General features: G+C 48.8%; 227 protein-coding genes, 1 tRNA gene, 1 pseudogene and 3 riboswitches (1 of these 232 cut by a window edge). Of the genes and pseudogenes, 67 read left to right on the forward strand and 162 right to left on the reverse strand.

Annotated elements, in window-relative coordinates:
* From ACOBQJ_RS06545 to ACOBQJ_RS06570, 6 genes are all read left to right on the forward strand, one after another.
* The coding region (locus ACOBQJ_RS06545; protein WP_421070938.1) for an integrase core domain-containing protein at window positions 1-182 on the forward strand (182 nt) is incomplete at its 5' end.
* Between the two features lie 142 nt (window positions 183-324).
* A complete protein-coding gene (locus tag ACOBQJ_RS06550) occupies window positions 325-627 on the forward strand; it encodes a hypothetical protein (protein ID WP_421070939.1) in 303 nt (100 codons plus the stop codon).
* A gap of 367 nt (window positions 628-994) precedes the next feature.
* Entirely contained in the window at window positions 995-1,687 is a 693-nt protein-coding gene (locus tag ACOBQJ_RS06555; protein WP_421070940.1) for an AzlC family ABC transporter permease, read from the forward strand.
* Entirely contained in the window at window positions 1,674-1,997 is a 324-nt protein-coding gene (locus ACOBQJ_RS06560) for an AzlD domain-containing protein (protein ID WP_421070941.1), read from the forward strand. Before ACOBQJ_RS06555 ends, ACOBQJ_RS06560 begins: the two co-directional genes overlap by 14 nt.
* A 260-nt stretch (window positions 1,998-2,257) precedes the next feature.
* On the forward strand, window positions 2,258-2,734 hold the full coding sequence (locus ACOBQJ_RS06565) for a hypothetical protein (protein WP_421070942.1): 477 nt from the start codon (window positions 2,258-2,260) through the stop codon (window positions 2,732-2,734).
* A gap of 243 nt (window positions 2,735-2,977) precedes the next feature.
* Window positions 2,978-3,508 carry a DUF6143 family protein gene (locus ACOBQJ_RS06570; RefSeq protein ID WP_421070943.1) on the forward strand — a complete coding sequence of 177 codons (531 nt, stop codon included), beginning with the start codon at window positions 2,978-2,980 and terminating at the stop codon, window positions 3,506-3,508.
* Between the two features lie 91 nt (window positions 3,509-3,599).
* Here ACOBQJ_RS06570 and ACOBQJ_RS06575 read toward each other — a convergent pair whose 3' ends face one another.
* A complete protein-coding gene (locus ACOBQJ_RS06575) occupies window positions 3,600-4,526 on the reverse strand; it encodes a DUF2935 domain-containing protein (protein ID WP_421070944.1) in 927 nt (308 codons plus the stop codon).
* A gap of 222 nt (window positions 4,527-4,748) precedes the next feature.
* Between ACOBQJ_RS06575 and ACOBQJ_RS06580 the strand changes: the two genes are divergently transcribed.
* Window positions 4,749-4,931 (forward strand): hypothetical protein, encoded by a 183-nt coding sequence (locus tag ACOBQJ_RS06580; RefSeq protein WP_421070945.1) that lies wholly within the window; start codon window positions 4,749-4,751, stop codon window positions 4,929-4,931.
* Between the two features lie 163 nt (window positions 4,932-5,094).
* Here the strand turns inward: ACOBQJ_RS06580 and ACOBQJ_RS06585 are convergent, their stop codons facing one another.
* The 9 genes from ACOBQJ_RS06585 to ACOBQJ_RS06625 all read right to left on the reverse strand — a co-directional run bounded on the left by ACOBQJ_RS06585 (window position 5,095) and on the right by ACOBQJ_RS06625 (window position 14,742).
* On the reverse strand, window positions 5,095-5,763 hold the full coding sequence (locus ACOBQJ_RS06585) for an ABC transporter ATP-binding protein (protein ID WP_421071170.1): 669 nt from the start codon (window positions 5,761-5,763) through the stop codon (window positions 5,095-5,097).
* Window positions 5,764-6,146: 383 nt separating this feature from the next.
* The gene (locus tag ACOBQJ_RS06590) at window positions 6,147-6,734 is read right to left on the reverse strand and encodes a nucleotidyltransferase family protein (RefSeq protein ID WP_421070946.1); all 588 of its coding nucleotides are present in this window, start codon (window positions 6,732-6,734) and stop codon (window positions 6,147-6,149) included.
* Between the two features lie 139 nt (window positions 6,735-6,873).
* Window positions 6,874-7,620 carry a selenium cofactor biosynthesis protein YqeC gene (gene yqeC / locus ACOBQJ_RS06595; RefSeq protein WP_421070947.1) on the reverse strand — a complete coding sequence of 249 codons (747 nt, stop codon included), beginning with the start codon at window positions 7,618-7,620 and terminating at the stop codon, window positions 6,874-6,876.
* A 23-nt stretch (window positions 7,621-7,643) separates the two neighbouring features.
* Entirely contained in the window at window positions 7,644-8,459 is an 816-nt protein-coding gene (gene yqeB, locus ACOBQJ_RS06600) for a selenium-dependent molybdenum cofactor biosynthesis protein YqeB (RefSeq protein WP_421071171.1), read from the reverse strand.
* On the reverse strand, window positions 8,459-9,604 hold the full coding sequence (locus ACOBQJ_RS06605; protein WP_421070948.1) for an XdhC family protein: 1,146 nt from the start codon (window positions 9,602-9,604) through the stop codon (window positions 8,459-8,461). Before ACOBQJ_RS06605 ends, yqeB begins: the two co-directional genes overlap by 1 nt.
* 57 nt (window positions 9,605-9,661) lie before the next feature.
* On the reverse strand, window positions 9,662-10,696 hold the full coding sequence (locus ACOBQJ_RS06610) for a molybdopterin-binding protein (protein WP_421070949.1): 1,035 nt from the start codon (window positions 10,694-10,696) through the stop codon (window positions 9,662-9,664).
* A 315-nt stretch (window positions 10,697-11,011) separates the two neighbouring features.
* The gene (hcrA, locus tag ACOBQJ_RS06615) at window positions 11,012-13,330 is read right to left on the reverse strand and encodes a 4-hydroxybenzoyl-CoA reductase subunit alpha (protein WP_421070950.1); all 2,319 of its coding nucleotides are present in this window, start codon (window positions 13,328-13,330) and stop codon (window positions 11,012-11,014) included.
* A gap of 16 nt (window positions 13,331-13,346) precedes the next feature.
* Window positions 13,347-13,859, reverse strand: coding sequence for a (2Fe-2S)-binding protein (locus tag ACOBQJ_RS06620; protein WP_421070951.1), 513 nt, complete (start codon window positions 13,857-13,859; stop codon window positions 13,347-13,349).
* A 16-nt stretch (window positions 13,860-13,875) separates the two neighbouring features.
* Window positions 13,876-14,742, reverse strand: coding sequence for an FAD binding domain-containing protein (locus tag ACOBQJ_RS06625; RefSeq protein WP_421070952.1), 867 nt, complete (start codon window positions 14,740-14,742; stop codon window positions 13,876-13,878).
* 890 nt (window positions 14,743-15,632) lie between these two features.
* On the opposite strand from ACOBQJ_RS06625, the gene ACOBQJ_RS06630 reads away from it, so the two are divergent.
* Window positions 15,633-16,595: a LysR family transcriptional regulator gene (locus ACOBQJ_RS06630; protein ID WP_421070953.1), complete on the forward strand. Its 963-nt coding sequence runs from the start codon at window positions 15,633-15,635 to the stop codon at window positions 16,593-16,595.
* 217 nt (window positions 16,596-16,812) lie between these two features.
* Complete coding sequence (locus ACOBQJ_RS06635) at window positions 16,813-17,754, forward strand: LysR family transcriptional regulator (protein WP_421070954.1); 942 nt, start codon at window positions 16,813-16,815, stop codon at window positions 17,752-17,754.
* Window positions 17,755-17,885: 131 nt separating this feature from the next.
* On the opposite strand, the gene ACOBQJ_RS06640 is transcribed toward ACOBQJ_RS06635, so the two are convergent.
* From ACOBQJ_RS06640 to ACOBQJ_RS06700, 13 genes are all read right to left on the reverse strand, one after another.
* Window positions 17,886-19,319: an SLC13 family permease gene (locus ACOBQJ_RS06640; protein ID WP_421070955.1), complete on the reverse strand. Its 1,434-nt coding sequence runs from the start codon at window positions 19,317-19,319 to the stop codon at window positions 17,886-17,888.
* A gap of 199 nt (window positions 19,320-19,518) precedes the next feature.
* Entirely contained in the window at window positions 19,519-21,084 is a 1,566-nt protein-coding gene (locus ACOBQJ_RS06645) for an acyl CoA:acetate/3-ketoacid CoA transferase (RefSeq protein ID WP_421070956.1), read from the reverse strand.
* A 560-nt stretch (window positions 21,085-21,644) separates the two neighbouring features.
* Window positions 21,645-22,976 (reverse strand): acetyl-CoA hydrolase/transferase family protein, encoded by a 1,332-nt coding sequence (locus tag ACOBQJ_RS06650; protein WP_421070957.1) that lies wholly within the window; start codon window positions 22,974-22,976, stop codon window positions 21,645-21,647.
* Window positions 22,977-23,046: 70 nt separating this feature from the next.
* Window positions 23,047-24,909: an aldehyde ferredoxin oxidoreductase family protein gene (locus tag ACOBQJ_RS06655; RefSeq protein ID WP_421070958.1), complete on the reverse strand. Its 1,863-nt coding sequence runs from the start codon at window positions 24,907-24,909 to the stop codon at window positions 23,047-23,049.
* On the reverse strand, window positions 24,902-25,147 hold the full coding sequence (locus tag ACOBQJ_RS06660) for a hypothetical protein (protein ID WP_421070959.1): 246 nt from the start codon (window positions 25,145-25,147) through the stop codon (window positions 24,902-24,904). Before ACOBQJ_RS06660 ends, ACOBQJ_RS06655 begins: the two co-directional genes overlap by 8 nt.
* A 36-nt stretch (window positions 25,148-25,183) precedes the next feature.
* Window positions 25,184-26,374 (reverse strand): vWA domain-containing protein, encoded by a 1,191-nt coding sequence (locus ACOBQJ_RS06665; protein WP_421070960.1) that lies wholly within the window; start codon window positions 26,372-26,374, stop codon window positions 25,184-25,186.
* A 32-nt stretch (window positions 26,375-26,406) separates the two neighbouring features.
* Window positions 26,407-27,258: an AAA family ATPase gene (locus ACOBQJ_RS06670; protein WP_421070961.1), complete on the reverse strand. Its 852-nt coding sequence runs from the start codon at window positions 27,256-27,258 to the stop codon at window positions 26,407-26,409.
* Between the two features lie 119 nt (window positions 27,259-27,377).
* Window positions 27,378-28,802: a phenylacetate--CoA ligase family protein gene (locus ACOBQJ_RS06675; RefSeq protein ID WP_421070962.1), complete on the reverse strand. Its 1,425-nt coding sequence runs from the start codon at window positions 28,800-28,802 to the stop codon at window positions 27,378-27,380.
* 577 nt (window positions 28,803-29,379) lie between these two features.
* A complete protein-coding gene (locus ACOBQJ_RS06680) occupies window positions 29,380-29,829 on the reverse strand; it encodes a PaaI family thioesterase (protein ID WP_421070963.1) in 450 nt (149 codons plus the stop codon).
* A gap of 43 nt (window positions 29,830-29,872) precedes the next feature.
* Window positions 29,873-30,067 (reverse strand): hypothetical protein, encoded by a 195-nt coding sequence (locus tag ACOBQJ_RS06685; RefSeq protein ID WP_421070964.1) that lies wholly within the window; start codon window positions 30,065-30,067, stop codon window positions 29,873-29,875.
* A gap of 21 nt (window positions 30,068-30,088) precedes the next feature.
* Complete coding sequence (locus tag ACOBQJ_RS06690) at window positions 30,089-30,940, reverse strand: flavodoxin family protein (protein WP_421070965.1); 852 nt, start codon at window positions 30,938-30,940, stop codon at window positions 30,089-30,091.
* Between the two features lie 29 nt (window positions 30,941-30,969).
* A complete protein-coding gene (locus ACOBQJ_RS06695; RefSeq protein ID WP_421070966.1) occupies window positions 30,970-31,950 on the reverse strand; it encodes an MBL fold metallo-hydrolase in 981 nt (326 codons plus the stop codon).
* 261 nt (window positions 31,951-32,211) lie between these two features.
* Window positions 32,212-33,201: an HD-GYP domain-containing protein gene (locus ACOBQJ_RS06700; RefSeq protein WP_421070967.1), complete on the reverse strand. Its 990-nt coding sequence runs from the start codon at window positions 33,199-33,201 to the stop codon at window positions 32,212-32,214.
* A gap of 113 nt (window positions 33,202-33,314) precedes the next feature.
* A riboswitch (cyclic di-GMP riboswitch) is annotated at window positions 33,315-33,398 on the reverse strand.
* Between the two features lie 245 nt (window positions 33,399-33,643).
* Here ACOBQJ_RS06700 and ACOBQJ_RS06705 point away from each other — a divergent pair.
* Both ACOBQJ_RS06705 and ACOBQJ_RS06710 read left to right on the forward strand, forming a co-directional pair.
* A complete protein-coding gene (locus ACOBQJ_RS06705) occupies window positions 33,644-34,009 on the forward strand; it encodes a hypothetical protein (RefSeq protein WP_421070968.1) in 366 nt (121 codons plus the stop codon).
* Window positions 33,996-34,592, forward strand: a complete 597-nt coding sequence (locus tag ACOBQJ_RS06710) for a hypothetical protein (protein WP_421070969.1) — start codon at window positions 33,996-33,998, stop codon at window positions 34,590-34,592. Before ACOBQJ_RS06705 ends, ACOBQJ_RS06710 begins: the two co-directional genes overlap by 14 nt.
* On the opposite strand, the gene ACOBQJ_RS06715 is transcribed toward ACOBQJ_RS06710, so the two are convergent.
* The 6 genes from ACOBQJ_RS06715 to ACOBQJ_RS06740 all read right to left on the reverse strand — a co-directional run bounded on the left by ACOBQJ_RS06715 (window position 34,571) and on the right by ACOBQJ_RS06740 (window position 39,424).
* Window positions 34,571-34,741 carry a hypothetical protein gene (locus ACOBQJ_RS06715; RefSeq protein ID WP_421070970.1) on the reverse strand — a complete coding sequence of 57 codons (171 nt, stop codon included), beginning with the start codon at window positions 34,739-34,741 and terminating at the stop codon, window positions 34,571-34,573. The two genes, ACOBQJ_RS06710 and ACOBQJ_RS06715, sit on opposite strands and share 22 nt — an antisense overlap.
* Before the next feature lie 71 nt (window positions 34,742-34,812).
* Entirely contained in the window at window positions 34,813-35,757 is a 945-nt protein-coding gene (locus tag ACOBQJ_RS06720) for a cation diffusion facilitator family transporter (protein ID WP_421070971.1), read from the reverse strand.
* 248 nt (window positions 35,758-36,005) lie between these two features.
* Window positions 36,006-36,746, reverse strand: a complete 741-nt coding sequence (locus ACOBQJ_RS06725; RefSeq protein WP_421071172.1) for a ParB/RepB/Spo0J family partition protein — start codon at window positions 36,744-36,746, stop codon at window positions 36,006-36,008.
* A gap of 181 nt (window positions 36,747-36,927) precedes the next feature.
* Window positions 36,928-38,334 carry an FMN-binding glutamate synthase family protein gene (locus ACOBQJ_RS06730; RefSeq protein WP_421070972.1) on the reverse strand — a complete coding sequence of 469 codons (1,407 nt, stop codon included), beginning with the start codon at window positions 38,332-38,334 and terminating at the stop codon, window positions 36,928-36,930.
* A gap of 13 nt (window positions 38,335-38,347) precedes the next feature.
* The gene (locus tag ACOBQJ_RS06735) at window positions 38,348-38,605 is read right to left on the reverse strand and encodes a hypothetical protein (protein WP_421070973.1); all 258 of its coding nucleotides are present in this window, start codon (window positions 38,603-38,605) and stop codon (window positions 38,348-38,350) included.
* A gap of 207 nt (window positions 38,606-38,812) precedes the next feature.
* The gene (locus ACOBQJ_RS06740) at window positions 38,813-39,424 is read right to left on the reverse strand and encodes an HD-GYP domain-containing protein (protein WP_421070974.1); all 612 of its coding nucleotides are present in this window, start codon (window positions 39,422-39,424) and stop codon (window positions 38,813-38,815) included.
* 266 nt (window positions 39,425-39,690) lie between these two features.
* On the opposite strand from ACOBQJ_RS06740, the gene ACOBQJ_RS06745 reads away from it, so the two are divergent.
* Together ACOBQJ_RS06745 and ACOBQJ_RS06750 are read left to right on the forward strand one after the other, a co-directional pair.
* Window positions 39,691-41,157, forward strand: a complete 1,467-nt coding sequence (locus ACOBQJ_RS06745; RefSeq protein ID WP_421070975.1) for a long-chain-fatty-acid--CoA ligase — start codon at window positions 39,691-39,693, stop codon at window positions 41,155-41,157.
* A gap of 203 nt (window positions 41,158-41,360) precedes the next feature.
* Window positions 41,361-41,513 (forward strand): hypothetical protein, encoded by a 153-nt coding sequence (locus ACOBQJ_RS06750; RefSeq protein WP_421070976.1) that lies wholly within the window; start codon window positions 41,361-41,363, stop codon window positions 41,511-41,513.
* Between the two features lie 274 nt (window positions 41,514-41,787).
* Here ACOBQJ_RS06750 and xth read toward each other — a convergent pair whose 3' ends face one another.
* The 4 genes from xth to ACOBQJ_RS06770 form a co-directional block, all read right to left on the reverse strand.
* The gene (gene xth / locus ACOBQJ_RS06755) at window positions 41,788-42,564 is read right to left on the reverse strand and encodes an exodeoxyribonuclease III (RefSeq protein WP_421070977.1); all 777 of its coding nucleotides are present in this window, start codon (window positions 42,562-42,564) and stop codon (window positions 41,788-41,790) included.
* A gap of 249 nt (window positions 42,565-42,813) precedes the next feature.
* Window positions 42,814-44,265 carry an aminotransferase class I/II-fold pyridoxal phosphate-dependent enzyme gene (locus tag ACOBQJ_RS06760; protein ID WP_421070978.1) on the reverse strand — a complete coding sequence of 484 codons (1,452 nt, stop codon included), beginning with the start codon at window positions 44,263-44,265 and terminating at the stop codon, window positions 42,814-42,816.
* Between the two features lie 19 nt (window positions 44,266-44,284).
* Entirely contained in the window at window positions 44,285-44,953 is a 669-nt protein-coding gene (locus tag ACOBQJ_RS06765) for a coenzyme F420-0:L-glutamate ligase (protein ID WP_421070979.1), read from the reverse strand.
* Complete coding sequence (locus ACOBQJ_RS06770; RefSeq protein ID WP_421070980.1) at window positions 44,950-45,879, reverse strand: N-acetylmuramoyl-L-alanine amidase; 930 nt, start codon at window positions 45,877-45,879, stop codon at window positions 44,950-44,952. Before ACOBQJ_RS06770 ends, ACOBQJ_RS06765 begins: the two co-directional genes overlap by 4 nt.
* 324 nt (window positions 45,880-46,203) lie before the next feature.
* Between ACOBQJ_RS06770 and ACOBQJ_RS06775 the strand changes: the two genes are divergently transcribed.
* The 4 genes from ACOBQJ_RS06775 (at window position 46,204) to ACOBQJ_RS06790 (ending at window position 50,521) form a co-directional block, all read left to right on the forward strand.
* Window positions 46,204-47,001, forward strand: coding sequence for an MBL fold metallo-hydrolase (locus tag ACOBQJ_RS06775; RefSeq protein WP_421070981.1), 798 nt, complete (start codon window positions 46,204-46,206; stop codon window positions 46,999-47,001).
* A gap of 368 nt (window positions 47,002-47,369) precedes the next feature.
* Window positions 47,370-47,636 (forward strand): (2Fe-2S) ferredoxin domain-containing protein, encoded by a 267-nt coding sequence (locus tag ACOBQJ_RS06780; protein WP_421070982.1) that lies wholly within the window; start codon window positions 47,370-47,372, stop codon window positions 47,634-47,636.
* Entirely contained in the window at window positions 47,627-49,354 is a 1,728-nt protein-coding gene (locus tag ACOBQJ_RS06785; protein WP_421070983.1) for a [Fe-Fe] hydrogenase large subunit C-terminal domain-containing protein, read from the forward strand. Before ACOBQJ_RS06780 ends, ACOBQJ_RS06785 begins: the two co-directional genes overlap by 10 nt.
* Window positions 49,355-49,372: 18 nt before the next feature.
* Window positions 49,373-50,521, forward strand: a complete 1,149-nt coding sequence (locus ACOBQJ_RS06790; protein WP_421070984.1) for a SpoIIE family protein phosphatase — start codon at window positions 49,373-49,375, stop codon at window positions 50,519-50,521.
* 167 nt (window positions 50,522-50,688) lie between these two features.
* Here the strand turns inward: ACOBQJ_RS06790 and ACOBQJ_RS06795 are convergent, their stop codons facing one another.
* Window positions 50,689-51,963, reverse strand: a complete 1,275-nt coding sequence (locus ACOBQJ_RS06795; protein WP_421071173.1) for an NAD(P)/FAD-dependent oxidoreductase — start codon at window positions 51,961-51,963, stop codon at window positions 50,689-50,691.
* Window positions 51,964-52,015: 52 nt separating this feature from the next.
* Complete coding sequence (locus ACOBQJ_RS06800) at window positions 52,016-53,614, reverse strand: NAD(P)/FAD-dependent oxidoreductase (protein ID WP_421070985.1); 1,599 nt, start codon at window positions 53,612-53,614, stop codon at window positions 52,016-52,018.
* Between the two features lie 181 nt (window positions 53,615-53,795).
* On the opposite strand from ACOBQJ_RS06800, the gene ACOBQJ_RS06805 reads away from it, so the two are divergent.
* The 3 genes from ACOBQJ_RS06805 to ACOBQJ_RS06815 all read left to right on the forward strand — a co-directional run bounded on the left by ACOBQJ_RS06805 (window position 53,796) and on the right by ACOBQJ_RS06815 (window position 59,904).
* A complete protein-coding gene (locus tag ACOBQJ_RS06805) occupies window positions 53,796-54,284 on the forward strand; it encodes a cell wall hydrolase (protein ID WP_421070986.1) in 489 nt (162 codons plus the stop codon).
* A 580-nt stretch (window positions 54,285-54,864) separates the two neighbouring features.
* Entirely contained in the window at window positions 54,865-58,512 is a 3,648-nt protein-coding gene (locus ACOBQJ_RS06810; protein WP_421070987.1) for a DEAD/DEAH box helicase, read from the forward strand.
* Between the two features lie 327 nt (window positions 58,513-58,839).
* Window positions 58,840-59,904: a hypothetical protein gene (locus ACOBQJ_RS06815; protein WP_421070988.1), complete on the forward strand. Its 1,065-nt coding sequence runs from the start codon at window positions 58,840-58,842 to the stop codon at window positions 59,902-59,904.
* Between the two features lies 1 nt (window position 59,905).
* Here the strand turns inward: ACOBQJ_RS06815 and ACOBQJ_RS06820 are convergent, their stop codons facing one another.
* The 3 genes from ACOBQJ_RS06820 to ACOBQJ_RS06830 all read right to left on the reverse strand — a co-directional run bounded on the left by ACOBQJ_RS06820 (window position 59,906) and on the right by ACOBQJ_RS06830 (window position 62,639).
* The gene (locus ACOBQJ_RS06820) at window positions 59,906-60,538 is read right to left on the reverse strand and encodes a methyltransferase family protein (RefSeq protein WP_421070989.1); all 633 of its coding nucleotides are present in this window, start codon (window positions 60,536-60,538) and stop codon (window positions 59,906-59,908) included.
* A 279-nt stretch (window positions 60,539-60,817) separates the two neighbouring features.
* A complete protein-coding gene (locus ACOBQJ_RS06825) occupies window positions 60,818-61,789 on the reverse strand; it encodes an SIR2 family protein (RefSeq protein WP_421070990.1) in 972 nt (323 codons plus the stop codon).
* A 4-nt stretch (window positions 61,790-61,793) separates the two neighbouring features.
* Window positions 61,794-62,639: a helix-turn-helix domain-containing protein gene (locus ACOBQJ_RS06830; RefSeq protein WP_421070991.1), complete on the reverse strand. Its 846-nt coding sequence runs from the start codon at window positions 62,637-62,639 to the stop codon at window positions 61,794-61,796.
* Between the two features lie 167 nt (window positions 62,640-62,806).
* Here ACOBQJ_RS06830 and ACOBQJ_RS06835 point away from each other — a divergent pair, with 167 nt between their 5' ends.
* From ACOBQJ_RS06835 to ACOBQJ_RS06850, 4 genes are read left to right on the forward strand one after another with little or no spacing between them, the layout of a single operon-like run.
* Window positions 62,807-65,206, forward strand: coding sequence for a dynamin family protein (locus ACOBQJ_RS06835; RefSeq protein WP_421070992.1), 2,400 nt, complete (start codon window positions 62,807-62,809; stop codon window positions 65,204-65,206).
* Complete coding sequence (locus tag ACOBQJ_RS06840; RefSeq protein WP_421070993.1) at window positions 65,157-65,351, forward strand: hypothetical protein; 195 nt, start codon at window positions 65,157-65,159, stop codon at window positions 65,349-65,351. The genes ACOBQJ_RS06835 and ACOBQJ_RS06840 overlap by 50 nt, the downstream gene beginning before the upstream one ends.
* A gap of 19 nt (window positions 65,352-65,370) precedes the next feature.
* Complete coding sequence (locus ACOBQJ_RS06845) at window positions 65,371-65,655, forward strand: hypothetical protein (RefSeq protein ID WP_421070994.1); 285 nt, start codon at window positions 65,371-65,373, stop codon at window positions 65,653-65,655.
* Between the two features lies 1 nt (window position 65,656).
* A complete protein-coding gene (locus tag ACOBQJ_RS06850) occupies window positions 65,657-65,917 on the forward strand; it encodes a hypothetical protein (protein ID WP_421070995.1) in 261 nt (86 codons plus the stop codon).
* 23 nt (window positions 65,918-65,940) lie between these two features.
* On the opposite strand, the gene ACOBQJ_RS06855 is transcribed toward ACOBQJ_RS06850, so the two are convergent.
* A complete protein-coding gene (locus ACOBQJ_RS06855) occupies window positions 65,941-66,249 on the reverse strand; it encodes a hypothetical protein (RefSeq protein WP_421070996.1) in 309 nt (102 codons plus the stop codon).
* A 259-nt stretch (window positions 66,250-66,508) separates the two neighbouring features.
* Here ACOBQJ_RS06855 and ACOBQJ_RS06860 point away from each other — a divergent pair, with 259 nt between their 5' ends.
* The 11 genes from ACOBQJ_RS06860 (at window position 66,509) to ACOBQJ_RS06910 (ending at window position 79,556) form a co-directional block, all read left to right on the forward strand.
* The gene (locus ACOBQJ_RS06860; RefSeq protein ID WP_421070997.1) at window positions 66,509-67,582 is read left to right on the forward strand and encodes a mannose-1-phosphate guanylyltransferase; all 1,074 of its coding nucleotides are present in this window, start codon (window positions 66,509-66,511) and stop codon (window positions 67,580-67,582) included.
* A 31-nt stretch (window positions 67,583-67,613) separates the two neighbouring features.
* On the forward strand, window positions 67,614-68,996 hold the full coding sequence (locus tag ACOBQJ_RS06865; RefSeq protein WP_421070998.1) for a phosphomannomutase/phosphoglucomutase: 1,383 nt from the start codon (window positions 67,614-67,616) through the stop codon (window positions 68,994-68,996).
* 274 nt (window positions 68,997-69,270) lie between these two features.
* Window positions 69,271-70,296 carry a hypothetical protein gene (locus ACOBQJ_RS06870; protein ID WP_421070999.1) on the forward strand — a complete coding sequence of 342 codons (1,026 nt, stop codon included), beginning with the start codon at window positions 69,271-69,273 and terminating at the stop codon, window positions 70,294-70,296.
* Window positions 70,297-70,344: 48 nt separating this feature from the next.
* Entirely contained in the window at window positions 70,345-71,205 is an 861-nt protein-coding gene (locus tag ACOBQJ_RS06875) for an inositol monophosphatase family protein (protein ID WP_421071000.1), read from the forward strand.
* Between the two features lie 87 nt (window positions 71,206-71,292).
* Window positions 71,293-73,293, forward strand: coding sequence for a glycoside hydrolase family 15 protein (locus ACOBQJ_RS06880; RefSeq protein ID WP_421071001.1), 2,001 nt, complete (start codon window positions 71,293-71,295; stop codon window positions 73,291-73,293).
* 121 nt (window positions 73,294-73,414) lie between these two features.
* Window positions 73,415-74,305 (forward strand): YitT family protein, encoded by an 891-nt coding sequence (locus tag ACOBQJ_RS06885; protein ID WP_421071002.1) that lies wholly within the window; start codon window positions 73,415-73,417, stop codon window positions 74,303-74,305.
* Window positions 74,306-74,440: 135 nt separating this feature from the next.
* Window positions 74,441-75,151: an ABC transporter ATP-binding protein gene (locus ACOBQJ_RS06890; protein WP_421071003.1), complete on the forward strand. Its 711-nt coding sequence runs from the start codon at window positions 74,441-74,443 to the stop codon at window positions 75,149-75,151.
* Window positions 75,151-77,538, forward strand: coding sequence for an FtsX-like permease family protein (locus ACOBQJ_RS06895; protein WP_421071004.1), 2,388 nt, complete (start codon window positions 75,151-75,153; stop codon window positions 77,536-77,538). Before ACOBQJ_RS06890 ends, ACOBQJ_RS06895 begins: the two co-directional genes overlap by 1 nt.
* A gap of 13 nt (window positions 77,539-77,551) precedes the next feature.
* The gene (locus ACOBQJ_RS06900; RefSeq protein WP_421071005.1) at window positions 77,552-78,706 is read left to right on the forward strand and encodes an efflux RND transporter periplasmic adaptor subunit; all 1,155 of its coding nucleotides are present in this window, start codon (window positions 77,552-77,554) and stop codon (window positions 78,704-78,706) included.
* A gap of 69 nt (window positions 78,707-78,775) precedes the next feature.
* A complete protein-coding gene (locus ACOBQJ_RS06905; protein ID WP_421071006.1) occupies window positions 78,776-78,961 on the forward strand; it encodes a small, acid-soluble spore protein, alpha/beta type in 186 nt (61 codons plus the stop codon).
* A gap of 139 nt (window positions 78,962-79,100) precedes the next feature.
* A complete protein-coding gene (locus ACOBQJ_RS06910) occupies window positions 79,101-79,556 on the forward strand; it encodes an MgtC/SapB family protein (protein WP_421071007.1) in 456 nt (151 codons plus the stop codon).
* Window positions 79,557-79,591: 35 nt separating this feature from the next.
* Here the strand turns inward: ACOBQJ_RS06910 and ACOBQJ_RS06915 are convergent, their stop codons facing one another.
* Both ACOBQJ_RS06915 and ACOBQJ_RS06920 read right to left on the reverse strand, forming a co-directional pair.
* Entirely contained in the window at window positions 79,592-80,641 is a 1,050-nt protein-coding gene (locus ACOBQJ_RS06915) for a histone deacetylase (RefSeq protein WP_421071008.1), read from the reverse strand.
* Window positions 80,642-80,746: 105 nt separating this feature from the next.
* Window positions 80,747-81,589, reverse strand: a complete 843-nt coding sequence (locus tag ACOBQJ_RS06920) for an SDH family Clp fold serine proteinase (protein ID WP_421071009.1) — start codon at window positions 81,587-81,589, stop codon at window positions 80,747-80,749.
* Window positions 81,590-81,829: 240 nt separating this feature from the next.
* On the opposite strand from ACOBQJ_RS06920, the gene ACOBQJ_RS06925 reads away from it, so the two are divergent.
* Together ACOBQJ_RS06925 and ACOBQJ_RS06930 are read left to right on the forward strand one after the other, a co-directional pair.
* The gene (locus ACOBQJ_RS06925; protein WP_421071010.1) at window positions 81,830-82,444 is read left to right on the forward strand and encodes a DUF47 domain-containing protein; all 615 of its coding nucleotides are present in this window, start codon (window positions 81,830-81,832) and stop codon (window positions 82,442-82,444) included.
* An 11-nt stretch (window positions 82,445-82,455) separates the two neighbouring features.
* Entirely contained in the window at window positions 82,456-83,457 is a 1,002-nt protein-coding gene (locus ACOBQJ_RS06930) for an inorganic phosphate transporter (protein ID WP_421071011.1), read from the forward strand.
* Here ACOBQJ_RS06930 and ACOBQJ_RS06935 read toward each other — a convergent pair.
* Window positions 83,443-83,961, reverse strand: coding sequence for a gamma carbonic anhydrase family protein (locus tag ACOBQJ_RS06935; RefSeq protein WP_421071012.1), 519 nt, complete (start codon window positions 83,959-83,961; stop codon window positions 83,443-83,445). The genes ACOBQJ_RS06930 and ACOBQJ_RS06935 overlap by 15 nt on opposite strands.
* A gap of 246 nt (window positions 83,962-84,207) precedes the next feature.
* Window positions 84,208-84,732, reverse strand: a complete 525-nt coding sequence (locus tag ACOBQJ_RS06940; protein WP_421071013.1) for a BON domain-containing protein — start codon at window positions 84,730-84,732, stop codon at window positions 84,208-84,210.
* Window positions 84,733-84,861: 129 nt separating this feature from the next.
* On the opposite strand from ACOBQJ_RS06940, the gene ACOBQJ_RS06945 reads away from it, so the two are divergent.
* On the forward strand, window positions 84,862-86,163 hold the full coding sequence (locus tag ACOBQJ_RS06945; RefSeq protein ID WP_421071014.1) for an ATP-binding protein: 1,302 nt from the start codon (window positions 84,862-84,864) through the stop codon (window positions 86,161-86,163).
* On the forward strand, window positions 86,156-86,830 hold the full coding sequence (locus ACOBQJ_RS06950) for a response regulator (protein ID WP_421071015.1): 675 nt from the start codon (window positions 86,156-86,158) through the stop codon (window positions 86,828-86,830). Before ACOBQJ_RS06945 ends, ACOBQJ_RS06950 begins: the two co-directional genes overlap by 8 nt.
* A gap of 354 nt (window positions 86,831-87,184) precedes the next feature.
* Here ACOBQJ_RS06950 and ACOBQJ_RS06955 read toward each other — a convergent pair whose 3' ends face one another.
* Both ACOBQJ_RS06955 and ACOBQJ_RS06960 read right to left on the reverse strand, forming a co-directional pair.
* Entirely contained in the window at window positions 87,185-87,970 is a 786-nt protein-coding gene (locus tag ACOBQJ_RS06955) for a CoA-transferase subunit beta (RefSeq protein ID WP_421071016.1), read from the reverse strand.
* Between the two features lie 45 nt (window positions 87,971-88,015).
* A complete protein-coding gene (locus tag ACOBQJ_RS06960) occupies window positions 88,016-89,074 on the reverse strand; it encodes a CoA transferase subunit A (protein WP_421071017.1) in 1,059 nt (352 codons plus the stop codon).
* 693 nt (window positions 89,075-89,767) lie between these two features.
* On the opposite strand from ACOBQJ_RS06960, the gene ACOBQJ_RS06965 reads away from it, so the two are divergent.
* The 3 genes from ACOBQJ_RS06965 to ACOBQJ_RS06975 all read left to right on the forward strand — a co-directional run bounded on the left by ACOBQJ_RS06965 (window position 89,768) and on the right by ACOBQJ_RS06975 (window position 92,229).
* Window positions 89,768-90,781 (forward strand): CoA transferase subunit A, encoded by a 1,014-nt coding sequence (locus tag ACOBQJ_RS06965; RefSeq protein WP_421071018.1) that lies wholly within the window; start codon window positions 89,768-89,770, stop codon window positions 90,779-90,781.
* Window positions 90,782-90,793: 12 nt separating this feature from the next.
* Entirely contained in the window at window positions 90,794-91,600 is an 807-nt protein-coding gene (locus ACOBQJ_RS06970) for a CoA-transferase subunit beta (RefSeq protein WP_421071019.1), read from the forward strand.
* Between the two features lie 206 nt (window positions 91,601-91,806).
* Entirely contained in the window at window positions 91,807-92,229 is a 423-nt protein-coding gene (locus ACOBQJ_RS06975) for a hypothetical protein (RefSeq protein WP_421071020.1), read from the forward strand.
* A gap of 87 nt (window positions 92,230-92,316) precedes the next feature.
* On the opposite strand, the gene ACOBQJ_RS06980 is transcribed toward ACOBQJ_RS06975, so the two are convergent.
* From ACOBQJ_RS06980 to ACOBQJ_RS07205, 46 genes are all read right to left on the reverse strand, one after another.
* Window positions 92,317-93,609, reverse strand: a complete 1,293-nt coding sequence (locus tag ACOBQJ_RS06980) for an OFA family MFS transporter (protein ID WP_421071021.1) — start codon at window positions 93,607-93,609, stop codon at window positions 92,317-92,319.
* Window positions 93,610-93,996: 387 nt separating this feature from the next.
* Window positions 93,997-94,311 carry a hypothetical protein gene (locus ACOBQJ_RS06985; RefSeq protein ID WP_421071022.1) on the reverse strand — a complete coding sequence of 105 codons (315 nt, stop codon included), beginning with the start codon at window positions 94,309-94,311 and terminating at the stop codon, window positions 93,997-93,999.
* A gap of 214 nt (window positions 94,312-94,525) precedes the next feature.
* Window positions 94,526-95,098, reverse strand: coding sequence for a hypothetical protein (locus ACOBQJ_RS06990; RefSeq protein WP_421071023.1), 573 nt, complete (start codon window positions 95,096-95,098; stop codon window positions 94,526-94,528).
* Window positions 95,099-95,488: 390 nt separating this feature from the next.
* Window positions 95,489-97,411, reverse strand: a complete 1,923-nt coding sequence (locus ACOBQJ_RS06995; protein WP_421071024.1) for a DUF2334 domain-containing protein — start codon at window positions 97,409-97,411, stop codon at window positions 95,489-95,491.
* Window positions 97,412-97,544: 133 nt separating this feature from the next.
* Window positions 97,545-98,138 (reverse strand): DUF2284 domain-containing protein, encoded by a 594-nt coding sequence (locus tag ACOBQJ_RS07000; protein WP_421071025.1) that lies wholly within the window; start codon window positions 98,136-98,138, stop codon window positions 97,545-97,547.
* Window positions 98,139-98,166: 28 nt separating this feature from the next.
* A complete protein-coding gene (locus ACOBQJ_RS07005) occupies window positions 98,167-98,685 on the reverse strand; it encodes a C-GCAxxG-C-C family protein (RefSeq protein ID WP_421071026.1) in 519 nt (172 codons plus the stop codon).
* Between the two features lie 103 nt (window positions 98,686-98,788).
* Window positions 98,789-99,070 (reverse strand): DUF503 domain-containing protein, encoded by a 282-nt coding sequence (locus ACOBQJ_RS07010; RefSeq protein ID WP_421071027.1) that lies wholly within the window; start codon window positions 99,068-99,070, stop codon window positions 98,789-98,791.
* Window positions 99,071-99,094: 24 nt separating this feature from the next.
* Complete coding sequence (locus tag ACOBQJ_RS07015) at window positions 99,095-99,727, reverse strand: HAD family hydrolase (protein WP_421071028.1); 633 nt, start codon at window positions 99,725-99,727, stop codon at window positions 99,095-99,097.
* A 258-nt stretch (window positions 99,728-99,985) separates the two neighbouring features.
* Complete coding sequence (locus tag ACOBQJ_RS07020) at window positions 99,986-100,720, reverse strand: metallophosphoesterase (RefSeq protein ID WP_421071029.1); 735 nt, start codon at window positions 100,718-100,720, stop codon at window positions 99,986-99,988.
* An 81-nt stretch (window positions 100,721-100,801) separates the two neighbouring features.
* On the reverse strand, window positions 100,802-102,142 hold the full coding sequence (fliY, locus tag ACOBQJ_RS07025) for a flagellar motor switch phosphatase FliY (protein ID WP_421071030.1): 1,341 nt from the start codon (window positions 102,140-102,142) through the stop codon (window positions 100,802-100,804).
* Window positions 102,135-103,124, reverse strand: coding sequence for a flagellar motor switch protein FliM (gene fliM / locus ACOBQJ_RS07030; RefSeq protein WP_421071031.1), 990 nt, complete (start codon window positions 103,122-103,124; stop codon window positions 102,135-102,137). Before fliM ends, fliY begins: the two co-directional genes overlap by 8 nt.
* Before the next feature lie 186 nt (window positions 103,125-103,310).
* The gene (locus tag ACOBQJ_RS07035) at window positions 103,311-103,682 is read right to left on the reverse strand and encodes a response regulator (RefSeq protein ID WP_421071032.1); all 372 of its coding nucleotides are present in this window, start codon (window positions 103,680-103,682) and stop codon (window positions 103,311-103,313) included.
* 25 nt (window positions 103,683-103,707) lie between these two features.
* Window positions 103,708-104,331, reverse strand: a complete 624-nt coding sequence (locus tag ACOBQJ_RS07040; RefSeq protein ID WP_421071033.1) for a chemotaxis protein CheC — start codon at window positions 104,329-104,331, stop codon at window positions 103,708-103,710.
* A gap of 24 nt (window positions 104,332-104,355) precedes the next feature.
* Window positions 104,356-105,129 carry a CheR family methyltransferase gene (locus ACOBQJ_RS07045; RefSeq protein ID WP_421071034.1) on the reverse strand — a complete coding sequence of 258 codons (774 nt, stop codon included), beginning with the start codon at window positions 105,127-105,129 and terminating at the stop codon, window positions 104,356-104,358.
* The gene (locus ACOBQJ_RS07050; protein WP_421071035.1) at window positions 105,129-105,659 is read right to left on the reverse strand and encodes a chemotaxis protein CheD; all 531 of its coding nucleotides are present in this window, start codon (window positions 105,657-105,659) and stop codon (window positions 105,129-105,131) included. Before ACOBQJ_RS07050 ends, ACOBQJ_RS07045 begins: the two co-directional genes overlap by 1 nt.
* Before the next feature lie 10 nt (window positions 105,660-105,669).
* The gene (locus ACOBQJ_RS07055) at window positions 105,670-106,440 is read right to left on the reverse strand and encodes a flagellar hook-basal body protein (RefSeq protein WP_421071036.1); all 771 of its coding nucleotides are present in this window, start codon (window positions 106,438-106,440) and stop codon (window positions 105,670-105,672) included.
* A 236-nt stretch (window positions 106,441-106,676) separates the two neighbouring features.
* Window positions 106,677-107,465 carry a flagellar basal-body rod protein FlgF gene (gene flgF / locus ACOBQJ_RS07060; protein ID WP_421071037.1) on the reverse strand — a complete coding sequence of 263 codons (789 nt, stop codon included), beginning with the start codon at window positions 107,463-107,465 and terminating at the stop codon, window positions 106,677-106,679.
* Between the two features lie 50 nt (window positions 107,466-107,515).
* Window positions 107,516-108,271, reverse strand: a complete 756-nt coding sequence (locus ACOBQJ_RS07065) for a FliA/WhiG family RNA polymerase sigma factor (RefSeq protein WP_421071038.1) — start codon at window positions 108,269-108,271, stop codon at window positions 107,516-107,518.
* 44 nt (window positions 108,272-108,315) lie between these two features.
* Entirely contained in the window at window positions 108,316-108,966 is a 651-nt protein-coding gene (locus ACOBQJ_RS07070; protein WP_421071039.1) for a flagellar brake protein, read from the reverse strand.
* A 10-nt stretch (window positions 108,967-108,976) separates the two neighbouring features.
* Window positions 108,977-109,852: a MinD/ParA family protein gene (locus tag ACOBQJ_RS07075; protein ID WP_421071040.1), complete on the reverse strand. Its 876-nt coding sequence runs from the start codon at window positions 109,850-109,852 to the stop codon at window positions 108,977-108,979.
* Window positions 109,839-111,131 (reverse strand): flagellar biosynthesis protein FlhF, encoded by a 1,293-nt coding sequence (gene flhF, locus ACOBQJ_RS07080; protein ID WP_421071041.1) that lies wholly within the window; start codon window positions 111,129-111,131, stop codon window positions 109,839-109,841. Before flhF ends, ACOBQJ_RS07075 begins: the two co-directional genes overlap by 14 nt.
* Window positions 111,128-113,212: a flagellar biosynthesis protein FlhA gene (gene flhA, locus ACOBQJ_RS07085; RefSeq protein ID WP_421071042.1), complete on the reverse strand. Its 2,085-nt coding sequence runs from the start codon at window positions 113,210-113,212 to the stop codon at window positions 111,128-111,130. The genes flhF and flhA overlap by 4 nt, the downstream gene beginning before the upstream one ends.
* A 132-nt stretch (window positions 113,213-113,344) precedes the next feature.
* On the reverse strand, window positions 113,345-114,421 hold the full coding sequence (gene flhB / locus ACOBQJ_RS07090) for a flagellar biosynthesis protein FlhB (RefSeq protein WP_421071043.1): 1,077 nt from the start codon (window positions 114,419-114,421) through the stop codon (window positions 113,345-113,347).
* Between the two features lie 3 nt (window positions 114,422-114,424).
* Window positions 114,425-115,195, reverse strand: a complete 771-nt coding sequence (gene fliR, locus ACOBQJ_RS07095) for a flagellar biosynthetic protein FliR (protein WP_421071044.1) — start codon at window positions 115,193-115,195, stop codon at window positions 114,425-114,427.
* Window positions 115,196-115,208: 13 nt separating this feature from the next.
* Entirely contained in the window at window positions 115,209-115,478 is a 270-nt protein-coding gene (locus ACOBQJ_RS07100) for a flagellar biosynthetic protein FliQ (RefSeq protein ID WP_421071045.1), read from the reverse strand.
* A 13-nt stretch (window positions 115,479-115,491) separates the two neighbouring features.
* Entirely contained in the window at window positions 115,492-116,253 is a 762-nt protein-coding gene (fliP, locus tag ACOBQJ_RS07105; protein WP_421071174.1) for a flagellar type III secretion system pore protein FliP, read from the reverse strand.
* Window positions 116,231-116,740 (reverse strand): FliO/MopB family protein, encoded by a 510-nt coding sequence (locus ACOBQJ_RS07110; protein ID WP_421071046.1) that lies wholly within the window; start codon window positions 116,738-116,740, stop codon window positions 116,231-116,233. Before ACOBQJ_RS07110 ends, fliP begins: the two co-directional genes overlap by 23 nt.
* Window positions 116,737-117,117, reverse strand: coding sequence for a FliM/FliN family flagellar motor switch protein (locus ACOBQJ_RS07115; protein ID WP_421071047.1), 381 nt, complete (start codon window positions 117,115-117,117; stop codon window positions 116,737-116,739). Before ACOBQJ_RS07115 ends, ACOBQJ_RS07110 begins: the two co-directional genes overlap by 4 nt.
* Window positions 117,118-117,201: 84 nt before the next feature.
* Window positions 117,202-117,699 carry a flagellar basal body-associated FliL family protein gene (locus ACOBQJ_RS07120; protein WP_421071048.1) on the reverse strand — a complete coding sequence of 166 codons (498 nt, stop codon included), beginning with the start codon at window positions 117,697-117,699 and terminating at the stop codon, window positions 117,202-117,204.
* 39 nt (window positions 117,700-117,738) lie between these two features.
* Entirely contained in the window at window positions 117,739-118,542 is an 804-nt protein-coding gene (locus ACOBQJ_RS07125; protein ID WP_421071049.1) for a flagellar hook-basal body complex protein, read from the reverse strand.
* Window positions 118,543-118,680: 138 nt separating this feature from the next.
* A complete protein-coding gene (locus tag ACOBQJ_RS07130; protein WP_421071050.1) occupies window positions 118,681-119,073 on the reverse strand; it encodes a TIGR02530 family flagellar biosynthesis protein in 393 nt (130 codons plus the stop codon).
* A gap of 33 nt (window positions 119,074-119,106) precedes the next feature.
* Window positions 119,107-119,622, reverse strand: a complete 516-nt coding sequence (locus ACOBQJ_RS07135; protein WP_421071051.1) for a flagellar hook capping FlgD N-terminal domain-containing protein — start codon at window positions 119,620-119,622, stop codon at window positions 119,107-119,109.
* A gap of 16 nt (window positions 119,623-119,638) precedes the next feature.
* Entirely contained in the window at window positions 119,639-121,033 is a 1,395-nt protein-coding gene (locus ACOBQJ_RS07140; RefSeq protein WP_421071052.1) for a flagellar hook-length control protein FliK, read from the reverse strand.
* A gap of 82 nt (window positions 121,034-121,115) precedes the next feature.
* Window positions 121,116-121,553 carry a flagellar export protein FliJ gene (gene fliJ / locus ACOBQJ_RS07145; protein ID WP_421071175.1) on the reverse strand — a complete coding sequence of 146 codons (438 nt, stop codon included), beginning with the start codon at window positions 121,551-121,553 and terminating at the stop codon, window positions 121,116-121,118.
* Window positions 121,540-122,895 carry a flagellar protein export ATPase FliI gene (gene fliI, locus ACOBQJ_RS07150; protein ID WP_421071176.1) on the reverse strand — a complete coding sequence of 452 codons (1,356 nt, stop codon included), beginning with the start codon at window positions 122,893-122,895 and terminating at the stop codon, window positions 121,540-121,542. The genes fliJ and fliI overlap by 14 nt, the downstream gene beginning before the upstream one ends.
* A gap of 73 nt (window positions 122,896-122,968) precedes the next feature.
* Window positions 122,969-123,721 carry a FliH/SctL family protein gene (locus ACOBQJ_RS07155; protein ID WP_421071053.1) on the reverse strand — a complete coding sequence of 251 codons (753 nt, stop codon included), beginning with the start codon at window positions 123,719-123,721 and terminating at the stop codon, window positions 122,969-122,971.
* A complete protein-coding gene (fliG, locus tag ACOBQJ_RS07160) occupies window positions 123,705-124,715 on the reverse strand; it encodes a flagellar motor switch protein FliG (protein WP_421071054.1) in 1,011 nt (336 codons plus the stop codon). The genes ACOBQJ_RS07155 and fliG overlap by 17 nt, the downstream gene beginning before the upstream one ends.
* A 12-nt stretch (window positions 124,716-124,727) precedes the next feature.
* Window positions 124,728-126,254, reverse strand: coding sequence for a flagellar basal-body MS-ring/collar protein FliF (gene fliF, locus ACOBQJ_RS07165; protein ID WP_421071055.1), 1,527 nt, complete (start codon window positions 126,252-126,254; stop codon window positions 124,728-124,730).
* 12 nt (window positions 126,255-126,266) lie between these two features.
* Window positions 126,267-126,563 (reverse strand): flagellar hook-basal body complex protein FliE, encoded by a 297-nt coding sequence (gene fliE / locus ACOBQJ_RS07170; protein WP_421071056.1) that lies wholly within the window; start codon window positions 126,561-126,563, stop codon window positions 126,267-126,269.
* A 96-nt stretch (window positions 126,564-126,659) separates the two neighbouring features.
* Window positions 126,660-127,100, reverse strand: coding sequence for a flagellar basal body rod protein FlgC (gene flgC / locus ACOBQJ_RS07175; protein WP_421071057.1), 441 nt, complete (start codon window positions 127,098-127,100; stop codon window positions 126,660-126,662).
* 2 nt (window positions 127,101-127,102) lie between these two features.
* On the reverse strand, window positions 127,103-127,507 hold the full coding sequence (flgB, locus tag ACOBQJ_RS07180; RefSeq protein ID WP_421071058.1) for a flagellar basal body rod protein FlgB: 405 nt from the start codon (window positions 127,505-127,507) through the stop codon (window positions 127,103-127,105).
* A 68-nt stretch (window positions 127,508-127,575) separates the two neighbouring features.
* A riboswitch (cyclic di-GMP riboswitch) is annotated at window positions 127,576-127,683 on the reverse strand.
* Between the two features lie 283 nt (window positions 127,684-127,966).
* A complete protein-coding gene (locus tag ACOBQJ_RS07185; RefSeq protein WP_421071059.1) occupies window positions 127,967-128,335 on the reverse strand; it encodes a flagellar protein FlaG in 369 nt (122 codons plus the stop codon).
* 15 nt (window positions 128,336-128,350) lie between these two features.
* Window positions 128,351-128,815, reverse strand: a complete 465-nt coding sequence (flgN, locus tag ACOBQJ_RS07190) for a flagellar export chaperone FlgN (RefSeq protein WP_421071060.1) — start codon at window positions 128,813-128,815, stop codon at window positions 128,351-128,353.
* 25 nt (window positions 128,816-128,840) lie between these two features.
* Window positions 128,841-129,233 (reverse strand): flagellar export chaperone FliS, encoded by a 393-nt coding sequence (fliS, locus tag ACOBQJ_RS07195; protein ID WP_421071061.1) that lies wholly within the window; start codon window positions 129,231-129,233, stop codon window positions 128,841-128,843.
* Window positions 129,234-129,257: 24 nt separating this feature from the next.
* A complete protein-coding gene (fliD, locus tag ACOBQJ_RS07200; RefSeq protein ID WP_421071062.1) occupies window positions 129,258-130,754 on the reverse strand; it encodes a flagellar filament capping protein FliD in 1,497 nt (498 codons plus the stop codon).
* A gap of 57 nt (window positions 130,755-130,811) precedes the next feature.
* Entirely contained in the window at window positions 130,812-131,903 is a 1,092-nt protein-coding gene (locus ACOBQJ_RS07205; RefSeq protein WP_421071063.1) for a hypothetical protein, read from the reverse strand.
* Between the two features lie 531 nt (window positions 131,904-132,434).
* Here ACOBQJ_RS07205 and ACOBQJ_RS07210 point away from each other — a divergent pair.
* The 11 genes from ACOBQJ_RS07210 (at window position 132,435) to pseC (ending at window position 141,992) form a co-directional block, all read left to right on the forward strand.
* Complete coding sequence (locus tag ACOBQJ_RS07210; RefSeq protein WP_421071064.1) at window positions 132,435-132,860, forward strand: flagellar assembly protein FliW; 426 nt, start codon at window positions 132,435-132,437, stop codon at window positions 132,858-132,860.
* Window positions 132,861-133,103: a carbon storage regulator CsrA gene (gene csrA, locus ACOBQJ_RS07215; RefSeq protein WP_421071065.1), complete on the forward strand. Its 243-nt coding sequence runs from the start codon at window positions 132,861-132,863 to the stop codon at window positions 133,101-133,103.
* Window positions 133,104-133,329: 226 nt separating this feature from the next.
* Window positions 133,330-134,151, forward strand: coding sequence for a flagellin Hag (gene hag, locus ACOBQJ_RS07220; RefSeq protein ID WP_421071066.1), 822 nt, complete (start codon window positions 133,330-133,332; stop codon window positions 134,149-134,151).
* Window positions 134,152-134,241: 90 nt separating this feature from the next.
* Complete coding sequence (locus tag ACOBQJ_RS07225; RefSeq protein WP_421071067.1) at window positions 134,242-135,987, forward strand: motility associated factor glycosyltransferase family protein; 1,746 nt, start codon at window positions 134,242-134,244, stop codon at window positions 135,985-135,987.
* Entirely contained in the window at window positions 135,977-136,333 is a 357-nt protein-coding gene (locus tag ACOBQJ_RS07230) for a hypothetical protein (protein WP_421071068.1), read from the forward strand. Before ACOBQJ_RS07225 ends, ACOBQJ_RS07230 begins: the two co-directional genes overlap by 11 nt.
* Before the next feature lie 19 nt (window positions 136,334-136,352).
* The gene (locus tag ACOBQJ_RS07235; RefSeq protein ID WP_421071069.1) at window positions 136,353-137,087 is read left to right on the forward strand and encodes a cytidylyltransferase domain-containing protein; all 735 of its coding nucleotides are present in this window, start codon (window positions 136,353-136,355) and stop codon (window positions 137,085-137,087) included.
* 42 nt (window positions 137,088-137,129) lie between these two features.
* Window positions 137,130-138,242 (forward strand): UDP-2,4-diacetamido-2,4,6-trideoxy-beta-L-altropyranose hydrolase, encoded by a 1,113-nt coding sequence (pseG, locus tag ACOBQJ_RS07240; protein WP_421071070.1) that lies wholly within the window; start codon window positions 137,130-137,132, stop codon window positions 138,240-138,242.
* Window positions 138,229-138,792, forward strand: a complete 564-nt coding sequence (pseH, locus tag ACOBQJ_RS07245) for a UDP-4-amino-4,6-dideoxy-N-acetyl-beta-L-altrosamine N-acetyltransferase (RefSeq protein ID WP_421071071.1) — start codon at window positions 138,229-138,231, stop codon at window positions 138,790-138,792. The genes pseG and pseH overlap by 14 nt, the downstream gene beginning before the upstream one ends.
* On the forward strand, window positions 138,789-139,841 hold the full coding sequence (pseI, locus tag ACOBQJ_RS07250) for a pseudaminic acid synthase (RefSeq protein WP_421071072.1): 1,053 nt from the start codon (window positions 138,789-138,791) through the stop codon (window positions 139,839-139,841). The genes pseH and pseI overlap by 4 nt, the downstream gene beginning before the upstream one ends.
* A 12-nt stretch (window positions 139,842-139,853) precedes the next feature.
* Window positions 139,854-140,828 carry a UDP-N-acetylglucosamine 4,6-dehydratase (inverting) gene (gene pseB, locus ACOBQJ_RS07255; protein WP_421071073.1) on the forward strand — a complete coding sequence of 325 codons (975 nt, stop codon included), beginning with the start codon at window positions 139,854-139,856 and terminating at the stop codon, window positions 140,826-140,828.
* Between the two features lie 27 nt (window positions 140,829-140,855).
* Window positions 140,856-141,992: a UDP-4-amino-4,6-dideoxy-N-acetyl-beta-L-altrosamine transaminase gene (gene pseC, locus ACOBQJ_RS07260; RefSeq protein ID WP_421071177.1), complete on the forward strand. Its 1,137-nt coding sequence runs from the start codon at window positions 140,856-140,858 to the stop codon at window positions 141,990-141,992.
* 24 nt (window positions 141,993-142,016) lie between these two features.
* Here pseC and ACOBQJ_RS07265 read toward each other — a convergent pair whose 3' ends face one another.
* From ACOBQJ_RS07265 to ACOBQJ_RS07315, 11 genes are all read right to left on the reverse strand, one after another.
* Window positions 142,017-142,364, reverse strand: a complete 348-nt coding sequence (locus tag ACOBQJ_RS07265) for a hypothetical protein (protein WP_421071074.1) — start codon at window positions 142,362-142,364, stop codon at window positions 142,017-142,019.
* 96 nt (window positions 142,365-142,460) lie between these two features.
* Window positions 142,461-143,423, reverse strand: coding sequence for a flagellar hook-associated protein FlgL (gene flgL, locus ACOBQJ_RS07270; RefSeq protein ID WP_421071075.1), 963 nt, complete (start codon window positions 143,421-143,423; stop codon window positions 142,461-142,463).
* Between the two features lie 13 nt (window positions 143,424-143,436).
* Window positions 143,437-144,843, reverse strand: coding sequence for a flagellar hook-associated protein FlgK (gene flgK, locus ACOBQJ_RS07275; protein ID WP_421071076.1), 1,407 nt, complete (start codon window positions 144,841-144,843; stop codon window positions 143,437-143,439).
* 18 nt (window positions 144,844-144,861) lie between these two features.
* On the reverse strand, window positions 144,862-145,332 hold the full coding sequence (locus tag ACOBQJ_RS07280) for a flagellar protein FlgN (protein WP_421071077.1): 471 nt from the start codon (window positions 145,330-145,332) through the stop codon (window positions 144,862-144,864).
* Between the two features lie 69 nt (window positions 145,333-145,401).
* Window positions 145,402-145,704 (reverse strand): flagellar biosynthesis anti-sigma factor FlgM, encoded by a 303-nt coding sequence (gene flgM / locus ACOBQJ_RS07285; RefSeq protein ID WP_421071078.1) that lies wholly within the window; start codon window positions 145,702-145,704, stop codon window positions 145,402-145,404.
* 110 nt (window positions 145,705-145,814) lie between these two features.
* Window positions 145,815-146,606 carry a flagellar motor protein MotB gene (locus tag ACOBQJ_RS07290; protein WP_421071079.1) on the reverse strand — a complete coding sequence of 264 codons (792 nt, stop codon included), beginning with the start codon at window positions 146,604-146,606 and terminating at the stop codon, window positions 145,815-145,817.
* A gap of 6 nt (window positions 146,607-146,612) precedes the next feature.
* Window positions 146,613-147,404, reverse strand: a complete 792-nt coding sequence (locus ACOBQJ_RS07295) for a flagellar motor protein (RefSeq protein ID WP_421071080.1) — start codon at window positions 147,402-147,404, stop codon at window positions 146,613-146,615.
* Window positions 147,405-147,475: 71 nt separating this feature from the next.
* Window positions 147,476-147,561, reverse strand: a riboswitch (cyclic di-GMP riboswitch).
* A 136-nt stretch (window positions 147,562-147,697) separates the two neighbouring features.
* Complete coding sequence (hflX, locus tag ACOBQJ_RS07300) at window positions 147,698-148,957, reverse strand: GTPase HflX (protein WP_421071081.1); 1,260 nt, start codon at window positions 148,955-148,957, stop codon at window positions 147,698-147,700.
* 180 nt (window positions 148,958-149,137) lie between these two features.
* Window positions 149,138-150,244 carry a DUF362 domain-containing protein gene (locus ACOBQJ_RS07305; protein WP_421071082.1) on the reverse strand — a complete coding sequence of 369 codons (1,107 nt, stop codon included), beginning with the start codon at window positions 150,242-150,244 and terminating at the stop codon, window positions 149,138-149,140.
* 369 nt (window positions 150,245-150,613) lie between these two features.
* Window positions 150,614-153,205, reverse strand: a complete 2,592-nt coding sequence (clpB, locus tag ACOBQJ_RS07310) for an ATP-dependent chaperone ClpB (protein WP_421071083.1) — start codon at window positions 153,203-153,205, stop codon at window positions 150,614-150,616.
* 118 nt (window positions 153,206-153,323) lie between these two features.
* A complete protein-coding gene (locus ACOBQJ_RS07315) occupies window positions 153,324-153,767 on the reverse strand; it encodes an Hsp20/alpha crystallin family protein (RefSeq protein WP_421071084.1) in 444 nt (147 codons plus the stop codon).
* A 261-nt stretch (window positions 153,768-154,028) separates the two neighbouring features.
* Here ACOBQJ_RS07315 and ACOBQJ_RS07320 point away from each other — a divergent pair, with 261 nt between their 5' ends.
* The 5 genes from ACOBQJ_RS07320 to ACOBQJ_RS07340 all read left to right on the forward strand — a co-directional run bounded on the left by ACOBQJ_RS07320 (window position 154,029) and on the right by ACOBQJ_RS07340 (window position 158,685).
* Entirely contained in the window at window positions 154,029-154,442 is a 414-nt protein-coding gene (locus ACOBQJ_RS07320; RefSeq protein WP_421071085.1) for a hypothetical protein, read from the forward strand.
* Between the two features lie 284 nt (window positions 154,443-154,726).
* On the forward strand, window positions 154,727-154,936 hold the full coding sequence (locus ACOBQJ_RS07325) for a spore coat protein (protein WP_421071086.1): 210 nt from the start codon (window positions 154,727-154,729) through the stop codon (window positions 154,934-154,936).
* An 11-nt stretch (window positions 154,937-154,947) separates the two neighbouring features.
* Window positions 154,948-155,391, forward strand: coding sequence for a spore coat protein (locus ACOBQJ_RS07330; protein WP_421071087.1), 444 nt, complete (start codon window positions 154,948-154,950; stop codon window positions 155,389-155,391).
* 269 nt (window positions 155,392-155,660) lie between these two features.
* A complete protein-coding gene (gene acs, locus ACOBQJ_RS07335) occupies window positions 155,661-157,634 on the forward strand; it encodes an acetate--CoA ligase (RefSeq protein ID WP_421071088.1) in 1,974 nt (657 codons plus the stop codon).
* 211 nt (window positions 157,635-157,845) lie between these two features.
* Window positions 157,846-158,685: a carbon-nitrogen hydrolase family protein gene (locus tag ACOBQJ_RS07340; RefSeq protein ID WP_421071089.1), complete on the forward strand. Its 840-nt coding sequence runs from the start codon at window positions 157,846-157,848 to the stop codon at window positions 158,683-158,685.
* 52 nt (window positions 158,686-158,737) lie between these two features.
* Here the strand turns inward: ACOBQJ_RS07340 and ACOBQJ_RS07345 are convergent, their stop codons facing one another.
* Together ACOBQJ_RS07345 and ACOBQJ_RS07350 are read right to left on the reverse strand one after the other, a co-directional pair.
* Window positions 158,738-158,959, reverse strand: a complete 222-nt coding sequence (locus ACOBQJ_RS07345) for a NifU family protein (protein WP_421071090.1) — start codon at window positions 158,957-158,959, stop codon at window positions 158,738-158,740.
* 251 nt (window positions 158,960-159,210) lie between these two features.
* Window positions 159,211-159,432 carry a NifU family protein gene (locus ACOBQJ_RS07350; protein ID WP_421071091.1) on the reverse strand — a complete coding sequence of 74 codons (222 nt, stop codon included), beginning with the start codon at window positions 159,430-159,432 and terminating at the stop codon, window positions 159,211-159,213.
* A 279-nt stretch (window positions 159,433-159,711) separates the two neighbouring features.
* Here ACOBQJ_RS07350 and ACOBQJ_RS07355 point away from each other — a divergent pair.
* Window positions 159,712-159,799, forward strand: a tRNA-Leu gene (locus ACOBQJ_RS07355).
* A 237-nt stretch (window positions 159,800-160,036) separates the two neighbouring features.
* On the opposite strand, the gene ACOBQJ_RS07360 is transcribed toward ACOBQJ_RS07355, so the two are convergent.
* The 3 genes from ACOBQJ_RS07360 to rarD form a co-directional block, all read right to left on the reverse strand.
* The gene (locus ACOBQJ_RS07360; RefSeq protein WP_421071092.1) at window positions 160,037-161,122 is read right to left on the reverse strand and encodes an ATP-binding protein; all 1,086 of its coding nucleotides are present in this window, start codon (window positions 161,120-161,122) and stop codon (window positions 160,037-160,039) included.
* A gap of 208 nt (window positions 161,123-161,330) precedes the next feature.
* Window positions 161,331-162,341 carry a DUF3231 family protein gene (locus tag ACOBQJ_RS07365; RefSeq protein WP_421071093.1) on the reverse strand — a complete coding sequence of 337 codons (1,011 nt, stop codon included), beginning with the start codon at window positions 162,339-162,341 and terminating at the stop codon, window positions 161,331-161,333.
* A gap of 261 nt (window positions 162,342-162,602) precedes the next feature.
* Complete coding sequence (gene rarD / locus ACOBQJ_RS07370) at window positions 162,603-163,535, reverse strand: EamA family transporter RarD (RefSeq protein WP_421071094.1); 933 nt, start codon at window positions 163,533-163,535, stop codon at window positions 162,603-162,605.
* A gap of 196 nt (window positions 163,536-163,731) precedes the next feature.
* Between rarD and ACOBQJ_RS07375 the strand changes: the two genes are divergently transcribed.
* Entirely contained in the window at window positions 163,732-165,012 is a 1,281-nt protein-coding gene (locus ACOBQJ_RS07375; protein ID WP_421071095.1) for a radical SAM protein, read from the forward strand.
* 160 nt (window positions 165,013-165,172) lie between these two features.
* A complete protein-coding gene (rnk, locus tag ACOBQJ_RS07380; protein WP_421071096.1) occupies window positions 165,173-165,586 on the forward strand; it encodes a nucleoside diphosphate kinase regulator in 414 nt (137 codons plus the stop codon).
* Window positions 165,587-165,687: 101 nt separating this feature from the next.
* Here rnk and ACOBQJ_RS07385 read toward each other — a convergent pair whose 3' ends face one another.
* The 4 genes from ACOBQJ_RS07385 to ACOBQJ_RS07400 form a co-directional block, all read right to left on the reverse strand.
* Window positions 165,688-166,557 (reverse strand): SDR family NAD(P)-dependent oxidoreductase, encoded by an 870-nt coding sequence (locus ACOBQJ_RS07385; RefSeq protein ID WP_421071097.1) that lies wholly within the window; start codon window positions 166,555-166,557, stop codon window positions 165,688-165,690.
* A 63-nt stretch (window positions 166,558-166,620) separates the two neighbouring features.
* Complete coding sequence (locus tag ACOBQJ_RS07390; RefSeq protein ID WP_421071098.1) at window positions 166,621-167,247, reverse strand: TetR/AcrR family transcriptional regulator; 627 nt, start codon at window positions 167,245-167,247, stop codon at window positions 166,621-166,623.
* A 564-nt stretch (window positions 167,248-167,811) separates the two neighbouring features.
* Window positions 167,812-168,114, reverse strand: coding sequence for a hypothetical protein (locus tag ACOBQJ_RS07395; RefSeq protein WP_421071099.1), 303 nt, complete (start codon window positions 168,112-168,114; stop codon window positions 167,812-167,814).
* A gap of 261 nt (window positions 168,115-168,375) precedes the next feature.
* Window positions 168,376-168,594 (reverse strand): hypothetical protein, encoded by a 219-nt coding sequence (locus tag ACOBQJ_RS07400; RefSeq protein ID WP_421071100.1) that lies wholly within the window; start codon window positions 168,592-168,594, stop codon window positions 168,376-168,378.
* Window positions 168,595-168,855: 261 nt separating this feature from the next.
* Here ACOBQJ_RS07400 and ACOBQJ_RS07405 point away from each other — a divergent pair, with 261 nt between their 5' ends.
* Entirely contained in the window at window positions 168,856-169,155 is a 300-nt protein-coding gene (locus ACOBQJ_RS07405) for a hypothetical protein (RefSeq protein ID WP_421071101.1), read from the forward strand.
* An 81-nt stretch (window positions 169,156-169,236) separates the two neighbouring features.
* Here the strand turns inward: ACOBQJ_RS07405 and ACOBQJ_RS07410 are convergent, their stop codons facing one another.
* The 14 genes and pseudogenes from ACOBQJ_RS07410 to nth form a co-directional block, all read right to left on the reverse strand.
* Window positions 169,237-169,743 (reverse strand): hypothetical protein, encoded by a 507-nt coding sequence (locus tag ACOBQJ_RS07410; RefSeq protein ID WP_421071102.1) that lies wholly within the window; start codon window positions 169,741-169,743, stop codon window positions 169,237-169,239.
* A 67-nt stretch (window positions 169,744-169,810) separates the two neighbouring features.
* Window positions 169,811-170,878, reverse strand: a complete 1,068-nt coding sequence (locus tag ACOBQJ_RS07415) for a macro domain-containing protein (RefSeq protein WP_421071103.1) — start codon at window positions 170,876-170,878, stop codon at window positions 169,811-169,813.
* Window positions 170,879-170,961: 83 nt separating this feature from the next.
* Complete coding sequence (locus ACOBQJ_RS07420; protein ID WP_421071104.1) at window positions 170,962-171,567, reverse strand: DedA family protein; 606 nt, start codon at window positions 171,565-171,567, stop codon at window positions 170,962-170,964.
* A 63-nt stretch (window positions 171,568-171,630) separates the two neighbouring features.
* On the reverse strand, window positions 171,631-173,385 hold the full coding sequence (gene pyk / locus ACOBQJ_RS07425; protein ID WP_421071105.1) for a pyruvate kinase: 1,755 nt from the start codon (window positions 173,383-173,385) through the stop codon (window positions 171,631-171,633).
* 26 nt (window positions 173,386-173,411) lie between these two features.
* Entirely contained in the window at window positions 173,412-174,374 is a 963-nt protein-coding gene (pfkA, locus tag ACOBQJ_RS07430; protein ID WP_421071106.1) for a 6-phosphofructokinase, read from the reverse strand.
* 131 nt (window positions 174,375-174,505) lie between these two features.
* The gene (locus tag ACOBQJ_RS07435) at window positions 174,506-175,456 is read right to left on the reverse strand and encodes an acetyl-CoA carboxylase carboxyltransferase subunit alpha (protein ID WP_421071107.1); all 951 of its coding nucleotides are present in this window, start codon (window positions 175,454-175,456) and stop codon (window positions 174,506-174,508) included.
* Between the two features lie 3 nt (window positions 175,457-175,459).
* Window positions 175,460-176,308 carry an acetyl-CoA carboxylase, carboxyltransferase subunit beta gene (accD, locus tag ACOBQJ_RS07440; RefSeq protein ID WP_421071108.1) on the reverse strand — a complete coding sequence of 283 codons (849 nt, stop codon included), beginning with the start codon at window positions 176,306-176,308 and terminating at the stop codon, window positions 175,460-175,462.
* A 41-nt stretch (window positions 176,309-176,349) separates the two neighbouring features.
* Entirely contained in the window at window positions 176,350-176,541 is a 192-nt protein-coding gene (locus ACOBQJ_RS07445; protein WP_421071109.1) for a glutamate decarboxylase, read from the reverse strand.
* A gap of 276 nt (window positions 176,542-176,817) precedes the next feature.
* Window positions 176,818-177,051, reverse strand: a complete 234-nt coding sequence (gene mtrB, locus ACOBQJ_RS07450) for a trp RNA-binding attenuation protein MtrB (protein ID WP_421071110.1) — start codon at window positions 177,049-177,051, stop codon at window positions 176,818-176,820.
* Between the two features lie 114 nt (window positions 177,052-177,165).
* Window positions 177,166-178,545 carry an OB-fold nucleic acid binding domain-containing protein gene (locus tag ACOBQJ_RS07455; RefSeq protein ID WP_421071178.1) on the reverse strand — a complete coding sequence of 460 codons (1,380 nt, stop codon included), beginning with the start codon at window positions 178,543-178,545 and terminating at the stop codon, window positions 177,166-177,168.
* Window positions 178,540-182,010 (reverse strand): annotated as a pseudogene (locus tag ACOBQJ_RS07460) (DNA polymerase III subunit alpha); the annotation flags it as partial. The gene ACOBQJ_RS07455 and the pseudogene ACOBQJ_RS07460, both read right to left, overlap by 6 nt.
* Before the next feature lie 55 nt (window positions 182,011-182,065).
* Window positions 182,066-182,593, reverse strand: a complete 528-nt coding sequence (locus ACOBQJ_RS07465; RefSeq protein ID WP_421071111.1) for a YbaK/EbsC family protein — start codon at window positions 182,591-182,593, stop codon at window positions 182,066-182,068.
* Between the two features lie 170 nt (window positions 182,594-182,763).
* Window positions 182,764-183,222 (reverse strand): tRNA (uridine(34)/cytosine(34)/5-carboxymethylaminomethyluridine(34)-2'-O)-methyltransferase TrmL, encoded by a 459-nt coding sequence (trmL, locus tag ACOBQJ_RS07470; protein WP_421071112.1) that lies wholly within the window; start codon window positions 183,220-183,222, stop codon window positions 182,764-182,766.
* A complete protein-coding gene (gene nth / locus ACOBQJ_RS07475; protein ID WP_421071179.1) occupies window positions 183,219-183,878 on the reverse strand; it encodes an endonuclease III in 660 nt (219 codons plus the stop codon). Before nth ends, trmL begins: the two co-directional genes overlap by 4 nt.
* Window positions 183,879-184,100: 222 nt before the next feature.
* On the opposite strand from nth, the gene ACOBQJ_RS07480 reads away from it, so the two are divergent.
* The 3 genes from ACOBQJ_RS07480 (at window position 184,101) to ACOBQJ_RS07490 (ending at window position 187,225) form a co-directional block, all read left to right on the forward strand.
* Window positions 184,101-184,826 (forward strand): DUF4912 domain-containing protein, encoded by a 726-nt coding sequence (locus ACOBQJ_RS07480; RefSeq protein WP_421071113.1) that lies wholly within the window; start codon window positions 184,101-184,103, stop codon window positions 184,824-184,826.
* A 35-nt stretch (window positions 184,827-184,861) separates the two neighbouring features.
* Window positions 184,862-186,472, forward strand: coding sequence for a glycoside hydrolase family 57 protein (locus ACOBQJ_RS07485; RefSeq protein WP_421071114.1), 1,611 nt, complete (start codon window positions 184,862-184,864; stop codon window positions 186,470-186,472).
* Between the two features lie 297 nt (window positions 186,473-186,769).
* Entirely contained in the window at window positions 186,770-187,225 is a 456-nt protein-coding gene (locus ACOBQJ_RS07490; protein ID WP_421071115.1) for a hypothetical protein, read from the forward strand.
* A gap of 315 nt (window positions 187,226-187,540) precedes the next feature.
* Here the strand turns inward: ACOBQJ_RS07490 and ACOBQJ_RS07495 are convergent, their stop codons facing one another.
* The 36 genes from ACOBQJ_RS07495 to ACOBQJ_RS07670 all read right to left on the reverse strand — a co-directional run bounded on the left by ACOBQJ_RS07495 (window position 187,541) and on the right by ACOBQJ_RS07670 (window position 227,939).
* Window positions 187,541-190,012, reverse strand: coding sequence for a sugar phosphate nucleotidyltransferase (locus tag ACOBQJ_RS07495; protein WP_421071116.1), 2,472 nt, complete (start codon window positions 190,010-190,012; stop codon window positions 187,541-187,543).
* 28 nt (window positions 190,013-190,040) lie between these two features.
* Window positions 190,041-191,288, reverse strand: a complete 1,248-nt coding sequence (locus tag ACOBQJ_RS07500) for a glycosyltransferase family 4 protein (protein WP_421071117.1) — start codon at window positions 191,286-191,288, stop codon at window positions 190,041-190,043.
* Between the two features lie 106 nt (window positions 191,289-191,394).
* A complete protein-coding gene (locus ACOBQJ_RS07505) occupies window positions 191,395-191,769 on the reverse strand; it encodes a carbohydrate-binding protein (RefSeq protein WP_421071118.1) in 375 nt (124 codons plus the stop codon).
* A 267-nt stretch (window positions 191,770-192,036) separates the two neighbouring features.
* Window positions 192,037-193,239, reverse strand: coding sequence for an NADP-dependent isocitrate dehydrogenase (locus ACOBQJ_RS07510; protein ID WP_421071119.1), 1,203 nt, complete (start codon window positions 193,237-193,239; stop codon window positions 192,037-192,039).
* 19 nt (window positions 193,240-193,258) lie between these two features.
* A complete protein-coding gene (locus tag ACOBQJ_RS07515) occupies window positions 193,259-193,756 on the reverse strand; it encodes a 3-isopropylmalate dehydratase small subunit (protein ID WP_421071120.1) in 498 nt (165 codons plus the stop codon).
* A gap of 263 nt (window positions 193,757-194,019) precedes the next feature.
* Complete coding sequence (locus ACOBQJ_RS07520) at window positions 194,020-195,273, reverse strand: 3-isopropylmalate dehydratase large subunit (RefSeq protein WP_421071121.1); 1,254 nt, start codon at window positions 195,271-195,273, stop codon at window positions 194,020-194,022.
* A gap of 1 nt (window position 195,274) precedes the next feature.
* Complete coding sequence (nifV, locus tag ACOBQJ_RS07525; protein ID WP_421071122.1) at window positions 195,275-196,405, reverse strand: homocitrate synthase; 1,131 nt, start codon at window positions 196,403-196,405, stop codon at window positions 195,275-195,277.
* Between the two features lie 235 nt (window positions 196,406-196,640).
* Window positions 196,641-196,814 carry a hypothetical protein gene (locus ACOBQJ_RS07530; protein WP_421071123.1) on the reverse strand — a complete coding sequence of 58 codons (174 nt, stop codon included), beginning with the start codon at window positions 196,812-196,814 and terminating at the stop codon, window positions 196,641-196,643.
* A 92-nt stretch (window positions 196,815-196,906) separates the two neighbouring features.
* The gene (gene gatB / locus ACOBQJ_RS07535; protein WP_421071124.1) at window positions 196,907-198,343 is read right to left on the reverse strand and encodes an Asp-tRNA(Asn)/Glu-tRNA(Gln) amidotransferase subunit GatB; all 1,437 of its coding nucleotides are present in this window, start codon (window positions 198,341-198,343) and stop codon (window positions 196,907-196,909) included.
* Between the two features lie 190 nt (window positions 198,344-198,533).
* A complete protein-coding gene (gene gatA, locus ACOBQJ_RS07540) occupies window positions 198,534-199,991 on the reverse strand; it encodes an Asp-tRNA(Asn)/Glu-tRNA(Gln) amidotransferase subunit GatA (RefSeq protein ID WP_421071125.1) in 1,458 nt (485 codons plus the stop codon).
* 57 nt (window positions 199,992-200,048) lie between these two features.
* Window positions 200,049-200,330, reverse strand: coding sequence for an Asp-tRNA(Asn)/Glu-tRNA(Gln) amidotransferase subunit GatC (gene gatC, locus ACOBQJ_RS07545; RefSeq protein ID WP_421071126.1), 282 nt, complete (start codon window positions 200,328-200,330; stop codon window positions 200,049-200,051).
* Between the two features lie 240 nt (window positions 200,331-200,570).
* The gene (locus ACOBQJ_RS07550; protein ID WP_421071127.1) at window positions 200,571-203,054 is read right to left on the reverse strand and encodes a CHASE4 domain-containing protein; all 2,484 of its coding nucleotides are present in this window, start codon (window positions 203,052-203,054) and stop codon (window positions 200,571-200,573) included.
* A 283-nt stretch (window positions 203,055-203,337) separates the two neighbouring features.
* Window positions 203,338-205,341, reverse strand: a complete 2,004-nt coding sequence (gene ligA, locus ACOBQJ_RS07555; RefSeq protein ID WP_421071128.1) for an NAD-dependent DNA ligase LigA — start codon at window positions 205,339-205,341, stop codon at window positions 203,338-203,340.
* 117 nt (window positions 205,342-205,458) lie between these two features.
* Entirely contained in the window at window positions 205,459-206,331 is an 873-nt protein-coding gene (locus tag ACOBQJ_RS07560; protein WP_421071129.1) for a lipid II flippase Amj family protein, read from the reverse strand.
* 243 nt (window positions 206,332-206,574) lie between these two features.
* Window positions 206,575-208,758, reverse strand: a complete 2,184-nt coding sequence (gene pcrA / locus ACOBQJ_RS07565) for a DNA helicase PcrA (RefSeq protein WP_421071130.1) — start codon at window positions 208,756-208,758, stop codon at window positions 206,575-206,577.
* Window positions 208,759-209,116: 358 nt separating this feature from the next.
* The gene (locus tag ACOBQJ_RS07570) at window positions 209,117-209,503 is read right to left on the reverse strand and encodes a proteasome assembly chaperone 4 family protein (protein ID WP_421071131.1); all 387 of its coding nucleotides are present in this window, start codon (window positions 209,501-209,503) and stop codon (window positions 209,117-209,119) included.
* Between the two features lie 68 nt (window positions 209,504-209,571).
* On the reverse strand, window positions 209,572-209,898 hold the full coding sequence (gene hisE / locus ACOBQJ_RS07575; RefSeq protein ID WP_421071132.1) for a phosphoribosyl-ATP diphosphatase: 327 nt from the start codon (window positions 209,896-209,898) through the stop codon (window positions 209,572-209,574).
* Between the two features lie 28 nt (window positions 209,899-209,926).
* Window positions 209,927-210,316 carry a phosphoribosyl-AMP cyclohydrolase gene (gene hisI, locus ACOBQJ_RS07580; RefSeq protein ID WP_421071180.1) on the reverse strand — a complete coding sequence of 130 codons (390 nt, stop codon included), beginning with the start codon at window positions 210,314-210,316 and terminating at the stop codon, window positions 209,927-209,929.
* 378 nt (window positions 210,317-210,694) lie between these two features.
* On the reverse strand, window positions 210,695-211,453 hold the full coding sequence (hisF, locus tag ACOBQJ_RS07585) for an imidazole glycerol phosphate synthase subunit HisF (protein ID WP_421071133.1): 759 nt from the start codon (window positions 211,451-211,453) through the stop codon (window positions 210,695-210,697).
* The gene (gene hisA, locus ACOBQJ_RS07590) at window positions 211,453-212,196 is read right to left on the reverse strand and encodes a 1-(5-phosphoribosyl)-5-[(5-phosphoribosylamino)methylideneamino]imidazole-4-carboxamide isomerase (protein ID WP_421071134.1); all 744 of its coding nucleotides are present in this window, start codon (window positions 212,194-212,196) and stop codon (window positions 211,453-211,455) included. Before hisA ends, hisF begins: the two co-directional genes overlap by 1 nt.
* The gene (hisH, locus tag ACOBQJ_RS07595; protein WP_421071135.1) at window positions 212,190-212,801 is read right to left on the reverse strand and encodes an imidazole glycerol phosphate synthase subunit HisH; all 612 of its coding nucleotides are present in this window, start codon (window positions 212,799-212,801) and stop codon (window positions 212,190-212,192) included. The genes hisA and hisH overlap by 7 nt, the downstream gene beginning before the upstream one ends.
* Before the next feature lie 34 nt (window positions 212,802-212,835).
* The gene (gene hisB, locus ACOBQJ_RS07600) at window positions 212,836-213,432 is read right to left on the reverse strand and encodes an imidazoleglycerol-phosphate dehydratase HisB (protein ID WP_421071136.1); all 597 of its coding nucleotides are present in this window, start codon (window positions 213,430-213,432) and stop codon (window positions 212,836-212,838) included.
* A gap of 83 nt (window positions 213,433-213,515) precedes the next feature.
* A complete protein-coding gene (gene hisC / locus ACOBQJ_RS07605) occupies window positions 213,516-214,673 on the reverse strand; it encodes a histidinol-phosphate transaminase (RefSeq protein WP_421071137.1) in 1,158 nt (385 codons plus the stop codon).
* Complete coding sequence (locus tag ACOBQJ_RS07610) at window positions 214,654-214,944, reverse strand: YerC/YecD family TrpR-related protein (protein ID WP_421071138.1); 291 nt, start codon at window positions 214,942-214,944, stop codon at window positions 214,654-214,656. The genes hisC and ACOBQJ_RS07610 overlap by 20 nt, the downstream gene beginning before the upstream one ends.
* Window positions 214,945-215,243: 299 nt before the next feature.
* Window positions 215,244-216,515 carry a phosphoribosylamine--glycine ligase gene (gene purD, locus ACOBQJ_RS07615; RefSeq protein ID WP_421071139.1) on the reverse strand — a complete coding sequence of 424 codons (1,272 nt, stop codon included), beginning with the start codon at window positions 216,513-216,515 and terminating at the stop codon, window positions 215,244-215,246.
* 70 nt (window positions 216,516-216,585) lie between these two features.
* Entirely contained in the window at window positions 216,586-218,124 is a 1,539-nt protein-coding gene (gene purH, locus ACOBQJ_RS07620; protein ID WP_421071140.1) for a bifunctional phosphoribosylaminoimidazolecarboxamide formyltransferase/IMP cyclohydrolase, read from the reverse strand.
* Window positions 218,125-218,247: 123 nt separating this feature from the next.
* Complete coding sequence (gene purN / locus ACOBQJ_RS07625) at window positions 218,248-218,865, reverse strand: phosphoribosylglycinamide formyltransferase (RefSeq protein WP_421071141.1); 618 nt, start codon at window positions 218,863-218,865, stop codon at window positions 218,248-218,250.
* Window positions 218,866-218,902: 37 nt separating this feature from the next.
* A complete protein-coding gene (gene purM, locus ACOBQJ_RS07630; RefSeq protein ID WP_421071142.1) occupies window positions 218,903-219,946 on the reverse strand; it encodes a phosphoribosylformylglycinamidine cyclo-ligase in 1,044 nt (347 codons plus the stop codon).
* A gap of 52 nt (window positions 219,947-219,998) precedes the next feature.
* The gene (locus tag ACOBQJ_RS07635; protein WP_421071143.1) at window positions 219,999-220,136 is read right to left on the reverse strand and encodes a hypothetical protein; all 138 of its coding nucleotides are present in this window, start codon (window positions 220,134-220,136) and stop codon (window positions 219,999-220,001) included.
* Between the two features lie 32 nt (window positions 220,137-220,168).
* Window positions 220,169-221,587, reverse strand: coding sequence for an amidophosphoribosyltransferase (gene purF, locus ACOBQJ_RS07640; RefSeq protein ID WP_421071144.1), 1,419 nt, complete (start codon window positions 221,585-221,587; stop codon window positions 220,169-220,171).
* Window positions 221,588-221,626: 39 nt separating this feature from the next.
* Complete coding sequence (purC, locus tag ACOBQJ_RS07645) at window positions 221,627-222,343, reverse strand: phosphoribosylaminoimidazolesuccinocarboxamide synthase (protein WP_421071145.1); 717 nt, start codon at window positions 222,341-222,343, stop codon at window positions 221,627-221,629.
* Window positions 222,344-222,359: 16 nt separating this feature from the next.
* Entirely contained in the window at window positions 222,360-223,655 is a 1,296-nt protein-coding gene (gene purB, locus ACOBQJ_RS07650) for an adenylosuccinate lyase (protein ID WP_421071146.1), read from the reverse strand.
* A 172-nt stretch (window positions 223,656-223,827) separates the two neighbouring features.
* Entirely contained in the window at window positions 223,828-224,355 is a 528-nt protein-coding gene (gene purE, locus ACOBQJ_RS07655) for a 5-(carboxyamino)imidazole ribonucleotide mutase (RefSeq protein WP_421071147.1), read from the reverse strand.
* Between the two features lie 613 nt (window positions 224,356-224,968).
* Window positions 224,969-226,510, reverse strand: a complete 1,542-nt coding sequence (guaA, locus tag ACOBQJ_RS07660; protein ID WP_421071148.1) for a glutamine-hydrolyzing GMP synthase — start codon at window positions 226,508-226,510, stop codon at window positions 224,969-224,971.
* Between the two features lie 4 nt (window positions 226,511-226,514).
* Window positions 226,515-227,063: a hypoxanthine phosphoribosyltransferase gene (gene hpt, locus ACOBQJ_RS07665; RefSeq protein ID WP_421071149.1), complete on the reverse strand. Its 549-nt coding sequence runs from the start codon at window positions 227,061-227,063 to the stop codon at window positions 226,515-226,517.
* A gap of 93 nt (window positions 227,064-227,156) precedes the next feature.
* Window positions 227,157-227,939 carry a hypothetical protein gene (locus tag ACOBQJ_RS07670; RefSeq protein WP_421071150.1) on the reverse strand — a complete coding sequence of 261 codons (783 nt, stop codon included), beginning with the start codon at window positions 227,937-227,939 and terminating at the stop codon, window positions 227,157-227,159.
* A gap of 185 nt (window positions 227,940-228,124) precedes the next feature.
* Between ACOBQJ_RS07670 and ACOBQJ_RS07675 the strand changes: the two genes are divergently transcribed.
* On the forward strand, window positions 228,125-228,442 hold the full coding sequence (locus tag ACOBQJ_RS07675) for a nucleotide pyrophosphohydrolase (RefSeq protein ID WP_421071151.1): 318 nt from the start codon (window positions 228,125-228,127) through the stop codon (window positions 228,440-228,442).
* A gap of 110 nt (window positions 228,443-228,552) precedes the next feature.
* Complete coding sequence (locus ACOBQJ_RS07680) at window positions 228,553-230,028, forward strand: DUF1015 domain-containing protein (RefSeq protein WP_421071152.1); 1,476 nt, start codon at window positions 228,553-228,555, stop codon at window positions 230,026-230,028.
* Window positions 230,029-230,058: 30 nt separating this feature from the next.
* Here the strand turns inward: ACOBQJ_RS07680 and ACOBQJ_RS07685 are convergent, their stop codons facing one another.
* Window positions 230,059-230,686, reverse strand: the 3' portion of a protein-coding gene (locus tag ACOBQJ_RS07685; protein WP_421071153.1) for a sugar transferase. 797 nt of this gene lie beyond the right edge of the window; only the last 628 of its 1,425 coding nucleotides appear in the window; its start codon lies off the right edge, out of view; the stop codon is at window positions 230,059-230,061.

Raw genomic sequence — 230,686 nt, forward strand, 5'->3', positions numbered from 1 at the left:
GATTCTTCCGGACCTTGAAATATGATCGCATATACATAAACGAATTCGAAACCCCTCGGGAATTGAGAATTATGTTAATTGAATATATGAGGACCTACAATACCTACCGGCCTCATTCATCACTGGGCGGTGCCTGCCCAGTTGACTACTACCTCAAAAGCAAGCTCAATGAAGCTGCTTGATATTTATCAACTAACACGGGAAGGAGCAAACTTAAATTTTTAAATCCGTGTTCTTGACAAGGGGAGCATTATACTCCAGGAAACAACTTTTCCACTTGCTGTAATACCGACTTATATTTATGGTATTTTCCCGGTAATCGCAATGTGGATTTTTAAATTTACATATGGTCGCTTCTGGATCTACATAATTACCGAACTGGTACGTAATATTTCCTATGTGGTTATTTTGTTGCCCTGGATAGCGAGTAGAGGGATAATAGCCTTTAATGCCCCCCTAGTATCTTATTTAGTCGCCATGGGACAAGGGTTGATCCTCTATATTTATCAAATGTGGCAGGAAGACGCATTAGTTCCGGCCATGAAAAAACTTTTTTCTGCCAGGTCACAACCAGCGGCAGCAAAACCTGTTTTTGACGATGAGGACGATAATAACAACAGCAGATAATGTATCTGGTATCAATTTGTACCAGGGTTTAAGTAAGCTTTTAATTACCAATATAAGTATTAATAAATCCCTCTAGGGTTGACGTTGTTTACATGCATTAACGAGGCAACCGGCAGGCCCTTACATCAAAATCTATGTTTGTGCCAAATCCACTGCATTTAAATCTCCGGATTAAAAAAACTATCAGCATTTTCTATTTTAAAAAGGGATCTCTAATAAATCAGCGAAAGTATAATAATAAACATAAAGTTAGATTTTTAAAGAGCCGTAGGTTTTTATCCTACAGCCCTTTTTCTTTTCATGTATTTCCCCTGAACACACCAATTTAAAGAATCCCTGGCAAACAATTTTATGGATGGAGATACATATGCAAAAGCAGGAATTAAGACAAGGAATAAATGACTCAATCCCAATTGTTTTGGGCTATTTACCTTTGGGATTTGCCTTCGGGGTGCTGGCCAATGAGGTAGGCATGTCAATAATTCAGGCTACGATGATGTCTGCCCTGTGTTTTACAGGAGCCGGACAATATGTGGCCATTGGGATCATGCAGGCGGGCGGAGCTGTTTTCACCATTATCATGGCCAATATTTTATTGAATTTAAGGTACTTATTATTTTCCACATCGCTGGTGCCCTACCTCAAGGGGCGGGTTCCGACTGCCATCGGCAGCCTTCTTACCTATGGTTTGACAGATGAAACCTATGCGGTAGCAATGAACCGCTATCAGAATCACCTGCCAACCGCCTCCTATATAGCCGGCCTTCATCTTAGCTCACATATTGGCTGGATCGCCAGCACACTGTTGGGAGCCTTAATGGGCAGTTATATTGGCAATACGGACCGCCTGGGCCTGAGTTTTTCTTTGCCGGCGATGTATATCTGTTTACTGGTCTTCATGATTAAACGTAAATCAGACATTTTTGTGGCCTTATCTTCGGCAGTGCTGTGTTTGCTGATAGGCTATCTCGTGCCGTCTACTATGGGAAATTTGTTTAATATCATTATTGCGACGATTATCGCAGCCAGTTTGGGGATGTTTATCAATGAGCGTGACTAGTATTTGGATCATGATCATCGGAGTTTCAATTGTGTCAATCTTGCCGCGTATCCTGCCGGTAGCGCTGTTTTCACGCTTTGAATTTCCCGCGCCGCTAAAACGGTGGTTGTCCTTTGTGGCCCCGGCCGTTTTAAGCAGTTTAACAGCTTTGAGCGTGCTGGCGCCGGATGGAGCCATTGATATCAGCGTTCAAAACAAGTACATCTGGGCCTTCATTCCCACGCTCCTGGTCGCTATTAAGACCAAAAGCCTTTTCTATAGCTTGTTGGTTGGTATCGCAAGCATGGCCCTGCTGTATAATTTTATTTGAGCCTGTGTGGAAGTCATGGGGGAAACAGGGAGACGTTCTTTTAGTTACCCTTTATACATAAGACCGTGTCAAGAGAACCGTCCCCTTGACACGGTCTTATGTATAAAGGGTAAATTGCAGGCAAAAATAATCAATATAATTATTCCCTTTTTCAAGTGCGAAAAATAAATAATTAGATTTTATACTATAAGGAGACTACTTTGAATAATCAAATTATATTATGGTCCATTCTGCTATTGCCCTGGCTGACCCTTTACTTTATGAAAAAAGATGAAATAAAACGCTTCATGCCGGTTGCTTTGTTTACTTCAATTACAAGCATGATCATTGTGGAGGTTGGAGCTACTTTTAAATTATGGGCCCTTCATGAGACAGTTTCCCCACTGAGCCACACTTTCACCTATCACCTGGGCCTGGCCCCGGTAGCAACTTTATGGCTTTATAAGTTTACTTTTGAGAAGTTCTGGAGATATGTTGCTGTAGAAGTACTATATAATCTGGGATTTGTGTTGATTTTCATACCGTGGTTAGCCCTCAGGGGAATACGGGAAAACATTGGGGCCACCAGCTTAACTTTATTTTTAATAGTTACTGTGCACGGCTTATTGCTGTATGTATACCAAATGTGGCAGGAAGACGCACTGGTTCCCGCTGTGAAAAAACTATTCTCGCCAAAATTCCAGCCGGCAGCAGCAAAACCATCCTTTAAAGATGAGGACGATAAAAATAACAGTTAAAGATAAAAACGATATTTTAATTGTTTCATTCAGCACTGCCTTTATCCGGTAAGGCACAGTCAAAATATAACGCCCGTACCGTACCCAGTATAATTCTCCTTTCAATAGTACACCTGCCGCCCGCCGTTACCATTCCTGACCGCCCCGCATATATTTAAATTAGATAGGTTGCAGCAGAGATGTAATTTGTTATAGCAAAGCTCTAGAAAGCCCTGCAGTCACTTTCTAAGGCGGGTGTTTTACGTGTATAATAAAACGGTATCTATCTCAAACGCTCTGGAGAAATCATTCACAGGAAAATATTTTGTGGGTTATGGGGACAATCTGACATTTGGCAGTGGCACAAGCGCCTGGGCAGGTTTGTTCAATCCATTGGGCTCGGGGGTCTACTTGTTTGTAAACGTCTGGACGGTTACAGAATTGCTTGGCAGTTCTCCCCTCAGGGCTCAGATCTGGTTTAACACGGCGCCTCCGGGCACACCTGTCACCGAGGAACTTGTCACCCCTTCCAACACAGCCCTGCACCCGCTTCCACGGCCGCGGGTGCAGCTGCTCAAGGCAAGCAATGTCGCCGGTTCTCCATCCGGCGGGACTAAGGCTTTTGTCAGGAGAGTCCTGCCCTATTCCACACAGGAATTTCAGGAAGAAGGCAAATATATATTCGCGCCGGGCGGCAACTTAGTCGTATTCCTGTCCAATCCTGAAACGCCAGTTGATAAAGCGGAGGCCCGGGTAGCGTTCGGGTGGTGGGAGGAAAAATTTTATACTCTATAACCCAAAAACTCCGGATGTATACGATTATTATAAACATTGAAAAAAGACCGTTTTGCACGGTCTTTTCCAAATTCCTTATTGATATTTCAACTTAGCCGCTTTTACTGAAGATTTTTAATAACCGCAGGTAGTGATTTGCTTCCCTTAAGACATGGTCACCCAACAAAGGCAATATTATGGACCTGATTTTACATGCAAGAATACCCTCCGTACCTTGTCTCTTAAAATCTCTTATGCCCACGGTCTCACGTAAGCTTTCCTGAGTAACCAGAGGCAGCAGGTTGATCTGAGTGTGCGCGGCTAGCGCCTCCGCAGTCAGTTTATCAAATTCCCGGCCGAAATTATGGGCTGTCACAAACAAGGCCTCTTCGGTCGGATCTAAAAGCCCTCTTATAAATTTTGCGTGCTCGGCCATAATTCTATTCCAGAAAGATTCCTGTTCAAGGGCAAACCTGGTCATATCTATAACAACTCTGTTTTGCAATCTCGTGAGCAGTTCCACGAATAATATGGCTTCTCTGCGGATGTGATCAATTAAAAGCGGGTAGTTGAATGTAAACATCCTGCAGGTTAAAACACCGTCCAGCACAAGGGTTTTAAAACTAATTAAAGCCCGCGTTGTCTCAATTGCCCTCTGGTTCAAATCAGCAACCCTTCGTGCCAGTGTCTGTAGATTTAACATCTGCACACCCTTTACTAATGAAAGCTCCGCTGCTGTAATGCTGGTATCAATCGGAATGCCGGTGAAAAACTGGGTTGCCTTCTCAGCATTAAGAGTAAATTCAGTGACTATTTCTCCTGAAGACACCACGTCGGGGCTTACACACCTGTCTGCAAGAGAAACCGCCTCTTTTAACATGGCCTCGTACTGCTTTTTAAAATCATCCGCCTGCCTGGCCAGATCCGCATTCGCAGGAGTAAAGCCTCCCTCCAAAAAGAATGAATGTTCCTTCATAATTCTTAAAAAAAACAAATTTAAGTCCAGCGACTGCCTTAAAAAATCCTCATTAGACAACATTAAAAAATCCCCTTTCATACAACCATCAGGACCACAAACCCGTACCTTTTTAATATAAATATGCCAATACCAGAAAATGGTGATTTATGCTCGGGGCCGCTTTGATCAGCATAAATTTTCTTTACAGCAGTAACTCATCGGAATACACTGAATATTATGAATATAATACCCTAAGGTTGTTTACAACAAAGTATAATAAAAACAAAAAGGGAGTGAGCCAAAGTGATCGAGGAAAAAGATTTGAGAATAACTCTCTTTAAAGGCGTATGCGCTTATTGCAGACAAAAGCGGGTTGTGTTAAGAGGAGAGCGCTGGCAGGCGGGAAACGATTCATTATCTCCCTGGTACTCGCAATATATATGTTTGGACTGCGGCGAAAGGTTCACATTAATTGAAAGAGAATAAAAAGCGGCGCCAACTCCGCAGCAGGATAACTGCTCATTTAAGCCGCAATTATAAACCCTGTCCGGTATTACCCCGGACAGGGTTTTACTGCAGTATATAAGGCTTATTTCAGGTGGTTGGCTGTACCGATACTATGAGGTTCCCCTCTCTGATGTTATAACAATCACACAGCGGTTTTCTGCATGGATACTTCTTTAGATTTGCCCTTCTTAAGAAAAATAATAGTGTCGCCAAGGTAGCGGGCGTCCTCCTCGTCATGAGTAACCACGATAAAAGGTATCCGCCACTTTTTATGCAGAGCTTTCAGCTCGCGCCTGAGCTTGACCTTGATATTTCTATCCAACGCGCTGAAAGGTTCATCCAGTAAAAGCATCTGAGGCAGCACTGCCAGCGCCCTGGCCAGCGCTACCCGCTGCTTCTCCCCACCGGAGAGCTGACGCGGGTACCTGTCAACAAGATGCCCCACACCGAATGATTCCAACATTTCCAAAAGCGATTCGGAGTAACCGGCTTGTTTTTGTTTTATATCTCTGAGCCCGTAAAATACATTTTGTTTTACTGTCATATGCGGGAAAAGAGCGTAATCCTGGAACAGGTAGCCGATATTTCTGTGTCGCGTGGGTATGCTAATCTTTTTGTCTGCTGAAAACAGCACCTTGTCATTCAGTATAATGCTGCCGTTTGAAGGCTTCATCAAACCGGCCAGACACTGCAGTACCGTAGTTTTCCCCGACCCGGAAGGTCCCCACAGGACGAGGATCTGATTTTTGACGTTCATCTGCAGGTCCAGGTCAAAATGCCACAATTTTTTATTAAAATTGACTTCCAGCATTTTATCACCATTTTTCTTAGACAAAAATTCGTGTCTTACTGGCCCGATTGTCAAAAAAAAAGTCCCTTGACATGGATAATTTTTTATTTCTGAATGTACCTGTATATTTATGGGAGGTTATCCATGTCAAAGGGTAGAGAGGTAGAGTGCATTTAGCCTGAGCTAAATATTTATAAAATATAAATTTTATTTTTACTAAAATGTATAAATTAATATTCTATCGCTTATTTCAAAAAAAATCGTTCTTGACATGGATTTTATTCTGGTGTCTTAGAACCGGCATGGTTCTATTTAAAGTTACGGTTTATCCATGTCAAGCAACTGCACTGAAAAAAGATATAAAGCATCTAATTGGGGGGTAAATTTATTAAAATCAATTCTTATTAAATCATCTCAGCTACGAACTTTTCATAATCCTTAGGGGTGTCTATGTCAAAAATCACAGCTTCATCCCCTACCGCAAGATATTCCACCTTGTCATCGAGCTTTTTCAGCACCTGTCGCGCGCCCTCATCCCCGCTAAGGCTTTTTAGTTCATCGATTAAAGAACTGCTGAATATTACAGGATGGCCTGGCAGTCCTTTGCAGACCGGCCGCAGGGCCAGGCAGCGCCTTTTTTGAAACTCAACCATTAACTTGTTTATTAGGGAGGCGGTGATCAAAGGCTGGTCCACCATAAAAACCATGAATGCCGACGCAGCGTCACTAATAGACTTTACCCCCAGGGCTAAGGAAGTGCCCTGACCATCTTTATAACGGGGATTGAAAACTATTTTTACAGGCAGGTCGCTGATCACGGCACTGACTTTTTTTTGCTGATAACCTGTCACTACCAGCAGTTCATCTACATTGGAAAGCAGCACATTTTCCGTTAAAATCCTAATCAATGTGTTGTTTCCCACTTTGAGCAGCTGTTTGGGCCTGCCCATCCTGGTAGACATCCCCGCGGCCAGAATAATTGCTGAGATCATGTATTATCAAGTACCACCCTGCTCACTGCGACACAAAAACCCTTTACAAAGCCTTGAAAGACAGCCATGTCGTACCGTCCCCGATATTGCGGCGTGCTTCACAAATCCCTCAAGGACTTTTGTCTTGCAGCAATTTTATTTATTCCAGTACAACCAGGACCGGTTCCTCCCCGATTGCTGAACCAAATATAACTTTTTCAATCTTTTTGCCCGGGATAAAACAGTCCAGGTTGTATCCACCATCGGGATCCGGAAGAAGGTCTATCTTGTTTATGAACAGCACAACTCTTGCGCCAGGCGGATATTCCCTCAGCATGCCCTGCGGGTGTTCAATCAGATCGGCTATCAGTCCGGCGTCTATTACTGATCCAATTTCACGTCCGGTAAGCCTGGATACTATCTCAGGCCGGTGCACATACCTGCTGTCCAGCGTTTTTCCCAAAATGTCAGCCCCTACCACAATCACGATCAAAGTTGTCACGCCGGGAATAACGGGCTCATAATCCAAATGCCCCTTCAGAGGCAGGCCTTTGGAGCCATCAGCCTCAACCAGCATGTAGTCGGAACATCGCCGCAACAGGCTTACCTGACCGGGTGAAATTCCATCTAACTTGTTGTTTTCCAACAGCCCACTACCTACAACCGGCCTCATACCCGATTTAAGGTAACCGGCCAGTTCTTTTTCCACCTGATCTACTCTGCCCATAAGGACAAGGGGGAATTTCTCAGGCGAGGGGACAAATATTTTTGTAGTGGTTGTAATAACAACATTGTATTGAAGGGGTATTTCCTCAGCCAGCCGGAACATCAGGGAGGTCTTGCCTCCTCCACCGACAAAGGATATGGTTTCGCTTTCTTTCAGATCCAGGGCTTCGCTAATTTTCATAACAATATATTTTCCCTGCCATACTAATTACACCAGGCGTTGTTATCAGCAAGTATAAAACTGAATACGGCTTCCAGGACGCCGCCGCCCACGGCCAGTGCTTTATCGGAGATTGTATCATGTTCGGCGTCTTTTCTCGGATCAATATCGCCGATTTTGGTGCCTTTAGGCACCCTGATGCCCTCCTTGATCATTCCCCTGATTTTTCCCGTTATTTGGGCCCGCACCGGGTTGTTTTCCACAACGGCTACTATTTCACCTTTTTCTACTATTTCCCCGATAGACCTGGTCGTCATCACAACACCATCCGCCGGTGCTCTTAAAAGCCTTTCCACTGTGAAGCCGCCGACACTGCCAGGGCTGCCCGTGTCAGGAATAGCGCTGCCGCTGTAGATGACCCGGCCTAAACGGTGCCCCCTGCAGGTTTCAATAACTGCATGGACGTCCTGCCCGGCCGTAAAGCCCGGACCCAGTCCGATCACCAGGGGCGCTTCATCTATGGCTGTGCCCAGGTTGCGCTTGGCTACCCTGGCATCGACCACCACCTGCGGGCGCAGGACTTTCACCACGTCGGCCTCGGGATCTACCAGCACGGGTATGATCCTGTCTTCCAACAATTCACAGGCATGGTCCACCGTGACAGCCAGTTTGGCTGTAATTCCCTCAACTACGGCCATGCCGTCATGCACAGCCTCGGCAAAGGCCACTTTTCTCCTTACCACCAGCGGGCGGTTAATCTCTGTCATAATAACATCCAACCGGCTCTGGTACAGACGGTAGGCTACTCCTGTAGCCAGGTCGCCGGCTCCCTTTATAACAATCAGCGGTCTTTTCGGGATCACTTCTCCTCACCACCGTCAAAAACCTCAGCATACATGTCCGCCGGCTCAATATATACTTCCATGACGCCGCCGCAGGCCATACCTTCGGATGCGGCTATGTCCGCCGTCAGTGATACCCCATGCAAATATGGTTTCCCGCTGTCAATTACATTCATTGCCTGCAGGCGGACTTCCGACTCGCCGCAGCCGCCGCCAATTGTCCCCTGTATGCGTCCGTCCCTGTAAATAAGCATGCGAGCGCCTGCTTTACGAGGTGTAGATCCTTTTGTCATGGTAATTGTGGCCAGTGCGGCAGGCGTTTTTTCAAGGGCTGCTATTATGGCCATATATAGCGCTTCTTTATCTGCAATTGATGGCATTTCGCAGTCATTGGGATGAGCAACTTTCAGATTGCGTCCTTCAGCCAGGGACCCCGCACCGCCGCCGCGGCGGTCCATAATCATTTCCGCTGCGATGCAAACGGCAATTTCAGCTGGTGTCTGAGCTCCGATATCCAGCCCGATCGGCATACGCACTTTTTCGATTTTTTCCATATCTATACCGTCTTCAAGCAACACCTGTTTGATCATCTTGATCTTGCGCCTGCTGCCGATCATTCCAAGATAAGCGATAGGATATCTGATAACCCTGCGCAGGCAGTCGAGGTCGTGCATGTGACCTCTGGTAACAATTACGACGCTGCTGGACGGCCCCAGGTTCAAAATATTTTCAATATCATTGAAATCGCAGCAGATACTTTTATAAATACCTGCAAAGCGTTCGGCTGAAACAAAGTCAGGGCGGTCGTCTACTACGGTGACCTGGTAGCCCAGCATGTGCCCGACATATGCCAGCGGCACTGCGATATGCCCACCGCCCAGGATAATTAGTTCGGGTGGCGCCAGATACGGATCAACCATCACTGTCGCTCTTTGCTCCGGCTGTGCCGGGTTAACCAGGGTGGCGACCTTAAACATCCCGTACGATTTGTTTTCCCGGACATATTGTACCGCCTGCTCTTCCAGCCAGGGCAGACGCAGATCTCCATTTATTTTCAGACCGTCAGCTGTGAGCATTATTTTTGCGCCCGGCAGACTCTCGTCCAGACCTTCCTGCCTGATGACGGTAATTATTGTTTTTCCCTGCTGCAGATCTATATTCATTATTCAATGCCCTCCCGGCAACATCCTTATTCTATCACTAAAAGCATAAATCAGCTCTTAATTAGAGCATTTACCGAATGTGCAGTTCGGATACCTGCATTCAGGACAAGCCCTGCACAGACCGCCGTTGGCAAGGGCAATGATATCTTTGCGGGTTATCCGCTCACCTGCCAGCAACCTGGGCAGCAGGAGGTCAACAATTGTTATTTTAAAGAACATCCCGCAGGCCGGCACTCCCATCACCGGGATATCGTCCAGGTAGGCCAGCATAAACATCGCGCCGGGCAGCGCCGGGGCTCCGTATTTTTCCACATTGGCCCCCGTGAGCCGGATAGCTTTAGGGGTAACATCATCAGGATCGACAGACATGCCGCCTGTTACAAATATTATGTCCGCTCCGTCGTGAGCCATTTTTTTAATTTTGCCGGCAATAACGTCCACGTCGTCTGGCGCGAAATCCACACCCATTACCGTAGAACCATATGCCTCAACCTTTTCCGTGATCACCGGCCCGAAACCGTCACGGATGCGTTTCTTGTAAACTTCGTTGCCTGTTATGACCACACCGACTTTATGGCTCAAAAACGGGAGCACTTTTACCACCCAGCCCGCCTGCCGGCAGATGTTTTCCGCCGTTAGGACTGTTTGTTCCGGTACTACCAAAGGGATCACCTTGGTACCGGCCAACAGGTCGCCTTTTTTGACGACTGTATTGTTAGGCAGGGTGGAGAGTATTACTTCAGGCAAATCGTTAACTGCCTCCAGGGCGGGAATATTGACTTTCAGCAGCCCCTCATATTCAGCATAAAGGTTTACACGGCTTTCCTTGGGGCCGGTCCATGTAGTGCCTTGGCCCGAGACGGCGGTTCCCAGCCTCACACCGGCAATATCCTCATGCACGTCAGTCTGCTCAAGTTCTAAGATATATATATTTTCTTTGCCTAGCTTCAGCAGCTCTGGTATATCTTCTATCTTAATAATGTGTCCTTTTTTAAAAGATGCTCCCTTGGACTCTCCCTTAACAACTTTTGTGATATCGTGGCTGAGTACCTTGCCTACCGCTTCCTCCACTCTGATTGTCTGTATTCTCATTGTTCGCACCCCTTTACAATTCCACTTTTACACACGGGTGTAACCGTAATTAAAAATTATTACCGATTTGTTTCAGAAGGTAGGAATTCAAGATTTATTCTATCTATATCAATCAACTTATACTGCTCAGTACTAATAAGGGGGGTGGACTAAGCTCTAAACTTTTCCCAGCCCACCCCTTAATATAGATTGGAGCCTTAAGGAACTGGTAAATCAGGCGCGGGACACTGTCCCTTTTATCTGGTTGATTAGGATATGAGAGACTATACTACAGCCTCTCATATCTCTAATCCTGATAAGGTCGGGATCCTTAAATTACTTGGCTTCTTTGGCCTCTTGTTCTCTTTTCTCTTTTAAAGCGCGCCATACTTTTTCATATGTTAGAGGTACACTCTGAACGCTTACACCCATGGCGTCAAAGATAGCGTTCCGGAAAGCGCCGATGGTCGGGTTGGTGGCGCCTTCGCCCACTTCCTTGGCTCCCCAAGGTCCTGCTATTTCATAACTGTCTTCCAGGACTTCACTGGTTACCGGAGGCATATCCAGCGCGGTCATGATCATGTATCCGCCCAGGTTTCCGTTCATAATCTTGCCGTTTTGATCAAAGTGAACTTGTTCCCAGATGGTTTCGCCAAGGCCCATATACAGGGCGCCGTGGACCTGGCCGTGCAGGTTAACCGGGTTGATCACCTGGCCGACGTCGTGGACGTCCCATACTCTTTCCACTTCAATTTTACCGGTTTCTTCATCGATCTGAACTTCAGCAGCCTGGCAGCAGAAACTGTAGGCCGGGGATGTGCCCACGGGAGCGCCTTTAAAGGTGCCGCCCAGGCGAGGCGGTGTATAAACACCTTTCGCAATCAGTGGACCGCGCAGTACAAAGAACCTTCTTGCCACTTCTTCAAAGGTAAGTGTCCCTGCTTTAGGCCGGGAAATTGAGGATATAATTCCCAGCTCGCATTGCAGGTCCTCGGGAGGCAGGCCCATCATCGTGGAAGCCATCTCAAGTATTTGTTTCTTGATTTCTTCGCCGGCTTGCTTGACAGCGTTACCGGACATCAGGGTCTGGCGGCTGGCATATGCGCCAAAGTCGAGCGGGCAGGTTTCGGTGTCACCGTTTACCATTTTCATGTTTTCATAGCGGTAGCCCATGGCTTCAGCAGCCATTTGAAGCAGGATAGTATTGGAACCCTGACCGATTTCGACCGATCCTGAATAGAGAGTTGCCGAGGTGCCGTCTTCAACTACCCTTATCATACAGGAAGCGTGCGGCAGGTCTGTACGGTAGATGGGATAACCGGCGCCGGTCACGAATGAACCTGTGCTGATGCCGATACCTCTGCCCTTGGGCAGGCCTTCTTTCTTCTTCTTGCGCCAGTCGGATAGTTCGCCAGCTCTTTCCAGGCACTGTTTCATGCCGCAGGAGTTAATTTTGAAATTGTTAACGGTTTCGGTATTGGGACCACGGGCGTTGCGCAGGCGCAGGTCTAGCGGGTCGATGCCCATGGCCTTGGCAATGTTGTCCATATGGCTTTCAAACGCATACTTGGGCTGGGGAGCGCCGTGTCCGCGGTGGGCGCCGCAGGCCGGCAGGTTGGTGTACATCCTGCGGTTATCAAATTTATAGACCGGAATTTCATAGGTCAGGGGAAGCAGAGCGCCGGCATAGTATGCCGTGGCAATGCCAAGGCTGGTATAGGCTCCGCCGTCAGTTTGGAAATCAACGTGACAGCCGAGGATTTTGCCGTCCTTGTCCACGCCGGTGGTAATTTTGTAAGTGCCCTGGTGACGGCCGCGGTTATGCTGGAACATTTCCTTGCGGTCGTAGAACATCTTCACCGGGCGGCCGGTAATCCTTGAAAGCACCGCGCCGTTAAATTCCAAACCTGTCGGCTCGAGCTTGCCGCCAAAACCGCCGCCTACATACGGCGCTATGACCCGCACGTCGCCAAACGGCAGTTCGAATTCACGGGAGATGTAGTGCTGGAAGTAGTGCACGGACTGGGTGCTGGAGTAAACGGTAAGCTTGTTGTCCTGCCAGATGCAGACGGCAGAGTGCGGCTCGATGGGGCACTGGTAAGCGCGCTGCCCGGAAAACGTGTCTGTCCGCACATAGTGAGCTTCTTCAAAAGCCTTCTTGATATCGCCGAACTCCTGGTGGATTTCGGTGTTGACGTTTTTGGGATACTTGGCGTGGATCTGAGGCATGTCGTCGTCATCAGCATGCATGTAATCAAGCACTGGCTTCAGTACTTCCCACTCGATTTTAATCGCTGCCAGGGCTTTGTAGCAGGTTTCCTCATCGACACAGGCCACTGCGGCCACTTTGTCGCCGACAAACAACGCTTTTTCGATACATAACACGTTTTCGTCCCAACGGGCCGGGCTGATACCGTAGGTCAGGCTCGGGACGTCCTTGGCTGTGATTACAGCTTTAACGCCGGGTATTTTCATGGCCTCGGTGGTGTCAATACTTAATATCTTGGCATGGGCGTAAGGGCTGCCCAGCATTTTTCCATATAACAAGTTGGGGAATTTGAGGTCCCCACAATATTTTGCCGCGCCGGTAACTTTTTCACGGCCTTCGTACCTGGGTTTTCCTTTAGCTATAACTTTAAAATTCTTTTCAGTCATTTTTATATTCACCCCTTTACACTGGAATTTCTTGACCGGAAGCGTCCATGATAGCTTTGATGATGTTAATATAACCGGTGCAGCGGCACAGGTTGCCGGAGATAGCTTCACGTACCTGGCGTTCGGTTGGCTTGGGATTTCTCATGAGCAATGCTTTGGCCGAGAGAATCATGCCGGGTGTGCAGTAGCCGCACTGAAGCGCCCCGTGCTCGATGAATTTCTCCTGGATATGATCTAGTTTTTCGTGGGAAGCAACGCCCTCCACGGTAATAAACTCTTTTCCATCTGCTTCAACAGCAAGCATCAGGCATGCGTTAACCGGTGTTTTTCCGTCCAGCAGTACGGTGCAGGATCCGCAGTCACCCAGTTCGCATCCTTTCTTGGTACCGGTGAGTTCCAGGTCGTCCCTCAGGAAGTTAACCAGCAGCCTGTTGGCTTTAACCATCCTGGTGTATTCGTCGCCGTTTACAGTTATGCTAACTACAAAACGTTCAATTCCGTCTTTATCTTTTATCATTTTTGTTGACATTTTCACCCCTCCTTTCTTAAACGTGGCCGTTGTCTATAGCTTTGCGCAGCGCCCGCTTGGTAAACACGCGGACCAGGTCGGTACGGTACTCAGCTGATGCACGAATATCAGAGATGGGCGTGCACTCTCCAGAAGCGATGACGCCGGCTTCTGCTAACAGTTCATCAGTGACCTCTTTGCCTTTTAGGAAATCCTCGGTTTTCTTGGCCCGCACAGGAGTGGCTGCAACAGCGCCCAGGGATACGCGGGCATCTTTAATCACGTTGTTTTCAACTTCAATCGCGACAGCCACGCCAACAACAGCTAAGGCGCCTGCGCCGCGCAGACCAAATTTAATGTAGGTGCTGCCGGTCATTTTTTGATCCGGTATAACTATTTCAGTAATAATCTCGTCCTGCGCCAGGACAGTCTTGCCAGGGCCGGTGAAGAGTTCTTCCACGGGTAAGGTGCGTTCCCCGTTCAGGCCGACTATTTTAACAGTAGCGTTAAGGGCGATGAAAATCGGCGGCAGGTCTGCTGAAGGAACAGCATTGCTGAGGTTGCCGCCAACTGTGCCAGCGTTGCGGACCTGGTTGGCCGCCATCTGGTGAGCCGCTTCCGATACGGATAAATATTTTTCGTTCATCACTTCTGAATTAACCAGGTCGTTATGGGTTGATCTTGCTCCAACCACAACACCTTTACCAGGTACGTATTCGATTTTTCTCATTTCCAGGTTCTTAAGAGAAATCAGGACTTCCGGCTTTAATATGCCTTCTTTCATTTTGCACAGCAGGTCTGTTCCACCGGCGATCACTTTAGCCCTGTTGCCATACTGCGATAACATCTGGCAGGCTTCCGCGATACTATCCGGTGCGTAGTACTCAAAATCAGGTAGATACACGTTTTCTCCTCCTCTTTTTGGTAATAATCTACTTGCCAAACACTTTGAACCTACTATTAAACTCTCTGCATCACCCTCCCCCAAAAATTGCAGTATCCTATTCTTTGTTAATAACTCCTTTTAAAATTAAATTAAAATTAAATCTAATTAAATACTCTTAAATAACCCCAAACTGTACTCAAAGTAAAAATAACTCAGAGTTTTTGGGCTTTTTGCATAAAAATGCATACTAATATTCCTAATGCTTATCTTGGCTTTATCTTAACACCCCCAAATAAGCAAAGTGAAATATGCGTTTACGATTGCATTAATTAGTACTGCCTATTAATTTTCCGAAAATGATTAAATTTTTAAATAGAAATCTGCAGGTACATCCCTAAAACTAATTATCATTGACGCGCTAATATAGCGAGTTAGCAACAGTTTCCGGCTATATCCAGACAAAATCCTATCACTACCAGGGATTATACTATATGGTAGTTAATCTCATATTTGGTATTATAAATACTTTTTTTTATAACAAAGCAAGATTATTACGAATTATTCTGGAGGTAAATTATGGTGACGTAATTTTCTAGTGGCAGATTAATAGAAATTTACTATTAATGCTATCGTCAACATATATTTATGCTTGTCCCTAAAGAGTGGTAATATAAAACAAAAATAGTATAGTAATTCAAATCATTTAAACCCTAATTTAGTTTTGCATTAAATGGTGTATTTTACTTGCAATCAACTGGCTAAATGTTCTAATAAAAATACATTTACTAATTAATATCCGACTTATATAATATTTTAAAGACGCCGTAAGAATACAGTACATTGTATACTTTTAACAGGATTACTACCTTATTCTTTTTTTGAAAGTTTATTCAGATAGGAGGGGTATTATGGAAATGCATCAGTTGGAATATGTACTGGCTGTGGCGAAATACCATAACTTTACACGCGCCGCGGAAGAGATCAAAATCTCTCAGTCGTCGCTTTCCCAGCAGATAAACAAGCTTGAAAGCGAATTGGGCACCAGTTTATTTGTGAGAACAACCCGCTCAGTACAGCTGACACCGGCGGGGACAGATTTTGTAATACACGCGCAGCGCATAATGTCGGAAGTAAATGAAGCGCGCCGCAGTATCCAGGAATACGTGTCCATGGTAAAAGGTGAGATAACAATTGGCACGATCGCGGTAATCGGGAATTATCGCCTGCCAAACCTGATCAAATCTTTTCAAGACAACTTCCCCGGCATTAGAGTGCATCTCGTAGAGGAACAGTGTGAAGAACTTTTATCAATGCTGTATGCCTCAAAAATTGATACCTGCTTTGTACAGGTTACCAAGCCGAACCCACATTTTGTGTTTCACCCCCTTATCTGGGACAGGATGGTAGTTGTGGTAAGCCAAAATCATCCCCTGGCCAACAGGGTTTCGGTGGACATAAAAGAATTGCAAAATGAAAAGTTTATTATGACGCCCCCTACTTCGGGGCACTTTCATGATTTCAATAACGCCTGTCTTGCCGCAGGTTTTTCGCCCAACATAATCCTTAGATGCGCTATCGTGAAAACAATGCTGAGTTTTGTGCGCGAGGAAATTGGCATTACGGTTCTGTCTAATAAGGTAGCCCTGGCGGAGAAGGATCCCAGCATGAAGGTAATTGGTCTTACACCAACCATACCGAGAAGGATCTCTCTGGTCACACGAAACAGCGATGACACGCCGCCTGCGCTTAAAATGTTTTTGAAGTTTACTACCCAGTGGCTTGAAAAACAAAGGTCAATCGACCGGGCCAAAATATCTGCGACAAACACTTCCCTCACTTCTCGTGACATCAGACTTATGTACAGCAGATAATTTTTTTCCAGCAAGGTTAAATTACATAACCTTGCTATTTTTATCGGCTATAACCTGATACCATCCAAAAATTAACAGCTATAATTCCGCTTTTGCGTTAAATTGGCCATTTCCACAATAATATTAATGGTATACTATATATTGTATACTTTAAGCAGGTTGCCTTTAATCTCTTGTTTTCACATGGTATCACTTTGATATAGGAGGTAGAGGTATTATGGAAATGCATCAGCTGGAATATGTGCTGGCTGTGGCAAAGCACCATAATTTTACACGTGCCGCAGAAGAGATCAAAATATCCCAGTCTTCGCTTTCCCAGCAGATTAACAAGCTGGAAAGCGAATTGGGCGCCAGCTTATTTGTGAGAACGACCCGGTCGGTGCAGCTGACGCCTGCAGGAGCAGAGTTTGTAGCTCACGCCCGGCGCATAATGTCAGAAGTAAATGAAGCACGCCGCAGTGTCCAGGAGTACGTGTCTATTGTAAAAGGCGAGCTTACACTGGGAACTATAGCGGTAATCGGAAGCTACAACCTGCCAAACCTGATCAAATCGTTTCAGGATAGCTTCCCGGGAATCAAAATGCACCTCGTAGAGGAACAGTGTGAAGTTTTGTTATCCATGCTGAATTCCTCAAAAATTGACGCCGCATTTGTGCAAATTTCAAGACCAAGCCCAATAATTCAGTTTTGCCCAATGTTGACCGACAGAATGGTAGTTGTGACCAGCCACAACCATCCTCTGGCTAACAGGATTTCAGTGCACATCAATGAACTAAAAAATGAAAAGTTTATTCTCACGCCTCCCACTTCCGGGCATTATCAAGATTTTCACAATGCCTGTGCTTTGGCTGGTTTCGAACCCACCGTAATCCTGAACTGCTCAATTGTTAAAACTATGCTGGGTTTTGTGCGCGAGGATATTGGTATTACTGTGCTTTCTTCCAAAGTGGCTATGGCGGAGAAAGGTCCCGATATGAAGGTTATAGAGCTTACACCAACAATACCCAGAACGGTATACATGGCCACGCGAAACACCTCTGACACACCACCTGCAATTAAAATGTTTTTGAAGTATACAAGACAGTGGCTTAAAACACAAGAATCTCTCGAAAAAGCCAAAGTTACAGCGGTTCACTCCCGGCTTATAAATAGCAAGTAATTTTTGATCTGTCACTTTAATAAATCCAAAACAACAAAAAACCGCTTTCATGCCTTGCGGAATGAAAGCGGTTTTTTCAAATTCCTAGTAAGTAGGACTGCCTAGTCCCCCAAAAACACTATTTTAATCGCTTACTTGAACATTCCAATCGAAGTCCAGTACGGGATTGCGATGGCCAGGGTAATCAGCACAGCCACACCGTAAACCATGCCGTAGGTGCTGCTCTGCCCCGATGTCCAGGACCTTTCTTTGGCAATAGACTCAGCTACCATGGCAAACATGTTTGTGTAAGTCAGGAAGAAGCAGTTTGCCGCCATGATGAAGAGGGGAACCCAGACCATAGGGTTAATACCGAAGTTATTCGATATTTCAGGAAGAACCGGTATAAGAATGGTCATGGTGGGTATGAACACCGCCACGTCAAAGAACCTCAAAATGAAGAACAGTATTATGATGGAGTAGCAGAACATCCAGGGGCTTGTCGTTAAGGGAGCTATTACCGGCACTAACACGCCAACCAGCCACTTGGATACGCCGGTGACGCCAAATACGCCGCCGATGCTCATGGCCACGCCAATGAACATGATTAAATCCCAGCTGATTCCGGTACCGAATTCCGAACCTTTAATTACACCGGAAATGGTCAGCAGGAACATTCCGCCCAACACAGTTGCTCCGTCAGGAATACCGTGGATTTTGTTGGTGAAGAACATCAGGAAGCAGACTGTAAGGATTATCGCGCTAATAGTTTGGTCTTTGCTCCATGCGCCAAGTTTTGTGTACTCTTCCTGGAAATATTCTTTCTTCAGGGTTATAGTATCTTTCGGCTTCAGAGCAAAATACCCGCCTACAATAAGCAGCACGGTCAGTATTAATGCGGGGAGAAGCATGACCTGCAGGTAAGAATCGAAGGTCATCAAGCCTTTCAATTCAGGAACCGCCCCAAACATACCCATAATAATCGGGCCGTGCAGGGAGCCGGTAAGCCAGCCTGAACCCGGTATTACCGCCATAGCCCAGGCGGATAACAGAAGCAGTGCGCTGCCCTTGGACTTTAACTCTAGCTGGCAGGCCTCAATTACACTGACAGCGATAGGCACAATGATGACGCAACGCACAGTGATTGAAGGTGTAAGAGCTGAGAGAGCCAACCCGATGATTACAAACGCCAGGATTAACATGGGGTAAGACGGGTTGAACATCTTCATAACCAGGAAGCCAATCCTTTTGCCCAGCCCGGTTTTAATCAGCACGAAGCCGAAGAAGAGCGCCGGGATCAGGGTCCACAGGGCGCTGCTGGTAAAACCGGAAAAAACGTTAGGCGCTGGAACTTTAATAGCCAGTGTGAACATCAGGAAGAAAAACCCTGAAACAGAGTTGGGCATGTTCAACGGCTTAAATATCCACAGCCCGATGGTAATAATCAGGGCTAAGAGCACCAGGTGCCCCTGCGGGGGCAACGTCGGTACCCAGGGCTTGGCCAGACCCACATAAAGGGCTAAAGCGAGCATCACTAAAAACAACATATCAGTGACTTTTAATTTCGAACCGGTTGCTGTCGTCATGAAATATTTTCCTCCTCTCAGGTTTTGGAAAATTACCGACTTAAGATTCTTTAATGAAATTAAGAATAAATCCAACTACCCTTATACCCCTTTATGATCACCTCGCCCGCCGCCGGCGTATATCATGGGGCGTTTGCACGCCCCATACCACGCCTCACACCAGCAGCTTAAATGTTACTGCCGGCAAACAGTCAAGTGTTTAGCCTTTGGCAGCCAGGGTCTCTTTGAGCTTGCCCCACTCCGGCTCGAATATTTCCCTGGGCATTTCTTTTAAATCGGGGGAAATCTCCGGTCTGAAGCCCATATGGGCAATGACGTCTTTTTCCACGTCCATACCCGGCGCGACTTCGATTAGGGTTACCTTGCCGTCGATCAGTTTGAACACGGCGCGCTCAGTTACATAGACCACCTCTTGTCCTCTTAGAGCGGCGTACTTTCCGCTGAAGGTGACATGTTCATTGGCCTGGACAAATTTTAGGACCTTGCCTTCTTTCAGAACTTTGATGGTGCCGTCTTTGACCTCATATTCCGCTCCGCTTGCGGTCAAGGTGCCGCAGAAGACCGCCTTCTTGGCGGATGATGAAATATTTACGAATCCGCCCGGCCCCACTACCTTGGGTCCGAACTTACTGACGTTGATGTTGCCTTCGACATCGCACTGGGCCATTCCCAGGAAGCATATGTCAAGGCCGCCGCCGTCATAAAAGTCAAACATATTGGCGTGGTCAATGATCGCATCTGGGTTGCAGGCAGCCGGGAAATCCATACCTTTGGCCGGCACGCCGCCAAAGGCGCCTAACTCGATGGTCATTAACAAGTCGTCGCTTACGCCTTCTTCCGCGGCAACAGCGGCAACTGCGTCAGCCATCCCGATGCCCATGTTGACGCAAGCGCTGTTCCTCAGCTCCAATGCAGCCCTGCGGCCTACAACCTTGCGCTCGTCAAGAACCATGGGTTCGACATGCGCCAGGGGCTTTCTGATGCGGCCGTCATATGCGGGCTCATTTAAGGTGACTCTTGTCTGCAGGTGGTTTTCCGGTTTGGCAACAACGATGTAGTCCACCAAAACGCCCGGCACTTTTACAGCCTTGGGATTAAGTGTTTTGGCTTTGGCCACGTACTTAACCTGGGCAATGACAATGCCGCCGTTTCTTTTTGCTGCCATGGCCTGGTGCAGCGCTTCCAGGAACAACGGCTCTTCATCCATGGTCATATTGCCGTCTTCGTCGCATACGGTGCCGCGGATCATCGCTACATCCAACTTGAGGGGTTTAAAGTACAAATACTCTTCCCCATCAAATTCAACCAGTTTTACCAGGTCATCCGGGGTGATATCATTAATTTTGCCGCCCTCCCGGCGGGGGTCCGCATAGGTGCCCAACCCTACTTTTGTGAGCACGCCCGGTTTGCCGCCGGCCATTTGCCTGAATAAATGGACCAGGATGCCCTGGGGAAACAGGTGGCACTGGACTTTATTATCAAGAACCAGTTTGCCCATCATGGGGGCTTCGCCGATATGTCCTGCAGTGTGCCTTATGGACATACCCTCATGGCCCATATGGTTCATCCCTCTGGTCTTCCAGTCGCCGCAGCCGCAGCTGTGAATGTTCCAAAGATTCCGGGGATGCCCGGTTTCCAGAAAACTCTTCTCAAGCGCTATCGCCAGTTCTTCGGGAAAACCGCACAAACCTGCTGTGGTCCATGACACACATGCGCCGTCTTTCACCAGCGCGCCGACCTGATCCGGGGTAATTACTTTCGCCATCGTTTCTACTCCCTTCAGATTTAAATCTTCCTGAAAATACCTTAAATAATGACTGAAACACGATAAAAAACAAGACAACATCAAGTTATTCCGTTATCTTGTGAAAATTTTCACCTCTCTTCCAATTCATTTTTAATGATATATTAACTACTGCTGCATGCAGTATTCCGCCGCTTTAATTACGGTTTTATATTACCATCCGCTAATGAGCAAAGAGAAATATGCGTTTACGATTGCATTAATAAGTAATGCCTATAAATATTGCAGTCGCAATAATAACTAGCAATATATATGTATTTCTCGATTTAATGCTGAAGGAAAATAATAAGACACCCCTGTTTGCGCAACAGCATTGAGCAACATAGGTGTCCTCCAATTTGGATTATGGTTATTGTCTAATTATTATTTTCCTGTACAGAACTTACAGGCTTATTATGGTCATTGTTTCATAATTGTTATTATTGCTCCTGATTATGCTAATTTGTTATGATCATTATTACATTTATTGTTATCCCCACACCTATATACCCAGATTGTTGCTATTATTTTGGTTTTTCTTATTATCGCTTATTGCTTTTTCTCCAAATACCCATTTTCCCGGCATGCCTGACAAGTTCTTCACGAAAATCCGGATGGGCGATAGAGATCAGGGATTCCGCCCTTTGCCATAAAGCTTTGCCTTTTAAATTTGCAATCCCATACTCAGTTACAATGCTGGATGCTAAACCGCGATGGACGGACACAACTGAACAGGGCTCCAGAGCCGGGCGGATCCTTGAAAGCATCCGGCCGCCGCTGTTATAGGTCGAAGTCATGCACATAAAGCTCTTGCCGCCCTTTGACCGGAAAGCGCCCTCGACAAAACAAATAGAGCCGCCGGTGCCGCTGATTTGCCGGAGACCGTCAGATTCAGAATTTACCTGGCCGAAAAGGTCTACATCTATACAGTTGTTAATTGATACAAAATTATCCAGCTGACCAATTACATGGGGATCGTTTGTGTAATTCACGGGATAAAAGATACAGGCCGGGTTTTCGTTAATAAAGTCGTAGGTCTTTTTGGTGCCAAGCGCTATAGTGGCAACTGTTTTATATTTGTCAATATTTTTCCTGGCTCCTGTCACCTGTCCTTTTTCAACCATATCGACCATTGAGTCGACAAACATCTCGGTGTGAATGCCCAGGTCATTTAAACCGGAAGCGGCAATCATGCCTCCCACCGCGTTGGGCATACCGCCGATACCAAGCTGCAGGCAGCAGCCGTCTGCAAGTTGTTCTATTATTAATGAGGCGATCTTTTTATCAACATTGTTGGGCCTGGCAAGAGGTATCTCAGCGATGGGGTAGTCGGCTTCAACAATATGGTCGACCTTTGAAATATGGATCGACTCCTCCAGACCAAGGCAGCGCGGCATATTGGGGTTAACTTCCAGTATTATTGTCCTGGCTGCTTCACACATGGCCATGGTGTGCGAGACTTGAGGTCCAAAATTAAAATAACCGTATTTATCCATTGGTGCTGCCGGGATCATAACAACGTCCACGTCAACAAACCTGCGGTAATAATCCGGCAGCTCGCGGTAGACCATGGGCATATACGAGCAAAGGCCCTGATCACTTAACTTGCGCTCAGAGGCGCTGAAATGCCAGCTGTTATAAATGAAATGTTCCCCGGCAGGATCGGCTTTTACCACTTCCGGCATGCCGGCGGCACGTGCGGTGCTGCGTATTTTTACGTTCCGGAGTTCATCTTTTCTCCCGGCCAGCGCTTTATCCAGAACAACAACGCATCCGGAAAATGAGCCGTATTCAACCCAGTCCCCTGATTTTACTGCTTTAACCGCCTCTGCCGGCGCAACAAGTTTTCGTTTGTATATTTCTGTATAATCCATTTCCTTCTTTATTAACATCACATTATTTAGCAAGCGATTGATAAGGAATAATTTTTTTCAAGCTAGATCATCAATCTCCCTGAGTAAATTCGATCTGCCGGGCTTTAAAATAACCCTGTAAAACTTCATTTATGACTTCACGGGGTAACGGGGGGTTGGTCCCTCCTGACTGAACAGGCAGCGATTCCTCGTAAAACCGGGCAGGAAAAGCATAGTCTTCTTTTTTTTCACCCTCGCGCACGTTGAACTGATGCTGGAGGAGCCAAATGTCGGCGGCAGCTTTCATTACTTTCTGCTCAGTATAGCGGTAACCGGTCACCGCCGATAGAGCCCGCGCATAAAAAGCCGGGCCCAGCGCCCTGTGAACAGGCGGCCTGATACAAAGGCCGGTTGAGTTTATTATTGTGATCAGGTCTTCTGAGTATACGGCCATCCTGGGAATATCGACTTTAAAAGGAGGTTCGCCGAATATTTCTTTCTTTAATGACTCCGGCATGTCCAAACTATTGACCGTATCCTCTGAAACAGATATATCTTCTTCAAAATAGCTACGTACACCACCCAACAGGTTATCGACGGGAGACCTGGTGCGCAGGTGGTCACCGCACCTTGTGTTGGTCAGGTAGCCCAGCATCCAGACGTCCCATTTGCCCCTGGGGTCCCGAACAGGCATTTCGACCCCCTTGATATGCATCGCGTACTTTGCGCTGCCAGGTATTTTTGAAGAAGCTGTTTTAACGCCTTCAGCCAGCAGGTCCCCTATACCTTTTCTTTGCCCTATTTTTTCCAGGAGGCTTATAACTCCCCCGAAATCGCCCCATGTTACGGGAACTTCCGTGCCTGCCTGGTTGAGCAGGCCGTTCTGGTTAGCCTCAACAGCAAAGGCGACTGCGCCGGCGGCGGATACCACATCCATACCATACAAATTGCATATTTCCGCGCACTGCAAAATTTCCGCAATCTCTTTTATCCCCAGCTTGGCGCCGAATTCCAAAGTAAAGCTTACCTCAAGGCCTTTATTTTCATAGCCCCGGTATTGACCGCCTTTTACATTTGTCCAGTGGGTGCAGGCGATCGGGCAGGCAAAACAGGCCAGGTCCTTTTCTTTATATTTTTTCTCAAAAACTCCCCTGCCCCGGGTTTCTATCCAGTCCTCAAAATACCCGCGGGTAAAATTATGTCCGGGCAGCGCCCCTATCTTATTGTACGGGTCTGAAACCACCATACTGCCGTATCGTTTAGTGTAGCCGTAAGAATCATGGCTGATTACCTTTTTATAAGCTTCGCTCATAATTTTGGCAAAACCGGGGCTGTCCGCCACGCTGACTTCGCCAGTACCGCGCACGGCTATGGCTTTTACGTTCTTGCTGCCCATTACCGCGCCCATGCCGGTCCTGCCCCAGCTGCCATGGTAATTGTTTTGCACCGAGGCAAAACGGACGAGTTTTTCACCGGCAGGACCGATGCTGGCTATTTGATAGTCTTTTCCTTTGTTTTGCCTTATACGGTCTACCGTCTCAGCGGTGCTTAAACCCCAGAGGTGTGCCGCGTCCTCTATTTTTATTTGTTCATTGTCTATGGTGATATAAACCGGCGTGGGGCTCTTGCCGGTCAATACAATATGGCTGTATCCGGCAAATCTTAATGCCGCCCCCCAGAGCCCGCCGCTGTTACTGGTGCCGAACCGGCCGCTTAAAGGAGATTTGGCGGTAAGCTCGGTGCGCGCGGCGGTAGGCAGTAGGGTCCCTACAAAAGCGCCCGCGCCAAAAATCAGGTTGTTATCCGGCCCAAGCGGATCCGCGCCAGGCGGCGTAAGTTCTGCCAGCAGTTTAGTATTTACCCCCAACCCTCCGATAAAGTCCCGGTGCAGGTCAGCGGCATCCTTGATCTCAATTTTTTTATCGGTCAAATCTATTTCAATCAACTTATACACTCCGCGGCCCCCTTTCCTTTCGCAGGGCTTTGCCGGCGCAGTAAGCGGCGCACAGGCCGCAGTTTTTGCAGCCAGGTTCAAATCTAACTCTAAAACGGGCGTCATTTTCATCTATGCTTTCTATTGTTATAAAAGCAAGTGAGGGATTAAACCTTCCCTGGTTGGCCCAGGAACAGATCATCTGGCAAATGCGGCATCCGGTACAATTTTCCTCACAAATACTTATCTTCCAGTCCATGTTAGACACCTTCCAATAATAATTAAATCACACGGTTTACCTCTTAAGCTTTTTTAAGGCCTGTTCGAGGCCTTCGGGAGAAAGCTCAAACATGGAGAATATTTCCTTGACAATAGAAATTGTAAAAAACCCTCTATGTCCTTCCCATTCCTTTTCGGGAACAGGGTTAAGCCAGACCGAGTGTGGAAAGTGCTTGGCCAGGCGATTAAGCCAAACCTGGCCCGGTTCTTTGTTAAACTCATTCCAGGCGATGGCGCCGCCGGGTAACAGCATCTCGCTCTTGGACATGCTGGCGTCGCCGACAATTATCAATCGGTAGTCAGAATTAAATTTTTTCAGGAATTCTTCCGTCTTAATCGCTTTGTCCTCGGATATAAAATGGCTGGTGTATATGTTCTCATAGACACAGTTGTGAAAATAATAAAATTTAATTTCTTTAAAGTGAGTCGTGCGGTTGGCTGCTGTAAAAAGGCGGCTGCAGATCTGCATATACCGGTCCATTGAACCACCCGAGTCCATGAGCAGGATAATCTTGAATTTATTACGACGGGGGCGCTCCCAAACCAGCTTTAACATGCCGGCGTTCCTGCACGTGGCGTCTATGGTGCCGTTAATGTCAAGTTCGTCCTTTGGGCCTTCCAGCCTGGTAGTGAGCTGCCTCAGCCTGCGCAGCGCCATCTCATACTGCCGCACGCCGGTAATACTGTCATTCCGGTACCCCCGGTAGAGCCGTTCCGCGGCCACTTTAACGGCAGAGAGGTTAACTGACTCGCCTCCGATACGTATGCCTGCCGGGTTTTCACCGGAGTGCCCGAACATGGATGTCCCGCCTGTACCTATTTTATGCGGGCCTTCCTTATCTGCATCGCGCTGGTTTTTTAACCTTTCCTCAAGCTGCCGCCGCATTTCCAATAAATCATACTGGGAAAAAGGCGACTGCTTTTTAAGAGCAATCATCACCGCCGGCACAGGGTTATTAAGCCATTCCAGCGCTTTTTCCAAAATATCCTGCGGGGTTTCCAAACCTTTAAAATACCTGGCAAACGCCAGGTCATAACGGTCAAAGTGCGCCTCATTTTTTACCAGCACCGCCCGGGCCAGGTAGTAAAAGCCGGTCAGGCTGGAAAAAGCAAGGCCCTTTGCCAGCGCTTCCATTAGTGTTATCCACTCGTAGAAAGAGACAGGGACTCCCTCGCTTTTCAACTCGTGGAAAAAATCAATAAACAAAAGACTGCACCTTCCTTACACACTTAAATGTGTTAGTAGGGGACGGCTTTTGGTCTCCGGCCGGCCTTTTCGTCCAGATACCGCTGTGCCTTGGAGAAATCCTCGTTCTTTTTAACCAGCACCCCCAGGAACGGTAGCTCGCGGGCGATCACGTCCGGCCTGATACCGCCCAGCGTGAGCGCCCGCACCCAGTCCAGCAGTTCGCTCGTGCTTGGCTTTTTCAGGAGGCCGCTGACGCCGCGCAGAGCGTAAAAAGCTTCCATCGCCTGACGCATAAGGATCTCCTCCAGGTCGGGGTAGTGTACTTTGATAATCTCGGCCATCATATCCTTATCCGGAAAGTCTATATAATGGAAAATGCAGCGGCGCAGGAAAGCGTCAGGCAGTTCTTTCTCAGCATTGCTGGTAATGATAACGATAGGCCGCCTGCTGGCAGTGATGGTCTGCCCGGTTTCAGGTATATAGAAATTCATAATGTCCAGTTCCCACAGTAGGTCGTTGGGAAATTCAAGGTCGGCCTTGTCTATTTCGTCGATCAACAGCACCACAGGCTCATCACAGCTGAAAGCCTCTCCAAGTTTGCCGAGCTTGATATACCGGCTGATATCCGACACGTCGCATTCACCGAACTGGCTGTCGTAAAGCCGCTGTACCGTGTCATAGACATACAACCCTTCCTGGGCCTTGGTCGTCGACTTTATATTCCAGATAATAATTTTAAGTCCAAGGCTCTCGGCAATACTTTTTGCCAGCATGGTCTTGCCCGTACCCGGCTCACCTTTAATTAAAAGCGGCCGTCCCAAGGCCATTGCGACATTAACGCTGTTTTGCAGATCCTTGGCCGCTATATAGTCTTTTGATCCTTTAAACTTTGAAAATTCCATTTTATAACACCTCCATAGAAAAATGCGATATGACGGACCTGCAGCACTACGGATTAGAAGGCAAGCATAAATACTTAATAAAAAGGCCGGTACCCGGTAAAGATAACGGCCTTTATTTCTTAAACCTTAACAGTTACCTTCTTATCTGGCGGACAAGATACGCCGCTGTCAGCCACCGGAGGCCTGATGTCGCGGAAGCGCTTTGCTTTCAATTCAAATTCAGGCAGTGTGCCGGGAGGAAGTACTTCCACATCCATATTTACCATAAAAGACAGCTGCAATTTTTGAGCCACCTTTTTACGCAAATCATCCCACAACCCGGTATCAACATCTCTTTTCGGCTCGACCCGCACCGTTATCTTGTCCATCCCGTTATTATTCTTTGATGCTATATACTCGTAACTATCAGAGCATTCCGGGATTCCCCGTATCACATTTTCAATTCCCGCGACGGATACGCACACGCCCCGCACTTTTATGATGTCTCCTACCCGCCCCATGAATCCTTTCATGACACTCAGTGTCCTGCCGCAAGAGCAGACAGTGCCCGCGTCTATTCCTTTAACCAGGTCACCGGTCTCGTACCTGATACAGGGGTGGGTTTTACCCACTAAATCAGTAACCACCAGTTTTCCGGATTGTCCCGGCGGGACCGGTTCATCAGTATCCGGATCCAATACCTCGCAATAAGCGAGGTCGTCGTTCATATGTCCTACTCCTTCTTCACACATCCAGGCAAGGTAGTGTGTTTCCTGTGTTCCGCAATAATCAAATATTTTGGCTCCCCATGCTTCTTGCAGCCGCAAACCTGTATTTGGAATGGACATTGAGCCGGGCTCGCCGGCGGTTAAAATTTTCTTTACTCCCAGGGACCGGGCATCAACACCGTTTTCTTCGGCAACTTTGGCCAGGTGCAATATATATGTCGGCGTACCCATTAAAACCGTTATACCCAATTTCTTAATCATTGTCAGACGCATCAAGCTGTTCCAAATACCACCCGGAATCACCAGGGCCCCGATTAAATGCTCGCAGCAGTCATAAGCGGCGGCAAGTCCCAAAAAAGGTGTAAATCCAAAAGCGGCGTGCACAACATCATCATTCCTTATACCCGCCGCCCAAACGCTGCGTACCGCTCCTTCGCAAAAGTCCCCGAAATAATCTTCTTCAGTAAATGGAATGAGTACAGGTTCGCCGGTAGTCCCTGATGTCATACCTATGCGAATGAACGGACCGCGGCCGGAAACGCGCATCATCCCATAGGGAGGATTCTTTTCCTGGCTTGACCTTATTTCTTCTTTATGCAAAATGGGTATACGCCTAATGTCTTCAAGCGTCCTTAACTGCCCCGGGCAAAAACCGCTTTGCTCCCATTTCTCGCGATAAAAAGGACTTTTCTCCCAAAGGTAATTTATTTGCTCACGCAATCTGGCTAACTGGAGTCTTTTCATCTCTTTATAAGGCATTGTCTCCGCCGGAGACCAGTACTTGTAATCAACACCAGTAGTCTGACGAACCCCGGTCATTAACATATCAAACAACATCTCTCTTTCTCTTACCAGACATTTTGCCAGGAATTACACTGACTTCAGGGACCGGTTGTTATAGCAACACAATCCTCTGTTTTTTCATAACAATCCTTGGCTTAGTTAGTAAAATAGAGCATTTAAACAATATAAAGCGTTATTGCTTTGCGTCATTATATATGTTGTTGTCAAAACTTGTTGTCCTAACCTACCACCACCATATTTAATCCATGTGAGGTAGACGCCAAATCCGAAATTTATCCTTTTTAATCTTACCATCCACAAATGAATAAAGTGAAATATGTGTTTGCGATTGGATTGATAAGCACTGCCTATAAATATAATAATAATGAAATATAAAAGTCTAAAAATTCAACTAATAAGCCTAAGTTTAACAAGAACTATATAACTAAAAAATTAAGTTATGACCAAAAGTCCACCTTTTATTGAAAACTTGAGAGATATTATAATATAAATACAAAAAAAGGCTGAAGACCAAGAGTCTCAACCATATCCCATGCATATAAATATGTTTTGATTTTTAATAATCTCAAGATACCTTATAGGGATCCTGCTATAGCTATATTGTCTCTAATTATCCTTTATCCTTGCCGCCTGCGAGAGGTCCACGGTTTAAAAAAACGCCCTTTCCCCGTGCCACGTTTTTAAGATCACCGGATTTTATGATGCACTCAGCCAGGACTATGGTATTGCCCTGGTGTATAATCAACCCTTCCGCGGTAATTTTCTCACCAACGTCAGGATTGCTCATGTAATTAACTGTCAGCTCAACGGTTACCGGACGAAGGCCTGCGGATCGCAGGGCCATGCCCATACAATTGTCTGCCAGCGCAGCTATAACTCCACCGTGAGTACCACCATAGTAATTAGTGCATCTTTCGTCTAAGACCAGAGACAGCCGGCAATAATTTTTTGCCACCCTGTCAATCCTGGCGCCGATAAACTCGGCAAAAGGGCTTAGAGATACCTCTTGCACCTCCGCGGGTGCGGCCGGCCCTTCCCCTGGTTCTTTGATTTGTTTCATATGACTGCCCCCTGCCTCTTATTGTTGAAACATTACTGTCAGTTTAACGGGAGGAATAATAAAGACGGGTAAGATTGTAATCTTTTCTTTCGTATTTTTTATTTTCAACCGTATGAATGATATTTTTAAGGTCTTCCAAATACAACGTTACGTTAACCCAGCCCATTTTTTCATCATGAATATAAATGACTTTTGCAACATTTATGTTTTGGCCGGTTTTACTATAACTGCTCTCCATTATTTATCGCCCCGACGTTTTTTATTTGACGTGATCCGGGGTAACCCAATAGCTGGCGCCGCGGTACGGGCTCTGCAGCTCTTTGTAATGCTGTCTTTTGCTTAGAAACTCCTGCTTTTTGCTGTTCAGGTAAGCGTCAAAGTGCCGCTTTCTGCCCTCATCAGTAAAACGGTGTCCGTCTTTAGGGTAAAAAATTAGTTTGGCCTTTTCTCCCCCGGTATTAATCTCACCCCTGGTACCGCAAAATGGGCAAATTACATTTTCGCCGTCATACCTCAGGATATCGCTCCAACAGACAGGGCACTCGTTTATTTTGGGTGTCCGCTTATAGGCGGGATCAAACAGAGCCCTGCCCAGCTGCCGGGCTCTTTGCAGGTCAGCCGGTTTTTCTATAACTTCTGCGGGGTGTGCTCCGAAAAAGACCGCGCTGTCTACTAAATTTAAGTTTAAAAACCTGGCGGTAAGGTTTAAAGCCTGCTCGCTATAACCTTCCCAGCCGGGAGCGCCGTATGTGGTTGCCGTAACGCAGGGTTTCCCGGCAAACTGTTCGAATTTATTGCCTATGGAGACAAACCTGTCCTGGAGCTTTTTGATGCTGCTGTTAGGGCCTAAAATATAGCACGGGGCAGTTATAACCACAGCGTCCGCATGACGGATTTTTTCCAGCAGGAAACCCAGGTCGTCATCGATAACACAGGCAGATTCTTTAGGCAAACAGGAATAGCACGCCCTGCACCCTTTAATATCCAGGTCAGTCAGCCTGACCATCTCAAGCACGTTATCCTGGCCTGCAGCCTCCATGATCACCCTGGTTAGTATTTCACAATTTCCTAATTTTCTTGGCGAGGCAACTATCCCTAAGATCCTTTTCAACTGCTCCACCCCCGTTTAGACTGACATCCTTAATAAATGAGTTCAAATGAAACCTTTCCATTATTTTCATTCTTCCTTACCTTGCCAATATGTTGGAGATACTCCAGGTGGGTAACTGCCTCCCCTACTGCAAAAACTTTTTGGGCAGGCGGGAAAAGCTCCCAGGATTTTGCGCTTATATCCCAGGTCATTTGGCCTGCGATCCGGTAAGCATCCCTCAGGCCGGCCCCTAATATATCTAATACTTCATTAATCCTGTTCTGGTGATGCTGTTTTAGCTCGCCGATCCTTTTGTGGATGTTGTCAATCAACCGCCTATGGCCTGTGAGTACAATGCCTATATCCAGCCCATCGATTATATCGAGACTATGCAAATAATGTCCCAGAGAGTCTTCTATCCTTTTTTCAAAAGTAATATTGGGAGTAATATCGTCCAAAACATGGTCGCCCGAAACCAGGATCTTGCTTTTAGGTTCATAAAGACATATATGCCCCGGTGTGTGGCCGGGGGTTTCAATACAGGTGAAACAGTAATCCCCAACCTGGATTACATCATTTCCCCTGAGGATGGTGAAATCTTGTTTTACGCCAGGGTTGTACCTTCTGCCGGGATGTGCCCGCATAGCGCTGGTGATTTCTTCCAGCGGGAAGCCATAGACACCAAACATTGCGCTAATATTAGACCAGTAGGCGGGTGTCCCCGTCGCGTTTACAAGTTCTGAGTCAATTTCGCCGCAATACAGAGTGGACTTTTCCGTGGCCACAGCCGCGGACAGGCCGCTGTGATCGGCATGGACGTGTGTAAGTAAAATATCCGTTTTCTCTAAAACCGCATCCAGAGCGGCAAGTCCGGCAAACAGAGCTTCCCTGCTTTCCTCCCGGTTCCATCCGGTATCAATCAGCAGATTTCTTTCCCGCCCTTTGATCAAATAGGAATTCGTAGCCTTGAGGGGGCTCCCTGGAAGCGGAACTTCTATCTTGTAAATGTCAGGAAGGATTTCTTGAATCACTTAATGCCCTCCACGATCCAACATGATTGCATTAATAGCCCCTATCAGGGGCTATTAATGCAATCAGTTTTGAAATAATGTAAGGTATTTAAAACTAGTAATACTTACCGTTATGTTAATATCGATGTCAATTTTAATCTTACAACCCGAAAAAAACAAAGTGAAATATTTGTTTACGATTGCACTAATTAGCTCAGCCTATTAATAAAAAAAGATCCCTGGAATGACCAACCAGGAATCTCTTATACATATATGTTCTTTTTATCCCACAATCACCAACGATAAATTGCTCATCAAATTTTCCAGTCTCGCACTGCTGTTGCTAAGAATTTTAACTATGGGCCTGGTCGGCGCGTTTTTATTTTGCCCACTTACCACACCTTTTTCCCCGCTGCTCAGCTTTACCTGTGACCCGTTAGGAAAGAGAGCCAGGTGTCTGATGAAGGTATCAACTACCAATTTATCAAACAGCGTGCCGGACATGGCGATAAGATATTCTACCGCCTGGTAAATCGGCATTTTTGCAACCCCTGTACTGTTGGTTAAAATATCGAAAACATTTGCTGCCGATACTATTTTCGCAAATTGGTGCAGCTTAACGCCATTAATTGCGTTGGGGTAGCCCAATCCATCCGGCCTTTCATGATGTGAAAGCACAATATATTTAGATAAGGGGCTCACCTCATAGATATCGCTCAATAGATCATAACCCAATTTTGTGTGGGCGGTGAAGGTTTTACCGCTTTCGTTTAGTGGATTCTTTCCTGCGATATCATCCGGCAGCAGAGCTTTACCGATGTCATGCAAAAACGCCCCTGTGCCAAGCTTCATTAATTCCAGTTCATCATATCCTAAAAACCGTCCTATCACCACTGATATTAACGCGACATTAAAGGAATGTCCGTACAAGGCATCCCTGTTCACTCTCAGATCATCGAAGCGCATGAGGTCTTCGGTGTTGAAACATACCTGGTCAATCAACTCACTTACCAGGTCCTGGACTTCGTTGAAGGGTATATCTTTTTTTGCTTTTATGCTGCCGAAAGTTTTTTTCGCTAAACTCCTGCCGGCCATCTTTAATTTTTGATCAACAACGCTTTTAACTTCTATACCCTGAGAGATACTATCTTCGATGTAAATCTCAGTAATATCCATCTCTATAAGCCTTGCCCGGTATTTTTCCTTAAGCAGGCTGCCGCTGTTCAGTAATATTCTGCCGTCAACATCATATATGGTTTTTGCCAATACCACATCGCCGGTAATCTCCTGCAGGCTGGCTATTCTCAGGACAAAACACTCCTTTCGCTCGCAAATAAAAAACTACCCGGCCGTGAAAGAAGAGGTAGTGTCCCAAGATGATTATTCACGGCAACCCGGCTGTCATGGCATATGCTTTAGACCCGTGGCTTTGCGTCCCCATCTTTCGATTGGGTTTGCCTTTTTCGATTTTAGAAACACAAAACGATGTTTGATAGTGCTTTATACTCATATGATAATGGGAGCCAGGTCCAAAGTAAATAGGAACAGGCTCCTAATTAAAAACCAGGACCTTTGTACCAGAGACAGGTATACCTGGAACGTGTATTAGGCCGGGGAACGTCAAATTTGAGCCGTGGAAAACTTTCAAGGCCACAGGGATAACAGGGTTCAGGCTGGTTAAAATATAAAAAATTCATTCATAACGGAGCCAGCCATGGAAGTAAGGGAAAATATCATAGTTCCTTTAGGATACGGTAAATATGTCCGTTCAGACAAGATTATAGTTCTCGAGCCGATAGAAGACGACCGTGGGCCTGGCCGAAGAACAAAAGTTTTCGTGGAAGAACTAAAAGATCCAATTATAGCTTCAAGGACTGAAACTTCCATCGTATCTAATATTGTAGAAATCCCGAGGGAAATAGTTGAAGCAAACGTTGCTCTGGAATTGTTAAAAGATATTATGGACGATATTAATAATATCGGGCCTATGCTGAGAAAAAGCATAAAAAAAGAAGCCGGTCTCGATTTGGAAAAGATTGAAAAGCAAATTGAAGAGATCCTGAAGCATGAGATTGATTAAGGATTCGGGAACAAGCAAAAAAAACTTATTAAACTACTCTTTCTTCTTAATACAGTTTCTGACTGTAATTGCGTTAATAAGCGCCGGGAAAACAGATTACGTTAAAGATGTTGCATTAACCGTTATTGCTGCCGCGCTTTATATATTTATTGAATCAAAATACGGCATATCTGTGAGCAATTACATGAGAAGCTGCCTCTTAATATTAATTACCGCGCATAATTTTGCCGGTAAATATCTGGAACTATATCTTTCCTCAACTGTCTTTGACAAAATACTGCATGTATTCGGCACTTATTCAGCGGTGCTTATTTTCTTTTCGATAATGAATCAACTCATGGAAATATCGTTTAAAGCAAAAATAAATAAAATTATCTTTTTAGTGTTATTAGGCCTAAGCCTTGGCGCAGTCTTTGAAATGCTTGAATTTGCAGTGGATGTTTTAATAAATCCCAGAATACCCAACCAGGCCGGCCTGGCGGATACGAACCTGGACCTGGTATCGGACCTGCTCGGCGCCCTGGCGGCTGCTTTTCATCTCAGTTTAAAAAATCTGCAGCTTCAACCGCCAGGAGTTAGATGAATTCGCAGGATACCAACCTGTACCGCATGATAAATATCCGCCGCTTCCCTTGACATTACCGCCACCGCAATATGTTCTTTAATCTCATGCAACCTTCCGGCTTCTTCATCGTTGAGCTCGCCTGCGAAGGCCTTGCGGGACAGGGCCATAAACTCTGTTTTCCATTTCCCGGCCTCCTGGCTTGCCTTCAGCGCTGCTGCTGCTGCTGCTGCTGCTCATGTTACCTGTCTTTCATATCTCTTCTTTCGCACTCGGGACATTTTTCCAGGATATTACGCTCGTCACGGCCTTCCAACTCCTCGCACAGGCCTCCGCACGGTTCGGTGTGGATTAACACGTGTATGCCTGAAAGCGACATCCGCATATCTTCTTCAATCCGGTCACAAAGAGAATGTACTGTTTCGATGTGTTTGTCTTTCGGCACCACCAGGTGCAGGTCCACATAACGGTCGCTGCCCGACTTCCTGGTACGCAGTTTATGGAACTCTACAAACTCGCCCGAGTACTTCTTCAGAACGCTTAGAATAACGGATTCCTCGCCCTTGGGCAGGCCAAAATCCAAGATACTGCGCATCGAATCTCTAATCAGGTCATAAGCGGCTTTAAGTATCAGCAGGGCCACCAGCAGCGCTATAATGGGGTCAATAATCGTATACCCGGTTAAATAAATAAGTCCCAACCCCACAAAGACACCCAGTGAGGTGTAGACATCGGTGAGCAGGTGCCAGCCGTCGGCCGCCAGAGCCGGTGAATCTGTTTCCCTGGCCACTTTCAGCAATTTCCTCGAAACCAGGATATTTACCGCCGCTGAAACAGCCATTACGGCTGCGCCCAGGCCGAGGCCGTGGATTTCCCCGCCGCCTTTTAGCCTGGGCAGCGCGTTCAGGATGATTAGCACTCCCGCGGCTACAATCATAAGGGCCTCAATGATGCTGGACAAATTTTCAACTTTGCCGTGGCCGTAATTATGCCTTTCATCAGCAGGCTTGGATGATTTCCGCACCGCCGCGAAGGCTATTATCGCCGCGGCCAGGTCCAGGCCCGAGTGGAAGGCCTCGGAGATAACGCTGACCGAATTGATGGACAGGCCTACGGCGAGCTTACCGACCGTGAGAACCGTATTAGACCCGATTGAAAGGGCGGCCGCCTTTACCTTGTCGTTCAAACCGCGGAAACCTCCTGAAACAAATGATAATTACTCTTATTATTATCAGGAATGATTATCATTTGCTGTAAAAGTAGAAATGCCCCGGTGTCCATTTATCAGATGAAACCCGCGGGCAAAAAATTATGTTTGCTGTATATTGTTTATAGTATTTTATTCTAATAATTTTGATGCGTCAACCTTTATCCCCAACAGTTTATTATATGCGGCCCAAAGCCAGGCGTGCATCTATATTTAAATATCGGCAGCTAATCTAAAAGCTTAATCAATTCTGCAATTTCATTTCTGATATTTAATTTCTCTTCCGGTGATATGTATTTTAACAAAAAGCTGCTTTCAGTATTTTTACGAAATTCCCTGATGCCGTTTATCAGTTGATTGTATTCTTTTTGCTTGGCCTCAGAATCCGTCCTTATTTCCTGCAGCACAGCTTCCCTCAGAGCGCTGACCGACAGGCGTCCCTGAAAAGTCCTTTCAGCCCACATCTGCTGCTTGTCAGGATCTTTTATCTGAAGCAGCACCTTTCCATGACCCTGTTTTATATCTCCGCACATTAACATTTTCTGCACGTCAGGCGGCAGCTTGAGAAGCCTCAGGGTGTTGGCGATATTAGGCTGTGGCTTGCCAAGCTTTGCTGCTAATTCTTCCTGGGTAAGGCCCTCCTCCTCCAGGATCTTTTTATACGCCAGCGCTTCCTCTATAGGGTTGAGATTTTCCCTCTGAAGGTTCTCAATCAGCTGCAGCATCAGCTTGGATTCACTATCGTCAAAAATAATGGCGCGGATCGCTTTTACCTCGGCCAGCCTGGCCGCTTCAAAACGCCGGTGGCCGACCAGCAGAGTAAATGTCTCATCGCTGTTCTCTTTTACTATAACAGGCTGCAGCAGCCCCACGTTGCTGATAGACTGAGCCAACCCCCTTATCGCTTCCTTATTAAAACCCTGCCTGACATTGTCCTGGGTTACGATTTTTTCTATAGGAATGTCCATATACAAGACTACATCCCCCCTGGTCTATACTACTTTTTATATAAAACCTCCTCTCCTGCAAAATAATTGATTTAATATTTCAACAAATATTGCCATATTCCTGTTTAAGTGCAAAAAAAGACATAAAAAAAACAACCTGGACTGTTTAGCCCGGTTGTTCGAACAACTGTTCCATGCCCCATTAATGGGCGGCCTGCTGTGGTTGGGTCTTAATCATGTTTATCTCCTCAAAATTGTTATAAAAAAGGTCCTGGTTTTCCGGCGATACGAAACCGAGATCTATATGCAAGGCCCTGGCCAGGAACGGGTCCAGGGACGCAAGGTCGTCCCTGCCGACATCTGTCAGCGATACCTTGCCCAGGGTAATCGCTACCATTTCCATCTCACGCACAGCCGCGTTTAGGAAATAAAACAGGTTTTGGACAGACTTGTCAACGTCAAGGCGATCAGTCATTTTACCTGTATAAACTACCAGGTCCGTGGGTGGTTCAAAAGGAGTCGCCTTGGTGATCTGATCTCCCAGCATCGCCATAATGGCGGCGGTGCCGATATAGACCGCGTCGGCGCCCAGGGCCATGGCCTTAAGCATCTGTCCCGGAGTTACCAATCCACCCGTTATAATTAAGCTTACGTCTCTTATAGCTCCTTTTTGGGCGAGAAACTGGGCAGCCCTGCTTACTGCAAAGATTGTCGGCAGACCCACGTCGTCCTCGAGGGTCGGCGCTCCGCCGTGTGTGCCTCCCTCGGCCCCGTCGACCGTGATGAAGTCACACTCCGCGTCAAGGGCGACCTGCAATTCTTTTTCCAGGTGGTGCGTCGCCGCTATTTTCAGACCCACCGGGACGCCTGTCTCTTCTTTTAGCTCTCTTACCAGTTTAATAAAATCTTCTTTCGTATTAACACCGGAGAGCCGGGAATGTATTAACGCGTCCTGCCCCTCTTCCAGCTGGTAAACTTCCCTGTACTCCTCCCCGATATTTTTAAAAGCCGTCCGCTGCGGCGTCGAACCCTGGGCGCCCTGGCCCAGCTGGATTTCTATGGCGTCCAGCCTCATGTATTTATCCCTGCTGTTAAGCCAGCCGCCCCGGTTGTACTGTCCGATTAGAAGCTGAGCTTCTTGCCGCTCCTCTTCCATAAGGCCAGCCTCACCGGTATTGGTGGCGGTCCCGGCCATCGTCGCGGCCCTGGCCAGGGCAACCTTGGCGCTCTTGCTTAAAGCGCCGCCGAACGACATGCCGGCGATCATAATCGGTATGGAAATGTTCAGCGGTTTTTTCGCCCTGTGCCCGATTTTAACCGACGTATTTATGCCCACGTCCTCAGGAGTGGGAAAACGAAAAAGGTGGACCGGGCTGAACAATAGCTTTTCCCACGGGGAAAAGTGAATATGGCTGCCCAGCGGGCGCGGGATCGGAGTCCCTTTTGAAGCCCTTAAAGCGATTTCGACAAGATTTATGGGGCTGACTTTTTTAAACGCGGGGACCATTTCGTATATGTTTTCAATATACTGGTCCCTGGTCATAGTACGCACGGCGTCATCGGCGACCTCGTTTATGACTCCCCTGAAAAGCCTGGCTAATAAACCCAATTGCTAAGACCTCCTATTTCCCAGACATCGTTTGTTGGATTTCTTCAATTTTTTGAGCCATTGCGATGCAGATCTGTTTTATTTCGCCCAGCTGCCTGGCGCTGCTTTGCTCGGACACGGCGATGCTTGTCAACCTCTGGTCTTCATACTTGGTCAGGTCATTGTAGTGCTGTCTTTCAACCTGAGCGAGAGTCCCGGCCACAGTTTGGATCCTGTTTAAATCCGAGTGAAAGGAAGCGAGTGTTTCCGACATGTTTGGCAGGTGTTCCATTATTTAACCTCCTGGTCAATTTAATCTTTGACAATATAATTACCCATAATTATGGTATCAGTCGTGGGACTTTCTGCCAGCCTCATATTAAAAGCGTGTCAAAGGGGACGGTTCTTCTGACATGCTCTGTTAGTAAACACCTGAAAATAAAAAAAGGCCTTTACGCCTGTTGACAAATAATATCTTTCTCCATATATAATAAAGGACCTAAGGCCGGTTTTGCAGCCCTTTTACGAAAACGCTTACCACATCCGGATCGAACTGGATTCCCCTCCCCTCTTTAATCCGGTTGACTGCTTCACGATGGGAAAACCCTCTTCTGAACGGCCGGCCCGAGGTCATCGCCTCGTAGGCGTCGGCGACAGAAATAATCCTGGAGAATATCGGTATTTCATCACCTGCTGTCCCGTTTGGATATCCCCGGCCGTTATAGAACTCATGGTGACATAGAATTATGGAAGCTGCTTCCCTATATTGAATAAAAGGCTGCAGCAGGTTATTCCCTGATACCGGGTGCTGCTTCACTATCTCCCATTCCTCGCTATTTAAAACCGCGGTTTTATATAGTATCTTGATGGGGATAAGCATTTTACCAATATCGTGCAGTAAGGCAGCCAGCAGCAAGGTGCTGCATTGATCGCTGGGAAAGCCCATCTGGCTCCCTATTAAAACAGCATACCTGGCAACATTAATTGAATGGTCTCCAATCAACGGATCCAATAAAGACAAATTTTCACTGAGGCAAGACGCCGCCCTGGACACGTCACTTATCTCTGTGATAATCCTCAGTATCTCCGGGATAGATTCTATCTGTTTCACTTAGACCACCATCTTTGCCCAGCAGAGATAATTCTTTAATTAATTAAAAAATAAAAAATATAAATTAAAAATCCTGAATATATTTTAGCCTTTTTTGGCTGGTATGGCTATTATTTTTAATTTTTTCCGCGGCAGGGATAACGTAACAAATAATATTAAGTTTACCTTTAGTATATTTAGGCAGGATTGGATGAAGGATCTTATACTAGGCGTGTCAAATAAGTAGCAAGAGATTTTTTAATTTTTTGACATTGGAGGGAAATTATTTGTTAGTACACGAGCTAATCCAAACAGGATCCGGTGACAAAATCGCCATATACGAGAAAGGCGCTGCCTATAGTTACGCACAGCTGCAAAGGAAGGTCTCTCAATACCGAAGCTACCTGTATGCTTTGGGTGTGCGCGGCCATGACAATGTAGCCCTTTACGCCAGGAATTCCGCGGAATTCATTTTCAGCTACATGGCGATTGCCAGCCTGGGAGGAGTAGTCGTGCCTCTTAATACAATGCTCACACCCCGGGAAATTGCTTTCATCTTAAAAGACGCGGAAGTCAAACACGTAATAACTGACAAGGACATAAATTTTTCCGGCCAGTTCGAAGAGGGATCAGGGCCTCCCATAAAGGTTTTTATAGCTGACATCGAGAAGGAAACAGCTGATAAAAGATATCCGGACCCCTCCGCTGTTTTAATCAAGGAGTCTGATCCCTGTGTAATCCTGTATACCTCCGGTACAACGGGCCGCCCAAAGGGAGCCCTGCTTTCCCACAACAACCTGGTCTCTAACGCGAGAGCATTTTCAGAAGCAACGGAGTCCGGGCCTGATGACAACACCCTGTGCGTACTGCCGATGTTCCACAGTTTCGGTTGGACCTGCACCATTGCAACTCCTCTTTATAATGGGGCCTCTATTACAATTGTTGAAACTTTCCTACCGAAAGATGTAATCGCCACTATTCGCGACCATGGCATTACCCTGGTGGCTGGTGTGCCCGCCATGTACAATTTTTATACTTCACTGGCCAAGCCTGAAGACCTGGCGGGAGTACGCCTTTTCGTCAGCGGGGGAGCATCTCTGCCAATGGAAATCCTTGAAAGGTTCCATGAGAAAACAAAAAAACATGTTATTGAAGGATACGGCCTTTCCGAAGCCTCCCCGGTTGTGGCTTTCAACCCGTTAAGCCTTACAAAACCGGGATCTATCGGCCTGCCGGTCCTAGACAATAAAGTAAAGATATTCGACAATAACGGCAATGAAATGGGCTGTCGTGAGATAGGAGAACTGCTGGTACAGGGACCAAACGTCATGCTCGGTTACTATAATTTGCCGGCGGAAACCGCTGAAGCCCTCAGGGACGGCTGGCTGTACACCGGTGATTTGGCTTATATAGATGAGGACGGCTACATTTTCATTGTTGACCGTAAAAAGGACATGATCATTGTCAGCGGCCTTAACGTCTACCCCAGGGAAGTGGAAGAGATCCTTTACCAGTATCCGGCTATTAAAGAGGCGGCTGCGATCGGTGTCCCCGATAAGAGCCGGGGGGAATCGGTGCGTGCGTACGTAGTGCTTAAGGAGGATATGAAACTGGATAAAAAAGACCTTATGGCCTTTCTCAAATCAAACCTGGCCCAGTTCAAACTGCCCAGGGAGATTGTTGAAATTGACTCGCTGCCTAAAAACGCCACCGGCAAGATATTAAAGAAAGAGCTGCGCAATATCACATCCTAAATCAGTTCAAAATCATTTTATACAACTGTTTATGCAATATGGTTACTTATAGAAAAAAGGCTGCGTCAAGACAGCCTTTTTTTATTGCGCTTATTTATTTTTATCGGCAATATAAATAGATCAGCCGGATATGAAACTATTTAATAATACCTGGTTATAAAAACTGCTGCCATGAAACAGACTAATACCTGGAGGTGTACAACTTGCCAAAACATAAATTTCCCGATAATGAGCGAGATAAGGCAGCGATCGGCCGCAGGAAAGGGAAAAAAAGCACGGAAGAGTCAGAGGATCTTCAGATGGCTGAAGATCTATTTGAAACAGGCGCTTACACAAACGGTATGATGGGTATCTAAACAAAATTTTGAAACATATATCAACGTCCTTTTAATCAAATATGTAAAAATGTTAGAAATTCGGGCGGGGAAACAAAAAGTCCCGCCTTCAAGAGACGGGATAGTAGGGTGTAGGGGGTCAGTTATCCTGATTTCCCCTATATCTTACCTTTTGCTTATTATGAATTTATTATTAAATCTTTAAATTACTATTAATATTACTTTACAAAATTATCCACAGACTGTTGAAAAACATCACTTTTTAGAGTGCCGATTTGTATTGCCTTTACTATTTTCATATATCGAACTCGGCGATGATAAATGTATGGTCCGAAGGCCTTTCCATTTTCCTCGGCTCCACGTCAATCCGGGCGCTGAGCGATTTTTCGGCTATAGGGGCCGTTGCCCAGATGTGGTCTACCCGCCAGCCTAAGTTTCTCTCAAAAAGCCTCGGCATCCGGTAGTCCCAGAAGGTGTAGTGCCCTCCTTCCTTCACATGGAGGCGGAACACGTCAACAAAACCCCACTCCTTTACATACTGCAGCGCTTTATGTTCTTCCGGATGGAAACCTATACGGCCGTATAGCCTTTTGGGGTTATGCACGTCAATCGGCTCGGGCGCCACATTGAAATCGCCCAGCCAGATCAGGCGGTCCTCAGGTTTATAGCGGCTGTCAAAATACTCTCTCATCGACCTGATCCACTTGAGTTTATATGCAAATACCTCGCTCTTGGGGTCATACCCCTGGGGCACATATGTATTCACCACGGGGATCCCTTTGACGGCGGCTTCGATCAGGCGGGCTTCGCCCTGCTCCGCCCACTCTCCGATCCCGGTATGGACCTTTTCCGGCACGTGCGGGCTGATAATAGCGACTCCGTTATATGATTTTCGCCCGCTGAAGACAGCATGGTAGCCTCTCTTTTCAAATTCCGCGTGCGGGAAGTCCTTGTCCTCCACCTTTGTTTCCTGCAGGCATAGCACATCGGCTTTTTCCCTGTCCAGCCAGTCAAGCACCAGTGGCAGGCGGGCACGTATTGAATTTGTGTTAAAGCTTGCAACTTTAAACATAATATACTCCAACCTTCTCTTACCGGCTGCACCGGGTCATCCAGTATGATTATTCACACTCCAGCCTAATATTCATACACCCAAAAACCTCGGCGGCCAGGTCTTTGGGTGTAATTATTCTGCTAAAACAATTTGACAGGATTTACAGGATTACTAGGATTTACAGGATTTAAATTATTATTAGGTATAAAACATAATAAATTCTATTTGAATAATCATTGTTTATACATGAATGTCTTTTAAGTCAGTCTACCTGTCCAATACCATGATGTTGTCGACAATCGGGTCAATAGTCCCCTGGATCGTACATCTCTCTGCCTTGAGCATCTTCACGTAATCAATTATGTCCGCTGTTATGATCTCTCCCATGCTGACCAGGGGAATACCGGGAGGATATACCATAACCATTTCCCCGGCAATCTCACCGGCGCACTGTTCAAGCGGGACTGACCTTTTTTTGCTGAAAAACGCGTCTCTTGGCGGCATAACCACTTCCGGGCTGAATTGGATCGTTTCAATCCTTTTGACTTCTTTCCTTTTGGCGTTATCGGCGATATCCCTGAGGGCGGCGACGAAAGACTGGAGGAATTCTTCTTTTTCACCCAGGCTGATTACGGCGAGTATGTTGTACATATCGGCCAGCTCGATCAATATATTATAATCTTTGGCCAGGATCTCTTCCACCTCGTACCCGGTCAGGCCTAGTTTTTGCACGCTTACCAAAAGCTTGGTCTCATCGAAACTTAATTTGCCGGACTTTTCAAAGTAATTTTTGTCAGGGGCGAACAGCCCGTCGATTTTATTGATTTCTTCTCTGGTCCGGTTTACCATTGCCAAAATACGGTCTAGCATCTGCCTGCCGTTGACAGACAGCTGCTTTCTGGCCACATCCAGGGAACACAGCAGGATATACGACGGGCTGGATGAATAGGTTAGGTTCAACACCTGCTTGATATAGCTGGGGTTTATCTTGCTGCTGCCGACGAGAAGCGCTGAACTCTGGGTCATGGAACCGCCGGTTTTGTGCAGGCTGGCCGCGCTCATATCCGCCCCGGCCGCCATGGCGGATATCGGAAAATGAGGATGAAAACCCATGTGGGTCCCGTGCGCCTCGTCTACCAGCACCGGCATACAGCCTCTGTGAGCGGTCTCCACAATCCGCGCCAGCTCTGAGGCCACCCCGTAATACGACGGGTTAATAGCCATAACCGCCTTGGCGTCCCGGTTCTGGTCTATGGCCTCCCGCAGCCCATCAGCCGTGATACCGGTGACAATGCCCAGGTAATCGTCAATTTCCGGCTGGACATAGACCGGGTTGGCCCCGCTTAGGATTAGGCCGTTAAAAATTGATTTATGCGCATTTCTGGGCAGGATGATCTTATCGCCGGGTGTGCAGGAGCTTAATATCATGGCCTGCACGCCGGAGGTAGTCCCGTTAATTAAAAAATAAGCGTGTTTTGCCCCCAACGAATCTGCCAGCAGCTTTTCCGCCTCTGCGATCACTGAGATCGGGTCCCAGATCAGATCTATGCCCCGGGTCTCGTTCAAATCCATTTTAAGGACGTTTTCGCCGACAAATTCCCTGTATTCCTCCAGCCCGTACCCATGCTTATGGCCTGGGATCTGCAGCGGGATCGCATTCCTCTTGACATGATATTTAACAGCGTCAAATAGTGGTGTTCTATTCTGGTCTAAATTCATGTTTATTCAGATCATACTCCTAACATTGCTGCGCGGCAGCATTTATTTCCCGCAGGTTTTCGGATGATACCAGCACCACTATAGGTGTCTGCTGGTCGTCGTTGCCATGAGGGTTATCTTTCAGGTAAGCTGTAAGCGCTTCAGAGTCAACACCGTCAGTCGCGGCCAGGATGTCTACTTTCCCGATGTCATTAATATCGGTGATAACCGCGTCGACCCCGGTGACCTGCTTGATCCTCTCCACAACACGCTGAGTGTCTTTCGGGCCCAGTACAATATGGCGGTCAAAAGGCCACATCGTGCCGGCAAAGTCGTCTATCTGGGCCAGCTGCCTGCCGGCAACCCTGTAAAAATCTCCCCTGCGGCCAACCAGCCGACCAAGCCCAGCCGCCGCCACCCCTAACAGGAAACGGGCGGTACCGACCTCCTCCATTGCCACCTGGATGGAAGGAGGAGCGGCGAGGCTGCCTTCCTTGCCGGGAAAGTGGCACAGGATTTTGGCAAGTAGCCCCGGTTTAACCGTGTCCGGCAGGATCGCCCTGCCCTGGCTGATGGCCACAACACTTTCGGCAACCGCGACAATATCGCCAGGCGACGCTATCTTGCCGGTATATTTTTCCACCACATCTACTATATCGTCTTTCTCCGTGATGATATGAGTCCTGATCGGCAATCTTCCTGCTATCACTCTTTATCACCTCTTGTACTTGGCCTGTCAGAGGCGAAGTATTTTATCAACCCGTTCACAATACCCTCGGCAGCCCTCTTTTGGATCGTCAGGCCGCGCAGGAATACTTCCTCCACGATATTGGTGATAGTCACAATCTCTACTTCAACAGCCGGTATACCTTTATCCATTCCGGCCAGGGCAGGCTGACCCGCGACCCCCCTGTCCATTACCTTCAGCTTCTTTATAATTTCTTCCTGTATATACCGGGCCAGCTCCTCGCTGCCATTGTCCAGGGGCGCGTAAAGAGAGGCGGCCCCCTCAACACTGCTGTCTGCGCTGGCGTTGGTGTGAATGCTGATAAAGGCGTCAGCACGCTCTTTTACAGCAATTCCGGCCCTTTCTCCTCCGGAGAGATCTTCGTCGCCGCTCCTGGTTAAGGTAACCTCCGCCCCGGTTCTTTTTAAAAGTTTCTCAAGGTTCCTGGCTATCGGCAAAACCACGTTTTTTTCCAGGAGGCTTACCGGTCCCCTGCCGCCAAAATCCTTACCTCCATGGCCGGGGTCAACCACAATTCTTTTACCGGATAATAACCCAGTTATGAACGAACGTTCCAGGGTTATCACCAGGCGGGAAGGAAAATCATTGTACACCGCATGCTTAAACACAGCCGGATGGTCCAGCGCCATCTGCACCCTGACCGTGTCATGGCCCAACTGCTCTATATTGATATCACGCAGCAGGCCGTCATTAACCTCCAGCTTTCCCTCAGGCATATTCACATCAGCGCCGGCGCACTCAAGCACGATACCGCCGTTTATTTCTTTCAGCGTGTATTCATAGGGTCTGGTAGACTCGACAACCACTCTGGTTAGCCATTCACCATTTTCCCCGTCAACAACTTTCGACCACAGGTTTGTTATTCTGGGACTATTCCCCAAATGCAAAAAGGCTCCCTCCCCGCAAAAAATGCATGGAACCGTGTTATAATTGTCAATTTTTTAAGATTCTTTAAGTTAAACTATTTTCCTTCTTTTGATTTCATTTTGGGAAAAATAAAGGAGAACCAGTGGAAAGATGTCTTAATCTTAGGCATTATAGGTAATTTTGTTTACTAACCAAGTAAGGAGGGTCACGATTTTGTCAATAACTTAATTTTTGCGTACCCGGTACCAGAAAATTAAGTTATTGGCTCGCCGGTAATTTGAGGGGAAGGAATACCCGGTTCTGCCGTCTAATGTTAATACATACATCTGGCGGGAGGAATAACTTTGAAATTTTGCACTCTCTCATCCTGCAGCTATGCCAACAGCGTAGTTGTACAAGGCCGCGATACCTGCGTCCTGATTGACTGCGGCCTCAGAAACAGGGACATTAAGCCTTTCCTGGACACTGCAGGCCTGTCCCCGGGTGATATAGACGCCGTATTGGTGACCCACTGCCATACAGACCATATATATGGCCTTAAATATTTTCTCAAGCTGAGAGACGTGCCCGTATACTCCACCGCGGGGGTTTTAAAACAGGTGAACGAGCGCTGTGTTTTTAATAAATCTCCCGGGTTCCGCGTGCTTGACCCGTACAGTGAAGTTAAAATTAACAGCCTGTCTTTAACCCCTTTCCCGCTCTCACACGATGTTGTAACAGTGGGCTTTACAATTGCCGCTGGCGGTGAGCGGATGGGTTTCATCACTGATACGGGCTACGTCCCTGACAGGTACCGCCAGGCGTTCAGTTCACTGGATTACCTCTACATAGAATCTAACCACGACGTGGAAATGTACAAGTCGTCATCCAAACCATATCACGTGATCAAGCGCAACCTCGGTCCCACCGGCCACCTTTCCAATGATCAGTGCGGGCAGGTGCTTCAATCGCTGGACCTCGGCAGGTGCAGGCTGGTCGTTCTAGGGCACCTGAGCGAAGAGGACAACGAGCCCGGCAGGGCTCTGCAAAACGCCCGCCGCCGCCTGGCGCCAGACATATCCCTGGCTAGCGCGCCGCCGCGGACTCCCGGTCAGTGGTCAGATAAACATCTCAAAATACAGACTACTAAGAACTTCGTTTAACTTCATTTATTGTGAAATATTTTAAATATTTATAGGCAGCTCCTATTAATCCAATCGTAAACACATATTTCACTTTAATGTTTTATGGGTGGTAGGATAAAAACAGGATATTTTTTCAAATGGAACCTCCTCTTGTAGGATAAACTACAACAGGAGGTTTATCTATATACTATCTGTTTTTTGAGGTTTACTTCACCCTTGCCAGGCTCTTCACTTATAGCCATCTTTTGATTGCTTCTTTTATAAAAATAAAACTTTATAATAAGGTAGTATCGGTATTGTTACATAAAAAAAGTTTCGTCAATATATTTTACACAAATGCCATTTTTCTATATTAGTTTAGCTTTAATGGCATAAGGAGGCTTATTATGCTCACTATACAGGTTTGCGTTGGGAGCTCTTGTTTTTTACGCGGTTCAAAAAAAATTATTGCTGAAATAGAAAAATTAATAGCAGAGTTCCAACTGGATGACAAAATTTTGCTAAAGGGTTGTTTTTGCCATGAAAAGTGCACCGGCGGAGTAACTGTCATGGTCGGAGAAAAACTCTTTACTGGAGTTGCTCCGAAAGACGTTGAGGAAATGTTTGAACAAGAAATCTTACCGGCTATAAAGGGGGATACTGAATGCCTCTGATTAAAACAAATGACGCCAAATGCCGTGACTGTTACAAGTGTGTCCGCTCATGCCCGCTGAAAGCGATTTGTATCAACTCCGGCCCCAATAATATCCAGGCTCACCACGCCAGGGTATTAGAGGAAAGCTGCGTGCAGTGCGGCCATTGCACTGTGATCTGCCCGCAAAAGGCAAAGGTAGTTAAAAACGACCTTGAGGATATAAAAAACCTTCTGTCAAATAAATCCATAACGGTTGTGGCCAGCGTAGCACCTTCTTTTCCTGTCCATATGCCGCTGCCCCAGCCTCTCGCACTGCCCGGATTGCTGAAGAGGTTGGGTTTCTCCCAAGTCGGGCTGACCGCGGTTGGGGCTGAGCTGATCTCTGTTGAACACCAGCGGATTAATGCGCCGGAATCGGAGATTTCAAGCGCCTGCCCCGCTGTGGTCAACCTTATAGAACAGCATTACACTCACCTGCTCCCTAACTTATCTCCTTTAGTATCACCTGTAATCGCTCACGGGAGGCTGTTGAAAAAGCAATATCCCGGCTGCGTGGTTGTATTTATCGGGCCCTGCATTGCTAAAAAAGGTGAGATCGTATCTGACAAAGTGAAGGGTGCGGTCGACTATGCCCTGGGTTTCAAGGAATTATGGGACTGGATTAAAGCGGAGGCAATTGATTTAAATAAAATTGAAAATGTGGAATTTGACGGTTATATACCGGGAAAAGCAAACCTGTTTCCGGCCAAGGGAGGCCAACTGCTGGCAAGTTCTCTCAGCACCGATATCATGGACAGCGGTGTGCAGACAGTAACCGGGCTGCAGAACTGTATTGACCTGCTGAAAAATTTCTGCAACCTCAATAAAGACCAAATGCCCAAGTTTGTAGAGATGCTGGCCTGCAGGGGCGGGTGTCTTGGCGGCCCTTGCGGGATTACGGAAAATGATATCTACTCAAAAAGGCAAAGACTGCTTGATTTTTATTCCCGCAACACATTGAAAACGGCTGAAAAAACCGGCGCCGGAACAACGCCGTCACTGCCAGCCACGGATTTGATCCGCGAATTTGAGAGCAGAAAAGTTATACTGCCAGTTCCGGATGAGGAGCAAATTAAGAGTATCCTGATGCAGAGCGGCAAGTATGTCCCCCAGGACGAGTTAAACTGCGGGTCTTGTGGTTTCGGCTCCTGCAGAGAAAAGGCCGTGGCTGTCTTCAGAGGACATGCTGAACCACAAATGTGTATTCCCTATATGAGAAAGCGGGCTGAATCGATATCGAACCTGGTGCTTAATGCGATGCCCAATGCTGTTATCATAGCCGATGAAGACCTGGTTATAACAGAAATCAATCCGGCAGCGGTAAAAATGTTTGACTGCCAGGGTAAGCAAATCATTGGCCAACGGCTTGACCGGTTAATTGATCCGACAGAGTTCCAGGTCGTCTTAAAAGAAAAGAGAGCCGTGGTGGCTGATTTCCGCAGCCTGGAAAACGGTGTTATCACACGCCAGATTATTTTCCCGCTGGAAAATATGGCAGTAGGCATATTTGCCGACATTACCAAAGAAGTAACACAGCAAGGCGAACTTTTACATGTGAAAACCCAGACTATTGAGCGAGCCCAGGAAGTTATTAAAAAACAAATGACTGTCGCCCAGGAAATAGCGGGCCTGCTGGGGGAAACCACCGCGGAGACCAAGATACTTCTAAACCAGTTAATTAAACTGATGGAAGACTAGTGGAAGGATAAGGCTGTAATGAAATTTCAACTGGATATAGCATGTTCACAGCTGAATAAAAACGGGGAAGAACTCTGCGGGGATTCGATCGAAATTATCCGAGCCGCTGACTCCTCAATTATTGTATTGGCTGACGGCCTGGGCAGCGGGGTAAAGGCCAACATACTGTCCCGGATTACTGCAAAAACAGCCGCTACAATGTTGAAAATGGGCGGCCATATAGATGACGTTATTGAAACCATGATCGAAACCCTGCCTGTCTGCCGGTTGAGGAATATCGCTTACAGCACCTTTTCTATTCTGCAGATATTTGACGACGGCCACGCCTACCTGGTTGAGTTCGACAACCCTCCCGCTTACTGGGGTTATGACGAATCACTGTTGTACCTTAAAAGAGCGGAACGCCAGGTTGGTGATAAGGTAATAAAAGAATCTCATTTTGAAATAGGTGTGGGCCACTGGCTGGTTATGATGAGCGACGGTATCCTTCACGCCGGGTTGGGCGGAATCTGGAATCTCGGCTGGGGCGAGGAACATGTGGGCAACTATGTCAGGACCCTGGCCGGGGGCGGGTATACTACCAACTTATGGGCAGAAAAAATAACCGACACGTGTAATAAATTTTACTGCGGAAAACTGGGTGACGACGCCAGCGTTGTTGTGGTCAAGCTCAGGAAATTAAGAAAACTGACTGCCCTTATCGGCCCTCCCCGCAATCCTGAAGACGATGTGCTGGCCGTAAACAGTTTAAACAGCGCGGAAGGGGTTAAGGTTATTTGCGGCGGTACCACCAGCCAGCTGGCGGGCCGCATACTGAAAAGGGAAATCCAGGTGAACCTGGATGATATGGTATCTGAAGTCGTTCCTCCCACCGGCCAGATCGTCGGGATCGACCTGGTTACAGAGGGCGCGATAACACTCTACCATACCCTGCAGCACCTTAAAGAAGATCCTAAAAAACTGGAAAACATTAAAGACGGCTCAGGCCGTTTAGCCAAAGCGCTGCTGATGGCTGATGAAATTCATTTTATCGTGGGCCTTGCCATAAACCCGGTTGTCCACAACCCGGATTTTCCCGTGCCCTTTGCCCTTAAACACCAGACTGTAAGAGATATAGCGGATACACTTGGTCGAATGGGCAAGAAGGTTACAGTAGAACACTATTAGTTATTCACAGGAGATTTGCCTTGCCTATTTATCCTGGTCATTGTCTCCGCTACTGCAGCTTTCTATCGTAAAATGTTACCAGACAGTGGAAAGGGGACACACCTCAATTTCTGCAACCTTTTATCGTTTAGTGCTACCAGACAGAGGAATGGGGACACATCTCTATATTAAGCATTCCTCTCAGGACGAGATATGTCCCCAACTATGGCCGCGCATTCTCCCGCCACAAAGCCGGAAGACCAGGCCCACTGGAGGTTGTAGCCCCCGCAGTCACCGTCGATATCAATTACCTCGCCTGCGAAATACAGTTTTGGCATAATTTTTGATTCCATAGTATCGCCGTTGATCTCTCTCACGTCCACGCCTCCCGCGGTAACCTGCGCCGCCGGCCACGAGGTGGTCCCTTTAATTTGAAAGCGCCAGTCCTGCAGGATACGCAAGATTTTCCCGCGCTCAGCGGAGCTGACCTGCCCGGCCGGTTTCCTGATGTCCGCAATCCCGGCTTCCTTTAATATTACAGGGACCAGCCTTTTATTGATGTAACCCACGAAACTGAACACCAGTTCTTTTTCAGGGCTGTCGTTGAAACGTTTAATCAGGTAGCGCTCCAGCTCACCCCGGCCGCATGTGTTGATCAGCACCAGCTTCAGCCAGGCTGTTTCACCTTTTTGCAGGCACTCTCCAGCTTTGCGGCTCAAGGCCAGCACCGGGGGCCCTGACGCGCCGTATTCGGTAAACAATATTTCCCCTGAAGCTTTTTCAACGGTCTTGTTGTTTACAATTATCTCAGCATCACCGTCAAACTTGACTCCCTGGATCTGTTTAAAGAACGCTGCTGCCAGCTTGAGCTGGACCAGAGCCGGAAACGGTTCCACAATACTGTGGCCGAGGCTTCTGGCAAGAGCATAACCGCTCCCGTTTGATCCAAGGTTGGGTGCGGCTTTGCCGCCGGTGGCCAGTATAACCCGGTCAGCCTTAAACTGATCCCCGTTCTGATACTCGATTGAAAACCCACCGTCCTCATCTCTTATATTGATTACCGCGGCCTCACATAAGACCTTTACTCCCGCTTTATCAAGCTCGTACCTTAAAACGTCCAGTACGCTCGAAGCCTGGTTGGAAACAGGAAAAACCTTCCCCCCCTCTTCTACCTTATGGGCGACGCCAAGCCGCTCGAAAAAATCAATGGTTTTTTCAACATCGAATTTTACCAGGGCGCCGCGGGCAAAGTCGGTGTTTTGCCCATGGTAGTTGGCCGTGCTTAAATAAATATTGGTCAGGTTGCACCTGCCGTTCCCGGTAGCAAGAATTTTTTTGCCAATCCTCGCGTTTTTCTCCAGAATAGTGACATCAGCGCCTTTATATGCGGCGGCTATAGCAGCTGTAATGCCCGCGGCGCCGCCGCCGATTACCGCTATCCTGAGTTTGGACCTTTCCTGCATCACACAAAACTCCTTGCTCTTGCATAACGTGCTTTAAATGCCCGCAATAAATTTATTCTAAAGGGCTGTACTTGGACGCGATGGCTTCAGCCGCCCTGATACCGTCAACCGCTGATGATACAATACCCCCCGCGTAACCCGCGCCTTCCCCCGCCGGGTAGAGGCCGCTTACTCCAGCTTCAAGGTCATCTTTTCTGATAATCCTTACGGGAGAAGAAGACCGCGTTTCCACACCGGTCATAACAGCGTCCGGCATGGCAAAACCCCGCAGCTTTTTATCCATCTCAGGAATGGCTTCCTTCAATGTATCTATTACGAATGGGGGCAGGCACCCTTCAAGTTTAGCCGGTGTAACTTCTTTTTTATATGACGGGGCCACACTCCCAAACCCGGTTGAGGCCCTGCCAGCCAGGAAATCGCCCACGAGCTGGGCGGGAGCATTGTAATTGCCCCCTCCCTGCGCAAAAGCCAGCCGCTCCCATCTCCTCTGGAACTCCACTCCCGCCAGCGGGTGACTGCTGCCGAAATCACCCGGCGCCACACCCACCAGCAGGGCGCTGTTGGCGTTTGGCAAGCTGCGGGCATACAGGCTCATCCCGTTGGTGACAACACAGCCCACTTCCGAAGAAGCCGGCACCACTTCTCCGCCGGGGCACATGCAGAAAGTGTAAGCGGACCTGCCGTTCGAAGCGTGATAAGCCAGCTTGTAATCTGCCGGCCCCAGTTTTTTATGGCCGGCGAACCTTTTATACTGGGCCTGATCAATCAGCTTTTGCTGATGTTCTATCCTGACCCCGATGGAGAAAGGTTTTGGCGCCATGGTCACGTTTCTCTTGTAAAGCATCTCAAATGTATCCCTGGCGCTGTGGCCGGGAGCCAGTAAAACTATATCCGCGGGCAGCTTTTCATCACCGTTTACTTCAATGCCTTCCACCCTGTCCGCATCAATAATAATATCGGTAACCTTGCTGTTAAATCTAAACTCTCCTCCGAGGTTTTCTATTTTTTTGCGGAGGTTCTTTACTACCGCCCTGAGTTTGTCGGTACCGACATGTGGTTTATTCAGATACAATATTTCCTCCGGCGCTCCGGCCCGGACCATTTCCTCCAGGACCTTCCTGCACCTGACGTCCCTGATCAAAGTAGTAAGCTTGCCGTCGGAGAATGTTCCGGCGCCGCCTTCACCGAACTGGATATTGCACTCGGTATCGAGCTCACCGTATTTCATAAAATTTTGCACAGCTTTTACGCGTGTGTCGACATCCGCGCCCCTTTCCAGCAGCAGCGGCCGGTAGCCCATCTCGGCCAGGATGATCCCGGCAAAAAGCCCCGCCGGGCCGCTGCCTACTATTACAGGCCTGAATTGCATCTTTGCGCAGCCGCGACGGACATAAACATAATCCATGCCCGGCGCTGTACTCACGCCTCTGCCTTTAGATCTTTTTAATATTGATTCCTCATCTTTTAATCCGACATCAACAGTGTAATTGAAGAAAATCATGTCGTCTCTATGCCTGGCGTCAACTGACTGTTTAAAAATTTTAAAATCAAAAATATCTTTCTGTTTTATCCCCAGTTTTTTTGCCAGTACAATTACCAGTTTCTCATTATCATCTTCGATAGATAATTTTAGGCCTGTAACCCTGAGCATTTAAATTCACCTTATGTTTTATTATTAATTTAAAATAAAAAAGACTTATTAAAAATTATTCTATTAATCTTAAATTAACATACCATAAAAAAGATAATTTTTAATGATATTTTGATAATTATTTAGGATGATAAGAAATTATTGTTTGAGTAAAAAAAAAATTAAAGAGAACAATAACATTATGAATCTCAAAAAAATAATTGCAGGGTTTATCATAAGCCTTTCGATTATTGGGACAATGACGCCTTTGCCTTCTGAGGGATCAGAGTCAATATATATTAAAACACATTACATTTCTACAGCCAGGGGCCTCAGCATCACCAGGGAAGAATTTGTTCTGCTGGCAAAATTAATCAACGCGGAAGCGAGGGGGGAAACTTTAGTAGGTCAGGTCGCGGTTGGCGCTGTGGTGTTGAACCGCCTCAGAGATCCCCGGTTTCCAAAAACATTGGTTAAAGTGATTTATGATCAGGGCCAGTTTTCCCCGGTTTCGGACGGCTCAATCGATCTACCCCCGGGGGAAAAATCGTTGTTGGCGGCGGAACTGGCCTTGAGTGGTTTAGATCCGACAAACGGGTGCCTTTTCTTTTATAACCCCGCCAAAGCAAAAAGCGATTGGATTGACAGAATACCCACGGTTGTTGTAATCGGCAGCCACGTCTTTGGTTAAAGGCGTGGCTGATTTTTTATGTTATTTATTTGACTGCAAGTAACCATTTTTTTTATTGCCTCATATTATGAGGTAGGATTAACACTAATTCTCAAAGCTCTAAATACCAGCATGATCATTTATAACTTTGGCGGTTACGCGAAACTGCTAAAAATACTAATTTGGGAGGTTATATTATGGATACCAAGGCTGAAGGGGCAGCAACACCGGGTTTCGGCAACTGGGCTTTTATTCTCTTTCTGATCCTGATTCTTCTTGTCTTTGGATTCGGCTTGTTCTTCATCTAAGAATGTAGTGCTATAATGTGGGAGGTTAAGAAATATGGATGATGTAAGAGTTGAAAAAGTCGGCGTGGGCGCCAACTGGGCTTTTATTCTCTTTTTGATCCTAATCCTTCTTGTCTTTGGATTCGGCCTGTTTTTCATTTAATTAACAAGTAAATGAAAAAAGAAGATTTAAAAAACAGGTGGCCAGATTTGGCCATCTGTTTTTTATTGTTATTTTTGGACAGGATATGCTAGACTACTAATAAAATTAGTTCGAATGAATTAGTTTATCTTTAACAGAGGAGAACTTTATATTGGCTACCCCAAAAACAAAACAGGCAAGAGAGCGGCTTTTATCCATCCTGAGGGGACAGGAACCCCTGCCTCTTGATGTAATATACCCTGAATGCGACTGCGATTATGATTCTGTGGCCGGAGCTCTTTCTTCACTAATAGAAAAAGAAGAAATTAGAATAGGCCGTTTAAAAACCAGGGCCGGCTGGCTCATTGCCAACAGGTCCGTCCAACCTTTAAACGGCGCAGCCACCTGGCACTCCAGCCGGGGAGAAATGCGCGTCGCCCTCCCGAAGGTTCTGAAAGCGTTGAGAAAAAAATACGGTCAGGCAAAAAGTCCTGGCTGCGGCAGCGATATCTGTGACGAAAAGCTAAAAATCATCACCGGCCTGCTCAGTGACGGCAAGGCCCGTACACGTGATGAAATTATCGCCGCAACCGGTTTGGAAGATATAAGGCACCAGGTCTGGCGGAGTTTGAGCCAGCTGCCTGACGGAAGTTATACTGTCCCCGACAGTAAGGGCGCGTGGGAAAGCCTTTGGTGTTATATCGGTGAGAAACCGCGCCGCCACGCCGACCTGCTGCGCCTTTACAAAGGCCACAGAGAGATTACAGCAAGGCTGACATCCGGAATCGACCAGGAACCTTTTATCAGGCTGCCCAGGGGCCTCATTACCACCTCGGCGTCGGAAGAAGGCAGGAAAGAGTCCGCTAAACGAGAGAGGTTAAATGCCTGCCGGGACACCATGGATTCTATGCCCCATCCATTTTTTATCCCGGCACAACTCGGGCTGGGTAATGATGAATTTGCTTATCTTTCAGACAGTTTAGCGCTTAGAGCGGAGTTTGAAGGAAAAGAATATTACTGCCTGCGCCGGGAGTTCCCCGGTGAAGTCCTGGTTGAACAGCTCGGGGATATCGCCGGCCGCTATTTTGCCCCGCCGCACACGGTCAGCGCCCCTGTCTTTCTGAAAGAACACTCCCTGGGAGAAAATGAAGCGGCCGGTGCGCTTGGTCTGGACCGGGACGCTCTGTCAGCTCTGGCTGATGCCGGAGAGCTGGACTGCTTTACATTAGATGAACGAAAACGGTTCTGGCGTTCCGATATAGAAGATTTAAAAAGAGACAGGGACAAGCTTCGCAATATTGCCAGAGAGCATGAGAAGCTGAGGAAATCTGAAGCCGCAGCCGTGCTGGGTATAACTCCGGGCCAGGTGGACCGGCTGGTCGAAGAAGGGAGGCTTGCCCCCGTCCCATACCAGAATAATAACCGCCACGGCAAATTAAACCTGTTCAGGCGCAGCGACCTGGAAAAACTGCGTGAATCCATTTCTGTAATTATTTCCGGATGGGGTGCTGATAAAGGGACTGCCCGCGACCAGGACCATGATTTTGGCGAAGTAAGCCGGGCTAAAAAAAGCCCTCCGCGCAGAAAGGAAATATCGCCGCCCCCGCCTGACAAGCTGACCCTGGACGATTTTCAGATCGAGGCTTCTGAAGCCCTGCGCGAGGGACTCTCCGTGCTTGTCTCAGCTCCCACCGGCAACGGTAAAACCCTCGTGGCGGAAATGCTGGCCAAAGATGTGATGTCACAGGGGATGGGGATGGTCTACACTTCACCATTAAAAGCTCTATCCAACCAAAAATACAGGGATTTCAAGGAATTGTTCGGAGATGATGCAGTAGGTCTGGTCACCGGGGACATCAGCATAAACCCCGGAGCCCCGATGCTGATTATGACCACGGAAATATTCAGGAACTGGTGCCTTAGCGAGCCCGAACAGCTGGAAAAAACTTCTTACGTGGTCTTTGATGAGATACACTACCTGGACGACGCTGAACGTGGCACCACTTGGGAGGAAAGCATCTTATTCGCTCCTCCCCATGTTAGAATTTTGGGACTTTCCGCGACAGTGCCCAACGTTGACGAAATGGCCGACTGGATCAGTTCCGTCCGCGGCGGCAACGTTGTTGTGATACTGGAGAAGAGGAGGATCGTGCCCCTGGCGGTCCGCTGGCTGCTGCCCGGCGGCCGGATAGTCTCGGAAAGAGAAGCCCGCGGGGAGATAGTGGACCTGGTTGAAGATTTCAAGACCTCGCGCGGCAGGAGGCACTGGAATGACACCGAAAAAGTGGAGCTGCCGGAATTGTCCTGCAGCGAAATAACCGGTTTGATCCAGGATAAACTCCCCGCCCTCTTTTTTGTCTTCAGCCGCGGCCGGACCGAAATCCTGGCACACGAATTGGGACATGACTGGGATTTCCTCAACTACAAAGAAAAAAGAATAGTAGGAAAACAGATCAGGGATGCCGAGGCTGAACACCCCGGCACTTTCAGCGGACCGGGCTGGCGGAAACTGCGGCGCCTGCTGTACCAGGGCATCGGCTACCACCATGCCGGGCTTTTGCCCCCGGTGAAATACCTGGTCGAGAAACTCTATTCCAACCGGATGCTGTGGGTGGTTTTCTGTACTGAGACCTTTGCCGCCGGTGTGAATTTTCCGGCTGCCAGCGCCGTTTTCGACTCCACCAGAAAATGGGACGGACACGACTTCCGTATCCTCCAAAACAGAGAGTTTTTCCAGATCGCCGGGCGGGCCGGGCGGCGCGGCTTTGACCAGGTCGGCCATGTATTTATCCGTATTGACAGCCGGTTTCCTGAACAAACAGGTTTTTTTCAAGAGAAGGAAGTAGAGCCGGTTACCGGCAGGCTGACCATCTCTCCCAATACGGTACTGAGCCTGCTGCGTTATAAAACTGACGATGAAATTAAACACTTCTTAAACGGAAATTTCAAAATGCACCAGCTCAAAAAGAGAAAGGACAGCCTTGAACTGGAGATAAAAATAGTATCGGAAAGGGTCTCAGAGCTGTCTGTCTGCCCAGACAGCCAGACTCTGGCCTGCCCCCTGGAGCGGGTTAAAGCCCGCAGGCAGCTGAAACGGTTCCGCTGGAAAGGCAGAAACAAAGAAAAGGACCTTCTTCAGAAAAAACTGTCTTCTTTCGCGCCAAAGAAATGCCGTGATACGGAAAAGTGCCGCGTCACGTCCGAGAACCTGAAACAATCACAGAATTATTTGCAACTGCTCAAACAGGAATACAAGGTGGTATCAGAAAACGCCAAATCAATTTTTATTGAGTATAAAGAAGTGCGCAGCCTTCTGGAGGAACTCGGCTATATGAAAGAACGCGAGTTTTACCCGCGCGGCCTGTTCGCGCTGGAACTGCACGTGCAGGAAATACTCGTGACGGAACTGGTTTTTTCAGGATTAATCGAAGAAGCTGAACCGGCTGAAGTTGCCGCAGTCATGGCGGGTGTGGAATATATCCCGGGCAAGAACACCCACGTAGCCAGGCTGGACCTGCCCGCGCTGCATGAAACCTCTTTAATCAGGAGGGACCTGCTGAGGATGGGTGTGCCCGAGAGGTTCTGCATCTGGTCCGGCGTGCCCGGCTCACTGGCCTACGCCTGGTATAACGGCGCCAGTTTTAATGAGCTTCTTGAAATGTCCTCACTGCAGCCGGGTGATATATTTTCGGTCTTCAGAAGGGAGATAGACCTTCTCCGACAGATAGAGCGCGCGGCGGCGGGCAACCCCGCTCTTATTGAAAGAGTGCGGGCTGTAAGGAGCCGCCTGGACCGTGACGAGGTAGCCCTGAGCTTCTAACATCGGGGACATTCCTCAGCCCGTTGTAGGGCGGGTTTTAACCCGCCATTCCAATCGGGGACATTAATTGGGCCGTGGGTTGTGGGTCATGAGTCGTGGGATTCTGCCATTCCTCTCCGGTCTTTTGAACCCTTAAGACGTGCTTTCATTCTCACGTCTCACGTCTCATTTCTCACGTCTCAAACGGTGTGTCCCCATTCCGCATCGGGGACATTCCTCGGCGTCAAAGCCCGGCCCCAAACAGAGGTGTGTCCCCATTCCGCTGTCATAGTATGTTTTGTTACGATACGAGTCTGCTGACATATTAAAAACAGAAGTGAAAAAGACATGAAAAATTCAATCTGGGTCTACCGCCTTTTTGATGTAGCAGAGGAAATAAACCTGGAGCAGGTTGAGAAGATCCTGGCCCACGGGCATCAGGCCGCGAGGATGCGCCTTTCGCGGATCAGGCCGAAATCGATACAATTCAAGAACCCGCCGGTGGCAGTGGAGCTCGGTGAATGCCAGGTGGCGATCGGCCGCCATGATCTTAACGCGTCCTTTACCGGCAAAATATACGACCTCGGTGTCATAGGGATAATTATGCGCGTCCCTGTCAGAGAAGGAGCGACCTACGAGGAAGTAAGAGACCTGGCGGTTGATCTCTATAATGACGATAAGATAGAGTCCGTTTTTGTCGGCATGCTTGACACAATGCGCAAAACCCTCGCGGGCGCCCTGGTCAAGGAAGCCTTTAACGGCTTTATCGAAGACTTTACTGTCTACTACTTCCAGGACTGGGATCAGAGCTGGGATCCAGCCCCCCTTCTCCTTGCCGAAAGCGAGCCCCTCAGTGAACAGGTGCGCCGCGAGACCCTGCGCAACTCCTTTTCCTACGGCAAAGACGACCTTACTATTATAACCTGGGACTCAGCCATTGTTTACGACTCCACCGGAAGCAACGATATACCCGACCTGCTTGAATTCGCCAACTCCCAGCTCTTGGAACTGCGTTATTACGACAATCTCCTGACCGGCGAAATGGGGAAAATGTATGACGCCATTGAGGAGGCGGAAAATACTTCCAGCATCAGGCGCCTGGGCCGCTACAGGCGGATCATGAACCAGCTGATGGAGCTGATCGCGGATATAACAGAAATCACGGAGCGGATCGACAATTCCCTTAAGGTAACCGAGGACGTGTTTTACGCCCGCATTTATGGGACAGCTTTATCCATCTTCCGCACCAAGGCCTGGGAGGAGAGCATTAACAGAAAGATCTCCATAATAAACCAGAGCTACACCATGCTGAGCAACCGCATCATCAACCAGCGATCAGAGCTACTCGAGCTGACAATTATCATTCTAATAATGCTGGAAGTGGTCCTTGGCCTCCTGGGGGTAATGAAGTAATCTATTTGTCGCCGTTTTTATTTGTCAATTCGGTTTCATAAGACTTGCGAAAATTAGGTATCAGGAACGGCACTTTCCGCCTGTATTCTCTATAAGGATCTCCGAACCTGATCTCCAATTCGCGTTCCTCAAAGTATTTTAAAAAGAAAACATGTGCGGGGATAATAACTATAAGCGACCATAATATAAAAAACGTCGAGCCTCCTAATATACTCAGTCCTATGCAAATTAAATAAACACCGAGAGACATCGGATTTCTGGTGTGTTTATATATATCCTTCGCAGCCAATTTATTCGTAAGCTCAAAAGCGGGCAACCCTCCCCCGCGATCCAGCAGAACAGCGATGGAAATAACAAAAAAACCAAACCCTATCAGCATCACCAAAGCGCCCGTTACTTGTGAAATCATTGGAAACGGCAGGGATGGCATACTCAGCAACTCATCATACTCAGTCAGCATGGTAAATCCAGTTCCTATGGGAATTACCCAGGCAATAATTATAAAGAAATGCATTATTCTGGAGGTTATTTCAGCGGCATTCTTTGAAGGATGACGCTTGAGCCAGATGCCAAGAACAAATGAACTGACTACAAGGATCGCACATCCAGCCACCTGCAGGTAGATTAAAATCATCTCCGACTGAACCCCCCTTTATGTTATTTATAATTCCTTTTTTATGTTCTGATAGTTGAGTAAATAAGTTAAGAGCCTGACCCCAAAAAAGAATGACCCCTTATAAGAAAAGGAACGCCCATCATTTATGTCGTTCCTTTTTTGACATTATCTTTTTTTTCATGGTTATCTACAAACCCGCTAAAGGTTCGGAGGATTTTCCGTGAACTTCATATTCGTAGCCATCAGACGCAGCTTCACTGTAATACTAGTACTATGATAATTTTATGTCAATATTATTTAAATTACCTGTCCGGTAAAAGCTCCGCGGGTTACACTGCATTTCCCGCCGAAAAACTGGCTGTATCGTTCGCAGGCGTGTCTGTTGGGATTTATTACGATGATCTCCCTGTCCTTATCATCAATGTTTAAAGCCCTTTTTATTGTAGCAATAATCGAAGTGTCGGCGGGAGCCAGCGAGTAGCCTATAATTACCAGGCGGTCGGAATAGCTGATGGCCCCTTCCGCGCTGTCCCAGATATTCTGCAGCCTGCTTATACCATAAGATTTATACAGTGTAGGCGCGATAATAACGGCCTGGGAGTTCTCACCCCTGCAGTTTAAGCAGGAAATGATGTTGTTTGCTTTAAACAGGAAGTGCGCCACTTTTTCCTCGTGCTCTGAAATTTCCCCGCAGAGCGGGCATAAGGACCAGTTGAGAGAGCCATGCAGCTTGTAGAGGGGTACCTTTTCCTTCGATGCAAAATGATCGCCGGGTTTGCCGTAAAAACCGTATTCCAGCCCGTAGCCCGCGGCCCGGATCGCTCTATCCAGGACAATATCATAATTCATCGATATAAACGCCGGCAGTTCACCTTCTTTTTCTATCACACCCGAAACAAAGGAATGGTGTATCCCCTGGTGCGCCGGCAGTGACCTGTCCAGGGTCATGCTGATCAGCTTTACCAGCGCTGTCTTTAAATCATGCAGCCTTGGCCTGGAAAATCGCCTCGAGAAAGCCTGGTTGTGCAGCAAATACCAGTCCACGATATTAAATATTTCATCAATGCCCGGGTACCTGTCCAGGTCCTCGCCGGAACATATTTTAGTGCTGTAACCGTAAAAATGTTCCAGGTACTCCCATACAATCTCCAGGTCCGGGTCATAGTTCTCTTCTTTAAAATAGCGGTAAGCCACACGCAGGAAGTTGCGCACAACAGGCGCGCCTTCCGCGGCGGATGCCCCCGCGCCAAATATATAAACTGTTTTCATTGATCTAGTCTCCCAGGTAAGACTTCAGTTCACGGACAACTTCTTCCAGGGTGACCGCCCTGGCTTCGCCCTCGGATATAGGCCGGCCGAACGGCAGTGCTACCTCTTTCCCCTTTTCCCGCGCTTTCTTCGGCAGCTCACCCAGGTTTTCAAACCACTTTCTGGCAATATTGTAGGGGGTGTGAAAACAAAAACGGTGCTCGCCGTATGCCACCCTGAACTCAAACAGGCTGTAGTAGTCCTCTTCCTTTCGGCACTGCGGGCAGCCGCCGTGATTTATTTTGTATTGTAGATAACCGAGGCCCATATTTTGAGCTTTCAGCCGGCACCCGTCGCACAGCAGGACCTTCTGGCCGCCTTCAATAAAGACAATATCCAAACCTTCCGCCGCTGTAAAATCCCGCACGAACTTTTTTAAAACATTTTCTTTTAAATCATAGAGATATTCTTCCCCACCTTTGGCGTAATGGTTCAGGTGATACAGAAAAAACGAGGCGCGCAAAAGCAGGGCCGCCTTTTCCGGGTAATTTTCCAGGGAAAGCAGGAAATTCTTTTTTATGCCTGTATGCCTCAACGCCCTTTCCACGTCGTCCACCCTTTTGAACGCGGCTCTCCTGGCGCCGAAACGCATGTTTTCCTCATAATGCCATTTTCTCCGCAATTGCGGCATCCGGGGTAAAAGATCTATTACTTCGTTCCTGTCAAAATAGTATTCCTCTCCTGTTTTATACTTCTTTGTGTCCTTCACCTCCAGGACGCCTTCCCGCACCAGCCTGCGGACGGAGGACGGAGTAATCCCCAGGGTTTCACCCACCTCGGCAGCCGACATGTATTTTCCATCCAAACCCATGCGCAATCCTCCCCACAGCGGCAACAACAATAATCTTTATTTTATCACTCACCGGACGTTATAACGATTCTACCCAATCTCCAGGGATAATATCAAGTCATAAAAGCAGATGCCCGTTAATATATAGAACCGTAAGAAACATTTGTCCACACGCGGAGGGCTCTCATATGCCTGATCTATATCAATTTATCAACACTTCCGGGATCCTGAGAGAGCTGACAGGGCAAATTTTTAAGCCTCTCGTGGCAATCCTGGGGCCATTTAACTCCGGCAAGTCGACACTTATAAACAGCCTGCTTGGACTCAAGGTCAGCCCGGTCGGAGTCATACCAACGACTTCCCGACTGATTTACTTTGATTACGGAAGTTCCTTCAGAGCGGCAGTGTATAATTTGCACCGGAAAGAAGTATTTCTGCAGCCGTCTGAGCTGTACTCTTTTCTGGCCAGAGAAAAACCTTCCGGCGGCCGTGTTGAGATCGAGCTGCCCTCCCCTGTTTTAAACAAGTGCCGGCTTTTGGACACTCCCGGCATAGACTCTCCCGATGCGGATTCAATAAATATCTCCACACAGGCGGCTAAAAAAGCCGATAAGATTATTTATCTATTTCACCAGCGGGGTATTGAAGATAGCAGCCGTCTGTTTTTATATAAGCTTGCTTCAATCTGGAAAAACAATTGCCTTAACGATATTTCTTTCTGGCTGAACTGCAACCTGGGGGCAAGCGACGGCACTTCACTGGAAGTAACCCGCTCAGCGCTCAGGGAAATATTTTTGAGCCCGGTAAAGCTTAACACGATTAATACGTACCTGCGGGACAACATTGAGACAATTCAGCTTTTTTTAGAAGTGCAGCTGGCCCGGGAATACTTCCGGCAGGCTGCAGGAGAACTGAGAAAAATTGATGCCGGTATCCCGCAAAGATTAAAAAAAGTCGCCTCAATTAATGACGAAGCGCTTTTCCTCTCAGAGTTCTGGCGGATGGCGGAAACCACGAGGACGGTCCTGGAAGCCGGACGGATTATCCATACCATCCCCTTGTTTGTTAGAGAACTGGACAACAGGCTGGAGGCAATGAACGCGGCCAACCTTAAAGGAATGGACGTAAAAATCGGCGGTACGGCATACAAGCCCAAAACACATTCAATAAGAGAAAACCGTAAGGCCCTCCTGGATCTCACCGGTCAGCTTGCTAACGATAATGTGATAAAAGACTATATAGACCGCCACAGCCTGGAAGAACTGTACCGAGCCATCGAAATCGAACGTTTTACCGTGGCAGTCGCAGGCGGCTTTTCAACCGGCAAATCAACTTTTATCAATGCCCTGTTAAAAGACGATTTACTCCCTGCCGCCGATGGCCCTAAAACAGCGGCGATTACCAGGATTACGCACGGAAGCGCGAAAAAAGCCGTTATTTACACACCGCTTCAGACCACCCTGCAGTTCTATGAACGCGTTGGGGAAAAAGCAGTCCTGAACCGGGATGCGCTGGATGCCCTGGAAAGGTGGATAACAGCAGAAGTATCAGGCATATCGGTTCTCGAAGCATTTTTTGACGGGAGTTTTAAAGTTGTTGACGCCCGGCAAATGGCCGGGCTGATTAAAAAAACAAGAGAATTGTTCGCCGCGGGCGCTTTCGCCAGGACATCCCATACTGCCCTGCCGGCCTCCTACAAACGCATTCCGCTTAAAACGTTAAAAGGCGGCCATGTGCCGCAGAAGACCAGGGTGACTTTTAAAAACGCCGGCGCCAGGGAATTCGACATCACGGAGCCGGCAGCAAGGCAGGAATTCTGGCAAGCCATGGGACAGGACTGCGCGCTTAAAATCAGTGAAGTGGAAATTCAATATCCCTCAGAGTTTTTAAAACTAGCGGTACTCATCGACACACCAGGCCTGGACTGGATCCAAAGACACCACCGCGAAAAGGCGTCGTCCAGCGTAAAAAACAGTGATATCTGCCTGGTTTTCCTGAACGGCAAACACATATTAAGCGATATGGAAAGGAATAATTTCGAGTCCTTATTCTGGCTTAACGATACGGGAAACGCCGGTTCAAAGGATCTCCTAAAAGAAGAGGAGAAAATATTTTATGTAATCAGCTTCGCTGACACCCTGACCCTGCCGCAGCGGGAGTCCGTCTACAACTATGTCATGAGCTTCCTTGCCAAGTCACCATTCCATGGGAAAAAGAAAAAAACAAAGCCGAAAATATTCATGATCTCCGGCCTGAAAGGGCTCACCGGCTCTGAAAGCGGGATCAGCAGCCTGTTGAAAAGTATCGAAGAGGTCGTCCTGGAATATCGCGGCAGGAGCTTTTACCTCGGCAGGCTAAACGATCTGTATTCCATCCTTGACTCGGCTTCCCGGAGAATAAACAGTGAGGTCCAATCGGGCCGGCACCCTTATGATCAGAAAAAAATCCTGCGTGCCGCGCAGCAGAGATTAAGGGAATACAAATCACAAATAAAAAGTGTCCGAAACACAATTTATGATTGCGGGAGGTTTGAAATCAGTGGAAAACGCGAGGCTTTTGGACGAGCGGCTGAGGAGGATTATAAGTGAGGTGGGCAAACGCACCGGCGGTGAAATTAATAAATCCCTTCTGAGTGATTTTGAACACAGCGTACAGAGCATCCTGGATGAACGCTGCCGGCGGGAAACAGCCAGGTTTCTGACGCTGTTTAAAAAGGCTGTTGACAGAATTTAGTTTAAAAGGAGGTGTTAGTATGGAACAAATGGACCGGACTGCTGTTGAAAAAGCCGGGGACGAGTTGATTCAAAAAATGCTCGGCGATATTCTTTTTGGATTAAAAGCTAAGATGGTGCAGCCTGTTATTGACGGAAACACCAAAATAACCTCCCGCCTGGAAGAATTTGAGGCCGGCAACCGGGTGAGGATCGCTGAAATATTAGATAGGCTTGAAACGCTGGAAAGCGAGGTCCAAAAATTACCCCTGGTTATACTCACCGCCATAAGAGACGCTATCAACCAGGCTGGCGGAGGAAATTAAGATGACAGTTGAAAAGCTTCCGGAACAGGGTGAATTAGTCAGGTCGCTGGCATCGACCATACACAAAAATATGGTGGCGCCTTCCGCTGACCGGGCAGATATTGTTAACAGGGAAATACAACAAATGAGCCAAAAGCTGGCGGTGTTGGAAAAGGAACTTGATCGTCTGGACCGGTTCTGCCGGACGACGAGGTTTTGGGCCTGCTCACTGGCGGCTGGCGCCGCCCTCCTATCAATCGTGCTATACTTAATAGTCTCATAAAAAAACGGCGCTTTGCGCCGTTTTTATCCGCTTTTTTGTCCCCTGTCATTCTTCATCATGGCGTAAACAAATGCGGTCGCTCCGGAAATGACCAGGACTTTTACCACAAAACTCATTGTTTCAGCCTTGAATCTTGTTTTCTCTTCTTTTAATTTTACCGCCGGGTCAGATTTTAAATCAATATAAGTCCCCTTAGTTTCAAACTGAACCAGCTGCTTTTCAAGCTTTGCCATTCTTTCTTCATGTTTTGATATACCGCTCATAAAACTAATAACCTGAATGGCAAGGAAAGCCAGGGCAAATAAAATTAGAAGCGTCCGAGGGTTATTCACAAACATTCCCCTTTTTTTGTCTAATGGATCTTTTTTGATGAACTGCGCGGTAAAATAAATTTAATAAATTTGTGTTATTAATAAATCCAACTTATTCTTAATAATATTGTCGCAAAATATCAGTAGAAACATTTAAATTATTTAACTCTAATACAAATTATAAACTACATTTATATATAACACAATCTGTAAGCATTTTTTCATATAAGAACAATTTCAATATGGTATAATTATCCTGTAAAAAAGAGGGGGTATCACGATGCCTTACGCGGTGATCATGGCAGGCGGGCGGGGCGAAAGGTTCTGGCCGCGCAGCAGGATGTCCAGGCCAAAACAATTTTTAAACCTCATCGGCGACAAAACAATGCTGCAGTTAACAGTTGAGCGAGTTGAAAAACTCGTCGGCATAGACAACACATATATAGTGGCGGGATCGGATTTTAAATCCATTATTTCCGAACAGGTCCCTCACCTTCCCGGAGAGAACATCATCATCGAGCCTTTCGGGCGTGACACGGCCGCCGCTATTGGGCTGGCAGCATTAACACTGGAGCAGAAAAATCCCCGTGAAGTTATGATCGTGCTGCCGGCGGACCATTTCATCGGCAATATTCCCCGTTTCCATGAAGTTTTACGCAGCGCCGCGGCCGCCGCAGGCAAAAACAACTGTATCGTAACCCTGGGCATCACCCCGCACAGCCCTGAAACCGGTTATGGATATATACAGCGCGGCGACTTGCTGGACCATTACGGCGGCACGCCTGTTTTCCGTGTTATCCGGTTTTTGGAGAAACCTGATTACAAACGCGCTTTGGAGTTTCTGAACAGCGGGGACTACCTGTGGAACAGCGGCATGTTCATCTGGCGGACAGACCTTATACTTAAAATGATTGAAAAACATGCGCCCCTGCTGGACAAAGGCTTAAAAGAGATCGGGCAGTACCTTGGCAGCGGCCAATATGACGATATGCTTGAAAAAGTATACAACGGACTGCCGAAAATATCCGTGGACTACGGAATTCTTGAAAAGGCCGACAGCGTCCTGGTCCTGCCCTGCGACTTCGCCTGGGATGACATCGGTTGCTGGACGGCAATTGGGAGTTACTCCGATAAAGACGAAAACGGCAACGTTTTCATGTCTGAAGGTGTAATAATGGATACCGCCGGCACATATGTTTTTTCCCGGGACAAGCCAGTGGCGGTACTGGGTGTGGCAGATCTGATCGTGGTCAACGAAAGCGACAGCCTGATGATCTGCCATAAGAGCCGCGCCCAGGAAATAAAAAATGTCGTGAGGACGCTCAAAGACAAGGGGTTAGAACATTTGCTTTAAAAACCTGAAAATGAATAGGAGGTAGGCAGTATTGGCAGATATTAACCCGCAAATTTTCCGGCAGTATGATATCCGCGGGAAAGCCCAAAGGGATTTAAAAGACGAAACAATCGAGCTTCTGGGGAAAGCTTTCGGCGCTTATGTTAAAAAGTCAGGCAGCAAGCAGGTCCTGCTCGGCAGGGACAACCGGCTCAGCTCAGACCGCCTGCGGGAGGCTATCAGCAGGGGGCTTTTATCCGCCGGCTGTGACGCGGTTGATATAGGCCTGGTGGTAACGCCGGCATTATACTACGCCCGCATCCATTATGGCATAGACGGCGGCATAATGATCACCGGCAGCCATAACCCGCCTGATGAAAACGGCTTTAAACTGGCTCTTGGCGGCGGTACTATTTATGGCGATGAAATCCAAAAGCTTAAGGATATGATGCTTGCAGGAGCCTTCCCGTCCGGGCCGGGCAACCTGGAGGAACGGGACGTGCTGCCCCACTACCTGTCCATGTTAAAAGAAAAAATAGTGCTGGGGCCGCGCAGGTTAAAGGTGGCGGTGGACTGCGGCAACGGCACCGCTTCCCTTGTCGCCGTTCAGATTCTGGAGAACTGGGGCTGTGAGGTTATCCCTCTCTACTGTGAATCTGACGGCTCATTTCCCAACCACCAGCCAGACCCGGTCAAAACTGCCAACCTTACTGAACTGAGGAAAACTGTAAATGAAAAAGGCGCGGACCTGGGCATCGCGTTTGACGGCGATGCCGACAGGATCGGCGTCGTTGACGAGACAGGCGCAATCATCTGGGGAGACATGCTGATGTGCCTGTACTGGCGGGAGATTATGGCAGCATACCCCGGCGCGCAGGCCATTATCGAGGTGAAATGTTCCCAGTCGCTGGTCGATGAGGTCGTCCGCCTGGGAGGCAAACCCTTCTTCTATAAAACGGGGCATTCTCTGATCAAGGCAAAAATGAAAGAAATCGGCGCCGTATTTACCGGAGAAATGTCGGGGCACATTTTCTTCGCAGACGAATATTACGGCTATGATGACGCATTCTACGCCGCGGGCCGCCTCTTGAGGATACTGTCCAACAGCGACGAACCGCTTTCAAAAATGCTGGCCGGCATACCCAAATATTATTCAACTGCGGAAACAAGGGTGCCCTGCCCGGACCAGGATAAGTTCAGGGTGGTAAAGGACCTGGTGGAGCAATTTAAACGTCAATATGAAGTAATAGACGTGGACGGGCTGCGGGTACTGTTCGGAGACGGCTGGGGGCTGGTCAGGGCTTCCAATACCCAACCGGTCCTGGTTACCAGGTGCGAGGCAAAGACCACGGCAGGACTGGAAAGGATCTGCGGCATTATGATGGGCGCCCTGGAGAAATACCCCGAAGTCGGAAAGTTTAGCTGGGAGTATTAATACTTAAAGTAACAGCCGGCCGAAAGCCGGCTGTTACATCGGGGACATATCTCGGCCCAAAAGAAATGCCAAAAATAGAGATGTGTCCCCTTTCCGCTGTCTTGGTACCGTTTAACAACAGCCATACGTTGTACGTTGTGTCCCCGTACCGCTGTCTTGGCGCAGATCCCACGTCCCACGTCTCACGTCTCACTTCTCACGTCTCAAAAGGGTGTATCCCATTTCCTCCAAACCCATATTATATATAATAATGCTTTTATTGGAGAGAAATCAAATGGTACACACAAACAACGCACCGGAGCTTCTTGACGCGCTCAAAAGCAATATGGCGGCGCAGATAAACTGGCTGAAAAGCTGCCAGATCCTAAAGCCCGGCAATCCTGCTGACGGGGCTATCACCAGGTACCCGGACCAGGGCTGGATAACGCCGTATTTCTCAAATTTCGCCGCCATGGCTATGCTGGAAGATCCCTCCTGCCACCCTTCAGTTGAGCGCTACCTGGACTGGTACCTGCGAAACTTGGAGGATAACGGCACTATCCTTGACTACCATTACGATGAAAATTTCAATTTCAAGACTGCCGCGCCTGATTCTGAAGACGCCTATGCGGGGACCCTCCTCTCCCTTGCTTTTAATTATCACGAAAAAACAAGCCGTACACACTGGATCAGGGAAAACCTCGAAAGATTAAAAAAAGTGGCAAAAGCTATAATAAAACTGATGGACCGCGACGGCCTGACGTTCGCATTGGCCGGTTACAGGGTAAAATACCTCATGGATAACTGTGAAACATACCGTGGCCTGGCAGATTTTGTGCTGCTGCTTGATCTGCTGGGAGATCAGGAAACACGATATTTTAAGAGCAAGGCGGAGGCTATAGCCGGGGGAATTGAGAAGGTCCTCCTTAACCGCCACAGGGATTGCTACCACCCGAGCAAAACAGGCTGGATAAAGCCGGGCATCAACTTAAAAAAATTTTACCCCGATGCCACGTGCCAGTCATTCCCCGTGCTTTACGGGCTGATCGAACCTGAATCAGGCAGGGGCGCCCGCCTTTATAACCTTTTTAATGAGTACCACGGAAATTGGGTGACTATAGAGCCGCCTGACTACCCCTGGATGATCCTGGGTCTGTACGCGTGCCTGCACGGGGATTACAGCAGGGCTTATGAAAAAATCCGCCACGCCAGGGAAGTATTTATAGACACCGGGTCCGGCAATTGGTTCTGCGCGGAGAGCGCATTCTTCGTACTTACCTGCGCCAGGTTGATCCGGGACCATGACAGGTGGCTCCGGTAAGTGTTTATGGCCGGCCATGCACCGGAATGCCCGGGAAGAATACCCTCTTTGCGTATAAGACAGCACGTTGAAATTATGCTAAAATCTAATATATCCCAGGCAAAAACAAAGGAGAAGACCGTGCAGAATAATATTTATGTTGAGACCGCCGCCGCCCTGGCCAAAAAGGCCGGCGCAATAATAAGGGACAAGTTCGGCGGGAACTTTGAGAGAGGTTATAAATCATGTCCCTCAGACCTGGTTACCGAGGTGGACCGTATGTCAGAGTCATTAATTACCGGGGGGCTGAGCGAGAAATTTCCCGGGCATATCATTATCGGCGAGGAAAACAGCGGATACGTTAAAGACATACCGGAAGGTTTTGCCTGGTACGTGGATCCGCTGGACGGCACCACCAATTTTGTTTACGGCATCCCTTTCTGCAGCGTTTCCATCGGGCTGGCCCGCGGCGGGAAAATGGTGGCCGGAGTGGTATACGACCCGTTTCGTGACGAATGCTTCAGTGCGGCCACGGGTTGCGGGACAAGCCTGAACGGCAGGCCGGTAAGGGTCGACCATACCAGAAAATTGCTCAGAGAGGCACTCCTGGTTACAGGCTACCCGGAGAATAAAAAATTCAGTGAACGGCTGTACAGGATAAACTACCAGAAAGTGGCCAAAAGCTGCGGCAACCTGCGGGCGCTTGGTTCAGCCGCCCTGGAACTGGCCTACATTTCCTGCGGGCGCCTCACAGGCTTCTGGGAAAACACCCTGATGCCCTGGGATGTGGCTGCCGGTTCACTGCTGGTGGAAGAGGCCGGCGGAAAGGTCACGGACATCGACGGCAACGCACTAACACTGGAAAGTTATCTTTCCATCACGGCATCAAATAGCCTGGTCCACGAGGAACTTTTAAGAACACTCCAGTAATACTCTTCCAATCTCGCGTATAAACACATTGACAAGCGCATACTAATGATGATTTTCCCCCTTCAGCCGGTAAAGATAAAATGTTAAATGGCGGTGAAGAATATAAGAATTCAAAATTCCTTACCTGAAATGCCCGCGGCAATTATCGGAAATTCTAAAATGCTGGCGTGCCACAGGGAGAATGGCGAGATCTACAGGCTCTTCTGGCCGCACATTGAATACGGCCAGCACCTGGGCCATTTCTGGCCCGGTATAAGAGTCGCATATCCTGAATGGCAGGGTTTTACCAAATGGTTCCACTTAAACATCTGGAAGAATTCTCAGCGATATATAGAAAACACAAATATTTTAGAAACATCGCTGGACAGCCTCACCAATCGCCTGAGGGTTATCCAGAGCGACTTTGTCCTGCCGGACAGCGATATCCTGGCCAGGCATTATGAACTTATTAATGGCAGTGAAAAAAATGAAAAGATTACATTCTTTGTATACTGCGCTTTTAACATAGAGGAATCTGCGGTGCAGGACGGCGCCTATATTGATTTTTCCAATAATTCGCTGGTTTTTTTCCGGAGAAATATATACCTCGCCCTGGCGGGGTCCGGTTACCCGCTGGCGGGATACCAGTGCGGCAGGCACGGCACCGCGTCCGACCCTTACCAGGATGCTTCAAAAGGGTATCTCCAGGGAACCCGTGACAATATCCTGCAAAGCGCGGGAAGCCTGGCCTGGGACCTGGGTGAACTAAAGCCGGGTGAGCATAAAACCTTCAGCCTTTACCTGGCGGCGGGTGATAAGGAGGAACAGGTGAGGACCCTTCTGGCGCAGGCCTGCTCAAAAGAAGGCACGCTCTGGTTGGAGAAAACAAAACAGTTCTGGCTTGGCTGGCTGGAGCCGGGCCGGCGCCTGGCCGGAGAACAAGCGCACAAGGCTTATAACAGGTCTCTGCTGACCATGAAGCTGCTGACAAGCAAAGAGACAGGCGCCTCCATCGCGGCACCTGAGTTTGACCCTTATTATACTGCCTGCGGCGGTTATGGCTACTGCTGGCCGCGTGACTCCGTATTTATAACAGCGGCCCTGGACGAGGCCGGATACCACGACCTTGCTTCACAGTTCTATGGTTTTACCGCATCAATACAACAGCGGGACGGCAGCTGGCACCAGCGCTATTATACGGACGGTTCGCCGGCGCCTTTCTGGGGGAAACAAATAGACCAGGCCGGCTCGGTCTTGTGGGGTTACTGGCATCATTACAGCCTCACCGGAGACGGACGTTTCATTGAAAAAATTTGGCCGTCACTGGAGGCCGGGGCAAATTATCTTTCAATTAGTATCCAGGAAAACGGCCTGCCTGCGGCCAGCTTCGACCCCTGGGAAGATTCATACGGCCAGGGGACATACTCCGCGGCGGCAGTCTGTGCCGGCTTAAGAGCTTCTTCGGATATAGCCCGCGCCAGAGGTGAGAAGGAAAAATCCAGATACTGGCTAGACAGCTCTGAAAAAGTAAAGGAAAGCATCCTGAATCACCAGTGGTCTGATCAACGCGACAGTTTCATCCGCGGAGTAAACCATAAAGTCTATAAGGACCACTACGACCATGCCCTGCACACGGGAGAGAAGGCTTTCATCACGGAAGACCCCACCGGGCTTTACGTCACCCACTGGGCAGGCGAGGACAGGCGCATTGACGCCGCCCTGCTGGGCCTGGTCTTCCCCTTTGCGGTCCTGGAGCCCGCGGACAAAAAAATAATCGCCACAGTCCGCGCTATCGAAGATAGCCTGTGGAACCACAACGCCGGAGGCATTCACCGCTATGAAGGAGATGGTTACCGGGGCGGCAACCCATGGCTGATCACAACACTCTGGCTGGCCTTATACCATTGTACAGCCGGAAACCGGCCCCGGGCTGAAGAGCTTTACCAGTGGTCCCTGGCACAGGCCAACGTGCACCTGCTGCTGCCGGAGCAGGCGGACAAACACCATGGCGGGCCCGCCTGGGTAATGCCTTTGAACTGGTCCCACGCCATGTTCGTGCTAACACACCTGGCTCTTAACGGCAGGCTGTCATTGCCGTCCAAGTCATAACTGCCGGAAAAAAATAAATAATGCATCCATACTAAGCCTGTTTATCTTGTTTAACTGTTTCCAGTTTTATTCGCTTACTACTGCTGATTCACCCATTTCGACGCAAAAGCGAAGGTGCAAAATGAGCGGCAAGGAACCAGGCAGCAAAAAAGTTTATTTACCATCACCGGAAGGAACCAGGATATTAATAACCAATCTCCTCTTCATAATTGCCGGAGCCTTATTAATATCGTTCAGCCTGAACACCATCCTGATCCCTTACGGCTTGTTAGCCGGCGGTATAACGGGACTGTCATTAATTCTTTTTTACTTGTTCAAAATTCCGGTTTTTATAAGCATACTGGTTCTGAACATCCCTGTTTTCTGGTGGGGCGCGAGAGAGATCAGCCGCAGTTTTTTCTTTTATAGCCTGGCCGGGACAGTCGCGCTCAGCGTCCTGCAACCGGCAACCTACGGCTATATCCAGCCCTTCCAGCTGGATATGGTCCTGGCGGCCGTTTTTGGCGGCGCACTGAGCGGAGTCGGTTTCGGGCTTATATTCAGGGGACACGGAAGTACGGGCGGCACTGATATCATTTCTGTAGTTATGAGAAAAAAGAAAAGTCTCGGCATCGGCGAGGTAAGTTTTTACTCCAACCTGCTTGTTATCATCATATCACTGTTTTTCTTCCCGCTTAATATCGGCCTCTACACAATCATATCCATATTTATCACAGGCAAAATGATCGATGTTATAATAACAGGCCTGAACGTCAGCAAATCGGTATTTATCGTATCCAATAAATCTTCTGAAATAAGCGTTAGGATTATCGGTGAACTGCACCGGGGGGTAACTCACCTGGTGGGGGAAGGCGCGTTTACCCACCATGAAAAAACTATTATAAACTGCGTTATCAACCGGTTTGAACTGGCCAGGATGAAAAAGATAGTCGCTGAAACCGACCCCGACGCCTTTATGTATATTTCAGACGCCAGCGAGGTCCTTGGCCGGGGCTTTTCCAGGTCAAGATGAAAAGGCTCTCCTTCTTTCTGGAGAGCTTAAATATTTTGGTATTTTTCGTTAACTAATTGTAATTATTTATTTAAAATAATATAATACGCGCAAAACATTAAAACAATTTAAATACACCTTGAAAAGGTCATTGCTATGAATAAAAATGTACTGATGAAATTAATAAATATTACCAAGACTTACGTTATGGGCGAGGTAACTGTTGAAGCATTAAAAGAAACGTCCCTTGAAATTTATGAAGGCGAGCTGCTGGTTATTTTAGGTCCGAGCGGATCAGGCAAAAGCACCCTGCTCAACATCATGGGCGGTATGGACCTGCCGTCCAGCGGCGAGGTTTATTTCGGCAGTGACAACCTGAGCAAGGCCAGTGAGGCTAAACTTACCCATTACCGGCGCAACGAGGTTGGATTTGTTTTTCAATTTTACAACCTGATCCCCGACTTAACCGCCAGTGAAAATGTGGAACTGGCGGCCAACCTGGTGGAAAGGCCCCTGCCCACGGCAGAAGTCCTGCGGGAGGTGGGTATGGAAACGCGCATGGACCACTTCCCCGCCCAGCTGAGCGGCGGCGAGCAGCAGCGTGTCTCCATCGCCCGGGCTGTCGTAAAGAACCCCCGGCTGCTGCTGTGCGACGAGCCCACAGGTTCCCTGGACTCCCACACCGGCAGGCTGATCCTGTCGATGCTGCTCCACGTCAACAAGGAATACAACAGCACTGTTGTAATCGTCACCCACAACGCCGTCATTGGAGATATGGCGCACCGGGTGCTGCGCATGAGCAGCGGCAGGATCGTGGAAGTCATAGAGAACGAATCCCCCCTGACGCCGGAAAGGATTGAGTGGTAATGAGCATTCTGTCCAAAAAATTGTGGCGGACGGTCAAGACCACCCGGGGGCAGTTCCTGGCTGTAACCGCGGTAGTGATGTTGGGCATCACCATCTACATATCCATGAGCACCGTGTCCTACAACATGCTCCGTTCCAGGGATACGTTTTACCGTGAATATAACTTTGCCGATTATTATTTCCACGTGATTAAGGCTCCCGAGGGAGTGATCAGGCAAATCGAGTCAGTGCCAGGCGTGACCCAAGCCACCGGGCGCATTCAAAAAGACGTGCCGGTGATCGGGAATAACGGCGAGAGGGCGACTGCGCGCCTGACCAGCTACCCCCTGCCAATGAATACGGAGTTAAACAGCCTGCGTGTTCTCTCCGGGCGCCTTTTCGAAAAATACCCCGCGGGCAGTGAGGCGGAAGTCCTGCTGGATCCCCAGTACGCCGCAGCCACCCGGCTGTCACCGGGCGATACGGTAAAGATCGTGGCTGAGGGCAGGCAGGTCCCGTTAACCGTGGTCGGCACCGCCACAGCGCCCGAGTTCATATATCCGATGAAAGACGCGGCCAGCATAATACCCGAGTATGGCAGTTTTGGCATTTTTATGGTTCCCCATAACCAGGCCCAGGAGATCCTGAACCTCTCCGGACAGGTTAACCAGGTAGTAATAAAGATAGCTCCTGGCGCTGATGAAAAAGTATTAGCGGACAGGGTCGAAAGCATCCTGGAACCTTACGGCAGCCTGGCCAGCTATCCGCGCAGGCAGCAGCTGAGCGATGCCGTCCTGGGCGGAGAGATGGACCAGCTGAAGATAATGGCCCGCTTCCTGCCTTCTATATTCCTGGGGATTGCGGCATTGATCGAGTTTGTTATGCTGGGACGGATGGTCAAGACCCAGCGCTCACAAATCGGTACAATGAAAGCTATTGGCTACAACAACCCGCAAATCCTCTGGCACTATACAAGCTATGCCGTGCTGGTAGGCCTGCTGGGCGCCGCGCTTGGTTCTCTGGCCGGAGTACTCCTGGCTTCGTCCCTTTCCAAAGTATACGCCATGTTCTTCAACCTGCCCGAGGTAATCAGCGGCGTCAGCTTTCAGGCCTTGTTATACGGTTTCATCCTGAGTATTGCTGTCGGAGCCATCGCAGGCCTGACCGCATCCCGCGGAGTACTGGCCATACAGCCTGCAGAATCCATGCGGGCTGAAACACCAAAGGCGACCGGAAATATATTCATGGAAAGCTGGTCCTGGTTTTGGCACAGGCTGTCCGCTACCTGGAAGATGGGCCTGCGGACCGTCTTCCGCAACCGTTTCCGCACCGCTGTTACCATGCTGGGCGTGACTTTCGCCACGGGCATGATGGTAGTGTCTTTTTTCTACCAGGACACAGTAGACGTAATGATTGATGAATATTTCTCACAGAAATATGATTACTTTGTACGATTCACAGAACCGGTAAAAGAGACCGAACTGCTGTCCATTTCCCGTCTGGAAGGAGTGACAAAAGCCGAGCCTGTCTTCGAGATACCTGTTAAGATATACTATGAAGGCCGCTCACAGGAAGAGCTGCTTACAGGCCTTCGTCCCGGCCCGGGCATGCAGGCGCTGTCAAGCCCTGACGGGAACCCTCTGGCTCTGCCGGATGAAGGAGTGCTGATCAGCAGCAGCACGGCTAAAAAACTGCAGGTGGGCGTGGGTGACGAGGTCGAGGTGGAGACCCTCCTGCCCATTGGTCCAACCCGGTTCAGTAAGATAAAAATAATGGGCGTACACGAGCGGTTCATAGGCGGCACTTCTTACCTGTCCCTGCAGCAGGCCAACCGGGTAATGCAGGAAGACCAGCTGATCTCCGGCGCGATGCTCAAGACCGACGCGGGGCTGGCCCAGCTGGTGAAAACGAATTTGAACGATATGACCGGTGTATCTTCCATACTGAGCCAGCAGGCGGTAATGGAGAGCTTTACCGAACAGTTAGGTTTTATGTATTACTTTATTTTTATAATGGTCGCCTTCGCCCTGGTGCTTGGTTTTGCTATCGTGTATAACGCCTCGGTGATCAGTTTTGCTGAACGCAAAAGAGAATTGGCTTCCCTGCGGGTAATCGGCTTTACCTTCCAGGAAGTCTCCGGCCTCCTGCTGAAAGAAAACCTGCTGCAGACACTTCTCGGGGTGGCCTTTGGCCTTCCCTTCGGCCGTTACCTGGCCGGCGCCTACATTAATGCCATGATGACATCATCTGATGTATACAGCACTTATTCTTTTAAAATTGTGATTTACCCGCTGACTTATACACTGTCGGCTTTTGGCGGGATACTCTTCATTATGGCCGCCTACCGGCTGGCGGTCAGAGGTGTGAAAACGCTTGATCTGGTAGAGGTATTAAAGACCAGGGACTAGGGAGGTATAAAATTTGAAACGGAAAAAAGTATTTTATGTGGTTTTGGCAGTACTGGCGGCATTGGCGCTGGCCGCCTGGTCCTATGCCAGCGGCGGCGCTGAGGTGGAGACAGTCCAGGCTCGGCAGGACAGTATTATCCGTTCCGTGGCTGACACCGGCTACGTGCAGGCTGCCACAAATTATGACATACACGCCACCCAGAGCGCCAGGGTCGTGGAGGTGCCGGTAGAAACAGGCCAGGCCGTGGAAAGAGGCCAAACCCTGGCAGTATTGGAAAACCTCGACCTGGTGCTCCAGATAAGTGACGTAAACTCCCAGATATCCCAGTCAGCGGCGTCTGCCGCCGGCGCCCGTGCCGCCCTGGAGCGCCTCCAGCTGGAATTGAAGGACGCCCAGGACAACCTGGTCCGCTCAGAGGCATTATTTCAGGCAGGAGCGATCAGCCAGGTGGATTTTGATCAGGCCAGGTTAAGGGTTGATACTGCCCGGCAGAGTATAAGTGAGCAAAACTCCGTCCTGGAAAGCGCCCTGGCCCAGGGGGCAGGCTTGAACAGGTCCCTGCAGCAGCTCAGCGCCAAGGAAGGACAGCTGGTAATCAAAAGCCCGGTAAACGGAATTGTGCTTACACTACCTGCCAAACAGGAACAGGTAGTCAGCCCCGGCACGCTGCTGGCCAACGTGGCGGAATCAGATCAGCTTGAGGTTAAAGCTGACATTTTAAGCGACGACCTGGCAGATGTCAAGATAGGCCAGAGGGTTATTATAACTGCTCCGATATTGGGCCAGCAGACATTGGTGGGGGAAGTAAAAAAAATCTACCCGCAGGCGGAAGAGAAGACCTCGGCCCTAGGCGTCATCCAACGCCGCGTGCCGGTAATTATCAGCCTGCCCGATCCAGCCAGTTTGAAACCCGGCTACGAGGTGCGTGTGTCTATTGAAACCATGACCAGTCAGAATATCCTGGTACTTCCCAGGGAGTCCGTACGCACCAGGACGGACGGGCAAAAGGAAGTAATGGTGGTAGTGAATAAACATATCCTATACAAGCCGGTAAAAACCGGCATCAGCGACCAGGAAAATATTGAAATTACCGGCGGCCTTACAGTGGACGAGATTGTTGTCCGTGATGGCAGCCTGAGCCTGTCTGAAAAAACAAGGGTCAAATGATACGTTTATTTTTCAGTTTTCTGCAAACAATAATACTGGCTGCCGTCCCACAAATAAGGGGGTAGGCTAATGAGCAGAAGGCGTGGAGGAGTTATGTCCGAAAGGCTGAAGTACGAATTAGCCGATGAACTTGGTGTAGGCGACGTGGTACGCAGGGACGGAGGTTACTTCGGAAATGTTTCCTCAAAGGACTGCGGTAACCTTGTCCGGCTTGCCATCGAGAGAGCCGAAAGGTCCATGGCCGGCGGACGGTAAGCCAAAATAGGATGCCCCTTAGGGGGCATCCTATAGTATTTTTTGACGGAATAACGATATAAAAAAGTTTATATGTTATATTACAGAGTAAAATTTGAAGGAGGGATTTAAACTGCCTATTGACGATAAAGAGATAGCTTTGAGACTTTTTCTCGCATTTTTAGTCGGCGCCATTGTCGGCACGGAAAGGAAGTTCAGGCATAAGCCGGCCGGGCTGAGGACCCATGCGCTGGTGGGGCTGGGCGCCGCCCTCTTTACTATTATAAGTGTTTACGGTTTCCTGGAATTCAGCGGCCCGCCTTATTACCGGGCAAATATGGACCCGGCCAGGATAGCGGCCCAAATCGTGGTAGGAGTCGGCTTTATCGGGGGAGGCCTGATCTTCAGGGAGAAAAACCAGTTAAGCGGGCTGACCACCGCGGCCAGCATCTGGCTTACAGCCGGTTTGGGAACAGGTATAGGAGCAGGTATGTATTTTACTGTTTTTATTGCAGGTATTTTAGGATTTATCGCACTAAGGTTAAACCGTATCTTTAAAAGTATCGGGCTCGACAGCCTGGCTGAGGATCACTATTCTCCTCATGACGACCATTAGACAAACTGATGGTATAAATGTATTTTGTCTATCTACTATAAAACTGGCCAGTAACGCTCTTGTGCCCGCCTGACACCGCTGACAGCACTCTTGACAGCTATCTTCACCAGAAGGTTTTCAGCTGCCGGATGTTCCACTTGGGGATCCCAGTTGACCATGGTATTAACCACGGCCAAAACGCCTTCCGCAAGGGCTTTAGGATTGTAGCCCCCTTCAAGCACAAAAACTGAGGCGCCGCCGCAGCACCTGCCGGCTATTTCCAGGACAACCGCCGCCAGCCTCGCGTAGCCGGGGCCGGACATATTCATTTGCCCGATGTAGTCTTTGGCGTGAGTATCCATACCTGCCGAAACCAGCACCAGTTCGGGATTATACTCGTATGCTACGGGCTGCAGGATCTGCCGGAAGACGTATTCATAGTCGTCATCATTGCTCTTTCTGGGTAGTGGGACATTGATATTGAAACCCGCCCCTTTTCCTTCACCATCTCCTACATTATTGGCATGGCCGGTGCCGGGAAAACTCCATTTTCTGTGCACAGAAAAATAAAGAACTGAACTGTCTTTATAGAAAATTTCTTCTGTACCGTTGCCGTGATGTTCGTCCCAGTCAACCACCAGGATCCTGCCCAGGCCATATTTTTTGGCCGCATAGCGCGCGCATATGGCAATATTGTTAAAAAAACAAAACCCCATAGCCGCCCCCGGGGTGGCATGGTGCCCCGGCGGCCGCACCAGGGCGAATGCGCTTTCAACTTTCCTTTCCATCACAGCGTCTACCGCTGAAAGCGTTCCCCCGGCCGCCAGCAGGGCTGTTTCAAAGGTACCGCGGGAACCAACGTTGTCCTCACCGAAATTGCCGCCGCCCCGGTTGGAAAAGTCCCTGACCCTGGTAACATATACCGGCTTATGGACCAGCTCTATTTCTTCCATTGTGGCAGGACGCGGCTTGATAGCTACAAGCTTTTCCAGCATCCCGGCCTTAGCCAGGAAATTATAGCTGTAAGCCACCCGGTCACCGTTTTCCGGATGCGAGCCCGTGTCATGGTTTAAATAAGCTGGGTCATATATGAGTCCGGTTTTCAACTAAACACCTCCGTCCTTGATACAGTCAAAATATAGTTATCCATTTTATGCAGGCCATATTTTTAAGAATAACCTTCATCTTTCCAAGCGGTAATTAAATTAAGATTACTTACCTCCCCTCTCATTCTCCCTCCTTCCATACGGCAGCGGGATAAACTGGACTGACGGCCTCCGTTGGGCGGGCTGCGGATATAAATCCATCAAAGAGTATATATCATCCGTCAGGCCAACGGTGACCGGGAGCCCCATCTTTTTAAGCTGTTCACTGTCGATAGGATAGTCATGTGTCCAGTTTCCGCTTGACAGAAGTTCCGCCAATTCCTTAGCCCGCGCTTCATCCATTTTATCGGACAGGAGGTAATGGACAAAATCCCTGACCTGGGTCATAGCCTTGGCGGCTATTTCCGCCAGCATTAGGGTCCTGTCCTCAATTTTGTCCTTATCCTTCTGGCGAACCACTTCAAGGATCGACGCCGCCGGGAATTCCCCCAGTTGAGGGTCCACCGGCCCTAAAACCGCGTTTTCATCCATCGCTATTTCATCCGCGGCAAGTGATATCATTGTACCGCCGGACATGGCGTAGTGAGGGACAAAAACAGTCACCCTGGCCGGATGCCTCTGCAGCGCCCGGGCTATCTGCTCTGAGGCGAGGACAAGCCCTCCCGGCGTGTGAAGCAGCAGGTCTATGGGCATGTCGTCAGGGGTCAGGCGGATAGCGCGGAGTACCGCTTCCGAGTCTTCTATGTTAATGTACCTTGACAGTGGTATGCCCAGCAGGCTCAGCAGCTCCTGCCTGTGTATCAGTGTAATTAACCTTGACTGACGGCTGACTTCGATCCTGCGGATGAGCCTCAGCCTCATAATTTCCAGGCGCTGCTGTTTTAGAGCAGGCATTAGGGCCATTAACAAAAAGAGTATCCATATAATCTCAGAAAAATTAAACTGCATGCTGCTAACACCCCCTCATCTTATTTTATTCTTTTTATCTCAATTTCCTGAAAAAAGCAATTAAAAAATTATTAAATTAATCTTAACATAAATTTAACATGTGCAGATTTTCTTAACATGGATTTAACATTTAATGAATTAAAGGTATGGTAAGATATCAGGGGATACAATAAACAATAAGGATAAAACAGCCCCCGGGGCAGAATTATATTGTAAAACTAAATTTTTCGAGGTGAAACCATGTTTCAAAGGAAAAGAGACACTTTTTTTGAATACTTCGTTTCGGTGGTAGACAACATAATGCATGCGTCCAAGGTCTTTCGGGAAGAGCTGAACAACCTGGAGGACGCAGAAAAATTTGCCATTCAAATAAAATCGATAGAATCCAGGGGAGACCAGTACACCCACGAAATAATCAAAGCTCTGAACAATACATTTATCACCCCCCTGGAGCGGGAGGATATCCTCGGTCTCACGATAAAACTTGACGATGTGCTGGACCTGCTGGAAGCCTGCGCCTGGAGTTTTGACCTCTTTAACGTAATTGAAGTTGATGATTTTATGAAGCTTTTTGCCAGAAATATCGAGATGTGCACCCAGGAAATAGCCCTGGCGATAAATTGCCTGGTAGATAAAAAACTAAAAGAGATGCCGCGCCACACTCATAAAATCAATGACCTGGAAAATGTCGCTGACGACCTGCTCAGAGACAGCCTGAAAACTCTGTTCTCCAGCTGCACCGACCCAATTGAAATTATAAAAAGGAAAGAAATCTATAACATGATGGAAGAAGTATCCGATGCGTGCGAGGATGTGGCCGACATACTTGAAGGCATTATTATGCGTAATTCTTAAGGGGAGTTAAAATGTTTGATCCTGTAATTTTTCATATTTCCATTATTGTAATTCTGGCGCTCTCATTTGACTTTATAAACGGCTTTCATGACACGGCAAACACAATAGCCACCTCTATCTCGACCAAAGCCCTGCCCCCCCGGGCAGCTATTATCTTTTCCGCTTTTATGAACCTGCTCGGCGCGATGGCCTTCACCGGGGTGGCAAAAACAATCGGCGGAAAAATTGCAGACCCGCTGGTGCTTGAAAACGGCATGCTCATAGTGGCGACCGCGCTGGTAGCCGCTATCTCGTGGAACCTGATTACCTGGTATTTTGGCATACCCAGCAGTTCGTCTCATGCCCTGATCGGTTCTTTAGCCGGGGCGGTAATAGCGGCAGAGGGGATCCTGGCTGTAAACTACGCCGGTTTTATTACAATTCTTGAAGCTCTGATTTTATCGCCGCTGATTGCCTTTTTTACCGGTTATATAATTATGAACCTGATCAAAACAATTTTTAAAAACAGCAACCCTGGCAGGATAAACAGGAATTTTCGCACCCTGCAGATTTTTACCGCAGCCTGGCAGGCCTTCAGCCACGGCACCAACGACGCGCAAAAATCTATGGGGATTATTACTTTCGCACTGGTGGCGGGCGGCTTTCAGCCCACCCTGGACGTACCAAACTGGGTAAAAATTTCCTGCGCCCTGGCTATGGCTTTTGGCACGTCGGTAGGCGGTTGGAGGATTATTAAGACAATCGGCACCAGGATTATCAAACTGGAGCCGGCCAGCGGGTTTGCCTCGGATTTCTCATCGGCAACTATCATTATCCTGGCTACCCTGATCAAGCTGCCGGTCAGCACCACCCACGTTATATCATCCTCAATAATGGGGGTAGGCTCTGCCAGGCGTTTCTCTTCTGTCCGCTGGTCTACAGCTCAGCAGATGGTCGTGGCCTGGGTTATAACATTACCGATCACAGCCGTTTTTGCCAGTGTTACTTATTTGATTATCTCACTTTTTTTCTAAAAGCTTTTTGTGATTTTCCGCTAATTTCAGGTACCGCCCCACAGCGCCCCGAAACCTTTCGTGCTCCCCTTCTTTTAAAAGCCTGATTACTTTTGCCGGTGATCCTACAACAATTGACCCCGGCGGCACCTCCTGGCCTTGCAGCACCAGGGAACCGGCACCCACAACCGCACCGGCGCCGATGCGGGCCCCGTTCAGGATCATCGCCCCCATACCGATGTAGGCATCATCTTCAACAATACAGCCGTGCAGCAAAGCCCTGTGCCCCACTGTCACCCTTTCCCCCACATAAAGAGGAAACCCGGCGTGTTCATGAAGGACAGAGCCGTCCTGTATATTAGAGCAGGCTCCTATTTTAATGTAATCATAGTCTCCGCGGACAACACAGTTGTACCATATACTTACCCCCGGTCCAACTTCAACTTTCCCGACTATAACCGCGCCGGGCGCAATAAAAGCAGTCGCATCAATTACCGGGGCTACCCCTTCATATGGGTTAATCACTCAAGACAACTCCCTTCAGACAAGGTAATATATCAATAAACAGCGCACAAAATAGGTCACTCACAACATTATCCCTTTAATATGAAATGCAATCAAGTTTTTATGATAATAAATACGTCATGTGATATACCTGTTGTTAATTAATTAATAAATAACCGAATACACATATAAGAGGACGGCAAAGTGCCGTGAGACATGAAACCCATCGTCAGGCTTCATGTCCCACGGCCAGGTTAAATACCTGATTCAATATTTATATATACTTTTTTCTTTTTCTTCTTTATCATTATTGACCTGGCTGTGAAAGATCTCTTCGAGAGACAGCTCCCTGGCTGTTTCCATGCTCAGCTGGCTTACGACGTTCCTTACCCCACGCGCCTTGGCGGCGGCTTTTACAGCTGTATCAATTTCTTCTTTGCTTTCCACCCTGCCTTTTAAAAACACGGTACCCCTGACAGAACGCGCCCCCACATGTTTGAGGTTTACATTGGGATCGGCGTTAAGTTCCTCCATCACCTCAAAGGTCACGGCCTCATCGTTTATTGCTCCATCAGTACTGATAGCCAAACCATTTTCAACTCTCCGAACCCCGTTTATACCAGAAACAATCCTGCTGATACTCTCTTTTTCTGAAAGGCTGTCAACAATTCCTGTAATTATTGCCTCACCGTTGATCACATCTGCCTTAAGCCCGTATTCCCTGGACTCTGAATTGGTGTCAAGGACCTGCTGGACTCTTTCCCGTATTTCTTTATCTCTGGATTCCTGCAATTATTATCCCTCCTGGATACAATTTATTATTTTATTATCCCGTAATCCCAAACAATTTAATTGCAAAAGTGCGAAATAAACCTGAACCTGCTATAATATAATAAAATACAGTTACGGAAGGGGGATTTCATGCCATCCGCAAGGACTGATAACAATGATGTATTGAATAAGGAATTTTCATTGGACGAGCTTGAAATACTCCTGGAAATAAGCAACGTCGTTACGTCAAATCTAGATTTGGACGAAATTTTGCAATCTGTTCACTCTTACCTGCCAAAACTTATCCAGCATACAAAAAGCGGTATCTTTTTTTACCACGAAAGCACTGGCAAAGTAACTATTCACTCAAATATCGGCCTGAGCGAAAGGCTGCTTAAACAATTCAGTGAAAACATATCTAACCATTTCCTTTTTAAAAAGCAGCTTTTGACAAAAAAGGGCTGGCGCTCAACTGACATCCACACGGTTGAAGAAATAAAAAAACTTCCTTATTTTCAATCCGCTCTCCGGCGGGACGGGGTCCTATACGGCATCGGGGCCCCCATACTTTTAGACGACAACTTTATTGGGACCATACATGTCACCCGCCCGGAAAGCAAGGGGGATTTTACTAAAAGAGACCTGCGCATGCTTGAACTTATATGCAACCATATCAGTATTGCGGTTAAGAATTCGCTGACTTACGAGAAAGACCTGAAAGAAAAGGAACATATAATTAATGTACTGGAACAAAAGGTAAAACAGGCGGAAAGGCTGGCCGCCCTCGGCAGGGCAGCAGCCATTATCGCCCACGAGGTTAAAAATCCCCTGACCTCAATCCGGGTATCTCTTTACTCAATTGAAAAAAAATCTTCCTGGAAGATGGATATAGGAGAAGACTTAAAAATCGTTAAAGAAGCAGTTGACCGTGTAAGCAGGACTGCGGAAGACCTCCTGCATTTCTCAAGCGACACCTACCTGCGTTTTGAAGAGGTGGACTTAAACGAAATTTTGAAGGAGCTAGTGTCTGAGTACAGAGAGCGCAACGGCAAAGATTTTATTATAGAGACATCCCTGAACAAACCTGTCCCCTGCACCCTGGCAGATGCTGAAAAGCTAAAGGAGATATTCGGCAACCTGCTCTCAAATGCTCTTGCGGCCACTGAAAGCGGAGGGACTGTTAGAGTATCCACCAACCACCTTTTTGACCAGGTAGTGGTTATTGTTGAAGATTGGGGCAGCGGGATCTCCGGTGAGATACAGCAAAAAATATTTGAACCGTTTTTTACAACCAAACAAAGCGGCACTGGCCTTGGTCTGGCAATTGCCAAAAAAAATATTGAAGCGCACCGGGGCACAATTAAAGTAGAAAGCGAACCGGGCTGGGGTACAAAATTTATTGTTAACCTGCCAGTATACATTCAAGCCCGGCATGGTGATCCAGATGAATGAATTCCTGAATAGTGAAATCCGCTTATTGCTGGTAGATGATGACCCGCTTGTACGCCGCAGCCTGAGGATGCTTTTTGAGCTGCACGATATCTCCGTGGTTGGAGAGGCCACTAACGGCGAAGAAGCCATCGATTGCATCAACAGGCTGAAGCCCACAATGGTCCTGATGGATGTAAATATGCCTAAAATGGACGGCATACGGGCGGCCAGAGTGATTAAGTCAAAAAGCCCGGGCGTTCAGATAATTATTTTGACCGTGAGCAACCAGCATGACAAGGTCGTGCAGGCGATCCGCGACGGATGCTCAGCTTATGTCCTGAAAGACAGCCCGGCTGAACAACTGATCGAGATTGTGGAAAGTGTTGCCGAGGGCCGCTATTTTGTTGATACAGCCATAGCCAACGAACTTCTGGTAAACCTGGTGCAGGGCACTCCCCACTACCAGGTCCAGAAAGACCCCTCACTGCTGACAATGCGTGAAAAAGAAGTTCTTCAGTTAATTGTAAACGGTCACAGCAATAAGGAGATCGCAAGCAAATTAAATATAACCCTGCGTACCGTGAAAGCCCATGTCAGCAGTATTTTAATCAAACTAGACGTAAATGACCGCACCCAGGCCGCTGTCCTGGCCATCCAGGAGAAGTTGGTGGATACCAGCCCGAAATAACAAAAGTTAAACATTATCACAAGATTAACAAGATGACCCGGATTAACAGGATTAAAAATTTAATAAAAATTTTTGACTTATAACTTTGTTAATCCTGAAAATGGTGTTTGTTATGCGTGGTATTATTTTAACTAAAACAATTTAATTGTAATAATAAAAAATCTTGTTAATCTTAAAAACCATGTAAATCCTGCGAAAATTCATTATATCAAAAAAAGATGCGCCCTTTGCCAAGGCGCAGGTGAGTAGGGGGTAGTTTTCTGTTAAAGAATTAAGCCTGTTTTTGAAGGGCTTTTTTAATTTTTATGATTAACCCTGGCTTACACCTCCCGAAGTAAAATTATATTGTCTAAATTATTTTTTAATGACCCTCTTCAGGAAGTATCCTTCGGCGTCAATGACGTCTCTGAGCAGCCTGAGGTCTTCATCTGTGGGCTCGACCATATCCTTGACATCAGGCGGAATAATCAGTTCAAAATCAACCAGCTCCTGTATTTCAGCGGGTGTCCTGCCCGGTTTTACTTCTAAAAGCTTCATCCTCTTTGTTTCCTCATCAAAACCAAACAGCGCCTGGTTGGTAATAATCCTGTACGGTCCTGAACCAAGGACGCCGGCTTTCTCACGGTAATCTGGGGACCCGTCGCCAAAGCCGATGCTGGTCACAAAGTCAAGCTTCTTAACAAACCTTCTCTTTTCCAGGGCCATAATGGCGATGGTCTTTTCGCAGTTGGCCGCCATTGCGCCGGCGCCGCCGCTTCCCGGGAAACGGATGCCGGGTTTGTCATAGTTATGTCCTTCAATAGTCGAACAGATATTTCCATACATATCGACCTGGGCGCCGCCGATGAAGGCAAAGTCTGCGCAACCTCTCTGGGTTAGCTCGAAAGCCCCGCACAAGCCCTTGAGGTAACAGGCTTTACGGGCCGCCCTGGTGTCCCCGACGGATAAAGGCATCCCCATTTCCAGGATAGGAGCGAGAGAACCCGCTTCATATATCATGTAAAGGTTAGGGGCATGGGTCAGCTGCGCATGCATCGCCGCGATAATCGGCAGGCCGGTACCCACAAATACTATCTTCTCGTCCTCGAGAATTCTGGAGCCGGTATAGGCTATCATTTCAAATGGCGTATATTCAGACATTTTTTTACCTCCTTAGTATAATAATTTTTTTAATTAAACTACTAACTAGGTTAGGATAATTGGTTGGCCACCGTCCATATCCCTGAGTTTCTTAAGGGTTTTGTAACCAATTTTCTCGAGGAAGTCATCATGGTTTTCACAGCCATAGATGTACTCGTCATAATATTTTTTCAGAGCGTCCTTGCTGCCGGTCTTGCGGAAATCTTCACAGATGCTCCTGAACATTTTAAGGTGGTCCATATCAAACCAGTAGTTGCCGTAGCTGGCCCCCGGATAAGCTCCGTACTGTACTTCAGTAACAGTGTCCACCACCGGGAACGGGATCTCGGTGAGGTTCGGATATGACCTTATGCTTTCACTGGATATTACTTTCTCAGTGGTCATAATCGTGGCATTGGCGGCCATGGCTATTTCCGGGCAGGTGCAGTACGCCCCAAAAATCCTGGCGTTCCCGTACATATCCGCTGCAGTGGTGTGGACAATGCCTACATCGGGATGACAGGCCGGGAGCAAGTAGACATTCTTGCCGGTAAACGGACATTCAATCATCTTACCCCTGTTGACCAGCTCCATATCTGAGCCGCCATGGTCCCTGACCGGGATAAAGGGAATACCCATTGATGCCGCCTTAAACCTTACCGACATGCCGTAGTTGGTGTAGTCGTCCATTTCAATAATACCGTTGGTAGACAGGTAGCGGACCATCGGCGCGATACCGATTATTTCATATCCCCACCAGGCCAGCTCCACGCGCTTTATGGAAACACGGTCAGGGTCCAGGATCATGGCCCCTGCCAGCAATTCGGGGCAGATGGAGTTTGATTGGAAGGAAAGGGTCAGGTCTGTTGCCCCGTGTCTTATAATTTCATGAATGATAGCAACCGGAACCCTGGTGTTCACAAAGCCGCCGATGCCCAGGTTGATGCCGTTCCTGATGTTTTTGGCAACAGCCTCCTTCAAAGTCATGGTCTTGTCTTTGAGGGCGTGCGACTTGTTAACCATAAGCTTCCTTGATTCATCAGGAGTCGGGCCCCAGTATTCAAACTTTTTCTCCTTGTACTCCAAAGTCGATATGTTCTTAATTTTAGAACTTACACTATTCATTAATTTTTTACCTCCCCTAATAAATTTTTCTTTGTACAGCCATCCTAATGAAGCAGAGAAATTGAATAAATGCCAGAATCACCACCTTTGCCAACAATCTAGCTAAAGACCGGAAATCCCTGGTTATCTATATGAATTATTTAAAACTGCGTTTTTCATAATATTATCTGTATTTCGAACTTCCCACAATGTTCGGGTGTACTAGTCCTTTGATACATATAAAGCATGTATCCATAAGACAATAACCTGAATTTCTTGTTATAAATATATTTTATCGGCATGATAATATAACCGAGAAATATAGAGAATTATTGGATTTTTTATATTTTTCATAATTTTTAAACCATTTAGATACCAGCATGGGTACTAGATCCTTAGTACAGTATCTATGTATCTATTGTTCAATAGAATAGAATTTATAGGTAAAATAAAATTAATTTTTAAGGGGGTTAAGATTTTTAGAGAAAAAAATTAGAAACAGTGAAAGGAAAGGTTTCTGGCAGTCACTCTAACAACCCCAAAAAATCTTATGGGTCAATTCCCGGTATTAGAACCTTTAAATTCTAATTACAGGTATTGATACTTAAGGCCGGGGTATTACAAAATTGCTGTGTACTGCCTCCCGATTAGTCGGCGGGAAAGTTATCCAAAAAATCAAACTTTGGATTTTAGAAACCGAAAAGGAGAGTGAATATGTACTGGACAGGCCTATCACCCGATGAAGCCAGGCAATTCCTGGCGAACAAGGACAAATCAAAAAGGGACAAAAGAATAAGCCTGAAAGAAGCCGTTCAGAAGTATGTGAACGACGGGGACAATATCGGTATAGGTGGTTTTGTTAACGCCCGCCAACCTATCGCTATTGTGCACGAGATTATCAGGCAGGGAAGAAAAGACTTAACCCTTTCTTTCCAGTCCGCGGGTCTTGGACCCGAATATCTGGCTGGAGCAATGGCACTTGACCCCGCTAAGAACAGCATTAAGAGAATGGAGCTTGCCTATTTTGCACACGAAGCTTTCGGCATCTCCCCTCTGCTGCGTTATCTTACTGAAAACTCCCTGGTCGAACTGGAAGACTGGAGCAACTATAACATGTCCGCCCGGTTCAAAGCAGGCTCCATGGGACTGCCTTTCATCCCCTGCCGCAGCCCGCTTGGCAGCGACATGCTTAAGACCAACAGGGCCGTAGTGCAGGACTGCCCGTTTACCAACAGGCCGATCATGCTTCTGCCGGCCTCCCATCCAAATGTTGGGCTGATACACGTCCAGGAGGCGGATATTTACGGCAACTGCCGCATCCAGGGCCCGACCTTCACCTGCCCTGAAATAGCTATGGCAGCCGCGCACACCATTGTTACCTGCGACCGACTGATCGAACATGACGACATGACCCGCTACCCGAACAGGATCGGGATCCCATACTTCTCTGTTGACGCGGTTATTGAAGTGCCTTACGGCGCATATCCGGGCAACAGCGGCGGACTTTACTATTATGACGAAAAGCACATTCCCGAGTTTAGGGGAGCCTGCGAAAAACTCCGTAAAGGCGACCGTGCCCCGCTCCAGGAATACTATGACAAGTACATCTTCGGTGTGGAAAGCACAACCGAGTTTATCAACAAGATTCCGCTCAGCCAAATTCAATATGTAGAAAAAATCGAGCCCGGCATTCGTCTTGACGCGGCTTACACTGTATTAGGAAGTTAGGAGGTGGAAACAGTGGCAAAATATTCAGAAGACTTTACTCCCCAAGAGATGATCGTTGTGGCAGGGTCCAGAACCCTGATCGATAATAAAGTTGTGTTTGCCGGCACAGGTCTGCCCATGGTGGCAATAACCCTGGCCCAGCTGACACACGGCCCCGGCATCGTGCCGGTATTTGAAGCCGGCGCCGTTGGCCCGGAACTATCCCGCGGCTTGCCTCTCTCAGTAGGCGGCTCCAGGACTACTTACAAGGCTAACTACCTGCTCGGCCTTAACTCTGCCTTTGAGCTGACCCAGCGCGGCTTCTGCGACTTCGGGTTCATCGGCGGCGCCGAGATCGACCCGTACGGCAACCTCAACTCCACCATGATGGGTTCTTTCCCGGACAGCTATCAAAAACCAAAGACCCGCCTGCCCGGCAGCGGCGGCGCCAGCGATATGGCCTGCTCCTGTGAGCGCACCATCATTATCATGGTGCACGAACCCAGGCGCTTCAACGAAAAAATCGACTATATCACCAGCCCCGGTTACCTGGACGGTTCCCCCAATGCCCGCTGGCGCGCCGGCCTGGTCGGACAGGGCCCCTACAGGGTCATCACCACTAAAGCCATCATGGGCTTTGACGATGAGACCAAACGGATGAAGCTGATCGCCACTCTGCCTGGCGAAACGGTTAAAAGCGTACAGGAAGCAACCGGTTTCGAACTGATTATTCCTGATGATGTATACGCTTTTGAACCGCCTACGGTTGAAGAAATCCGCCTGATTCGGGAAAAAATCGATCCCAAGGGCTATTTCGTCAGGAAGAAAATTAAAGAATAAAAATTAGAAAATATTATAATTATTATTTACCCCCTACTCACCCGCGCCTTGGCAAAAGGCGCGTTTTTTTCTTACTTCTCATGGCCGCCAGTTATCTTGCCTCTTTATAAAAGACAGTTGCACACACTCTCACAGGCATGTATTATTAAATCAGTGCAGTTGGAAAATGTTTTCAAATAATATATTGTGATGGGAGGTCAGCCCGGATGAGCAAAACTATCTTGGATTGCCCCCGCTGCGGCCGGGAATGGCAAATTACCGGTGATGGGAATGTTGTCTGCGGGTCATGTGGATATAAGACCGGCAGCTATGCCGGCGCCATGGAGTATTTAGAGAAGAACGCCGGGCTGAAAATTCAAGACGACATCAACTTAAAGTCGAAACTGCCGATTTACGAATGCCCGCAATGCGGCGGCCTGGCGCTGATAAATCAGGTTAAGGCAGGTATAAGCCCGGGCTGTCAATTCTTATGTTTCTCATGCGGCAGCCAGTGGGCCGAAGGCGAACTGGAGCGCTGCCCCGAGTGTACCCAGTGGAAGCCGGGCGAAGAATTCGAAGAGCTGATTATCTGCCGCAGTGCAGTTGGTTTCTATGTCTGCCGCAGCTGCTATGAAAAAATATTCAAATAAAGTTTGTATAAATCCAGACACAAGGGCGCTCAGTTAAATCATTGAGCGCCCTTGGCTGTTTTCATAATATTACTGCTGCTGAAATCTTTAGGCTTCTATTCTCTTCGGTGCTTTAGTTATCACAAGTATAACAAGTCCAGCCGCGACGACAACCGCGCCGATGGTAAACGAAACCGCGTATGTGCCAAACTTGTCAAACATCTGGCCGGCAATTATGCTGGCCACAAATCCGGCGATACCCCAGGAGGTAAACAGCAGGCCGTAGTTTTGACCCTGGTTTGTCGGGCCGAAGTACTGCATGCAGGTGGCCGGGAACAGGGTGAACATGGCGCCGTAGTTCCAGCCGATAATAATAGCCACTACGCAGAGCAGGAAGAGGGCTTTCCCCACCGGGAACAGAAACGCCATAGCGGCTACCTGGAGAGCAAAGGTAACCAGGAAGCATATTCTTGTTCCTACTTTGTCTGCGATGGCCCCGATCAGCACCCGGACCAGGGCGTTGGCGCCATTAAGACAGCTGGTCGCTATAGCTGCCTGCATAGCGATGGACTTCGTCAAATCCGCAGGGAGTTCTTTAACGGTAACTCCCATCAGGGCTGCCGCTTCTTTGTTCATTTCGTTAATGCCGTGGGCGGCCATAACCCCGATAACCATCAAGCCGGCAAAGGAGCCGCAGAAATAAGCCAGGTAGAGCAACCAAAACTGAACGGATTTAACCGTTTCACCAAAGGTGTAGTCCCGACCCGCTTTCGGAGCGCCAGCCTTGGGCGCGGGCGGGTTCCAACCGGGTGGCTTGTAGCCGGCTGGCGGGTTGGAAAGGCAAAGACCGGCAACTATAGCCATAATGAACATCGCTATACCTACATACTTGAAGACAGGCAGCGCGCTGCCGTTACCGATCGCCGGGTTGTTAATCATTGATGTAGCGAGAGGGCCCATAATGAACGAACCAAGGCCGAGACCTACCACTGAGATTCCGGTAGCCAGCGCCCTCCGGTCGGGCCACCACTTGGGCGCGGTGGCAATTGGAGGCAGGTAAACCATACCTCCGCCAAAGCCAGCGATAAGACCATAGTACAGATATAATTTACTTAAGTCTCCAGCACCTTTTAAAGTTGAAACAAGGAAGAAACCGATACCAAGGATAGCTCCCCCGATAACAACCACCGGCCTGGGGCCGAACCTGTCGCTCAGTTTACCAGCCGGGAAAGTCATCAGGCCGAAGACCAGCACGACAATGGCATAGGCAAGCTGCACCTCAGACGCAGTCCAACCGAACTGTGCTCTCAGAGGCTTGATAAAAACGCTGAAGGCGTAAAGCAGTAAGCCGCAGGTGGTACTGCCTAAAAATCCTCCTAGTACAGGAACCCATCTAGGCATAATTTCACGTCCCTTCACTAATTATTTAATCAAATAATATTGCTGAAAAGATACTATAAATAAAGAATTATTCCAGGCGCTTTTTTGGGCGATTATCACCTCCTCGCCCTAAAAACAAAAATAGTTTTCAGGGCCTACAAATAAACCGCACCGGCACACGGCACACCCACCGGAACCATAAGCTCCAATGGGAAATACCGAACCAGAACGCTTACTATACCCCCAAAAACCATTTCACACAGAGGCGGTCCCTTTAAACGACCTGGCAAATAGGTCAAAACCATCCTCTTGATCTATATTATACAACAAATGGTTGAAAAATTCCTGCAGAAATTGACGATATTTTTAAAAAATTTTTTTAATTATCTTTTTGTTCATTTAGTTCTTTTAGTTTTCCCGTCTGGCTATGATTTTAGAGTTAATCCTTTCCATAATATTGATCGTGCTCAGCTCGTGAAAGGTCTGGATTACAGCGCTTTCAACGGGACCTTCGACACCTAGAAGTCTCCGGTTGATTTGAAATTCAACGCCGTATTTTTTCTTAAGTTTTTTATTTAACGTTTCCAATATAGTCCGCCTGTAATCCGCATCACCGAGATCAAGCCATTTCTTATCAGCGCTTTCCGCGGCGTCGATCTTAAAATCACGGCGCAGGCAGTCTAAAAAAAGTTCCCTGAAGTCATCAAATTGCGGCCTTTTCAATTTCTCATCTCCTGCTCATCATTATAAATTATAATATCCTAAAACAAATTCTAAATTAACGGCCGCGTTTCCACAACTGGTTAATAATCAAATCCAGTAAAAAAAACAAAATCCGGCAGACGCCGGGCCATGTCTAAGTTCATGTTAAATTAAAATACCCTTCTTTGGCAAACCGAAACCAGGCCGGTATATGATGGCCTGGTTTAAAAGATACTCATCTTGCTTCCTGCAGAAGGCCTATTTCAGACGATGCCATTGCTTTCTTCAGCTGAGATTCCTCCACAGCCTGGGCTATTAAACGATTAAGGGATTTTAAAAAATAATCGATGTCGCCTTTGGCCCCAAGCAGCGGCTGCTGTTTATATTTTGTGGCAAAGCGGTACAGCGGCAGTTCTTCCGGGGGTTTTCCTTTTTTCCGCCAGCGCACCGCGATTCCCGGGTGTATGATCACAGCGTTGTTATTGGATAACAGCGCCTTATAGTCTTCCCATAGACGGGCGTATGCTGTTTCAGCGAGGGGAAATGAAATGCCGTCCCTGAACACAAGCATCCCTCTGCGGAAGTCAGGCTGGCCTTTTTGTATCGATTCATAGTCCGAAATAAGGCCTCTCCATTGCCTGACTAATCTTATATAAAATGAACGAGTTGAAATCCTCCGTGTTTTATCTACTATCCAGGTTTCACCCAGTTTCGGCTGGATTCCGCTCGGCTCTGGAATACAGAGGCCCTGTGGACTGTTTGCAGCAACTGTATCGGAATAAGGAACATTAAATACCGCCTTGAACAAAAGTGACACCTCCGCCATTATAGATCCTGCAATAAACATGATATATTTTTTTTAATTTAATTGCATGAGACCTTTGTCCCGATTTTCCGTGACCAAAGAAGATATAACAAATTGACATAATTACAGGATATATACTGATTAACAGGATTGAAAAGTTTTAAATAGATAATTTACAACTGAAATATTTTTATCCGGCAAAAATAAGTTGAGAAAACAGTCACCTAACTATATATACGAAATAAGTATAAAGTTAAGAGTCCAGCTGCCCCAAATAACTGTACAAGGTTGCTTATTGTTTATAAATAAAAAGGCATCTCAGATAAGAGATACCTCCTTATTTTCAAAGTATTTTTTGCGTGCACAAAATGCCCAATATCAGGGTTGTTATAATCAAGGAGCGCCTGCAGTGTTAATTACTGAAATGGCTGTGTCAACTGCGCTCTGGTTATTTGTAAAATAACGCGCTGCCGCCAGGTCGTTTTTATTATCCCCGTTAAAATCACCAACAAGGGCTTTCCCGCCCGTACCTTTACCAAATATCAAAGGCCAGCTCTCTCTGTAAAAATGGCTGTTTCCGGATAATATAAACTCCCACCTGCCGTTCGCGGCGTCATAAGCTGAAAAATCGTCAATACCGTCGCCGGTAAGGTCACCGGCCATAACCTGCCACCCTTCACCTGCGACAAAATTCTCCATCTGGTTATTTTCACCCATAGTGGTTGTGAACCCCGAACCGTCGTTTAACATCAGCTTAATAGCGCCCGTTTTTCGATCCAGGGCCGCCAAGTCATCTTTCCCATCGCCACTAAAGTCGCCGGTAAAGATTAGAGGGCTTTCGACATCCTGCCAGTTTTTCAGCCATACCCCGGCCTGGGAAAAGCCGCTGCCGCTGCTGATGGCGACATATGCAGTACTTTCGGCTTCAACCCAAAAAAGGAGGTCTTCTCTTTCGTTGCTGTTGAAATGCCCCGCTAACACCTTCACTGGGCCATTGGGATTATTATAACTGACCCAGGGCTGCTGCTGCGGAATAAATTTACTGCCGTCACTCAGAGCAACCATGATTTCTCCCGAGACGCCATCCCGGCAGGCCAGGTCCTTCGTGCCGTCACCGTTATAGTCACCTGCGACAAAATCTGTTGCGCCACCACGCCCCCAGTTGGACAGCCATTCCTCGGGCTGCCCGAAAGAACGAAGTGCATTCCTTGGGATCAGGCGCTCAATCCGGCTTCTCACTACCAGCCAGCGTCCCGAGGCGGGATCACCGGAAATGAAGTCGCTGCGACCGTCACCATCCACATCCCCTGTCAACATTATGCCTCCGTTAGCGGGATAGAAGTTGAAAAGACGCTGAGCGGGTAAAAAACCAATCAAATCATAAACCGAGACAAACCGGTAACCCCTCTCTTTAAACCCGCCGATCAGCCTGTGCAGGTAGGAATCTGTTTCATAGGCATAGAATTCATAACCTTCTTTTGCTTTCATCTTGTACATCGATTTGAATTCCAGGTAGGGATGGAAAAAGAAACTTGCCAGCTGCACCGGATCGTTTTTATCAAGCTGGGCGAGGATCCTGTTTACATCTTTTTCTTTTGTTACATTCAATAGCGGAGCAGGAATAAAAACGGCGCTCTCGTTATCGAATCCGGTGCTGTCCCATGAACTGATGTTTTTAAATTTTTTATCCGCCGGGTTTGGGTCATAGATAAGGCCGAAATATTTGCTGAGGACCCGGTACTGGTCCAGTGTGGCCGTATAGTGAGGAGTTTCCCAGTAATCGACCGGGATACCCGCCTTATCCATCAACTCCAGCGCTTTTCCGGCCCTTTCCCCGGCGTATCCGGGAGTGGCGAATGTGCTCGTTCCCTTTTCCATAAATTCAAAGCCGGAACCGGTAATCTCTTTTTGGTACTGGTGGGTATAACCATGCAGGCCGATTTTACCGCCCTTGCCCCGCATATACTTGATTGTCTTGATGAAATCCCGCACCTGCGGGTTATCAGTATCTCCGATGCTTATCTCAACGTTTTTGCCGGGGTCCTTATAGACAGGTATTATTGAAACCTGAAAAGGGACTCCTTCTTGATAAAGGTAGTCCGCAATAGCTTCCAGCTTTTCAAGGCTTTCTTTGGTGTTGTAAGTGCCGGGGCTCACATCCTCCAGCCTTATCAGCGCCATTTTACTTTTCCCTTCCCAGGAAGCGTTATCCTGGTAGATAGGAAAAGCCTGGGTTTGGAACTGACGAAGGACAAAAAAAATAACAAGGGCCGCTAGAACAAAAAAAGATCCTGTATAAAGCGCTTTCCTTAACAAAAATTTTCCTCCTAAAAAGCTGCTGATGCACTTACATAGAGAGCTGCAAATTAACTTATTCTCCGGACAATATCAGGTTTCCTTTTTGTAAATTAATGAATATTCGAAGCTAATATAGGCAAAAAAAAATGGGCTAATCAAGCAAGACCAGCCCCGTCCAACAAACTTTTTCTTTTACCGGGAACTCCAGTAGCCAACCCACCCTGGAGCACGTTTCCACTACGCTGATACCATTTGCTTCCATCGAAGATCGTGCTTTTTCGGGCTTTCTGCACCTGCCTCCCCGCCCCGGGCAGACGCCGCAGAGGCGGCAGCAGCCGGCTATCAGGCCAAGAGCCCTTTGACATCCCATCCCTACGGCGCGCTTTTCGAGGTCATAAATTATCAAATGCAGCTGCCTGGAGGCGGCATATGCCTTCTCGTGATCAACCTGTTCATATCCGGCCAGAGGAAATAAAAGCTGCAATATAACACCCCGGCGGTACTGCGAAAGTACTTTCCTGAAATTCTCCGGCGGCGGCACAGCGGGAGGGCACATCAGGTTATGCCCGTATTCGGGGCAGCCGGCACACCCCTTGAATACTACCTCGTCCTTCACAATAATATCTTCGGAGTCAATTACCTTGGCCCTGGTTATTCCCAGCCTATTTGCATAATCTATTAATAGGTCGGTAATTACACTTGCCGGTGACACTGTTATGACCAACTCACTCGCTTCTCGTCTCAAACGCCATAGATTACTTACAGGATCTAAGTTAAACTCTTCCGGCCACGTTTGCGCCAAAAGGCTGGGTATAACCTTCTTTTTGTCCCTTCTGTATATATTCCATGGCCATCCCCGCCGCGTAAATCACCATTTTCATGCATTCCCTGAACCTGTCTTTTTCAAACCACTCCGTGTAACCTTCGTTGAGTTTCATGCAATCCAGCGCCCCATACTTTTCTTTGAATTCATGGGACATCCCGTTGAACAGACGGTACAGGCCTGGATTGCCGTACAGCCGGTCTACCCTGTCTTTAAATTCACCTTCCAGGGGGTTCTTCCGCCCGTGCACTGCCCCGACTGCCATTATTGCCCCAATCAGGGCGCCGCAGTTGTTTCCGGCCAAGCCCATACCGCCGCCGAAACCGGTGGCGAGAGAAACTGTTTCGGTGTCAAGACCGGTTACCCCCGTGTCGATAATGGCTTTAAAAACGGATTCGGAGCAGTTAAGACCGTCTTTAAAGTTTTGTTTGGCGTTGTCTTTTGCCTTTTGCACTAAATCATCGCTCACAGACAGCCCTCCTTAATGAAAATTTAAAAAACAACATGTGCTATATTAATTGTAACAAAAACCAAACTGGTTTTGTTTAAATTTTAGTAATTTTCTGTCAGGCCTATAGAAGTTCTGTTTGAAAGTTGGTTATGAGGACTGTACCCTGCGACTCTACGAACTTGACTACCGAGGCTAAAACCTTGTGCACATGGGCCTGTTCACAGCTGACCATGGAAATACCGACGGTTGAACGCTGCCATAAATCTTGTTCGCCCACCTCAGCAACAGAAACATTAAAACGGTTTTTAATCCGGTCAATCAAACTTTTTATTATCCTTCTCTTGTCTTTAAGAGAATTCGCTTCCCCCAGGTGCAGTTCCAGTGTTAATACCCCGATGATCAACTGCCATACCTCCGGGCTGATTTTTTATTTTATATATTTCAACAGTTCGTCCCAACGACCTAACACTCCATCCGGCTGCAGAGATTCCAGTTCCTCGCGGCTGGCAAGACCCCATGTTACGCCCAGGGTGCGGGCGCCGGCATTCCGGCCGGTCAAAATGTCAAAATTGCTGTCACCGATATATATGGTCCTGGAGACTTGCGCTCCGAGCAGTTGAACAGCGTGCAGCAGGGGTTCCGGGTCCGGTTTGTGCCTTGACACATCGTGCGCCGTAACTATTACGTCCATAAAACGATCGAGCCCGGTAAAAGATGCGGTCCTTGTGGTCCCGGGCTTACCCTTGGACGTAACAATACCGAGCTTTATTTTCCGTTTTTCCAGGTTGCTCAGGACAGCCAGGGTGCCGGGATAAAGCCTGGTGTATTGATCAAGGTCACGGTGGTAGTAAAACTGGTATAATTCTTCAAAACGGGACACTTCTTTCCCCGTAAAATATTTCCCTATATCCTTTAACGGCAGCCCGATCATTTTTTCCAGGCCGCTTTCATTCCAAGGTATACCCATTTCATCGAATACCTGCCGGTAGGTCCTGAATATCAGCGGCAGTGAATCAACCAGGGTGCCGTCCAGGTCAAACAAAACAGCTTCCGTCTCCATAACAATCATCCCATTCTGAATAAAATTGAGTTTAACGGGTCAAATATTTTTCACAAGATTAACAAGATTATAAAGATTAACAGGATTTTTAAATAACTTAAAGTAAAAGTATTAGCATATAAAAATTAATAAAATTATTATTTTTACTTTTAAATGATAATTTAAAATCGTGTAAATCCTGATAATCCTGTAAATCATGTGTGAAATGTTTTAATACTTTTAAATCCCGATAATCTTGTTAATCATGTGATAAATAATTTAAATTAGCTCTCTAATAAAGAGAGGCGAGAAATTAATAAAGTCAGCGCTTACTAGGTGGAATGTAATGTTCCAGGCGCTTTCCGGCAGACGCAGGCTGGCCGCCGCGCCATGTAGGTGGCTGTATATGACTGTGCTCACCCCGTATTTTTGAAAGAGCTCGATAAATTCATTTTTTTCATGACCCTCAGCCGCAGGCATAAAATGAATTAATACAATTATATCTTTTACCTTTGCCGGGTCAACACTCTTCAGTGAGTTTTCCATCCGGATTAATTCCCTGCGGTATATCTTTAAATCATCACTGGTAAAATATTGTGAACCGGGACACCACCACCCTCTGGAACCGCATACGGCAATATCACCAACAGATACATGGTCGTTCTGAATAACTTCCATGTTGCCCGGGAGGGTCGACCTGACCTGCGCCAGGCTCTGCCACCAGTAATCGTGATTGCCCGCCACACATATGACTTTGCCCGGCAGCAGGCTGAGAAATTCGAGATCGAACCGTGCCTGATAAAGCTTTAAAGCCCATGAAATATCGCCGGGCATCAGCACTATATCCCCGGTTTTTACGATTTTTGTCCAGTTATCATAAATCTTCCTGTAATGTTCCCGCCACTCTTCTCCGAATACGTCCATCGGCTTATAAACCTCTACGTTGTCCCAGGCTGGAGGGTTAACAGTATTATTGAAAGACAGGTGTACATCCCCGATGGCAAAAATCTTCAATTTACCACCTCCTCGACACCTTCTAATTTAACCTCTTTTTCAAGGAAATAAAAGGCTTAAAAAAAAGCCCTTGATGGGCTTTTATGTCCCCAGGTTTTTAATTCTTTCACTGGGGCCAATGATATTGGAGATCCTGACTCCAAAGTTTTCGTTTACCACAACCACCTCGCCGGTGGCTACCAGGGTACCGTTTACCAGTATCTCCACCGGCTCATCCACAATACTCTGCAACTCGACCACGGAACCTGGCGCCAGGCCCAGTATGTCTTTAATCGGCCACCTGGTCCGTCCCAACAACACCGTAACCTTTAAAGGTATATCGAGAATTAAATCCAGGCGCTGCTGGTCAAAGCCGTAAGTTGCCGGTTCAGGCTTTGGCGGCGCGTAACGGACTGCGGCGGGAGTATGCGTCATATTTTCCACAGCCGGTGGTTCATATTGCCTGACCGGTTCAACAAAGACGGCAGGTTCAGGTTCTATATCCTGAAGTCCATCTAAATTGTCCCCGGTGACATCCGCACCGGCGGATAATTCTTGCCCCGGTTGTTCTTCCACTTCCGTCACGGTCGTCACATTGTCTGGCGCGCCTAACTCACCGAGAATCAGGCCTGCTTCCTCTTTAGCGGTATCGAACCCCATTACCTGCATGAGCTGGGTATCAAGTATATCACCAATTTTCATGTTAAACCAGACAATAACCACTGGGCCTTCCACGCCAAACTCAGGGAAGTTCAGATCGTCGGTACTGTAGTATACCTTTGTTTCAGGCGGTGATATGTTAACAGTCCGGTTAAACATCGTTGCCATTGATGTGGAGGCTGACCCGATCATCTGGTTCATGGCCTCGGAAGCTGCACTGATGCCAATTTCATCTATTTCTTCGGAAACGCTTACCCCCTCGCCGCCCATCATCAAGTCGGCCAGGACATTTGCGTCATGGACTCTCATAATTAAAAGGTTGAACCCTAATAGACCTTCTATGAAACGCACATGAATTGTCATGTGCGGTTTTATAAAACTGCTGAATAGTTCTTCTAATGTTGATATAGTTATTCTCGGGCTTGTAATACTTACCTTTTGGTTCAGCAGCATGGACAGGGTGGTGGCCGCCGACCCCATGCAGATATTCCCGACTTCCCCCAGGGCGTCCATTTCTTCTTCTGTTAAATATTCTTCTTCATTATCCGGCAGAGCCCCAACCGGCGCTGTATCTGTCTCAACAGCCTGCTCCGGAATAAAACTTTCCGCTGCGGTATTATCCTCTGACTCCACTGAAAGCATATTTTCTTCAGCTATATCCTCAGGGAGCTGCTCTTCTGGAACAGCCGCCTCCATATCTTCCGGCTCTTCCGGGTGGCCCGTCTCATTATTTTGAGCGTTCAGGAGAGCATCAATCTCTTCCTGTTTTAAAAGTCTAGACATCTTTTTCTCCTTCCACCAGCCCTGTAATTTGAACTGCCAGCTGGCTGCCGAGCGTGCCGGCCTGAACCTTGAATTTCATTTGTTCCTCTATGTACATATCCATATCCTGGTCCACCTTCCTGTCAAGCAGCAGCACATCACCCACCTGCAGCTGAAGAAAATCGTTCACGTTCACCCATGTTTGCCCTGCCAGGACTGTAAGCTCCACAGACGGCTGGCCAAGCCAGTAAACCATTTTTTTCCTTTCCTGCTCGCTGAGGTCTGATAATTGAGGACCGAAACGCCTTTGGATAGTAAGATGGGACACCACCGGGTCAAGCAGCGTATAGGGCAGACAAAGGTTGATAAAACCTTTCGACGATTCTCCAACCTGTGTTGTAAAGGAGATCAAAGCCACAATTTCGTTGAATGAATATACCTGGTGCAGGTGAGGGTTGGTCTCCACAGATTCAATTGCCGGCTCGACCTGGACAATATCCTTCCAGGCCAGGGCCAGGTTATCTAATATTTTGATGGTTAACTTTCTGGCTACTGACAGTTCTATATCAGTCAAATCACGGATGTTCCTAGGCGCCTCGCCGTTTCCGCCAAAAAAGAGGTCTATCATCGGAAAAAGGAAAACCGGATCCAATTGGGCAATCGCGGTTCCTTTTAAAGGGCTCAAAGAAAACACTACAAGCACTGTCGGGGTTGGAATCGAACGGATAAAATCTTCAAATGTCAATTGGTCAACAGACGCAACTTCGACTTGTATATTGCTGCGCAGGTAACCTGTTAAAAAATTGGAAAGGAGGCGCGCAAATCCACCGTGTAGGACCTGCAGTGTGCGGAGCTGTTCTTTGGAGAACTTATTTGGGCGGCGAAAATCATAAAGCTTATAATCTATCTGTTTTGGGGACTCCTGCAGCTCATTCATCTTTACCTCGCCGGTTGACAGGGCATCCAGCAAGGCATCTATTTCGTTCTGAGATAAAATATCCATAATCAACCAACCCTAAGATTTAATATAATACCATTTTTTGGGCACTCTAATATTAGTTCACCAAAGCAAAAAATTTAAACAAACCTGGAATACCCTTTGGGGTCAGGCCCTTTTTCTCTATACTCATCATCGAGATTACACAGCCACGGTTGTCTTGAGAGCAGCATGTCATTAAAGCCTGCTGTTTTACTCGGCCCTGGCCAGCACTCTTCCGATAGCTTGCAGGATCCGGTCCTGCTGAAAAGGTTTTACAATAAAGTCTTTAGCCCCTGCCTGAATAGCCTCCATCACCATGGCCTGCTGTCCCATGGCGCTGCACATGATAATGTTCGCGTTCGGATCAAATTCGCGGATCGCTTTGACGCCTTCTATGCCGTTCATCTCAGGCATTGTTATATCCATTGTCACCAGGTCGGGCTTGAGCTTTTTATATAATTCTATCGCAACCTGGCCGTTTTCCGCTTCCCCTACAATTTCATAGCCATTTTTCGATAAAATGTTTTTAATCATCATCCTCATAAATGCGGCGTCATCTACTACAAGGATCCTTTTACTCAAAGTAAATCTACCTCCCGTATCTTCCTCAACATTCCACAGGCATACCAAGAGCCTCAAACAACCCGTTCAAAGCTCCTGTTTCCGGCAGCAGAAAAAAGTGCCCTTTGATCTGGTCGTAGTTCTGAAAAAACAGTGTCTCAATAACCAGGACTTTATCACCCCAGTAGCCGCTGGCTACAAGAGAAGCGCTCAGTATTGCCCCCAGCATATCGAAAGCAAACATCGGCACCGAGGTGTTCAAATTTAAACCAGTCATACCGCCTATAGCATTGATAAAAGAACCGGTTAAAACATTTCCTATTTCCGATATGGCGGAAATGCCCATATCATCCAATGTGGTTGTCGTACCCAGTTCATAACCCATCAGCATGTCAATCAAGTTATAAGTGCTTTGCTCGGAAAACATAAACATCACGGTGCCGGGTATATCGCCTTCCAGGCTTAAATTTACACATGACACCACTTCTTCAATCCCGCCTGTCAAGGCGAATACCTGTTCAAAATCCAGGAACCTGGCTTTTGGCACAGCTATTTCAACTCTTTTATTCAGCAGCTCAGCCAGGGCTGTGGCGGCATTGCCAAGCCCGATATTGCTGATTTCTTGAAGGGCGTCCATATGGACATTTGAAATTACCTCACTTTCAGCCAATACCATCCCTCCCGAAAAGCACTTTTATTTCTTCCGGTAAAAACAAGTTGCCAGTTTTTCGTAGCCAAATTCTCGGTAATTAAAAATCATCTCGCTGGCGCCAATAAACAGTATGCCACCTGGATTCAGTGCCCTGTGGAACTTCAGGTACAGTTTTTCCTGGGCCTCCCTGGTAAAATAAATCACGACATTACGGCAGGAAATCAGGTCAAAACCATGGTCAAACAGTGATAGTAACAGATCGTGGTGTTTAAATGAAACCATTTTCTTAATACTTTGCGTTAAATAATACTTGTCGCCCTGGCGCGTGAAATACCTGGCTTGACGCCGGCGGTTGACGTTAATAACCTGGTCCTCGTGATAACATCCTTCCTGCGCGGCTTTGAGAACTTTTTTGTCGATATCGCTGCCCAGTATGTAGTGATTGCGGCCGGGAGAAAGTTCATTTAAGATAATTGCTATTGAATATGGCTCCGCCCCGCTTGAGCAGGCCGCGCTCCAGATTTTTAGCCTTTTCCTGTCATCCAACAGAGATGGTATGATATTGTTCTCCAGTGTATCGAAGATCGGTTTATCTCTAAAAAACTCTGAAACGTTGATGGTTATAGTATCCAGAAATTCCATATATGCGCTGCGGTCGACAGTTAAAAGATTAAAAAATTCCGCGTAATTACCTGTACTAACATTCTGTTTTACCATCAGGTTGTCGAGGCGACGTTTAAGCTGGTTTTCTTTATAAGAATTAAGATCAAGTTTGAAACTGCCGCGAACTTTATCCTTAAATAATGAAAACTCCATTAAATCACCTTTATTGGCGTACCTACCGTCCGGATCATAACCTGCCCGCTCACGGTGTCAAGGATCATTGTCCGGCCCCTGCTGCCTCCCACTTCTTCCGCCAGCACCCTGATGCCCATCCCTCTTAAGATAAGCCTGGTTGTAACAATATTGCGCTCACCGATATTTAACATAAACTTTTCGTTTGATCCGGAAAACATCTGCGCCCCTCCGGCTATCTTGGCCTGAAGGTTGTTGACCCTGCCTCCCCGGCGCTTTATCTCAGCTATCATCAATGGTATGCCCAGGTCGGCAAACTTGGCGGGTTTTGTTACCTGATTGAATAAAGTGCTGTCGGGAAGCATGATATGCAGCAATCCGCCGACCTTTGTCAGGGGATCGTATAATGTAAGACCGACGCATGATCCAAGACCCATTGTAATCAAACGGTCCGGTTGACCTGAAACCTTCAGTTCGGCAATACCTACATGGATTTCGGCAGCGGGCGATGTTTGTTTGAGCTCGCTCCCCCGCACCGGTGAATCCTGCATCCAAATCACCTTACTTCCGCAAATTGTTGGCCAACCCAAACATTTCATCAGCTGTGCGCATAATACGTGCGCTAAAACTGTAAGCGCGCTGGGCTTCTATCAGGCTCGCCATTTCCTCTGTAAGATCGACGTTTGACGCTTCCAGGCAGCCCTGCCTGATCGTGCCAAAACCATCACTTCCGGGAACCCCTTCCACAGCTTCACCCACAGCTGAAAACAGGTTTTCCCCTTCCGCCTTCAGCGCTGAAGCGCTGCTAAACTTGTAAATATTAATCTGCCCGGCCTCGGTTATTTCTCCCGCGTCATTGACACTGATCTTCCCATCGGCGGCTATATTGAAATCCGCCGCACCGGGAGCCATCTTAACCCCTTCAAGTATATAACCGGAAGGGTTTACCAGATTACCGGCCGCATCAAGGCTGAAGGTGCCGTCGCGGGTATACCGCTCCTCTCCTCCAGGCTGGACGACCTTGAAAAAGCCTTCTCCGAAAACAGCGAGATCCAGTGGCCTCTGTGTTTCAAGCAGCTGTCCGGGCATCAAGTTGTTTGCTATCCCGGATACTATTACACCGCCTCCCACCGTCGGTTTTTTCTGGTCCTGGCTGCCGGCGCCAACCGGAATGCCGCCGCTTCCAAGTTCCTGGCCCACGAGTTCGGTAAAATCCGTCCGGCTTTTTTTATAGCCGGTAGTGTTTACATTGGCCAGGTTATTGGCTATAGTATCGGTTTTTATTTGCAGAGCGTTCATCGCGGACGCGGCTCCGGAAATAGCTCGCAGCATAAACATCACCCCGATCTAAAAAATGACTTAAACATATTGACAGGATTTACAGGATTATTATCACATGATTTACAAGATTATCAGGATTTACAGGATTAAATACATTTTCTTATAGTCAATGCTGGACAAGATTTATTTTAATTGGTATTTATTAATAACTTAAATATTTTCAACATCCTGTTAATCGGTTTAAATCTTGTTAATCCTGTCTATTTGTTTTAATTACTTTTATAACCTTACCTGATGCTGCCGATCTGGTTTACTGCCTTGTTGAGAATTTCATCATAGTTCTGTATTATTCTCTGGTTAGCCTCGTACGCGCGCATTACAGATATCAATTGGGCCATTTCGTCAACGACATTGACATTTGACGTCTCCACTCTGCCCTGGACAACGGTTGTCGCGGCGGCCTGTTTTTCACTCCCCTGTATCCCCGTAAAAAGGCCTTCGCCTTCTTTGCTGAGGCTGTTTAAATCATCAAATTCAACCAGGCGCAACCTGTCAATGACCGTCCCGCCGGCGTCAATCGAACCGTCCGGAGAAACAGTGAATTTATCGCTCCCAACCCTTATTTCACCGGCTTCGCCGAGTACACGGTACCTTCCGTTAAGTGTCAGGTAGCCTTCCTGGTCTACTTTAAAAAATCCGCTGCGCGTGTAATAGACTTTGTCCGGGTCCTCCTGCGCGGAAGCGCTGACGACAAAAAATCCGGGCCCCCTAATGGCAATATCGGTAGGGTTTCCCGTTTCCTGAAGCGTTCCGGCCGTATAATCGGTTACAGTTTCAGCCACCAGGGAACCTGTACCCAGAGAACCGATTTTTGCGGCCGGGTTCTGCAGGGGCAGTCCATCCTTGCGTTTCGGCCCTCCCTGCTCGATCAGCAGCTGTTCGGGGAAACTCTGGATCAAAAGCTCATCTTTTTTATAACCCGGCGTTGTGGAGTTTGCCATATTGTTGGAAATATTATCAACTTTCGCCTGCTGAACGTTCATACCCGTGGTAGAGCTGTACAGACCTCTAAGCATTTTAAACCTCCTTCGAAAGCACCTTAAAACAGTACATAATCTAGCAGTACTTAATAAGCTTCCTGCTCCAGTTTGCTCCTTAACCTGTTCAGGGCTCTGGTATGCAGTTGACATACCCTCGATTCGGATACATCCAGGACCTTCCCGATTTCCTTTAATGTTAGTTCCTCCTGGTAATAAAGCGCTAGGACAGTACGGTCTTTTTCCGGCAGTTCCTCGATTGCTTTAATCAGGAGCCGCTTGCTCTCTTCCTTTTCAATCATGTCCAGCGGATCAGGACTGTCAGCGTCCTGGATCATATCCCCCCACCTCACTCGTTCACCATCTGCTACTGACACCGTCTCGTCCAGGGAGGACAGGGAAAGAAGGTTTACCTGCCCCTCCAGTTTATACAGCTCTGACACCGTTATCCCCATAGCCTCGGCCAGTACCTCATGGTTTACCTGCTCCCCAAGTTCTTTTTGCAGCCTTTCCTTGGTTGAGTTCAGGAGCTGGATTTTCTGCCATAAGGTGCGGGGAATCCAGTTCAGTTTCCTTATTTCATCAATCATGGCCCCGCGTATCCTGTTGTACGCGTAAGCTTTAAAACTCACACCCAGATCAGGGTTGAACTTTTCCACAGCTTCCAGGAGACCAAAAATCCCGTAGCTCTCCAGGTCCTCCTGGCCGATAAAAGTAGGCAGCTTTACCGCCAGCCGACCGGCGAGATATTTTACAAGAGACAAGTGAGCTAACACAATTTCATTTTTTAGCTCCGCGTCCCTGGACTGGCGATACTTTCGCCACATCTCATCGGTGACAGCCATGTATTCACACTCCCTGGTATTTTAATAGCATATTGAGGCGGATTTTAATGGAAACGCCTTTGCTCCGACATCTTCATAAAAGTGTACCGGACAATTAAATCCTGCTGACTGCGGCTGATCCCGGTGAACTGCACCGCCACTTTATACATATTGAGGTTTTCATCAGGCCATGTCCTTACCACAGTGCCGCTAATCTCCATGTATTCCGGTTCTTTTTTTACCGGAATCATTATTTTCAGCAGCAGTTTTGTATTGACCTCAAAATTTTTTTTGTGCAGCAGCCTGATACCGCCGCCGCTGAGATCAAGGCTGATGCATTTGGCATAAACCGGGTGTTTGCCGCTTTCAGGCATTTCAGCGCATAAGACATCAATCATTGTGGATATCCTGACAAATTGCCTTAACTGCACTCGTCTATATTCACCGGGCAGAGTCAGCACGTATATGGGTATGTTGTCATAGCGCCACCCGAGAACTTTTGCGTTAAACTCATACCTTGAGCCTTCTGATATAAAAGACAGCACAAGCTTATCATCTTTTTTTAACACCAGCGGGTTTGTTCCCCTGGTCGGGATAGATATCATCAATTCATAATCAGTGATATCCTGAACGCTAGCCAGGTACCAATTATCACGGCTTTCTAAATTCGTCACATGTACCTTCTGATTAATCTGAATCCCTATAGCTTCAGCCATATAAAGCCTCCTAGCTGAATAAACCCATTAGCTTGGTCCAAAATCCTTCTTTGGTAGCTAAGCGGCTGCCGCCAACAAGGAGTTCAGCAATCTTGGTTATACTCCTCGAAGCTGGTGAGTTATGGTTCGTTATGTAGTAGGGCTGCTGGCTTTTCACTGCCTGGGTGACTAATTTATCATCAGGCACCCATCCCAGGAAGTTTATTTTAATATCAAGGAAACGGCCTGTGGCCGTGGAAATCCTGCCCAGAGTACGCATAGCCTCATTTCTGTCCGCCGCTCGGTTCACCACCACATTCACTTCGGAATGCAGCTTAAAATTGGCCAGTATTTTGATCAGTGCATAAGCATCGGTTAGTGAAGTAGGCTCCGGTGTTACCACAATAATTACTTCCTCTGCGGCAGCGACAAAACCAAGCACATTTTTATTAATCCCAGCGCCGGTATCTATAAGCACGATCTCATCCTTGCCGACAAAATGGTTAAACATCCTGAGCAGCTGCTGGCGGCGGGAACGGTCCAGGTTAGCCATTTCCAGAAAACCGGAACCGCCGGAAATTACCCTGATGCCACAGGGACCCTGGACGGCAATTTCGTCTAAAGTCATACCGCCATAGAGAACTTCAAAAAGGCTGTACGGAGGTACTATCCCCAGTAAAACCTCCGCGTTGGCCAAACCTAGGTCCGCGTCAAAAACAGTTACCCGGTTGCCCATTTTAGCCAGGCAGAGGGCTAAGTTCACGACAATGGACGTCTTGCCGACTCCACCCTTGCCGCTTGCCACAGCGATAGCCCTGGGGCCCCATAAAGCGCTCTCGTTTTTTATTAAATTGTCCTGGTAGTAACTTTGACCTGTCCTAGGCTGCCATAGTTTAATCGGGGTCAACCCCCTTAAACAACAATTTAGCAATTACCTTCGGGCTCGCATCGCTGATATCGTCGGGTACCTCCTGGCCGTGGGCCAGGTAAGCCACGGGAGCGCCTGTTTTTAAAACCAGGTTCAGGATTGAGCCATGTGTTTCTGTTTCATCAACCCTGGTAAAAATAAACTTGGTAAAACCAATTCTTTGAAACTCGCCTGCTGTTTTGACCAGGTCCCTGTTTTTTGAAGACGCGCTGAGTACCAAGAAGCTTTCATGAGGCTCGTCCAATACATTCAGAAAACTCTTTAATTCCAACACCTGCCTGGCATTCCAGGCTGAACGGCCATCAGTGTCGATTAAAATAAAGTCTTTGTCGGCATGGCTTCCCAAAATTTTAGCTAGTTCTGCCGGAGTCATTACTGCTTCCACCGGCACGCCCAAAAAGTTGCCATAAGCTTGCAGCTGGTCGTAACTTCCGATCCGGTAATTACTTATTCCCACCAGGGCTATCTTTCTGTGATCATAAATTTTTAAACGGGTGGCCAGCTTGGCCAGGCTTGTTGTCTTGCCTCCGCCCGGAGGTCCCATGAATGTATATATCCTGGGTCTGCCCTCCTCGTGATAGGCTGGTTCAAGAAGCCGCGTCACTTGTTTAATAAGTGAAAAATAAGCGTCCTGCGAGTTTGCTCCCGTCCCGTTATTACTGTGACCGACTGAAGACAGCAGTTGTTCGACGATGTCTTCACCTATATCCATGTCCAGGAGCGTTTTCCTCCACCTGGGGCCGGGATCGCCGTTCGAGCCCGCTTTTATCACGTTGTCCACCATTGTTTCAAAAAGCTGCTTCTCTTCTCCCACAGGTTCGTCCAGGTCTTCGATAACTGACCATTTAGACTCCTTTTCTGCTGTCAGTCCTCTTTTTAATTCCTGGGACAAAAGGTCGGAATTTTTTTGATCATCGTTCCTTTTGGCAGCAATATACGCTTTTCTGGCCCTGTTAATCTCAATATGCCGTCCCGCCGGAATGACCCTGGCCGGTTCTCTGGCCGGGCCGATTTCTCCGGCAGATTCATTGCCCGCTGTCACAGCCATCTGGGCGGGCGGACAGCCGACACTTAACTGGATTTCAGGATTATCGTCCAGAACAGCGGTAACTTCGAGAAGACGCGGTGAAAAAAGTCCGATCAGTCCCTTGGCAGCGACTTTGTAACTGCTGACAATCACCGCGTCTGATCCCAAGTCCTGTTTAATCAGCCGGATGGCCTCCTGCATTTCCCTCACCAAGTAACGTTTAATTTTCAATCAAGCATCACCGTCCCAATGGCCTCGACTTCAATATTCGGTACTATCTCGTTAAGAGAAAGCACTGCCACGTTTGGCAGGAACCTCTCTGACAACCTTCTGAACGGCAGCCTGGCCCTGGAAGAGCACAGCACCACCGGCGGGAGACCCTTTAAGGTCAGCTTTTCCATCGATTCCTTCAGTTTGTTCAGGATCTGCCTGGCCATGCCCGGTTCCAGCACCGGGTAAGAACCGAGCTGGGTCTGCTCAATAGAGTCGACAATAGTCTGCTCCAGTTTGGGGTGGAGGGTCAAAACAGAAATTTTTGAACCAGCGCCAAGATACTGGTGGCATATGGTCCTGGCCAGCGATTGCCTGGTATACTCGGTCAGATAGTCAGCGTCCTTGCTTACCCTGGATCCGTCAGCCAGAGCTTCCATGATAGTGGCCAGATCCCGGATTGGCACTCTTTCCCGGAGGAGGTTTTGCAGTATTTTCTGGACCTCACCCAGGGTTAAAAGGTCAGGCACCAGCTCCTCCACAACCACTGGATTCTTTTCCTTGACTACGTCGATCAGTTCCTTTACTTCCTGCCTGCCCAGCAGTTCGTGGGCGTACCGCTTGATGACTTCCGTAATGTGCGTAACCAGCACCGTTGAACAGTCGACAACGGTAAAACCGGCCAGTTCCACCTGATCGCGTTCCCTTGCAGAAACCCACCAGGCAGGCAGGCCAAACGTGGGCTCCGTAGTAGCAATACCGTTTATCTCCAATTCCTGCCCCAGCGGGTCCATGGCCAGGTAATGGCCCGGCATCAGTTCGCCCGAAGCGATTTCAGCGCCCCGCAGCTTAAAAGAATATGCGTTCGGATTAAGCTGCAGGTTATCCCGTATCCGGATCGGCCGGACGTAAATACCCATTTCCCCGGCACACTGCCGCCTGACCGCGGCGAGCCGCTGCAGCAGGTCGCCGCCCTGTTTTTCATCAGTCAGTGGAATAAGGTTATATCCTATTTCAATTTCCAGAGTATCAACCTGAAAATAAGTGAATACGTTCTCGGGCTCTCTCTTTTGCTCCTGGGCCTGCATCGCCGCGGTGCGCTCCTGATCCTGAACTTTTTTTCTTTTATCCTTCTGGACCATATTATAGGCAAAATACCCCATACCGCCGGCCAGGGCCAAAAACAACAGGTTGGGCATAGCGGGGACAAGTCCTAATATGAAGAGGATGCACGCCGCCATCATCAAAACTTTCGGGAAGTTGGTAAACTGGTTGGACAGGTCCTTGCCGAAACTTGAGTCGGATGTCGACCTCGTCACCATAATACCGGTAGCCGTCGAAATCAGCAGCGCCGGGATCTGGGTGACCAGGCCGTCACCTATGGTAAGTAATGTATATGTCTGCACCGCCTCAAGGAGCTCCATATTTTTCTGGACCACACCGATCACAAAACCGCCCAGGATGTTGATCATTATAATTATTATGCCGGCGATGGCGTCACCTCTGACAAATTTACTCGCGCCGTCCATAGCCCCGAAAAAATCTGCTTCCCTCTGCAGGCGCTTTCGTCTCTCGCGGGCTTCTTTTTCGTTTATTAACCCGGCGTTGAACTCCGCGTCGATACTCATCTGTTTGCCCGGCATGGCGTCCAGCGTAAACCTGGCGGCCACTTCCGCCACTCTGCCCGCGCCGTTGGTTATTACCACGAACTGGATTACGGTGATAATAATAAAAACAACCATCCCCACGACATAATCCCCGCCGACCACAAACTCCCCAAAAGCTGCGATCACGTTCCCGGCGGCGGCATCGCTCAGGATCAACCTGGTTGACGAAATATTGAGGGCCAGCCGGTAAAGTGTGGTTACCAGCAGCAGCGACGGAAAAACCGAAAACTGAAGCGGCTCTATGGTAAACATTGTTATCAGCAGGATAACCAGGCCCAAAGTAATGCTCAAGGTCAGCAGTATATCAAGAAAACCCGGGCTTAATGGGATAATAATCAGCAGGACAATGCCTATGATCAACCCCGAAATTATCAAATCGCCGCTTCTTTTGAAAATATCCATGGCCGCGAACGGTGCCGGAGTTGGAGCAGCCATTAAGACCTCCGTTGGGAATCCTTTAGACCCCGGATAAATTAATTTCGACAAAAAAATATTCTTGTATTAATTCTAATAAAAATGTCTTATTCCTGTTAATGGCTCCAAAACTTGCTAATTTTGTGCAAGATATTACGTCGCGCGGTAATTTTCCCTGGCTTTGAGCCGGTGCACCATGGCCAGTATCTGTGCCACCGCCTGGTAAATCTCAATCGGTATTTCCTGGCCTATTTCAACTGTGTGGTATAGAAACTGCGCTGTTTCTTTATCTTCCACCAGGGGGACTTTGTTGTCCCTGGCTATATCTCTTATTCTTTCCGCCAGCCAGTCCGCGCCTTTGGCCACAACGACCGGGGCGGACATCTCACCCTGCCGGTACTTCAACGCCACTGCCAGGTGGGTAGGGTTTGTCACCACCACAGTTGCCTGCGGCACCTCGGTGATTATTTTGTTCATGGACATGCTGCGGCGCATCTCACGCTGTCTGGCCTTGATATGCGGGTCCCCTTCCGACTGCCTGAATTCCTCTTTTACCTCCTGCTTGCTCATCATCAGGCTTTTCTTATAATCGTAACGCTGGTACATGTAATCAAGCACTGCCAGTGCGAAATAAGCCAGCGCCCCCCACCAGGCCACGGTAATAATAAAACCGATTATGGTTTTGTACAGCCCTTCGGGAGACAGGTTAAAGACCAGCATTAAGTCGCCGAGGTTGGCCTTGATCAGGTAATATGTTATGCCACCGATGATTATAAATTTTAAGACGGACTTTAAAAGCTCCACCAGGCTGCGGGTGGAAAACATCTTCTGCAGGCCTGACATAGGGTTCAGGATATCCAACCTTGGTTTTAACACCTCGGTTGTGAACAGGAACCCGACCTGGGCCAGGTTGGAAGCCACAGCTACCAGAAGAGCCACCACGAAAAACGGCGCGATCAAGCTAAGTGAAAACAGTGCCGCGTTGTTTAGAATAGGCAGCAGGCTTTTCTCGGTAACCCGGACCTCGGCCGCACTGCTGAAATAGTATGTAAAATATCGCTGCAAATCCAGCAGAAACTGGTCTTGAATTGTGTAAAGCAGCGCTACCATCGCGAGAAGAATCAACGCCCCCGTTAAGTCGGTGCTCCTGGCAACCTGCCCTTTTCGCCGCGATTCCTGCAAACGCCGCGGCGTTGCCTGTTCAGTTCTTTCCTGCGCGCTGCCGGCCATATTTTATAACTGCACTTTCATCAATGTATATAAATCTTTTTCAATGGTGTTGAACAAAAAACGGAGCATAGTCCCCAGCAGGGGGATTAAAAAACTAAGTGTCAGCAGACCAACGGCGATCTTGATCGGAAACCCGGTTAAGAAGACGTTTATCTGCGGCGCGGTGCGGGCCAAAAAACCCAATGTCAGGTCAGACATTAACAGGACCGCCAGTATCGGCGCGCTGACCTTCAGGGCAATAATAAAGGTACCGGAAAATATTTTCAAAAGCGTGTAAATGACGCCGCCGTTAAAAGAAGCCGCGCTGATCGGCACTATCTGGTAACTGCCGGCCAGTCCCATGATTAACGAATAGTGGCCGTCTATCAAAAACCAGAACACCAGCGCCAGAAGATAAAGGTACTGGGCAAGCAGCGTGTTTTGCATATTGTTAACCGGATCAACCAGGCTGGCCATGGAATAGCCTATCTGGTAATCGATATACTGCCCCGCCATCCTGATACTGTTCAGGATTATCGTCACGGCGAGGCCCATCAACAGCCCGAAAGCGGTCTCGCTCACCACGGCCAGCCCGAAACCCCAGGCGTCTCCCGGCACATTAACCTGGGCATCGAGCGCCACCAGCGGATACGTTACCACAGCCAGGGCCATTGAGAAACCGATTTTGAAAATGGCGGGTATGCCGCCAAATGAAAGAAGCGGTCCGGACATCATGAAGGCCAGAGCCCTTAATAAAACCAAAAAGAAAATTGACAGCTGGTTTAAATCGGGCAATTTTGCTCCCCCGTCAGCGTACTAAATTTGGGATCTGGGTGTACAAGTTAGTAGTGTAAGTTATAGCGCTGTTTAACAGCCAGGACCCAAGCACAATTATTACTAAAAAAACCCCAACAATTTTCGGGACCATGTTCAACATCTGGTCCTGTATCTGGGTCGTGGCCTGCAGGATGCTGATTACCAGCCCTATTAAAAGGGCTACCCCCATGGCAGGGCCGGCGAGTATCAGCACCATAAAAAGAGCGTCCCGGGCCAGGTTAATAACATAGGTCTGGGTCAACCCTCTTCCTCCCCTATCTAAAGCTCTCAACAAGAGACTTAACAACCAGGTACCAGCCGTCTACCATGACAAAGAGAAGCAGTTTAAACGGCAGCGCTATCATTATCGGCGGCAGCATAAACATACCCATGGACATCAGGATGCTGGCCACCACCATGTCTATTACCAGGAAAGGAATAAAAAGCAGGAACCCTATCTCAAACGCGGTTTTTAACTCACTTATAACAAACGAAGGAATGACCACATGCATCGGGATATCTTCGGGTTTTTCCGGCCTCTCGATTTTGGCCAGGTTAATGAATAAAGCGAGATCCTTTTCCCTGGTCTGCCGCAGCATAAAATCTGACAATGGTCTCGCTCCTAACTGCTGGGCCTCCTCCTGGCTGATCTCGTTTCTTAAATAAGGTTGGACCGCCTGCTCGTTAACCTGTTTGTAAGTAGGCGCCATAATAAAAATTGTGAGAAAGAGAGTCAGACCCACAATGATCTGGTTGGCCGGCGCCGTCGGCACTCCCAGGGCGGTGCGCAGCAGGGACAAAACAATGACAATCCGCGTAAAAGAAGTCATCATGATCAGGAAGGCGGGCGCCAGGGACAAAAGAGTCAAAAGCACCAGCAGCTTTACGCTGTCAACCACCTCTTCGGGACTGTCGGTAGGCTGGATGTTTATATCCAAAGCCGGCAGGGGTGCAGCGCCAGCGTCCCGGGTCAACAAAAAAAACAGGGTTACAGCCAGCAAAATTACCGGGAACTTAACCTTCAATTTTTTTTCCATCCTTATCATCATTGACCGTCCTGCTGGTCAACTTCACCGCTACAGACCTTTTTATATTTGAAGCCTGCCCGGCCAGCTTTTGCAGCGTTGAAACAATCATTTCACCTGGCGTGCCGGGCGCCTTTATTTCCCCAAGCCCGCCGTCAGGCGGCTTTTTCAGGTCATAATCCCTGATTGGCTGCGGCGTTAATTCCACAATGTCCGCAATTTTAATCTCATCCGGTTCGGGCAGTTCACCCAGTTCTTTAACCAGGGTAATAGAGTTTTCCTGGTGGGCGAGAAGGTAATATACGCCTCCCATTGTAACAAGGCTCAGAGTCGATTTAGGCCCCAGGGGAAGCTGTTCGACCAGTTTCATCCTGCGCTGCCCGGAAGCTGTTACATATCGCCTGGCCAAACCGTACTTTAAAACCAGGTAGATCAACCCCAGCACGAGGGGCAGGGTCACCAGCATACGCACCATGGCCCAGACCAGATCGCTGCTCATGTCAATCCCTCGGTCAGTTTTAAATGATAAGAATGGTTGACTGAAACTATCCTTACACCAAAAGAATCGTTTATAACAACGACTTCACCTCTGGCAAAGCGCTGCTGATTCATAATCACTACCACTTCATCGCCAACGGCCTTGTCCAATTTAATTACTGAACCCTGGGCCAGGCCCAGCACTTCCTTAACTTTAAGGCTGGCCTGGCCGAGTTCCGCGCTTATTTCAATCTGGACATCTTCCAGGTGGGACATGCTGGTTGAAACCAAATTAATCCCTTTTACCGGCTCCAGAGAGGGAAACTTCACTTTTTTTATACCGGACTCACCAGTGTTCCTGCGGGATAGAAAAGATTTAATTTCATCTTCGGTCAACACAGACTGTCCCTCCTGAGATGTTTCTTGGTCCGTCCATTTACGAGGCGCAAAATATTACAGATAAATTGTACTGAACTGTTTGCTTTACTGAACCAGAAAATCAGTGAAATACACGCCTGTTATTTCACCTGAATCAAGGTTATTGTTGACTTCTTCCATAATGCTCAATTTCAATGCCTGGGCTGAGTTCGCGGCACTGACTTCCGTGTATGTCTTGCTGCGCAGGGTCGTGATAATAGCGTCCGAAACCGTATGCTTTTTCTTCTTCAATTCTTCGGCCAGCTTCTTGTCCTTGGGGTACTCAATTACTATCTTCACCCTGAGATAGTGGCTGCCGCCGCTTCCGCTGAGGTTCACCACAACTTCGCCCATATCCAGGCTTTCACTTTCCCCCGCGGCCACCTTTTTCTTGGCTTCTCCCGCCTCACCGGCCGGCTTGTGGAAATACCAATAAGCGCCGCCGGCCGATCCGGCCAGGATAATCAGCACGACCATGATTATCAGCCAGGTCTTTTTCTTTTTCGGCTTGGTTTTCGCACCCGCTTTTTCGCCATCGTCAGCGGATAAATTGGCTTTCGGCAAGATTCCACCTGCTTTTTCTAAATTTAGTTTTTATTAAAATTAACGCTTGACATTGAGCAGTTCTTCCAGCATTTCATCCGACGTGGTTATAGTCCTGGCGTTAGCCTGGTAGCCCCGCTGGGTGATGATCATATTGGTAAATTCCTCGGTCAGGTCGACATTGGACATCTCCAGGTAGCAGGAGTTGATGGTCCCGTAACCACCAGCGCCTGGAACACCTACAACAGGAACCCCGCTGGCCGCGCTCTCACGGAACAGGTTTTGTCCCACGCGCTCCAACCCTTCCTGGTTGGGAAACATGGCCAGGCCTATAATGACTGGAGCCAAATTAGCTCCGGCAAGATCAGTGCCCGTGATGACCCCGGCCTGGGATATGTTCAGAGTCGCGACCCCGTCTGTGCCAAGGTTTATAGGCTCGCCATTATCATCCAGCAGGCAATAACCGTTTGAATTGACCAGGTTTCCAACGTCGTCTATATAGAATATCCCTTCCCTGGTGAAGTATTGAGTTGTACCGCCGTCCTGGGAAACCGCAAACCAGCCGTTGCCCTGGATAGCCAGGTCGAGGGTCCTGCCGGTGGACTGCATGTTTCCTTGTCCCATGTTGCTGGTGATACTGGAAACCGACATGCCCAGACCTACCTGGGAGGGGTTTATGCCTCCCAGTGCGCTGGCTGTCCCGGCGCTGGCGGAACGTATCAGTTGATAAAGAGTATCCTGGAAATTAGCCCTTCCGCTTTTAAAACCTGATGTATTGACGTTAGCTATGTTATTTCCTATGACGTCCATGCGGATCTGGTGGTTTTTCATGCCCGAAACGCCGGAGTAAAGAGATCTGATCATTTTTTATCCTCCTTTTTTGTTGGGCCGCCTCAGTCGTTCGGCGGCCGCGCAGCCTCCTTTCGGGCCGGCTGCAATTTCAGATGTCGGTTGTCGGAAGTCAGTAGTCGGACTTCCGGGTATTCCTTATAGGTCTTAGTCTTATTTAATTATTACGGCGCTGTCGATGTTGGTAAAAACATGTTCCTGCGAAGATTTACCGTCCATGGCGGTCACTACTGTTTTGTTGCGCACGCTGGTTACCAGCGCCAGGTCGCCGTAAATTATCAACGATTCCCGTGCCCCCTTGGCCTCGGCCTGCTTTACGGCCCTGTCTATTTTAGCCAGGTCCTCGCCGGCCAGGACTATGTTGCGTTCCTTCAGGCGCTTCTCCGCGTGTGCCGAAAATTTCAGCCCCCCGCTTTTACCAAGCTCCTTCTGCAGCGCTTTTTGGAAGGCGTCCTCGTTTGCCTTAGCGACTGAAGCCCTTCCCCCGGCTTTAGAGTCCGGCAGCGGCGGTCTTATTGGTAATATTGAATTGATATCCTTCTGCATATCTCACCACCCCAGGCTATAAATTATATCCACTTACTTGTCAAGCAGTTGTTCAAGAAGAGTTATAATTTGTTCTAAATTAAGGTTCACTTGAGACGTTTTACCGTCAAGCTGCTGGAGCTGTTCCAAACTGCCGCCCGCTGACTCATCCGCTTCGATCAGGGTTATACTGTCTATGTCATAGCTATTACCGTCAACAAACACTTTTACATTGTCAGAGCCAACTACCACTTTTTCAACCGTTCCTGTTACCATTCCGTCTTCTGACTCGATTTCAACCTGTTTGCCTATTAAAGTTGACGCCTGCATCATGTCCTGGCAGTGCCTCAACTGCTGCACACCTTCGTTCAGGTTGGTCAGCTGTTCCAGGCTGCTGAACGTGGCCAGCTGGGCGATAAACTGACTTGTATCCTGGGGGTTCATCGGGTCTTGATTTTTTAACTGTTCCACAAGAAGCCTTAAAAAAGCCTCTTTATCAAGCGATTTGGTAACCGCCCTGGCCTGTCCGCTGGGCAGGCTGTACTCGTCAGTGGCTGAATTAACCTGCATTTTATTCACCTCTTTTTTAAATTAGATAATTTATACCTGATAAACCATTATCCAGCCTGTAATAATTGTCAGGCTCCATCTTTGACTGCGGGAAATTACCTCCGGAGTGCTTGTCCGGGAAAAACTCAGGCTGCCTGTTTCCAAATTCCGCCTGGCTGCCGTCGCCGCCTCTGTTTTCATCACCCACGAATACAAATGCCTGGTTCAAAGTCAGCTCCTGCTGGCCGAGGCTCTCCCTCAGCTGCCCGATGGCGCCCTCCAAAATTTCCTTGACATGGTCGCTTCCGGTATAAAAGTGGGCGTTCAGTTCACCGTTGCTGTAAGATAACTTAATCGTGAGCTTGCCCAGGTTTTCCGGCTCTAGTTGGAGCTGGATCTGTGTCGGTTCACCCCTGCGGGTCTCGTATATATGCTTAATTTCCCGGACCACCACATCTTTCAGGTCCGGCAGCGACACAGCCTTGAGGTTTTTGGAGGATCCCGGCAGGTTGCCCGTGGCATTTATTTGCGCCGGATCCGGCTGGAACGCGTCACCCGGTGAATTATTGAACCCTCCGCTTTCATTTTTAGCTTCTCCAGCCGGGGCTGCCCCGCCGGCTTCCATTGTGCCCGCAGGCATAACATTTACTTTTCCCTCTGCCCTTGCAGCTTCAAACGCACCACGTTCCTGTCCGTTTTCAGCCGCAATGTTTGTTTTGGCTGCGGCGGCCTGTGCGTTTGAGCCAGGTGTTATCATACCTGCGGCTGCTTTATCAGGGGCTGGTTTTTCAGGGCTGCTTCCTAAACCGGGAGGTGCTGCCCAGACAGTATCTCCCTCTGCATTAATATTAATATTTTTCACAGACGGAACGGTTTCAGTTTTTTCCTGTCCGGCGCCTGGCTCTGCCGCTCCGGCAAACAGCGGCGACCTGCCGGCAGCTTCAATTGATAACGGCCCTTTTGCCGGGCTGGCCGGTATGACAGGATTCTCACGGGTCTCAGAGTTTTCCGACTGCTTCAGCACCGGTTCAGCACTGATACCAGGTACAGGGGAAGGATTTTTATTGTTCTGGACCATTGGCCCCGGCGGCTGTTGGACTTCCTCAACATTAACAACCTGCGCCTGAATCCGGGCTGCGTCCACAGCATCTACTGCCGGCGTCGCCCCGGGAGGAAAGCCCTGTTGCGGCGCTATGCCTGCCGCCTTCTGCGAATTAATGTTTTCCCCGGACGGAAAGGCAACATCTTCAGAGTATACGGTTCCTTCTGCAATTACGTTTTGGGCGGGCGGTGAGTCGCCGGAATTTGGCATCAGCAGTGCCATCACAGCGGCCATGGCCATGTCAAAACCGTCTGAGCCGGCCTGGCTTCCAGGAGCTTTTGCGCCTCCTTTTGCAGGAATAGCTGCTTCACCAACAATTGTTATTTCCATAATTCACCTCCTCTCAGTGTTTTTCTATGGAAGGGAGGTCACCCTCCGGTTTCCCGACTGGCGCTGCTGGCTGCAAGATGTCCTATTTTCCAGCACGAAAATGGCTGTACAGGGCCATTTCATCCACTAATTTTTGCTCTCTTGCTTCTTCTGCGCGCCTGTAATTGTCAAGGTGTTTATCCTTGAGCTTTTCTATTACCTGGCGGTCCTGCCTGGCCTGAACAGCCTTTTTGCGGCGCTCTTCCACCGCCACAGCCGCCTTGCCGACGTCTTCCGCCTGCGTGATAATTTTCTCACTCAGTGATTCCCGGTAAAAGGAAAGTTGCATTTCCTCAAAAACGTCGATACCAACGCGTTCATGGGCAGCCAGTGACTGCTCCAGGCGATTTTTTGTATTCTCAAGGACGGCCAGGCGCATGTTGTGTTCGCTGTGGGCCATGTATAGAGCTTGCTCAGCCGCCTCTTCCTTTGCCTGGCGCTGCCGCAGGACCGGCTCGAGATGAAATTTAAACCTGGCTATTGCCGGTCACTCCTTTACCTGCAATTGCTTTTAGTATTTCCAATGTCTGACTGTAATCAGTGTGCTCATGCAGGTCCTGTTTCAGGAAATCAACTATCTTGTGGTATGAGGCAATAGCCTCGTCAACACGCGGGTTTGACCCCCCCACATAAGCGCCGATATTGATCAGGTCTTCCGCCTGCTTGTAGGCAGCCAGCAAGTCACGCAGCTTCCCGGCCATCTCCTGGTGTTCCTTCGCAGTAATATCGGGCATCAGACGGCTCACGCTGTTCAGTATGTCCACCGCCGGAAAGTGGTTGGCCGCTGCCAGGGAACGGGACAGTATTATATGCCCGTCAAGTATTCCCCTGACCGCATCGGAAATCGGTTCGTTGAAATCATCGCCGTCAACCAGCACTGTAAAAAAAGCGGTTATAGAACCGTTATGCGACATGCCGGGCCGCTCCAGAAGCCTGGGCAGCAGCGCGAATACCGACGGGGTGTACCCCTTGGTGGCCGGCGGCTCTCCGATGGCCAGCCCTACTTCACGCTGGGCCATGGCAAACCTGGTCACAGAGTCCATCATCAGGAGCACATCTTTGCCCTGGTCACGGAAGTACTCAGCAATCGCACACGCCACAAAAGCGCCTTTCAAACGCACCAGGGCCGGCTGCTCCGACGTCGCCACCACCACTACAGACCTGGCTAATCCCTCAGGTCCGAGGTCTTCTTCGATAAAGTCCAGGACCTCGCGCCCTCTCTCTCCAATCAGGCCGATAACATTTACATCAGCGCTGCTGTATCTTGAAATCATTCCGAGCAGAGTGCTTTTACCCACACCGCTGCCCGCGAAAATGCCAATCCTCTGGCCCATGCCGCATGTAAGAAGGGCATCGACGCTGCGCACCCCGGTCGACATTACATCGGTAATCCGCCTCCTCATAAGCGGGTTCGGCGGGCGGTTATTAACAGGGTACTCTGCAAAATCACCGTCTAAAGGACCATGGGCGTCCATCGGCTCACCCAGGCCGTTCAAGACCCTGCCGAGGAGCTTGTCTCCGACCATGACATTAAAAGATTTACCGGTGGGAATAACATCGCATCCCTGGTAAATGCCCCTGAGTTCACCCAGGGGCATCAGCAGTGAACTGCCGTCCCGAAAGCCAACCACCTCGGCCCGGATCGGCTCAGACTCACCCGGCACCATAATCTCACAAACTTCACCGATAGGCGCGTTAATTCCGTGCACTTCCACGGTAAGTCCGATCACACGCGACACCTGGCCGGTGACCTTGAGCAGCCTGGCCTTTTTCAGGCGGTTACGCCACTGGGAAAGATCTATAAGGGCGCCCTCCAAATTCATCACCTTTTAATAGAAAGTTCGTAAAATTTATTAATATTATTGAGACTTTAAAATTAAATATTTAAACAAAATTTTAATCTTTGCCGTAAAGAGCTTTGAGCAGGGCCTCGCGCCTTGTTTCCATGGTGGCGTCCACCGTCCCCTGTTCGGTTTCAACCCTGCAGCCTCCCAACTGGACGGCGCTGTCAGAAACAACCTGAAACTGCCCCCTGGCGGGGAGAAGGCTTTTCAATTCGCCCATCCTTCTTTCGACCAGTACCAGTTCATCGGGATTTACATATAAAACCACGTTAAGCCTGTCAGCAACCAGGCGCAGTGATTCAGCCGCGACACTTAAAACCACTTCCCTGTCCAGGGTCAGCTGAGCCGAAATCAGCCTTTCGGCGATATCACGGGCAAGTTCTATGATCTCCCCCTCAAGAGATTCCATTGTGCTGCGGCGGTACTTTTCCGCCTGGGCCAGCACATCGGCGGCTTGGGACCTGATGGCGGAAGCCTCTTCTTCCGCTTTCGCCATTCCTTCCCTATAACCCTTATCGTAGCCTTCCCGGCTTCCCTGCTGGAAACCGTCACGGTGGGCCTGCTTTTTAATCCGCTCGCTGTCGAGTTGGGCCTGGTATATAATTTCGTCCGCCGTGTCCCCTGCCCGTTTGACCGTTTCCTCCGCCTGGGCCAGCGCCCAGACCTGAAGATTTTCACCGGCGTTGGTAGTCACATTGACTTCACTCTTTATCTTGGACAGTTGTTCCAGCGCTTTTAAGGGCAGTACCTGCGTGATTTCCTCATGTACATCCGCGCTCTTGATTATTTTAAACGATGATGACATCCTCGCCACCTCGCGATATTACTATTTCTCCACTCTCATCCAGTTTGCGGATAATAGTTACTACTTTCTGCTGCGCCTTTTCAACTTCTTTCAGGCGCACCGGTCCCATAAATTCAATTTCCTCTTTAATCATTTCAGCCGCGCGCTTGGACATATTCTTATAAATCCTGGCGTTGACTTCCTCATTGGCGCCCCGCATTGCAAGCGTCAAATCCTTTGAATTAACCTCCTTGAGTACCCTCTGGATAAAGTTATCCGGCAGTTGGATCAGGTCCTCAAATACAAACATGCGCCTTTTAACTTCTTCCGCCAGCACCGGGTCCTCTCTCTCCAGACCTTCCAGTATAACTTTCTCCGCGCTCCGGCCGACCCGGTTAAGTATGTCGACCAGTGACTGCACTCCGCCCACAACGGTCTGGTCCTGCTGTACCACCGATGAAAGCTTCCGCTCCAGCAATGTTTCCACATCGCGGACAATGTCAGGAGTGAAGCGGTCAATAATAGCTATGCGCCTGGAAATTTCACTCTGCAGCTCAGGCGGCAGCATTCCGAGAATAGTTGCCGCCTGTTCGGGTGTAAGGTGGGCAAGGATCAAAGCAATAGTCTGGGGGTGCTCTTCCCTGATAAAGTTATAGATCTGCTTGGCATCAGTCTTGCGCAGGGAACTGAACGGGATCGCTTTCATATCGATAGTGAGCTTATTCAGTATCTCTGTGGCCTTCTGGTGGCCGACAGCCTTTTCCAGGACCTCTTTCGCGTAGTTTAAACCGCCGTGCGACAGGTAATCCCGCGCCCGCTGCAGTTCCATAAACTCGTCGATTACCGCGTTTCTCACCTCGACCGGGATTTTGATCATGTTGGAAATTTCGTGGGTGATCTGCTCTATATCATTTTGATTAAAATCGATCTTCAGCACCCGGGAAGACAGGTCGGAACCCAATGCAATCAAGAGTATTGCCGCTTTTTGGACCCCTGTAAGCTTTGTCAGCTGCATTGTCATCCCTCCCTATTCCTTTATCCAGACTTTCAAAAGCTCAGCTATGTCTTCCGGCTTTTCTTTCGCCATATCCCTGACCTTTTGCTGTTTGTCGTCCCTATAAACAGGGACTTCTTCCACTTCCATCTCTTTAAGCGGAATCAGCGGTTGTTCATCGTCGTCAACCCGCTGCGCTATGCGCCGCCGCATAGCTATGAATCCTACTACAACCAGGATTACAGCCAAAATAATGCCGCCGATGGTGGCGTAGGTAATAATATTCTCTCTTAACTTGGCCGCTGTTTCAGCCTGCGTCATCTCGTCCTCGACTTTTTTCTGGTAAGTGTCGTCAAAGACCATATTGGAGACGTTTATCTGATCTCCCCGGCTCTGGTCGAAACCTATAGCCGCGGCAACCACGTCTTTAACTTTCTGAGTGTCCACAGGGCCGTCAGCTTCACTGACCACCACGGACGCGGACAGGCGGCGCACACTCCCCGGGGCGTTAACTATAGTTTCCTGAACGGTGCTGACCTGGTAGTTGGTTTCAATTTCTTCCTTGGTGTAACTACTTGAACCGCTTCCCTCCATAAAAGGGGTGGTCGTTACATTGGAATCTGTGCCGGGCGCCCCCCCGGTCTCGCTTCCTGATCCGCTTTCCTTAATACTATGTTCGCTGAGTTTCAGGTTTTGCGGGTTGGTTGAGGTCGTGCTGGTTGTTTGCTGTTGGTTAAAGTCCAGGTCAGCGGTAACCATTGCTACAGCTTTATCCTGGCCTAAAATCCGGGCGAGCATCTGCTGCACCCTTCTTTCCAGCTCTTTTTCATATTCTCTCTGGGCTTTTTGCTGATCTTGCGCAGTCCTGGTCATAACTGCTTTAGGATCGCTTGTATTCAGGTTATCGCTTAAGACATTGCCTTCCGTATCGATAATATGTACATTTTCCGGCTTCAGCCCTTCCAGGCTGCCGACTAAAATGTCGCAGACGCCCTGGACCTGTTCATCCTTTAAGCGGACGGCCGGTTTAAGCTTTAGAGCAACTGAAGCTGAGGCGTTGCCCTGGTCAGTGTTTACAAAAACGCTTTTTTGAGGTATTACCAGGTGCACCCTGGCCTGCTCAACACCCTCAATCTGGACAAGAGTCCTTCTCAATTCCTCCTGGAGCGCCCTCTGGTATCCCACCTGCTGCTCAAAATCAGTCTGGCCGAACTTGCTCTGGTCAAAAAGCTCGAAACCCATCCCCCCGCCGAGCGCTCCACTGCTCGCCAGCTGTATCCTCGTCTCATACACCTGGGCTTCAGGAACCTTGATTGTTTTGCCCTGATCGGCAATCTCGTACGGGACCTTCATGGATTTAAGCTCTTCTACAATAGCCCCGGCGTCTTTGGGATCCAGCCCTGTTAGCAGGGGAGCATAGGCAGGTCTGAGCGCCAGTTGTACAATAAAAAATAATGAAACAACAATCCCTACTGTGACCAGGGTGGCAATTATTTTTTGAGTTTGGGTAAGAGCCTGCCATCTTTCTTTTAACCTGGCCAGGAGTTCAGCCGGGGTCAATTCAAACCACCTCTATACCTGCATTCTTGAAATTTCCTGGTAAGCCTCGATGACCTTATTTCTCACTTCCACAGCCAGCTGCATGGATAATTTAGCTTCCTGCATGGCGATGGTAACCTGGTGGATATCCTGGACTTCACCGGTCAGGAGCTCGAGAGAAAGATTGTCAGCTTTCACCTGTGTATCATTTAGTCTCTTTAAAGCGCTGCTTAATACTTCTGAAAAAGAACCTTCCCCGCCCGCCCCCTGGTTATCACCGGACTTCTCGGGCAGAAGCGGGAAATTCTGACCAATCAAAGATATCTCCATTTAACAAACCTCCTTAATTGGGGACACCCCTCCATTTAACGACAAAAGCGTGTCAAGAGAACCGTCCCCTTGACACGGTTCCCTGACACGTGGCTTCTACCGCCCGATTTCCAATGCTTTTAAGGCGATATCTTTCGCTGCGTTCAAAGCGGTGACATTTGCCTCATAGGCCCTGGTGGCGGAAATCATGTTAACCATTTCATTCACTATGTTAATGTTAGGATAAGCAACGTAACCTTTTTCGTCAGCATAGGGATGGGTAGGTTCGTAGACCATGCGCGGCTCGTTTTGGTCCTCTACGATCTTTGTCACATGAACCCCCGCCCCCTTATACCTGAAACGCAGGACACCGCTTCCCCCCGCCTGTTCCAGCATCTGGGCAAAGATCGGGACTTTCCTGCTGTAGGGAGGATTGGCCGGGTCATTGGGCCTGCCCGCGCTGTTCATGTTAGCTATGTTGTTAGCCGTTATGTCCAGCCTGAGCTTTTCAGCCGTCAGTCCGGAAGCGCTTATTGAAAAAGAATCAAATACACCCATTTTTACCTACCTCCGGTTATAACGTAGCTCAGCAGTGAGATGCGTTCACTCAGCTCTCTGGCTGTGGCCTGGTATTCAATACTGTTTGCGGCAAGGTTAGTCATTTCCTCGTCAATGTCAACATTGTTACCGTCCTTACGCATTGATGTAGTCCTGTTGATCTGTATCTCCGGCCTCAGTTCAGCCAGGCGGGGCGCCGCCCCGTAATGCCTGGGATCCGAGGTGATTAAATTGATGGAATCCCGCCCCAGGGCTTTTTTGAGTATGCTTTCAAAATTTATCGTCGATTTCTTGAAATTAGGCGTATTAACGTTGGCTATGTTGTTTGCAATAACCCTCTGCCGCAGGGACTCCGCGTCAAGTCCCTTCTTTAAACCTACAAACACCTGGCTGGAGAACAATTCCATATAATCACCCCTGTCAAATAAATTGTAAAACCAAGCCATATAGAAAGGGCTTGGTTTTATTACTCAATCCCGGCAACTCAGCCGCCCTGGCCAATCAATCAATTAAAAATTAAAATATTGGCTTTAGGCCCGTAGCTTTGCGCCCCTCCCTTTCGGGAAGTTTGCCCTTTCCGACAGAAATATTTAATTATAAAGGTACATATTTCCTTATTTTCAGTAAATTCATTCTACAATAAATACTATAATCCTGCAACAAAAAAGATTTTTTGTGAAATTTTTTCAAAAATATTTGACTTAAATTTTAATTTTATTAAGAAGTCTCTTTAACAGTAAAAACCAAGCCTAATTATAGGGCTCGGTTATTTTTATAATTAACATGCTTACTTTTTTATTAATCATATATATGTCGCGCTAAATATTTATCTTAAGTTTTAAAAAATTTTGGGTTATAGAAGCAATTTATATAAACTCATCGAATATGACACCCAGCAATTTTTTCACATGGGCCGCGAATTTCAAGGCGCGTTCGGAAGGTATTTCCCGGATCACAGAATTATCTCTCTTATCTATAACTTTCACCGAAACTTGCCCGCTTTCCTTGTGAATCGCAAACTTCAACTCTGTTCTGTAGGCCCCTATAGTATTATTAATCTGTCCTATCGCTTCTTCCAACTTCTTTTCAAGATCATCTCCTGCTTCCTGCTGAGCCAGGGATGATACATTTTCTTTCTTAGCATCAGGTATGGATTCTTTTTCTTCTGGCAGAGGTTTTAATTTCATATCCTGCTGTATTGGTGTGAAGCTTTTATCAAGACTCAAGATACTCACCTATATCACCACCTGTTATTTTCTATTATCTATAAAACAACCATCCCTTTGGACAGGAGTGCCACGATAAGCTTGGACCGATCCTTTTCTTTGATTTAGAGATTTGATCTTTCCTTTTAAACTTTCAAACTCACCACTTACCATCTTGAGGTTTTGGTCCTCCAGCTTGCGGATTTTTACCGCAAGTAATTTCGCTCTTTCACCTAGTATGCGGATCACTTCCAAATTTTCCTCATATATTTTATTCGCTTCCTCCCCTCCTGATTTTTCAGTACTGTTTGAGACATTTTCTTCCAGTGGCAGAAGTTCGGCATTGATCTCATTTATAGTATTTATAAATTCCTGTTTCTTATCAATTATTACTAAGAGATCATCGATTTTTTCCGGAATCAGATATTGAGACTGTTCCAAAGTAGTTTTGTATATTTCTTCCATCAGCTTTATCTTCTGCTTTTTTAGTTCATAAATTTTTTTAAGCAATTTGTTTGAATATCCTCCTGTTTACTTACTGACCGCACGCTATTAGCGGTTTTGCAATCTTTACTGCTTCCCGCCAGGTATCACGCAGGTCTACAACTAACCCCAGCGCCTCGCCCAGGATATACTTGTCCTTTTTCATATTTGCTTCAAATAAACGCCGGTTGATATATTCATACAGTGAGGAAAGGTTGCCTGATATTTCATATTCCATATTCAGTGTTTCACTTAGATGAGTAATAATTTCCTGAGCTTTTAAAATTGCATTATGGACATCCTGGATTTTTCCTTCCTCGAGGTGCTTGATACCCTGTTTTATAAATTTTACCGCACCGTCATACAGAATCAGGGTCAGTTCACCTTTACCCGCGCTGATAACGGAATTCTGCTTGTACTGTTGATATGGGTTGCAATTATACATGTTGGCCCTCCACTGTGTTTTTTGCTATGAACCACTGCTGAGCATACCATAAAGCCATGAACTTTGCTGGTTCATTCTACTTAAAGCGGTCTCCAGTGCGGAGAACTGCGTGTAATACCGTTCTTCAATCTTCTCCAGCCGGTCATCCCAGATAGTAATCTGTTCTTCATACTCATCTATTTCTTTCCCCAGGTAACTGTTGTCCACCGCACTGAAGGAACTGTCGGAACCGGCCTTGCTGATGAGCTTATCTATTCCATTGTTTAAATCATCATACAGCCTTACCGCCAGCCCTTCTTCGCTGTCAACATCAGAAGCATTGGTAAAGAGGTCCATCACAGCTTCGGGATTATCGCCAATTGCTTCCATCAGCTTATCCTCATCTATGTACAGTTTCCCTCTTTCAGTGTAATCACCGGTGGTTATGCCTATACTGGCCAGAGTGCTGTAGTCTGAGTCTACTCCTGAGACAATGGAACCGAGAGCGCTGCGCATGTCGGTAAGGATACCGCTTACAATAAGGTCATTCCGCAGCAGGCCGGTTTTTGCAATCTCTTCCCAATCTTCTTCCTGATCGTCTGTTAATTCCTCCCGCTCATCATCGGTCAGAGGCCGGTAGTTTTTGTCCCTGTCTTCCGTTATTTTGCTATTGATTTCCTCTATGGTTGTATTGTAAAGTTCCACAAATGTTTTAATGGACTCATAAATCCCGTCAGTGTCGCTGGATATATTGACATATGCCGTCTCGGTGGTCGACGTGCCGGTCAGGGTATAGCTGACCCCGGCTATGGTAAACTGGTTGCTCGACTGGGTCAACGCCGTACCGTTCAGCTCAAAGGCGGCGTCATTCCCGTAGACCGCGGCAAAAGGATCGGCTCCCAAATTTAAGGCTCCAAACAATTCACTGGCGTTGGAAACATTCTCAAAATCAATTGCCGCCTCGGCGCCTGTTTCATTGGATGAGATAAACATACGGTTCAGCGTTTCATCATAAAATGCGGTAATCCCCGCGTCGGCATTATTAATTTTTCCGACCATACTGTTAATTGTGTCAGTGCTTGGATCAATGCTTATCTCCGCGCTGCCGTTAACAGTAAACACTATCGGGTCGGTGCTTGCCAGGCCTAACTGCTCCTGTAGATTTGTCCCGCTTGAATTAAAAGTCACCTCAGCGCTGCTGTTCAACCTGGCGTTGCCGGCCAGGGCGGTGACCTTGACCGTATTGCCGCCGGCCAGCGCATTATTGGAGGCGCTCACCTTCACTATTCCTTCATTGGAGGAAGAAGCGTCTTTAGCCTGGAAAGTTCTCTGGAGCTTCATCGAGAAAACACTATCGCGCAGGGTGCGCATCGCGTTATTAACTTCCCGGTAATCGCTTCTCTTCCATTCAGTGAGGGTTTTATTCTGCTTAATTTTGTCCTGTTTTAAGCGCTGGACCTTCATTAAATCAGAAACAATTGAGTCAATATCAAGACCCGATCCTGACAGGCCAAAATACCTGTTGACTCCGCTGATCGACATCTCTTTCCTTCCTTTCATGAAAAAATGTTTACAAATGAAGAATAATTATTTTAAAGCTTAAACGGCCAGGTCAATTTGCTGGACCGTTCCGGCCAGGCCGCTTTCGTAAAGGAAAACTCCGGAATTTCTCACCACACCGTCCAGGTTGTTCTCCTCGTCTTTTATTTCAAACGGCGTGCCTGTGCTGCCCAGAAATATAGCTCCGACACCCTTCTGCCCCAGGGCAAACAGAACGTCCTTCCCCTCCGAATCCTTCGTCCAGATGCGAAGCCTGCTGTATATGGAGTCGGCTTCATCAATCCAACCGTTGCCGTCCTCGTCATACTGCGCCAGCTCAGCAAAGCCATCACCGCTGCCAGGACCGAAAAGCTCGCCGCCGTTATTGATCTGGCCGTCCTCGTTGATATCCAGGGCCAGGAAACCGCTGTCCGGCCCCACAAAGGATATTTGATCTTCCAGACCGTCACAATCTATATCAAAACTGTACTTGGTGTCAGTCAGCTCAGGCGCGTTCCCGTTAAGATTTATTACCAGCGGGTCTATAGCCGCGTCTCCGGCCCTTATATTAATATCCAAACGGCTGGCAAATTCATGGCTCATTTTTAAGTTAACTGAAAAGTCTATCTCCCGGCCGTCAGCTGTCCTGACAATACCCTGAGCCGCAAAAGACATCTTTTCCTGTTCATAATATGATTCGTGGTAGTTATATTCCAGGCCCCAGCCCTGCCGCCCCTGCGCTGGAGTGCTGCTCACTGAAGCCTGGCCGGCTGCAGGTGAATTTCCTTCGTTTATTTTCAGCTTCACCATCATACGAAACTTTATTTTCTTGCCGGTCAGAGCTTCGATCATTTTTTGCACAACCATGATTTTCTGTTTGTCTTCCTCGGAGAGCTCAAACGATAACGAATTGTCGGTCTCAGTAACTCCTGAAAAGGCCTTCCCTTGAGCTGAAATGTCATTGGACTGCTCTGACATCTTAGCTAAAAACTCCTTGGCCTGATCGGACAACTCGACAGTATCCGTCTGTTCGTTTCCAGTGTTTCCAACCAGCTGCCCCTGCCCCTCAAAGTCAGGCCTTTCATTTCCTGTCCAATATTTTAAAGACTCTTCTCTTGTATAACTCTTATACATGACGCTGGCGCCAGTCATATGAACGGACGAATTTGAGACTATCACAAGAATCCCTTCCTTTTATCTTTTTCTTTGGGTTTTAACTAAATATCGGCAGTAAAAAAAATTTTTTCATCGGACAAAAGTCCTGTTTTTATTAAATCCTTTATTTCATCAGAGAATAACTGCTTTTAACCTCATTAATGCAGGTATTATTTGTGATATGACAGTCACCGTTAGATAAGTGACTTTACACGGCTCTAAAATTTTTCTTCCTTTATTATATTGTTTTCCCTCCTTGTGACTGCTTCCTGAACACTGCGCCAATTAAAACATTATTAGTTTCCAGGCAGTTTTTACACTGCCAATGATTAATCCTCTCATCTACTGTAATTGAAAATAACAGTTAAGTTTTATATTGATAATAACGACATGTCTTATAAACGCGTATTAGACCATGGTCCTCTTAAGAGGGCCGCATTGATTTAAAAAATGAGGTGGCTTATAATGGTCTAAAAGTGCGGTTTTACCAGGAAATCATTTTTATTAACACTTATGGAGGTTTTCGCCATGGACCATGAGAAAAACATTTTCACTTTCCCGGCCGGTCTGCCTGGCCTGCCGTTGGAGCTGAACCGTTACGCCCTGATCGCTCTTTCGGAAGAATCGCCTTTCTTTTTCCTTCATTCACTACAGGAACAGGATGTTGGTTTTGTCCTGATCAACCCCTTCGCTTTCTTCCCGGATTATGAATTCGACCTGACCGCGGAGGAATCCGAAGCTCTGGACATCAAAAAGGCCGATCAGCAAATAGCTGTCTTCTGCATTGTCAACGCCAGCCAGGGTTTGAAAAAAGCTACTATCAACCTCTTAGCACCGCTGATGCTGAACACTGCTACCGGCGCGGCACGCCAGGTAGTACTGAACGATAAACGTTACAGCATCCGCCACCCCCTGCCACAGCCCGTTGATCAAGCTGCCGGGGAGGTTAAATAAATGCTGGTACTAACTAGAAAAAAAGGGCAGTCAATAAATATAGGCGACAACATCACCATAATTGTTAAAGAAGTAAACGGTGATACCATACGCATCGGCATTGAAGCGCCTGCGGAGATAGCCGTGTACAGGAGCGAAATCTACCAGGCTATTCAAAAGGAAAACCGGGAGGCACTGGCTTCCAGGAACTTGTTGGCCGAGATAAAAGCCATGTCACCACCAAATGGAGAACCGAAAAAATAATAATGCTCTAAAGTTAACCCTCCTTGAATAAAAACTTTTCTAAATGAGGGCCTCGCTCAAGGGGTAGCCAAAAGTCGAAAATTTTCATTACCCCCTAAACTTTCTTCAGCGCCTGCCGATATATATTGCAGGGAGCGATGCTCCGTTCGGCCGGCGGAACACGTGCCCTAAAATAAAATTGACCGCCAGGGAAGGCGGTTAGAAAATTCAAGGAGGAAGAAAATCCATGATTATTAACCACAACATTTCAGCGCTAAACACCTACCGGCAGTTGAGCACCAACAACACTGCCTCGGCAAAATCACTTGAAAAACTGTCATCCGGTCTGCGCATCAACCGCGCCGGAGACGACGCGGCAGGACTGGCGATATCCGAGAAGATGAGGGGGCAGATCAGGGGCCTTGATCAGGCTACCAGAAACTCTCAGGACGCCATATCTCTGATCCAAACCGCTGAAGGCGCGCTGAACGAAACTCACTCCATCCTGCAGAGAATGAGAGAACTTGCGGTCCAGGCTTCAAGCGACACCAATACCGGCGAGGACAGGGTGCAAATCGGTGAAGAGATTACCCAGTTAAAGAGCGAGATCGACAGGATTGCAAGTCAAACCGAATTCAACACTAAGAAGCTCTTAAACGGGTCAGCCACCGGTCTTTTATTCCAGATCGGCGCCAATAGCGGGCAAACCATTTCCCTGACAATATCCGCAATGGGAGCTTCTGATTTAACCCTTGACACCGTAACGATTGTTTCGGCTACAACTGCTTCAGAAGCCTCGGCTATGATTACTACAATCGACGATGCCATCAATACAGTTTCCTCTGCAAGGTCCAATCTCGGCGCCGTTCAAAACAGGCTTGAGCACACCATCAATAACCTTGGCACTTCTTCCGAAAACCTGTCCGCCGCCGAGTCACGGATCAGGGACGTTGATATGGCCAAGGAAATGATGTCGTATACCAAGAACAGCATCCTGCAGCAGGCTGCCACAGCGATGCTGGCGCAGGCAAACCAGCAGCCACAGAACGTGCTGCAACTCTTACAATAATACTTTTAGGAAAAATTAAAGATGATGATAATAATAAAGAGGCCCTTCGGCCTCTTTATTTTATCAAGCATATTAAAGCGGGTGATGTGCATGTGTAATAAAAATTACGAAGTTGTTCAAAGCAGAGACGGTAAAAATGTTTTACATATCACTGAAAAAGAAAGGTCAGTTTACCTTGGAAGCAGATACAATACCGGCAGGGATATCCAGCTCTTTCTGGATTCAACTGGTGATATTGGCAGTGAAGATGTAATTATAATATTTGGGCTTGCTTGTGGAGAGCATTTATACGAATTGTCAAAGAAATTAGGAGATAAAAATAAAGTTGTAGTTTTTGAGCCCGACTATAATATAATTAATCTTTTTCAAAATTTAGAGATTGCCAAGTCCATAATCAACGACGGCAGGTTTATAATATATAATTTCAAAAAGGAGCAAGTTCTGGAAACAATTTTTTGCCGCCATATTTCCGATTACCAGCTTTCCGGTATAATTTTTTCTTATTATGCTAACTACGATCAGGTCTATCCCGATCATTTCTTGGATTTTATCAGTCAATTCAAGGATTTTTTAAGACACTTAAGTATCAACAGGAATACAAATCTTGTATTTTCAAAAATGTGGTTTGATTCTTTCTTGAGAAATATTAGAATTATGAGCACGAGCATACCGGTGGATGAGCTTAAGGATAAATACCGGAACAAACCGGCAATTATTGTTTCCGCCGGACCCTCATTAAAAAAGAATATCCACCTGTTGAAAGAAGCACAGGATAAATTTATAATTATTGCCGGCGGCAGGACATTAAAAACTTTAATTGATATCGGGGTTAAACCTCATTTTGTTTGTGTGGTTGATCCGGGGGAAATAAACATGCGGCTTCTGGGCGAGAACCTTGACTGCAGTACCCCTCTTGTGTTTTACGAGGGATCAAACCCTGACGTTGCAGAAAAGTATAAAGGCCCTAAAATATACTTCACCGCCAATTATTTTGCCGGTGACTTTATTCAGACTACTAAAGTGAGACTTAACCTGGGTGGCTCAGTGGCTCACACCAGCTTCGGCCTGGCCATGCATCTGGGCTGCGACAAAGTGCTCTTTATCGGGCAGGATTTTGCTTTTCCGGATGATAAGATGCACGCCGAAAATGTGCTGGCTAAAAATGAAGATAATAAAATAGACGGTAAAAGAGTTCTTTATGTTGACGATATTTATGGAAATAAAGTTAAGACCGACATAGTATTTGATATGTTCAGGAAAACAATGGAAAATTTGATTAGGATGCATCCAGGCCGCCAATACATCAATTCCACAGAAGGCGGTGCTGATATCAGGGGAACAACAGTTATGCCACTGGCAGAAGCCTTAGCTAAATATTCAGGCAGTGGTATAGAGCATTATTGTTGTACCTCAAGTTTAATAGATGATAACTACAAGATAACCCAGAAAATACTAGACGTCCTGGAAGAATTAACAAATATAAAAAGCGAATGCCGGGAAGGAGTTAAGCTGGCTGATAAGCTTTCCAGAGCCTTTGATCACGGTTTGGGGAAGGAAATAAAAAGGATTAACAGGAAACTGGATAAAATAGACGATAAAATGAAAGAGGTTTTTGTAAAATCAGGATTTGTAAACTTTATCCTTTACCCGGTCACCCAGGTAGTCCTGGGCAGCAGGGAATTTGTGATTAACAAGGACGACACCGAGGCTGTCAGAGGACGGAAAATTATAAATAGAACAAAAAAATTATATGAAGAGATAAACAAAAAATTAGATGAAGCAATCGCTATTATTGAAAAAAATTTGAACAAACCGGAGGAAAAATATGTGTCCTAATAATAAGTTAATTAATGAAACAGATGACCTGTCGGTGACTTTAAGTGATTACCTGTATAAATTAATTCCCGCTATAAAAAAATGTGCGGGACATTACCAGTCAGGACAAATAAATGAAGGGTCAAACCTTTTGCTCAATATGATCGAGGGTCTGCATTGGGTTGTTAGTGTCATGGCGAAAACCGGGCTTCAGGATTATAACATCGGTGAAATAAATCTTAAATTAAATGAAGTAGTTGAAGCTTTTGAAAACAAAGATTTTATTTTAGTGGGAGACCTGCTGGAATACGAGATTCTTCCGGTAATGGAGGCTTTTTTACATAAACTGCCCGAATCATATAATTGAGTAAAAACAGGAGCTTTAAATGAAAACTGTTATTATTGTCCAGGCCCGCATGACTTCAACCAGGCTGCCGGGCAAAGTTTTAAAACCAGTCCTGGGCAAACCCCTTTTAAGCTACCAAATTGAGCGCCTGCGCAACGTTAAGCTGGCTGATGAATTGGTTATCGCCACCACAACCAATGAGACTGACCAGCCTTTAATTGATCTGTGTACAAGCCTCAATGTCCCCTATTTTCGCGGCTCCGAAGATGATGTGCTGGCACGTTATTATGGAGCTGCCATGGCTTATAGAGCTGATACCGTGGTACGCTTAACCTCCGACTGTCCTGTCATTGATCCCGGGGTGGTTGACAAAATTATAAATTATTATAACGTCCACCTGCCACTTTATAACTATGTGTCCAATACCCTGAAGAGAAGTTTTCCCCGCGGCATGGATACTGAAGTTTTTTCCGTAAATGTCCTCAAAGAAATATTTTTTGAGGCCACGGCGCCCGCTGATCGGGAGCATGTCACACCTTTTATATACAAAAATCCGGGACGTTATAAACTGGCTAATGTACTGTGCGAATACGATGAAAGCCGTCATCGCTGGACAGTGGACACCATGGAAGATTATGAGTTAATAAAGAGGATTATCGAAGCGCTATATCCCCAAAATCCAAATTACATATTGGATGACATATTAAAACTCTTCGAGAAAAATCCCGACTGGTTCTTGATCAACTCTCTTGTTGAACAGAAACATATTCTTTAACAATCCGGCGCATTTTTATTATTCAATATTATGGAGCAAATAATGAAAGTTGTTTTTCGCGTTGATTCATCTGTTGACATGGGTACCGGCCACATGATGCGCTGCTTAACTCTTGCTGACGAGCTGTGTGAAAACAGCGCCGGTATTTCATTTATCTGCCGCCTGCTGCCGGGCAATATCTGCGAGTTTGTTGAGCAAAAGGGGTATGTGGTTCACCGTTTACCCGGACATGGGCAATTATTAAATTCAGAAACTGAATACACCCGAAGCACTCATAACACCGGCGTAAGCTGGCAGGTTGATGCTATGGAAACCGAAGTAATTTTGAAAAAAGATTATCCTGCAGACTGGCTCATTGTTGATAATTACGACCTTGACAGACAGTGGGAGTCACAGATACGCCCTTATGTAAAAAAAATAATGGTTATCGACGACCTGGCAGACCGGCCCCATGACTGTGATCTGCTGCTTGATCAAAATTTATACGATAACATCCAGTCCCGCTATAACGGCCTGGTACCAGATTCCTGCCAAACGTTTCTTGGTCCCAAACACGCACTTCTGCGCAAGGAATTCAACGAGGCGAGAAAAAAACAGAGGAAACGCGATGGTAAAGTACGGCGTATCTTTATTTTTTTCGGAGGCAGTGATCCCACCAATGAAACTGCCAAGGCACTGGAGGCCGTCCGCTTACTCGACCTTGCGGATATTACCGTGGACGCGGTTGTAGGCAATGCCAACCCGTATAAAGAAGATATAAAACAGTTTTGCACTTTATTACCAAAAGTTAATTATTTCTGTCATGTTAATAATATGGCTTCACTAATGGCAAATGCAGACCTGGCAATTGGCGCCGGCGGTTCAACAACATGGGAGCGCTGCTTTCTCGGACTGCCCACAATTACGTTGATTGTTGCCCAAAACCAGGCTGGAACAACGGCATCCGCCGCCGCGGCGGGCGCAGTATGGAACCTTGGGCGCAGCAGCGATGTCAGTGCGGAGAGACTGGCTGAAACTGTTAAAAAGGCTATAGACAACCCCATTGCTTTAAAAGAAATGGGGCAAAAATCGATGGAGCTGATGGGAGGCAAGACATCAGGCAGTCAAAACGCCTTAATAAAGGCCATAATGGAGGAATTCGATGCCAGGACGTGAGAATTATAGTCTCAGATCGTTGGTCGAAGCTGATCTGGCAAAGGTGCTTGTATGGCGCAATTCCGAGCGCATCCGCGCCAGCATGTATACAGACAGGATTATTACCATGGATGAGCACCGGCAGTGGTTCAAAAAAACCAGTAAAGATGAAAACACCATTTGTATGATCTTTCAATATCAAGAAAACCCGAGCGGATTAGTGAACTTTACTCAGATAGACAAGTGTAACAGCCGGTGCCACTGGGGTTTTTATTTGGGAGAAACGGACGTTCCTCGCGGGAGCGGCATGGCGATGGGATATTTAGCGCTGGAATATATTTTTGAAGTTATCGGTATTCATAAACTTTATGGGGAAGCACTCGCATTCAATTTGCAGAGCATCAAGTACCATAAGAAACTTGGTTTTGTTGAGGAAGGCCGCTTTGTTGAACACATATTTAAAAACGGTAGATATGAAGACATTATATCCATGGCTATTTTAAATAAAAACTGGCTGAAGTTGAAAAGCAGGTTGGAAGAGCATTGTTTTGGCAGCGGGGAGAAATTATGAAAGAAATAAACATTAAAGGGAAAAAAATAGGTCCGGGCAGCTATCCTTTTATCATTGCGGAGATGTCCGGCAATCACAACCAGAGTTTAGAACGTGCCCTGGAAATTGTTGAAGCGGCTGCAAAAGCCGGAGCACACGCCCTGAAAATCCAAACCTATACTGCTGATACCATGACTCTGGATATAACCCACGGCGATTTTTATATAAGTGATTCAAATAACCTGTGGAAGGGTGAATCCTTATATAACCTGTATCAGCAGGCACATACCCCCTGGGAGTGGCACAAGCCCATTTTTGACCGCTGCCGGGAACTGGGGATCGTTTGTTTCAGCACACCCTTTGACGAGACAGCGGTTGAATTTTTGGAGTCACTCGATGTCCCCTGCTACAAGATCGCATCTTTTGAAAATATAGACCTTCCCCTTATTCGCAGAGTGGCATCAACAGGTAAGCCCATGATTATATCCACCGGCATGGCCACTATAGCTGAGCTCGACGAGGCTGTCCGCACGGCCCGGGAAGCCGGCTGCAGTGATTTGGTGCTGCTTAAATGCACCAGCAGTTATCCGGCTTCGCCTGAAAACTCCAACATCCTTACCATTCCCCATATGCGTGATCTTTTCAAATGCCAGGTGGGCCTTTCAGACCATACCCTTGGCATCGGAGTGGCGGTCGCCAGTATCGCCCTTGGAGTGTCTGTTATTGAAAAACATTTTACCCTTTCACGCGCGGGTGGCGGAGTTGACTCGGCTTTTTCCCTGGAACCGGAAGAAATGCGTTCGCTTGTCACCGAATGCGAAAAAGCCTGGCAGGCGCTTGGGAAAGTCTGTTACGGCCCGACTGAAAAAGAAAAGGCTTCTTTAAAGTTTCGCCGCTCATTATATGTTGTCCAGGATATAAAGGCCGGGGACGTTTTAACCGATAAAAATATTAGAGCAATCAGACCCGGCTTTGGCCTGCCGCCCAAATACTATGAGATCCTCCTTGGAAAAAGAGTTAAACAGGATGTAAAAAAAGGCACGCCGGTCAGCTGGGACATATTAAACTAAAGGGGTAACCTTATGGAAATTTTATTAAAGGGAAAATCCATATTAGTAACCGGCGGAACTGGATCTTTCGGCAAGAAATTTATTCGTTACGTTTTGGATAATCATAACCCCCGCCGCGTAATCGTGTTAAGCCGGGACGAGTTGAAACAATTTGAAATGGAAAAGGATTTCAATGACCGCAGGCTGCGTTTTTTCATAGGTGATGTGCGTGATAAAGACAGGCTGTACCGTGCCTTTGCCGGAGTGGATTACGTGGTGCACGCCGCCGCCTTAAAGCAGGTTCCCGCGTGCGAATACAACCCCTTTGAAGCAATTAAGACTAATGTCCTGGGAGCGCAAAACATAATCGAAGCTTCAATTGACTGCGGCGTCAAACGTGTTATCGCCTTAAGCACCGACAAGGCTGCCAACCCTGTTAACCTCTATGGAGCCACCAAGTTATGCTCGGACAAGCTTTTTATTGCCGGCAATGCCTACGCGGGAAATAAAGACACCCGTTTTGGCGTGGTCCGTTACGGCAACGTGGTCGGCAGCAGGGGCAGCGTAATCCCGTTATTTAAAAAGCAGCGGGAAACTGGTGTAATCACTATCACTGACTCCAGAATGACCAGGTTCTGGATAACACTTGAACAGGGAGCAAAATTTGTACTAGACTGCCTTGCCAATATGCACGGCGGCGAAATATTTGTGCCCAAAATTCCAAGCATGAAGCTAACGGACCTGGCTGAAGCCATTGCGCCGGGCTGCAAACAGGAGTACATAGGTATCCGTCCCGGGGAAAAACTGCATGAAGTGATGATCCCGGAAGATGACGCCAGGAACGCGATTGAGATGGACCGTTTCTTTGTGCTCAAACCCCAGTTCCCCTGGTGGGGCGGCGGAAACTGGTCTAAAGGAAAACCTGTGCCGGACAACTTCCGTTACAGCAGCGATACCAACACAAGCTGGCTGACTATAAAAGAACTGCGGCAGATGGTGGCTGAATAATAAAATCCAGGAGAAAAGTTGAAAAAAATGGCCTTTTTACCTTATGGGAAACAGACCCTGGATGAAGAAGACGTCCAGGCTGTCCTTGAAACCCTGCGGTCCGACTGGCTGACAACCGGACCCGAGGTTGAAAAGTTTGAAAAATGCCTGGCAGAGAAGTCAGGGGCCAGGTATGCTGTAGCGATGAATTCCGGTACAGCAGCTCTGCACGCCGCTTATTTTGCAGCCGGAGTAGGACCGGGGGATGAGGTGATTACATCCCCCATTACCTTCGCCGCTACAGCTAACGCGGCTTTATATATGGGAGCCAGGCCGGTGTTCGCCGACATCCGTAAGGATACTATAAATATAAACCCGGAAGGGCTGGAAAAACATATTAGGCCCCGCACAAAAGTTATTGCCCCCGTGGATTTCGCCGGCCACCCGGCGGACCTTGACGCTGTATTGAGTATTGCCCGCGAAAATGGACTGATTGTCGTTGAGGATGCGGCGCATTCACTGGGCGCGGCTTATAAAGGAAGACCGGTTGGCTCTCTGGCTGACATCACTATCTTCAGTTTTCACCCGGTCAAGCACGTAACCACCGGTGAGGGCGGCGCGGTTGTAACCAATGATAAGGGTTATTATGAAAAAATGCTGGCGTTCCGCTCCCACGGTATAGTGCGGGAAAAAGATAAACTCACTGAGTATCACGGCCCCTGGTACCACGAAATGCAACATTTAGGCTATAACTACCGCCTTACCGATATCCAGTGCGCCCTCGGCATCAGCCAGTTAAAAAAATTGACTTCTTTCCTGGAAAAAAGACAGGCACTAGTCGATTTTTATAACCGGGAATTAAGCAGCCTGGATATAGATACTCCAGTGAATCTGGCAGAAGTCATACCAGCCTGGCACCTTTATGTAATTCGTTTAAAAGGCCCAAAACCTCCCCGCCGTGAGATTTACGAGGAACTTCACCGCGCGGGAATCGGCGTCCAGGTCCACTACCTGCCGGTTTACTGGCACCCGTATTATCAAGAGCTGGGATACGCAAAAGGGCTTTGCCCGGCTGCTGAGGATTATTATTGGCGGGCGTTAAGCCTCCCTCTCTTTCCGTCAATGAGCATGGATGACGCCAACCGGGTGTGCAGAGAGCTTAAACGTATTATAAGCAAGAAATAAAGTGACCGGCTTGCCGGTCACTTTTTATACATACCCGTTCAAAATCCTTCCTTTTTTTTCCTTCATTTCATCCAGCCAGGCTTCAGCCTCTTCCAGGGTGAATTCACGGCTGCTCCCGGTACGGCGGTCTTTAGCCTTGATCCTGGGTTTGCCTTCCTTAATAAGAACAAAATCCAGGGGCTGGTTGTACATTTCCGCTGCCCGGCGCATGTTCTCCACTGCTTTATTCAACTCGTACCTCATTCTCCGCATGGCTAAATCTTCACTTTGCAGCAATTCCTCTCCCGCTGTCGGCCTCAGGCGGGCGGCGTCCAAAGTACGCGCCGATTCCTGGGCTGTAATAGCCTGCAGACCTCCACCCCCGATTTTCATAGCTCCACCTTTACTTTATATACTAATAAATCCGCTCCTGTTCATATACTGATATTTACAAATCTAAGCGATCAAAAATCTATTGATTATATTTTCTTATCTCAAGAAGTCAAGCAGGCTGACCTGCATCATCTTTGCCCCGGCAGCCAGCGCGGCCTCATATGCCACCTGCTGCTGGCTGTATTCGATGGCCAGGCGCTCCATATCGGCGCCCTCTATGTTTTCCAGGTTTGCGGTGAGTTTGATCTCCTGGTCAAGCAGCATGCTCTGCAGCGTCTCGAAATGGCTTGTCCTGGCCCCCACCTGTACCCGGTATCCCAGCAAAGAGTCTGTTTGGTCCTGCAAATTACTTATACTGCCCTGAATTCCTGCCGCGTCATTATTAAATAAACTGTTTCTCAATTCAAAAAGCACCTGAAAAATACCGTCTCCCGAGGCGGGAGTAGTAGAGCCGTCACTTACATTATATGTGCCGTCACCGTTATCAACAGCCGAACCAAATACACCGGGTATACCACTTGTAGTTATGCCCGGGGAGTCGATCCGGTAGTCCGTGCCGGCCAGCACTTCGCGGCGGATCTCGTTGGTATCGCCTGAGTATACAATAAGGTCTCCCACTCTGGAAAATGGGGGACTGTTGTTGTTAGTACCGGCGTAAATATATTTGCCGCCGACTGTTGAGTTGGCCAGGTCCACCACTTCGTCAATTAATTTACCGATCTGTTCCGCTATGGCGACCCTGTCTTCGGCACTGTACGTGTCGTTGGCAGACTGAATAGCAAATTCACTGGCCTTGGACAGGATATCACCCAATGTGCCCATGGAAGTGTCGCTCATATCAAGGTAGCTGAGCCCGTCGTCTATGTTTTTATTATACTGTTCCATGTAAGTTAATCCGGACTTAAGGGAGAGAAACTGGCCCATTACATTGGGGTCGTCGCTTGGACGCAGCAGCCTTTTTTTGGTAGCAAGCTGCTCCTGGCTGCGGGCCATGGTACTCAAGTTGTTCTGGATGCTGCTGATAATAGTGCTGGTCATGTACCTGTTAGTAATACGCAACGTTTTTCACCCCTTAATCTATAAGCCCGTTAATCAAGAGATCCAGCATGCCGTCCAGAACAGTGACCATCCTGGCGCAGGCCTGAAAACCATATTCAAACTGCATCATCTTGGTTAATTCTTCATCGGTTGAAACACCTGAAACAGAGTCTCTCAGGCTGGTAATCTGATCTTTAATCGCTGACTGGTTGTCGTACATATCACCGGCAACTTTTACGTCACTTCCCACCTCGGTTACCAGCAGGCCGTAATACTGTTCAAAAGTATATGGTTGGGCCGGCGGGTTAATCTGGACATCCCGCAGGTCGGCGACGTCACCGGCCAGGGTGCCGTCAATCAGGGACGGGTTTAGCAAAATAGCGGAGTCAACCGAGAAGTCACCCGCGGATAAATCTCCCGAAAAGAAATTCACACCCACGCCTGCGATCATGCTTTCCATATTTGAGGCCAGGTCATCCAGTTTTGACATGTAATCTAAGACATTCTGCCTGGCCCGCTCCAGTCCGAGAATAGACCCCCCCAGGTTTGCATCAAAGGCGCTGCCTGTAAGGTTAATCGTTGACCCGTCGTCAGCGCCGCCAGTTATAGCAAGGCTGATGTCGGCGCCGTCTGTTGTAAGAGAGAACGATGTCCCCGCCTGGCTTACGTCTAAACCTAAGAAGTTGAATTCGCTTAGTTCACCGGTCGGCATACCGTTTACGGTTTCAAAAGTCACGCTTACCGGCCCGTATTGGCTTAGCTCTTCCAGCAGCATATCCCTCTGGTCCAGCAGGTCGTTGGGCTGCTGTCCGACATCATATACCCTGACAATCGAATCGGTTAAGTCCTGGATCTGAACAAGCAGGTCGTTGACTTCTCCCACCTGGTCGCTTATTTTACCCCCGGCAACCGCCGGTGTGGCGTCTATAACCGCTATGCTGTCCTGTACGTCATTCAGCTGGTTGTATGTATAAGATAATAATGAGGCTAAACTGTCTCCCGACTCGACAACCGCTGCTTTAACGCTTGAGTCCTGGGGATTGTTGTTCAAGTTCATCCAGGAGGTGAAAAAATCCGTTATTCTGTCACCGATACCGTCCGAGGCAGGTTCTGCGATAGAAGCCTCGGCGAGCTGTAAAACATTAAGCTGCTCTTCCCAGTAAGAACTGTCTGTCGTGCAGCGCCGCACGTTATTGTCCAGGTACTCGTCCTTTACGCGGCGGATACTGCTTACCTCCACCCCGGTACCAAGCTGCCCCACCGTGACCCAACTGTCCAGGGCCGGCTCAGTAAAAGGTTCTGTGGGGTTGATGACAGCCTCCTGCCTGGAGTAGCCTTCAGTGCTGGCATTGGCCAGGTTATGGCCTATTATATCAAGCGCCCGCTGATTTACCATCATACCCCTGCGGGCAGTCTCCAACCCGAACCACGTACTCGTCATAATTAAGCTACCACCAATCTAAATGGTCCTGTCCAAAACGGAAAGCAACTTGCCGCGGTCCTTCATTTTTCCGCTTCCCATGTAAGTGCTTCCGCTCTTAGGCCTGAGTATTCTCATCAACTGCTCGGTCATGATCAGCCCGCGCCTGGCCAGTATATTGTTAAGATTTTTCATCTCATCAACCTGCGTCAGGCTGGCTTTGAGAGACCGGGATAGTTTGTCCAGTTCTCTGGCTGTAATTTCAGAAGCATGAGACAAAAGCATGTTTAAGGTAGGCTGACCGCCCAACCCATATTTATCAGCCAGTTTCTTTTGTGTTGCTTCTCTTCTCTTATCCTGGTCAATTAATTTGCGGGATATTTCTTCCTGCTTATACGCGGTGGCCAATATTAACTTTATGTCGTTTTTGCGCAGGGCAGTATTGTGTGCTCTGGCAGCTTCCAAAAGCTCAGCGATAGTTTGGTTTTGCAATTTAAGAATTTTAGACAAATTTAAAAATAGAGACTCCATGTGTACCTTCCTTATTTTTTATAAGAGAGCCTGCAAAATTCGTCTGTCCTATGAACTTGCCTTGTCCAGGTTCCTGTCTGAAATTATACCGGCAGCGATTTTTTCGCTGTCCGGCCGGTAAGAACCATCCTGAATGCTTTGTTTTAAAGAAGCTACCAGTTCCTCCCGGACAGCCGGCAATTTGTCAAGCATACTGCGGTATGATTGCATTTCCATTGCTTCCTTTGAAATTTCCACACTGTCCCCCAGGATTTGGCCGTTATTTTGTCCTTTTTGCGCGGACTTATCTTTTTTTATCTGGGCAGTGTATGCCTTTAGAGGCCCAATGCCACCCGGCCCGTTAATTTTCACCCGGATCACCCACCTTAGTTTCCTTAAAAAAATAATCGTCAGGGTTAAACGGAAACTTTAGTAATAAAGAGTCCCAATTCTATTCTACGAAAGTCCCAAATATATTTCAATTAAAGTTCACCAGAATTACTATCCGAAGGCTCTACCTGGGCCATTGGTTCAGAAGTTTCATATTTGCTTTTCAGCACCACAATATCCACCCGGCGGTTCTGCTGCCGGTTTTCGTTCGAATCATTCGGCGACTTGGGGCGAAATTCTCCGTAACCGGCGGCTGATAAGCGCTCCGGGTGGAAATTCAGTTCCTTGATCAGCTCCTGCACCACCGCAGTTGCTCTTGTCACGGAAAGTTCCCAGTTGGAAGGAAACTGAGCGGTGTTTATTGGAAGGTTGTCTGTATGGCCCTCCACCCTGATAAACTGGGGGGCTTTCCTTAAAATCTGCCCAGTCTTGTTGATCAGTTCCCTGGCGTCCTTCGTCAGTTCGGCTGAGCCAAGGGGGAAAAGGGCCACGTCTTTGAAACTCAGCACAACACCCCTCTCTTCCAGGTTAACCGAGATCTTGTCGTTCAGACCGTTTTCATCAATGTAAGCCTGCAGCTCTTGGCGGATTTTCTCAAGGTCGCTGGCTTCCTTCGTCTCCATGGTCATCTGGATGTCCTCGATCAGGGAGCTGCCGGAAATGCCGGGAGCAAGAGAGGTGCCCGGCTCATTCATCACCGACTGCCCGCCGCCGCCCATCGCGTGGGAGAGGGAAAGGGCAACAGCCTGAAATTTTTTAGCGTTCAGGTTGCTCAAAGCATACAGGACTACAAAAAAAACCATTAGCAGTGTTATTAAATCTGAATATGTCAAAAGCCATCTCTCGTGGTTTGCTTTGCCCGATGTCTGGCGGCGGCGCTTCATATGCCTTTACTCATCCTTTTCCGAATCCTCTGATTCTGCTTTCTTTTCACGGTGCTTGGGTTTTAAGAAGGCGGAAAGCCTTTCCCTGATCAGAAGAGGGTTGTAACCGGCCTGAATTGAGATAATCCCCTCCAGCATCAGTTCCTGCAGCATTACCTCTTTTTTGCTCAGGTTCTTTAGTTTTTCCGCAATGGGCAGCCACAGGATATTCGCTGAGCCGATGCCATACAGTGTGGCGATAAACGCCAGGGCGATCGAAGGACCGAGCGTCTCGGGGCTTTCCAGGTTGCCCAGTACGTGCACCAGCCCCATCACCGTCCCGATAATCCCCATTGTAGGGGCATAGCCTCCGGCCGCTTCAAAGATGCTGGCGCCGGTATGGTGTCGCTCCTGGATGGAATAAATCTCGGTCTCCAGTATCTGCCTGACCAGCTCCGGGTCGGTACCGTCTACAACCAGTTGGATACCTTTGCGCATGAAGCTGTCATCAATTTGCGGGAGCTGGTTCTCCAGGTATAAAAGGCCTTCCCGGCGCACTTTATCGGCCAGGCCCACAATCTGCTCAATCAACGCCACCTCGTTTGGCAGCTTTTGAAATAAAATGATCATCAAAAGTCTGGGAACCGTGGCAATTTCACTTAAGGAAAAACTGACAATTGTGGCGCCGATAGTGCCGCCAAAAACTATCATAGCCGCGGTCGGCTTTATCAGCGCCATTATATGCCCGCCATCCATGAGAAAAGCGGTAACCAAGGATATGACAGCAAATAAAATTCCGCCAATAGCGGTTATCTCCACGCAATCTAACCTCCCCGGATTACATAACTCCAAATAAAAAGGCAGCCCTGATGACCACCTTCGCGCTAAAACCTTGCAGCCCGGCAGCCTTGGCCTTGCGGCTTTAGACCCCAGTGCCCCGCGCCCCTCCCTTTCGAAAGGTTTGCCATATACTTAGGGTAAAGTAACTTTATATTTAAATTTTAATGTAAATACTTTAATAAACTGGTTATTTTTGCTTGTCGGTTATTAAACATTTCCAGTACTTTAATCGGCTTTTTTACTTATTTATTAATACCTCTTTTCAGATTTTTCTAAGATTCCCTAATCCTTGCCGCCACCCTGTCCGCCCAGACAGCTTCAATTTCGACATCGATTGTTACCCCTTTTTCACCGTGCTCTTCACGGAGAACTTTTCCTTTTTCATGCAGCAGCGGCAGCATCCCGCTTTTGCCATAGGGGATGAAAAAGGTCTTTCGTACCCGCCTTGAGGCGAAAGCCCTTGCGATAGCTTCCAACAGATCTTCAAACCCCCATCCTTTACTGGCGGATAGGGGCACTGCCTGCTGCCCTTTTTCCGCCGGGGGAAGAGTCCCGTCCGGCAGGAGGTCGAATTTGTTGTATACCATGATAAATGGCTTCTGCGCGGCTCCCAGCGACTCCAGGACCCTGTTCACGGCTTCGATGTGTTTTTCAGCGTTGGGGTGAGACGCGTCGACAACATGCAGGAGCAGGTCGGCCTCCACCACTTCTTCCAGAGTTGCCCTGAACGCCGCCACCAGGTGGTGGGGCAGGTTCTGGATAAATCCCACTGTATCGGTCAACAGGATCGCCTCGTTATTCGGCAGCGCCACCCGGCGCGTGGTGGGGTCAAGGGTGGCAAAGAGCTTGTCTTCCACTAGTACGCCGGCGCCTGTCAGCTTCTTTAAAATAGTTGACTTTCCCGCATTCGTATATCCCACCAGGGCCACCAGGGGGATGGGGATTTCCCTGCGGCTCCGGCGCAGTAAATCGCGATGCTTTTTGACTTCCCTGATCTCCGCGTTCAGGTCCGCTATGCGCCTGCGAATGCGCCGGCGGTCAACTTCCAGCCTTGTTTCACCAGGCCCCCTGGTGCCGATGCCGCCCCCCAGGCGGGACATTTCAGCCCCACGGCCGGTGAGGCGGGGCAGGAGATAATTTAGCTGGGCGAGCTCAACCTGCAGCTTGCCCTCCCTGGTTTTTGCCCTGCCGGCAAATATATCGAGGATCAGCTGGGTCCGGTCAATTATCCTTACACCCGTGATTTTCTCCAGGTTGCGGGCCTGGACGGCGGACAACTCCCGGTCAAAAATCGCCAGGCTGGCACCATAATCGCGGCAGAGCACGGCCAGTTCCTCAGCTTTGCCCCGGCCGAGAAAGGCTACAGTATCCGGCTTGTTCCTTTTCTGATATACCCGCCCAACAACATCCGCGCCGGCTGTATCCGCCAGCCGGGCCAGTTCTTCAAAGGAATAAGCCGTCTGTTCAGGGTTGTCCCCTGTCAGTTCTATTCCCACCAGGATTGCTTTTTCCCTCTGGACTTCCAATGCCAACCGTATATCTCTCCTGACTATTTAAATTACAGCGATTATATAATAGGAAGAGGCCTTGCGGCAACAGCAGCACAGGCCTCTGTCGGTTAGATACCTCTTTTCACACACCATGAGCTAAACGGGTACACACCCTTTGAAGTGTAAGAAATGTGATGTGAGATGTTGAAATGAGACGATTATTCAATCACATTTGATCAGCTCGTATTGCCTGGCGCCAAGACCGATTTCCTCCGCGTAGGCTAGCTGGCGGTTCCAGTCGATGTCGGGATAAAGCGACCTGAACTTATCCCGCACGTCGGGTTTGCCCTCCAGGCGGGTATTGGGAAGGGCAGCCTCCTGGTTAACCAGGTCAATGCAGGCCTGGTCAATAGCGACCGGGTCACGGGAGGCGAGAATGCCGATGTCCTTAACCAGGGGCGCGTCGCTCCAGCCATAACAGTCACAATCGGGTGATACATTGGTAACAAAGGTTATAAAACCGTATTTCCCGTTTTTGTTTTTTAAAGCCCCTTCAGCGTACTCCACTATTTTTTCCTGGATTGCTTCCGGCTGGGTTTTCCAATTTATGTCAATGGCATGGACCGGGCAGGTGACCGTGCACTCGCCGCAGCCGATGCATTTGCTCTCGTCCACCACAGTAACTTTGCCCTGGAGGTTAATCGCCTGCGCCGGGCACCACTGGCTGCACCTTTCGCAGCCCTTGCACCGTTCCGGGTTTACCGAGGGAAGCACGTCAGAGTGCATATTCTGTTTGCCGCTCCGCGATCCCAGCCCCATGCCGAGATTTTTTAGGACGCCGCCAAACCCGGTCATCTCGTGGCCCTTGAAATGGGTTAAGGCGATGATCGCGTCGGCGTGATATGCCGCCGAGCTGATCTTCACCTCTTTAAAATGCTTGCGGTTGATCTCCACATTTATGTAATCCTTGCCGGTAAGCCCGTCCGCGATAATAAGCGGGGCGTCCACCACCGCGTAGGCGAAACCGTTTTCTATGGCTGTCTGCAGGTGATTGTAGGCGTTGTCCCGGCTGCCGAAGTAAAGTGTATTGGCGTCTGTCAGGAAAGGCCTGCCTCCCAGGCCCTTTACTTTGTTTACTATCCTGCGCAGAAACTGGGGGCGGATATACCCGGTATTGCCTTTTTCGCCAAAATGGAGCTTTAAGGCCACCAGGTCTTTGCGCCCGATAACAGCCGGCATGCCGGCCTGGTCAAACAACCTCTCCACTTTATCCAGCAGGCTTTTTTTAAAACCGGCCCGCATATCGGTGAAATAAACCTTTGAAGCCATATGTACCCCCTCCCGAAAGGTTTTTATTTTCCGGCGCTCCGTCCGGTGTTTTAAATTTCTACCATCTTTTTCATAATTCCTGCTATTAATCACATTTGGCAGCAGACTATTGTCTAACTAAACATACTATGACAGCGGAATGGGGACACATCTCTGTTTCGGATATTCCTTCTGGGCCGAGATATGTCCCCGATCGGAATGGGGTACCTCTTTCAGCACACTCTTATCGTTAACCGGTACTATGACAGTGGAAAGGGGACACACCTCTATTTGTAGCCGTTCTCCGTGGCAGAGGAATGTCCCCGATTCTATGGGCCGAGATATGTCCCCGTTAATTCTCACGTCTCACTTCTCAAGTCTCACTTCTCATTACGGGCGGTCTTCAAAGACCAGGCTGCCGCCCGCCGGATCGACCTTAACCAGGATACCCCCGCCGCGGGCTTTCTTTCCTTCCAGCAGGTACACCGAAAGCGGGTTCTCCAGCCGCTTCTGGATAGCCCTTTTCAGCGGCCTGGCGCCGTAAACCGGGTCGAAACCTTCTGCCGCCAGCAGCGCTTTAGCCTCCTCCGTTACCTCCAGGGATATCCCCAGTTTTTCCAGCCGCTGTTTCAGCAGGACCAACTGGATATCTACAATCCGGACGATTTCATCCCTGCCCAGGTTGTTGAAAATCACCACTTCGTCGACACGGTTCAGGAACTCCGGCCGGAAACTCGCCCTCAGCTCATCCATCACGCGGGCCTCAAGCCCCGCCCGGTTGTCGTCCTTGATTTCACGAAACCAGTGGCTCCCCAGGTTTGAAGTCATAATCACGACAGTATTCCGGAAATCCACGGTGCGTCCGTGCCCGTCTGTAAGCCGGCCGTCGTCCAGCAGCTGCAGCAGTATGTTGAACACATCGGGGTGCGCCTTCTCGATCTCGTCAAACAGAATTACCGCGTAAGGGCGGCGGCGTACAGCCTCGGTAAGCTGGCCGCCTTCCTCGTAGCCGACGTAGCCGGGAGGAGCGCCGATCAGCCGCGAGACGGTATGTTTTTCCATGTATTCACTCATGTCAAAACGCAGCATGGCCCGCTCGTCATTGAAAAGGAAGTGCGCCAGCGCTCTGGCCAGCTCGGTTTTGCCGACACCGGTGGGGCCCAGGAATATAAAGGAGCCCATCGGCCTGTTCGGGTCCGATACCCCGGCCCTGGCCCGGCGTATAGAGTCAGAAACCGCCTGCACCGCACGTTCCTGGCCGACCACCCTTTCCGTCAGGAGCCCTTCCATTTTCAACAGCTTCTGCACTTCACCCTCCAGCATCCTGGAGACCGGGACACCGGTCCATTTGGATACCACTTCCGCGATGTCTTCTTCGTCCACTTCCTCTTTCAGCATTCTATGGGCTTTCTGCAGTTCTTCCAGCTTCTCGTTGCTTTGCTGTAGGCGTCTTTCAAAATCAGGCAGCACGCCGTAGCGCAGCTCGGCCACCCTGCCCAGGTCGGTCTCACGCTCAGCCGCCTGCTCCAAAAGCCGGGTCTCTTCAATTCTTTCCTTAATCTCGCGGATGCTCTGGATGAGCTCTTTTTCTTTGCGCCAGTGCTCCTTCAACGTTTCCATGCTTGACTTGAGAGCGGCCAATTCCTCTTCCATTTTTTCCAGCCGTTCCTGGCTGGCCCTGTCCTGCTCCTTGGCCAGCGCCTGCTTTTCGATCTCAAGCTGCCTGACCCGCCTGTCTATTTCATCTATTTCAGTCGGCATGCTGTCAATTTCTATGCGCAGGCGTGAAGCCGCCTCATCAATAAGGTCTATGGCCTTGTCGGGCAGGAAGCGCTCTGAAATGTAGCGGTGTGACAGCATCGCCGCGGCGACAAGAGCGGCGTCTTTAATCCGCACCCCGTGGTGCACTTCATATTTTTCTTTCAGCCCCCTCAGGATGGCAATAGTATCCTCTACATTGGGCTCTCCCACGTAGACGGGCTGAAAACGGCGCTCCAGCGCGGCGTCTTTTTCTATATGCTTGCGGTACTCGTCCAGGGTGGTGGCTCCCACGCAGCGCAGTTCACCCCGCGCCAGCGCCGGCTTCAGCATGTTGGCCGCGTCGACGGCCCCTTCCGCGGCACCGGCGCCAACCAGGGTGTGCAGCTCGTCAATAAAAAGGACGATTTCACCCTGGGCCTCGCTAATTTCCTTCAATACCGCCTTCAGGCGGTCCTCAAACTCACCGCGGTATTTCGAGCCCGCGATCATGGCGCCAATATCCAGGCTGAGCAGGCGCTTGTTTTTTAAACTTTCGGGGACGTCGCCGCTTACAATGCGCTGGGCCAGCCCTTCCACGATGGCGGTCTTGCCCACGCCGGGCTCACCGATCAGCACAGGGTTGTTCTTGGTGCGCCGGGAAAGCACCTGGACCACCCTCCGGATTTCCTCGTCCCTGCCTATCACCGGGTCCATCTTGCCCTTGCGGGCGAGATCGGTCAGGTCCCTGGTAAAGCGGGCCAGCGACTGGTATTTGTCTTCCGGGTTCTGGTCGGTGACGCGCTGGGTACCGCGTATTTCCACCAGGATTTTGTAAACACGGTCCTGGGTTACCCCGTTGGCGCGCAGGATTTTTCCCGCTTCTCCTTCCCTGCCGGCCACCATGCCCAGCAAGATGTGCTCGGTGCTTAGATATTCGTCTTTAAGCCTCTCCGCCTCTTTCCAGGCCAGGTCGACAATTTGAGAAAGGCCCTGGGAGACGTACGCCCCGCCGGCGCCGCGGACTTTTGGCAGCCGGTCCACGGCTGCCTGGACCTGGTCCTTTAGCTTAGCTATATCGATCTCCAGTTTTTTCAGGATCTGCCTGACCAGGCCCTCGTCCTGCCGGAGCAATCCCAGCAGGAGATGTTCACCCTCCATCTGCTGGTTGCTGTATTCAGACATAATTTTTTGCGCGTCTTCTAACGCTTCCTGGGTTTTCAGGGTAAGTTTATCCAGCCTCACACAATCACTCCTTTCAATTCACATGTTTTAAGGGCCAATTTTCGGCCCGCTCTGTAAAAAACGAGGGTATTGCTATTCCCTCGCTTGCAAAATAAATATATCGCCGGGGCATTCAAGATTATTCAACCTGAATGTTTATTGCTTCTTTTTGTACAACCGTCTCTTTGGGCAGCGTTATTTCAAGGACGCCTTCCTGGTAGCCGGCCTTGATCCCGCCTTGTTTTACCAGCACGTCAACCGTGAAAGACCTGCTGAACGAACCGTAGCTGCGTTCTGTCCTTACATAGTTGACCCCTTCTTCTTTTTCCTCCTTGCTGCGTTCAGCCTGAATGGTCAGTATATTGTCATTAAAACTAATTTTTATATCTTCTTTTTTCATCCCCGGCAGTTCGGCCTTGATCAGAACCGACTCCGGAGTGTCCTTGATATCCACGGGAAATGCAAGCTGACCGGCTGGTACTCCAGGCATCCTAAAATAGCTTAAGTTATCGTCAAAAAGCTTGGAAATTGAGCCCTGCAGGCCTGCCAGTTCACGAAACGGATCCCACCTTACTATCGCCATTTAAAGAACACCTCACTTATTAATTGTAAATTTAAATAACGCCCCGGCGGCACTTTTACTGCCTTTGACTTTATTTGACCTTATTATAAAATATGGTTTTTCAACTGTCAATATCGTCCCAGTTTCTTTAAGAAAAATTTAACTTTTATTTAATATTTTCCCCCGATAGGCCTTCCCTCAGTCCGGATCTGTTTAGATTTTTAGGAAATATCCGGCGGGTACAAGCATACACTTTACTAAAAAATAGAAAGGAGGGAAATCATGAGGATTTTTAATGCTGTCATAGCCGGGCTGCTCACCGGCCTTCTCTTATATTTTCTGGCCGCTCTGGCAAGTGTGAAGGCCGCTTTCTATATTTTTGTGATCGGCACGGTACTGTTTGCCTTTCTTTTTTACCGCAGCTCACGGACAATCGGGACTATATGGACAAAAGCCTGCCTGGTAGCCGCCGTAGAATGCCTGGTTATACCCCTGGCATCCTTGATACTGCCGCTTTTTTACGGGCAGCAGACCGTGCAGACTGCCCAGCAGGGCGCCCAGGCAGCCGGTGAAGCTTTTGGCTCCACTTTGGGCGGCGGCCTGGTAAACCTGCTGACAGGGTATACCGGTTTCCTGATCGGAATTCTTCTCCTGGCCATTGCATACTTCTCTGTCAAACCAGCCAGAAGGTGCTAGATGATGTGCTTTCGTACAGCCTTGCCGGGTAACAGTTTCATATCCGGCAGAGCTTTATCTTAAATGAAATATTTATATTATTTATTGGCCCGGGATACTTTAATATGCCGGGTTTTTTACTGAGCAAAATTTGTTCTGTGCGGTCCGGCTTACAGCTCTTCATAGTTTTATACTGGTTTTTTTTTAATTTATTTGAATTATTTTCAGTTCCATGAGCAAACTATTATAGAAATTCCAGCCAGCTACCCGGAGGCTTGTAGCCGGATTAAAAGGAGGTGGATTTGTTGACGCAGTTAACGGAAATGGAACTTTTTCAACTGGGAGAACAGCTCAGGTCTGAAGCTCTGGCAATTACCAAAAACATTACGTATGCCCGTGAGTCGACCGACCCCAAACTCCAGCAAATGTACACGAGAATTGCTGAGAGACACCGGGGACATTATGAGATCTTGATGAGGAACGCGCAAAATTTTGCCCAGCAGAGGCAGTTCTAGGAGGTGTAAATATGTTTGATGATAAGGACCGTTTAACTGATGTCCTGATTACAGAGAAATATATTGCCGGCGGTTATAACCATGCGGCGCTTGAAGCGGCTAACAGCCAGCTTCTGGATTCCTTTACCGGTATTTTAAGAGATGTGCACCAGATCCAGCACGAAATTTTCCTGGAAATGAATAACCGCGGCTGGTATCAGCCCAAAACAGCAAATATGAACGAACTCAACCAGAATATTACTAAGTGGAACCAGGAGCTGCAAAAAGTGCAGAACACAGCGGCAAGGAGTACAGCGTCTCAGCAGCAGCCATACCAGGGAAATATCCCCCAGCAGCATGCTTATCAGGGGAATATTCCCCAGTATAGTTACCAGACCGGTGTGGGAATGCCGCAGCAGATGGGTATGCCTCAGCAGCAGACCATGTACCGGCCGCCGCAAAGCCCCATGATTTAATCCTAAATGGCGCCAGACCAACTGGCGCCATTTTCTTTGGCTTAAGATTCCAGGATATCGGTTTACCCCTGAAAAACAACCTTTTGCGCTGCCTTATCCATAACTCTTACCATTGAAAAAAACCATTTAACCTGCATTTTGTGCCTTTAAACTTAAAATTCTTAATTATTTAAAAAATATGATATATTATAAGAGCATTATTTGTTGACAGTCAATTAGATGCATAAATAAGGTTTACACTATTTATATTTTTGGTGGAGGGGTAGCAAATGCCGGGTAAGAAAACTGGAAGCGTGGAATCTTCACTGATCGAAAACAGAGTTTTTCATCCGTCACCTGATTTTGTGGGTAAAGCGCTTGTCAGCAGTATTGAAGAGCGCAACGAGATGTGGCGGAAGTCCATTGAAAATCCGGACGAATTCTGGGCTGAGATGGCAGAGCAAATTGATTGGTTTAAGAAATGGGATACGGTTGAAGAATATGATTTCGGGGATAATTTTTTTATCAGATATTTTGACGGCGGCAAATTAAACGCCACGTATAACTGCCTGGACCGCCATCTAAAAACCTGGCGCCGGAACAAGGCAGCACTGGTCTGGCAGGGGGAGCCGCTGGAAGAAAGCAGAACATACACTTATCTCCAGCTGCACCGTGAAGTCTGCAAATTCGCAAACGTTTTAAAAGATTTAGGGGTAGAAAAAGGAGACAGGGTAACCGTCTACCTGCCGATGATACCCGAACTTGTTATTACCTTACTGGCCTGCGCCAGGATTGGCGCTATCCACAGCGTAGTTTTCGGCGGTTTCAGCTCTGAGGCGCTGCGGGACAGGATCCTGGACGCGGGTGCGAAAACGCTGGTAACGTGTAATTATAGCTACAGGTCAGGCAAAGTGCTCCAGGTTAAGGAAACAGTCGATGAGGCGCTGCTTGACTGCCCGAAAGTAAAGAACTGCGTTGTGATCAGGAGGATCGACCGGGATTGCGAGATGAATGGTGATCGCGATCTCTGGTACCACGACCTTATGAAAAACGCCCAGGGCGCCTGTGAACCGGAGCAAATGGATGCTGAAGACCCGCTTTTCATACTTTATACCAGCGGCAGTACCGGCAAACCCAAAGGCGTGCTGCACACCACCGGCGGTTACCTGGTATATGCCAACACCACCTTCAGATATATATTCGACTACCGGGATGAGGATTTATTCTGGTGCACGGCCGATATCGGCTGGGTTACCGGGCACAGCTACATAGTCTACGGCCCTCTTTCCGCAGGCGCAACTACATTGATGTTTGAAGGCACACCCAATTATCCCGAACCGGACAGGTTCTGGGAAATCGTAGAAAAATACCGGGTAAATACCTTTTACACCGCTCCCACGGCTATTCGATCAATGATGAGAGACGGCGACCGGTGGCCGCTTAGAAGAGACCTCAGCAGTCTGCGCCTGCTTGGCTCGGTCGGCGAGCCGATTAATCCGGAGGCCTGGATGTGGTTTTACAAGGTGATCGGCAAGGAAAAATGCCCTATTGTCGATACCTGGTGGCAGACTGAAACAGGCGGCATTTTAATATCGCCCCTGCCCGGCTGCGTCCCGCTTAAGCCCGGCTCAGCCACACTGCCCTTTTTCGGAGTGGACGCGAAGGTTATTCGCCATGACGGCTCGGAAGCGGGCGTAAACGAAGGCGGGTACCTGGTCATAACGAGGCCCTGGCCCGGTATCATGCGCGGTGTCTACGGCGAGCCCAATAAATTTAAAAACACTTATTTTACCCAGTACCAGGGCTGCTATTTCACGGCCGACGGGGCCCGCAAGGACGAGGATGGTTTCTTCTGGCTGATGGGCCGTGTGGACGACGTTATCAACATATCCGGGCACCGGCTGGGGACGGCTGAAGTGGAAAGCTCGCTGGTGGCTCACCCCAAAGTGGCTGAGGCGGCTGTGGTAGGCTACCCGCACGACATCAAGGGCGAGGGTATTTACGCCTATGTTACATTAATAGAGGGGATTACCGCTACAGAAGATTTGAGAAGGGAGCTAGTCGCCATAGTACGCAAAGAGATCGGCCCGATTGCTTCGCCGGACGTGATACATTTTACCCACTCCCTGCCGAAGACCAGGAGCGGCAAGATCCTGAGGAGGATTTTAAGAAAAATCGCGGCCGGAGAAATTGAGCAGCTCGGTGACACCTCGACACTGGCTGACCCGACAGTAGTAGATACACTTTTAACCGGTAAACCTTAAAATAAAGTTCATTTTACCCGCCAACAATATTCGCATACCAACATCCATAGGAAAAGACAGGGTGACAGGGGAAGGTTCTCCTGTCACATTTAATTTTACCCGGCAGGTGACAGGTACGGTTCCCCTGTTACCCTGATAATAAAATTATTTTACCTGCCAGAATAAATAGTATATATTAACTTCTATAGACAAAATAATGGCGGGAGAAATTATGAAAAGCAAATATAAAATCGGCGTTTGCCAGATGCAGGTCGTTAAAAGCAAGGAAAAGAACATTGCCAGAGCCCGTTCCATGATCAAAGAGGCGGCGTCCGCCGGATGCAGGCTCGTGGTCCTGCCGGAGATGTTCAACTGCCCTTACAACAGCAGCCTTTTTCCGGAGTATGCGGAAAGCCACCTGGAAGGGAGCACGCTGAAAATGCTTTCGGCGGCAGCGGCAGAAGAAAACGTATACCTGGTCGGCGGCTCCATACCGGAACGCGATGGGACCACTGTCTATAACACCAGCTTTGTTTTTGGCCCCGGTGGCGAAATGCTGGCAAAACATCAAAAAATTCATCTTTTCGACGTGGACCTGCCGGACGGCCTTTCTTTTCATGAATCAAAGACGCTCGGGGCCGGTAAAAAGATTACAGTCGTTGAAACAAATCTCTGCACCCTGGGTGTGGCTGTATGCTACGACATCCGCTTTCCCGAGCTGGTCCGGTTAATGGCGCTGATGGGCGCTGAAGCAGTAATTCTCCCCGCCGCCTTCAACATGAACACCGGCCCCGCCCACTGGGAACTGCTGCTGAGGACACGCGCGGTAGACAACCAGGTCTTTCTTGTCGGCGCTTCTTCAGCCAGGGATACCGGAGCATCTTATGTGAGTTACGGCCACTCCGTTATCGTAGACCCCTGGGGCCGAATAATCGCCCAGGCTGACGAAAAGGAAACGATCCTGTACGGGGAGATAGACCTTCAGCTTTTAAACGAAACAAGAGCGGCGCTGCCCCTTTTAAAACACATGAGGCTGGATCTTTACGAGCTGAAAAGGCTCGATGACCGCTGACAATTCCTCTCAAAGACAAACGAAACCCCCTGCTTGTCCAGGGGGTTTTCAACTAAACCGATATAACTTGTTTAACTTCCGGGACTTCCTGCTTGAGCACCCGCTCAATACCCTGCTTGAGGGTTATTTTAGCGCCGGGTCAGCCACCGCAGGCCCCTTTAAGGCGAACTTTAACCAAACCGTTTTCGTCAACATCAACAAGCTCTACATCGCCGCCGTCTCTTTGAAGAAAAGGGCGCACTTTTCCAAGCGCCGCTGCAACTTTTTCTTTCACTGGTATTTGACCTCCCTTCAGCTATAATTATTATGACTGCTCATAACCGTAAGTATGTGTTATTCAAGCTTCACAGTTTAAACCTATTTTACCTGTTATAAAGTAGTATTACAATAATTTATCTTATAATTAACAGCAAAAATATAAAAATATATTATTGCCAAATATTTATAATATTGCACATAAAAAAGCCCTCACCTCTTAAGCCCATTAGAAGTGAGGGGTTTTTACACTAATTTAATTTTCGAAAACTAAACAGCAACTACTTCCTTGACTTCCGGGATCTCCTGTTTGAGCATTCTCTCGACGCCCTGTTTCAAAGTAATTTTCGCGCCCGGGCACCCGCTGCAGGCGCCTTTCAGGCGGACTTTAACCACTCCGCTGTCACTGACATCAACCAGCTCGACATCACCGCCGTCACGCTGGAGAAATGGCCGGACTTTACCCAGTACTTCCTCGACCTTTTCCTTCACAGGTTTTACCTCCTCTCAAAACACTATAGAAACAATAGATCCACTTCAAAGTTAAGCTTATTCTAGCTATTTTGACCGTCATACACAAGGGATTTTTATGTTAAAAATACAGATTATTTATCGAAAATTTTTATCCTAAACCTGCTTTTAAAAAGTATATTATATGGCTGTTAATAGAGTTACCATAAAGGTTAGCTGTTAAACGCCTGCCGGTCGGGTCATCCATATTGACTTAAGTATACCCTTCTGTTAGAATAAGTGTTGCTTATAAAAACAACTGCCGAAGTGGCGGAACTGGCAGACGCAGCGGACTCAAAATCCGCCGGGCTAACTACCCGTGTGGGTTCGACTCCCACCTTCGGCACCACTTTATTATCAAGGGTTTCAGGTTTGGGTTTAATTACCAGAAGGGTACTTAAACGCCTAATCCGTTGCGCTTGAATTAACTACAACGGATTCCTCCTCTACTACTCTGTTAGGAAAATAAGGAGTAGCGAAGGAGGATTTTTTATTTATGTCCAGAGAGAAAGTCTCTAAATAAAATCATCTAAACCTTGTATCAAATCTGTAAATAAGAGGCTGGTTAAGCGTCATCTGTTGTGTATTATGCAGTTTCTTTAAACCTGATAAAAAAGGTAGTTCCTTCCGATCCAGTCTCAATGTCTATTTTTGCGTTATGTCTAGATGCAATGCTGTAGCATACAGCCAACCCCAGGCCAGTTCCAGTATCCTTAGTAGTTAAAAAGGGAGTGCCTATCAATGTAAGAACGTCAGAATCTATTCCTTTACCGTTATCCTGTACCGATAAAACCACTGCATTTTCATCCGAATATGTTCGTATTATTATAGTCCCTCCTGGGGACATTGCTTCTAGTCCGTTACGAACAATATTAAGGATTAACTGTTTAATCTCATTTTTGTCAATCTTAATATGTGGAATCTCACCAAGTTCCAATCTAATATCCTTATCCTGTTTCATGGCATCTGCCTGAAGCATAGGAAAAATAGTCCTGATTTTCTTGTTTAGGCTTTGTATTTTTAATTCAACAGCCTTATTTTTTGCAAGATTTAGAAACTCCGTGATAATCAAGTTAACTCTGTCCAGTTCTTCTATCATTAAATCCAGATGATCCTTATCCTGATTATACCGTTCTTTTTCTTTAAATAACTGTAGGAATCCTTTAACGGTGGTCATCGGGTTCCTGATTTCATGGCCGATACCGGCTGCCAATTGTCCTACAAGGTCTAGTTGATCCAAACGCAAGAATTTGTTTTTGAAATTCGCTATATTTTCATTCGCTTCATGAAGTAAGTCTTCAGAAATTTTTAATGCATCTTCTGCCTTTTTACGCAATTCCTCAGAAAGTCTTATTAAATTCTCATCGTGTTTTTTACTCTTAATCCTTCGTTCTTCAGATAGTATTAATGCTTGGTTAGTATGTTTATATAGTTCATTAGACAACCTAAGAGCTTCTTCTGAACTATTATGCTCAGAGATTCTTCTGTTTTCAGATACAGTCAATGCCTCTTCCGAACATCTAAAAAGTATATCAGTATTTATTAACGCTTCTTCAGCCTGATCTAGGATTGATTTTTGTATTTCAAAGTCAGTAAGTGTTTTATCTAACTGGTTACGCAATAATACCAACTGTTCTTTTAGTTGATGATTTGTCATTTCTTCATAAACCATCCTTTACCCCCTATCCATATATTGGATATGAGGAAATAACTTTTCAGAGAAATTTATATAAGGTTAGACAATTATTGAAAATTCACCTTTAGTTATTTTGTCGAATCTTGATAGAATCAGGTGATTTCGTATTTATTTTTAATTAAACTTAAAGTACTTTTATATATACGTAGAACTTATTACCCATTCAAAAAACCACAACCGTATTCTACTTTTTTGATTTAGTGAGTTCATTCCGGTCTTCCATTTGTGGAGGTTCTTCAAGCCAATTATGTTTAATCATCAATTGCCCTCCTTTGGAGGCAAATTGATAAGTATCCATTGCAATTTCCATAAGTCTCTTAGGAAGGTCGCTACGAAGGCTTAAAGACGTACCTATGGCATTGGCACCTAAGGCAAAACTTGACAACAAAGTTGAGCAGAACATCATCATTTTATCAGAGAATGGTGGTGCAGTTGAATCGGTTGCCCTTCCAGCCCATGTACTAGGAGCTTGTATATCGCTTTCCTGCATGATTTGAGTTATGTTTGATACTATTTTCTTAGCAAGTTCCTTGCCTTCAATGAAATAATCCCGTACTTCGCTTTCCTTTGCACCTTGAGCAAATCCTGTCATGAGTTGTGTACCCATAACATTTGATTCTAAAGCATTATAAATATGTGCTATTTCTACAGTGTTCAAAGATCGCTTACTGCCGAACAGCTTTACACCCTTCATATAAGTTTTCTGCTCAATGAATTCTGCCTCTTTAGGCATGGACACATAGGGGGGTCTTGCCAATATACCTTTTTTGAGAAGAAAGCGATTACACTTATCATAAGTTTCCTTCGGTACGTCTGTACAGCGTTTATAGAAGTCAACTATATCACTTCTATATGACATTCCTTGATGCAGTGCATTAAATCCCAGAGAAAGTTTCATCAGTAAACGCAGAAATAATATGTCAAAGTAGTTATCCCACAGAGGCGGAGCATCCTTGTGTACGTCATTAGATGTAAAAGCTATAGGTATTGCGGCTCCTTCATTTTTAAATATCTGTTCGATTTCATTGGAATATTTTATATTACTGTTGTAATAATATGACATGATATCCTTTGCATCTTTATCGTTTTCCTTTTCAATAAAGTAATCCAGCATCCGCAATAGCAATTTATTTTTTAGATATGTCATCCACAATGTACCCAGTTCACTTGATGTAATCGGTGTATTATTTGCCACAGTTCTGTCCTCCAATTAGTCTTATCAATGGGTATATTTTTTTCTAAAATAGCGTTTTTATTCATACTCTAAAATGAACCAGGAGCATAGAGGAATGGGAGCTAAGGGGATTGCACCCCGCCACTTATTACAGAGGCTAGAATACTATGTCTACAAACACAGGATAATTATGGAAGAACATCTTGATAGATATTATTGCCAGATTAGGTTGTCCATCATATTAACGGAAATAAACAAGATAATCTTTTAAAAAGCCGTTCCTTAAAAGGAGCGGCTTTTGGGGGTTGATGCGGGTTTAATAAAGGACTTGGTGGTGGCCAGCGAAAAAACAATCAGGGCCGCCCAGATTAAAGAAAATGAAACCAGGTGGACCGCTGTAAATGATTCATTGTAAAGGAAAATTCCCAGAAGCAGTGAAATAGTCGGTGAAAGATACTGCAAAAACCCTACTGCGTACAACGGCAGGCGGTTGGCGCCTCCCGCAAATAAAAGAAGCGGCGCGGCGGTTACAATTCCTGCTCCCACTGTCAATAAAGTAATAAGAGAAAAACCGAAACTAAAAACTAAAGTCCCGCTTTTATAAGCGTAGATTAAAAAGGCTAAAGCAAGCGGGGTAATGAGCATGGTCTCCATGGTGAGGCCGTTTATGGCGTCAAGGCAAACGATTTTTTTAAACAGCCCGTACATACCGAAACTGACTGCCAGTGCTAAGGACACCCAGGGTACGGACCCAAAGCTGACCGCCATGTTTAACACACCAACCAGGGCAAGCAGAAAGGATACTATTTGCCATAATGAAAGCCTTTCTTTCAAAAAGACAATCCCTAACAATACACTGACCAGGGGGTTGATATAATACCCCAGGCTGGTTTCCACAATCCGCCCGTTGTTCACAGCCCAAATGTAAAGATACCAGTTAATACTGATGAGTACAGAAGCTGTAAACAATCCCGCCAATTGTTTTGGTCTAGCCATAACTCCGCGCAGTTCGCGTAAAAAACCCCTGAACCTGCCGGTAAAAGTTAAAACCAGCACCAAAAACAAAAAACACCATAGAATCCGGTGGGCGATAATTTGGTCGGAAGGAACACTAATAATCGATTTCCAGTAAACCGGCAGGATGCCCCACAACAGAAAAGCCCCTGCGGCTGAAGCGGTCCCAATCACGTATTCATTTGTATTTTTCAGTTTCAAAATGCTACCTCAAATGCTGTTAAAATAAAATATATTCTATTATGAATTGCAAAATAATGCAATAACGCAGCAGAATTGAAAGATCTCTTATGTTTTGATATAGGCTATAATTCTGTAAAACAAATTGACTTCCATAACACGGCATTGCTATAATTGCCCCAACGAAACACCAATAAATAAATGCGAGGCAAAGGTAATGGAATCAGCCCGTGTAAATAATTTTACAATCATTGTTGAAAAGCAGTTCCCGAAAGATATCGTCAAGGCAAGTTTCCCCCTGCGGTATGGCAAGCACTCGGTGATAAAGACGCCGGAATACGAATTCCTGTTTAATTTAAACGGGGAAATCAAGTTCATCCGCGGCCTGAATTTAAAAAACTGGCCGCACCTGGCCGAACAGCTGAAACGTACTGACGGCAATGACTGGGTTTTTTATTCGGTCGGCGATGACAGCAGCGACAAGGGCGTTATCAACTGGATGGGCGAATACTACCTGCCCTGTTTGCCGTACCCGAGCAATTCAGTTTGGGAAATCAGTTATTTTTCAAACCCAAACGCAATGAGTGCCCTGGCGGCACTGTCCCAGCTGTACGCTAACCTTTTCGGAGTGCGAAGGGACGGGCTGTCTCCCACGGTAAGGGCTTTTATTGACCTCGTCGTTGATAATGATGAAGGCGTTTTGCACGAAAAATCGAAGAAATTGTTTTCGATTATAGGCGGGCGGGTTTCAGTACTACCCCCGGATACTCGCCATGTCGACTATGAAGTCATACCGCTAATGATAGCGGACGGCTGCCTGTATCACTGCAAATTCTGCTGTGTCAAAACGGGAGAGCAATATAAGGTTCGTTCCAAGGAAGAAATAATGGAACAGATTAAACAGTTGAAGGATTTTTACGGCCGCAACATTGAGAATTATAACGCTTTGTTTTTAGGAAATCACGACGCTCTAGCGGCTGGGGAAGAACTAATCTGCATGGCCGCCGCCGCATCCTTTGAGGCTTTCGGCTTTGATAATTCGGATTCGAGGGTTCCCAAACAGTTCATGTTCGGCAGCGTGGACTCCCTGCTCAAGTCAGGCAGCGGACTGTTCGAAAAACTTAACAGCCTGCCGTTTTACACATATATCAACATCGGGCTGGAGTCTGTCGACGCGCCGACCCTGTCATATATTCATAAACCAGTTGACACACCAAAGGTCCGAGATGCTTTCCAGAAGATGCTGGACATCAATTCTGCCTATGCCAATATTGAGATTACAGCAAATTTCCTACTTGGAGAACCGCTTTCACCAGATCACTACCAGTCCCTGGCCAAACTCCTGCATGTTGTACCCACCGCTTCCCGCGGCAAAGGAGCTATTTACTTGTCGCCTTTGATGGACAGCCCCAAAAAGCGCGAGCTGCTGCCAAAATTCCTTGAAATAAAGAAGCAGAGCCGGCTGCCTGTTTACATTTATTTAATCCAGCGGTTGTAAAGGCCCCAGGGTCTTTTTTATGACTTATGTAATAGCTCAATACAAAACATATAACACGCAGGTTTTTGGGATAGACTATGAATAATACATTTTAGATCGGCGGTTACAGTTAGTCGCCGAATTTTTTAGTTGGATAATCTATGAAAGGCGGCTTTAGATATTGTCAAGACAAATATTCATTACAGAAAAAGATAGGATAAGATTGCAGAAACTTATAAATGAGGCTAAAGAATTTCACCCGGGCAGCAAAGAATACTTGATTAACCTTGAACAGGAACTTAACCGGGCTCAATTAGTAGATTCAAAAAACATTCCACATGATGTGATTACCATGAATTCAAAGGTATTGTTAAAGGATTTGGACTCTGGGGAAGAAATGATTTACACGCTGGTTTACCCTCATGAGGCAAATTTACTGGAAAATAAAATTTCTGTTCTGGCCCCTGTGGGTACGGCAATCATAGGTTTACGCGAGAAAGATATCATCGACTGGGAAATACCTGATGGCATAATCAAGCTGAAAGCAGAAAAGATCCTTTATCAACCGGAAGCAGCAGGTGATTTCAACCTGTAAATCATGCGGGGGCGAAGGAAAGGGGACACACAGAACTCAGTTCGTAGCCGGGCTCTAGTTCCGGGGCGTGGATCAGGTTCTGAAATGTCCCCAACCTACTGCTACTGTGCTTTTTTGAAAGACAAAGGCACCAGTGAAGGGTTTTTACCCTGCAGGATGTTCTCCATCCTCTCTTTCACCGTCTCGTTAAATTCAGGGTGCGTTAAGATATAAAACTGATCTTCCTTTATAGCTGTAAAGACGAGGTCCGCCACCTGGTCGGGAGAGAGCACTTTAAAATTGTTCTTCTCGAGGTAATTCCACGCGCCTTCTTCAGCTTCCCGAGGCATCGGCTGCATATTTGCAGCAGCCTGGAACTCCGCCGGCAGATTTCGAGTGGCGCTTAGTATCCGTGTCCGGACAAACCCGGGGCAGAGGACAGATGTCTTTATTTTCGAGCCCCGCTCTCCCAGCGACCGGTAGAGGTTTTCCGACAGTGCCACTACCGCGTGCTTGGTCACGTGGTAGCTCGCGCCGGGGTGGTACGGCGTCAGCCCCGCGATGGAGGCTGTGTTGACGATATGGCATTCCGTGTCCTGGGCCAGCATGATCGGCACGAAAGTGCGGATGCCGTTGATGGCGCCCCAGATATTAACGCCTACGGCCCATTCCCAGGCCGGCAGGCTGCACTCCCAAATAGAGCCGTCCGCGGCCACCCCGGCGTTATTGCACAGGATATGGACTGCGCCATAGGTATCGAGCGCCTTTTTGGCCAGGGCCTCGACCTGGTTCGCCTTAGAAACGTCGGTAATCATCGCTGACAAGGTACCGCCCATCGATTTCAATTCATCTTCAGCCCGGCGCAGGGCGCTTTCTTCAACGTCGGCGATGACGATCCGCATACCCTCCCGGACGCAGCGCCTGGCTATGCCCAGCCCGATGCCGCTGGCGCCGCCCGTAATAACAGCGACTTTATCTTTAAACTCCTTCATTTTTTACCCCTCCCCCATAATTTAAACCATATACAAATCTGGACTGGCCCTGAACGAATACTTTTAAAGCCGCAGGCCTGCCCTGTCGATGGCCCCGTTTAGAAAAAGGTCTGTCATCCTGTTGATCATATCGGTTAAAGACATTTCCGGATAAGACAGCCAGGCTGTCATAACCAGTGCGTTTTGCCAGTCCAGGTAGATTGCCAGGGTCTCGGCCGGTATGTCCCGCCTGATTTCCCCTTTCTCCTGTCCCATGCTGATAATACTCTGCAAAATATTCCCGTAGCCGCTCCGCGCCTCCTGGTTCCTGGCGGTGTCAAGCAGAGTTTGGATCATGTAAGTCATATACCTTTTTATAACATCTTCATTCAGGCTGTTTTGGAACCATTCGTTGGTAAGGCTGAACAAGGCGGCCAAACGGTCGCGGGTATCCGGCAGCGCTTCCACTTTCCTGACTATTTCAGGCCCCGCCTCTCTCAGCTTCGTCTGCACATGGGCGAGGACAATAGCTTCCTTGACAGGAAAATGGTTAAATATAGTTCCCTTCGCCACGTCCGCCGCCTCCGCTATCTGCTCCACCGTGGTCTCTTCAAATCCCTGTTTGTTAAACAGGTCAACTGCCGTTGAGATAATTTTTTTTCTGGTCTCTTCTTTTTTTCTTTCGATCCTGTTTCCTTTAACCGGCTCCATTTTATCACCTCCTGTAGCCGGTATATTATTATACCAGGTATATCACTGTACTAAGTTCAATTTACCACTTACTGAGATTATTGACAAGTAGAAAATGAAAATTTTTCAGAGTGCCGACAACTACCTTTATAAAATTTTAAGGGTTTGAAACCACCTGCTTCACTGTGCAGCGTCGAAACAAGGAATGGGGACACACCTCCGCTTCTGCAACACTATATCGTTAAAAGTTACCAGACAGCGGAAAAGGGACACACCTCGTACAGACGAATGCGAGCATTTCTGCATGCTGAGGAATGTCCCCGATATAAAAAAGAGCAGGGAACAAGTCCTGCCTTTTGCTGGGAAATATGTATAATTCGAATTTCTGTCGTTAGGTGACACCAGACAGTGGAAAGGGGTCCCATCTCCGTTTCTGCAACATCATATCGGTAAAAGGTTACCAGACAGTGGAAAGTGAGACATCTAAACAGACGAATGGGGACACACCTCCGCTTCTTTGAGGCCGGAGAAATGTCCCCAAATATATATTACTGACATCAGACGTCTGACGACTGACGACCGACTTTACCGGCCTTTTTTAGCCGCTGGTTTGCCTTTCTGAGCCGGCTTCCCGGCAGTATTCCGCCCTGAGGTAATTTTTTGCCTGTCAGGGCTGTCCTCTTTTGCAACCGCGCCCGCCTGGGCTGCTTTCTTTAAACTGATATACTTGTAGTATACATAAACAAACATGGCATAGAGCGGAACAGTTAAGGCAATCTTGTACGTGCTTGAAATCCAGGGAAGCGAATACATAATGATGCCGAGCACGGTCACAACCAGCGCATACCAGCGCCATCTTGTTATTTCAGTATTTTTTGCGTCCTTCACACTTTACCCCCCACAATATATTTCAATTAAACCAAATATCTTTATATAATTGAAACTTTTATACAGCCTTTTGAATACTCTATCTAACAAAACGCAAGATAACAGGAGGTACACTAATGTCCTGCAGTGCTTCACGATCAGGATTACTGGAATTAATCTTTTTCTTCTTGTTAGTTCTTGTAATTATGATCGTATTCAGTTAGTTCTTTTCAATATTTGCGCCCAGTTCATAATTCAGCTTAAATACCACCTGGCAAATCGCTATTTTTTCTTTAACCATCCCAGGCTGAACGGTATGATTTTTGGCACCTCCATCTCTGATTCGAGGAAATAGAGCAGTCTGTTGCAGGCGCTGCAAAAGTACAGATCTTTTTTTTCACCGGATATGGTCATAAGCTCCTCGCCGCAAGTACATTTAGCTTCTTTTTTTTCAGTTACCCTGGACTTTCTGGATTTAAATTTATCGAGCAAAGCTGCCATATTCCTCACCTGCTTATAAAATGTAGTATTTTAGTAAAAATCAGTTTTTATTATACCACGTTAAAAATGAAAAAATAATACTAACTGTCGCAGTTTGTTTAATTAGCAGATAATAATTCCACATATTACCGTTATTATGTGTTTAATGAAATAAATGTTAAATAAAAGGACATACTATATATACTATTTTAAATCTATAATTATTTGACTATTCTTTACATTTAATTTATAATTCTATTATAAAATCAAAGGAGTGTTATTATGTCGTTTGAAGTTTATAAGCCTCGCTTCGAGAAAGAAGCCACGGTGGCTATTTCCAAAAACCATCTTACCCTAAACAAAAAGCTTGTCGATAAGTTCGACACCGAATATGTCGAGCTTGCTTTTGACAAGGACACAAAAACCATAAGAATTAAGGCCTCCGATAGTGAAAACGGGCTTATTCTTAATAAAAACAAGATAGGTGCCAGGGGCTTTTTTAAACATTTTAATATTCAACAAAAAGGTAAATACAACGCGATTTATAATGAAGATGAAAATGCAGTTTATGTAAAGTATTAAAAAACAATATAATTACATATATATTTAATAATAAGCAGGGTTTTTAAACCCTGCTTATTATTTTTGTTAATTAATAACTGGTTAATGTATATTTAAATTAGTTTTAAGGCTGTTTTGCAGAATTCCAAGCAGTTGAAGTAATTGGGCGCTGCTTTCCTGAAACATAACCTGCTCAGCCACTTTACTGGACAACCCCTCCATACCCTGCCCGACATCGCGCACCAGGAGCGCCTTGGGCCTGAACCTGCCCATTTTATCCATACCAGCGACAATTCCTTCTTCGATTAGGCGCCAGTCTGTCATCAGGACCAGGTTGCTCCTTTTTGTTATCACCGGGAGGTATTCCCACATATCCAGGGTAAAACCTATGGAGACCACGTCTTCCCCTTCCCATCCTATCTTCAGGGTAACCATATATTCATTATGCCTGACCGATGTCAATTCCCAGTTAAACCAGTAGTCGATCTCTTCACCCTCGTGAAAACGCTTATATAAAACAGACAAGTCCTGATCCAGCGACGGGACGACCATAATCACAGCCTGTTCTGTTTCTCCTATGAATTCGGGGAAGGCCACTTCTTTGTCCATACCTTTTGACCCCCATTAGTTTATTACTGTGCCCGCTGCCTTTTCTTCGCCGAAGGACTTTGCCTTTTTACAATCCATTCTTCATATTGGAAAGCAGCCGCTCTGACGCTTTGGCAAGTGCCTGGTAACCTTTAATGCTGGGGTGGGCGTCGTCACAGAAGTATGAGGGGACAGCCCTGCCTGTTTCCGGATCTAGGAGTGGTGTATAAAAATCTAAAACAGGCAGGTCTTCGTCAGCGGCAAATCCTTCAGCCGCTTCCCTGAAGCTATCCAGCTCACAGCTGGCAATACCTACTTCGTCTGTTACAAATGTTCCTAAGTAAACCGGCGCCGGGAGCCCTATCACCGGGCAGATGCCGCTGTTAACCGCTTCTGCGGCCATGGCCTCGATATTTTCCTCAAATTTTTCCAGGGTATATCCCATAAAAGCGTCGTTGGCCCCACCCATGATAATCACATACGCCGGGTTAAGGCTGGTCACATCTCTTTTAAACCTCCGCCTCATCCCGCGGGTGGTGTCCCCGTTGGCGCCCATATTGGCCATATTGAGGCCCAGGGCTTTCGCACTTAGCGCGACCCAGGATTCTTCCGGCCCGAAGGGGAAACCGTAGGTTATGCTGTCCCCCAGGCAGACTATCGAATCTCTTTCTGTCATCTTATTAAAAGAACTGTAGATAAACTCCTCAAAAAGCACAAATGCAACCTGTTCCAGCGACGAGCCCCTGGCAACATGGCGGCGCGCCTCACAGACCATCACCCTGGCCGCCAGGTCATAGTCAAGCCCGCCGACGCCGGTGCCCAGGGCTGGAAAAGCAATGCTCTTAAGGCCCATCTCCTCAGCCCTTAAAAGGGCGTTCCTGGTCGCGGACCGCACCTTGTCAGCATCGGTGACAAGGTCCACGCCCATGGCCGCGGCATGAATAACATGACGCGCTTTGAGCATACCCGCGCTTGTTACTACAGCCTCGCCTACCGGGATCGGGCCTTTGGATACCGCTTCTTCTTCAATTGAAGCGCCGCCTTTTTTCTTGATCACACCGGCCACACCAGCGCTCATCGACAGCTGGCTGTTGGCCGCGTTAACTATAGCGTCAAATTCAAGTTCGGTGATGTCACCTTTGATTGATTTAATCAAGCACATACCCCCAGTCGGAGCGGTAGACGCAGATCCCCGGTAATAAAGTAATATTCGCCTGGACAGCCAGGTTTTCCTTCAGTCTAAAAATTTTTAACTTTATTCTTTAATTGCCTTTTTATGTAACCGTAAGCAAAATACAGCAGCACCAGGGCTAGCCCCACTAACGGCAGTTTTGAGTTCAGGTAACGGGCGATTGCCTGGTAATTATAGCCAAAAAACATGCCGACCATCAAATATAAAAAACCCCACCCCGCGGTGAAAATCGAGTTGTAGAACAGGAAGTACCAGAACCCGATGCGGCTTACACCCGCCATGTAAGGGGTTAAGTTGCTGAGGCCGGGAATAAAGCGCCCAAAAATAATAAAAGCCGGCGCCGAACGGTCCAGCCAGGTTTGAGCTTTTTCAAATCGCTCGGGCGACAACTGAAGGAATTTGCTGCATCGCAAAAAAAAGGGCTGCCCCAGGTGCCTCCCGATTGTATAGGCGGTTAAGGCACCGGCGCTGTAACCGGAAAACGTCGTGATAAAAGCGCTGGAAAAGTCCAGCTTACCCTGCTCGATTAAAATACCTGTTATGATCACCATAATGCCGCCGGGAAAAGGCAGGCCCATGGCCTCAATGTAAACACCGGCCAGGAGCCCGCTCAGGCCCAGCCTGGATAGAAAATTTATAATCAGGTCAAACAAAAATAGTTCCCCCTCCCGGTTATCCTGTAATAGGATACCCAGGGGTGGGAACTTTATGAGTGGTTACAGCACCCTGGCCCTACCCCTATAGATCAGTCCCCTTTGGCCGTCGACAGTGACCTCGTCGCCATCTGTCAGAATATCCGTCGCATTATCAGCGCCCACTACCACCGGCAGGTCAAACTCAAGGCAGACTATGGCCGCGTGGGAGGTTAAACCGCCCATCTCGGTTATAACAGCGCCGGCTTTTTTCATGACTGGGATATATTCGCTGTCAGTGACCGGCGCTACCAGGATATCGCCCTGCAGCACCTTTTCTAACGCCTCCGCGCCTGAGTGGGCGACCCGGACAGTACCTGTTACCGACCGGTGGCCAATGCCGGTTCCCCTCAATATGATATCGCCTACCGTGTGCACGCGGATCAGGTTGGTTGTACCTTTTATGCCAACCGGTATGCCGGCTGTGAAGACGATCAGGTCGCCGCCGTCGATTAATCCCGCGCATAAGGAGGCTTCTATGGCCTCGTCCATCATCTCGTCTGTACTGGCCCTGCCTTCAGCGTTGATTGGGTTCACTCCCCAGTTCAGCGCCAGCTTCCTCATTACAGCCGCGTGGGGTGTGACAGCCACGATAGGCGCCTTGGGGCGGTACTTGGAAACCATTTTAGCGGTGTGGCCGGACTCAGTAGATACTATAATCGCCGCGGCGCCAAGGTTCTGAGCAATAGCGCAGGTGGCGTAACTAATCGCGTTGGTAACCGTCTGCCTGTGCGTGACAGTCCCCTTTTTGCCGAGCATTTCCTCAAAGTGCAGGGCGGCCTCAGCCCGGTGGGCAATCCGGGCCATCATCTCAACCGATTCCAATGGATATTTTCCCGAAGCTGTTTCAGCGGAAAGCATTACCGCGTCAGTGCCGTCAAAAATCGCGTTGGCCACATCACTGGCCTCCGCCCTGGTGGGACGGGGATTGTGGATCATTGACTCCAGCATCTGGGTGGCAGTAACTACAGGCTTGCCGGCCAGGTTGCATTTCTCAATAATAGTTTTCTGCAGCAGAGGCACCTCTTCCACCGGGATCTCCACTCCCAGGTCGCCCCTGGCCACCATAATCCCGTCGGAGACCTTAATTATTTCATCAAGGTTGTTTACAGCCCTCCTGCTCTCAATCTTGGAAATAATATCAAGGCTGCCGCCGGCCTCTTCTACTATCTGGCGGATGGAGAGGACATCCGCGGCCTTTCTGATAAAAGAGGCGGCGATATAATCAACTTTCTGTTCAACGCCAAAAACAATGTCCTGGATGTCTTTGTCGGTTATAGACGGCAGGCTTATCGCCACACCGGGGACATTAACGCCTTTCTGGCTGGTCAACTCCCCTCCGTTCATCACAGCACACTGTATTTCCGTATCCGATGTTGATAACACCCTCATCGCTATCAGACCGTCTGCCACCAGGATCGTGTCGCCTTTGCGCACATCACCGGGCAGTCCGGCGTGGGTGATGGGGATGAGCTTTTCATCGCCCTTGACCGGCTTCGTGGTCAGTGTTACCTGGTCTCCTTCCTCGAGCCGTACAGGCTCTTCTTTAAAATAGCCCAGGCGTATTTCCGGCCCCTTGGTATCCAGCATGATGGCCACATTTTTGCCGCATTCCTCCGCTGCCTGCCGGATAGATTCAATTCGCCGCTGGTGGTCTTCGTGCGTCCCGTGCGAAAAGTTCAGACGGGCCACGTTCATCCCTGCCATCATTAATTTCTTTAGGATTTTTACACTGTCGCTGGCAGGGCCGATGGTGCAGACAATCTTGGTTCGACGCAATTGTTTCCCTCCCAAAATATGATGATTTATATTGACAAAGTAATAGCCAGGTTGCAAAGCTCATGGTCAAATGATCTTGCCTGGGACAGGGCGCTTTCTATATCCACAGCGACCAGCTCGCCCGCTTTGATACCGACCATTTTCTTAGTCTCTCCGGCCATAAGCAAATCGACAGCCCTGGCGCCCATACGGCTGGCCAGGATCAAGTCGGCCGCGGAAGGCATGCCGCCCCGCTGCAGGTGGCCCAGGATGGTGACTTTCGTATCAAAACCGGTACGCTCTTTGATCATACGGCCTACTTCGATGGCGCTCGCTGTTCCCTCGGCCACCACAATAATACTGTGGAGTTTGCCGCGGCGGTAGCCCCTTAACAGACGCTCGCACACCTCGTCGTAGTTAAAGGGGCATTCCGGCACCAGGATTGACTCGGCGCCGCCGGCCAGGCCGGCCGCCAGCGCGATATACCCAAAATGCCTGCCCATCACTTCAATGATAAACGTCCGTTCATGTGAGGTAGCGGTGTCTCTGATCTTGCTGATCGCTTCCACCGCTGTATTCACCGCGGTGTCAAAGCCAATCGTCTGGTCGGTGCCGGGTATATCGTTATCTATTGTACCGGGAACTCCAATTACCGGTATGCCGTATTCCCGGTTAAAGACGCAGGCGCCGCGAAAAGAACCGTCTCCCCCGATGACAACGATTCCCTGGATGCCGAAACGCTTGACATTTTCAAATGCTTTGGCCCTTCCGCCGGGAGTCATAAACTGTTCAGAGCGGGCCGTATGCAGGATGGTCCCGCCCCTGTGGATAATATCCGCCACTGACCCGAGGTTCATGGGGACCATATCCGCCTCAATAAAACCGTTGTACCCTCTTTTTATTCCGATAACTTCAAGCCCGTGATAGATGGCCTTGCGCACCACAGCCCTGATGCAGGCGTTCATCCCGGGCGAATCCCCGCCGCTGGTCAATAAGGCAATTCTCTGCAACAGTTTGACCTCCCGTATTTGATAGTACTTGCTGTATATATATTGCTCTTGATATAAAAAAACATTCGACACCGCTAAATGTTAACCAAATAAAGAAGCCAGGCCATAAAAACTGATGGCCTGACCCGTTTTCATTTTAAATTTCCAATGGAACGGAATTTTTCATACCTTTGTGTCATTAGCTCCTCCGTTGTCAGTTTCATTAGGTCTTCCAAAGATTCAGCCAAAGCTTTTCCCAGCATTTCCGCGGCTGCTTCGGGATCCCGGTGCGCGCCCCCCAGAGGCTCCGGTATGATTTTATCCGCCACGCCCAGGCCGTGGATGTCCCTGGCTATAATCCTTATAGCCTCGGCCGCCTCGCGGGCACGTGCGGAGTCCTTCCATAAAATGCTGGCATAACCTTCCGGTGTGATAACCGAATAAATTGAGTGTTCCTGCATCAGGATCCGGTCCCCCACCCCTATTCCCAGGGCGCCGCCGCTAAACCCCTCGCCGATGACTACCGTGATAATAGGTACTTTAAGAGTTGCCATCACCTGAATACTCCTGGCAATGGCCTCGAACTGGCCCCTCTCCTCGGCGCCTATGCCGGGATAAGCCCCCGGGGTGTCAATAAAACATATTACCGGCCGCTTAAATTTTTCAGCCTGCTTCATCAGCCGCACAGCCTTGCGGTATCCCTCAGGGTGGGCCATACCGAAATTCCTGGCCAGGTTCTCCTTGGTATCTTTCCCTTTAAGCTGGCCGACGACTGTAACGGCATGGCCGTTAAAACGGCCGATTCCGCCCGCCACCGCCGGGTCGTCGCCAAAACACCTGTCCCCGTGCAGCTCTATGAAATCCTCAAAAATGTAGCTGATATAATCATAGGTATTGGGACGCTCCGGGTGCCTGGCTATAAGCACGTGTTGCCACGAATTAAGGCTGCCGTATATGGACTCCCTGACTTCGACAGCCCTTTTTTCCAAAATGGCTATTTCAGTTGACAGGTCAATGCCTTTTTCGCTGGAAAAAGTCCGCAGCTCGTTTATTTTATTTTCGAGCTCCTGGATCGGCTTTTCAAATTCTAAAATCGCCGCCATGATTTATTTCTCCCCCTGCAGGTGTAATGCCAGAAGTTTAGCCAAAGTTTCTTTCATCTGCGGCCTGGGGACAATCTTGTCTATAAAACCGTGCTCTTTAAAGAACTCGGCCCGCTGGAACCCCTCCGGCAGTCTCTGGCGGATGGTCTGCTCAATGACCCTGGGGCCGGTAAAACCGATCATGGACTCAGGTTCGGCCAGAATAATATCGCCGAGGGCGGCAAAGCTGGCGCTGACGCCGCCGGTCGTGGGATCAGTAATCACAGTAATATAAAGCTGTCCAGCCTCGCTCAGCCTGGCCAGGGCCTCCACTGTTTTGGCCAGTTGCATCAAAGACAGTATCCCTTCCTGCATGCGGGCTCCCCCGGAAGCCGCGAATATGACAAGAGGCTTTCCGGCAGCAGCTGCCAGCTCTATAGCCCTGGTAATTTTCTCACCGACCACGGTGCCCATACTGGCCATCATGAAATTGGTATCCATAACAACTATGACCAGCGGAATATTATTGATGGTCCCTTCTCCATATACCACCGCTTCATTGAGACCGCTTTTATTACGCGCTTCAACCAACTTATTGGCGTAATCGGAAAGCTTAAAAGGGTTAACAGGTAGTATACCGGCGTCGTTCTCACGGAAACTGCCGCTGTCCAAAGTCATCTGTATCCGTTCGGAAGCGGTCAGCCTGAAGTGAAAACCACACTGACATACCTTGTAGTTTTTTAATAAATCCTTATTCAACAAGATTTCACCGCAGCGCCCGCACTTGCTCCATATGCCCTCTGGAATTTCACGGTTTTCCGACTCTGATTGGGCGGCTGCATTTTTTTGTTTGCGAAAAGCTTCTAATACCAAAAAAAGCACCCCTTAATACTCTGCATGCATTAAAATATTTATCAAACTGTATTAATAATCTCCATAGCCTCGTCGACTTCCGACTCAGGCACCAGGATTTCTACCGAGGAGGAGTCGTTAGCCTGGGGAAGACCGATTATTCTCAATTTAACTAAAAAGCCTTCGGTGGCCAGAAGCATTTTCAACCTGTTGGCTTCTCTCTTATTTGGTGCGATATATACAACCGTCCACACGTTGAAGCCTCCTCTTTATAATTTGAGGCATGCCTTTTATTTTCTACCCATCTTCGCTGTAATCCTCTTTTTTGCTGAACATAAGTATACCCAGAGCCTATGCCCTGGATACAAGTGGGATGCGGGATGTGAGAAGTGAGACATAGGATGTGAAACGTGAGACTTGGGATGTTCAAGTTTTCCGTCCTACATGGAACTTTTGAGAAATCAATAAGGAATACCCGGATTCTTATGTCCCACTACACACATCTAATGTCTCACTTGAGGGCAGACGGTTCATACGTCTGTCAGGATGCTTCCATGCCTGGTCAACAGTTCTACCTTGCCGCGTATCTTAATAGCTGAAGTATGTTCGGTAAACTGGGCGATCATAATTTCACCTTTATCCAGCTTTTCTGAATGGTGAAACTTTGTATCCTTCCCACGGGTAAGGCCGATTATGGTAACACCGTTCTCGAGCGCTTTTATTACAACGTACTCTCCGGAAGTATCTCCAAAAGTAACCGGCAATATATTCACCTCTTAAAATTTTCCAATTTTTTATCTATCTTAACATACCGGTTATGGTTTGACAAGCGCTGAGGCACGGCAGGCACGCAGCAGCACACTTTTTGCGGTCTGTTTTTATAACTCCAGGATGCTGAAAAAATCATTCTTCTTTACCTTTTTATTACCGGGGTTCTTCGCCTCTGAACTGATAACCATAGTTTCCTGCCCTGCCGCTTCAACCGTTTTTCCCCTTCCCGGGTCCAGCTGCAGCATGTTATTATTTCTTTTCACTTTAACCCTGGCCTTGCCGAGCAGCTCTTCCAGCCTCCCTATCAGCACTCCGGAGAGGTCAACGTAGAACTCTTCCCCCGCCTTGATAACTTTCTTCTCTTCTTCAAAGTGTAAAAACACAGGTGAATTACCCTTGAAGCTGCTCATGATAATTTGCACCTGGTCCAGCAGGGGTGAGCCGGCGTTCTTGATTTTCAGGTGAAGTTCTCCCTCCAGCTGGCTTTCCAGCGTGGAAATTGCATCTCCTATTATCTTTGTTTCCTCCCCGTTTTCCCTGCTCTTGCCTTTTACCACAACCACCTCGTCGATCCTGAGGGCCAGGCGGCTCTGAGCGTAGGGGCGCGGGTAAACGACGACTTCAATTGAGCCCGTAAGGTCCTCCACCGTAAGGATGGCCATGGTCTCCCCCCGGCGGGTGCTGGTTTTCTTCAAACCTGTTATCAGCCCGCCCAGCACTACCTCGCTGTTGTCAGGCAGCTCCGGCACTTCCACCGCAGTTACCGTCGACAGCATGTTCAACACTGCGCGGTATTGTGAAAGAGGATGCCCGCTGATATACAGGCCGAGGGTTTCTTTTTCGAGAGCCAGCATTTCATCCACAGGGTATTCCCCCACCTCGGGCAGGCTGATGCTTACTGAATCGCGGCTCCCGTCCATGAAATCCAGGAGCGACAGCTGCCCGTTTTCCCGCTCGCGCTGCGACTGCTGCGCCAGACCCAGGCCTGAGTCCACCGCCGCCATCAGCTGGGCCCGGCGGTACCCCAGAGAGTCAAACGCGCCGCATTTGATCAGGCTCTCCAGCACTCTCCTGTTGACGACCTTCGTGTCCAGGCGCCGGCAAAAATCAGAGTAGTCGCTGAAAGGCCCGTCCTGTTCCCTGGAACGGATGATTGACTCCACCGCTCCCATGCCGACGTTCTTAACCGCGGCAAGACCGAAGCGGACCTTACTGCCCGCCACCGTGAAGCTCTCCCGGCTCTCGTTGACGTCCGGCGGCAGGACCTCTATGCCCAGGCGCCTGCATTCTTCTATATAAGCGGATACTTTATCGGTATTGTCTTTAACCGAGGTCAGCAGGGCGGCCATAAACTGGCGCGCATAGTTGGCCTTCAGGTAAGCGGTCTGGTATGAGACCAGCGCGTAGGCGGCCGAGTGACTGTTATGGACAATAATGTCATTAGCCACAAAGTTGTGCGTCCCGTCTACTGTAAGATCATATGTCATTTCCTGTCCCGCGTGCTCAATGGAAATAATCTCGTCCCAAAGAATGTCGGAGTAAGACAGCCTGGATAATTCAGGAGATTGCAAGTAGTCGGCAACCAGCTGTAAAGTCTCGCGCCTGTATCCTTTTTTTATTTTTTTATTAACTGCCCAGAAGTTTCGTTCACTAATACCAATCTGGCGGGCAATTTCCTTTAACGATCTTTGCCCCAGTTTTTTTTCTATTTCCTTTCTTAGAAGGCTGAAAATCTCATATGGTATTAAATCATTACTGCCTCTGGCAAAAGTCATTGGCAAGCTGTTATTAATATATGGATGGTTAACAACTAATTTTGTTAAATCAGCAGCCCTTTGACCAACAAAACAAAAACCAACTAAGTCAATAAACCTTTGCAAACTGTCATAACCGGTTACATTAACAGTAAAACCTTTTTTAAGGGAACCCTTATATTTAAAACTCTTTATATGAACTGTTGATTTTATTGAAAGCCTTAAAAGCAAGTGTTGAATTTGGTAAGCAAGTGTTTCTGATGATGTCGCATAATATACCTGAGTGTTTCTGCAATCTACACAACCATCCCCGACCCACAACTTTCCAAGAAAAAAAGCAATGTCATTGTTATTAAGTTCAAAAATTTCTTCCGGAATAAACTTGTCAACTGCCTTCTTCCATTGCAGGCCCATATTGACAATAAATTGTTTCGCTTCGTTAAATTGCTTGACGCCCTTTTTTACATTAACAACATGTACTTCATACTTGTCTCTACGCTCAACAACAGTAGCTCGAGCGTTTCTAAACTGAGATAAATAATGAAGATAATCATTAAGTTCCTCTTTACTGTTTGTATAGTAGTAAAAAGTATGAGGATGACAAGTATTACCCTCGGAAAGCACATAAGCCAGTACGGCAAGTTCATGCTTAGACATGGACTTTGAGCTTTGTAAAGGCAGATAACGCGGAACGGCTATATGATCTCCTTTGTTTAATGACTTTAGCGGCTTCCACCCTTGAAAAGAAAGAAACTTATGTTTGGATGTAGCCTTAATTATTCTCCCTGTCCTTGTCCTTAACCTATAAACATCTTTTATGCCATTTTCATATATTGCCGATATTTTACCTTTTACCAGTTTCAAGTTTTCGTCAAGAGTCAAAACGGTACAAAAATCATTTGTTTCATATATCTCTTTAATTGTTTTTATTCGTCCCTCGCAGTTCACAACCTTTGTATCACCTGTTAAGCACTTATTAAAGCCATACCCCGCGAAGTATTCCATTAAGTCAAAGATCTGGCCGGCAATATTTTCGTCAATGCCATTTTTGACCGCGCCTTCCACAAACTGCGAGCGCAGACCCGCGATAATCTCCGGTTTTTTCTTGCCCATGGCCCGGCGCAGCATATCAGCCTCGCCCAGGGTAAACCCGGCCAGTTCGCTCGATATGCGCATGACCTGTTCCTGGTACAGGATCACGCCGTAGGTGTCCTTTAATATGGGCTCCAGTTTGGGGTGGAGATAGCTTGTTTTTTTAATCCCGTGTTTATTCTTGACGAAATCTTCCACCATGCCGCTGCCAAGCGGGCCGGGGCGGTACAATGCCACCAGGGCCACGATATCCTCAAACACTTCCGGCTTCAGGTCCCTCAGGATGGCCCGCATGCCGCTGCTTTCCAGCTGAAACACCCCGGCGGTTTCACCCCTGGACAGCATTTCGTAGGTTAACTTATCATCTATGGGTATCTTGTCTATATCCACCTCAACGCCGGCGCTATCAGCGATACTCTTGAGCGCGTCGCTGATCACAGTCAGGGTCCTCAGGCCCAGCATGTCCATCTTTAACAGGCCCAGCTCTTCTACCGTCCCCATGGCGAACTGGGTTGTTACCGGCCCGTCCGAAGCCTTGTACAGGGGAAGGTAATGGGTCAAAGGTTCAGGTGTGATCACTATGCCGGCGGCGTGAGTGGAGGCGTGCCTGGGCATGCCTTCAAGCGCGGCGGCGGTGTCAATCAGTTTTTTTACTTCTGCTCTTTGGTCGTAAAGTTCTTTTAATTCAGTCGCGTCATGCAGGGCTTTTTCTATGGTAATATTTAGTTCGGCCGGCACCAGCTTGGCCACCCTGTCCACATCGCCGTAGGGCATGCTCAGCGCCCTGCCCACGTCCCTGATGGCGGCCCGGGCCGCCATTGTGCCGAAGGTTATAATTTGCGCCACGTGGTCCACGCCGTATTTTCGGACCACATAGTCAATAACCTCGCTCCGCCGCTCGAAGCAAAAATCGATATCTATGTCCGGCATCGATACTCTCTCGGGGTTGAGAAACCTTTCGAACAGAAGACCGTATCTCAGCGGGTCGATATTGGTTATGCCCAGGCTATAAGCAACCAGGCTGCCGGCAGCGGAACCACGGCCGGGGCCCACCGGTATACCGTTGGTCCTGGCGAAATGGATGAAATCCCAGACTATCAGGAAGTAGGCCGAGTAGCCCATCTGTTTGATGACGCCCAGCTCAAATTCCATCCGCTTTTTGATCTCGCCGCCGATGTCGCCGTATAACCTCCGCACCCCGCGGTAGCAGAGCTCTTCCAGGTAAGTGTCGGCATTATACCCTGCAGGCACCTCGTAGTGAGGCAGGTAGTAACTGCCGAATTCCATATTTACGTTGCAGCGTTCCGCAATCTCCAGGGTGTTCTGCAGCGCCTGCGGGTATTCACCAAAAAGGAGCTGCATCTCGCCCGGGCTTTTCAGGTAAAGCTCTTCCGACTGAAATTTCATCCTGCCCGGGTCGTCCACGCTTTTGCCGGTCTGGATGGCCAGCAGCACGTCCTGGCTGCCGGCGTCCTCACGCCTCACGTAGTGGACGTCGTTGGTCGCAACCAGGGGGATACCCATCTCCCTGTGTATTTTCAGCAGTTCCCTGTTGGCTGTACGCTGTTCTGCAAAACCGTGGTCCTGCAGTTCGAGGAAATAGTTTTCCGGACCAAATATATCACGGTATTCGGCCGCCGCCTGCCTTGCTTTTTCATGATCCCCGGCCAGAATTTTGGCCGCCACCTCCCCGGCGATGCAACCGCTTAAAGCGATCAGGCCCCTGCTGCAGGCAGCCAGGACTTCCTTGTCGACCCTGGGCCTGTAGTAAAATCCTCTGGTAAAACCCTGTGATACGACTTCAAGGAGGTTGTGGTAGCCTTCCTCGTTCTCCGCCAGCAGGACCAGGTGATAAAGGTTGTCGTCTATCCTGGGGGTGCGGTCAGACATGGTACGCGGCGCCACGTAAACCTCACAGCCTAAAACGGGCTTGATCCCGGCATTCCTGCAGGTCTTATAAAATTCCACCACGCCGTGCATGGCGCCGTGGTCTGTGATCGCCAGCGCCGGCATGCCCATCTCGCCGGCTCTGGCCACCGCCTGCTTAATCCGGGCCGCACCGTCTAAAAGGCTGTACTGAGAGTGAAAGTGCAAATGGACAAACAAATGATTGACACCTCCTTTCACAAATATATTTACTTTGATTTATTATTGCATTAAGTTAAACCAGATCCGCCCATTTACCCCCGGTTACGATCTCCAGCTGCTCCATTGTAACCGGCAAGGCCGAGTGGGGCGTGCCGGCGGCGGCATAAACCACCGGGAAACGGTACATCGAATCATCAAGCAGTACTGGTATGTCTTCGGCCAGCGCCAGCGGGCACACACCACCGACCGTGTAGCCGGTAACGCGCTGGACCGTGTCCGGGTCGGCCATCCTTACCCTGGAAGCTCCCAGCAGCCTTTTCAGCTTGCCGCTTTTAATTTTATTGTCACCGCTGGCCACAACCAAGACCGGGTTTTCATCAGCCAGAAACAGCAGTGTTTTGGCGATCTGTCCTACCTCAACACCTAAAGCAGCAGCAGCCAGCTCGCAGGTGCTGGTGCTCTCCTCAAACTCAATAATTTTCAAACCTATGTTGTACTGGTCCAGGTATAGCTGGACCTTTTCGATGACGTTCAGAAAAAGACCACCCCTTTTACTCTGTAATTCATTCCTGAAAACGGTAAACATATTGACCGGATTCACAGAATTAATCAGGATTTACAGGATTGAAGCATTATTTTTTTATATTAGGATTAATATTTCAACATATTTTTACCTTAAAATTTTACTTAAAATCCTGTTAATCAGTTTAAATCATGTTAATCCTGTCAATTTGTTTAAACTATATTCCCAGCAGTGGATGTCTATTTAGCTTACCTCAGTCTCGGAAAGCCCTGCTGCCTTAAAGCCTCATACAGCACCACCGCCACCGAGTTGGCCAGGTTTAGCGACCTGGCCTCACTGATCATCGGCACCCGGATTTGAGCACCCGGGTAGCCGCCCAGTATTTCCGGCGGCAGCCCCCTGGTTTCCCTGCCGAAAATTAAAAAACCACCGGTCTCGTATGTAACTTCCGAGTAAAAACTTGAGGCTTTGGTTGTGGCGAAGTAGAACCGACCGCCTTTATAACGGCGGGCGAAGTCCGCAAAACTGTCGTGGTAAATTATTTCCACCAGGCTCCAGTAATCGAGGCCGGCCCGCTTGAGGTATTTGTCTTCAGTTGAAAAGCCCAGCGGTTTTATTAAATGGAGCGCCGTGCCGGTAACGGCACAGGTCCTGGCTATGTTTCCGGTGTTGGCCGGTATCTCGGGCTCAACCAGCACTATGTTCAAGACGGTTCACTTCCTGATGCGTAAAAACTGCAGTGATTTTTTAAACAGCATTTATAACATGACGGCTTCCTGGCAGAACAGATTTCACGGCCGTGAAAAATTAACCTGTGGTGAAACGGCATCCTTTCTTCAGGCTGGACACAGGCTGCCAGGTCCCCCTCGACCTTAACCGGGTCACGCGCCGCGGACAGCCCCAGCCTGCGGGCCACGCGAAAGACATGCGTATCGACAGGCAGGGCGCTGCCGCCATAAGCCACCCCGATGATTACACCCGCGGTTTTTCTCCCTACCCCCGGCAGCGTCTCCAGCTCACTCCTGGTCATGGGTACGCGGCCGCCGTGCGTTTGAACAATTTCCCTGGCGGATTCTATAATAAACCTGCTCTTATTGCGGTACAAACCGCAGCCTTTAATCTCTTCGGCCAGTTCCTCCGGCGTGAGGCGGGCGAAGTCCTGGGGCTTATTATACTTTTTAAACAGTCGGGCGGTAATGCGGTTAACCTGCTTATCGGTACACTGGGCCGATAAAATTGCAGCTACCAAAAGCTCGAAGGGTGTCTGGAATACCAGAGAAGTACCGGCGTCCGGGTAATATTGTGCCAGTAAGTTTAAAATCTCGGTAATTTTTTCATTTTCCGAACATTGTACATTATCTATGAATAAAACTCCTTTTTTTGAGCATTCTTAAAAAATTAACTGGTTTTTACTTCCATTTGTAAATAGTTTATCACCTGCAATATTTTTTCAAGCACCTGTTTCTTCATTTGTTAATAAAGCATATCTTTCTGGGCAATAATAAAAAAAGTCCTGCAGATAGTCCAATTATACCACGAATTTTTGGATGATAATCTCTTCTTATTTTTAAAGGAGGACAGCTTAATGTCTATATCAGTTCTTTTATTTTTTTCAGCATTAATACTGGTAATAGCAGCGGGTATTTTTTTATGGCCTGCAAGGCGTAACCGCGAGGCAAAAATTGAAATTCCGCCCCGGCCCCTGTTTATCGAGGAACCCGCTGAAGAATTGGGAATACACATCCCTGCCGCGGCAAACCGTCCGGCGCCCGTACAGCCTGATATTTACCTTCCGCACAATTACGGGATGGACCGGATGGTCCTGCTCGCCCGCGACCCGCACTGGCTGTTCGCCTACTGGGAAATTACCGCAACGAAACAAGAAGAGTTTACCGGAGCCTACGGGCCTGAGGCCTGGCATGCATCACACCCCGTATTAAGGATATATGATGTCACCGGCATCGAATTCAATGGCAAAAACGCTCATAAACATATCGATTATCACGTGGAAGAACATATTGACAACTGGCATATTGAAGTCGGGGAGCCCGACCGTTCATTTTGTGTGGACCTGGGCCGCATGTTTCCGGACGGCCGCTTTATCACCCTGCTGCGTTCCAATATCGTCACCACGCCGCGCGCATCTCTTTCAGACCGCCTGGACGAGGAATGGATGTGGATCGAAGGGCTCTACCAATCGATAGGGAGGGTTAAATACGGCACCAGCTCGCCTTTGATTATTGAGGAACTGGCCCTGAGAAAAGGCGCGCTCCCGCTTGGAATCAGTTCCCCGGGCAGCTGGAACGTTTAAAATATAGGAGTAAGGAGAATGAAAGGAGCCTGCTAATGTCAAAAGGATACCTCTGCCTTGTACTGCACGCGCACCTGCCCTATGTGCGCCACCCGGAGCACGAAGATTTTCTTGAGGAAAAATGGCTTTATGAAGCCATTACGGAAACATATATCCCGTTAATACAGGTATTTGAAAGGCTGCTGGCGGACAACGTCAGCTTTAGATTAACTTTGAGCCTGTCACCGCCCCTGCTCTCGATGCTGACCGACCCGCTGCTGCAGGAGCGCTATGTAAGGCATTTATCCAAACTCATTGAGCTGGCAGGTAAAGAAGAAGGGCGCACTTATGGAAGCCCGTTTCATCAGTCCGCATTAATGTATAAAAAACGCTTTCAGGAAGCCATGCATATCTTTTGTGACCAGTACGGCCGCAACCTGGTCAATGCTTTTAAGAAATTTCAGGACAGCGGGCGGCTCGAGATAATAACCTGTGCTTCAACACACGGGTACCTGCCTTTTATGATGCTTCAGCCTGAAAATGTAAACGCGCAGGTTAAAGCGGCGGTTGACCTGCATACGCGCCACCTGGGCAGGCCGCCGCGCGGTATCTGGCTGCCCGAATGCGCCTATGCGCCGGGAATAGACGAAATACTAAAAAGGAATGGCTTAAAGTTCTTTTTCACTGACGCTCATGGAGTTCTGTACGCGTCACACCGGCCGCGTTTCGGCATATTCGCGCCGATATACTGCCCATCCGGGGTAGCTGCCTTTGGCCGGGATATAGAATCGTCCAAACAGGTCTGGAGCAGCCAGGAGGGTTACCCGGGTGATTACGAGTACAGGGAGTTCTACCGGGACATCGGGTACGACCTTGACTTCGATTACATCAAACCATACATCCATCCCGACGGGCTGAGGACGCATACCGGTTTTAAGTATTTTAAGATCACCGGCAAAGTGGACCTTGGGCAGAAAGAGCCTTACTCCCCCAGGCGCGCGGAGGAAAAAGCAGCGGAACACGCCGGCAACTTCATGTTTAACCGGCAGCACCAAATATTGCACCTGGCAAGTCTGATGGAAAGGCCGCCTCTCATTGTAGCGCCCTATGACGCGGAGCTTTTCGGCCACTGGTGGTTTGAAGGTCCCAAGTGGCTTGAATACCTGATCAGGAAAACCGCCTTTGACCAGGATATTATCGAGCTGATCACACCCAGCGATTACCTGAGAATGTATACCTGCAACCAGGTGGCGGTGCCCTGCTCCTCCAGCTGGGGTAACAAAGGTTATCATGAGGTCTGGCTGTGCAGGGCCAATGACTGGATCTACAGGCATTTGCACATGGCGGCCGGGATGATGACGTCCATGGCCAACCGGCGCCGCGGCGCCAGGGGATTGCTCCGGCGGGCCCTGAACCAGGCGGCGCGGGAATTGATGCTGGCGCAGAGCAGCGACTGGGCTTTTATCATGAGCACCGGCACCATGGTTGAATACGCGGTGAGAAGGACCAAGACCCACCTCAACAACTTCCTCCGCCTGTACGACGAAATAGAAGGCAACAGGATCGATGAGGGTTGGCTGAGGGACCTGGAGTACCGGGATAATATTTTCCCCGATATGGATTACAACTGGTACAGGCAGTCCGCGCCTCAAGCACAGGCTGTATAACAAGCACATCTTTTTAAGTCATAACCCAAGCTTTATTCTAAAACTCTTTCTATGTGAAAGAGTTTTTTACATTTTAGCCTTAGTTTATCAAGTATTTCTTGCTTTTTTATTTTCAGTACTACTATTTTAATGATAATTATGTTGATTATCTTAATTTTGTCACCATTTACAACTTGAATTTGGATTAAAAAATATTATAGTTAACTTATATCACACTAAATATAATTAATTGCAGCATTTTTATTTTTTTAATTAATGTTTTAGTTTCCAAATACACTAACAGAAAGGGTTGTTAAAATGCGCAAAATCCTATTACTGGTAGTCTTTACCCTGGTTATGTCATTAGTTTTTTCCTCCGCGGCAATCGCCCATCAGACCAATGAGGTTATTTTCTACGGCAACAGCCAGAGTGGGTCGGTCAGTTACGGTGACCACGGTTTCGCCTGGTACCATGCTGATTCCTACAATGATGATAACAACACCGGCTCAAATGTTGACCGCTGGCGCTCCTACTTTTACAGCAAAACAAATAAGTATTTCCACCAAAAATACACCGGCAGCCTTAGTGACTGGAAATTTAAACGTGACTACAAACGGTTATTTGACCGGGACATTGAAAGGTATTTCTATGTGGACGACAATGGCGTCAGCCATTATTTCTACCTTGACCCCGACCGGGAGTATGAAGTAAAAAGCTACAAGGACAAAAAGGGCACTACCCAGTATTATTTCAAGGCTACAGGCTGGAAGTAACATCGCCTTAAGGACGGGACACACCTCTCTTACAAGCATTACCGCATGACGAGGAATGTCCCCGACTGGAATGGCGGGTTAAAACCCGCCCTCCAATGGAATACCTTCGATACACACGTCCCACGTCCCACGACCCGCGACTCAATTAATGCACCCAAACGGGAGGGCGGGGTTTGAAAACCCCGCCCTTAATAATTGCAGATATGCGCTCCTATCCTTCGTCAATGAGATTGTAAGATGAGATATAAGAGTATAGTTTTAAAGATTTCTCATGGTAAGGAATGCAGGGATATACTCACGTCTCACGTCCCACGACTAACTTTTCGACCCCGCTATTTCGTTAATCTTCTTGATGTACATGTCGGTCAGCTCTTCAGCTATTTCCATAGTGCTGCCTTCACTGAAAACCCGGCATACCGGTTCGTCAGGGTCTGGAAGCACCAGCGCCCACCCGTCCGGGTGAAAAATTTTAATGCCGTCCAGAATCTCAAAGTCGCTGGCGGGACGGTCCTGGACCAGGCGTCTGATTACTTTCCCCTTGGCTTCCCAGGGCACCGGGACATCGCGGCTGTCCATAAAAAACAGCGGTATTTCATCCACCAGGGCGGATAATGTTATTTCATGCCTGGCCATGTAAGCAAAAATGTTTACCAGGGCCGACAGCGCGTCGAAATGAAGGAAAAACTGCGATATGCCTGCCGGCGCGTCTTCCTGTGCCAGGACCTTATCCAAAAAATCCTGGAGCGCAGTTTTTGTCCGCACTACTTTGCCCCGGTATTGTTCAGCGAGCGATTCGATAACCCTTGGAGCGGTAACCGGCACCACCACCGGCCCGGACTGTCCTTTCAGGATAATCAGGGATATCAGGACTGTCAGCAAGTTATCCTTAATCACCCGGCCTTTTTCATCTGTTAAAATTAAGCGGTCCGCGTTTGGATCCAGGACCGCGCCGGCATCGGCGCCGCTTTCAACTACCGTTTGAGCCAGTGCGGGCAGCATCTCCTGGCAGCTGCTCCAGCTGTAAAACCCCCCGGTTCCCGCCGGGCGAAAATCCTCGGCCGCAAAGCCCAGTTTATCCGTAAGGCCGCCAACATATTTTTCAAGGTTCGGCCTGTCATAACCAAGGATTAATTTAAAACCCGCCCTGCTCATAACAGCGTCATCCAGTCCTTCACAGACCGCTGATATATACTTGTCATATACTTTGGCAACCGCTTCAGGAGGATGCAGTCGGCCCGCTTCAGACCGGGGAAAATCCTCCCTGGCCAGCGCGTTTTCGACCTTCCTCTCCAGGTCCCTGGAGATATTCCCGCCCCGGGCGTTCATAAAAACCATAACCAGTTTATCAGGGGAGTCCTGTGATACCTTTACGTGTATGCCGGCCTTGCATCCCAGGGACCGAACGGCGTAACGGCTTTCCGGCGTAATGCTGCCGCCCAGGTCCAGGACCTGTGTCCCCACTGACTGGGCGCCGCTGATCAGCGCTTCCTTAATCATGGCCGAGGCCGTATAGCTGTCACTGCTGACGGCCAGGCGCGCGCCTGAACCGGTTACCGACCCGAAGGCCGCGCCGATCCTGGCCGCAGTTTCAGGGGTAATTTCCACGTTGACCAGTCCTGAAATACCTTCAAAACCAAAAATCTTTTTAGGAAAAACTGTCCCCCAGATCACGCTGCGGTGGACTGTGGCCCCTGTCTCCACCAGTTTGTGCGGCCATAGTTTTACATCAGGCTTCAACTGGCTGTTTTCGCGAATGATCGAGTCGTCTCCGACAACGGCTCCCTCGTAAATACCCGCCTTGGCCTGCACCTGCACCCTGCTGCCGACAACCGCGCCGCGCAGGGCGGCGCCGCTTCCCACAAAAACATTGTTCCAGAGGACGCTCCTCTTTATAGAAGCGCCCCTCTGCACGAGACAGCCGCTGCCCAGGATAGTATAGGGATCTATTTTGGCGCCGGCGCCGATCTGGCAGTTCACACCGATTAAAGCCGGCCCTTTTACCACGGCGGCTTTATCGATAAAAGCGCCCTCCCCCACCCAGACTTTTTCTAAAATCTCTTTACCAGGCATATTTATTTTGACTTTGCCGGAAAGGATGTCATGGTGCGCCTCGAGGTACTGCTGGAGGTTTCCGATATCGCACCAGTAGCCCGGCAGGACCATGCCAAACAGGGGCTTTTTCTCCCTGAGCAACAGCGGAAACAGATCCTTGCTGAAATCAAACTTCTGCCCCGGCGCGAAGTAATCAAGGGCTTCCGGCTCCAGAACATAGATACCCGTGTTCACCGTGTCGCTGAAAACCTCTCCCCAGCCCGGCTTTTCCAGGAATTGAGTTATTTTCCCGTCCTCTGATGTTATCACCACTCCGTATTCCAGCGGGCAGTCGACTCTGGTTAAGACCAAAGTGGCAATAGACCCCTGCTCTTTATGAAATTCCACCGCCCTGGACAGGTCAAGGTCGGTCAGGGCGTCCCCGCTGATAACCAAAAAAGTTTCGTCCAGAAACGAAGCCGCGTTCTTTACGCTCCCGGCCGTGCCAAGAGGTGAATCTTCAACGAAATAGTGCAAATTCACACCGTGTTCCGAGCCGTTGCCGAAGTGGTCCCGTATTGCTTCGGGCATGTACTGGAGGGTTACCCCGATATCTGTAAATCCGTGGTCCTTCAAAAGATCAATTATATGGCCCATGATCGGCCTGTTCAAAACCGGGACCATTGGCTTTGGCCTGCCGCAGGTAAGAGGCCTTAAGCGCGATCCCTCGCCGCCGGCCATAATGACAGCCTTCATACCGAAACCTCCATCACAAAATTAATTTCTAGGAGTACCTGGTCAGCATCCGGTTAAAGCGCCCGAAAAAACCGGACTGCCTCTCCGGCGCTTCCCATACGGCAGTACGGTTGGCTTTCAGCACTTCTTTATAGACCGAGATCGTTTGGCGGGCGATGTTCTGCCAGTTAAATTCATCCACAACCCTTTTATAGGCGTTTTCCTTGAGCTGTTCTCCGATCTGGGGCTGCTTTAAAAGGGCCAGGATATTACGGGCGAGAGAATGGCTGTTGCCGGTGCGGACCTTAAGCCCGTCTATTCCCTGCCTTACAATTTCGCTGATGCCCCCGCAGTCGGAAACCACAACCGGGGTGCGGGCGGCCATGGCCTCCAGAGCTACAATGCCGAAAGGCTCGTACAGGCTTGGGAATACCGCCACATCTGACCAGCTGTATAAACTATTCCTGACTTCATCGTTAATATACCCGGTAAAATATACCCTGTTTGCTATTCCCATAACTTCAGCCTGCTGTTTCAAGGCATTCAGGTAGGGGCCTTTTCCCGCGATGATAAATTTGGTCTGGGGGTAATGCGATAATATTTCAGGAGCCGCGTCCAGCAAAACCTGGACACCTTTTTCTTTAACCAGCCTGCCCACATAGAAGATAATTTTCTCGTCTGGAGCAGCGTAAAAACTGCGGCTGGCTTTATCGCTTTTTGTCTGAAAGTTTGCCACATTTACACCGTTTGGTATTACCGCCACCTTGTCCTGCGGCAGCTGAAAAACGTGCTTGACCTCCCCTTCCATGAAACGGCTGCAGCAGATTACCTTCCAGGCCTCATAAGTTAGCCACCATTCAATATCGCTGATATGTCTCTGGGTATCATTGTGCAGGCCGTAATTGCGGCCGTATTCGGTGGCGTGTATGGTCACGACCAGGGGCATCCGCCCGGCGTGCTTGATGGCCCTGGCCGCGTAAGCCACCAGCCAGTCGTGGGCGTGCAGGATATCAAAGCTGCGTATATCGGCCAACAGCGGGATGGCTCTTTCCAGCAGGGCGACGTTAAACTGCGCCACCCAGGTCACAAAGTCGGGTGAAGACACCTGGTAGGGTTCCACCCTGTAGACCTTAACCCCGTTTACCTGTTCATACGGCGGCGCTCCTTTTTCACCGGCCGTGACCAGGTGCACTTCCACCCCTTGCCCAGCGTACTCATTCGTCAAATCGTACACGTGCTGGGCCAGTCCTCCGACACTTTTTGGCGGGTATTCCCAGGATAACATTAAAACTTTCACGCAAGCGGCCTCCTATTCCAGCTTTATGAAAAATACTCAGGTATGGTTTATCTGATATCGACAATAACAAAAATCCCCACCGGGCTAATGGCAGGGATTGTACCTTTTAATATCGCTGGCCCCCGTTGTGGATCTCAAAGCTCCAGTTGAACCCGTTGTTGTTGTCCCAGTGCTCGGCTCCGTCTTTAAAACAGAAGTTGAATCTACCTTCAGTATCCGGCATTTCAACATCGCTCACCCAGCCCCAGCCTGTTTTCTCCATCGGGATGTTCTGCACAGCCCGCCACTTGTTATGCGCTCCGAACCCGTAGTGGAGATAAACCTGCCCGCTCTCTTTTCCCAGCAGCCCGTCATAAAAAACCGTGACTTCCTCACCAGCGGTAATCGGCGTCGGGTCAACCACAACCCCGCCAGGGTAATCAGCCTTGTGCATGGCCCGCAGTTTAGCTTCCCCCTGACCGAACCTGGTTGGATTAGCCATACGGCCCCACCTCCTCGGTTATGGTATAAATAGGTTTTTATTTACATTAGTATGGTTTTTCCGCAATTTTTTTATACAAAACAAATTTTTTTTATATAAATTGATAAATAAAACAAAAAAGGACACCTCCTCTTGTGATAGGGATGTCCAAGGTTTTATAAATAATCTCCGTGGTGTTAAATCACCAGCGTTTGGGCCGCACATGAGTAGTAAGCTGTAGGGCGGGATTTATCCCGCCATCCGGTCGAGGACATTCATTGACTCTGGCTACCGCCCCAAACGGGCATTGACTTCCTCCAGGAACTGCCGGGTATTGACCATTCTCTTTTCCCCTTCCGCCAGTACTGCCAAATCTTTGGTCATTATCCCTTCTTCTATGGTGTGCACGGCTGCTTGTTCCAGTTCACAGGCAAATTGCTCCAAACTGCCCGCGCCGTCCAGTTCACCTCTTTTTCTAAGCGCGCCTGTCCAGGCAAACAAAGTGGCCACCGGATTGGTTGAGGTTTCCGCGCCTTTGAGGTGCTGATAATAATGCCTGGTCACTGTCCCGTGGGCAGCCTCGTACTCATAATGGCCATCCGGCGAAACCAAAACCGAGGTCATCATGGCCAGGCTGCCGAAAGCAGTGGCCACCATGTCCGACATCACGTCGCCGTCATAGTTTTTACAAGCCCAGATAAAACCGCCCGGGCTTCGGATCACCCTGGCCACGGCGTCGTCTATTAAAGTGTAAAAGTATTCTATTCCCGCATCAGAAAATTTCTCGTTATACTCTCTATCATAGATATCCTGAAAAATGTCTTTAAAATTGTGGTCGTATACTTTGGAAATGGTGTCCTTTGCGGCAAACCACAAATCCTTCTTCTGGTCCAGAGCGTAGTTGAAGCAGGACCTGGCGAAACTCTTGATGGACTTGTCCATATTGTGCATGGCCATGACGATACCGGGGCCGGCAAAATCGTGGACCACCTCCCTGGACTCCCGCCCGTCTTCACCAGTAAAAACTAATTCCGCCCTGCCTTTTGCCGTAATCTTCATTTCAACACCCTTGTAAACATCGCCGTAAGCGTGCCTGGCAATAGTGATGGGCCTTTCCCAGGTCTTTACAAAAGGCTTGATGTTTTTCACAATTATTGGAGTGCGGAAAACCGTCCCGTCCAAAATTGCCCTGATCGTCCCGTTGGGGCTTTTCCACATCTGCTTCAGGTTATATTCCTTTATCCGCTGGGCATTGGGGGTAATAGTGGCGCACTTGACCGCCACACCATATTTTACAGTGGCCTCAGCAGCTTCCACCGTAATCCGGTCATCTGTTTCATCCCTCTTTTTCAGTCCCAGGTCATAGTACACTGTTTTCAAGTCTATGTAAGGCGTCAGCAAGATGTCTTTGATCTGCTGCCAGATAACTCTGGTCATTTCGTCGCCGTCCATCTCGACCAGGGGAACTTTCATTTGGATTTTTTCTGCCATATAATAACGTCTCCCCAAACTAAAGGTTAAACCCGCCGTATTTTTTAAAATGCGCCGCCAGGCCGCCGTCATTCAGGATTTTGATCATTACTTCCGGCAGCGGCTTGATTGGTATGGCAGTCCCTTTTGTCCTGTTGGTAATCACACCGGCAGCGAGGTCCACTAACAGCTCGTCGCCCGGGTCAATACGGTCTGTATCACATTCCACCACGGGCAAACCGGTATTAATGGCGTTGCGGTAGAAAATACGGGCGAATGATTTGGCCAGGACCGCTCCCACACCGGCAAACTTGATGGCCAGGGGGGCCTGTTCCCTGGATGACCCGCAGCCAAAATTCGAACCGGCCACTATGAAATCGCCGCCTGCCACTTTTTCATAGAAATTGGGATCGAGGTCCTCCATAACGTGTTTGGCCAGTTCTTTCATGTCCAGGGTTTTAAATTTGTACTTGCCCGATATAATGTAGTCGGTATTTACGTCATCCCCGAATTTATGGGCTCTGCCGCTAAACTGCATAACAACACCTCATAAGCATTTATTTAATTAATTTCACAGGATTCACAGGATTATAACGATTTACAGGATTTTTTAAACCCTATTTAATAAACCTAACCTATAATTACTTTCTTAATCAACAGAACAACACTAATTCTATAATCTTTTATGTGAAAATGTACGAATCGCAACTACGAATTTCCATTCATGTCTTTTGATGGGTAGATCATTAGTGATTAATCCTGTTAATCCTATTTTAATCTTGTTAATCCTGTAGAAATTCTTTAAAGAAACTCCCGCGGGTCGGTAATTTTCCCGGTTAGCGCGCTGGCCGCCACTGTGGCCGGTGAAGCCAGGTATATCTCCGCGTTGGAGTTGCCCATGCGCCCTTTAAAATTCCGGTTGGCGGTGGAGATCACAGTTTCATTGTCAGAAGGCACGCCGTTGTGCGTCCCCACGCAGGGGCCGCAGCCGGGCGTGACCAGGGCCGCTCCCGCTTCCACCAGCGACTGGATAATCCCTTCCCCCATGGCGTCTAAAAAGACCCGGCGGGAAGATGGCGCCACGATCAGCCTGACCTCGCGGTGTACTTTCCGTCCTCTGAGGATGCCGGCGGCGATACGCAGGTCTTCCAGCCGCCCGTTGGTGCAGGTCCCTATCACCGCCTGCTGGACAGGCTTTCCAGCCTCCCGGCTCACCGGCGCGACGTTGTCCACCCGGTGGGGCCTGGCCAGCTGAGGCTCAAGTTTCGAAACATCATACTCCAGCACCCGGGCGTAAACAGCGTCATGGTCAGCGGCCACAGGCCGGAATTCCCGTTTGGTAAACCGCCGCAGCCAGGCGAATGTCTTTTCGTCCGCTTCCATCAGCCCGGCTTTGGCCCCCATCTCTATAGCCATGTTGGAAATGGTGAAGCGGGCCTCCTGGGACATTGAGGAGATGGCGTCCCCTACATATTCAGTCGACATGTAAGTAGCCCCGTCTGCAGTTACATCTCCAATCAGATAAAGGACAAGGTCTTTTGAATAAACACCGGGCGGCAGTATTCCGCTGCAGACAAATTTTATTGTTTCCGGCACCTTAAACCACATCCGTCCGGAAATCATACCGCCGGCCAGGTCGGTCGAGCCGACCCCGGTGGAAAAAGCATTCAGGGCGCCGTAGGTACAGGTATGCGAGTCGGCGCCTATAACCAGGCACCCGGGGCCCACCTCCCCGCTCTCAGGCAGGACCTGGTGGCACACTCCCTCGCCTATGTCATAGAGGCGAAAATTCCTGGCCCCGGCAAACTCCCTCATCAGCTTGTGCAGGGCGGATACTCCCTCGTTTGGGCTGGGCGCGCTGTGGTCAATCACAAAGGCAACACGCTCCCTGTCAAAGACCTCCGCGCCTCCCATGTCGTTAAAAGCCCTGATAGCCAGGGGGGCGGTGCCGTCCTGCCCCATGACGTAGTCAACACCGGCCACTACGATGTCATTGGCATACGCCTCCTGCCCGCTCTTTGCAGACAGGATCTTTTCTATAATCGTCCGGCCCAATTTAATCCCTCTTTCCAAAAAAGTCTTCGTAGATATACATTAGCTCTTTATCGAAAAGCGGCCTTTTTATGGAAACCGTGTATGAACGGACTTTAGGCAGCATCTCGCTGGCCTGGTGCTCGGTCAGAAATATGCCAAACTCGGCGAATTTATTTTTCAAGGCCGATGTGCCGGAGTGCTTGCCGATGACGATCTGGCGCAAAAGGCCCACTTCTTCAGGATGAAAGGCTTCGTAGGTCTTTGGGTCCTTTTGCACGCCGTCAGCGTGAATGCCCGATTCATGAGCAAACATGTTCTTGCCCACGATTGCCTTCCACTTTGGCAGTTCCCTGCCCGAAGCCCTGGAGACGTACTCCGCCAGTTCCAAAAACATTTCAGTCTTAAAATAAAGGTCTAAATTGTGGAGATGCTTTAAAGCCATGACGACCTCTTCCAGGGCGGCGTTGCCCGCCCGCTCGCCGAGTCCCAAGACTGTAACCCCGATGTACTTTGCCCCCGCCCTGACTCCGGCCAGGGCGTTGGCCGTGGCCATGCCAAAGTCGTTATGGGTATGCATCTCGATATCAATATCCACCGCCTGCCTGATCTCTTTTATCCGTTCATAAATCGTGAACGGTTCCATAATGCCGACGGTGTCACAGTAGCGCAGGCGGTTCGCCCCCGCTTCCTTCGCGGCTTTGGCAAACTCGATCAGAAAATCCTTATCCGAGCGGGAGGCGTCTTCAGCATTAACTGAGATCTCCATCCCCTCCTTTTTAGCAAAGAGGGTAGCCTGAGTCATCTGTTCCAGGACCCTTTCCCGGGTCGTGTTCAACTTGTGCTTAATGTGGATGTCGGAAGTGGAAATTGAAATGGCAACCGCGTCGACACCGCAGTCTATGGAAGCTTCAATATCTTTAATCACGGGGCGGTTCCAGCCCATTATGCTCGCCTTCAAACCGGTCCGGCAGATGGCCCTGATCGCCTCTTTCTCGTCTCCGCCCATAACCGGCACGCCCGCCTCGATTTGCTGCACTCCCAATTCATCTAAAAGCCTGGCAATCCGGACCTTTTCCCTGTTGGCAAATACCACCCCCGCCGTTTGTTCCCCGTCCCTCAGCGTAGTGTCCACTATGATAATGTCTTTGTTCATTATTAATCAACTCCTCAACTGATTAATGATTATGCGCGTTATGATAAAGTAGTCGAGGCAGCCTTTGGTATTAATTAAAATACTATCATAAATCCTTTTGACAAAAAAGTTTAAATTTTTAGATTATTTTTGATCGAAATAATAAATAACCCGTAAGATCAACATTTTTAAACGCTGTCTTGCGGGTTATTTTTTATTGCTTAGTGCTGGCCGGGGTAACTATCCCTCCGCCTGCCTATTTTTTTGTGCTCATATTTTTTTTAGGATTATTTTGTTTTTCTGTTTCACTATCATCTTTTCTTCCTTGCCTGAGAGACTCAAATTCTTGCTTGAAAAAGACCATCCACATAATAGCCAGGGCGACAGCAAAGCTGAAATAAATCTCCCAGTTATTTATTAACCAGTCCATGTCCTTTCCCGCCTCCGATCAATTTGATTATGTGCTGGACGTTTTTCCCTCTTTTACACCAGGATGCTTCGGGCACTATGGAGTTGCTTTACTTAAAGCTTCTCTTTTAACAGCTTGTTTACCATTTCAGGGTTCGCCTTGCCTTTCGTGGCCTTCATCACCTGGCCGACCAAAAATCCCAGGGCGCGCTCCTTGCCGGCTTTAAAGTCCTCCACCGGCCCGGGGTTCCTGGCCAGCACTTCATCCACTATGGCGACAATTGCGCTTTTATCGCTGATTTGGACCAGGCCTTTTTCTTTTACGATGGTTTCGGGGTCTTTGCCGCCGGCAAACATCTCTTCAAAGACTGTTTTGGCGATTTTTCCGCTGATCGTGCCCTTGTCGATCAGGCCCAGCAGGGAGGCCAGGTTTCCCGGCGTGATTTTGCATTCGGTTATTTCTATACCGTTCAGGTTAAGCAACCTGGTGAGATCTCCCATAATCCAGTTGCTGACCGCTTTAGGGTTCGGGCAGGCCTTTACACAGTCCTCAAAATAGTCGGCCAGATCCTTGGTGTTGGTGAGGATCGCGGCGTCATAATCCGGCAGGCCGTACTCTTTAATATAACGTTCCCTGCGCTGGTCAGGCAGTTCCGGCAGGGAAGCGCGGATATCTTCCACCCACTGCCTGTCAATCAGCATCGGGACCAGGTCGGGGTCGGGCAGGTAACGGTAGTCGTGGGCGTACTCCTTGCTGCGCATCGACAGGGTCTCACCTTTTCCCTCATCCCAGGTGCGGGTTTCCTGGATGATCTTCCCGCCGGCGTCAAGTGTCTTGATCTGACGTTCTACTTCATAGGCCAGTGACCTCTGGAGGGATTTAAAAGAGTTGAGGTTTTTTATTTCAGCTTTAGTGCCAAAGCTGTCCGTCCCTACCGGCCTGACCGATATGTTGGCGTCGCAGCGCAGGCTGCCCTCTTCCATTTTGCAGTCGGAGACACCGGTGTACAGAATAACGGCCCTGAGTTTTTCCATGTACTGGCGGGCCTCTTCCGGCGAGCGCAGGTCCGGTTCGGAGACGATTTCGATCAAGGGCACGCCGGCCCGGTTGTAATCCACCAGGGAGAACGGTGTTGTGGTGATGGTCCCCTGGTGCACCAGCTTGCCGGTATCCTCCTCCATATGAAGGCGGGTGATGCCGATTTTCTTCGGCCCGTTTTCTGTATCAATTTCCAGGTGGCCGTGCTCGGCGATCGGCAGGTCATACTGTGAGATCTGGTAGTTCTTTGGCATATCGGGATAATAGTAATTCTTCCGGTCAAATTTCGAAAACTCCGCTACTTCACAGTTAAGCGCCAGGGCCGCTCTTATGGCGTACTCCACTACCTTCTTGTTGACCACGGGCAAGACGCCGGGCAGGCCGAGGCAGACCGGACAGACATGGGTATTCGGGTCGCCTCCGAACTCGGTGGTGGAATCACAGAATATTTTGGACCTGGTTTTAAGCTCTATATGTACTTCCAGGCCTATTACAGTTTCATACTGGGGCAAAACTTTTACCTCCTCTAGTTTAAAAAACAATATCACATGATTTACAAGATTTTAAAGATTTACAGGATTTGTTTATAAAAATTATATTAATAATATATTCATGTGATTAAATGCTTTAACTCAAACTAAACTAGTTTTATTTAATCTTGTTAATCTTATTAATCCAGTTAATCCTGTGAATACAATTTTTTTACAACTCCGGAAACTGTTTGTGATAATCAGTATTCTGCTCGAAGGAGTACGCCGGCCGGAGCAGTGTTCCCTCGTCGAAGTGTTTGCCCATCAGCTGCAGGCCAACCGGCATCCCCCCGGCAAAACCGCAGGGTATGGATATCCCCGGTATGCCGGCCAGGTTTACCGAAATCGTACATATATCAGACAGGTACATCTGGAGCGGGTCATCCGTTTTCTCGCCGATGTGGAATGCTGTGGTGGGTGAAACGGGTGACAGAAGCAGGTCGTATTTTTCAAAAGCGCGGTCAAAATCCTCCTTGATCAGGGTGCGCACCTTGAGCGCCTTCAGGTAGTAAGCATCGTAATACCCCGCTGATAGCGCGTAAGTCCCCAGCATGATCCGCCTTTTGACTTCATTGCCAAATCCCAGGCTGCGGGTATTCATAAACATGTCTATGACATCCTCCGCTTCTTTCGCGCGTATGCCGTAACGCACCCCGTCGTAGCGGGCCAGGTTAGAACTGGCCTCGGCCGGTGCGATCAGGTAGTATGTGGGCAGGGCGTACTCGGTATGGGGCAGGCTGGTATATTCCACCACGGCGCCGAGAGACTCCATTTTTTCCATCGCTTTTAATATGACGCTCTGCACTTCCGGGTCTATTCCTTCCGCCATGTATTCCTCGGGCACACCCATTTTCAAGCCTCGCACATTGTCCTTTAAAAAACCGCTGTAGTCCGCCACCGGGTATTTGGCCGAGGTGGAGTCCAGCGGGTCGTGGCCGCATATAGCGTTCAGCATTAAGGCACAGTCGGTAACATCCCTGGCAAAAGGTCCGATCTGGTCGAGGGAAGAAGCGTAAGCGATCAGGCCGTAACGTGAAACAGCGCCGTAAGTCGGCTTCATGCCGACAACACCGCAAAAAGAGGCCGGCAGCCTGATCGAGCCCCCTGTATCCGACCCGAGGGAGCATACGGCCTCGCCTGCGGCAACCGCGGCCGCGGAACCCCCGCTGGAGCCGCCGGGCACCCTGCCGGTATCCCAGGGGTTTTTGGTTGTAAAGAAGCCTGAGTTTTCCGTGGAAGAACCCATCGCAAATTCGTCCAGGTTTGTTTTGCCGACTAAAGCGGCGCCGGCAGCGTCCAGTTTTTTCACCACGGTGGCGCTGTACGGCGGAATGAAATTAGACAGGATTTTCGAACCGGCTGTAGTCTTAACGCCGTAAGTGCACATGTTGTCTTTTATTGCCACGGGGATACCGGAAAGGGGAGAAATTTTTTCACCATTTTTGATCTGCTGGTCAACAGCGCGGGCCTGGTCAAGGGCGTTTTCCCTTGTCCTGGTAATATAAGCCCCAATCTTATCCTCAACTGATTCGACCCTGTCTAAAACAGCCTTGTTTAATTCCTCCGCTGAAATTTCTTTTTTTATTAAAAGATCATGGAGTTCGTGCGCAGTGCGCAGAAATAGCCGCAATTAATTCGCCTCCCAAAGGTCATAGGTTGTCCAACCCGGGTCTATATTTATCATCTCTTAAACAATTTTCGGCACTTTGAAAAAGTTTTCGTCCCGGTCAGGACAGTTGGCAAGCGCCTCTTCACGGGAAATATGCTGGCCCACCCAGTCCTCGCGAAAGACATTTTTCAGGGGCAGCACATGGGCTGTCGGCTGCACATTTTCCGTATCCAGGCGCTCCAAAAATTGAAAATGTTCCAATATGTCATTCAGCTGCTTTGTGTACAAATCTTTCTCCTGCTCGGTCAATTTCAGCCTTCCCAGCAATGCAACGTGTTCAACATCTTTTTTTGTGATCAAGTTCTCACCTTCTCCTATTTCAGCTAAAAAACAAGCGTTTTCTAATAAAATTAAGGTTGCAGTGGTAAATATCTTCAATATTATATCATAACGCAGTTGTGTTTCAAATACGCGGGTATTTAGGATAAACCAAGGGAACGAGAGAAATGAGACGGGGGACCTGGGAGCCGCAGATACGTCTTCAGTAAGTAAACTTAAATGGGGACGCGCCCTTTGAGATGTGAGAAATATGGGTTAACTTTAAAACCAGACCCACACATTCTTGCCCAGTAGTTTAATAAATACAGGCACCAGTTCAGGATCAAACTGCACTCCTTTACATCTATTGATTTCAGCGATGGCATCTTCGTGTGGCATAGCTTTCCGGTAGGGGCGGTCGCTGGTCATGGCGTCGTAGGCGTCAGCTATAGCCAGGATCCTGCACTCCAGAGGGATATTTTGCCCTTTTAGTTTAAGCGGATATCCCGTTCCGTTCCACCACTCATGGTGTTTGAGTATAAACTCTGCTATTGGCGCCAGGTCAGGCGCGGACATGGCGATGCGGTGTCCGATTTCACTATGCCGCTGCATTTCTCTGGCTTCTTCTGAAGTCAGAGGACCCCGTTTAAAAAGGATGCTGTCCGGAATCCCCACTTTGCCGATGTCGTGGAACTGTGCTAAAAGCCTTAATTCGGTGATTTTGCTCTCAGGCATGGAAATTGCCCTGGCCAGCCCTGTAACCAGGTCCTGCAGGCGTTCGGCATGGCCTTCCGTTATGAAGTCCCTTGCCTCCAGGGCTTTCTTCAAAGTTTGCACTATGGCGCTGCGGCCGCTCTGGCTGCAGTGCAGCTTTTCCCGGTACATGTTGTTGTCCGCTACCTTGAAGATCTCATTCATGCTCGTGTCCGGGTCGGTTTTTACTGCAAATCCGACAGAAATACTCAAGGGCAGCTCGGGGTTGGTTGAGTTGTAGTTCTCTATGGCCTTCCCAATCCTGCCGCATGCTTGTTTTACAGTATCCTCGCCGCCTTCTGAAAAAAGGACCGCGAACTCATCCCCGCCGATACGCGCTACCATATCGCTCTCACGGAAAGAACTCTTTATCACACCGGCGGCGGCGACAAGCAGCGAGTCTCCCTTTTCGTGCCCCAGCGTGTCATTGACAAGCTTGAGCCCGTCAACATCACACACAACAATACAAACCGGATATTTGCGTCCAACCTCGGCCCTGCGCATTTCCTGTTCAAAGTAAGCCCGGTTGTAAAGTCCTGTAAGGGGATCGTGCAGGCTGAGGTGTCTCAGCTGTTCCTCCGCCTGCCTGCGCGCTGTAACATCACGTACAATACCTTCAATCGCCAGTAGGTTATTATCTTCATCATAAAATGCGACTTCCCGATGTTCAGCCCAGAATACCATACCGTTTTTATGTACCCAGCGCATGATATGAGGAGCGTTATCCCTGGGGGGATTTTTAAAAAAGCTTACCCTGTCCGGGTAGTCATCAGGGTGTGAAATTTTATTTGTAATCTGAGGATCAGCATAAAACTCCTCAGGGGTGTAGCCGCTTATGCTGATAACCGAAGGGCTTATATACTCAAACCCCGGTGATGGCAGGTAGCGGTAGCGATATATGACGTCCTGCGCGTTTTCAGCCAGTGCGCGAAAACGCACCTCGTCTTGCTCTAGTTTTTGCTGGGTTTGCTCAAGGTTTGCCAGCATTCCGTTTATTGCCGCGGCCAGGCCGGACAACTCATCCTTCCCGGTCACCTGCAGGCGCGCGGAAAGATCACTACGGTCCCCAATTGCGATTACGCTGTCGCTAATCATTTCCAGCCGTGACAACACCATTTTTCTAAGCAGCAGAAGGATGACATAGAGACATATGGTCCCTGCTAACACCAGCGAGAAAACAAAGTATGCCACGCTGGTTTCTCCCTGCTTGTAAACATCCCTTGGCCAATCTATTCTAAGCAACAGGGCCGGGTCGCCATAAATGTCGTTGATCATGGCGTAACCCGCGATTGTTTCCTTGTCCAACGGCCTTACGTATTCTGTTATTTCCTCGGAAAGGTTGTCCATAGCCAGGCTCATATCCGGTGGAACCTCTGGATCGTTTAACTGGTGGACAGTAACTGATAAGTGTGTTTGGCCCGACAAATATGAGATTTCATTTGCATCAAGGTAACGTCCCATAATCAGAGTGCCGCGTACCGGGCCTCCGAAATTGCTGGTTACAATGGGTCTTGACGCAATAAGCATTGGCCCCTCTGGCAGGAGTATAACCCCTGCGATACCGCTCGTGGGATCGGAGTGTTTCAATATGGGGTCGTTTATATGGAAATGTTCCAGCAGTGAATTGGGAACAGCTAACGGCTCGTTGTCATTGTTTATATCTATGCCCTTACTGAAAACCACCTGGCCGGTTGAGTTAATATAAACGATGTAATTAATTTTTATAGCTGAAATGCTTTCATCCAATAGATTTCTTTCAATATATTCATTATTAACGTCCTCGATGAAGTCATAAGTATCATCCCAGGCGGACCAATCTGTAGCTGTGCGGGACAAGGAAAACTGTTCTTCCGCCAAATAATCCAGGACTCTCTGAATATTGATCCGGGTGTTCTGTTCCTCCAGCCTGGCAAAACTGCTTGTAATTATAAACCTGGAGGCAGCAAAAAGAATAGCGATCAGGCTAAAAAATGTAAGTCCTGCAATTAAAACCATTTTAGTACGCAGTTTCATAGCCTGACCTCCGCAAAAGTCAAAATAGCGTTCCTGATTTTTATCCCTTAATTAGCGGTCACTGATAAAAATAAACTTCATTACTTTATACAGGTAAAATTAGACAATAAATCAATATTATCATCGGTATAATATTGTTTTCGCTTTAATTAAAATACCTGTTTTTTCACAAATAACTTCATGCAATATATAGCTTAATAACATTTGCTACTTAAAATATTAAAAACGGCCGGTAAGCCGTTTAAATGATAAAAAATGAATTTTTAATGGATAATCAACATTTTTAGTCCATGCCGGTTATTTCCCTGAATCCTTTTTCGTCCAATATGGGGATGCCTAAAGCCAGTGCTTTGTCATACTTTGAGCCTGGTTTATCCCCTGCCACGACATAATCAGTGCTGCGGCTGGCGCTGGAAGATACTTTACCACCCAGCCTTTCCACAATTTCCTGGGCTTCCTGGCGGCTGAAATTCTCCAGGGCGCCGGTCAGGACGAAAACCTTCCCGGCCAGCATGCCGCTGCCGCTGCCTTTTTTCTCTGCCCGGGTATTGACACCTGCTTTGACAAGCTTATCTATAACCTGCACGTTCTGCTCTTGTGCAAAAAAAGATACGATGCTGGAGGCGATCTTGGGGCCGATTTCGGGAATGGCTATCAGGTCTTCTTCCTTTGCGCCCATCAAAATTTCAAGGGATTCATAGCGTTCAGCCAGGATCTTTGCCGCCCTCTCACCCACGTGACGGATTCCCAGGGCGAAGATCAGCCTTGACAGGGAATTTTTTTTGCTTGCTTCCACAGCCCCCAACAAATTTTGAACTGACTTTGGCCCCATCCTCTCAAGGGCCACAAGGTCTTCATAACGCAGGCTGTACAGGTCAGCCGGATCGTGTATAAGACCTCCCGCAAGGATCTGGGCCAGCACAGCCGGGCCTAATCCGGTAATGTCCATGGTATTGCGTGATGAGAAGTGGATTAATCCCTCCCACAGCTTGGCCGGGCAGGCCATGTTCGTGCAGCGCACCGCCGCCTCCCCTTCAGCCCGCACAACCCTGGAGCCGCATGAAGGGCATTCTGACGGCATCGACCAGACCTTTTCATTACCTTTCCTTTCATCGGGCAGGACGGCAATGACCTCGGGAATTATGTCTCCCGCTTTCTGGATCAGCACTCTGTCGCCGATGCGGATGTCTTTTTCGCGTATGTTATCTTCATTATGTAAAGTCGCCCTGCTTACCGTGGTGCCCGCTACCCGTACCGGCTCCATTTCCGCGGTAGGAGTAAGGGCGCCGGTGCGTCCCACCCGCACAAAAATATTCTTCACAGTAGTAACCGCCTGCTCAGGCGGAAACTTATAAGCTATGGCCCAGCGGGGGCTTTTCATAGTCGCTCCCAGCCTCTGCTGCTGGCCAAGAGAGCTGACTTTTATGACCAGCCCGTCAACCGCGTAAGGCAGGTCAAAGCGGCGGGACTTCCAATCCAGGCAGAATTTTATAACTTCGTCCATGTTATCAAATAGATGGAACTCGTTAACCCTGAAACCAAGTTCTTTTAACAGTTTTAATACCTCGCTGTGATCACTCGGGTCAACCCCCTCATTGTACCCGATACCGTATACAAAGAGGTTCAGCCCGCGGGAAGCAGTAATCCTCGGATCGAGCTGGCGCAGGGTCCCGGCCGCGGCGTTGCGGGGGTTGGCAAAGAGTGGTTCGCCTGTTTCCTCCCTGGCCTCGTTCAGCTTGGCGAAAGAATCTTTCGACATATAGGCTTCTCCCCTTACTTCCAGGGCCGGCACCATCCTGCGGAGCCGCAGCGGCACACTTCTTATGGTCTTCAGATTCTCGCTGATATCCTCGCCTGTCTCACCGTCTCCGCGGGTGGCTCCCCTTGAAAAAAGGCCGTTTTCATAAAAAAGTGAAACAGCAAGGCCGTCAATTTTGGGTTCCACAACATACCTGACATGCTCATCGAGCAGCGCCTGGCGCACCCGCCGGTCAAAATCCCTTAACTCTCCTTCATCAAAAGCATTAGCCAGGCTCATCATCGGAGACAGGTGGCGCACTGTGGCAAACCCTTCTCTCGGCCGTCCGCCTACCCTCTGCGTTGGTGAATAGGGACTGGCCAGAGAGGGATATTGCTTTTCAAGCTTCTCCAGCTCCCTTATCATTTGATCATAACGGGCGTCTGATATAACCGGGTCGTCTATAACGTAATAACGGTAATTATGGGCCTCGATTTCTTCGCTTAAGGCTTCGATCCTCTCCCTGGCCCGTTCAATGTCCTTGTTCATTACTACACCTCCTGGGAATATTTCTCAGGTGCCATTGTTATGTGAGGCTGTTTCAAAAATCCAACCCATTAGGAATACCCGGACTCTCACGTCTCACGTCTCATTTCTCACGACTCACTACGCCAGCAGGGCGGCAACATATTTGACCAGATAGGCTGAAGGCAGGAATATCAGCTGGGCAAAGACCGTACCCAGGATCCTCGTGAGAGTGAGGTATAGGACCATTTGTTTCACATCTTCATCGCCCCGTTCCTCCCGCAAAGCCTGGTCTGTAATGGCCGCGGCGGTGGGTTCTACCACCGTCGCCGCGAGAATGGTGGCTACTCCGTTAACCACCGCTGAAAGCAGGGTGGCGGTGGAGCGAAAACCGGGGAAAAGCGCCCCCGCGTAAATAGCGGAAAGGACCCCGGTGGTATAAACGCCTGTAACGATAATATTTAAAAACAAGAAGGTCTTGGGGATGGCCATTTTCTTTTTTGCCGCGAGTTTAAGAGAACTCCTGCCCGCCAGGTAAATTTGGCCGCCGGCTTTCATAAACCGGCGGGGTGAAATAATAATACTGCCCAGCATGCGTGGCACTGAGCCGGTTTCTTCGAATAAAAAGATAGCCCGGTTGAATATATTCACAAAAGCGGGGATCAGGGCCGCGGCAATTATAGTACCCGCGGTCGCAGCCAGGATCACTATCCGTATGTTATCGCTGAGTGATACTAGCAGAGCCTGGTAGGCGGCGCTGTTAACCAGCTGCGCGTCTGTCACCCTGGCCCCCGTCTGCGTCTGCCCGGTTTTAATTACCATCTCCACAATAGAGGCCAGGATCGGCGCCTGGATGGTATTGGCGGTGCTGGCTACCAGAAATATCACGTTAAAAATAGAAAAGGCCGTGGCCAGCCGCCGGGTGCGGACACCCGATATACGTATCGCGTAAGCCAGGGTATTGATAAAATGGATAACCGCCGTAAGTGCGGCCACGATCAGGAGACGGTCCATAATCCCTCCGAAAACGGTCTAACAATAGTATTGCCATCGGGGACATATCTCTGACATCAAAGTAAGACCTGTGAGAAAGATGTGTCCCCGTTCCGCTGTCATTGTATGTTTTATTAACACACGAGTATTCTTGACATTGGTGTTATTTCCGACGTCTGACATCAGACGACTGATGACTGAATTGTGTCCCCAATCCGCTGTAAAATGCGACAGTCGAGTACCGTCCCCGCTGTCGCACAGTATTCACTCGTCCCAGTCACCATCCGCCTTCTCCAGCGGCGCGTATTTTGCCAGCAGCACTTTTATGCCCTGGTCCGGAAAGGCCACATGGTATTCCGTGTCATCGCCCTCTCCCCGTACGCCAACAATCAAACCGTGGCCCCATTTACAGTGCCTGACCTTGTCGCCGAGAATAAACAGCTGTAGCCCTGCAATCTTTTTAGATGCCTTGAATCCAGTCCCTTTCATCCCTGCCCGGCCTTTTTCACCTGCTTCATCCAGGAAGTCGTCGCCGCTTACCAGGTGGGGGGGGATCTCCTCAAGAAAGCGGGATGGCTTGTTGTACCGCTCACTGCCGAAAAGAGTCCTCTTCCAGCAGTGGGTAAGGTAAAGGCGTTCCATAGCCCTGGTCACACCGACATAGCACAACCGGCGTTCCTCTTCCAGTTCACCCGGTTCCAGCAGTGAGCGGGAATGGGGAAATACACCCTCCTCCAGGCCGGCCAGAAATACAACCGGAAATTCCAGTCCTTTGGCGCTGTGCAGCGTCATCAGGGCAACCTGGTCGCTCTCCGCGTCGTACTTGTCCAGGTCGGTTACCAGGGCTATGTTCTCAAGAAAACTCCTGAGTCCCTTTTCCTCGGCATCCCTGTCAAATTCCATGGTCCCGGATATAAATTCGTCCAGGTTTTCCAGCCTGGTGCGTGACTCCACGGTGTTCTCATCCAGCAGTTCCTTGCGGTACCCGGTTTGTTCCATCACTTCCCTCGCGAGGTCGGTGACCGCGCCGTCAGGGAGCTCTTCTGTTAAACTCTGGATCAGCAGGCCCAGATCGCCGCAAGCCGTCCTGACTTTGGTGGAAAGCCCGTCGATCTCAGCTGACCTTACCAGTGCTTCCACCGGAGTAATGACATGCTTTTCAGCAAAAGAGATAATTTTGCTCAAAGAGGCCTGCCCGACACCGCGCCTGGGCACATTTATTATTCTGGCCAGGCTGACCGCGTCCCTGTGGTTTACGATCAACCTTAGGTAGGCCAGTATGTCTTTTATCTCTTTCCGGGCGTAAAATTTCAAGCCCCCGATAATGGTATAAGGCAGGCCCGCCCGGACAAAAATTTCCTCGATCACCCGCGACTGGGCATGGGTGCGGTAAAGCACGGCAAAATGGCGGTAAGGCCTGTTTTCAATTTCTTTTAAACGGAAAATCTTCCTCGCTATATAATCGGCCTCGCTGTGTTCGTCCTCGCAAAAAAAGTTTACCAGGCCGGGTCCGGGTCCGGACGAGGTCCATAGGCGTTTTTCCTTGCGGTTTTCGTTGTTTTTGATAATATGGTTGGCCGCTTCCAGTATCTGTCCCGTTGACCGGTAATTTTGCTCAAGTTTTATTACCGCTGCCTCGGGGTAGTCTCTTTCAAAACTTAAAATATTTTTGATATCCGCGCCCCGCCAGCTGTAAATACCCTGGTCAGGGTCCCCTACCGCGAATAAATTGCGGTGAACGCCAGCCAGCAGGTTTACGAAAACATACTGGGCATGGTCGGTATCCTGGTATTCATCGACCAATATGTAGCGGAAGCGGTCCTGGTAGTACGCCAGAACCTGGGGGTACTCCCGGAAAAGCCGCACCGTGTAAAAAATAAGATCGTCAAAATCCACAGCGTTGTTCCGCCGCAGTTTTTCCTGGTACAGGACATAGACCCTGCTGGCATTCCGGTTAAAATTATCGTACGCGTACCTTTCATAATCACCAGCGTCCAACAGCTGGTTTTTAGCCTGGGAAATAGCCGAAGCTACTGCCCGGGGCGGATATTTCTTATCGTCGATATCAAGCTCTTTGATACATTCCTTAACGACGGTAAGCTGGTCATCGCTGTCGTAGATTACAAAATCGCGGCTGCGCCCGAAAAACTCCTCCTGCCGCCTTAAAATACGCAGGCAGGCGGCATGAAAGGTGCAAATCCAGATGTCACGCGACATCTCCGGCACCAGGTCCTCCACCCGCGACCTCATTTCCTGGGCCGCCTTGTTAGTAAAAGTGATGGCTAAAATGCGGTAGGGAGGGACCCGCCTTTCCTTTATAAGGTAGGCGGCCCGGCAGGTTAAAACCCTGGTCTTGCCGCTGCCGGCGCCGGCCAGGACCAGCAGCGGGCCGTCTCCGTATGTCACCGCCTCAACCTGGGCGGGATTAAGCTTGTTTAATACTTTCATCTATCCTCCAAAAATTTTAACATCTTATTTAATCATATAAATTCTAAGTAATAAGCGCAAATCCTTCACTTGAATCCGCGATGGCGCAATACAAAGTTCGTCGAATTTTGGGTTTTGACTGCCTATTTGCAATAATAATGTCGGCAGTAGTTAATTTCTGATGGCAAAACAGTACCGGAGTAGAATAATATCAGCAAAAACACAGCTGGTCTCAACTTTAACACTGTAATTATATTAAAAGGCAGGACTGTCAGCGTTAAGCCTTTAGTTCCCGCCATCTTTTTGGCTCAAGATTAGATTATTTAACTTGACCAAAAGACATCTCATCAATTTTAACGAAATTCCGCATAATTTCCAGTCAAGTGGCCTTACAACGTGCGGCAGCAACAAAGTCATTTAATGCTTCCCGCACCAACTCAGCGAACCGCCGGATATCCTCGGGCTTGATATCATTGTTATGGATCCCACAAGAAACGACAACCGGCGCATTTAGCCTGCTGGCCAGAAAATGGGCTGCCGGCCGGGCAATTTCATCTTCCTTGTGCCCCGTCAAGGTCAATACGGATACAGTAGCACTGGTTTGTTCCGGATTTTGCAGGCTCGGGCGCGGAATACCGAGAGCTATGGCCCCCAGGTGGGGAATTTCCCCGCCTGTAATAACCACGTTCCAATCCCTGCCCATGGCTACTGCCTGCAAAAGCACATGTAAACCTTCATATTCCTTACGTATTTCTATAATTCCCATCTCATCCAATCCTCTCGCATACGATTCAGGCCTGGCCCGTAACAAACTTTGGAAGAGAAGGAACTGATCTAAGTTTTATCACCTAGGTTTTTGTTTCTGCGTGCAGCCAGCTCAGCCAGCACATCACCCGGTTCCATATCATGCCAGGCCAGAAGCACGAACAGGTGATAGACGAGGTCGGCAGCCTCAGCGGCGATTTGATCCCTGCTGCCGTTTTTGGCTGCGATGATTACTTCCGTGGCCTCTTCGCCAATTTTCTTTAATATTTTATCCCCGCCCTGTTCAAACAGGTAAGCGGTATAGGACCCGGCTGGGCGGTTTTCACGCCTTGCAAGGATAGTCCTGTACAGCTCGTTTAATATATCATTTTTCTCCACTGTGATATCCTCAGACATTTATACCAGAACATCCATTAAGAAAGCGTCAGTATTTTTTGCCGTAAACCTGGTCCGGGTCGAATTGTCTCTCCCCTACCACGGTGACGTTCCCGTCCCGCTCAACGCGGTAGTGAAAACAGGAATAAAACCCTTCGTGGCACGCCGCCCCGTTTTGTTCGACCTTAACCAGCAGGGTGTCCCGGTCACAGTCGTATAAAACTTCCTTCACCTTCTGGACATTACCGGAGGTCTCACCTTTATGCCAGAAGGTTTTCCTGCTCCTGCTCCAAAACCAGGTTTCCCCGGTGACCAGGGTTTTTTCCAGCGCTTCCCTGTTCATATAAGCCATCATCAAAACCGCGCCGCCGTCACTGTCCTGGACGATGGCGGGAATAAGCCCGTCTTCGCTGTATTTCAACTTGCCCAAATCAAACATTTCTTTATACTTTCCCTTCAATAAGTTTCAATAATACACAATTTCCTGAGCGTATCCAAGCCATTCCGATCGGGGACATACCTCAGCATAAGAGGAATACCTGAAACAGAGGTGTGTCCCCATTCCTCTGTCAGTGTAACAACCTAAACAATCAGTTCCGCCACATGGTGTCCCCATTCCTATGTCTGGTACCATGCAACGATAAATGTTACCAGAAAAGCGTGTCAGAAGAACCGTCCCCTTGACACCGATCGGGGACATACTTCTGACTCTAGAGAAAAACTTATTAGTGAAGTGTGTCCCCATTCCTCTGTCATAGTAACTCATTCACAAGCAGTATCAATAAAGAGGTGTCCCTGGAGCAACCCTTCGGGCTAGTTAAATGCGCACCGGCAGACCTCGCGCTGACAGGTACTCTTTTGTCTCCCTGATCGAGTATTCGCCGAAATGATAGATCGACGCGGCCAGGGCCGCATCGGCTTCCCCCTCGGACAGCCCTTCAGCGATGTGCTCCAGGTTCCCAACGCCGCCCGAGGCGATAACAGGTATGTTTACCGACCTGGCTATTGTCCTGGTCAGGGCTATGTCATAACCGTCTTTTGTGCCGTCCCTGTCCATGCTGGTAAGCAGGATCTCACCGGCGCCCAGGGACTCGACCCGCCTGGCCCACCCAACGGCGTCAATGCCGGTAGGCGTGCGCCCGCCGTGTATATATACTTCCCAAAGTCCTGGCTCCCTCTGCCGGGCATCTATTGCCACCACTATGCACTGGCTGCCGAACCTGCCCGCCGCCTCAGCAACGAGTTCAGGGTTATTTACAGCGGCCGTGTTTATGGAAACTTTGTCCGCTCCGGCGCCAAGGGTCGCACGGATATCCTCGAGGCTGCGGATCCCGCCTCCGACAGTATAGGGTATAAACACTTCTCCCGCGGTGCGGTAAACCATGTCCAGGGTCGTTTGGCGTCTGTCGGAGGAAGCCGTTATATCCAGGAATACCAGCTCGTCGGCGCCCTCCCGGTCATAAAAGGCGGCTAACTCGACAGGATCGCCCGCGTCCCTGAGATCAACGAAGTTTGTGCCTTTAACCACCCTCCCGCCGGTAACATCTAGGCAGGGGATGATCCTTTTCTGTAGCATCAGCCAACCTCCGCTTCTTCCCCCGCCGCTATGGCCAGGGCTTCGCTGATGGTTACTGTCCCGGCGTAAAGCGCCTTGCCCATGATTACGGAATCAACCCCGTAAGGTTCAAGTTTTTTTAGCGTCCTCAGGTCATCGGGAGTTGAAACACCGCCTGAAGCTATGACCTTTAAACCGGTAGACCGGGCGAGTTCGCTGATAGCCTCAAAGTTCGGCCCCTGCAGAGTGCCGTCCCTCCTGATATCTGTAAAGACTACTCTGTTGATGCCGAGAGTTTTCATTTCACCGGCTAACTCAATAGTCTCTTTCTCTACTGTGACACCCCAGCCTTCAATGGCAACCCGCCCGTTGCGCCCGTCTATGCCCACCAGGACAGCGTCGCCGTACCTGGAGCAGGCTTCCGAAACCAGTTCAGGTTTTAAGATAGCCGACGTCCCCAGGATTACCCGCGCCGCGCCCAGTTCCAGGAGATGTTCCACGGAATGCATATTCCTAATGCCGCCGCCTATTTGTACCGGTATGGTCACCACAGAAAGGATTTCCTTAATAACGTCTAGATTTTTGGGCGAGCCGGAAAAGGCGCCGTCCAGATCAACAACATGCAGCATCCGGGCTCCTTTTGTCTGCCAGAGGGCCGCCATCGCCACCGGGTCGTCAGAATAGACGGTCTCCTGGTCAAGCCGCCCCTCCACCAGGCGAACGCATTTCCCTTCCCGCAGGTCAACGGCCGGGATAATTAACATAAATCAACCACTCTCCCGAAATTTTCTAATATCTTTAGGCCCAGGGCGCTGCTTTTTTCCGGGTGAAACTGGATTCCATAAACCTTCCCTTTGCCTACTATGGATGCAAAACGCGTCCCGTATTCCGTCAGCGCCAGGATCAGCTCTTTGTCTGACGGGTCAACCGCGTATGAATGGACAAAATAAAAAGAAGAATAATCGGGGATCCCTTCCAGCAGGGGGTCGGCCTTATTTATTTCAATCTGGTTCCAACCCATGTGGGGCACTTTAAGGCCTTCCGGCAGACGGCGCACCCGCCCCGGAAAAATGCCCAGGCCCTTGTTATAGCCCCATTCTTCGCTTGCTTCAAATAAAAGCTGCTGCCCCAGGCATATTCCCAGCAGCGGTTTCCCCGCATCAACAGCCCGGTGGATTGCTCCGACCATACCCGCGGCCCTCAGGTTTATCATCGCGTCGCCAAATGCTCCCACTCCGGGCAGCACCACTCCGTCCGCACCGTCCACCAGGGCAGGGTCCTCTACTACCGCCGCCTGAACGCCCACCTTTAAAAAACCCTTGTAGACGCTCCTGAGATTGCCCATCCCATAATCAATTATTGCGATCATTTTTCCCCCCGCCCGGCATTGTATTCAACTTGCTTTACCCTTCCAGGGTCCCCTTGGTGGAAGGAATGCTTTCGCCGCCGTCTCTGGCAACGGCCATTTTCAGCGAGCGGGCCAGTGCTTTAAAGATGGCTTCAATGATGTGGTGGGTATTTTTGCCGTACAAAAGGCGGATATGCAGGTTGAATTCCCCGTTAATCGCCAGGGCTCTCATAAATTCCTCAACCAGCTCAGTGTCAAAGTCCCCGATCCTTGTCGCCGGCATAGGCGCGTCAAAAACCAGGTGGCCCCTTCCGCTTAAATCAACCGCGGCCATAACCAGGGCGTCGTCCATTGGAATTATCGCGTGCCCGTACCTGTTTATTCCCGTTTTATCTCCAAGCGCGTTTTTTATAGCCTGGCCAAGGCATAAACCGGCGTCTTCGGCAGTGTGGTGGCCGTCCACGGCCAGGTCCCCGCGGCCCGTTAACTCCATGTCAAACGATCCGTGTTTGGTAAAAAGCTGCAGCATGTGGTCAAAAAACGGCGCACCGGTGGTTACCCAGTAAACACCGTCCCCATCAAGGTTTAACGAGCAGTTAATTTCTGTTTCTGTTGTCTTTCTCGTAACATAGGTCGCGCGTGATTCTGACATGTTTCACTCACCTCAAATATATTATTTTATTAAAAAGGGCTCTTCGCCACAATTTAATCTTATTAAACTCTACTGTTGACAGGCTAACTGCTCAAAATTATCCCTTTAAGTTTTTCAATAAAAATCTCGTTTTCCTCAGCTGTCCCCACGGAAACCCGCAGGCACCCGGGAAGAAGAGGACCTTCCACATTCCTGATCAGCACACCCCGTTCGAGCAAACCATTATATATACGAGCCGCCGGCAGCGCCGTCCGGAACATGATAAAGTTTGCCTGGGTCGGGTATGGCTTTACGCCTGGAATTTGTGACAGCTCCCAGTAGAGCTTTTCTCTTTCCTGCAAGATCTTTTTTATTCTCTCCAAGAAATGAGGCCGGTTCCGCATCACCAGAGAGGCTGCAGCCTGGGAAAAAACATTCAGATTGTACGGCTGCTTGACTTTAAGCAGTTCGTTTATCACCGGGGTGTTCGCAAGCAGATACCCCACCCTCAGGCCGGCCATGCCGAAGGCCTTGGAAAAGGTCCGCAGGATTACCAGGTTGGCGTAACTGTCCAGCAAGGGAACACAGGATTCACCGCCAAACTCGTTGTAAGCCTCGTCCACCACGACAATCGCGTTTGCTTTTTTAAGGATCTTTTCTATTTCCCCTGGCTCAGAAGCGTTACCCGTGGGGCTGTTCGGAGATGTTATTACTATAATTTTTACATCCGGCTTTGAGGTGGCGCTGATTAACCCGTCCGCATCTATCCTGAAATCATCTAAACGCTGCACTTCGTGCATAGCACTTGATGCTATCCGGCCATGCACCCCGTACATGGAAAAAGTCGGGGTTGCGACTGCAAACTTCGCCCCCGTGCCAAAGCTCAGCATCAGGTTCAGGATAAGCTCGTCAGAGCCGTTTCCCACCATTATGTTTTCCGGCCTTACCGATATGTAATCACTCAGGCTTTTACGCAGCTCAACCGCCGCCGCGTCAGGATAGCGGCTCAAATCACCCGAGCCTACTTCCCTGAAGATCTGGACCAGTACTTCCGGAGGAAACCCATACGGGTTCTCGTTGGCGTCAAGCTTTATTACGTCCGGATAGTATGGCGCGTCATACGGGACCATACCCTGCAAGTCTTCCCGCGCCAGCGCCGTTAAACTGAATGCTGTATTCATTCTATGGACATCCCCCTTTGTCCTTTCTTTTTCTACATTTTTCTTGTCAAGCAGGTTCCAGCTATTTCTGCAGCCGTTCAAAAACCAGCTTATAGCCGTCCGCGCCATAGTTCAGCGCCCTCTTCACCCGGCTGATGGTTGCCGTGCTGGCCCCGGTCCGGCTTGATATTTCACCGTAAGTCCGGTTCTCCTGGATCATCTTCGCCACCTCCAGGCGCTGGGCCAGGGATTTTAATTCGGCCACGGTGCAGATATCCTCAAAAAAACGGTAGCACTCGTCCAGGTCTTCCAACAGCAGTATGGCTTCAAAAAGCCGATCCAGAAGATCGTCCTTGAGCTTTCCAGTATACATCGCCAACCCTCCGACCTTTAGCATACTACCACGTTAATATTTTAACACGCTAAAGCGTTATGGGCAAGAAATAATGAGACGTGCTTTCATTCTCACGTCTCACATCTCATTTCTCACGTCTCAAACGGTGTGTCCCCATTCCGCTGTCATTGTATGATTTGTTTAGCCGACATATGTAAGAACCATCCCCTGTCACCTTACAGAGGGGCGTTTTCATTGCGGCTGAAGCCGCACCTGAGATTCACGTCTTATCTCTCAGGTCCCCCAAGGGAGACAAAAAGACCGTCCCTGCCTCTAAACTATTGCAGCCTTTCAACGGCCCGGTAGCCGATGTCCTTACGGTACTGCATCCCTTCGAAACTGATCTTTTCAATGGCGTTGTAGGCGGAATTAATGGCGGAAAGGATGTCCGGACCTGCCGCGGTAACTCCAAGGACCCTGCCGCCCGCTGTGACTACGTCGCCTTGTTTTTCTGCCGTCCCGGCGTGAAAAACCATGACGTCTTCCGGCACCTGGTCAAGCCCTTTGATCACTTTTCCCTTTTCATACGAGCCAGGGTACCCGCCGGAAGCCAGGACCACGCAAACAGATGTTTGTTTTTTCCACTTGATGTCGATCGAGTCCAGGCGTTTTTCAAGAATAGCGTCGATAATCTCGACAAGGTCGGTCTCCAGGAGTGAAAGCACCGGCTGTGTCTCGGGGTCGCCGAAACGGGCGTTGAACTCCAGCACTTTTGGCCCCTGGGCGGTGATCATCAAACCGGCGTATATGACCCCTCGGTAGGTGCGGCCCTCGGCATCCAGGGCTCGTATCATCGGCACAACGATTTCATCCATTACCTGCCTGTGCACCGTCGGAGTATAGACCGGAGCCGGAGCATAAGCCCCCATGCCGCCTGTGTTGGGACCCTGGTCGTTGTCAAAAACACGCTTGTGGTCCTGTGATGAAACCATGGGAACAACGTTTACGCCGTCCGTGAAGGCCAGGATGCTGACCTCCTCCCCGACAAGGCACTCCTCAACTACAACCAGCTTACCGGCCTCTCCGAAGTCCCAGTCAACCATGATCGAGCGTACCGCGTCAAGTGCTGTCTCTTTATCCATGGCCACAATTACGCCCTTGCCGGCGGCCAGGCCGTCCGCCTTGACTACGCAGGGAGCGCCGGTCTGATTTATATAAACGACGGCTTCTTCAGGCCTGGTAAAAACCGCGTACTTTGCCGTGGGTATGCTGTATTTGGCCATAATGTCCTTGGCCACAACCTTGCTGCCTTCGATCTCAGCTGCAGCCCGGGAAGGGCCGAATATTTTCAGGCCGGCTTCCTGGAAGCGGTCTGTTATTCCAGCGCACAGCGGGGCCTCCGGACCGACCAGTGTAAGGTCGATGCCCTTTTCTTTGGCGAAGGCCAGCAACCCGGTGATGTCTTCCGCGCCGATATTAACGCAGGTGGCCAGAGCGGCGATGCCCGCGTTGCCAGGGGCGCAGAATACTTCTTTGACGCGGGGGCTTTGTTTCAGCTTCCAGACCAGCGCGTGCTCGCGCCCGCCGCCGCCTACCACAAGAACTTTCATAGAGCTCACCTCTCTGTTATATGCTAATTTTCAATGTGCGGCTAATGCCGCACCTACAGACGCCTTACATTTAATGTTTAAAATGCCTCATTCCGGTAAACACCATGGCGATCCCGTTTTCATCAGCAGCCTTGATGGACTCTTCGTCCCGGATCGAGCCGCCCGGCTGGATTATGGCTGTTACCCCCGCTTTAGCCACCTGGAGCACAGTGTCGTTAAACGGGAAATAGGCGTCCGAGCCCATAACCGCGCCGCGGGCTTTGTCCCCGGCCTGCTCGGCGGCGATGCGGGCTGAACCCACCCGGTTCATCTGGCCGGCGCCGACACCCACCAGGCTGCGCTGCCGGGTAATGACGATGGCGTTTGACTTTACATGCTTGACAACAGTCATGGCAAACAGGAGCTCGTCCATTTCCTCCTTTGTCGGCTGCCGCTTTGTTACCACCTTTAATTCGGGCAGCCGCAGGACCTCCCGGTCAGCCTCCTGTACCAGCAGGCCGCCGTTTACCTTCCTTACCTCCAGGCGGTCGTTGGTCTGGCCGGTCAGTTCCCCGGTCACCAGCAGCCTTAAGTTAGCCTTTGCTTTCAGTATTTTCAAAGCATCTTCTGCATAACCCGGCGCTATGACAGCCTCCAGGAAGATCTTGGCCATTTCCGCCGCGGTTTCAGCGTCTACCACACAGTTGTACGCGGCAATGCCGCCATACGCCGATACCGGGTCAGCCTCCAGGGCTTTCCTGTATGCGCCGGCCGGACCGCCCGCGCAGGCGCACCCGCAGGGGTTGTTATGCTTGACTATTACAGCCGCCGGCTCGGTGAACTCGCGCACCAGTTCAAAAGCGGAGTTTAAGTCCAGAATATTGTTATAGGAAAGCTCTTTTCCTGAGAGCTGCATGGCGTTGCCCACGCAAGGGCCGGTTATTGAGGGATCCCGGTAAAAGGCCGCCTGCTGGTGGGGATTTTCCCCGTAGCGGAGCACCTGCGCTCTTTTAACCGATATTTCCATGGTGGGAGGGAACAGCTCTTTTTTGTTAATACCTGAAAGGTACGCTGTAATCGCGGCGTCATAGGAGGCGGTATGAGAGAAAGCTTCCCGGGCCAGGTCCATCCTCAGTTCAATGTCCGCGCTGCCGCCGCGTATGGCTTCCAGGACCTCCGTGTAACGTTCCGGATTTACGACAATGAGCACGTTTTCGTAGTTTTTGGCCGCCGAGCGGACCATGGTCGGGCCGCCGATATCTATGTTCTCTATCGCGTCGGCCAGTGTCACGTCCGGTTTGGCTATCGTCTCCCGGAAAGGATAAAGGTTGACCGCCACCAGGTCGATCGGAGTGATATTATGCTCTTTTAGCTGGCCCAGGTGCTCTTCGTTCCGCAGAGCCAGGATGCCCCCGTGAACATTGGGATGCAGTGTTTTTACCCGCCCGCCCAATATTTCGGGGAAACCAGTGACATCGGATATGTATGTAACGGGCACTCCGGCCCCGCGCAGGGTCTTCGCCGTACCGCCGGTGGATACTATTTCCACTCCCAGTTCCGCCAGGCCCCGGGCAAATTCAACAACGCCTGTCTTGTTAGAAACGCTGATCATGGCACGCTTAATTTGCATAAACATTACCTCCGTATTTTTTTACTGGATATTTTTTTGACACATTTCCCATCATTGCAGGCCGGCTTTAGCCGCCAAAGATCTGCGGCTCAAGCCGCATCTACACCTCTCACGTCTCAAGTCTCATTTCTCACGTCTCAAGGAAACTTTCCTGCCGTTCAGTTTCAGCCGCCCGTCCGCTATCAACCCGATTGCTTCAGGGTAAATTTTATGCTCCTGCTCCAGGATGCGGTCAGCCAGGGTATCCGCCGTGTCGTCGTCGTAAACCGGGACCACGGCCTGGATAATAATTGGCCCGGTATCCATCCCTTCATCGACAAAATGGACTGTGCAGCCGCTGAATTTAACCCCGTATTCCCAGGCCTGCTGCTGGCCGTGCAGCCCCGGAAAGGACGGCAGAAGAGCTGGGTGGATATTTATTACCCTGTTTGGGAAAGCATCGAGGATTACCCTGCCGACAATCCTCATATAGCCCGCCAGGCAGACCAGATGTACGCCATGTTCATGCAGCAGTTTGAGTACCGCCTTTTCGTATTCATCCTTTGAGCCAAAATCCCGCGGGTTCAGGTGCAGCGCCGGTATACCTGCCTTTCGCGCTCTTTCCAGGGCGAAAGCGTCCTTGTTGTCGCTGAATACTACGGCAACCTCCGCTTTGATTTTTCCTGCAGCGGCGGCGTCCATGATGGACTGGAGGTTTGAACCCCGCCCGGAAGCCATAACGCCCAGACGTAATTTGCCCATTTTATCCCCTCCCCATAATGAGTCATGGAGTACTTCCTTATATGTAGCTTACTTCTTTCCCGCCTTCGATTACTTCGCCGATCAGGCAGCTTTTTTCGCCTCTCGCCGACAGGTCCGCCATCACCGCTCCAGCCTGCCCGGCGTCAACTATAGCCACCAGGCCGATGCCCATGTTAAAGGTGCGCAGCATTTCCTGCTCTTCCACTCCGCCCTCTTCTCTGATCAAATCAAACACCGGAGGCACGTCCCATGTGCCCAGCTTTATTGCAACACCGGCGCCGTCGGGCAGTACCCTTACAACGTTCTCGGTCAAACCGCCCCCGGTAATATGGGCCATACCCTTGATATTGAACTTTTCGAGCAGGGGCAGCACAGCTTTAACGTAAATCCTGGTGGGTTCGAGCATTTCCTCCCCCACCGTACGGCCCAGTTTTTCTATGTACGAGTCCGCTTTATAACCTGCGGCCTCCAACAAGACCTTGCGCGCCAGGGAGTAACCGTTGCTGTGCAGCCCGGACGAGGGCAGGCCGATCAGTGTATCGCCAGGTGCTATTTCCCTGCCGTCAACGATCCTGCCGCGCTCAACCACACCTACCGCGAACCCGGCCAGGTCATATTCCTCCGGTCCGTAAAACCCCGGCATCTCCGCGGTTTCTCCGCCGATCAGCGAACACCCCGCCTGGCGGCAGCCCGCGGCGACACCGCTGACGATGGCGGCCACCTTTTCCGGCTCCAGCTTGCCCACCGCCAGGTAGTCAAGGAAAAAAAGAGGTTCCGCTCCCTGTACCAGGATATCGTTCACACACATGGCCACCGCGTCAATACCGATAGTGTCATGGCGGTCCATGATCATGGCGACCCGGAGCTTGGTGCCTACTCCGTCCGTGCCGGCAACCAGGACAGGCTCCCGGTATTTGCCTGCGTTAAGGGCAAAAAAACCGCCGAAGCTTCCTATTTCGGCCAGGACTTCCGGCCGGAAAGTGCTCCGCACGGCGCCGCGCATAAGGTGTACGGCTTTATTTCCCGCGTCTATGTCGACTCCTGCGTCGGCATAAGTTAATCCCTTCTTGTTCCCGGTCATTCGCAAACCTCCATATTCTGTCATATATCACTGCAAGGCTGGACTTATCAGGTCATTCGTCAAATTTTTCTAGATCCCTGCAGCGTTGCAGGGTCAGCTTTAGCCGGCCTTTCAAATTGGGGCGCATTCTCGCTTTCAGGTGAGTCCCCCATTCCACAAACTGGCTGAAGCCCAACCTGCAATCTTTCATCTCACATCCCAGGCCTCACTTATCAAGTCTCATTACTCAAGGGCGTACTTACCGTTAACAACATCATCAGGTACCCCAACCGGGTAATCCCCGCTGAAACAGGCGGTGCAAAAGTTGCCCTGCTGGTCTCCGAAAACATCCAGCAGCCCTTGCAAACTCAAATAATGCAGGCCGTCAGCGCCGATATATTTCCTGATTTCTTCCAGGTTTTTACTGGCGGCGATCAGCTCGCCCCTGTTGGAAGTATCTATGCCGTAGTAACAGGACTTGATTATAGGCGGGGAGCTCAGGCAGAAGTGCACTTCTTTCGCCCCGCACTCCCGGACCATGTTCACAATTTTACCGCTGGTGGTGCCGCGCACGATGGAGTCGTCGACAACAACCACCTTTTTACCCTCCAGTACATCCCGCACCGGATTTAGTTTCAACTTGACGCCGAGGTCCCTTGAACTTTGTACGGGCTGGATAAACGTGCGCCCTATATACCTGTTTTTCATCAGGCCTTCTTCATATGCCATGCCTGATTCCAGCGCAAAACCCCAGGCGGCTGTTTTGCCGGAATCGGGGACCGGGATCACGATGTCGGCGTCGACCGGGTATTCTCTGGCGAGCTGGCGGCCCATTTCCCGGCGGACCTTGTTGACGTTGAAACCGTCCATGCTGGTATCCGGCCGGGCCAGGTAGATGTACTCAAAAATGCAGTGGGCCTTCCTGCTCCCCTGGAGCACTTTCCTGGAGGTCAGCCCTTTCTTGTCTATCACTATAATTTCTCCCGGTTCCACATCTCTTATAAACTCAGCCCCGACCGTGTCCAGCGCGCAGGACTCGGAGGCCAGCACATACGCGTCACCCTTGCGGCCCAGGCACAGCGGTCGGAAACCATAGGGGTCCCTGACGCCGATCAGGCTTTTTTCAGTAAGGATAACCAGGGAATAGGCTCCCCTGATATCGATCATGGTTTTGATGATGGAATCCACCAGGCTGCCCTGGCTGTAACGGGCAATGAGGTTTACAATTACTTCGCTGTCCGTGGAGGACTGGAAAACTGAGCCGTTTAAAAAAAGCTGGGAGCGCAGTTCGTTGACATTGGTCAGGTTGCCGTTGTGGGCCAGGCCGATCATGCCCCGGGAACAGCGAAAAACCAGGGGCTGGGCGTTGACCAGGTTACTGGTCCCCGTGGTGGAGTACCTTACGTGTCCCACGCCGATATACCCCTGGAAGCTGTCGAGGTTTTCATGGCTGAAGACTTCAGAGGCCAACCCCATCCCCTTATGCAGTTGGATCCTGCTGCCGTCTGCCACGGCGATTCCGGCGCTTTCCTGGCCCCGGTGCTGCAGGGCGTACAGTCCGTAATAGGTCAGCCGGGCCACATCGAGGCCCGGGCTGTAAATGCCGAAGACACCACACTCGTCACGGGGCTTGTCGCACTCAACTATACAATTTTTAAACATACCAGTGCTCCTCGCGTTTTTATTAGTTACCCTGATAAGCTAAAAGTTTTTTCCTGTCAGCCTCCTGTAAACCTCTTCATATGCTTCTTCCACATTGCCCAGGTCGCGGCGGAAGCGGTCCTTGTCCAGTTTCTCGTGAGTTTTCTTATCCCAGAACCGGCATGTGTCCGGGGAGATCTCGTCCCCCAGCAGGACCTCGCCCTCGTGGACGCCGAATTCCAGCTTAAAGTCCACCAGGTCAATATTTTTGTCAGATAAGTGCTCCAGCAGGATCTTGTTTACTTTTAAGGCTATATCCGTGATTTTGCGCATCTGCTCCGGTGACGCCAGGTCCAGCGCCCTGATGTGGTAATCGTTGATCATGGGGTCGCCGAGGTCGTCGTCCTTGTAGTAAAACTCCAGGACCGGCAGGGGAAGGGCTTTCCCCTCGGGCAGGCCCAGCCGCTTGGCCAGGCTGCCGGCGGCGATGTTCCTTACTACTACCTCGACCTTGATTATTTCCAAGGATTTAACCAGCATTTCCCTGTCGCTGACCTGTTCCACAAAGTGGGTGGGGATGCCTTTTCCCTCCAGGAGGCGGAAAAAGACGGTAGATATCAGGTTGTTCAGCACACCCTTGTTTTGGATGGTCCCTTTTTTGGCGCCGTTAAAGGCAGTGGCGTCATCCTTGTAATCTACCAGGTAGACACCGGGGCTGCTGGTCCGGAATATTCGCTTGGCCTTTCCTTCATATAACTGTTCGAGTCTTTTAGTCACTTCTTCTCCTCCATTCCTACAAACCGAATCTCTTATATATTTCGTCCACGTTCTTCAGGTGGTAGCTATAATCGAACAACTCATTTATCTCTTTTTGATCAAGCTGGGCGGTCAGCTCGCCGTCCGCCAGGAGCAGGTCGCGGAAGTTTTTCCCCGTCCGCCACGCTTCCATCGCGTTGCGCTGCACCAGCTCATAAGCCCGCTCCCGGGAGATCCCCTTTTCTTCAACCAGGGCCAGAAGGACCCTCTGAGAAAAGATCAGCCCATGGGTGCGTTCTACATTCCGCATCATGTTATCGGGATAAACCAAAAGGTCGGCGATGGTGCCGGTAAATTTGGCCAGCATATAATCGAGGATGATAGTGCTGTCGGGCACGATCACCCGCTCCACCGATGAGTGGGAAATATCCCGCTCGTTCCAGAGAGGGACGTTTTCCATGGCCGCCAGGGCGTTGCCCCGCAGCAGGCGGGCCATGCCGGAAATTCGCTCCCCGATGATCGGGTTTCGTTTATGGGGCATGGCCGAGGACCCTTTCTGGCCTTTTTTGAAATGCTCCTCCACTTCCAGGATATCGGTGCGCTGGAGGCTGCGCAGCTCGGTCGCGAACTTGTCCAGCGAACTGCCGATCACTGCTATGGTGGTAAGGTACTCCGCATGGCGGTCCCTCTGGAGGACCTGGGTCGATACGTTGGCGGGCTTCAGCCCGAGCCTGGAGCAGACGTGCGCTTCCACCCGCGGGTCGATGTTAGCGTAGGTGCCGACAGCGCCTGAAATCTTACCAACGCTAATCGTTTCCACCGCCTGTTCCATCCTCCTGATATTGCGCCCGGTTTCGTCCACCCAGAGCAGCATCTTCAGGCCGAAAGTGATGGGCTCGGCATGGATGCCGTGGGTGCGCCCGATCATGATGGTCCGGCGGTGCTCCGCCGCTTTTTCCAGCAGCGCTTCCTTAAGCTTTTTTAGCCTGCCTAAAATATGCCCGCCCGCCTCTTTCATCAGGGCGGCCAGGGCTGTGTCCAGAACGTCGGAAGAGGTCAGGCCCAGGTGAATGTACTTGGCCGCGTCTCCCACGTATTCACCGACATTGGTTGTAAACGCTATTACATCGTGGTTGGTTACAGCTTCAATTTCAGCAATCCGCTGCACATTAAAGTTAGCCTTCTCCTTGATCTCGGCCAGGGCTTCCGGGGGTACTTTGCCCAGGCCGGCCATGGCCTCACAGGCAAAAATCTCGACGTCCAGCCATTTCCGATACTTATTCTCCTCCGACCAAATTTGCTTCATTTCAGGCAGTGTATAGCGGTCAATCATTTAATTGCCTCCCGATATTCATTCTAAAATATTTTACATGATTTGAAGGATTTTAAAGGTTTACAAGATTCCTTTGGCTTTTCGTAACAAACAGATAAAATTCAATGCTATTCTAAATTGAATCAATAATCCTGTTAATCTTGTTTTAATCATGTTAATCCTGTGAAAATTTTTACCTGTCTTTCGGGCGCGCCAGGTAGCCCCCTATGCCCAGCTCGGCGAGAAGAGCGTCCTTTTCGCTCACCTGCCTGGCCAGTTTATCTTTATAGGCGGCAACCGCTGCCCTGACAGCAGGGTTGCCCGAACCGATGATCTGGGCCGCCAGGATACCGGCGTTTTTAGCGCCGTTGACAGCCACGGTCGCCACGGGCACGCCGGAAGGCATCTGCACTATGGCGTACAGGGCGTCTACGCCTTTTAAGGCGCCTGATTCTATAGGTACTCCTATCACCGGCAGGGGCGTATAGGCGGCAATGACACCGGGCAGGTGCGCGGCCCCGCCGGCGCCGGCGATAATGACAGCCAGCCCGCGCTGCACGGCGCTCCGGGCGTAATCCGCCGTTTTGTCGGGCGCCCGGTGGGCGGAGGATATTACTACCTCGCTGGGGATACCCAGCTCTTCCAGAATACGGGCAGCCTCCTGCATGACCGGCAGGTCGGAATCACTGCCCATTACAATGCCAACCAGTGGTATCGCCATAATATTATCTTCCTTTTAATTGTTATTTTGATTATTATAGACTCTAAACCCAAAATAATACCGCCAAAAACATGAAGCCCGGGCGTATAGGATTCGTTTATGAGCGAAACCTACCCGCCTGGGCTTTTATCCCTTACCGGTGTAGCACCCTGTCTAGAGGTTTGATTTTGCGAGGCCCAACAATTCGGGAGTTCTAAAACTTTCTCGAACCTCGAATCAACCTTCTATTTCGAGAATGCCTGTGCCGCTTGGACCGATCCGCCATTGGGCGTGGAACCCTAGGCACACTTTCTCTCCCTGTTTGCAGATGTGGATAGCACAAACACAAGAATTGCCCGTGTCAAGTGAACGGGCTAAAGTAATTACCTAAAGTTATATTAACAAATATTAAGAAATACTGTCAATATAAAAGTGTTTATAAACAAATTTGATATTTGAATATAGCTTTTTATCAGTGGGATACTAGTTTTAATCTGCATATTCTCTTCTAACATCAAATTTTCACATTATCGCGATTGCTTAACACTCAGATGGCTAGTGGAGAAAATCATCAGCGAGCAGGGTGACACAAGCAAAAGGAGACAAAATGAACGTCCTCTTGTCTCCCTATATCTTACTCCCACTCTATCGTCGCCGGGGGCTTGGAGGTGATATCGTAGACCACCCGGTTGATCTCCTTGATTTCACTGACGATGCGCGATGAGATCGATTCCAGCACTTCGTAAGGCAGGCGCACCCAGTCCGCGGTCATGGCGTCAACGCTGTTTACCGCCCGGATTACCACGGTATGCGCGTAAGTGCGCTCGTCTCCCATCACGCCGACGGTCTTCATGTCCGGCAGCACCGCGAAGGACTGCCAGATCTGCCGGTAGAGGCCTGCTTTGCGGATCTCCTGCTCTACAATAGCGTCCGCGGCCTGAATTATAGCCACTTTTATTGGAGTAATCCTGCCGAGTATGCGTACCGCCATGCCGGGACCGGGGAACGGCTGGCGCCATACGACCTCCTCAGGCAGGCCCATCTCCTCGCCCAGCACCCGCACTTCGTCTTTAAACAGCCACCGCAGCGGCTCCACCAGCTCAAAGCGCATGTCCTCCGGCAGGCAGCCGACATTGTGGTGGCTCTTGATCACGGCGGCAGTGGACGTGCCGCTTTCCACCACGTCAGGGTAAAGCGTTCCCTGCACCAGGAAGTCAACGTCCCCCAGTTTGGCGGCTTCGTCTTCAAAAACCCTGATGAACTCTTCTCCTATGATTTTCCTCTTCTGCTCGGGGTCGGTCACACCTGCCAGTTTAAAAAGAAACCGCTCGCGGGCATCCACAAAAATAAGGTTGATCTTAAATTTTTCCCTGAATGTTCTTTGTACCTGATTAGCCTCGTCTTTGCGCAGCAGGCCGTGGTCCACAAAAACGCATGTTAGCTGGTCCCCCACTGCTTTTTGCACCATAACCGCGGCAACGGAAGAATCAACTCCGCCGCTCAGAGCGCACAGGACTTTCCTGTCCCCCACCTGCTCCCGTATCTCAGCAATGGTTTTCTCAAGAAAAGATCCCATGTTCCACAGTCCGCGGCAGCCGCAGATATCGTAAAGAAAAGCTTTCAATATATCTTGTCCTTTTGGCGTGTGCACGACCTCAGGGTGAAACTGCACGGCATAAAGATTTTTCCCAGTTTGGGCCATGGCCGCGACCGGCGCCTTAACCGTGCGCGCTGTAACGGTAAAGCCGGGAGGCGGTGATTCAACCAGGTCCCCGTGGCTCATCCAGCATTGTTCGACAGGCCCCAGGCAGGAAAGAAGATCTCTGCTTTCCAGGACAGTTAACTCAGTCTTCCCGTATTCCCTGTGGTTGGCCCGTGAAACCTGCCCGCCCAACTGCTGCGCCATCAGCTGCATGCCGTAACAGATACCCAGCACGGGAACCCCCATTTCATAAAATGCGGGGTCGCACACCGGGGCATTGTCCTGGTAAACGCTGGAAGGGCCGCCTGAAAAAACAACCCCTTTGGGGTTCCTCTTCTTTATTTCTTCAACGGGAGTCGAAAATGGCAGCATTTCGCAGAATACCTTCAATTCACGGATGCGGCGGGCGATCAGGTGGCTGTATTGGCCCCCAAAATCAAGTACTATAACCAGCTCCTGCTCTGGCAGTTGCATACCTTTACTCCCCCTCGTTCATATATACTTTTGGACTTAATACCATGATGCATGGAAAGTTCCTGTAGCGGTCGCTGTAATCAAGGCCGTATCCCACCACAAATTCATCCGGGATAACAAAACCGTTATAGTCGATCTCCACCGGCTCAACCCGGCGTGAAGGCTTGTCCAGCAGGGTGCAGATTTTTACGCTGGCCGGGTCGCGGGACTTTAGATTTTCCGCCAGGTAATTCAGAGTGAGGCCGGTATCGACTATATCCTCTACAATAATAATGTGGCGGCCCTCAACCCCGTATTCCAGGTCCTTTAAAATGCGCACCTCTCCGGAAGATTTTGACGAGGCGCCGTAACTTGAAACGGCCATGAAGTCGTACTGGGTCGGGACGGTTATTTCTCTGACCAGGTCGGCCAGAAATATCATGGCCCCTTTCAGTATCCCGATCATAAGCAGTTCTTTCCCGGCATAATCGCTGGATATGCGCCTGCCTATTTCCACTACCCTGGCGCGGATTTCCCCCTCGGAAATAAGAATTCGCTCACAGTCCGGATGCACCTTGCAGCCTCCTTTGATAAATCTGCACAAAAGCTCATAATTTGACTGTTTTATACCTTTCTTATGTCAACCATTATAACTTGTATGCTATTATTAATAAAGGTCAAAAAAAAGATCCGGCGGCGCTGGCACGGACCTTGAAAAAACAGCCGGGTTTACAACAGGCGGATTAATTGTTATATTTTTGTCATAGTCCCAGATGCGGAGGTTAATTTCAATGCCGCTGTCCGGATTTTGTTTATCCCTGGCCTGGAGTGAGGCCTGACGCAGGCGGTAATCTGCGGGACTTAACCATACTTTGTAGTAATAATCGCTCAAACGCAGCTCAAGAAACGGATCCATAAGGTTGGGGCGCATTTCCAGTAGGATCAGCTTTTCACCGTTTACCCTGTCCAGGCCTTTGTATTTCAAATCGGGAACGTCTTTAAAGTTAAAATAAGCCAGTGGATTAAGTTCGGCGTAAAAAAGCTCCGAATCGGACAGCTTGTTTCCGGGCAGGGATATCCATTGGCCGGTGGGCTGATCCTTAAAATAGGCGTTTTCGCCTACCTGGATAAATTCAATAGGGGTGTTCATCATGACCCCTGTCATGTGGACCTTATCCGGGGCAACCCTTTCCCCTTCCACCTTGCTGAAAAAATCAAGGCCGGCTTTCCCTTCCGTGGTCAGCCTGGTTTCAGCCTGGTAGCGAAAGCTGGCGCTGGACCTGGTTTTCTCGATACCGGTCGCAAGCATCTGCTGAGGCGGCATCATCTTCCCCACTCCCCGGGACATAAAGATCCCGGCGCCCTTAATCACCAGGAATAAGAACAAAACCAGGGCGAGCGCAAATAGTAAGGACTTTTTGTTCAGGACAACCCACTGCGGTCGCAGCACGTAAATATCCTCCTGTCCGAATGATAATTGGCTTATCCCTATCATACGAGAACGGGAAGGGAATTATGACAGCATACAGGAAAGCCGGGCAGTAAATAATTCTAATAGATCTATCTAGGTGTTGAAGGGTACGAGGCCGGGCGGCGCTTCATGCTCCCGGGCAAAATTGTTGAGGAGCTGTAACGATGGAAATTAAAGAAATGCAGAGAGAAGTGGACAGCTGGATCACCCAGTTTGAGGAAGGCTACTGGAACCCCCTTTCCATGCTGGCCCGGCTGGCCGAAGAAGTGGGAGAATTTGCGCGGGAAGTCAACCACCAGTATGGCGAAAAGCCTAAAAAACCGGAGGAGCCGATGGGTGACCTGACGCTTGAGCTGGGCGATATTTTATTTATAGTTGTGTGTTATGCCAATTCCCTGAACATTGATCTTGAAGACGCCTTTAAAAGGGTAATGGCCAAGTACCGGTACCGTGACAGCGACAGGTGGACCAGGAAAGAATAACTTTATTTGTTTTTTGATCCCGGTTATATTACAATTTAACAAGGCTAATAAAAATATGTTGGCTACAGGCAATTGTAAATTTTTAAATATTTTTGGGAGGATTATTTTTAATGGCCGTAATTATCCCGATTAGAGGCCTGCGTTATAACATGCGCAAAGTGGACAACATGGCTGATGTTGTCACACCGCCTTACGACGTCATTGACGCCGCGGCCCAGGACCGCTTTTACAGACGCCATCCCTGCAACATTATCCGCCTGGAATACGGCAAGATAGATCCGGAAGACAGCGAAATAAACAACCGCTATACCAGGGCGGCTAACGATTACAGTGACTGGCTTAAAGAAAACGTCCTGGCCCGGGAACCCAAACCCGCTATTTACCTGTACGAGCAGGAGTTCAAAGCAGGCGGGGCAAATAAAATCCGCAGCGGCATCATATGCGGCGTCAGGCTGGAGCCATACGAAAAAGGCATAGTCCTCCCCCATGAAGAGACCATACCCAAACATAAAGCCGACCGTCTCGAGCTGATGCGCGCCTGCGGGGCAAACTTCAGCCCCGTTTTCAGCCTTTATTCCGACCAGGACAACGGTGTGGTTGAAACTCTTAAAGGATCCCTGCTAGGGGCGCCGCCGGATATAAGCTTTACTGACGATTCAGGCGAATCGCACAGGATGTGGGTTGTCACTGATGCTGACGCCATCGGGAAAGTGCAGCGGATAATGAAGGACAAGCGCATTTTCATCGCAGACGGCCACCACCGCTACGAAACGGCCCTGAACTATAAAAAAGAGCGGGAAAACAGCGGCGGGGAACGTGACGACGCTGCTGTAAGCGCCGCCAGTTCCTGCACCGCCACACCCGGAGGAACGATATCCTCTTCGACAGAGGTTGAACCTGCTTACAACTACGTAATGATGACTCTGGTCAACTTGTATGATCCCGGGCTGGTAGTCCTCCCTACCCACCGTTTGATTAAAAATGTAGAGTCGCTGGACAAATACTGCCTGCTCGATCAGATAAAAGATAACTTCACTGTTGAAGAATTTCAATTAGAGCCGGATAAAGGGAATTTCAGGCAGCTTTTAGGGGTGCTGGAAAGAAGGGGCCTGGGCGAACAGTCTGGCGGAGACGTCAAAGCCCTGGAAACCGCGGGCGCAGCCGCTCAGGAAAAGCCGGGCAATACCGGGAAAGCGCACCGACACGCGTTCGGCCTTTACGCGGGTGATAATAAATTTTACCTGCTCACGTTAAAGGATGACATAGATTTATCACAAATGATGCCTGAAGAAAAATCCCCCGCCTGGCAGAGACTTGACGTATCCATCCTGCACACACTCATAATGGAAAAGCACCTGGGCATCTGCGGGGAGCTCAGGGCGAAGGCCGATCACATCACCTACACCCGCGAGGAGGAGGGCGCCCTTGCTGCCGTGGACCGGGGCGAGTACCAGCTTGTGTTCTTTCTGAACCCCACCCTTGTCGAAGAAGTTACAGAGGTAGCCGGGCAGGGTGAAAAGATGCCTCAGAAAAGCACCTTCTTTTACCCGAAACTAATCACCGGGCTGGTAATAAACCAGTTATAAAAGGTAAAGCCGTCCAGCTGGACGGTTTTTTTATGACGCCTTGTCCTTCATCAGCATGACCTTGACCGTTTGGAGCAAAATGGCCAGGTCCTTAGCCGGTGAATATGACTTTGTGTAAAGCAGGTCGTATTTCAGCTTAATCTCGGCACTGGTGCTGTAACGGCCGGCAATTTGGGCCAGGCCGGTCATGCCTGACTTAACATTCATGCGGAAGGCGTATTCAGGCGTTTCTTTAACCAGCTTACTGACGAAGAAAGGCCTTTCCGGGCGCGGCCCCACTATGCTCATATCACCCTTTAATACATTAAGCAGCTGCGGTATCTCGTCAATCCGGGTTGCCCGTAAGAAGCGCCCCACCCTGGTAACCCTGGGATCGTTTTCAGAAGCCAGCACCGGTCCGCTTTCCTGCTCGGCATCCTCCACCATGGTGCGAAACTTATATAGAACAAATGACTTTTCCTGCAGGGTAAGGCGCTTTTGCCTGTAAAAAACAGGCCCGCGGGAGTCAATCTTGATGGCGGCGCTTACCAGTATACACAGCGGTGCTGTAATTATTATTGCAAAAAGGGAAAGCAAGATGTCAGTCAGCCTTTTTACAACCTGGGACTCTTCCGGTATACCTAGACGGCCCACCGTGAAAACAGGCACGTCATCAACC

This window comes from Pelotomaculum propionicicum, assembly GCF_048984525.1.
In the GTDB taxonomy this organism is placed as follows: Bacteria; Bacillota; Desulfotomaculia; order Desulfotomaculales; family Pelotomaculaceae; genus Syntrophopropionicum; species Syntrophopropionicum propionicicum_A.

Coding starts and splice junctions, on each gene's coding strand:
- ACOBQJ_RS06550 (WP_421070939.1), top strand. CDS start 325: ATGTGGATTTTTAAATTTACATATGGTCGCTTCTGGATCTACATAATT.
- ACOBQJ_RS06555 (WP_421070940.1), top strand. CDS start 995: ATGCAAAAGCAGGAATTAAGACAAGGAATAAATGACTCAATCCCAATT.
- ACOBQJ_RS06560 (WP_421070941.1), top strand. CDS start 1,674: ATGAGCGTGACTAGTATTTGGATCATGATCATCGGAGTTTCAATTGTG.
- ACOBQJ_RS06565 (WP_421070942.1), top strand. CDS start 2,258: ATGAAAAAAGATGAAATAAAACGCTTCATGCCGGTTGCTTTGTTTACT.
- ACOBQJ_RS06575 (WP_421070944.1), bottom strand. CDS start 4,526: ATGTTGTCTAATGAGGATTTTTTAAGGCAGTCGCTGGACTTAAATTTG.
- ACOBQJ_RS06585 (WP_421071170.1), bottom strand. CDS start 5,763: ATGCTGGAAGTCAATTTTAATAAAAAATTGTGGCATTTTGACCTGGAC.
- ACOBQJ_RS06590 (WP_421070946.1), bottom strand. CDS start 6,734: ATGATCTCAGCAATTATTCTGGCCGCGGGGATGTCTACCAGGATGGGC.
- yqeC (WP_421070947.1), bottom strand. CDS start 7,620: ATGAAAATTAGCGAAGCCCTGGATCTGAAAGAAAGCGAAACCATATCC.
- ACOBQJ_RS06605 (WP_421070948.1), bottom strand. CDS start 9,604: ATGAATATAGATCTGCAGCAGGGAAAAACAATAATTACCGTCATCAGG.
- ACOBQJ_RS06610 (WP_421070949.1), bottom strand. CDS start 10,696: ATGAGAATACAGACAATCAGAGTGGAGGAAGCGGTAGGCAAGGTACTC.
- hcrA (WP_421070950.1), bottom strand. CDS start 13,330: ATGACTGAAAAGAATTTTAAAGTTATAGCTAAAGGAAAACCCAGGTAC.
- ACOBQJ_RS06620 (WP_421070951.1), bottom strand. CDS start 13,859: ATGTCAACAAAAATGATAAAAGATAAAGACGGAATTGAACGTTTTGTA.
- ACOBQJ_RS06630 (WP_421070953.1), top strand. CDS start 15,633: ATGGAAATGCATCAGTTGGAATATGTACTGGCTGTGGCGAAATACCAT.
- ACOBQJ_RS06635 (WP_421070954.1), top strand. CDS start 16,813: ATGGAAATGCATCAGCTGGAATATGTGCTGGCTGTGGCAAAGCACCAT.
- ACOBQJ_RS06640 (WP_421070955.1), bottom strand. CDS start 19,319: ATGACGACAGCAACCGGTTCGAAATTAAAAGTCACTGATATGTTGTTT.
- ACOBQJ_RS06645 (WP_421070956.1), bottom strand. CDS start 21,084: ATGGCGAAAGTAATTACCCCGGATCAGGTCGGCGCGCTGGTGAAAGAC.
- ACOBQJ_RS06650 (WP_421070957.1), bottom strand. CDS start 22,976: ATGGATTATACAGAAATATACAAACGAAAACTTGTTGCGCCGGCAGAG.
- ACOBQJ_RS06660 (WP_421070959.1), bottom strand. CDS start 25,147: ATGGACTGGAAGATAAGTATTTGTGAGGAAAATTGTACCGGATGCCGC.
- ACOBQJ_RS06670 (WP_421070961.1), bottom strand. CDS start 27,258: ATGGAATTTTCAAAGTTTAAAGGATCAAAAGACTATATAGCGGCCAAG.
- ACOBQJ_RS06675 (WP_421070962.1), bottom strand. CDS start 28,802: ATGTTGTTTGATATGTTAATGACCGGGGTTCGTCAGACTACTGGTGTT.
- ACOBQJ_RS06680 (WP_421070963.1), bottom strand. CDS start 29,829: ATGAAACAAATCAAAGAACCAGGGGAAGGGCCGGCCGCACCCGCGGAG.
- ACOBQJ_RS06685 (WP_421070964.1), bottom strand. CDS start 30,067: ATGGAGAGCAGTTATAGTAAAACCGGCCAAAACATAAATGTTGCAAAA.
- ACOBQJ_RS06705 (WP_421070968.1), top strand. CDS start 33,644: ATGGAAGTAAGGGAAAATATCATAGTTCCTTTAGGATACGGTAAATAT.
- ACOBQJ_RS06710 (WP_421070969.1), top strand. CDS start 33,996: ATGAGATTGATTAAGGATTCGGGAACAAGCAAAAAAAACTTATTAAAC.
- ACOBQJ_RS06715 (WP_421070970.1), bottom strand. CDS start 34,741: ATGGCCCTGTCCCGCAAGGCCTTCGCAGGCGAGCTCAACGATGAAGAA.
- ACOBQJ_RS06725 (WP_421071172.1), bottom strand. CDS start 36,746: ATGGACATTCCTATAGAAAAAATCGTAACCCAGGACAATGTCAGGCAG.
- ACOBQJ_RS06735 (WP_421070973.1), bottom strand. CDS start 38,605: ATGGAACACCTGCCAAACATGTCGGAAACACTCGCTTCCTTTCACTCG.
- xth (WP_421070977.1), bottom strand. CDS start 42,564: ATGTTTAAAGTTGCAAGCTTTAACACAAATTCAATACGTGCCCGCCTG.
- ACOBQJ_RS06760 (WP_421070978.1), bottom strand. CDS start 44,265: ATGAATTTAGACCAGAATAGAACACCACTATTTGACGCTGTTAAATAT.
- ACOBQJ_RS06780 (WP_421070982.1), top strand. CDS start 47,370: ATGCTCACTATACAGGTTTGCGTTGGGAGCTCTTGTTTTTTACGCGGT.
- ACOBQJ_RS06785 (WP_421070983.1), top strand. CDS start 47,627: ATGCCTCTGATTAAAACAAATGACGCCAAATGCCGTGACTGTTACAAG.
- ACOBQJ_RS06790 (WP_421070984.1), top strand. CDS start 49,373: ATGAAATTTCAACTGGATATAGCATGTTCACAGCTGAATAAAAACGGG.
- ACOBQJ_RS06795 (WP_421071173.1), bottom strand. CDS start 51,963: ATGCAGGAAAGGTCCAAACTCAGGATAGCGGTAATCGGCGGCGGCGCC.
- ACOBQJ_RS06800 (WP_421070985.1), bottom strand. CDS start 53,614: ATGCTCAGGGTTACAGGCCTAAAATTATCTATCGAAGATGATAATGAG.
- ACOBQJ_RS06805 (WP_421070986.1), top strand. CDS start 53,796: ATGAATCTCAAAAAAATAATTGCAGGGTTTATCATAAGCCTTTCGATT.
- ACOBQJ_RS06815 (WP_421070988.1), top strand. CDS start 58,840: ATGAAAAATTCAATCTGGGTCTACCGCCTTTTTGATGTAGCAGAGGAA.
- ACOBQJ_RS06820 (WP_421070989.1), bottom strand. CDS start 60,538: ATGATTTTAATCTACCTGCAGGTGGCTGGATGTGCGATCCTTGTAGTC.
- ACOBQJ_RS06825 (WP_421070990.1), bottom strand. CDS start 61,789: ATGAAAACAGTTTATATATTTGGCGCGGGGGCATCCGCCGCGGAAGGC.
- ACOBQJ_RS06830 (WP_421070991.1), bottom strand. CDS start 62,639: ATGGGTTTGGATGGAAAATACATGTCGGCTGCCGAGGTGGGTGAAACC.
- ACOBQJ_RS06835 (WP_421070992.1), top strand. CDS start 62,807: ATGCCTGATCTATATCAATTTATCAACACTTCCGGGATCCTGAGAGAG.
- ACOBQJ_RS06845 (WP_421070994.1), top strand. CDS start 65,371: ATGGAACAAATGGACCGGACTGCTGTTGAAAAAGCCGGGGACGAGTTG.
- ACOBQJ_RS06850 (WP_421070995.1), top strand. CDS start 65,657: ATGACAGTTGAAAAGCTTCCGGAACAGGGTGAATTAGTCAGGTCGCTG.
- ACOBQJ_RS06860 (WP_421070997.1), top strand. CDS start 66,509: ATGCCTTACGCGGTGATCATGGCAGGCGGGCGGGGCGAAAGGTTCTGG.
- ACOBQJ_RS06870 (WP_421070999.1), top strand. CDS start 69,271: ATGGTACACACAAACAACGCACCGGAGCTTCTTGACGCGCTCAAAAGC.
- ACOBQJ_RS06880 (WP_421071001.1), top strand. CDS start 71,293: ATGGCGGTGAAGAATATAAGAATTCAAAATTCCTTACCTGAAATGCCC.
- ACOBQJ_RS06885 (WP_421071002.1), top strand. CDS start 73,415: ATGAGCGGCAAGGAACCAGGCAGCAAAAAAGTTTATTTACCATCACCG.
- ACOBQJ_RS06890 (WP_421071003.1), top strand. CDS start 74,441: ATGAATAAAAATGTACTGATGAAATTAATAAATATTACCAAGACTTAC.
- ACOBQJ_RS06895 (WP_421071004.1), top strand. CDS start 75,151: ATGAGCATTCTGTCCAAAAAATTGTGGCGGACGGTCAAGACCACCCGG.
- ACOBQJ_RS06905 (WP_421071006.1), top strand. CDS start 78,776: ATGAGCAGAAGGCGTGGAGGAGTTATGTCCGAAAGGCTGAAGTACGAA.
- ACOBQJ_RS06920 (WP_421071009.1), bottom strand. CDS start 81,589: ATGCAGTTTAATTTTTCTGAGATTATATGGATACTCTTTTTGTTAATG.
- ACOBQJ_RS06925 (WP_421071010.1), top strand. CDS start 81,830: ATGTTTCAAAGGAAAAGAGACACTTTTTTTGAATACTTCGTTTCGGTG.
- ACOBQJ_RS06930 (WP_421071011.1), top strand. CDS start 82,456: ATGTTTGATCCTGTAATTTTTCATATTTCCATTATTGTAATTCTGGCG.
- ACOBQJ_RS06945 (WP_421071014.1), top strand. CDS start 84,862: ATGCCATCCGCAAGGACTGATAACAATGATGTATTGAATAAGGAATTT.
- ACOBQJ_RS06950 (WP_421071015.1), top strand. CDS start 86,156: ATGAATGAATTCCTGAATAGTGAAATCCGCTTATTGCTGGTAGATGAT.
- ACOBQJ_RS06955 (WP_421071016.1), bottom strand. CDS start 87,970: ATGTCTGAATATACGCCATTTGAAATGATAGCCTATACCGGCTCCAGA.
- ACOBQJ_RS06960 (WP_421071017.1), bottom strand. CDS start 89,074: ATGAATAGTGTAAGTTCTAAAATTAAGAACATATCGACTTTGGAGTAC.
- ACOBQJ_RS06965 (WP_421071018.1), top strand. CDS start 89,768: ATGTACTGGACAGGCCTATCACCCGATGAAGCCAGGCAATTCCTGGCG.
- ACOBQJ_RS06975 (WP_421071020.1), top strand. CDS start 91,807: ATGAGCAAAACTATCTTGGATTGCCCCCGCTGCGGCCGGGAATGGCAA.
- ACOBQJ_RS06980 (WP_421071021.1), bottom strand. CDS start 93,609: ATGCCTAGATGGGTTCCTGTACTAGGAGGATTTTTAGGCAGTACCACC.
- ACOBQJ_RS07015 (WP_421071028.1), bottom strand. CDS start 99,727: ATGGAGACGGAAGCTGTTTTGTTTGACCTGGACGGCACCCTGGTTGAT.
- fliY (WP_421071030.1), bottom strand. CDS start 102,142: ATGTCTAGACTTTTAAAACAGGAAGAGATTGATGCTCTCCTGAACGCT.
- fliM (WP_421071031.1), bottom strand. CDS start 103,124: ATGGATATTTTATCTCAGAACGAAATAGATGCCTTGCTGGATGCCCTG.
- ACOBQJ_RS07045 (WP_421071034.1), bottom strand. CDS start 105,129: ATGGAGTTTTCATTATTTAAGGATAAAGTTCGCGGCAGTTTCAAACTT.
- ACOBQJ_RS07050 (WP_421071035.1), bottom strand. CDS start 105,659: ATGCAGGATTCACCGGTGCGGGGGAGCGAGCTCAAACAAACATCGCCC.
- ACOBQJ_RS07055 (WP_421071036.1), bottom strand. CDS start 106,440: ATGCTGCGAGCTATTTCCGGAGCCGCGTCCGCGATGAACGCTCTGCAA.
- flgF (WP_421071037.1), bottom strand. CDS start 107,465: ATGCTTAGAGGTCTGTACAGCTCTACCACGGGTATGAACGTTCAGCAG.
- ACOBQJ_RS07065 (WP_421071038.1), bottom strand. CDS start 108,271: ATGGCTGTCACCGATGAGATGTGGCGAAAGTATCGCCAGTCCAGGGAC.
- ACOBQJ_RS07070 (WP_421071039.1), bottom strand. CDS start 108,966: ATGGCTGAAGCTATAGGGATTCAGATTAATCAGAAGGTACATGTGACG.
- flhA (WP_421071042.1), bottom strand. CDS start 113,212: ATGGCTGCTCCAACTCCGGCACCGTTCGCGGCCATGGATATTTTCAAA.
- flhB (WP_421071043.1), bottom strand. CDS start 114,421: ATGGCCGGCAGCGCGCAGGAAAGAACTGAACAGGCAACGCCGCGGCGT.
- fliP (WP_421071174.1), bottom strand. CDS start 116,253: ATGGAAAAAAAATTGAAGGTTAAGTTCCCGGTAATTTTGCTGGCTGTA.
- ACOBQJ_RS07110 (WP_421071046.1), bottom strand. CDS start 116,740: ATGAGCAGCGATCTGGTCTGGGCCATGGTGCGTATGCTGGTGACCCTG.
- ACOBQJ_RS07125 (WP_421071049.1), bottom strand. CDS start 118,542: ATGATCAGATCTCTTTACTCCGGCGTTTCGGGCATGAAAAACCACCAG.
- ACOBQJ_RS07130 (WP_421071050.1), bottom strand. CDS start 119,073: ATGCAGAAGGATATCAATTCAATATTACCAATAAGACCGCCGCTGCCG.
- ACOBQJ_RS07135 (WP_421071051.1), bottom strand. CDS start 119,622: ATGCAGGTTAATTCAGCCACTGACGAGTACAGCCTGCCCAGCGGACAG.
- ACOBQJ_RS07140 (WP_421071052.1), bottom strand. CDS start 121,033: ATGGAAATAACAATTGTTGGTGAAGCAGCTATTCCTGCAAAAGGAGGC.
- fliI (WP_421071176.1), bottom strand. CDS start 122,895: ATGAATTTGGAGGGCGCCCTTATAGATCTTTCCCAGTGGCGTAACCGC.
- ACOBQJ_RS07155 (WP_421071053.1), bottom strand. CDS start 123,721: ATGTCATCATCGTTTAAAATAATCAAGAGCGCGGATGTACATGAGGAA.
- fliG (WP_421071054.1), bottom strand. CDS start 124,715: ATGCAGCTGACAAAGCTTACAGGGGTCCAAAAAGCGGCAATACTCTTG.
- fliE (WP_421071056.1), bottom strand. CDS start 126,563: ATGGAGATATCTTTGATTGGTCAGAATTTCCCGCTTCTGCCCGAGAAG.
- flgC (WP_421071057.1), bottom strand. CDS start 127,100: ATGGGTGTATTTGATTCTTTTTCAATAAGCGCTTCCGGACTGACGGCT.
- flgB (WP_421071058.1), bottom strand. CDS start 127,507: ATGGAATTGTTCTCCAGCCAGGTGTTTGTAGGTTTAAAGAAGGGACTT.
- fliS (WP_421071061.1), bottom strand. CDS start 129,233: ATGTATAATTGCAACCCATATCAACAGTACAAGCAGAATTCCGTTATC.
- fliD (WP_421071062.1), bottom strand. CDS start 130,754: ATGTCGATCAGCGGAGTCAACAGGTATTTTGGCCTGTCAGGATCGGGT.
- ACOBQJ_RS07205 (WP_421071063.1), bottom strand. CDS start 131,903: ATGACTGGCGCCAGCGTCATGTATAAGAGTTATACAAGAGAAGAGTCT.
- ACOBQJ_RS07210 (WP_421071064.1), top strand. CDS start 132,435: ATGGACCATGAGAAAAACATTTTCACTTTCCCGGCCGGTCTGCCTGGC.
- csrA (WP_421071065.1), top strand. CDS start 132,861: ATGCTGGTACTAACTAGAAAAAAAGGGCAGTCAATAAATATAGGCGAC.
- hag (WP_421071066.1), top strand. CDS start 133,330: ATGATTATTAACCACAACATTTCAGCGCTAAACACCTACCGGCAGTTG.
- ACOBQJ_RS07225 (WP_421071067.1), top strand. CDS start 134,242: ATGTGTAATAAAAATTACGAAGTTGTTCAAAGCAGAGACGGTAAAAAT.
- ACOBQJ_RS07230 (WP_421071068.1), top strand. CDS start 135,977: ATGTGTCCTAATAATAAGTTAATTAATGAAACAGATGACCTGTCGGTG.
- ACOBQJ_RS07235 (WP_421071069.1), top strand. CDS start 136,353: ATGAAAACTGTTATTATTGTCCAGGCCCGCATGACTTCAACCAGGCTG.
- pseG (WP_421071070.1), top strand. CDS start 137,130: ATGAAAGTTGTTTTTCGCGTTGATTCATCTGTTGACATGGGTACCGGC.
- pseH (WP_421071071.1), top strand. CDS start 138,229: ATGCCAGGACGTGAGAATTATAGTCTCAGATCGTTGGTCGAAGCTGAT.
- pseI (WP_421071072.1), top strand. CDS start 138,789: ATGAAAGAAATAAACATTAAAGGGAAAAAAATAGGTCCGGGCAGCTAT.
- pseB (WP_421071073.1), top strand. CDS start 139,854: ATGGAAATTTTATTAAAGGGAAAATCCATATTAGTAACCGGCGGAACT.
- pseC (WP_421071177.1), top strand. CDS start 140,856: ATGGCCTTTTTACCTTATGGGAAACAGACCCTGGATGAAGAAGACGTC.
- ACOBQJ_RS07265 (WP_421071074.1), bottom strand. CDS start 142,364: ATGAAAATCGGGGGTGGAGGTCTGCAGGCTATTACAGCCCAGGAATCG.
- flgK (WP_421071076.1), bottom strand. CDS start 144,843: ATGACGAGTACGTGGTTCGGGTTGGAGACTGCCCGCAGGGGTATGATG.
- ACOBQJ_RS07290 (WP_421071079.1), bottom strand. CDS start 146,606: ATGAAGCGCCGCCGCCAGACATCGGGCAAAGCAAACCACGAGAGATGG.
- ACOBQJ_RS07305 (WP_421071082.1), bottom strand. CDS start 150,244: ATGGCTTCAAAGGTTTATTTCACCGATATGCGGGCCGGTTTTAAAAAA.
- ACOBQJ_RS07315 (WP_421071084.1), bottom strand. CDS start 153,767: ATGGCGATAGTAAGGTGGGATCCGTTTCGTGAACTGGCAGGCCTGCAG.
- ACOBQJ_RS07320 (WP_421071085.1), top strand. CDS start 154,029: ATGAGGATTTTTAATGCTGTCATAGCCGGGCTGCTCACCGGCCTTCTC.
- ACOBQJ_RS07330 (WP_421071087.1), top strand. CDS start 154,948: ATGTTTGATGATAAGGACCGTTTAACTGATGTCCTGATTACAGAGAAA.
- acs (WP_421071088.1), top strand. CDS start 155,661: ATGCCGGGTAAGAAAACTGGAAGCGTGGAATCTTCACTGATCGAAAAC.
- ACOBQJ_RS07340 (WP_421071089.1), top strand. CDS start 157,846: ATGAAAAGCAAATATAAAATCGGCGTTTGCCAGATGCAGGTCGTTAAA.
- ACOBQJ_RS07360 (WP_421071092.1), bottom strand. CDS start 161,122: ATGGTTTATGAAGAAATGACAAATCATCAACTAAAAGAACAGTTGGTA.
- ACOBQJ_RS07375 (WP_421071095.1), top strand. CDS start 163,732: ATGGAATCAGCCCGTGTAAATAATTTTACAATCATTGTTGAAAAGCAG.
- ACOBQJ_RS07385 (WP_421071097.1), bottom strand. CDS start 166,557: ATGAAGGAGTTTAAAGATAAAGTCGCTGTTATTACGGGCGGCGCCAGC.
- ACOBQJ_RS07390 (WP_421071098.1), bottom strand. CDS start 167,247: ATGGAGCCGGTTAAAGGAAACAGGATCGAAAGAAAAAAAGAAGAGACC.
- ACOBQJ_RS07400 (WP_421071100.1), bottom strand. CDS start 168,594: ATGGCAGCTTTGCTCGATAAATTTAAATCCAGAAAGTCCAGGGTAACT.
- ACOBQJ_RS07405 (WP_421071101.1), top strand. CDS start 168,856: ATGTCGTTTGAAGTTTATAAGCCTCGCTTCGAGAAAGAAGCCACGGTG.
- ACOBQJ_RS07410 (WP_421071102.1), bottom strand. CDS start 169,743: ATGGACAAAGAAGTGGCCTTCCCCGAATTCATAGGAGAAACAGAACAG.
- ACOBQJ_RS07435 (WP_421071107.1), bottom strand. CDS start 175,456: ATGGCGGCGATTTTAGAATTTGAAAAGCCGATCCAGGAGCTCGAAAAT.
- ACOBQJ_RS07455 (WP_421071178.1), bottom strand. CDS start 178,545: ATGACATATGATCTTACAGTAGACGGGACGCACAACTTTGTGGCTAAT.
- ACOBQJ_RS07480 (WP_421071113.1), top strand. CDS start 184,101: ATGTCTATATCAGTTCTTTTATTTTTTTCAGCATTAATACTGGTAATA.
- ACOBQJ_RS07485 (WP_421071114.1), top strand. CDS start 184,862: ATGTCAAAAGGATACCTCTGCCTTGTACTGCACGCGCACCTGCCCTAT.
- ACOBQJ_RS07490 (WP_421071115.1), top strand. CDS start 186,770: ATGCGCAAAATCCTATTACTGGTAGTCTTTACCCTGGTTATGTCATTA.
- ACOBQJ_RS07495 (WP_421071116.1), bottom strand. CDS start 190,012: ATGAAGGCTGTCATTATGGCCGGCGGCGAGGGATCGCGCTTAAGGCCT.
- ACOBQJ_RS07505 (WP_421071118.1), bottom strand. CDS start 191,769: ATGGCTAATCCAACCAGGTTCGGTCAGGGGGAAGCTAAACTGCGGGCC.
- ACOBQJ_RS07510 (WP_421071119.1), bottom strand. CDS start 193,239: ATGGCAGAAAAAATCCAAATGAAAGTTCCCCTGGTCGAGATGGACGGC.
- ACOBQJ_RS07515 (WP_421071120.1), bottom strand. CDS start 193,756: ATGCAGTTTAGCGGCAGAGCCCATAAATTCGGGGATGACGTAAATACC.
- nifV (WP_421071122.1), bottom strand. CDS start 196,405: ATGAACAAAGACATTATCATAGTGGACACTACGCTGAGGGACGGGGAA.
- ACOBQJ_RS07530 (WP_421071123.1), bottom strand. CDS start 196,814: ATGGACTGGTTAATAAATAACTGGGAGATTTATTTCAGCTTTGCTGTC.
- ACOBQJ_RS07550 (WP_421071127.1), bottom strand. CDS start 203,054: ATGAAACTGCGTACTAAAATGGTTTTAATTGCAGGACTTACATTTTTT.
- ligA (WP_421071128.1), bottom strand. CDS start 205,341: ATGAACAAGGACATTGAACGGGCCAGGGAGAGGATCGAAGCCTTAAGC.
- ACOBQJ_RS07560 (WP_421071129.1), bottom strand. CDS start 206,331: ATGGACCGTCTCCTGATCGTGGCCGCACTTACGGCGGTTATCCATTTT.
- pcrA (WP_421071130.1), bottom strand. CDS start 208,758: ATGAAAGTATTAAACAAGCTTAATCCCGCCCAGGTTGAGGCGGTGACA.
- ACOBQJ_RS07570 (WP_421071131.1), bottom strand. CDS start 209,503: ATGGGAATTATAGAAATACGTAAGGAATATGAAGGTTTACATGTGCTT.
- hisE (WP_421071132.1), bottom strand. CDS start 209,898: ATGTCTGAGGATATCACAGTGGAGAAAAATGATATATTAAACGAGCTG.
- hisI (WP_421071180.1), bottom strand. CDS start 210,316: ATGTTTGATTTGGGCAAGTTGAAATACAGCGAAGACGGGCTTATTCCC.
- hisF (WP_421071133.1), bottom strand. CDS start 211,453: ATGCTACAGAAAAGGATCATCCCCTGCCTAGATGTTACCGGCGGGAGG.
- hisA (WP_421071134.1), bottom strand. CDS start 212,196: ATGTTAATTATCCCGGCCGTTGACCTGCGGGAAGGGAAATGCGTTCGC.
- hisH (WP_421071135.1), bottom strand. CDS start 212,801: ATGATCGCAATAATTGATTATGGGATGGGCAATCTCAGGAGCGTCTAC.
- hisB (WP_421071136.1), bottom strand. CDS start 213,432: ATGTCAGAATCACGCGCGACCTATGTTACGAGAAAGACAACAGAAACA.
- ACOBQJ_RS07610 (WP_421071138.1), bottom strand. CDS start 214,944: ATGTATACTGGAAAGCTCAAGGACGATCTTCTGGATCGGCTTTTTGAA.
- purD (WP_421071139.1), bottom strand. CDS start 216,515: ATGAAAGTTCTTGTGGTAGGCGGCGGCGGGCGCGAGCACGCGCTGGTC.
- purH (WP_421071140.1), bottom strand. CDS start 218,124: ATGCAAATTAAGCGTGCCATGATCAGCGTTTCTAACAAGACAGGCGTT.
- purN (WP_421071141.1), bottom strand. CDS start 218,865: ATGGGCAAATTACGTCTGGGCGTTATGGCTTCCGGGCGGGGTTCAAAC.
- purM (WP_421071142.1), bottom strand. CDS start 219,946: ATGACCGGGAACAAGAAGGGATTAACTTATGCCGACGCAGGAGTCGAC.
- ACOBQJ_RS07635 (WP_421071143.1), bottom strand. CDS start 220,136: ATGAAAGATTGCAGGTTGGGCTTCAGCCAGTTTGTGGAATGGGGGACT.
- purF (WP_421071144.1), bottom strand. CDS start 221,587: ATGTTTAAAAATTGTATAGTTGAGTGCGACAAGCCCCGTGACGAGTGT.
- purB (WP_421071146.1), bottom strand. CDS start 223,655: ATGATTGACCGCTATACACTGCCTGAAATGAAGCAAATTTGGTCGGAG.
- purE (WP_421071147.1), bottom strand. CDS start 224,355: ATGGCGATACCACTGGTTGGCATTGTAATGGGCAGTGATTCCGACCTG.
- guaA (WP_421071148.1), bottom strand. CDS start 226,510: ATGCAACTGCCAGAGCAGGAGCTGGTTATAGTACTTGATTTTGGGGGC.
- ACOBQJ_RS07675 (WP_421071151.1), top strand. CDS start 228,125: ATGGAAATTAAAGAAATGCAGAGAGAAGTGGACAGCTGGATCACCCAG.
- ACOBQJ_RS07680 (WP_421071152.1), top strand. CDS start 228,553: ATGGCCGTAATTATCCCGATTAGAGGCCTGCGTTATAACATGCGCAAA.